General features: G+C 44.2%; 143 protein-coding genes, 4 pseudogenes and 2 riboswitches (1 of these 149 running past the window's edge). Of the genes and pseudogenes, 115 read left to right on the forward strand and 32 right to left on the reverse strand.

What is annotated here, in order from left to right:
* From DWZ38_RS11260 to DWZ38_RS11270, 3 genes are all read left to right on the forward strand, one after another.
* Positions 1–458 carry the 3' portion of a hypothetical protein gene (locus DWZ38_RS11260; protein WP_117852764.1) on the forward strand. 79 nt of this gene lie to the left of the window's left edge, so 458 of the gene's 537 nt are visible here — the last part of the coding sequence; its start codon lies off the left edge, out of view; its stop codon occupies positions 456–458.
* A 265-nt stretch (positions 459–723) separates the two neighbouring features.
* Positions 724–1,725 carry a GTP-binding protein gene (locus tag DWZ38_RS11265; RefSeq protein ID WP_117852766.1) on the forward strand — a complete coding sequence of 334 codons (1,002 nt, stop codon included), beginning with the start codon at positions 724–726 and terminating at the stop codon, positions 1,723–1,725.
* Between the two features lie 401 nt (positions 1,726–2,126).
* Positions 2,127–3,434 carry an ATP-binding protein gene (locus DWZ38_RS11270; protein ID WP_117852768.1) on the forward strand — a complete coding sequence of 436 codons (1,308 nt, stop codon included), beginning with the start codon at positions 2,127–2,129 and terminating at the stop codon, positions 3,432–3,434.
* 214 nt (positions 3,435–3,648) lie between these two features.
* Here the strand turns inward: DWZ38_RS11270 and DWZ38_RS11275 are convergent, their stop codons facing one another.
* Positions 3,649–4,977, reverse strand: coding sequence for an amidohydrolase family protein (locus tag DWZ38_RS11275; protein ID WP_117852770.1), 1,329 nt, complete (start codon positions 4,975–4,977; stop codon positions 3,649–3,651).
* Positions 4,978–5,095: 118 nt separating this feature from the next.
* Positions 5,096–5,192: riboswitch (purine riboswitch) on the reverse strand.
* Between the two features lie 210 nt (positions 5,193–5,402).
* Between DWZ38_RS11275 and DWZ38_RS11280 the strand changes: the two genes are divergently transcribed.
* Together DWZ38_RS11280 and DWZ38_RS11285 are read left to right on the forward strand one after the other, a co-directional pair.
* On the forward strand, positions 5,403–6,113 hold the full coding sequence (locus DWZ38_RS11280; protein ID WP_117852772.1) for an acyl-ACP thioesterase domain-containing protein: 711 nt from the start codon (positions 5,403–5,405) through the stop codon (positions 6,111–6,113).
* A gap of 196 nt (positions 6,114–6,309) precedes the next feature.
* Positions 6,310–7,011 carry an L-ribulose-5-phosphate 4-epimerase gene (locus DWZ38_RS11285; protein WP_021926091.1) on the forward strand — a complete coding sequence of 234 codons (702 nt, stop codon included), beginning with the start codon at positions 6,310–6,312 and terminating at the stop codon, positions 7,009–7,011.
* Between the two features lie 78 nt (positions 7,012–7,089).
* On the opposite strand, the gene DWZ38_RS11290 is transcribed toward DWZ38_RS11285, so the two are convergent.
* Positions 7,090–7,728: a DUF624 domain-containing protein gene (locus DWZ38_RS11290; RefSeq protein WP_117852774.1), complete on the reverse strand. Its 639-nt coding sequence runs from the start codon at positions 7,726–7,728 to the stop codon at positions 7,090–7,092.
* Positions 7,729–8,068: 340 nt separating this feature from the next.
* On the opposite strand from DWZ38_RS11290, the gene DWZ38_RS11295 reads away from it, so the two are divergent.
* From DWZ38_RS11295 to DWZ38_RS11315, 5 genes are all read left to right on the forward strand, one after another.
* On the forward strand, positions 8,069–9,010 hold the full coding sequence (locus DWZ38_RS11295; RefSeq protein ID WP_117852777.1) for an ABC transporter permease subunit: 942 nt from the start codon (positions 8,069–8,071) through the stop codon (positions 9,008–9,010).
* 16 nt (positions 9,011–9,026) lie between these two features.
* Entirely contained in the window at positions 9,027–9,956 is a 930-nt protein-coding gene (locus DWZ38_RS11300; RefSeq protein WP_021926094.1) for a carbohydrate ABC transporter permease, read from the forward strand.
* Between the two features lie 37 nt (positions 9,957–9,993).
* The gene (locus tag DWZ38_RS11305; RefSeq protein WP_178105318.1) at positions 9,994–11,979 is read left to right on the forward strand and encodes an extracellular solute-binding protein; all 1,986 of its coding nucleotides are present in this window, start codon (positions 9,994–9,996) and stop codon (positions 11,977–11,979) included.
* A gap of 189 nt (positions 11,980–12,168) precedes the next feature.
* Positions 12,169–14,181: a beta-galactosidase gene (locus DWZ38_RS11310; protein ID WP_117852779.1), complete on the forward strand. Its 2,013-nt coding sequence runs from the start codon at positions 12,169–12,171 to the stop codon at positions 14,179–14,181.
* A gap of 158 nt (positions 14,182–14,339) precedes the next feature.
* A complete protein-coding gene (locus tag DWZ38_RS11315) occupies positions 14,340–15,170 on the forward strand; it encodes an alpha/beta hydrolase (protein WP_021926097.1) in 831 nt (276 codons plus the stop codon).
* Between the two features lie 57 nt (positions 15,171–15,227).
* Here the strand turns inward: DWZ38_RS11315 and DWZ38_RS11320 are convergent, their stop codons facing one another.
* On the reverse strand, positions 15,228–15,434 hold the full coding sequence (locus DWZ38_RS11320; protein WP_026649632.1) for a PTS ascorbate transporter subunit IIC: 207 nt from the start codon (positions 15,432–15,434) through the stop codon (positions 15,228–15,230).
* A complete protein-coding gene (locus DWZ38_RS11325; protein ID WP_117852782.1) occupies positions 15,434–16,453 on the reverse strand; it encodes an SPFH domain-containing protein in 1,020 nt (339 codons plus the stop codon). Before DWZ38_RS11325 ends, DWZ38_RS11320 begins: the two co-directional genes overlap by 1 nt.
* 298 nt (positions 16,454–16,751) lie before the next feature.
* Here DWZ38_RS11325 and DWZ38_RS11330 point away from each other — a divergent pair, with 298 nt between their 5' ends.
* From DWZ38_RS11330 to DWZ38_RS11430, 21 genes and pseudogenes are all read left to right on the forward strand, one after another.
* Positions 16,752–18,104 (forward strand): glycerate kinase, encoded by a 1,353-nt coding sequence (locus tag DWZ38_RS11330; protein WP_117852785.1) that lies wholly within the window; start codon positions 16,752–16,754, stop codon positions 18,102–18,104.
* A gap of 134 nt (positions 18,105–18,238) precedes the next feature.
* Entirely contained in the window at positions 18,239–19,096 is an 858-nt protein-coding gene (locus DWZ38_RS11335) for a transporter substrate-binding domain-containing protein (RefSeq protein ID WP_117852787.1), read from the forward strand.
* 23 nt (positions 19,097–19,119) lie between these two features.
* Positions 19,120–19,911 (forward strand): amino acid ABC transporter permease, encoded by a 792-nt coding sequence (locus DWZ38_RS11340; protein ID WP_117852789.1) that lies wholly within the window; start codon positions 19,120–19,122, stop codon positions 19,909–19,911.
* Positions 19,911–20,654, forward strand: a complete 744-nt coding sequence (locus tag DWZ38_RS11345) for an amino acid ABC transporter ATP-binding protein (protein WP_117853020.1) — start codon at positions 19,911–19,913, stop codon at positions 20,652–20,654. Before DWZ38_RS11340 ends, DWZ38_RS11345 begins: the two co-directional genes overlap by 1 nt.
* Positions 20,655–20,860: 206 nt before the next feature.
* Complete coding sequence (locus tag DWZ38_RS11350; RefSeq protein ID WP_117852791.1) at positions 20,861–21,706, forward strand: S1-like domain-containing RNA-binding protein; 846 nt, start codon at positions 20,861–20,863, stop codon at positions 21,704–21,706.
* Positions 21,707–21,809: 103 nt separating this feature from the next.
* Positions 21,810–25,292: a DNA polymerase III subunit alpha gene (locus DWZ38_RS11355; protein WP_117852793.1), complete on the forward strand. Its 3,483-nt coding sequence runs from the start codon at positions 21,810–21,812 to the stop codon at positions 25,290–25,292.
* Positions 25,293–25,397: 105 nt separating this feature from the next.
* The gene (gene pfkA, locus DWZ38_RS11360; protein WP_117853022.1) at positions 25,398–26,387 is read left to right on the forward strand and encodes a 6-phosphofructokinase; all 990 of its coding nucleotides are present in this window, start codon (positions 25,398–25,400) and stop codon (positions 26,385–26,387) included.
* A gap of 111 nt (positions 26,388–26,498) precedes the next feature.
* A complete protein-coding gene (locus DWZ38_RS11365) occupies positions 26,499–27,791 on the forward strand; it encodes a potassium transporter TrkG (protein WP_243000238.1) in 1,293 nt (430 codons plus the stop codon).
* A gap of 55 nt (positions 27,792–27,846) precedes the next feature.
* Complete coding sequence (locus tag DWZ38_RS11370; RefSeq protein WP_117852799.1) at positions 27,847–28,503, forward strand: TrkA family potassium uptake protein; 657 nt, start codon at positions 27,847–27,849, stop codon at positions 28,501–28,503.
* A 95-nt stretch (positions 28,504–28,598) separates the two neighbouring features.
* The gene (locus DWZ38_RS11375) at positions 28,599–29,381 is read left to right on the forward strand and encodes an RNA methyltransferase (RefSeq protein ID WP_117852801.1); all 783 of its coding nucleotides are present in this window, start codon (positions 28,599–28,601) and stop codon (positions 29,379–29,381) included.
* Between the two features lie 14 nt (positions 29,382–29,395).
* Positions 29,396–29,824, forward strand: a complete 429-nt coding sequence (locus DWZ38_RS11380; RefSeq protein ID WP_021926110.1) for an NfeD family protein — start codon at positions 29,396–29,398, stop codon at positions 29,822–29,824.
* Positions 29,825–29,841: 17 nt separating this feature from the next.
* Positions 29,842–30,783 carry a stomatin-like protein gene (locus DWZ38_RS11385; protein WP_021926111.1) on the forward strand — a complete coding sequence of 314 codons (942 nt, stop codon included), beginning with the start codon at positions 29,842–29,844 and terminating at the stop codon, positions 30,781–30,783.
* A gap of 19 nt (positions 30,784–30,802) precedes the next feature.
* The gene (gene argF, locus DWZ38_RS11390) at positions 30,803–31,804 is read left to right on the forward strand and encodes an ornithine carbamoyltransferase (protein ID WP_021926112.1); all 1,002 of its coding nucleotides are present in this window, start codon (positions 30,803–30,805) and stop codon (positions 31,802–31,804) included.
* Positions 31,804–32,601 (forward strand): biotin--[acetyl-CoA-carboxylase] ligase, encoded by a 798-nt coding sequence (locus DWZ38_RS11395; protein WP_021926113.1) that lies wholly within the window; start codon positions 31,804–31,806, stop codon positions 32,599–32,601. Before argF ends, DWZ38_RS11395 begins: the two co-directional genes overlap by 1 nt.
* A 23-nt stretch (positions 32,602–32,624) precedes the next feature.
* Positions 32,625–32,963, forward strand: coding sequence for a DUF6145 family protein (locus tag DWZ38_RS11400; protein ID WP_117852804.1), 339 nt, complete (start codon positions 32,625–32,627; stop codon positions 32,961–32,963).
* An 83-nt stretch (positions 32,964–33,046) separates the two neighbouring features.
* Positions 33,047–34,003, forward strand: a complete 957-nt coding sequence (dusB, locus tag DWZ38_RS11405; RefSeq protein ID WP_117853025.1) for a tRNA dihydrouridine synthase DusB — start codon at positions 33,047–33,049, stop codon at positions 34,001–34,003.
* Positions 34,004–34,036: 33 nt separating this feature from the next.
* The gene (locus DWZ38_RS11410; protein WP_117852806.1) at positions 34,037–35,305 is read left to right on the forward strand and encodes a M20/M25/M40 family metallo-hydrolase; all 1,269 of its coding nucleotides are present in this window, start codon (positions 34,037–34,039) and stop codon (positions 35,303–35,305) included.
* 91 nt (positions 35,306–35,396) lie between these two features.
* Positions 35,397–35,744 carry a molecular chaperone Hsp90 gene (locus tag DWZ38_RS11415; protein ID WP_117852808.1) on the forward strand — a complete coding sequence of 116 codons (348 nt, stop codon included), beginning with the start codon at positions 35,397–35,399 and terminating at the stop codon, positions 35,742–35,744.
* Between the two features lie 250 nt (positions 35,745–35,994).
* On the forward strand, positions 35,995–36,222 hold the full coding sequence (locus DWZ38_RS11420; RefSeq protein WP_021926117.1) for a hypothetical protein: 228 nt from the start codon (positions 35,995–35,997) through the stop codon (positions 36,220–36,222).
* Positions 36,223–36,247: 25 nt separating this feature from the next.
* A pseudogene (locus DWZ38_RS11425) lies at positions 36,248–36,508 on the forward strand (hydrolase); the annotation flags it as partial.
* Positions 36,505–36,684 (forward strand): hypothetical protein, encoded by a 180-nt coding sequence (locus tag DWZ38_RS11430; RefSeq protein WP_021926119.1) that lies wholly within the window; start codon positions 36,505–36,507, stop codon positions 36,682–36,684. The pseudogene DWZ38_RS11425 and the gene DWZ38_RS11430, both read left to right, overlap by 4 nt.
* 49 nt (positions 36,685–36,733) lie before the next feature.
* Here DWZ38_RS11430 and DWZ38_RS11435 read toward each other — a convergent pair whose 3' ends face one another.
* A complete protein-coding gene (locus DWZ38_RS11435; protein ID WP_117852810.1) occupies positions 36,734–37,573 on the reverse strand; it encodes an AraC family transcriptional regulator in 840 nt (279 codons plus the stop codon).
* Between the two features lie 368 nt (positions 37,574–37,941).
* Here DWZ38_RS11435 and DWZ38_RS11440 point away from each other — a divergent pair, with 368 nt between their 5' ends.
* From DWZ38_RS11440 to DWZ38_RS11455, 4 genes are read left to right on the forward strand one after another with little or no spacing between them, the layout of a single operon-like run.
* Positions 37,942–40,110, forward strand: coding sequence for an alpha-galactosidase (locus DWZ38_RS11440; RefSeq protein ID WP_117852813.1), 2,169 nt, complete (start codon positions 37,942–37,944; stop codon positions 40,108–40,110).
* Positions 40,111–40,122: 12 nt separating this feature from the next.
* Entirely contained in the window at positions 40,123–41,523 is a 1,401-nt protein-coding gene (locus DWZ38_RS11445) for a hypothetical protein (protein WP_178105320.1), read from the forward strand.
* Positions 41,520–42,362 carry an RNA methyltransferase gene (locus DWZ38_RS11450; RefSeq protein ID WP_117852817.1) on the forward strand — a complete coding sequence of 281 codons (843 nt, stop codon included), beginning with the start codon at positions 41,520–41,522 and terminating at the stop codon, positions 42,360–42,362. Before DWZ38_RS11445 ends, DWZ38_RS11450 begins: the two co-directional genes overlap by 4 nt.
* 26 nt (positions 42,363–42,388) lie before the next feature.
* The gene (locus tag DWZ38_RS11455; protein WP_117852820.1) at positions 42,389–43,414 is read left to right on the forward strand and encodes a U32 family peptidase; all 1,026 of its coding nucleotides are present in this window, start codon (positions 42,389–42,391) and stop codon (positions 43,412–43,414) included.
* A 49-nt stretch (positions 43,415–43,463) separates the two neighbouring features.
* On the opposite strand, the gene DWZ38_RS23515 is transcribed toward DWZ38_RS11455, so the two are convergent.
* Complete coding sequence (locus tag DWZ38_RS23515; protein WP_347519594.1) at positions 43,464–44,123, reverse strand: flavin reductase; 660 nt, start codon at positions 44,121–44,123, stop codon at positions 43,464–43,466.
* Positions 44,103–45,254 (reverse strand): annotated as a pseudogene (locus DWZ38_RS23520) (FprA family A-type flavoprotein); the annotation flags it as partial. The gene DWZ38_RS23515 and the pseudogene DWZ38_RS23520, both read right to left, overlap by 21 nt.
* A 213-nt stretch (positions 45,255–45,467) precedes the next feature.
* On the opposite strand from DWZ38_RS23520, the gene DWZ38_RS11465 reads away from it, so the two are divergent.
* The 8 genes from DWZ38_RS11465 to DWZ38_RS11500 all read left to right on the forward strand — a co-directional run bounded on the left by DWZ38_RS11465 (position 45,468) and on the right by DWZ38_RS11500 (position 53,374).
* A complete protein-coding gene (locus tag DWZ38_RS11465) occupies positions 45,468–46,103 on the forward strand; it encodes a Crp/Fnr family transcriptional regulator (RefSeq protein WP_117852825.1) in 636 nt (211 codons plus the stop codon).
* Positions 46,104–46,283: 180 nt separating this feature from the next.
* The gene (locus tag DWZ38_RS11470; RefSeq protein WP_117852827.1) at positions 46,284–47,174 is read left to right on the forward strand and encodes a ribokinase; all 891 of its coding nucleotides are present in this window, start codon (positions 46,284–46,286) and stop codon (positions 47,172–47,174) included.
* Positions 47,175–47,490: 316 nt separating this feature from the next.
* Positions 47,491–48,474: a D-ribose ABC transporter substrate-binding protein gene (locus DWZ38_RS11475; protein WP_117852829.1), complete on the forward strand. Its 984-nt coding sequence runs from the start codon at positions 47,491–47,493 to the stop codon at positions 48,472–48,474.
* Positions 48,475–48,559: 85 nt separating this feature from the next.
* Positions 48,560–49,147 carry a DUF2291 family protein gene (locus DWZ38_RS11480; protein ID WP_178105321.1) on the forward strand — a complete coding sequence of 196 codons (588 nt, stop codon included), beginning with the start codon at positions 48,560–48,562 and terminating at the stop codon, positions 49,145–49,147.
* Between the two features lie 14 nt (positions 49,148–49,161).
* Complete coding sequence (locus DWZ38_RS11485; protein WP_021925123.1) at positions 49,162–50,700, forward strand: sugar ABC transporter ATP-binding protein; 1,539 nt, start codon at positions 49,162–49,164, stop codon at positions 50,698–50,700.
* A 19-nt stretch (positions 50,701–50,719) separates the two neighbouring features.
* Positions 50,720–51,766 carry an ABC transporter permease gene (locus DWZ38_RS11490; RefSeq protein ID WP_117852834.1) on the forward strand — a complete coding sequence of 349 codons (1,047 nt, stop codon included), beginning with the start codon at positions 50,720–50,722 and terminating at the stop codon, positions 51,764–51,766.
* Between the two features lie 68 nt (positions 51,767–51,834).
* Entirely contained in the window at positions 51,835–52,236 is a 402-nt protein-coding gene (gene rbsD, locus DWZ38_RS11495; RefSeq protein ID WP_117852837.1) for a D-ribose pyranase, read from the forward strand.
* A 139-nt stretch (positions 52,237–52,375) separates the two neighbouring features.
* A complete protein-coding gene (locus DWZ38_RS11500; RefSeq protein ID WP_117852839.1) occupies positions 52,376–53,374 on the forward strand; it encodes a LacI family DNA-binding transcriptional regulator in 999 nt (332 codons plus the stop codon).
* A gap of 86 nt (positions 53,375–53,460) precedes the next feature.
* Here DWZ38_RS11500 and thrH read toward each other — a convergent pair whose 3' ends face one another.
* Positions 53,461–54,066 (reverse strand): bifunctional phosphoserine phosphatase/homoserine phosphotransferase ThrH, encoded by a 606-nt coding sequence (gene thrH, locus DWZ38_RS11505; protein WP_117852842.1) that lies wholly within the window; start codon positions 54,064–54,066, stop codon positions 53,461–53,463.
* Positions 54,067–54,371: 305 nt separating this feature from the next.
* On the opposite strand from thrH, the gene DWZ38_RS11510 reads away from it, so the two are divergent.
* From DWZ38_RS11510 to DWZ38_RS11530, 5 genes are all read left to right on the forward strand, one after another.
* On the forward strand, positions 54,372–56,054 hold the full coding sequence (locus DWZ38_RS11510; protein WP_117852844.1) for a phospho-sugar mutase: 1,683 nt from the start codon (positions 54,372–54,374) through the stop codon (positions 56,052–56,054).
* Positions 56,055–56,353: 299 nt separating this feature from the next.
* Positions 56,354–56,563: a hypothetical protein gene (locus tag DWZ38_RS11515; protein ID WP_117852847.1), complete on the forward strand. Its 210-nt coding sequence runs from the start codon at positions 56,354–56,356 to the stop codon at positions 56,561–56,563.
* A gap of 669 nt (positions 56,564–57,232) precedes the next feature.
* Complete coding sequence (locus tag DWZ38_RS23525) at positions 57,233–58,153, forward strand: DUF4186 domain-containing protein (protein ID WP_347519545.1); 921 nt, start codon at positions 57,233–57,235, stop codon at positions 58,151–58,153.
* A gap of 69 nt (positions 58,154–58,222) precedes the next feature.
* Positions 58,223–59,374, forward strand: coding sequence for an exonuclease SbcCD subunit D (locus tag DWZ38_RS11525; RefSeq protein ID WP_117852849.1), 1,152 nt, complete (start codon positions 58,223–58,225; stop codon positions 59,372–59,374).
* The gene (locus DWZ38_RS11530; RefSeq protein ID WP_117852851.1) at positions 59,371–62,604 is read left to right on the forward strand and encodes an SMC family ATPase; all 3,234 of its coding nucleotides are present in this window, start codon (positions 59,371–59,373) and stop codon (positions 62,602–62,604) included. The genes DWZ38_RS11525 and DWZ38_RS11530 overlap by 4 nt, the downstream gene beginning before the upstream one ends.
* Positions 62,605–62,645: 41 nt before the next feature.
* Here the strand turns inward: DWZ38_RS11530 and DWZ38_RS11535 are convergent, their stop codons facing one another.
* The 4 genes from DWZ38_RS11535 to DWZ38_RS11550 form a co-directional block, all read right to left on the reverse strand.
* On the reverse strand, positions 62,646–63,305 hold the full coding sequence (locus DWZ38_RS11535; RefSeq protein WP_117852854.1) for an HAD family phosphatase: 660 nt from the start codon (positions 63,303–63,305) through the stop codon (positions 62,646–62,648).
* 10 nt (positions 63,306–63,315) lie between these two features.
* Positions 63,316–63,972 (reverse strand): thiamine phosphate synthase, encoded by a 657-nt coding sequence (gene thiE / locus DWZ38_RS11540; protein ID WP_117852857.1) that lies wholly within the window; start codon positions 63,970–63,972, stop codon positions 63,316–63,318.
* Positions 63,973–64,224: 252 nt separating this feature from the next.
* Positions 64,225–65,886 carry a carboxylesterase family protein gene (locus DWZ38_RS11545; protein ID WP_117852860.1) on the reverse strand — a complete coding sequence of 554 codons (1,662 nt, stop codon included), beginning with the start codon at positions 65,884–65,886 and terminating at the stop codon, positions 64,225–64,227.
* Positions 65,887–66,162: 276 nt separating this feature from the next.
* A complete protein-coding gene (locus DWZ38_RS11550; RefSeq protein WP_117852862.1) occupies positions 66,163–67,818 on the reverse strand; it encodes a carboxylesterase family protein in 1,656 nt (551 codons plus the stop codon).
* A 322-nt stretch (positions 67,819–68,140) separates the two neighbouring features.
* Between DWZ38_RS11550 and DWZ38_RS11555 the strand changes: the two genes are divergently transcribed.
* The 18 genes from DWZ38_RS11555 to DWZ38_RS11640 all read left to right on the forward strand — a co-directional run bounded on the left by DWZ38_RS11555 (position 68,141) and on the right by DWZ38_RS11640 (position 92,263).
* Complete coding sequence (locus DWZ38_RS11555; protein WP_117852865.1) at positions 68,141–68,671, forward strand: hypothetical protein; 531 nt, start codon at positions 68,141–68,143, stop codon at positions 68,669–68,671.
* 52 nt (positions 68,672–68,723) lie between these two features.
* Positions 68,724–69,326 (forward strand): hypothetical protein, encoded by a 603-nt coding sequence (locus DWZ38_RS11560; protein ID WP_117852867.1) that lies wholly within the window; start codon positions 68,724–68,726, stop codon positions 69,324–69,326.
* A gap of 27 nt (positions 69,327–69,353) precedes the next feature.
* Positions 69,354–69,899 (forward strand): TetR/AcrR family transcriptional regulator, encoded by a 546-nt coding sequence (locus tag DWZ38_RS11565; protein WP_117852869.1) that lies wholly within the window; start codon positions 69,354–69,356, stop codon positions 69,897–69,899.
* Between the two features lie 158 nt (positions 69,900–70,057).
* The gene (locus tag DWZ38_RS11570; protein WP_021925764.1) at positions 70,058–72,274 is read left to right on the forward strand and encodes a glycoside hydrolase family 3 N-terminal domain-containing protein; all 2,217 of its coding nucleotides are present in this window, start codon (positions 70,058–70,060) and stop codon (positions 72,272–72,274) included.
* Between the two features lie 88 nt (positions 72,275–72,362).
* Positions 72,363–73,205 carry an AraC family transcriptional regulator gene (locus DWZ38_RS11575; RefSeq protein ID WP_021925763.1) on the forward strand — a complete coding sequence of 281 codons (843 nt, stop codon included), beginning with the start codon at positions 72,363–72,365 and terminating at the stop codon, positions 73,203–73,205.
* Between the two features lie 74 nt (positions 73,206–73,279).
* Positions 73,280–75,046 (forward strand): histidine kinase, encoded by a 1,767-nt coding sequence (locus tag DWZ38_RS11580; RefSeq protein WP_021925762.1) that lies wholly within the window; start codon positions 73,280–73,282, stop codon positions 75,044–75,046.
* Between the two features lie 158 nt (positions 75,047–75,204).
* Positions 75,205–76,674: an ABC transporter substrate-binding protein gene (locus DWZ38_RS11585; protein WP_178105324.1), complete on the forward strand. Its 1,470-nt coding sequence runs from the start codon at positions 75,205–75,207 to the stop codon at positions 76,672–76,674.
* 95 nt (positions 76,675–76,769) lie between these two features.
* A complete protein-coding gene (locus tag DWZ38_RS11590; RefSeq protein ID WP_207661322.1) occupies positions 76,770–77,693 on the forward strand; it encodes an ABC transporter permease subunit in 924 nt (307 codons plus the stop codon).
* A gap of 11 nt (positions 77,694–77,704) precedes the next feature.
* Positions 77,705–78,595, forward strand: a complete 891-nt coding sequence (locus DWZ38_RS11595) for a carbohydrate ABC transporter permease (protein ID WP_117852874.1) — start codon at positions 77,705–77,707, stop codon at positions 78,593–78,595.
* A gap of 6 nt (positions 78,596–78,601) precedes the next feature.
* The gene (locus tag DWZ38_RS11600) at positions 78,602–79,738 is read left to right on the forward strand and encodes a M20/M25/M40 family metallo-hydrolase (protein WP_117852876.1); all 1,137 of its coding nucleotides are present in this window, start codon (positions 78,602–78,604) and stop codon (positions 79,736–79,738) included.
* A gap of 39 nt (positions 79,739–79,777) precedes the next feature.
* The gene (locus DWZ38_RS11605; protein ID WP_117852879.1) at positions 79,778–81,223 is read left to right on the forward strand and encodes an amidohydrolase; all 1,446 of its coding nucleotides are present in this window, start codon (positions 79,778–79,780) and stop codon (positions 81,221–81,223) included.
* A 75-nt stretch (positions 81,224–81,298) separates the two neighbouring features.
* Positions 81,299–82,159: a sugar phosphate isomerase/epimerase gene (locus tag DWZ38_RS11610; RefSeq protein WP_117852881.1), complete on the forward strand. Its 861-nt coding sequence runs from the start codon at positions 81,299–81,301 to the stop codon at positions 82,157–82,159.
* Positions 82,156–83,364, forward strand: a complete 1,209-nt coding sequence (locus DWZ38_RS11615) for an MFS transporter (protein ID WP_117852884.1) — start codon at positions 82,156–82,158, stop codon at positions 83,362–83,364. Before DWZ38_RS11610 ends, DWZ38_RS11615 begins: the two co-directional genes overlap by 4 nt.
* A gap of 18 nt (positions 83,365–83,382) precedes the next feature.
* Positions 83,383–87,195, forward strand: coding sequence for an alpha/beta hydrolase (locus DWZ38_RS11620; RefSeq protein ID WP_178105325.1), 3,813 nt, complete (start codon positions 83,383–83,385; stop codon positions 87,193–87,195).
* 110 nt (positions 87,196–87,305) lie between these two features.
* Positions 87,306–88,364, forward strand: a complete 1,059-nt coding sequence (locus DWZ38_RS11625; RefSeq protein ID WP_178105326.1) for a Gfo/Idh/MocA family oxidoreductase — start codon at positions 87,306–87,308, stop codon at positions 88,362–88,364.
* 73 nt (positions 88,365–88,437) lie between these two features.
* Positions 88,438–89,553 (forward strand): Gfo/Idh/MocA family oxidoreductase, encoded by a 1,116-nt coding sequence (locus tag DWZ38_RS11630; RefSeq protein ID WP_117852889.1) that lies wholly within the window; start codon positions 88,438–88,440, stop codon positions 89,551–89,553.
* Between the two features lie 15 nt (positions 89,554–89,568).
* Positions 89,569–90,483: a sugar phosphate isomerase/epimerase gene (locus tag DWZ38_RS11635; RefSeq protein ID WP_117852891.1), complete on the forward strand. Its 915-nt coding sequence runs from the start codon at positions 89,569–89,571 to the stop codon at positions 90,481–90,483.
* 193 nt (positions 90,484–90,676) lie between these two features.
* On the forward strand, positions 90,677–92,263 hold the full coding sequence (locus DWZ38_RS11640) for a response regulator (protein WP_117852894.1): 1,587 nt from the start codon (positions 90,677–90,679) through the stop codon (positions 92,261–92,263).
* Positions 92,264–92,306: 43 nt separating this feature from the next.
* On the opposite strand, the gene DWZ38_RS11645 is transcribed toward DWZ38_RS11640, so the two are convergent.
* Positions 92,307–93,242: a LysR family transcriptional regulator gene (locus tag DWZ38_RS11645; RefSeq protein WP_117852896.1), complete on the reverse strand. Its 936-nt coding sequence runs from the start codon at positions 93,240–93,242 to the stop codon at positions 92,307–92,309.
* A 183-nt stretch (positions 93,243–93,425) separates the two neighbouring features.
* Between DWZ38_RS11645 and DWZ38_RS11650 the strand changes: the two genes are divergently transcribed.
* The 10 genes from DWZ38_RS11650 (at position 93,426) to DWZ38_RS11695 (ending at position 106,138) form a co-directional block, all read left to right on the forward strand.
* Entirely contained in the window at positions 93,426–94,847 is a 1,422-nt protein-coding gene (locus tag DWZ38_RS11650) for an aspartate ammonia-lyase (RefSeq protein ID WP_117852898.1), read from the forward strand.
* Between the two features lie 162 nt (positions 94,848–95,009).
* Positions 95,010–95,459 carry a hypothetical protein gene (locus tag DWZ38_RS11655; RefSeq protein WP_117852901.1) on the forward strand — a complete coding sequence of 150 codons (450 nt, stop codon included), beginning with the start codon at positions 95,010–95,012 and terminating at the stop codon, positions 95,457–95,459.
* Complete coding sequence (ftsH, locus tag DWZ38_RS11660; protein WP_021925617.1) at positions 95,456–97,285, forward strand: ATP-dependent zinc metalloprotease FtsH; 1,830 nt, start codon at positions 95,456–95,458, stop codon at positions 97,283–97,285. Before DWZ38_RS11655 ends, ftsH begins: the two co-directional genes overlap by 4 nt.
* Positions 97,282–97,824: a DUF308 domain-containing protein gene (locus tag DWZ38_RS11665; RefSeq protein WP_021925618.1), complete on the forward strand. Its 543-nt coding sequence runs from the start codon at positions 97,282–97,284 to the stop codon at positions 97,822–97,824. Before ftsH ends, DWZ38_RS11665 begins: the two co-directional genes overlap by 4 nt.
* Positions 97,825–98,015: 191 nt before the next feature.
* Positions 98,016–99,002 carry a LacI family DNA-binding transcriptional regulator gene (locus DWZ38_RS11670; RefSeq protein WP_021925619.1) on the forward strand — a complete coding sequence of 329 codons (987 nt, stop codon included), beginning with the start codon at positions 98,016–98,018 and terminating at the stop codon, positions 99,000–99,002.
* Between the two features lie 404 nt (positions 99,003–99,406).
* The gene (locus DWZ38_RS11675; RefSeq protein WP_117852903.1) at positions 99,407–100,669 is read left to right on the forward strand and encodes an ABC transporter substrate-binding protein; all 1,263 of its coding nucleotides are present in this window, start codon (positions 99,407–99,409) and stop codon (positions 100,667–100,669) included.
* A gap of 157 nt (positions 100,670–100,826) precedes the next feature.
* Entirely contained in the window at positions 100,827–101,708 is an 882-nt protein-coding gene (locus tag DWZ38_RS11680) for a sugar ABC transporter permease (RefSeq protein ID WP_021925621.1), read from the forward strand.
* Positions 101,708–102,568 carry a carbohydrate ABC transporter permease gene (locus tag DWZ38_RS11685; RefSeq protein WP_021925622.1) on the forward strand — a complete coding sequence of 287 codons (861 nt, stop codon included), beginning with the start codon at positions 101,708–101,710 and terminating at the stop codon, positions 102,566–102,568. Before DWZ38_RS11680 ends, DWZ38_RS11685 begins: the two co-directional genes overlap by 1 nt.
* A 71-nt stretch (positions 102,569–102,639) precedes the next feature.
* The gene (locus DWZ38_RS11690) at positions 102,640–104,133 is read left to right on the forward strand and encodes a glycoside hydrolase family 32 protein (RefSeq protein ID WP_117852906.1); all 1,494 of its coding nucleotides are present in this window, start codon (positions 102,640–102,642) and stop codon (positions 104,131–104,133) included.
* 199 nt (positions 104,134–104,332) lie between these two features.
* On the forward strand, positions 104,333–106,138 hold the full coding sequence (locus DWZ38_RS11695) for an amylosucrase (RefSeq protein ID WP_117853034.1): 1,806 nt from the start codon (positions 104,333–104,335) through the stop codon (positions 106,136–106,138).
* Between the two features lie 16 nt (positions 106,139–106,154).
* On the opposite strand, the gene DWZ38_RS11700 is transcribed toward DWZ38_RS11695, so the two are convergent.
* Both DWZ38_RS11700 and fliB read right to left on the reverse strand, forming a co-directional pair.
* Complete coding sequence (locus tag DWZ38_RS11700; protein ID WP_117852908.1) at positions 106,155–106,757, reverse strand: GNAT family N-acetyltransferase; 603 nt, start codon at positions 106,755–106,757, stop codon at positions 106,155–106,157.
* A 63-nt stretch (positions 106,758–106,820) separates the two neighbouring features.
* The gene (gene fliB, locus DWZ38_RS11705) at positions 106,821–107,966 is read right to left on the reverse strand and encodes a flagellin lysine-N-methylase (protein ID WP_117852912.1); all 1,146 of its coding nucleotides are present in this window, start codon (positions 107,964–107,966) and stop codon (positions 106,821–106,823) included.
* A gap of 277 nt (positions 107,967–108,243) precedes the next feature.
* On the opposite strand from fliB, the gene DWZ38_RS11710 reads away from it, so the two are divergent.
* Positions 108,244–110,670 carry a diguanylate cyclase gene (locus tag DWZ38_RS11710; RefSeq protein WP_117852915.1) on the forward strand — a complete coding sequence of 809 codons (2,427 nt, stop codon included), beginning with the start codon at positions 108,244–108,246 and terminating at the stop codon, positions 110,668–110,670.
* A gap of 111 nt (positions 110,671–110,781) precedes the next feature.
* Here DWZ38_RS11710 and glgD read toward each other — a convergent pair whose 3' ends face one another.
* The 3 genes from glgD to DWZ38_RS11725 all read right to left on the reverse strand — a co-directional run bounded on the left by glgD (position 110,782) and on the right by DWZ38_RS11725 (position 113,383).
* Complete coding sequence (glgD, locus tag DWZ38_RS11715) at positions 110,782–111,897, reverse strand: glucose-1-phosphate adenylyltransferase subunit GlgD (RefSeq protein ID WP_117852917.1); 1,116 nt, start codon at positions 111,895–111,897, stop codon at positions 110,782–110,784.
* Between the two features lies 1 nt (position 111,898).
* Positions 111,899–113,041: a glucose-1-phosphate adenylyltransferase gene (locus DWZ38_RS11720; protein WP_117852920.1), complete on the reverse strand. Its 1,143-nt coding sequence runs from the start codon at positions 113,039–113,041 to the stop codon at positions 111,899–111,901.
* A gap of 111 nt (positions 113,042–113,152) precedes the next feature.
* Positions 113,153–113,383 (reverse strand): hypothetical protein, encoded by a 231-nt coding sequence (locus DWZ38_RS11725; protein WP_243000239.1) that lies wholly within the window; start codon positions 113,381–113,383, stop codon positions 113,153–113,155.
* 317 nt (positions 113,384–113,700) lie between these two features.
* On the opposite strand from DWZ38_RS11725, the gene sdaAB reads away from it, so the two are divergent.
* From sdaAB to opp4C, 10 genes are all read left to right on the forward strand, one after another.
* A complete protein-coding gene (gene sdaAB / locus DWZ38_RS11730) occupies positions 113,701–114,360 on the forward strand; it encodes an L-serine ammonia-lyase, iron-sulfur-dependent subunit beta (RefSeq protein WP_117852923.1) in 660 nt (219 codons plus the stop codon).
* Positions 114,361–114,448: 88 nt separating this feature from the next.
* Positions 114,449–115,330 carry an L-serine ammonia-lyase, iron-sulfur-dependent, subunit alpha gene (gene sdaAA / locus DWZ38_RS11735; protein ID WP_021925632.1) on the forward strand — a complete coding sequence of 294 codons (882 nt, stop codon included), beginning with the start codon at positions 114,449–114,451 and terminating at the stop codon, positions 115,328–115,330.
* 106 nt (positions 115,331–115,436) lie between these two features.
* On the forward strand, positions 115,437–116,660 hold the full coding sequence (locus DWZ38_RS11740; RefSeq protein WP_117852925.1) for an acyltransferase family protein: 1,224 nt from the start codon (positions 115,437–115,439) through the stop codon (positions 116,658–116,660).
* A 32-nt stretch (positions 116,661–116,692) separates the two neighbouring features.
* Positions 116,693–118,024, forward strand: a complete 1,332-nt coding sequence (locus tag DWZ38_RS11745; RefSeq protein ID WP_117852928.1) for an adenylyltransferase/cytidyltransferase family protein — start codon at positions 116,693–116,695, stop codon at positions 118,022–118,024.
* Between the two features lie 2 nt (positions 118,025–118,026).
* On the forward strand, positions 118,027–120,675 hold the full coding sequence (locus tag DWZ38_RS11750; protein WP_117852930.1) for a LicD family protein: 2,649 nt from the start codon (positions 118,027–118,029) through the stop codon (positions 120,673–120,675).
* A 15-nt stretch (positions 120,676–120,690) separates the two neighbouring features.
* Complete coding sequence (locus DWZ38_RS11755; RefSeq protein WP_117852933.1) at positions 120,691–122,625, forward strand: thiamine pyrophosphate-binding protein; 1,935 nt, start codon at positions 120,691–120,693, stop codon at positions 122,623–122,625.
* A 17-nt stretch (positions 122,626–122,642) separates the two neighbouring features.
* Complete coding sequence (locus DWZ38_RS11760) at positions 122,643–123,380, forward strand: SDR family oxidoreductase (protein ID WP_021925637.1); 738 nt, start codon at positions 122,643–122,645, stop codon at positions 123,378–123,380.
* 63 nt (positions 123,381–123,443) lie between these two features.
* Entirely contained in the window at positions 123,444–124,742 is a 1,299-nt protein-coding gene (locus tag DWZ38_RS11765; RefSeq protein ID WP_117852935.1) for an L-serine ammonia-lyase, iron-sulfur-dependent, subunit alpha, read from the forward strand.
* On the forward strand, positions 124,739–125,695 hold the full coding sequence (locus DWZ38_RS11770; RefSeq protein ID WP_117852938.1) for an ABC transporter permease: 957 nt from the start codon (positions 124,739–124,741) through the stop codon (positions 125,693–125,695). Before DWZ38_RS11765 ends, DWZ38_RS11770 begins: the two co-directional genes overlap by 4 nt.
* 20 nt (positions 125,696–125,715) lie before the next feature.
* Positions 125,716–126,585 (forward strand): oligopeptide ABC transporter permease, encoded by an 870-nt coding sequence (opp4C, locus tag DWZ38_RS11775; RefSeq protein ID WP_117852940.1) that lies wholly within the window; start codon positions 125,716–125,718, stop codon positions 126,583–126,585.
* Positions 126,586–126,655: 70 nt separating this feature from the next.
* Here the strand turns inward: opp4C and DWZ38_RS23125 are convergent, their stop codons facing one another.
* Entirely contained in the window at positions 126,656–126,766 is a 111-nt protein-coding gene (locus tag DWZ38_RS23125; RefSeq protein WP_347519598.1) for a DUF6783 domain-containing protein, read from the reverse strand.
* On the opposite strand from DWZ38_RS23125, the pseudogene DWZ38_RS23530 reads away from it, so the two are divergent.
* The 11 genes and pseudogenes from DWZ38_RS23530 to DWZ38_RS11830 form a co-directional block, all read left to right on the forward strand.
* Positions 126,716–126,991: pseudogene (locus DWZ38_RS23530) on the forward strand (DUF6783 domain-containing protein); the annotation flags it as partial. The gene DWZ38_RS23125 and the pseudogene DWZ38_RS23530 sit on opposite strands and share 51 nt — an antisense overlap.
* The gene (locus tag DWZ38_RS11785) at positions 126,909–128,489 is read left to right on the forward strand and encodes a peptide ABC transporter substrate-binding protein (protein WP_117852943.1); all 1,581 of its coding nucleotides are present in this window, start codon (positions 126,909–126,911) and stop codon (positions 128,487–128,489) included. The pseudogene DWZ38_RS23530 and the gene DWZ38_RS11785, both read left to right, overlap by 83 nt.
* Positions 128,490–128,648: 159 nt before the next feature.
* On the forward strand, positions 128,649–129,617 hold the full coding sequence (locus DWZ38_RS11790) for an ABC transporter ATP-binding protein (RefSeq protein ID WP_117852945.1): 969 nt from the start codon (positions 128,649–128,651) through the stop codon (positions 129,615–129,617).
* Positions 129,617–130,603, forward strand: coding sequence for a dipeptide ABC transporter ATP-binding protein (locus tag DWZ38_RS11795; RefSeq protein WP_117852947.1), 987 nt, complete (start codon positions 129,617–129,619; stop codon positions 130,601–130,603). Before DWZ38_RS11790 ends, DWZ38_RS11795 begins: the two co-directional genes overlap by 1 nt.
* A gap of 203 nt (positions 130,604–130,806) precedes the next feature.
* The gene (rpmG, locus tag DWZ38_RS11800; protein WP_117853039.1) at positions 130,807–130,956 is read left to right on the forward strand and encodes a 50S ribosomal protein L33; all 150 of its coding nucleotides are present in this window, start codon (positions 130,807–130,809) and stop codon (positions 130,954–130,956) included.
* A 25-nt stretch (positions 130,957–130,981) separates the two neighbouring features.
* Complete coding sequence (gene secE / locus DWZ38_RS11805; protein WP_117852949.1) at positions 130,982–131,206, forward strand: preprotein translocase subunit SecE; 225 nt, start codon at positions 130,982–130,984, stop codon at positions 131,204–131,206.
* A gap of 16 nt (positions 131,207–131,222) precedes the next feature.
* Complete coding sequence (gene nusG, locus DWZ38_RS11810; protein WP_117852952.1) at positions 131,223–131,738, forward strand: transcription termination/antitermination protein NusG; 516 nt, start codon at positions 131,223–131,225, stop codon at positions 131,736–131,738.
* 68 nt (positions 131,739–131,806) lie between these two features.
* A complete protein-coding gene (rplK, locus tag DWZ38_RS11815) occupies positions 131,807–132,232 on the forward strand; it encodes a 50S ribosomal protein L11 (RefSeq protein WP_117852954.1) in 426 nt (141 codons plus the stop codon).
* A gap of 56 nt (positions 132,233–132,288) precedes the next feature.
* Positions 132,289–132,981 carry a 50S ribosomal protein L1 gene (rplA, locus tag DWZ38_RS11820; protein ID WP_117852957.1) on the forward strand — a complete coding sequence of 231 codons (693 nt, stop codon included), beginning with the start codon at positions 132,289–132,291 and terminating at the stop codon, positions 132,979–132,981.
* Positions 132,982–133,163: 182 nt separating this feature from the next.
* A complete protein-coding gene (locus tag DWZ38_RS11825; RefSeq protein WP_117852960.1) occupies positions 133,164–135,581 on the forward strand; it encodes a N,N'-diacetylchitobiose phosphorylase in 2,418 nt (805 codons plus the stop codon).
* 35 nt (positions 135,582–135,616) lie between these two features.
* Positions 135,617–138,397, forward strand: a complete 2,781-nt coding sequence (locus DWZ38_RS11830) for a cellobiose phosphorylase (protein ID WP_117852963.1) — start codon at positions 135,617–135,619, stop codon at positions 138,395–138,397.
* An 80-nt stretch (positions 138,398–138,477) separates the two neighbouring features.
* Here the strand turns inward: DWZ38_RS11830 and DWZ38_RS11835 are convergent, their stop codons facing one another.
* Entirely contained in the window at positions 138,478–139,218 is a 741-nt protein-coding gene (locus DWZ38_RS11835) for an AraC family transcriptional regulator (RefSeq protein ID WP_117852965.1), read from the reverse strand.
* Positions 139,219–139,382: 164 nt separating this feature from the next.
* On the opposite strand from DWZ38_RS11835, the gene DWZ38_RS11840 reads away from it, so the two are divergent.
* The 5 genes from DWZ38_RS11840 (at position 139,383) to DWZ38_RS11860 (ending at position 146,406) form a co-directional block, all read left to right on the forward strand.
* Positions 139,383–140,747 carry an ABC transporter substrate-binding protein gene (locus DWZ38_RS11840; protein WP_117852967.1) on the forward strand — a complete coding sequence of 455 codons (1,365 nt, stop codon included), beginning with the start codon at positions 139,383–139,385 and terminating at the stop codon, positions 140,745–140,747.
* A gap of 92 nt (positions 140,748–140,839) precedes the next feature.
* The gene (locus DWZ38_RS11845; protein WP_021924715.1) at positions 140,840–141,796 is read left to right on the forward strand and encodes a sugar ABC transporter permease; all 957 of its coding nucleotides are present in this window, start codon (positions 140,840–140,842) and stop codon (positions 141,794–141,796) included.
* The gene (locus tag DWZ38_RS11850) at positions 141,793–142,635 is read left to right on the forward strand and encodes a carbohydrate ABC transporter permease (RefSeq protein WP_117852970.1); all 843 of its coding nucleotides are present in this window, start codon (positions 141,793–141,795) and stop codon (positions 142,633–142,635) included. Before DWZ38_RS11845 ends, DWZ38_RS11850 begins: the two co-directional genes overlap by 4 nt.
* 32 nt (positions 142,636–142,667) lie before the next feature.
* A complete protein-coding gene (locus DWZ38_RS11855; RefSeq protein WP_243000240.1) occupies positions 142,668–145,115 on the forward strand; it encodes a glycoside hydrolase family 3 protein in 2,448 nt (815 codons plus the stop codon).
* Positions 145,116–145,485: 370 nt separating this feature from the next.
* Entirely contained in the window at positions 145,486–146,406 is a 921-nt protein-coding gene (locus tag DWZ38_RS11860) for a serine hydrolase (RefSeq protein ID WP_243000241.1), read from the forward strand.
* A gap of 83 nt (positions 146,407–146,489) precedes the next feature.
* Here DWZ38_RS11860 and DWZ38_RS11865 read toward each other — a convergent pair whose 3' ends face one another.
* The 4 genes from DWZ38_RS11865 to DWZ38_RS11880 all read right to left on the reverse strand — a co-directional run bounded on the left by DWZ38_RS11865 (position 146,490) and on the right by DWZ38_RS11880 (position 150,069).
* The gene (locus DWZ38_RS11865) at positions 146,490–147,644 is read right to left on the reverse strand and encodes an iron-containing alcohol dehydrogenase (protein WP_117852976.1); all 1,155 of its coding nucleotides are present in this window, start codon (positions 147,642–147,644) and stop codon (positions 146,490–146,492) included.
* A gap of 23 nt (positions 147,645–147,667) precedes the next feature.
* Complete coding sequence (locus tag DWZ38_RS11870) at positions 147,668–148,861, reverse strand: cation:proton antiporter (RefSeq protein ID WP_117852979.1); 1,194 nt, start codon at positions 148,859–148,861, stop codon at positions 147,668–147,670.
* Positions 148,862–148,914: 53 nt separating this feature from the next.
* A riboswitch (Fluoride riboswitch) is annotated at positions 148,915–148,987 on the reverse strand.
* Between the two features lie 21 nt (positions 148,988–149,008).
* Positions 149,009–149,554 (reverse strand): NADH peroxidase, encoded by a 546-nt coding sequence (locus tag DWZ38_RS11875; protein WP_117852981.1) that lies wholly within the window; start codon positions 149,552–149,554, stop codon positions 149,009–149,011.
* 116 nt (positions 149,555–149,670) lie between these two features.
* Positions 149,671–150,069, reverse strand: a complete 399-nt coding sequence (locus tag DWZ38_RS11880) for a transcriptional repressor (RefSeq protein ID WP_117852984.1) — start codon at positions 150,067–150,069, stop codon at positions 149,671–149,673.
* Positions 150,070–150,723: 654 nt separating this feature from the next.
* Here DWZ38_RS11880 and metG point away from each other — a divergent pair.
* The 4 genes from metG to DWZ38_RS11900 all read left to right on the forward strand — a co-directional run bounded on the left by metG (position 150,724) and on the right by DWZ38_RS11900 (position 154,560).
* The gene (metG, locus tag DWZ38_RS11885) at positions 150,724–152,682 is read left to right on the forward strand and encodes a methionine--tRNA ligase (protein ID WP_117852987.1); all 1,959 of its coding nucleotides are present in this window, start codon (positions 150,724–150,726) and stop codon (positions 152,680–152,682) included.
* A 101-nt stretch (positions 152,683–152,783) separates the two neighbouring features.
* A complete protein-coding gene (gene moaC, locus DWZ38_RS11890; RefSeq protein WP_117852988.1) occupies positions 152,784–153,278 on the forward strand; it encodes a cyclic pyranopterin monophosphate synthase MoaC in 495 nt (164 codons plus the stop codon).
* Complete coding sequence (locus DWZ38_RS11895; RefSeq protein WP_117852991.1) at positions 153,275–153,778, forward strand: MogA/MoaB family molybdenum cofactor biosynthesis protein; 504 nt, start codon at positions 153,275–153,277, stop codon at positions 153,776–153,778. Before moaC ends, DWZ38_RS11895 begins: the two co-directional genes overlap by 4 nt.
* 8 nt (positions 153,779–153,786) lie before the next feature.
* Positions 153,787–154,560: a TatD family hydrolase gene (locus tag DWZ38_RS11900; protein WP_021924549.1), complete on the forward strand. Its 774-nt coding sequence runs from the start codon at positions 153,787–153,789 to the stop codon at positions 154,558–154,560.
* Between the two features lie 72 nt (positions 154,561–154,632).
* On the opposite strand, the gene upp is transcribed toward DWZ38_RS11900, so the two are convergent.
* Complete coding sequence (gene upp, locus DWZ38_RS11905; protein WP_117853043.1) at positions 154,633–155,262, reverse strand: uracil phosphoribosyltransferase; 630 nt, start codon at positions 155,260–155,262, stop codon at positions 154,633–154,635.
* Between the two features lie 225 nt (positions 155,263–155,487).
* Here upp and DWZ38_RS11910 point away from each other — a divergent pair, with 225 nt between their 5' ends.
* Entirely contained in the window at positions 155,488–156,843 is a 1,356-nt protein-coding gene (locus tag DWZ38_RS11910; protein ID WP_117852993.1) for a uracil-xanthine permease family protein, read from the forward strand.
* A gap of 138 nt (positions 156,844–156,981) precedes the next feature.
* Here the strand turns inward: DWZ38_RS11910 and DWZ38_RS11915 are convergent, their stop codons facing one another.
* The 4 genes from DWZ38_RS11915 to DWZ38_RS23535 all read right to left on the reverse strand — a co-directional run bounded on the left by DWZ38_RS11915 (position 156,982) and on the right by DWZ38_RS23535 (position 160,635).
* A complete protein-coding gene (locus DWZ38_RS11915; RefSeq protein ID WP_021924552.1) occupies positions 156,982–157,791 on the reverse strand; it encodes a TPM domain-containing protein in 810 nt (269 codons plus the stop codon).
* 13 nt (positions 157,792–157,804) lie between these two features.
* A complete protein-coding gene (locus tag DWZ38_RS11920) occupies positions 157,805–158,890 on the reverse strand; it encodes a hypothetical protein (protein ID WP_021924553.1) in 1,086 nt (361 codons plus the stop codon).
* Positions 158,891–158,979: 89 nt separating this feature from the next.
* Positions 158,980–160,326, reverse strand: a complete 1,347-nt coding sequence (locus tag DWZ38_RS11925) for an SPFH domain-containing protein (protein ID WP_117852996.1) — start codon at positions 160,324–160,326, stop codon at positions 158,980–158,982.
* A gap of 135 nt (positions 160,327–160,461) precedes the next feature.
* Complete coding sequence (locus DWZ38_RS23535) at positions 160,462–160,635, reverse strand: DUF6783 domain-containing protein (protein WP_347519603.1); 174 nt, start codon at positions 160,633–160,635, stop codon at positions 160,462–160,464.
* Here DWZ38_RS23535 and DWZ38_RS23540 point away from each other — a divergent pair.
* Positions 160,567–160,710, forward strand: a complete 144-nt coding sequence (locus tag DWZ38_RS23540) for a DUF6783 domain-containing protein (protein WP_347519606.1) — start codon at positions 160,567–160,569, stop codon at positions 160,708–160,710. The genes DWZ38_RS23535 and DWZ38_RS23540 overlap by 69 nt on opposite strands.
* Here the strand turns inward: DWZ38_RS23540 and DWZ38_RS11935 are convergent.
* Positions 160,687–162,153 (reverse strand): CapA family protein, encoded by a 1,467-nt coding sequence (locus tag DWZ38_RS11935; protein ID WP_021924555.1) that lies wholly within the window; start codon positions 162,151–162,153, stop codon positions 160,687–160,689. The genes DWZ38_RS23540 and DWZ38_RS11935 overlap by 24 nt on opposite strands.
* 156 nt (positions 162,154–162,309) lie before the next feature.
* Positions 162,310–164,136 carry a DUF885 domain-containing protein gene (locus tag DWZ38_RS11940; protein ID WP_117853001.1) on the reverse strand — a complete coding sequence of 609 codons (1,827 nt, stop codon included), beginning with the start codon at positions 164,134–164,136 and terminating at the stop codon, positions 162,310–162,312.
* Positions 164,137–164,507: 371 nt separating this feature from the next.
* On the opposite strand from DWZ38_RS11940, the gene DWZ38_RS11945 reads away from it, so the two are divergent.
* Complete coding sequence (locus tag DWZ38_RS11945) at positions 164,508–165,233, forward strand: C40 family peptidase (protein ID WP_243000242.1); 726 nt, start codon at positions 164,508–164,510, stop codon at positions 165,231–165,233.
* Between the two features lie 607 nt (positions 165,234–165,840).
* Here the strand turns inward: DWZ38_RS11945 and DWZ38_RS11955 are convergent.
* Positions 165,841–166,344 (reverse strand): sigma-70 family RNA polymerase sigma factor, encoded by a 504-nt coding sequence (locus DWZ38_RS11955; RefSeq protein WP_117853005.1) that lies wholly within the window; start codon positions 166,342–166,344, stop codon positions 165,841–165,843.
* Positions 166,345–166,484: 140 nt separating this feature from the next.
* Here DWZ38_RS11955 and DWZ38_RS11960 point away from each other — a divergent pair, with 140 nt between their 5' ends.
* From DWZ38_RS11960 to DWZ38_RS11980, 5 genes and pseudogenes are all read left to right on the forward strand, one after another.
* A complete protein-coding gene (locus tag DWZ38_RS11960) occupies positions 166,485–167,174 on the forward strand; it encodes an N-acetylmuramoyl-L-alanine amidase (RefSeq protein ID WP_021924559.1) in 690 nt (229 codons plus the stop codon).
* Positions 167,175–167,256: 82 nt separating this feature from the next.
* Positions 167,257–173,766 (forward strand): DNRLRE domain-containing protein, encoded by a 6,510-nt coding sequence (locus DWZ38_RS11965; protein WP_117853008.1) that lies wholly within the window; start codon positions 167,257–167,259, stop codon positions 173,764–173,766.
* Between the two features lie 24 nt (positions 173,767–173,790).
* Positions 173,791–174,369 carry a hypothetical protein gene (locus DWZ38_RS11970; RefSeq protein WP_117853010.1) on the forward strand — a complete coding sequence of 193 codons (579 nt, stop codon included), beginning with the start codon at positions 173,791–173,793 and terminating at the stop codon, positions 174,367–174,369.
* A 117-nt stretch (positions 174,370–174,486) separates the two neighbouring features.
* Positions 174,487–174,903 carry a phage holin family protein gene (locus DWZ38_RS11975; RefSeq protein ID WP_117853013.1) on the forward strand — a complete coding sequence of 139 codons (417 nt, stop codon included), beginning with the start codon at positions 174,487–174,489 and terminating at the stop codon, positions 174,901–174,903.
* Positions 174,904–175,172: 269 nt separating this feature from the next.
* Positions 175,173–175,492: pseudogene (locus tag DWZ38_RS11980) on the forward strand (hypothetical protein); the annotation flags it as partial.

Below are 175,492 nucleotides of genomic sequence, written 5' to 3' on the forward strand. Positions count from 1 at the left end.
ATGAAAATGATCCAAGTGTAAGCAAGATCACAGACGTTGATTTTGGCGAGCAGAAGCTTGGTAAGTGGAAAGATATTGCAGCTACAGAAGACCAGCTGAATGAGCTGGGCGTAACCGATATGCTTTATGTTTCCGGTGTTGGTGAGTATACGACAACCTTTACTTTACCAGAGGATTGGAGCGATACAACCGGAGCATACCTGGATGTAACTTATGGAAAGGATCAGATCGGTGAGATCACAATTAATGGAACTGCTCTGGATGCAAATAATGCAAGTGACAGAGTGGATCTTGGCGGATATCTTGTTTCTGGAGAAAACACACTGACCATTAAGCTTTCCACAACATTATATGCAAGAATGTACGCAGCAAACAGCGGTTATGAAGGACGCGATTTTGGTATGGTACCGGATTTATGCAGCCAGAGGATCCAGAGGCATTCTATGATGGTTTATTAAGCGTTACTTTGACACCTTATACACAGGTTACGATTCAGTAAAAAATAATAAAAATTGCACGGAAAAGAAGCAATAAATAAAAGAAGCTTCCGGGATCAGGCATGAATCTCGGAGGCTTCTTTTATTTGTGGAAGAATATTTCTCATATTGTGGAAAAATCCTTTCCAAATAATGTTGTGAATGGTATAACAAGAGTGGGAAAATTAAGAAAAAACGAAATGTTGGACTAAAATATAATTATATGGCTGATAAGAGGTAATCTACAATGGTAAAGGTTGACTTAATTACAGGTTTTCTTGGCTCAGGGAAAACTACATTTATAAAGAAATATGCATCCTGGCTGATGAAGCAGGGGCAGAATATTGGGATTCTGGAAAATGATTTCGGGGCAGTGAATGTGGATATGATGCTGCTTCATGATCTGGAAGGCGAGAATTGCGAGCTGGAAATGGTTTCCGGCGGATGTGACAAGGACTGCCACAGAAGAAGGTTTAAGACCAAGCTGATCGCAATGGGAATGTGCGGTTATGACCGGGTGCTGATCGAGCCGTCTGGAATTTTTGATGTGGATGAATTTTTTGATGCGCTTTATGAAGAACCGTTGGACAAATGGTATCAGATTGGAAATGTAATCACCATTCTTGACGCAAGGCTGGAGAAGAAGCTACAGCCACAGGCGGAATATCTGCTGGCATCTGAGGCAGCGGATGCCGGATGCATTGTTCTGAGTAAAAGCCAGGAGGCGTCCGCAGAGGAAATTACGGGAACGGTGGAGCATTTGAACCGGGCACTGGAGAGCGTGAAGTGCAAGCGGCGTTTTACAGAACAGGACGTGCTATGTAAAGATTGGGAGCAGTTTACGGATGAGGATTTCCAGAGGATTTTTCACAGTGGGTATGTGATGGAGGACTTTGAGAAGCAGTGCTTTGATGAGAAAGAGGGATTCCAGTCACTGTATTTTATGGAACTGAAAATTTCGGAGGAGAAGCTGGAAAAGGCGGCCCATGAGATCCTGGAAGATTCGAAGTGCGGGGATGTTTTTCGAATTAAGGGATTCGTGAAGCTGGCTGAGCAGGTGGATACTAGCTGTGATGAGGAGGCAAAGACGCCAGCTGGCGTTCCTGACCATGGAGCCCAGTGGCTGGAGCTCAACGCCACCCGCAAGGAATTTTCCCTGAGGCCAATTTCTGTAGGCCAGGAAGTGGTGATTGTGATCGGGGAGAATATGAACGAAGAACGGATACGGGGGTATCTGGAAAGGGAATAATTAGAGATTTGCGGCAGCGCAGAAGTGTTTGCTCTGCGGCAATCTTCCCCAAAATGTTATATCGGTTAATAAATTTGCTTTCCGTATTTCTTTATATCTTCCAGTAAATATTCGTTTCTTATGCTATCAAAATCGACAATAATTCTTCCAATACTGCGCGGTATATTTTGTCTGACTTCAGTTGCCGTAGCCATAGAAAAATTTGGGTAGAATCCTTGCAGAATAATGATATCACCTTAAAAATGTTCTAATAATACATATTCTCGACCTTAAAAATGTTTTGCTACAACATAAACTCAGCCTTAAAAGTGTTGACTCAAGCATGAGATGGTAATAAAATGAAAAGAGCAGGATATAATATTCATATGGATATTTAACACAATCAATGGGGAGGGAAATAGATGAAACGCTTTGCATTGGAAAAATTAAAAGAGTGGAAAACCAAACCAAACAGAAAACCTTTGATTATCCGGGGTGCCAGGCAAGTGGGAAAAACATGGCTGATGAAAGAGTTTGGAAGAACCTGTTTTGAGAATGTTGCTTATGTAAATTTTGATAGTAATACAAGAATGCAGCAAGTGTTTGAAGGGGAAATCAGCATAGAGAGAATTGTGCTGGCAATCAGTGCGGAAACAGGAATCTCTATTGATGCCCAAAATACACTGCTGATATTTGATGAAGTGCAGGAAGTTCCAAAGGCATTATCTTCCTTAAAATATTTTTGTGAGAATGCACCTGAATATGCAATCGTGGCAGCTGGTTCCCTTCTTGGTGTAGCACTGCACAAAGGAACGTCTTTCCCGGTTGGTAAAGTGGATTTTATGGATTTACATCCGTTAACATTTCAGGAATTTCTATGTGCTCTGGGAGAAGAACGTTTTGTAGAAATTCTGCAGGGACCAGATACCGATATGGTGACTATGTTCAAGTCCAAGTATATAGATCGGTTACGGGAGTACTATTATGTAGGAGGTATGCCGGAAGTAGTACAGACATATGCGGAAACCAAAGATTTTAACCGTGTCAGAGAGATACAGAAGAACCTTTTGAACTATTATCAGCAGGATTTTTCGAAACATGCTGAAATTTCTTTAGTTCCAAGGCTAAATCTGGTGTGGAATTCAATTCCTATGCAGCTTGCAAAGGAAAATAAAAAGTACATTTATGGACAGGTGCGGAAAGGTGCCAGAGCGAAAGACTTTGAGTTGGCAATACAATGGCTCTTGGATTGCGGACTTATTCATAAGGTACAGAGGGCAGGGAAAGCTGCACTTCCGCTGAAGGCATATCTGGATTTGGATGTTTTTAAAATGTATCTCCTGGATGTGGGGCTGTTGATGGCCATGACAGACATAAACGCGCAGGTAATTATTGATGGAAATCGTATCTTTACAGAATTTAAAGGTGCATTAACAGAACAGTATGTTTTACAACAACTGGTCGCACTGGATTGTATAGAGCCATACTATTATTCTGCAGCAAATTCCAGTGGAGAAATTGACTTTCTCTTACAGGGAAGAACCTCTATTGTTCCATTGGAAGTAAAGGCAGAAGAAAATTTACGGGCAAAAAGTCTTAAAGCTTTTTGTGAAAAATATAAGCCGAAATACGCAGTAAGAACATCAATGTCGGATTATCGGAGACAGGAATGGATGACCAACATTCCTTTGTACAATATTGATAGAATTAGAGAATATTTGGAAAAATAATTCATGAAGGCAAGGTGAAAAGCGAGCTGGGATTTCGAAATCCTGGCTCGTTTTTTTGTGGTGAAAATAGAAAAAACTTTGGTAAAAATTCCCACAAATATATAAAGAAAAAAAAGAAACGAGCTGGCCGCTTGAGCAATAGCTGTACGGTTGTAAAACTCGTTTCTTTTTTTATATTATCAATATTTAATAAAATGTCAAGATGTTTTGAATGTTAAATTACCTTCCGTCCCTGCACATACTTTCCGACCAGATTCCGGTCATCGGACAGGTAGACCAGTCGCTCCAGTCGATCGCGGGTGGAGATTTCCTGGGGGTGGCGGATGTTGTGGTCGTCCAGGATCATAGCGTCGAATTCGTAGCCTTTCTCGAAGCTTCCTACTTTTCCGAAGAAGGAACCGCCGCCGATGGTGGCCATGTAAAAGGCCTCTTCCAGAGTGACAGGAGCCAGGTTCTGGTCCATTAATCTCCAGCGGAGCTTGGATACCTGGATGGTGTCGGCGATGGCGCGGAACATGGAGAGGGAGAAACCTCCAGCAACGTCAGTGCCAAGGCCTACGTGAAGGCCCATGTCCAGATAACGGCGGATTGGCGCGATGCCGGACGCAATGTCGGTATTGGATTCCGGACAGTGAGCAATGTAAACACCCTGATCCTTGATCATCTGAATTTCCTCGTCTGTGGAGTGGACGCAGTGCGCCATAATTGTGGGGCAGGAATTGCTGTTTGCGGACGCTGCTGTGTAATCAAGTTCGCTTTCTGCATTTTTCGTTCCGAACAGTCCAAACATGTCATAAGCGTCCCCATAAAATCGGCTGGTTGGGCAAAGCTCCTTCACCCATGCGATTTCCCCGAAATTCTCAGACAGGTGTGACTGCACAGGAACGTGATATTCTTTCTGAATTTTACCAAGTTCCGTCATCAGTTCGTCCGTACAGGATGGGGTAAAACGTGGAGTAAGAATGGGGTAAGTGTGGTCGTAACGTCTCTTAATATCTTCCAGCCACTGACGGGTATCCGCCGCAGATGCCTGCGCACTTTCCTCCTGAAGCTCCGGTGAGCCGTTGCGGTCCATATTTACTTTTCCAACCATAGTTGCCAGACCGCTTTCCTCCAGCATATCCATAAGAAGTTCGGTAGCCGGACGGTGCAGGGTGGCGAAAATGCAGGCTCTTGTGGTAAAGCTGTGCTTCAGATCATCTACAAAAATAGAGTAGGCTTTTTTCGCATAAGAAAGATCCGCATAACGTGCTTCCTGTGGGAAGGTAATGGTATTCAGCCAGTCCAGAAGTTCCAGATCCATTCCGGTTCCCCGGTAAGCGTACTGGGGAGCATGAAGATGCAAGTCTGTAAATCCCGGGATAATCAGGCGGTTGCCCAGATCTTCCACTGGAACATCCTTATATTCTTCTGGAAGCTGGGAAAAAACACCTGCGCAGATGCCGTTTTCACAGACCACATAGGAGTCCTCCATGAAAACCATTTCGCGCTGATTCTTGCTGTAACAGATCATACCTTTTAAAGCAAACAATTCTTTTTTCATATCAAACCATCCTTTCCGCGACAGAAGTGCCAAGCATAATGGGAAGAAGTTTTTGGCTGTGCAGTTTCAGTCAAAGCCAGACCAATAAAAAACCACCCGCAATATGTTACACCTGCACACCTCCTCGCATGCAGCTTATAGACAACTATTAGGGTAGTTGGTAGAAACGTCCAACCGGATTATGGACATATATAAGCGTTCGCTGTTTTGTTTTTATAACTTTATTGTACACAGAATTGCATGCCAAATCAAGAAAAATTTCACAAATGTTCGCCATATTTTCATACCATTGTCACAGAATTTGGTATATAATGAAGTAAAATTACGGAGGTGATTTTACGCTACGCAAACGGAGCGAAGCGGAGTTCGCGGTTCCCGTCACGGAAGCGATTTTACGCTACGCAAAAAAAGGAGATTGACATCATATGAGCTACAGCTTTAAAGGCCGTGTTAGATACAGTGAAATAGGAGAGAACGGATGCCTGACCCTGCCGGGGATTCAGGATTATTATCAGGATTGCTGCACATTCCAGTCTGAAAGCATTGGACAGGGAATGGAGGTTCTTGAGAATCGCCAGAGAGCCTGGGTACTTTCTTCCTGGCAGATCATAGTGGAACGCTATCCCAAGATGGGTGAATCCATCATTGCCACCACAGCCCCATATGGTTTCAAGGGCTTCCTGGGAATGCGTAACTTTACCCTGGAAACAGAAGATGGGGAGCGTTTATCCTGGGCGAACAGCATCTGGACAAATATTGACACCCAGACCGGGCTGCCGGCACGCCTTACAGATGAAGATACCAGAGGCTATGTGCTGGATGAGAAACTGGACATGGATTATGCTCCGCGCAAAATTGCATTGCCGGAGAACATGACTGCGGAAGAACCCTTTGCTATTCAGAAGCACCATCTGGACACCCATCATCATGTAAACAACTGCCAGTATATCCGCATGGCAGCAGATTATCTGCCGGAGGGCTTTGTGATCCGTCAGATGAGAGCGGAGTACAAGAAACAGGCACTGCTGGGAGATATTTTTTACCCGTCAGTGAAGCAGGAAACCGGGAAAGTTACCGTCGCCCTTTCCACAGAAGGCGGCGAACCCTACGCTGTGGTAGAATTTACAGAAGCCTGATTTCTATATATTGCCAATTGTATTGCCAGGCAGAGAAAAATTTTGCAGCCAGGCTGAAACATAATAGGAACAGACCGCTGGCTATTTTACAGCCAATAATGAAACAGTACCGGAAATATACAAAATACAAGTGGAAATACGTCTGTACAAGTGATATAGTATAGATAATAGTATACGTGCAAAGGAGGACACAACTATGCTGGAGAAATTAAAAGAAGAAGTTTACAAAGCAAATATGGATCTGCCGAAATATGGTCTGGTTACTTTTACCTGGGGAAATGTAAGCGGAATCGATCGTGAAAAGGGTCTTTTTGTAATAAAACCAAGTGGCGTAGATTATGATAAGCTGACACCAGAGGATATGGTAGTGGTGGATTTAGAGGGAAATAAAGTAGAAGGAAAATATAATCCATCTTCTGATACACCTACTCATGTAGTGCTTTACAATGCATTCCCGAAAATCGGCGGAATCGTACATACCCATTCTTCCTGGGCTACAAGCTGGGCACAGGCAGGACGCGCAATTCCTTGCTATGGAACTACCCATGCAGATTACATTTACGGAGAAGTTCCATGTGTCCGTAATCTGGATAAAAGCGAGATTGCAGAAGCATATGAGAGAAATACAGGTATCCTGATCGCAGATTATTTCAAGAAGAGAGACTATGAAGCTGTTCCCGCAGTTCTCTGCAAGAACCACGGACCTTTCACATGGGGAAAAGATGCTCATGAAGCTGTTCACAACGCAGTTGTACTGGAAGAGGTTGCCAAGATGGCTTCCCGCTGCGAGCTGATAAATCCAGATGTGAAACCGGCACCGCAGGAGCTTCAGGATAAGCATTATTACAGAAAACATGGCGAGAATGCTTATTACGGACAGGGAACCTTGGAAATCTAACATAGTTTGCAAATACGCTTCAACAAAACATCAACAGCCTTCCGACATCTTTCCGGAAGGCTGTTTCTCATAGAAAAATCATTCTTTTTCCAAAATACATTCTACAGGTTCTTCTTCGTAATCCTGAAAAACCTTCATCAGCAGCATAGAATTGCAGTATGCCAGAAAAGAAAATCCCAGCAAAATCATAAATACCTTTGCAAAATCAGAAAATCCAAAGCAGAAGAATAGATATACCGCCAAAATTCCCGCAAGCCCCAATGTAAATTTAGGATGGGTTATGGCAACGAAAAATGCGTTTTTCATGGACTGCGTCAGGGTGTTATCAAATCTTGCCATCAAAGGATAGCAGTACATAAAAGTCAGTGCAAGAACCACCAGAAGTGCAGTCATTACAAACATAAGTGCATTTCCCAGTACGGTATTCTGTTCGCCCCAGAAATGTGCATTAAAAAGAAACACAAGTGCCAGAACCAGCTGAATCAGAAACGCCGCAGCAGACTGGCGGAAATTTTCTTTGAATGCTTTGAAGTAGGTGGAGAAAATGTATCCGCCTTCTTTGCGTGCTTCTTTCAAGGTTACCGTATAAAGTGCCGTCAGAGCCGGGCCTATGGTAAAAATCGGCAGACATGTAATCAGAAAGATCACGTTCAGTCCGATAAATGCCGCCAGAGAATTCATAAACTGAAAAAATGGACTGTCGGGATTGAATTTCATAATGTTTTACCTCCAGAGTATTCAGATGTAAATAGCTCAACTGTTCAGCAATGTTACTTAATGACATTGTTTCATTTAGAGTTCTTACTCCCTCATATTATATAGAAAGAATTTTACGGTCTACAGTAAAAATCATATCTTGGGTACAGCAATAGTGATTTCTCATTTGTCTATGAATTAATTCTAAAATTTCCATAAACCATGTCAAATTTTCACCGTATTTTCCAATAAAAATTAGTGCTACCATGACAACAGCTAAAAGAGAGCTGTGAACGCAGAAGCAGCAGCTGGCTGCAACTTGCGGTAAACAGATCTTTAAAAAGAAGGAGGGAAAAAACAGATGGCGAAAGCTACATCCGCGGCAAAAACCGCAACACCAAAAGGTTCTAAGAAAAACAAGAAACTGACTCTTATGATCATACCTTTTGTAATTTTAGTATTTCTGTTTTCTTATTTCCCATTGCATGGCTGGATTTATGCATTCTACGATTACAAACCGCCGCTTCCACTTAGCAAATGCGAGTTTGTAGGACTGCAGTGGTTTAAGATGCTATTTGGAAATAAGACACAGGTTGCTCAGATGATCCAGGTTATGAAGAACACCTTTGCAATGAGCTTGCTGGGAATTGCAACTTCTATGCTCCCGCTGTTCTTCGCAATTTTATTAAATGAGATCAAGTGCAAATGGTTCAAAACAATGGTACAGACCCTGACAACCCTGCCGAACTTCATCAGCTGGGTTATGGTATATTCCGTTGCGTTCTGTCTGTTTTCCAACACTGGTATGGTAAACACCTTACTGCAGAACCTTGGCTGGATTTCCGAACCAATTAAATTCCTGGACAGTGATTCCCACACATGGCTGACAATGCTTCTGTGGAATACATGGAAAGGCCTTGGCTGGGGCGCGATCATGTATCTGGCATCTATCACAGGAATTGACCAGGAACAGTACGAAGCTGCAAGAGTGGATGGAGCAAACCGCTTCCAGCTCATGCTTCACATTACATTCCCGGCGCTGCTTCCAACCTACTTCGTAATGCTGATGCTTTCCGTAGCAAACTTCCTGAACAATGGTATGGACCAGTATTTCGTATTCCAGAACTCTTTCAACAAGGCTCATATCCAGGTGCTTGACCTGTACGTATATAACATCGGTATGACCGGATCAAGCCTTTCCCTTGCAACTGCGATCAGTATGCTGAAGAGTGTGGTAAGTGTGGTACTGCTGTTCGTTGTAAACTTTGTTTCCAAGAAGACCCGTGGAGAATCCATTATCTAAAAGGAAGGAGAAAGAGATGAAAGAAAAAGTTGTATTTAAAGAAAAGAAAAAACCTCTGTCTGCTTCCGATAAGGTTTTTAACGTATTTAACTATCTGCTGTTTGGCCTTTTGACACTGATCTGCCTGTATCCGTTTTATTATCTGATCATTAACACCATCAGTGCCAACGATTTAAGTGCCAACGGTCTGATTACCCTGATTCCAAAAGGAATCCATTTTGAAAATTACAAGCAGGTACTTCAGCTTTCCGGTCTTTCTACTGCGGCGCTGATCTCCGTGGCAAGAACCGTGCTGGGAACCGGACTTACCGTACTGGCAAGTGCGTTCCTTGGGTTCATGTTTACGCAGGAAAAAATGTGGGGAAGAAGCTTCTGGTATCGTGTAATTGTAATCACCATGTATTTTAACGCAGGTCTGATTCCAATGTTTATCACCATGAAAACCCTGCATTTGAACAACACCTTCTGGGTTTACATTCTTCCGGCAATTGTGCAGCCGTACAACATTATTCTGGTTAAAACCTATGTGGAATCCATTCCAAAGGCTTTACAGGAGGCTGCTGAGATTGACGGAGCCGGAACCTTTAAGATTTTCTACAAGATCATTCTTCCGGCTTGTACCCCGATCCTTGCAACCGTTGCTATTTTCGCGGCAGTTGCACAGTGGAACTCTTTCCAGGATACCCTGATCTACATTACCGATCAGAAGCTTTACTCTCTGCAGTATCTTCTGTACACCTACATCAACCAGGCAAGTTCCCTTGCAACAATGGTTAAGAACAGTACCGGCGGTGCACTGAATATGGCGGCCATTGCCACTCAGCAGACCCCGACCTCAATCCGTATGACCGTATCCGTAATCGTTGTACTTCCGATCCTGTTTATTTACCCATTATTCCAGAGATTCTTTGTCAAAGGTATTATGATCGGTTCTGTAAAAGGTTGATAAAAAATAAGTGACAAACTTATACATAGCAAGTAAAATGAAAACATCAATGGAGGATGGAAAACATGAAAAGAAAAGCAATCAGCGCATGCTTAGTGCAGCACTTATTGCCGGAACTCTGGCAGGCTGCGGTTCTGACAACAGTGATTCCACAGAAAGCACTGCCGTAGAAAGCACAGCAGGCGACAGCACAGAAAGTGCGGACAGCAGTGATGGCGAGACCGAAGGAAACTCCAAATACAAGGACTTTATTACAGTTGATGTATTTGACAGCATGGCAAACTATCAGGGAATCCAGTCTGGCTGGTTTGCAAAAATCGTAAAAGACAAATTCAATATGGAACTGAATATTATTGCACAGAACGTAGCCGGCGGCGGTGATACTCTTTTCCAGACACGTTCTGCGGCAGGAGACCTTGGTGACCTGATTATTACAGGATGCGGAAATGGACGTCTTCAGAACCTGGTAACAGCTGGTCTGGTTATTGATATGACAGATTACCTGAAGGATGCTGAGAACGTTCACAGATATGACAGCGCAATTGAAACAACGAGTCAGCTTGTAGAAGAAGATGGAATCTGGGCAATTCCTTCTGAATCTTCCAGTAACTCCCCGACAACCTCTTCAGAAGGTCTTGAGCCAAACTATGGCGCTTATCTCAGATGGGATGCATACAAGGCAGCCGGATATCCGGAACTGAACACATTGGAGGATCTTCTTCCGGCACTTCAGAAAATGCAGGAAGCAGTACCTACAAGCGACAGCGGAAAACAGACTTATGCCATTTCCCTGTTCAAGGACTGGGATGGAAACCTGATGTCAAATGCAAAGCCGGAAGCAAGCCTTTATGGATATGATGAGATCGGTTTCGTGCTTGCAAAAGCAGACGGTTCTGATTATCAGAGCTTTATTGACAGTGATTCTGCATATGTAAGGTCTCTGAAATTCCTGTTTGAGGCAAATCAGATGGGACTTGTAGATCCGGAATCTACAACTCAGAATTATGGCACTCTGTTTGCAAAATATCAGGACGGACAGATCTTGTTTTCCCCATATCCATGGCTCGGTCAGTCTGCGTACAATACAGATGCCAATAAAGCTGAGGGAAAAGGCTTCATGCTTGCTCCAATCGCAGATGAATGTATTTTCTCTTATGGATGTCAGGTCAACGGAAACGGTGGAAATGCTGGAATTATGATTGGAAGTAAAGCAGAGGATCCGCAGAGACTGGCAGATTTTATTGACTGGCTGTATTCTCCGGAGGGAATCATGGAATCCTGTGCACAGACAGCAAGTACTTGTGGGCCAGAAGGCCTTACCTGGGAAATGAAAGATGGTGAGCCGGTTATTACAGATTTTGGTAAACAGGCTCTTTATGGTGAGACTGTAAATGTTCCGGACGAATGGGGCGGTGGTACATGGAAAGATGGTGTTTCCGCATTGAATTACAAAGCAGTAAACCAGCTTGATGTGAATCCGGAAACTGGAATCTGTTATGATTATACAACCTGGAGTTCTGTTCTTGAAAATCAGGACAATACTCTCTACGCTGACTGGAAAACTCAGACGGGAGCAGAGACAACAATGGATTACCTTACAAGCCATGACCAGATTTTGGTGGCACCTGGAAGCGGATATGCAGTACCTGAGGAAGACTCTCAGATTAGTACGCTTCGCGGTCAGTGTAAGGCTTCTATCGTAGATTATTCCTGGAAGATGGTATTTGCGTCCAATGAAGATGAGTTTAATTCTCTTCTTGCAGAAATGCAGGATACTTTGGAAGGCCTGGATTATCAGACTGTACTGGATTATGACATGGAGTGCGCAAAGGCTCAGAACGATGCCCGCGTAGCTACTGTAAAACAGTATGAGGAAGAGCACGGAACTGATGCAGCTGCTGAAGAGACTGCAGACGGAAGTGCAGATGACAGTGCGGAAGCTGATACATCTGCAGGGATCGATACAGCAGCAGATAGTGCAGATACAGCTGAGGCTGAGGTTACTGAGGCTCCGGAAGAATAAAGATAATTGGAGCAGATTTGCAGTGCAAGGCAGTAGTTGAAATCAGAATGAAATAAATGCCGGATTTATAAACGAGGGCAGGGGGATCCGTAAAGGGGTTCTCCTGCTTTTGTTTATAATGGAGATTATTTAAATTTGGAAAACTAGAATTATGTAAACTAAATGCGGCATATTTGAAAAGGAGAAAAAATGTTTCAGGACAGCAGAATCAATAAAGTTTTATATGGCGGAGATTACAACCCGGAGCAGTGGCCGGAGGAAATCTGGGAAGAGGATATGCGGCTTTTTAAGCTGGCGGGAATTGATGAGGTAACCTTGAATGTATTTTCCTGGGCAGCTTTGCAGCCAAGTGAGGATACTTATAATTTTGAAAAACTGGATAAGATCATGGATCTGGTGGAGGCAAATGGGCTGAAGGTTTTCCTTGCCACCTCTACAGCGGCTCATCCGGCGTGGATGGCGAAACGCCACCCAGATATTTTGCGCACCGAGTTTAGCGGCATGAAGCGAAAATTTGGAAGCCGCCACAATTCCTGCCAGAACAGTCCAACCTATCAGAAGTATTCTGTTCTTCTGGCGAAAAAGCTGGCAGAGCGGTATGGAGAACGGGAGTGCGTGATTGGCTGGCACATCTGCAATGAGTATGGCGGAGAGTGCTACTGTGAAAACTGCGAAAAGCAGTTCCGGGTCTGGCTGAAGGAAAAATACGGCACCATTGAGGAAGTAAATAAAGCTTGGGATACCAGCTTTTGGGGACATACCTTCTATGACTGGGACGAAATTGTGCTGCCAAATATGCTGAGTGAACATTTTGAGCCAGACCGCACTACTTTTCAGGGGATTTCCCTGGACTACCGCCGTTTCAATTCAGAAGGGATGCTGAAATGTTACCAGGCAGAGGCTGCGGCAATCCGTTCTGTGGTTCCGGATGCCAAAATTACAACTAATCTCATGGGATTTTATAAGCCGCTGGATTATCAGATGTGGGCAAAATCCATGGATTTTATCTCATGGGACAATTATCCGGCAAATGAAGATCCTTACTCCAGAATTGCCATGAATCATGACCTGATGCGGGGAATCAAAGGGGGACAGCCTTTTGTGCTGATGGAACAGACGCCAAGTGTGACCAACTGGCTGGCGTATAATGCACTGAAGCGTCCTGGAGTTATGCGTCTGTGGAGCTATCAGGCAATGGCGCATGGGGCAGATGCGGTGCTGTTTTTCCAGATGAGACGTTCCATTGGTGCATGTGAAAAGTATCATGGTGCAGTGATTGACCATGTTGGGACAGAGAATACCAGAGTTTTCCGTGAAATTTCCCAGCTTGGAAAGGAACTGCAGCAGCTTGGGGATAAGACTCTGGGTGCCAGAAGCCGGGCAAAGGCAGCGATTCTGGTTGACTGGGACAACTGGTGGGCAATTGAGTACTCTGCCGGCCCGAGCCGTGATCTGAAATATCTGGACGAGGTTTTTCTATATTACAGGGCGCTGGAGGAACAGAATTATGCAGTGGACATTATTGGCGTGGAGGACGATCTGGAGCAGTATGAAGTAGTGACCGCACCTCTTCTTTATATGACAAAGGGAAATACGGATGAGAAGATCCGCCAGTTTGTGAAGAAGGGCGGCACGTTTATTACTTCTTATTTCAGCGGCATTGTGGATGAGCATGACCTGGTTATTACAGGGGGCTATCCGGGAAAGTTGCGTGATATTCTGGGAATCTGGGTGGAGGAGTCCGATGCCCTTCCCCGGGATAAGAGAAATCACTTTATGTATGGCGGTGTTTCCTGTGAGGCGTCTTTGCTGTGTGATCTGATGCATTTGGAGGGGGCCAGAGAGCTGGCTTCTTATGAAGAAGATTTTTACGCGGGCACGCCTGTGATTACGGAAAACAGCTTTGGGGCTGGAAAGGCGTATTATGTGGGAACCCGGTCTTCACAGGAATTTTACCGGATGTTTATGCGGGAGCGTATGGAAGAAAAAGGGATTTCTCCGGTTCTGGAGGCTCCGGAGGGAGTTGAGGCAACGGAGAGGTTTAAAGATGGAAAAGGCGTGATGTTTGTGCTGAACCATAATGATGAGGAGACTGTATTTGTGCTGAATGAGGCGCGGAAAGATCTGCTTACTGGGGAGCAGTATGAAGGCGGAACGGTGGTGACGCTGGAGGCAAAAGGGGTTATGTTGTTGGAAAATTGACGGTGGATTGCTGGACGTGCGTTTGCAATGTATATTCACCGCAGGTCGTCGCAACATTCCGCAGAGTGTCAATTTTCCCTTGATTTTTAATGAATTGGTATTAAGATAGGGTTAGAATTATGTTTGAAAAATCATTCAATATATAGGAGGCTGTACCAATGATTCATGAAAAAATAGAAATCCAGTTAAAGGACTCAGAATTTAAGGCAAATTTGTTCACTTATTTCCTGGATAATTCACCGGAGATTGATTTGGGGAGAAAGAGGCCGGTTGTTTTGATTTGTCCGGGAGGCGGATATGAGATGACTTCAGATCGTGAGGCGGAGGCGCTGGCTGTTAAGTTTATGGCTATGGGCTATCATGCGGCAATTCTGCGCTACAGCGTAGCTCCGGCACGGTTCCCGGAAGCACTTCTGCAGCTTGCCACAGCAGTTGCAATGCTTCGTGAAAATGCAGAAAAGTGGCATATTGATACAGGCAAGATCGTAGTTCAGGGATCTTCCGCAGGAGGACACTTGGCAGCAAGTCTTGGAGTGTTCTGGAACAAGCCATTTGTAGCGGAGGCTCTGGGAATGGATGCCGGGAAATTCCGTCCTAATGGACTGATGCTTAGCTATCCGGTTATCACTTCCGGGGAAAAGGCTCATCAGGGATCTTTTGAAAAAGTTCTTGGCGAGGACTATGTAGATGAAGAGAAGCGCAGATTTTTATCGCTGGAATATAGTGTCAGCAAGGATACACCGCCGACTTTCCTGTGGCATACCGCTCCGGATGACACCGTTCCGGTAGAGAATTCCCTGCTGTTTTTCCAGGCACTTCATGCACTGGATATTCCGGCAGAGCTGCATATTTATCCAGTAGGCGGTCACGGCCTTGGCCTTGCCACTGCAGAAACCGCCTGCCCCAACGGCTACGGTATCCAGCCCGAATGCGAAAGCTGGATCCAGCTGGCTGGGGATTGGATGAAGCATATGTTTGAAAATAAGTAAGGATAAGAAAAAGGGGAGTGCAGTTTTGGGCACTCCCTGTTCTGAAAAATATGAAATTCATTCAATATCCAGTTCCGGCGGTTCATCCATTGTATCGGAAACATATTTTCCGTTCTTTTTGCGCTGCCGGACACATTCGGTAAGCAGATATTCAATCTGACCGTTTACGGAGCGGAAATCATCCTCAGCCCAGGCTGCAATCTGGTCATACAGCTTGGCAGACAGCCTGAGGGGAATCTGTTTCTTCGGTCTGGTATCAGCCATTAATAAAGACTTCCCGAATTCACAATCGGCTGCGCATCATGATTGCCGCACAGCACTACCAGAAGGTTGGAAACCATGGCAGCCTTCCGCTCCTCGTCAAGCTCCACCACGTTATTCTCATTCAACCGTTCTAACGCCATTTCTACCATACCAACAGCACCGTCTACGATCATCTTTCTGGCATCAATAATAGCAGATGCCTGCTGTCTTTGCAGCATAACTGCAGCAATCTCAGGTGCATAAGCCAGATATGTAATACGTGCCTCGATGATCTCAAGACCTGCTTCTGCAACCTTCTGCTGAATCTCGTCACGAATACGTCCGGCTACGATCTCACTGGAACCGCGAAGGCTTCCTTCGTCCGCAACTCCGTCGCCGGTAGTATCTACATTAGGAGCCACATCATAAGGATAAATTCTTACAATATTACGAAGTGCGCTGTCGCACTGCAGAGAAAGGTATTCCTTGTAGTTGTCAACATTGAAAACTGCTTTTGCTGTGTCAGTTACACGCCACATAACTGCAATTCCAATCTCCACCGGGTTACCCAGACAATCGTTGATTTTCTGACGGTTATTGTTAAGAGTCATAATTTTCAGGGAAATCTTCTTGTTTACGTAAGAGCTGCTTGCAGAAGCAGTGGTTCCTGCTGCTGCGAGAGTCAGAACTGACTTGGCAGTGTTTCCTCCGTCTACATCTCCACTTTGATTCAGCTTGGTCTTCGCTGCCGGGTTCACTGCTGTACAGAACGGATTTACCCAGTAGAAACCATCGTTCTTCAGAGTTCCCACATACTTACCAAACAAAGTAAGTACCAGAGCTTCCTGTGGCTTCAGCACTTTTAATCCGCAAAAGGGAATCCATCCCAGGGATAGCCAAATAATTCCAATGACCACCAATGGAATCCAGTAAAACATGGCACCGATTGTAGTAAAGGCAGCAGCTGCTACGTAAAGCAGAATAAACAATACCATCATACCCATACCATTTTTCTTGTTATCCAAAACTTTTTCCTGCATAATAAGCCTCCTGACCGGGATAACGATTATAACAGATATCCCTGAATGTATGTGACAGCTATGATACGGAATAGCTGTCTTATATTGCCTTTGGATATTGATATGATATCATTTAGATATCATAATGTCAACTATAAATGTTTTGGAAGCAGTTATTTGGTTAAATTTGGGAATACAGAGATTTGTGATATCAGGAAAAATATAATAAATTTGAGGATGTACAGAAGAAGATATGTTAATATAAACGCAGGCTCCACCATATACGAGTGGATAGGACTGAAAAAGGGGATGACAGTTTATGAAAGCAGTGATTGCAATTGATTCATTTAAAGGAAGTATGGATTCTATAGAGGCGGGAGAGGCAGCAGAGAAAGGGATTCGGAGAGTGTTTACAGATGCGGAAACGATCGTGTATCCGTTAGCAGATGGCGGCGAGGGAACGGTACAGGCTTTGGCGAAAGGGCTTGGAGGCAGACTGGAAAAAGTAAAGGTGACAGGACCGCTGGGGAAGCCTGTGATTTGTGAGTATGGGATTGTGGAAGAGAAAACTGCAATTATAGAAATGGCAGGAGCAGCTGGGATTACTCTGGTTCAACCGGAGCTTCGCAATCCGCTGAACACTACAACCTACGGTGTTGGTGAAGTGATAAAAGACGCAATAGGAAAAGGCTGCCGTCATTTTATTATCGGAATTGGCGGAAGTGCAACCAACGATGGCGGAGTCGGCATGCTTCAGGCATTAGGTGCAGAATTTCTGGATGAAGGTGGAAAACAGGTACCGTTTGGAGCTCGAGGTGTGGAAAATCTGGCGGCAATCAACTGCGAGCATATGCTGCCAGAACTGAAAGACTGTGATTTTCGAATTGCCTGTGACGTAGATAATCCCTTATGCGGCGAAAACGGCTGCAGCCATATTTTCGGCCCGCAAAAGGGTGCAACCCCGGAAATGGCAGAGCAGATGGATCAGTGGATGGAGAAATATGCGGAAATAACAGCAGAATATTTTCAGAACGCTGGTAATGATGAGTTGGAGCCAGAACGAAAAGAAAATGTAGCTGAGAAAGAACTGCAAGATAATCCTGATTTAATGAAAGTAAAGGTACGCGTTAAAGGTAAAAATTTATCTGTGGACGCAGGCTGGAAGCTCGCTGATATTGGTAAAAATTACAACTCAGATTATCCAGGTTGCGGTGCGGCGGGAGGTCTTGGTTTTGCATTCCGTGCATTTCTTCATGGAAAGCTTGAACCCGGAATCAACATTGTTCTGGAAGAAATCGGAATCGAATCAGCAATAAAAGCTGCTGACATTGTAATTACAGGTGAAGGGCGCCTTGACGGCCAGACTGTAATGGGCAAAGCTCCTATCGGCATTGCCCGACTTGCCAAAAAGTACGGCAAGCCCGTCATCGCCTTCTCTGGCGCAGTCACTGAGGATGCCGCTGCATGCAACCAAGCCGGAATAGACGCCTTTTTTCCCATACTGCGTCAGGTAACCACATTGGAAGCCGCCATGTCCCCTGCCACTGCAATAAGGAACATGACAGCTGCCGTGGAGCAGACCTTTCGTTTGCTGAAAATGTCTTTTATTTATGGAAAAGAATTTAAAATGTATTCCGTTTCCCCTCTTGACTTCTCCCACAAACAAGAGTAATATGAACTACAACGCAATGGCGCGTTAGCAAGATAACGCCGCCATTGCATTTTTTTTACCCTGAAACAAGAAAAAGGGGCGAAAAACCTCATGTTATATGATTAATAAAAGGCTATTAAGAGGAGGAAACAAACATGAAGAAGAACTATTTATGGAGAAAAATGACAAGTGGTCTTATGGCAGCTGCGGTTACAGTAACTGCAATGCAGGGACTTGGACTTACAATGGTACAGGCAGAAGAAAAGAAAACATTAAAAGTAGCTATGGAGTGCAGTTATGCTCCATACAACTGGACTCAGCCAGATGATTCCAACGGAGCAGTTCCCATTTCAGGAAGCTCTGACTACGCATATGGCTATGACGTCATGATGGCAAAACATATCTGCGACGAGCTGGGCTATGACCTGGAAATCGTAAAGCTGGACTGGGATTCTCTGGTACCTGCTGTACAGTCCGGAAAAGTTGACTGTGTTATTGCAGGACAGTCAATTACATCTGAGCGTCAGCAGATGGTAGATTTCACAGAGCCATATTACTACGCCTCCATTATCACACTGGTAAAAAGTGATGGAGATTACGCTGATGCAGCAAGCGTAGCAGACTTAAAAGGCGTAACCTGTACTTCCCAGCAGAACACCATCTGGTATGATTCCTGCCTGCCGCAGATTGAAGATGCAAACATCCTGCCTGCACAGGAAAGTGCACCGGCTATGCTGGTTGCTTTGGAGTCTGGCAAATGCGATGCCGTTGTAACCGATATGCCAACCGGAATGGCTGCATGCGTAGCTTACCCGGATTTCAAACTCCTTGATTTCTCCGGCACAGACGGAGCCTTCGATGTATCTGACGAAGATATCAACATTGGTATTTCCGTACAGAAAGGCAACACCGAACTTCTGGATGCACTGAACAGTGTTCTGGACAAAATGACAGAGGACGATTACACCAAGATGATGGACGAGGCAATTTCCGTACAGCCATTATCCGAATAATGTAGCAAGGAGGAGAAAAAACGATGCTTCCTGAAACCTTCTGGGGACGGATTCAGTATCTGCTCCAGCAATACGGCACCTCTTTTTTGTCAGGCGCCGGAAATACAATGATCATAGCAATTGTAGGCACCTTTTTAGGGTGCCTCATTGGCTTTATAGTTGGAATTATCCAGACAATCCCGGTAGATCAAAGAGATTCAAAGGCCAAGAAAATCCTGGTAGGAATCCTGAAATTTATCATGGCCTGCTACGTGGAATTTTTCCGCGGAACCCCTATGATGGTTCAGGCCATGTTCATTTACTATGGAAGTGCCTACCTGTTTAACATTAACATGTCCATGTGGTTTGCCGCATTTTTCGTAGTGTCCATCAACACCGGAGCCTACATGGCAGAAACTGTCCGCGGCGGAATTCTTTCCGTTGACGAAGGCCAGACCGAGGCTGCTAAGGCCATTGGAATGACCCATGTGCAGACCATGATAAACGTAATCCTTCCACAGGCTCTGCGAAATATTATGCCTCAGATCGGCAACAACCTGATCATTAACATCAAAGATACCTGTGTACTTTCCATCATCGGAATCGTAGAGCTTTTCTACACCACAAAAGGCGTGGCAGGCGCTTACTACACCTACTTTGAGGCATTCACCATTGCTATGGTAATGTACTTCATTCTCACATTTGCCTGCTCCAGACTGCTTCGTCTCCTGGAACATAAAATGGAAGGACCGCAGAACTATGATTTGGCGACAACGGATACACTGACGCACACAAGTGGTCTGTATTCTTATCCGAAAAAGAAGGAGGAGAAATGATCATGAGTGAAAAAATTCTTGAAGTAAAGCATCTGGGAAAAGCCTTTGGAAGTAATCAGGTTCTGCGCGACATCGACTTCTCTGTAAGCGCTGGTGATGTAACCTGTATTATCGGACCCTCCGGTTCCGGTAAATCCACTTTGCTTCGCTGCCTGAATATGTTGGAAACACCCTCCGGCGGTGAGATAAACTATCATGGAACAGACATTACCAGTAAAAATGTAAATGTCCCTGAGTATCGTTCCAAGGTAGGAATGGTTTTCCAGAACTTTAACCTGTTTAACAATATGACTGCCTTGAAAAACTGTACCATCGGTCAGGAAAAGGTCCTGAAAAAAAGTAAAGAAGAGGCTGAGAAAAAAGCACTGTATTATTTGGAAAAGGTTGGAATGGCACCATATATTAATGCTAAGCCGAAACAGCTTTCCGGCGGTCAGAAGCAGCGTGTGGCAATTGCAAGAGCACTTGCTATGGAACCGGAAATCCTGCTCTTTGATGAGCCCACATCTGCACTGGATCCACAGATGGTAGGTGAGGTTCTGGAGGTTATGCGAGACCTGGCACACGAAGGACTTACCATGATCATTGTAACCCATGAAATGGCATTTGCCCGGGACGTTTCCAAAAGAGTGATTTTTATGGCGAACGGGATCATCGTAGAAGACCGCCCACCAAAAGAGCTTTTTGAAAATCCGAAGGATCAGTTGACAAAGGAATTCCTAAGCCGATTTAGAAATGCTTAGATTTACATGTACGGTTATTTTATAGAAAATGCAGCGAATCACAGAAGCAGAGCGCAAGGGAAGAGATGCGCCAGTCGATTTTCTGCATTTTTTATATTGACTTCAATAAGTTGGTGTTCACAGTGAAGGCAAATGTGTGCTATACTGAAAAAAGACTAAAAGACTGCCTGGCAAAGGCATTTCAGTATATTGAGTAAGGAGAATTCATGATCGAAATAGGAAAAAAACAGAAGCTTATTGTAGTGAAGACCGTAGATTTTGGTGTTTATCTGGCTGAGAATAAAAATGCGGGACAGGAAGAGCGAGTGCTTCTTCCCGGGAAACAGATTCCGGAAGGAACGAAAGAAGGCGATACACTGGAAGTATTTATTTATAAAGATTCCAGAGACCGTCTTATTGCAACTACGAAGGAACCTCTTTTGCAGGTGGGACAGACTGCAGTTTTGAAAGTACTTCAGGTAACCAGGATTGGTGCATTCCTTGACTGGGGGCTTGAGAAGGATCTTCTTCTTCCCTATCACGAGCAGACCAGCCGTGTAAGAGAGGGACAGGAATGTCTGGTGGCACTTTATGTAGACAAAAGCAGCAGGCTTTGTGCCACTATGAAGGTATATCACTATCTTTCCACCAGAACTCCGTATGTAGTAGGAGACTCTGTAAAGGGGCGTGTATATGAGATCAGTGACCGCTTCGGGGTATTTGTAGCGGTTGATGATAAATATTCTGCGTTAATTCCGGCAAGAGAAGCCAATGGGAAATACCGCCCGGGAGAAATCCTTGACCTTCGCGTTTCCGAAGTAAAAGAAGACGGCAAGATGAATGTTACCGATCGTCAGAAAGCATATCTCCAGATTAACGAAGATGCAGAGAGTGTGCTGAGTGTAATTGAAGAATTTGCAGGTGTTCTTCCGTTTGACGATAAGGCTTCACCGGATGTGATCAAGAGAGAGTTTGGCCTGAGTAAGAATGCATTTAAGCGTGCAGTTGGTCACCTTCTGAAAGAAGGAAAGATTGAAATCAGAGACAGACGTATCTATAAGAAAGAATACTAAAAGAGAAAAATATTAAAAATCGCATACCTTATTCTGGCTGTTAAATCGCGGAGTGGGGTATGCAATTTTTTCCTATTTTGTTTTTAACAAAAGGAGATAACAAATGGCATTTACGCACCTTCACGTCCATACAGAATACAGTCTGCTGGACGGTTCCAACAAAATAAAAGAATACGTTGCCCGTGTGAAAGAGCTTGGGATGGACAGTGCCGCCATTACTGATCATGGCGTTATGTACGGAATCATCGATTTTTACCGTGCTGCCCGTGCCGCAGGAATTAATCCGATTCTGGGCTGCGAGGTTTACGTTGCTCCGGGCTCCCGCTTTGACAGGGAAATTGGCAGCGGCGACGACCGCTATTATCATCTGGTACTTCTGGCAGAGAATAACAAGGGCTACCAGAATCTTATGAAAATTGTGTCAAAGAGCTTTAAAGAAGGCTTTTATTATAAGCCGCGTGTAGACCTGGAGCTTCTTCAGGAATACCATGAAGGACTGATTGCATTAAGCGCCTGCCTCGCTGGTGAAGTAGCTCGTTTTATTAACAGAGGTCTTTATGAGGATGCTAAGAAGGCCGCACTTCGTTACCAGGACATCTTTGGTAAGGGGAACTTTTTCCTGGAGCTTCAGGATCACGGCATCCCGGAACAGCAGAATGTAAACCAGCAGCTGCTTCGCATGCATCAGGAAACAGGAATCGATCTGGTTGCCACCAACGATATCCACTATACCTATGCAGAGGATGCAGATCCTCATGATATTCTTCTCTGTCTGCAGACAGGAAAGAAATTGTCTGACACTGACCGTATGCGTTATGAAGGCGGACAATATTATGTGAAATCAGAAGAAGAGATGGCAGCTCTTTTTCCATATGCACTGGAAGCACTGGAGAATACTCATAAGATCGCACAGCGATGCCATGTGGAAATTGAATTTGGTGTTACCAAGCTGCCGCGCTTTGACGTGCCAGATGGTTATACTTCCTGGGAATACCTGAACAAGCTCTGTTTCGAAGGCCTGGATAGACTTTACAATCCGGTTACCCCAAAACTTCGGGAACGTCTGGAGTACGAGCTTTCCACCATTCAAAATATGGGATACGTAGATTATTTCCTGATTGTATGGGATTTCATCCATTATGCAAGGCAGAACGGGATCGAGGTAGGACCGGGACGAGGCTCTGCTGCAGGGAGTATTGTAGCGTACACATTGGGAATCACTTTGCTGGATCCCATCAAATATGACCTTCTGTTTGAGCGTTTCCTGAATCCGGAACGTGTATCTATGCCTGATATTGATGTGGATTTCGGATTTGAGCGAAGACAGGAAGTAATCGATTACGTTGTGCGCAAATACGGCAAAGACTGTGTGGTTCAGATTGTTACCTTCGGTACCCTGGCAGCCCGGGGAGTTATCCGTGATGTGGGACGTGTCCTTGATATGCCATATGCACAGGTAGATACCATTGCCAAAATGGTCCCAACTAAGATTCCGGGTGTGAAAGTAGTCACTATTAACAAGGCTATGGAAGTAAATCCGGAGATGAAAAAGGCATACGACGAGCAGCCGGATATTCATCATCTCATTGATATGGCAAAACGTCTTGAGGGACTTCCAAGACACACCTCCATGCATGCAGCAGGAGTTGTAATCAGCCAGAAGGATGTTTCCGAGTATGTTCCTCTTTCCCGTGCCCAGGACGGAACTATCGTGACCCAGTTTACAATGACCACTCTGGAAGAGCTTGGTCTTCTGAAGATGGACTTTTTGGGGCTTCGTACCCTGACTGTTATTAACAACGCAGTAAAAAATGTTAAGAAAAATTACGGCATATCTCTGGATATGCAAAAAGTAGATTACAATGATCAGAAGGTACTGGACTCTCTGGGAACCGGACGAACAGATGGTGTGTTCCAGCTGGAGAGTGGGGGAATGAAAGGGTTTATGAAGGAACTAAAGCCTCATAGCCTGGAGGATGTAATTGCTGGAATTTCCCTGTACCGCCCGGGTCCTATGGATTTTATTCCTCAATACATCAGAGGAAAGAACCGACCGGATACAATCCATTATGATTGTCCTCAATTGGAGCCGATTCTGAAGGCGACCCATGGATGTATCGTTTATCAGGAACAGGTAATGCAGATCGTGCAGAGTCTTGGCGGCTTTACCTTGGGGAGAAGCGATCTTTTGCGCCGTGCCATGTCCAAGAAAAAACTGGATGTCATGGAAAAAGAGCGTCAGGCATTCGTTTACGGAAATGAAGAAGAGGGGGTTCCCGGCTGCATTAAAAACGGAATTGATGAAAAAGTGGCTAACAAAATCTATGATGAGATGATTGATTTCGCCCAGTATGCTTTTAATAAATCTCATGCGGCGGCATATGCGTATGTAACCTATCAGACTGCTTTCCTGAAATATTATTATCCGGTAGAATATATGGCAGCTCTGATGACCTCTGTTATTGACGTTCCAACCAAGGTTGCGGAATATATTCAGGTTTGCCGTCAGATGAGCATCCCGATTCTGCCACCAGATATTAACAGTGGAGAATATGGATTTTCCGTATCAGACGGCTCTATCCGTTACGCTCTTTCCGCAATCAAAAGTGTAGGCCGCCCGGTAATTGATGCCATTGTTGCAGAACGAAAGGAACATGGAGAGTATCTTTCTCTGAAAAATTTTATTGAGCGCAATATAGAGGCGGTTAATAAACGTGCCCTTGAGAACTTTATTAAGGCTGGAGCATTGGATTGCCTGGAAGGAAACCGTCATCAGAAAATGATTGTTTTCGGTCAGATCGTAGATGACATTTCCCGTAACAAAAAGCAGTCCATGGCAGGCCAGCTCAGCCTGTTTGACATTGCAAGCGAAGAGGACAAAAAAGAGTTTGAGATCCGCATGCCAAATGTGGAAGAGTACGATAAAGAAACCATTCTTGCCTACGAGAAAGAGGTCCTTGGAATTTACTTAAGCGGTCATCCTCTGGAGCGTTACCGCAATATGATGGAGAAAATGATCTCCGCCAGAACCATAGATTTCCAGCCGACAGACGAGGATGAAGATGAAAATCATGTGAGAGACAACCAGAAGGTTATCATCGGCGGCATGATCGTGGAGAAAAACATCAAGTACACCAAGACCAATAAAGTCATGGCATTTCTTACGGTAGAAGATCTGCTTGGAACTGTAGAGGTTATGGTTTTTCCAAGAGACTATGAGAAATGGCAGAACATGATCAATGAGGATGCACGTGTTTTTATTCAGGGGCGTGTATCAGCAGAGGAAGATAAAGCCAGCAAGCTGATTCTCGAAAAAGTCCGCGCTTTTTCCGATATTCCAAAAGAACTGTGGATCCAGTTTGAGAGCAAGGCAGACTACAGCCAGAAGGAAAAAGAACTGTTGGAGGATCTGCGAAAGTCCCAGGGAACGGACAGTGTTATTGTCTATTTAAAAGACGTAAAAGCGATGAAAAAACTGTCCGCAGCATACCATGTGAATGTGCAGGATGACTGGCTTGCCCAGATGTGTAAAAAATATGGAAATAACAATGTTAAAGTTGTTGAAAGAGTCTTGAAAAACCTTTGAAAATGCTATAAACTTAATGCTGAATATGTGTATAGAAAAATGAGGGCGTTTCCAATGAAAATGGAGACACAGCTCACGACGATTCATAAGATGGAGGAGATTATTATGGCAGAAAACAAGATTAAGACCATTGGTGTCCTTACCAGCGGCGGTGACGCTCCTGGAATGAATGCTGCAATTCGTGCAGTTGTAAGACGTGGACTTTCCAACGGACTTAAAGTAAAAGGTATCCAGAAAGGTTATAATGGCCTTTTAAGTGAAGAAATCATCGATATGTCAGCAAGAGATGTATCTGACACAATCGAGCGCGGCGGTACAATTCTTTACACTGCAAGATGTGCGGAATTCCGTACACCGGAAGGACAGCAGCGTGGTGCAGAAATCTGCCGTAAGCATGGTATTGACGGACTTGTAGTAATTGGTGGAGACGGTTCCTTTGCCGGAGCTCAGAAGCTTGCAAATCTTGGAATCAATACAATTGGTATTCCAGGAACCATCGACCTTGATATTGCATGTACAGAGTATACTATTGGTTTTGATACCGCTGTTAACACTGCTATGGAAGCAATTGATAAGGTTCGTGATACATCTACTTCTCATGAGAGATGCAGTATCATCGAGGTTATGGGACGTGGCGCCGGATGGCTTGCACTGTGGTGCGGTATTGCCAACGGAGCTGAGGATGTTCTTATTCCTGAGAAATATGACTATGATGAGCAGAAGCTGATCAATAACATTATTGAAAGCCGTAAGATGGGTAAGAAGCATCATATTATTATCAATGCAGAAGGTATTGGCCATTCACAGGCTATGGCAATGCGTATCGAGGCTGCTACAGGAATTGAGACACGTGCGACAATTCTTGGTCACATGCAGCGTGGTGGAAGCCCGACCTGTAAAGACCGTGTATATGCATCTATGATGGGTGCTATGGCAGTAGACCTTCTTCTTGAGGGCAAGAAGAGCCGTGTCGTTGGTTATCGTCATGGCGATTTCGTTGATTTTGATATTAACGAAGCTCTTGCAATGGAGAAGAGCGTAACTCCATATATGTGGGAAGTTTGTGAGTCCCTTTCTCATAACTATAAGAAATAATAAAGGAATTTTATGTTTATTCAAAATCTGCAATATAAATTGCATAAACTGAATACAGCACAAATAATTACCCTCAGCTTTGCGGGGGTAATTTTTGTAGGCGGATTAATTTTGTGGCTGCCATTGTGTACAGCACCGGGACAAACCACATCATTTTCAGATGCCATGTTTACAGCAACTACATGCGTATGTGTTACCGGTTTGGTAACTGTAGTCACAGCTACCCACTGGAGCTTAATCGGCAAGCTGGTAATCTTGCTGCTGATACAGATTGGCGGAATTGGTTTGATTGCGCTGGCAAGTGTGATTTTCATTTATTTAAATAAGAAAATTAGCATGAAAAACCGTCGAATGATCCAGGAATCCTATAATCTGGAGCAGATGTCAGGTCTTGTGAAGGTTGTACGAAAAGTTGTACTGTGTGTGTTTGCAGCAGAAGGAATCGGAGCAATTAGCTATGGGATTTATTTTATTCCCAGATTTGGTTTGGTGAAGGGTGCCGGTCAGGCCATATTTACTGCGGTTTCTGCGTTCTGCAATGCGGGAATTGATCTTTTGGGAGATAATAGCCTGGCTGATTATGTGACGAATCCGTTGCTGAACTTTACTACCATCAGTTTGATCATTGCCTCAGGACTTGGTTTTACAGTGTGGTGGGATTTGGGAAAACGTTTTAAGCTGATTTTTCAGAAAAAGCTTTCCTTTGGCAGATTCTACAGAACACTTCATTTACAGAGCAAGATCGTGCTTGTGACCACCGGCATTTTATTGGTGGGAGGAACCTTCCTGATTTTTCTGTTTGAATATGACAATCCGGCTTCAATAGGAAAACTCACATTGGGACAAAAACTGATGGCTTCGCTGTTCCAGGCTGTAACAACCAGAACCGCAGGATTTTTTACAGTTGATCAGGCTGCGTTTACCAATGGAACTGCAATGCTTTGTCTGTTTCTTATGCTGATTGGAGGTTCTCCGATGGGAACAGCAGGTGGTATAAAGACGACAACTCTTGCAGTTCTGGTGCTGAGCATTATAACGAACCTTCGCGGAAAGAAGGATGTGGAGGTCTGTGGTCGCAAAATTCGAAGCAGCTATGTCCGTTCAGCACTTGTGGTCGCAGGAATGGCAGTGAGTGTTTTGTTTGTTTCCCTGTTGGCATTTTTTGCAGTAATGCCTGATGCTCCGTTTATTGATGTACTTTATGAACTGACATCAGCAGTGGGAACGGTAGGACTTTCCAGAGGTTTGACTTCTGTATTGAATACACCAGCCAAGTGGATTGTGATTTTTACCATGTACATTGGAAGAATCGGTCCGCTGACATTAGGTGCAGCTGTTGTATCTCGTGCACAGAAGAAATCTGAGAAGGTACATCTGGCAGAAGAAAATATTATGATTGGATAACCAGAAAATAAAATCATTAAAAAGCATTTATACTATGAAAACATGAGGGCAGACCATGAAAGCAAAATCTTTTGCAGTAATCGGATTAGGGCAGTTTGGAATGACACTTGCCAGAGAACTGGCGAATGCAGATTATGATGTGCTGGCAATCGATGATAAGGATGAAAATATTCAGGAGATTGCGGAGACTGTTACCTATGCGGTACGGGCAGATGTGCGTGAACCAGATATACTGAAGTCTCTTGGAGTACAGAATGTGGATGTGGCAATTGTTGCTGTTGCAGAAAATATGGAAGCCAGTATTACTGCAACAATGCAGGCTAAGGATTTAGGCGTTCCCTGTGTTGTTTCCAAGGCTATGAATACGCTTCATGGACGTATTCTGGAAAAAATCGGGGCCGATCAGGTGATTTATCCGGAGCGTTCCATGGGACTTCGAGTAGCACGAAATCTGACCTCCAATGGTTTTGAAGATATTTTTGAGTTATCATCAGAGTTCAGTATGGCTGAATTCCGTATACCGGCGGATTGGGCAGGGAAAAGTCTGGCGGAGCTGAAAATCCGGGAGAAATATAAAATCAATGTAGTGGCTGTGAAGCTTGGCGACGAAGTGAATGTAAACATAGATCCCGCAGAGAAACTGAAAGAAGGCTGCATTGTGGTTGCAGCCGGAAAAAATCAGGATCTGAACCGGGTGAAACGTACCATATGATTTAAATAAAACTAACAACCGGGTATGATGAAAATTAAGATAAATCAATAGGTTTGGTATTTAAGGCTCATTGTACCAGCATCAGAGGATAATTTATGATAACCAGTGCGAGCAATACACAGGTAAAAAACATTATACAGCTGAATCAGAAAGCAAAAGCCCGCAGAGAGCAGGGGTTATTTGTAGCAGAAGGACGGAAAATGTTCGGGGAGGCTCCCAGGGATTGGATTTCTAAAGTCTATGTAATGGAATCCCTGACTTCGGATAGTTCATTAATGGAGCAGATAAGCATGCTGCCTGAGGGAAAAGCAGAGATTGTAGCAGATCATGTTTTTCGTCAGATGTGTGATACCAAAACCCCGCAGGGAATTCTTACTGTGCTGAGAAAGCCTGTGTGGACAATACAGGATATCCTAAGGGGAGACTCTCCTCTTATTATGATCTTGGAGGATCTGCAGGATCCGGGAAATGCGGGGACTATTTTCAGAACCGGAGAAGGAGCCGGAGTATCCGGAGTTTTTCTCACAAAGACATGTGTGGATATCACAAATCCAAAAGTCATTCGTTCCACTATGGGATCTGTTTACAGAATGCCTTTTCTATATGTGGAGGATGTGGTATCATTAAAAGCAGAACTGAAGCAAAAAGGAATCCGTACCTTTGCTGCCCATCTGAAAGGGAAAAATTCCTATGATCAGGAAAATTATCAGGGTGGCACTGCTTTTCTGATTGGAAATGAAGGAAACGGGCTGACAGAAGAAGCGGCAGAAACAGCGGATTGCCTTATCCGTATTCCAATGTGTGGAAAAGTGGAATCTCTTAATGCAGCTATGGCAGCAGGAATACTGATGTATGAAGCAGCAAGGCAGAGACGATAAAAAGGGGGAGTCTTATGGAACCAATCATATGGCTGGGAATTCTGGCAGTGCTTTTGGTCATTGAAGGGCTTACTACGGCGCTTACTACCATCTGGTTTGCCGGCGGCGCATTGGCAGCTGCCATTGCATCTGGTATTGGAGTTGGAATTGTGCCTCAGCTTCTTCTGTTTTTTGGTGTTTCTCTTGTGCTTCTGATTTTCACAAGACCGGTAGCCATGAAGCTTATGAATAAGAACACAGAGAAAACAAATGTGGATAGTCTTCTGGGCAAAACAGCTGTTGTGATTCAAAAAATCGACAATCTGGCACAGACCGGACAGGTTCGCATTAATGATATTGAATGGATGGCCCGGACATCCGATGATACCAAAACAATTCCGGTTGACACTGTAGTAACGATCAAGGCGGTTCATGGCGTCAGATTGATCGTGGAGCCTAAATAAAAACAGGAGGCGGAAATATGGGAAAAGTGATAGTTTTATTGATCGTCATTATTCTGGTGTTATGGATCCTTGCATCTTGCATTCGTATCGTACCTCAGGCATATGCGATCGTACTTGAGCGCTTAGGCGCTTATCAGGCAACATGGGGAACTGGCGTACACTTTAAACTTCCATTTGTTGAGCGTGTGGCAAGGAAGGTTAACCTGAAAGAGCAGGTTGTTGATTTCCCGCCTCAGCCGGTTATCACCAAAGATAACGTAACCATGCAGATCGATACCGTTGTATTTTTCCAGATCACAGACCCGAAGCTTTATGCTTATGGCGTAGAGAACCCGATCATGGCGATCGAGAATCTTTCCGCTACTACTCTGCGTAACATCATCGGTGATATGGAACTGGATGAAACACTGACTTCCCGTGAGGTTATCAATACCAAGATGCGCGCGTCACTTGATGTAGCCACAGATCCGTGGGGAATCAAGGTAAACCGTGTAGAGCTTAAGAACATCATTCCGCCAGCTGCGATCCAGGAAGCAATGGAGAAGCAGATGAAGGCAGAGCGTGAGAGACGAGAAGCTATACTTATTGCAGAGGGTGAGAAGAAGTCTACTATTCTTGTAGCAGAAGGTAAAAAGGAATCAGCCATTCTTGACGCAGAGGCCGAAAAGCAGGCTGCAATTCTTCGTGCAGAGGCGCAGAAGGAGCGCATGATCAAGGAAGCTGAAGGTCAGGCAGAGGCTGTTCTGAAGGTTCAGAAGGCAAATGCAGAAGGTCTTCGCATGATTAAGGAAGCCGGAGCAGACAGTGCAGTCCTTACCCTGAAGAGCTTCGAGGCACTTGCAAAAGTGGCAGACGGCAAGTCTACCAAGATCATTATCCCGTCCGAGATTCAGAACCTGGCGGGCCTTGCAGCTTCTTTGAAGGAAGTTGTAGTGGATGAGAAGAAGACTGAAGAATAAACAAAAGAGGAGAATTATTATGAACTTAAAAGGCAGAAATTTTTTGACACTGAAAGACTTTACACCAGAGGAAATTCTGTATCTTCTTGATTTATCCGCTGATTTAAAGGCAAAGAAAAAAGCTGGCGAGCTGACTGAGTATTACAAAGGCAAAAACATTGCCCTGATCTTTGAAAAAACCAGCACAAGAACACGCTGCTCCTTCGAGGTTGCAGCTCATGACCTTGGAATGGGAAGCACCTATCTGGATCCAACAGGTTCCCAGATCGGCAAGAAAGAGAGCATTGCAGATACTGCAAGAGTTCTTGGAAGAATGTATGACGGTATTGAGTACCGCGGATTTGGCCAGGACATCGTAGAAGAGCTTGCCAAATACGCAGGTGTTCCGGTTTGGAACGGTCTGACAAATGAGTATCATCCTACTCAGATGCTTGCTGATATGCTGACTATCCGTGAGCATTTCGGATACCTGAAGGGCATTAAGCTGGTATACATGGGGGATGCCCGCTACAACATGGGCAACTCCCTGATGGTAGCATGCTCCAAGCTTGGAATGCATTTCGTAGCATGCACAAGCAAGAAATATTTCCCGAATGAGGAGCTTGTAGCACAGTGCCAGGAGTACGCTGCACAGTCTGGCGCAACCATCACTCTTACTGAGGATGTGGAGGCTGGAACCAAGGATGCAGATGTTATTTACACAGATGTATGGGTATCCATGGGCGAGCCGGATGCAGTATGGGAAGAGAGAATCCATGACCTGACACCTTACAAGGTAACTTCCGCAGTTATGAAGAACGCTGGTGAGAAAGCAATCTTCCTTCACTGCCTGCCTGCATTCCATGACCTTAAGACCAAGATCGGCAAAGAGATGGGCGAGCGCTTCAACCTTACCGATATGGAAGTAACGGACGAAGTATTTGAGTCCCCAGCTTCCAAGGTATTTGATGAGGCAGAGAACCGTATGCATACAATCAAAGCAGTTATGGTTGCTACTTTAGGAGAGCCGGAGACAAGATAATGTTTGCTTACAACGAAAATACAATTTCAGATCAGATACACACAAAATGGGCGGGCAAAACCGTCCATTTTGCAAAAGAAACGGATTCTACAAATTTGTGGATCAAGCGCCTTGCCAAAGAAGGCGCACCGCAGGGAACGCTTGCCCTTGCAGAATTTCAGTCTGCAGGAAGAGGACGTCTTGGACGCTCCTGGGAGGTACCGGAAGGAACCTCCGTAATGATGAGTATTCTTTTGAGACCGGAGTTTGAGCCTCAGTATGCACCTATGCTGACGCTGGTAATGGGTATGGCAGTGGCGAAAGCTGTGAAGCTGCTTGGCTTTGAGGTAAGCATTAAGTGGCCCAATGATGTGGTGGTTTCCCACAAAAAGATATGCGGGATTCTCACTGAAATGGGAGTTCGTGATGGAAAAATCGATTATGCGGTCATAGGCGTGGGAATTAATGTAAATATCAGAGAGTTTCCTGCAGAAATGGAAGATAAAGCCACTTCTCTTTATCTGGAAAGTGGAAGAGAGTTTGACAGAAGCCAGATTCCGGGACTTGTAATGGAAGCCTTTGAAAATTATTATGAAAAATTTGCAGCAACCTGTAATCTCAGTGGACTCAAAGCTGAGTATGAAAGTATTCTGGCCAATTATAATCAGCCTGTCCGTGTGCTGGCGAAGGAGCCTTATGAAGGAATTGCCAGGGGAATCACCGACAGCGGGGAGCTGCTTGTGGAAAAAACGGATGGAACAGTAGTGGAAGTCAGCGCAGGAGAGGTTTCTGTGCGAGGCTTGTACAGCTACGTGTAAAATAAACGAAAGGTGGTATCTATTTGTATCAGGATAATGTAGTGCTTTGCGGTGCAAGTGCTTATGAGCAGAAATATTATTTTAATAAAGACTTTAATTCTCTGCCGGATCATGTGAAGAAAGAGCTTCAGATTATGTGTGTACTCTATACAGAAGAGATCGGAGGAATCTTTACTCTGGAGTTTGATAATCAGGGCGATCTTCAGTTTAAGACAGAAGCGGCTGAAGCAGATGGCTTTTATGATGATATCGGTGGGGCATTGAAGATTAAACAGCTTCGCCAGGAAAAACAGGAGCTTCTGGAATCCCTGGAAATGTATTACCGGGTATTTTTCCTGGGAGAAGATGTGGAAGAAAAATAAGACAGAACATAAAGGTTAATATGAATAGTAATTTAGACAGTAACTTGAAAAATGGGAATACCATGCATAAAATTCCTGAAAAAATGTCATGGAAAATTGGAAATGTAGAGATTCCTAATCGTTTTGTTCTTGCTCCTATGGCAGGGGTGACAGATCTTGCTTTTCGCAGACTGTGTAAGGAACAGGGAGCTGGGCTTCTCTGTATGGAGATGATCAGTGCCAAGGCAATTTCCTATAAGAACAAGAATACCAGGGAGCTTATGAAAATAGATCCTGTGGAGCATCCCATTTCTCTTCAGCTATTTGGAAGTGAGCCACAGCTGATGGCAGAGGTGGCAAAGGAGATTGAAGAGGAGCCATTTGATATTCTGGATATCAATATGGGATGCCCGGTACCTAAGGTGGTAAATAACGGAGAGGGATCTGCACTTTTGAAGAACCCGGAGTTGATCGCAGATATTGTGAAAAGCGTGTCTTCTGCAATCAGTAAGCCTCTTACTGTGAAGGTGCGCATTGGTTTTGAGAAAGAGCCTGTTGATATTATTGATATTGTGAAACGCATTGAGGATGCCGGAGCAGCCGCGATTGCAGTTCACGGACGGACAAGGCAGCAGTATTATTCCGGAACCGCAGACTGGGAAACTATCGCCAGGATCAAAGAAGCAGTGTCTATTCCGGTAATTGGGAATGGAGATGTGGATTCTCCAAAAAAGGCAGAGGCTTTGTTTTGCCAGACCGGCTGTGATGCTGTAATGATCGGAAGGGCTGTTGAGGGAAATCCCTGGATCTTCCGGGAAATGAATCACTACTTTGCAACGGGCGAAGAACTGCAAAGACCGACGCTGGATGAGATTAAGGAAACAATTCTGAAGCATGCGAGGGCGCAAATCCAGATGAAGGGCGAATTTATCGGAATTCGTGAAATGCGGAAGCATGTGGCATGGTATACAGCCGGAATGCCTCATAGTGCCGGACTTCGCAGAGAGTCCAACAACATCAGCAGCTATGAGGAATTACAGCAGCTGTTGGAGCGGCTGTAGCAAGGATACGGCAGGTAAGGAGCAATCACTATCATGAAAGAGTTATTAAGATGCAAGACGGTTCAGGAAGCATTTAGGTTTTTAGAAAAGGACGACAAGAGGACGTTGCAGGAAACTCTGGAAATGTGCCAGATTCCGGCGCCCTCTTATCAGGAAGAGAAGAAAGCAGAATATGTTTTTGGTAAGATGCAGGAGGCTGGTCTTGAAGATGTGCACATTGATGCGGTGGGAAATGTTCTGGGTGTCCGAAAGGGAAACGGAAATGGTCCTCGTATCGTGCTTGCAGGACACACTGATACAGTTTTCCCGATGGAAACAGACCTGACGCTGAAGCAGGATGGAAACCGCTACAGCTGTCCGGGAATCGGAGATGATACAAGAGCTGTGGCAGAACATCTTAGCATCGCAAGAGCAATGAATGCTGTAGGAATCCGTGGCGAGGGAGATATTGTTTTTTGTGCGAATGTGTGCGAGGAAGGTCTTGGAGATTTGCGGGGAACGAAGTATGTCTTCGGTGTTGATGGGGATGCACTCCACCAATATGATGGTTTCGTGTCTATCGATGATAAAAATACTGCTGGAATCATTTATCAGGCAGTAGGAAGCGAGCGATACCTGGTGACCTTTCATGGCATCGGCGGCCACAGCTACACTGGCTTTGGAACTCCAAGTCCTATCCACGCAATGGGACGCGCAATTGCAAAAATCAGTGATTTTCAGGTACCCTCAGATCCAAAAACTACGTTCAATGTGGGCATAGTAAACGGTGGCTCTTCTGTGAATGTAATTGCAGAAGAAGCGTCCATGCTGGTAGATATGCGTTCATTGGACGCAAATGCGTTAACGGAGCTTTCTGCTAAATTTCATGAAGCAGTAGAGGAAGCGGTGGAGGAAGAGAATGCAAGATGGGGACTTGGAACAGGGAATTCCACTTCTGATTGCATTACTGTCACCTTTGAACAAAAAGGCAAGCGTCCAGCTGGAACCCAGGAAAAACAATGCCAGATTGTGCAGGCTGCTAATGCGGCGAATCAGGCACTTGGTATGGAAACTTTATACATAGGTGCTGCAAGCACAGATGCCAACATTCCAATCAGCCTTGGAATTCCTGCAATTACCGTAGGCTGGGGCGGTAAAGGCGGTGGAGAGCATACCATCCATGAATGGTATGAGCATATCGAATCCTGGAAAGGTCCTCAGCGAGATTTGCTGCTGCTTTTGGCGTTGTCGGGATTTGAAGGAAATTATAAATATCAGCTTCCCCACATTGCCAATTTTAACATTGATTTTCCAGAGGTGTGAGATATAATAAAAGCAAAAGTTTTCAAATAACTCAAGGAGAAAAGGTCTCTAATAGTACCGAAAGACAATCTTGTAGAAAGGGGATTTTATCATGGAAAAAACAATTCAGGAATTAACAGCTGATCTGCTGGCAGCACCATCAGCATGCAAGGAAATCAAAGAGGCGGCCCAGAATTATCTGGATGCGGTTGGAAAAGATACAGAGGCAAAGGCTGCCAAAGCTTATGTTGCAGAGCTGGAAGCTGATATTATGCCAATTGATGGATTGATTTCTTTCGCAGAATCTGATATGGGTGCAAAGGTATTCGGTGCAGATGGCGCTAAGAATATTTTGAACCATGCGAAGGAGCGTAAGGCAGCAGGCGCAAAATACTGCGATTGTGCTGCATGTGCAGCTTGCGAGGCACTGCTGAATAAGAAGGATGAGATTTTGAAATAATTTGTAAAAGAGTGTGCTACGAACGCTGAGCCACTTACAGCTAACGTGCAAGCTTATTTAAGAGGAAGGGTCTAAGTGGATTCTTTCTCTTATTTTATGTTGTTCATGTAATTAATGAATATTTTTCTTGTACTATTTTACAATGCGGCAATTTGTGTATGTGATGAAATACAAGAAATCAGTGTACAAAACCACTTTAATGTTGTATAGTGATAAAAATAATAGAGAACTGTTATTTGGGAGGTATGAGATGGCTGGATATTTAATTTCAGAGACAACGCGCGAGGAGCGAGAAAAAATAGTTGCAGAATCCCTGGGATATATAGAAGCAACCTGCGATGGCTGCATGGCCGGACTGGCAGAAATATATCAGGATTACATTGATGGCAAAAAGGAACTGCGCCAGATTAATATGGAGTTCAATGCCAGATATGTAAAAGGAGAGGACATGCCGGGAAGAAATCGCTGCCCAATGTAAAAGACCATTGTAGACAGACATAAAGGAGCTTACCGGACTTATCTGGGCAGCAGCACTGATGCGCCCATCTAAGAGTACCAAGGATATGGAGCTGAAATCTCTCAAGAAAAAATACAAGAGCAAAGGCTTTGCTGCCGGATGCTCCCGTGAGGTAATCGAAAGAGGCGCACAGCAGCTTGGCTGGGATTTGGAGAAGCTTCTGACCATGACTTTACAGGCAATGGCTGCAAGTGAAGATACTATTAACGCAGAGATGGCAGCAGAACAGGAGGAATTAGGAAAATGATATTAGAAACCTGGTATTATGAGGTGGTTTCCATAGATGGAGATTATGCGAATCTGCGCCGAACCGATGCAGATTCCCCGGAACTTAAACTGGTAGCCCGTGCACTTCTGCCGGCAGAAATCAAAGAAGGCACAAAGCTGAAATATGAGATGATGCAGTATGAAGTAATTGGATAAAAGAAACAAAACCAACGGGTATCCCTGGAAACGGTGATACCCGTTATTTTCACTTATGCAAATTCCTCCACTCTCTGGGTGAAACCCCATACACATTTTTAAACGCCCGTGAAAAATGGAGAGGATTTTCGTACCCTACGGCGCAGCCGATATCACTCACAGAGAGAGTCGTCAGCTTCAGAAGTTCAGCCGCTTTTGTCATGCGGTAGCTGATCAGAAACTCCTGCGGGGAGCGACCGGTACTGGTGCGGAAAATTCGTCCCAGATAACTTCTGTTAATACCGCACACAGCGGCAACATCTTCGATAGAAATATCATTCTGGAAGTTCTGTTCAATAAAATTAATCGCTTCTTTGATATAATAATCACTCATTTTGCTGCTGGCAGCAGGCTTTGGTACAGGAGCTGACTGCGCCAGCAAATCCAGAAAAAGATACAGGTGTCCCATCAGATGAAACACAGACTGGTCTGAATGCTCAGAAATATACAAAAGCTCTTTGGCCATTTTTTCCCGCAGCTCGGCAGAACGGGTACGATAAACAGGAGAATCCGTAGAGAAGCCGCAGACACTCAGAATTTCCGTAGTCCGCAGTCCGTCAAATTCCACCCACACATATTCCCAGGGTACATTTACGTCTGCAATATACGTAGTAATCTGGCCGGGAAAAATCATAAAGCCCTGTCCGCTGCGAATCTGGTAGCTGTGGTTTTCTCCCTTGGAATCAGCAGCCATCAGAGTTCCTGTCCCGGAAAGCACATAATGAAACAGATAATGATTCCGTGTCGCCGGACCAAATAAATGTCCGGGGGTACATTTTTCATGTCCGTATTGATAGAGACACAGATCAATGAAGTTCTCGCTTGGGAAAATGTGGAAGTTGTTGTTCATATGCTGAAAATCTCCTGTGGAAGTTCTGTGGTATCAATATTATACTACGTTCTTACTGTTAAAAAAACACAGATTGCACAAGTAGATCAGATTGTGGAAGAAAATCAACGGCGGTATGATATTTGGAGGAAAAAACAGTAGAATTGTACAGAACAGAGAATGCAAAGGCAATGGATAGGTGTAATATATATCTTAATGCGATATTATATTTCATTATACAATAAAAATGCACCATAAAGCCATGAAACAGGAAAAAGATTGCTATTTAAGTGCTTATTTTGGTATGTTATACTAAACGTGAATTGAAGTAAAAGCTGAATTGAAAAATTAGATTATAGAGTTTAAAAGAAAAAAGGAGGCTCCTACCCATGTCAATCACATTCAACGAATCCACCCGTATTTTCACCCTTAATACCGCTCATTCCACCTATCAGATGCAGGCAGATATGCATGATTATCTGCTTCATCTGTACTACGGTGCCAGAACAGCTGGAGAAATGGACTATCTCCTCAGTTATGCAGACCGTGGCTTTTCCGGAAATCCGTATTCAGCAGAAATGGACAGAACCTATTCTCTGGATGCGTTGCCACAGGAATATCCTTCTCTTGGAACCGGAGACTTCCGTAATTTTGCATTAAATATTGAAAATGCAGATGGCTCCCAGTGCTGCGATCCAGTCTATGTAAGTCATAAAATCACAAAAGGAAAATACAATTTATCCGGACTTCCGGCAGTACGTGCCAGGGAAAATGAGGCAGAAACATTGGAAATTCTACTGGCAGATCCAAACACAAATATGGAAATCCACCTCCTTTACGGCGTACTGGAAAAAGAGGATATTATTACAAGAAGTGTGATCATTAAAAATGCAGGGGAAGCTTCTGTAACCATCAGAAAAGCCCAGTCTGCATGCCTGGATTTCCTTCATGGAGACTATGACCTGATTAAATTTTATGGAAAACATGCTATGGAAAGAAATATGGAGAGAGTACCGGTTTCTCATGGAAGTATTCGCCTGGGAAGCCGCAGAGGAACATCCAGCCACCAGTACAATCCAGGTGTGATCCTTGCGCAAAAAAATGCAAATGAGGATAGCGGAAGCTGTTATGGAATGCTGCTTGTGTATAGTGGGAATTTCCTTTGTGAGGCAGAAAAGGATCAGTATAATCAGACCAGACTTCAAATGGGCCTTACGGATGAACTGTTTGCATATCCTCTTGCACCAGGGGCTGAATTTACAGCACCGGAAGTTATTTTGTCATACTCCAACAAAGGTTTTTCCAGACTTTCCCAGCAGTATCATCACTGCATTATGAACCATATCTGTCAGGGTAAATATGTTCATGAAAACCGTCCGGTTCTGATCAATAGCTGGGAAGCTGCGTACTTTGACTTTACCGGAGATACCATTGTGGAGCTTGCAAAACAGGCAAAAGAGCTGGGAATTGACATGGTTGTTATGGACGACGGTTGGTTCGGAAAGCGAAATGATGACAACTCTTCTCTAGGTGACTGGTGTGTAAATGAGGAGAAATTAGGGGGAACTCTTTCCCAACTGATTGAGCGTGTGAATGCAGAAGGAGTAAAATTCGGCATCTGGATTGAGCCGGAAATGGTAAACGAAGACAGCGAGCTTTATCGAAAACATCCTGATTGGGCGATTACCATTCCGGGACGAAATCCAATTCGTTCCAGAAATCAGCTGCTTCTTGATTTTTCAAGAAAAGAGGTTCGCAACCATGTTTTTGAACAGATTTGTGCAGTGCTGGATCAGGGAAATATTGAGTATGTAAAATGGGATATGAACCGTAGTATGACAGATGTATATGCTCCTAATGTAACCTATGATTATGTTGTTGGCGTATATGATTTTCTGGAAAAACTCACCTCAAAATATCCGAATATTCTGATTGAAGGCTGCAGCGGAGGTGGCGGAAGATTTGACGCAGGAATGCTGTATTATACTCCTCAGATCTGGTGCAGTGATAATACAGATGCCATTAATCGTACCAGAATTCAGTATGGAACCTCCTTCTTCTATCCGGTGGCAGCTATGGGCTCTCATGTATCAGCAGTGCCAAATCATCAGACCGGAAGAGTGACAAGCCTTCATACAAGAGGCGTTGCGGCAATGTCAGGAACCTTTGGATATGAGCTGAATCCTGCACTTTTAAGTGTGGAAGAAAAAGCAGAAATCCGCATGCAGCTTGCCAAATATCGGGAACATCAGGAGCTGATCCGTGAGGGAAATTATTACCGCCTTTCTGATCCGTTTCAGGATGATTTTGCTGCATGGATGGTAGTGTCTGAAGATCAGAATCAGGCACTGGTAAGTGTAGTCAGATTGACTGCAGAAGCAAATCCGGTGGCAGCTTATGTAACTCTAAGAGGACTTGCTGAAGATGCTTTTTACCTGGAAAAAACAACGGGAAAGGTTTATGCCGGTGCAGCTCTTATGGAAGCAGGCATGCTTCTTCCTGCGCCAAAAGGAGAATATGAGGCATATCAGATTATGCTGCAAAGAGTGACAGAGTAACACATGGTATCTATGATTCCGTTCGGTCTTCTTGCCGGATTTGCAGGAGACCGGGAGATAAGGATTACAAAATTAGATGAAACCGGCTTTGGTTTTCGACTGTGCAAGGAAAACCAAATGATGGCTTCCGGGAATACAAAAGCCGGAAAAGACAAGACAAACACAGTTCCGCAGCAGCTGTTCAGGCTCTGCTTTTATGATCTGGAAAAAGGCGAATATAATGAAGTAAAGATTTCCTTCTATGACCTGAAAAAAGAGACTGATGAGCCCTCTGAATTTTATGAAAAATTCTGGGTTTTCGTTGATCAGCCGGACTATAAGCAGGCTGTACAGAGCCTGCTAAGACAGTACAGCAGATATATTCACTTAAAGCTGGAAGAGGATGACAGTGGGCTAGCAAAAAATATGACTGGTTATCCGGGGGAACTGGATCAGGTAAGGTGTAAGAGTCTGGAAGCGCAGATCCAGATCTGGGATGAAGAGGTGCAGGCTGTTGCATCAGAAGCAGCTTCGGATGGGAAAGAAAATTGGGAGAAGCTGAATGCAGAGCTGGCATTAGAACTGGATCGTAAGGAAATGTATGTTGATTATCTGCAGCTTTCTTTTGCAGAATTTCTCAAGAAATATGCCGAAAACAGTATTGGTATTTGTAAAAAGCTTTTGCAGTCAGAACGAAAACCGGAACGCTTGTATATTGGGAATCAATTCTGTCACCTATTGTTCCCGGAACAGGATATGTTGTTTAAGCTGATGGAAAAGGCAGTAAAAGAACACCTGAAAATAACCCTTGTTTTTTCTTATGTACGGGAATATAAACTGGATTTTATTTCTCGTTTACTGTGTGAAATTGATAAGTGGTGCCGTCTGCATAATTGTCAGATTGAAGTAGTTGTAAATGACTGGGGAATGGCAGAAATCCTGAAAAATCAGACGGAAAATCTGATTCCCTGCCTTGGCACATTGCTTAATAAACGAAAAAAGGATCCGCGTATTTCCTATAAAACAGGTGATCAAAAATTATTTAAAGAAAATAGCCTGAATGCACAGTTTTATAGGAACTTTCTGCGAAATACCTACGGAATCTGCCGCTTTGAATGGGAAACCTGTGGTTATACGCAGTTGTTTCCCATAGGAAAAAACAGTCTTCATATACCTTTTTATCAGACAAATACGTCGCAGTACTGTCCGTTATTTGCGGTTTGTGCAAATGGTGAAAGAGGTCGCCAGAAGCTGATAAAAAACTGTCCGGAATACTGCAGGGAATATGTACTTTTGTATCCGGAGCATTTGCATATGATGGGAAGATATAATTCTTTATTTGGTATTGATATGGATGCTTTGAAGGATATAAAAGTTTTGGAGACTTATATAAAAAACGGCGTGGACAGACTGGTAATAGGAGAGCAAAAATGACTAATTGGATTGAAATAAAAGACTTTAATACGCCGGAGCTTGGCTTATATGCCAGCCTGTCAGAGGTGCAGCTGTTGAGATATTATGAACCAAAGCCAGGGCTTTTTATAGCAGAAAGTCCAAAGGTAATTCAGCGTGCAGTCAATGCAGGCTATGAGCCGATTTCCTTTCTTGTGGAGCATAGGGATCTGGAAGGAGCGGCGAAGGAAATTCTGGCGCAGTTTCCGGAAACCCCGGTTTATACAGCAGAGTATGATGTGTTGGTAAAGCTTACAGGCTTTGCGCTGACAAGAGGAATGCTATGTGCCATGAAACGGCGTCAGCTGCCGTCAGTAGAGGAAATCTGTCAAAATGCCTGCAGAGTAGCAGTGCTGGAAAATGTGGTAAACCCAACGAATATAGGTGCGATTTTTCGTTCTGCGGCAGCTTTACATATGGACGCAGTGCTGCTTACAGGAGGGTGCTGCGACCCTCTTTATCGAAGAGCTGCCAGAGTGAGTATGGGAACTGTTTTTCAAATTCCGTGGACCTATTTTGACAAGAAGATTTCCTGGCCGGAGACTGGAATGGACAGCCTGAAAAAAATGGGATTTAAATCTGTGGCAATGGCACTTCGTGATGATTCTGTCAGTATTGATGATCCTGCTCTTTTGGCGGAAGAGAAGCTGGCAATTATTCTTGGAACAGAAGGAGATGGTCTGTCCGGTCAGACGATTGCTGACTGTGATTACACAGTGAAAATCCCTATGTCTCACGACGTGGATTCCCTGAATGTGGCCGCAGCCAGTGCAGTGGCATTTTGGGAGCTTGGAAAGAAAAACTTAAATAATATTCAGTAAATGCTATTTCACGAGGAATTATAATTATGAAAATTGTAGCAGGATTAGGCTCGATCGATGAATATGAGCGCTTTGTAAAAGCAGGAGCAGATGAGTTTTTCTGTGGATATGTACCCTATTCCTGGTCAAAAAAATATGGCACAGTACTGCCGTTAAATCGTCGTGAAGTGCTTTGCTATAATGTGCAGCTTGGAGCCTTTGAAGAACTCAGGATTCTTGCAGCTATGATAAAAAAGTATGGGAAACCAGTTCATCTTACTTTTAATTCTCTGTACTATATTCCGAAACAGTACCCGGAAATTGCAGAAATCATTCGATGCTGTATGACAATTGGATTTCACAGCTATATTATTGCAGATCCGGCATTGATGGTGTACTTGCGGGAAAATAATGTGGACTGTGACTTGCATATCAGTGGAGAAACAGGAGAAATCAATAGGCGTATGGTGGATGCAGTGGCACAATTTCATCCCAAAAGACTGATATTTCACAGAAAAAATACCTTCGAGGATATGGAAAGTGTTATTAAAAGCTGTAAGAATAAACAGCAGAATCTGTTATCAAAGCAAATGTATGAGGCGGGAAAAGAAGCAGAAATCTGTGAGTTTGAGGCATTTGTTTTGAATGAATTGTGTCAGTTTACAGGTGCATTTTGTAATTCCCTGCACTGTGATGAAATGGGATATCTTTGCCGGGTGCCATATGTTCCGGGAAAGAAAAAAGCAGGAAAAACAGAACTGGCTTTAGAAGTGTTAACAGATGAAATAGAAGAGGATATTTTGGATGTGCCGGATTATATTTGCGGCGAAACCGGATGCGGATTATGTGCGCTTTATCAGCTTCAAAGGGCTGGAATCACACACTTGAAGCTGGTAGGAAGAGGAAATTACGTGAATTATATGGAGAATGATATCCGTAATTTAAAGCAGGCGTTAGAGATCCTGGATTGTGCGAAAAATGAAGCTGATTTTATAAATAAAATGAAAGCCAAACTGTTTGAGAAAGGCTGCAGCGGCAATTGTTATTATGAAACTTATGGTATGAAAAAATAGTATTTACGAAAAAGGTCCCGGCAGACGCCGGAACCTTTTTCGATTTATTTTATGCAATTGGTTCGAAATCAGCAGCTCCATGCTTACACAGCGGGCAGATATAATCCTCCGGAAGCTCATCTCCCTCATAAATATATCCGCAAACCTTGCACACAAATCCCTTTTTGCCTTCGGTCTGTGGCTTTGGTTTCACATACTTCTGATAATAGGTGTAGGTCATAGTGTCCTGATCGCTCATAACGCGGGCCTCTGTAACGCTGCAAATGAACATTCCGTGAGTTCCCAGATCTACATACTGCTCTACCTTCAGAGACATAAAAGCGTTAATATATTTATCCAGGAAAACCAGTCCGTTATCGGAACGGCGAACTGTCTGACCGGCAAATTTATCTACGCTTCGACCGGTCTGGAAACCAAACTGCTGGAAAACAGAGAATGGTGCTTCTACAGAAAGGCAGTTTACATTCAGCACACCTGTCTGTTTGATCACATGATGTGAATAGTTTGCCTTGTTAATGTTTACGGCTACGCGATTCGGTGTATCGGTAAGCTGGGTTACAGTATTTACGATCAGCCCGTTGTCTTTTTTGCCGTCATTGGAGGTAACCACATAAAGACCGTATCCGATTCGGAAAAGGGCAGTCATATCATTCTTGTTTGCAAGCTCGTCACTCTTTGCAATGTATTCCTTACAAAGCTCGTCGGTCATAGCTTCCAGCTGCTCTTTGTTTTCCTGATTTACAGCAGACAGAATCTTTACAGTGGTGTCCAGCCAGTTGATTTTTTTGCATGGGGAAAGCATTTCTTTCATAACCTTTGCTGCAAGAGGTGCCCAGGAACCGTTTTCAATAATGCCTACAGTGCGGTTCTGGAAATTGTGCTCCACCAGGCGTGTGATATAGTCGTGCATAAACGGATAAATGCTGGCATTGTATGTGGTAGTTGCAAGAACCAGCTTGCTGTAACGGAAGGCATCGGACAAAGCCAGAGACATATCATCTCTTGCAAGATCATAAACAACTACTTTTGGACACCCTTTGCTGCGAAGCTTATCAGCCAGCAATTCTACTGCTTTCTTTGTATGGCCGTAAACAGAAGTATAGGCAATTACAATTCCTTCTGTTTCCGGAGTATAGGAGGACCAGGTATCATACAGCCCAATGTAATGGCCAAGATTTTCCTTAAGAACAGGTCCGTGAAGCGGGCAAATGATCTGAATGTCAAGCCCGGCAGCCACCTTCAGCAGATTCTGTACCTGCGGTCCGTATTTTCCAACGATTCCGATAAAATATCTGCGAGCTTCGTCATCCCAATCTTCTTCTACATCAAGAGCACCGAATTTTCCAAATCCGTCTGCAGAGAAAAGAACCTTGTCTGTGCTGTCATAGGTTACCATAACTTCTGGCCAGTGCACCATTGGGGCAAAAACAAAGGTCAGGTTGTGCTTTCCAAGGCTGAGAGTACCGCCATTTTTTACTTCAAGCTTCTGACCCTCCAGGTCGAGGTCAAAGAAGTTGCGGATCATATTGAAGGTTTTTGCATTGGCAACAACAGTTGTGTCTGGGTAAACCTTAAGAAAATTTGCCACATTGGCTGCGTGATCCGGTTCCATGTGCTGTACGATCAGGTAATCCGGTTTGCGTCCGTTAAGAGCCTGATCCAGATTATCCAGCCATTCGTGTGTGAAATTAGCATCTACTGTATCCATAACTGCAATTTTCTCATCAAGGATTACATAAGAATTGTAAGCCATGCCGTTTGGCACTTTGTACTGACCCTCAAAAAGGTCCACCTGATGATCGTTTACGCCTACATATTTAATGGTATCTGTGATTTTCATACGCTTCGTCTCCTTTTTATAACCGGAAATTGTTAACTTTTTAACTTGATTGTATTATATGACATGAGTGCCAAAAGGTCTTTTGACATTGATATCATTATATCCATATTTCACGAAAAAATCTGTTGCAAATACAACAAAAAGGAGTATTCTGATAAAAAAGAGTAAAAGCTGTTTGGAATATATAAATATAAAATACGAAGGAGAAGAAAGATGAATCCAGTTACACTTTTTTCCTATATAACGCAGGAAGAACAGGAAAGAATGAAGGTGTGCTTTGGTATGCGAGAGGCTTGTTATGAGAATAACGAAACGATCATGGAGTATGCCCATTCCATGAAAAAAATCGGTTTGCTTCTGGAGGGACAGGCAGTGCTTTATTGCTGCGATGAAGAGGGAAATCAGTACATGATGGACAATCTGGAAACGGACAGTGTTTTTGGGGAGCCGTTTTTGCTTCCAGAAGAATCTCAGCATTATTATGTCTGCGCAAGAGGAAAGACCAGGGTACTGTTTATTGATTATGAGCATGTGATCAAACGCTGCGAAAATGCCTGCAGGTTTCACAGCCAGCTGGTAAGTAATTTGCTTCAGATGATTGCAGCGCGCGCCAGCCAACAGGCGAGCAGGATTTATGTGCTTTCCAGAAACAGTACCAGGAAAAAAATCATGGCATATCTGAATTCCGTAGCCGGGGAAAACAGAGGGGAAAGCTTTATCCTTCCCATGTCTTACACAACTTTGGCTGAATACTTAAGTGTAGACCGCAGCGCCATGATGCGGGAACTGAAAAATCTGGCGGAGGAAGGAATCATTGAGCGCGAGGGAAAGAAGTTAAGGATTCTTTAAGGGTGGTATTCTGGCATCAGATTATAGATATTTGACTGTATTGAGTGAAAATTTGGTTGACGCAGGTGGATTTGTGCAACATAATATAGACAGAAAAGATTGCAGAGGCAGTGTAACTGCGCAGCAATCTGCAATACGGAACTGCTGCAAAGAGACAACGAATGAACGGAGGTTTTTTTCATGAAGGTATTAAATTATGGCTCATTAAATGTGGATTACGTCTATTCAGTAGATCACATTATTGTTGGCGGGGAAACACAGCACTCTTCTAAACTGGAGGTGTTTAGCGGAGGAAAAGGCCTGAATCAATCTATTGCATTGGCGAAGGCTGGTGTACCGGTATACCATGCCGGTATTGTGGGAACGGACGGAGACATTCTTCTGGATGCATGTAAGGAAGCCGGAGTAAACACCAAATATATCCGCAGACTTCCTGTAAAAGGCGGACATACCATGATCCAGGTGGATAAGAATGCTCAGAACTGCATTATTCTCTATGGCGGAACCAATCAGATGCAGACGAAGGAATTTGTGGATGAGGTCCTGGCTGATTTTGGTGAAGGTGACTACCTGATTTTGCAGAATGAGATCAATATGCTGGATTACATCATTGACCAGGCATACGAGAAAAAGATGAAAATAGTTATGAATCCGTCACCATTTGATGAAAAATTAAATTCCTGTGATCTGGGAAAGGTTTACCTGTTCCTGCTTAATGAGATTGAGGGTGAGCAGATTACCGGGTACAAGGATAAAGACAGAATTCTGGATGCAATGGCAGAGAAGTTCCCGGATGCATGTTTTGTTCTCACTTTGGGAAGCGATGGTGCTATTTACTATGATGGAAAAGAAAAAGTGTTTCAGGATATTTTTAAGGTAAAAGCAGTGGATACTACGGCGGCAGGAGATACCTTTACCGGATATTTTATTGCAGCGACTATTGAAGGAAGAAGCATTCAGGAGGCGCTTAGAATGGCTGCTAAGGCTTCTTCTATTGCAGTTTCAAGACCTGGTGCAACTCCGTCTATTCCGGAAGCGGAGGAAGTGAAAAAAGAATTGGAAATACTTTAAAAATCACAAGAATAGAAAATAAAATTTGACTGAGCATATGGATAGAAAAAACGGGGCAGATGAAATCTGCCCCTTAAATTTTATATAAATATTTATATAAATGTTTATATAAACAAACAAGCGAAAATGATAAAACAGACAATTTTATGGTAAAAAGTAACTAAAAAAATGCGAAAAATGTTGTGCATACATACAAAATAACATATAAAACTAAAAAGGATATTGAAATATTTGCATAAATGTTTATAATCAAATTATCAACAGTTCGGAGCGAAAACGAACAAAACAGAGTATATTTTTTAAGGAGGACGTATTAATGAAAGCAAGAAAAGCAATGGCATTAGCTATGACAGCAGCTATGGTTGGAGGATTAATGACAGTGCCGGTAATGGCAGAAGAGAACGCTGAATTACTTCCTGGTGGCGGAAGCAACATTATTTATTGCATTACACCTTCCACATCCAATCCGTTCTTCAACACAGAACAGGTAATTGCAAAAGAGAAAGCAGAAGAGCTTGGATATGAAGTGAAATGTGCTTCACATGATGATGACGCTGCTACACAGCTTGAGCTTTTCGAAGCAGCTATCAATGACGGAGCAGCAGCAATCATCTGCGATAACGCTGGTGCAGATGCTTCAATCGAAGCTGTTCAGAAGGCATATGATGCCGGAATTCCTACATTCCTGATCGACCGTGAAATTAACCAGTCAGGACTTGCAGTAGCACAGATCGTAGCAGATAATGCACAGGGCGCAGCAGCAATTGCCGAAGTATGGGTTGAGGCTATGAACTATGAAGGCAAATATGCAGAGCTTCTTGGACTTGAGTCCGATACAAACTGCCAGGTTCGTTCTGATAACTATCATTCTGTAATTGACGAGTACGAAGATCTTGAAATGGTAGCTCAGCAGTCTGCTAACTGGGATCAGACAGAAGCTTACGAGAAGACAGAAGCAATCCTTCAGTCCAATCCGGAGATTACAGGTATCATCTGTGGTAACGATACCATGGCATGCGGTGCTGTTCAGGCTTGTCTTGATGCAGGACGTAAAGACATTAAGATCATCGGTCTTGACGGATCTGACGAAGCAAACGCTTATATCAAATCCGGTGACATGGTTGGTACAGCTCTTCAGCAGATTGCGCTGATCACAGAGATGGCAGTTGAGCAGGCTGACGCTTACCTTAACGGAACAGCTCCGGAAGAAGAGAAACAGCTTGTTCCTTGCGTAGCAATCACAGCTGATAATACAGATTGCCTGAACGCATTTGTTTATACAGAGCCAGATGCTAAATAAGAGGATAAGATCAAGGTCAAAAGGTTAAAATGGAAGGCGGTGCGTCTGCGCCGCCTTTTATAATAGAAAGCAGGGAGAGATGATTATGAAAAGCAGAAGAATTTTGGCGGTTCTGGCCGCATGTACAGCAGTAACCTTTACCGGCTGTGGTGTAGTAACCGTGGTTCCGATTGGAGAAGAAGCTTCTTATACCGGTAAACAGGAATTTGATTCCGCAGCAGAATCAGAAGGAGACTGGTCATCTGTTGTAGCGGATATTTCCCAAAAAGCACAGGATCTTGTGGGATTGTTAAATGGTGATGGCATTACAGAAACAACGGCAGTAAAAGGAACAGGAAAAATTAAAGAATATAATACAGATACTCCGAAGCATTATCTTGTAGTGGAACTGGATGGTTTTACCGGAACAAAAGAAATCCGTGTCCGTACAGACGGACCGAATTCCAGTACTGCAATCCGTGACCTTCAGTCACTGAAAAACTTTGAAAGCTTTACCAACCAGACGGAATGGTCAAGCTATGGAAAAGAACTGAACAAGCAGGCGCTTGCGCAGGTTATTGATCCACTTGAAATCGACGAAAGTGTAGTTGGCAAGACTGTTACATTTACCGGCGGAGCAGAAGCAGGTGCAGATGCAGTAACGATTACAGCAGTTGAGCTGACAATTGAATAAAAGGAGGAAGCATTATGTTTGATGATCCGAATGTTGTTCTCCATTGTGAAAAAATTGATAAAATTTATCCGGGAACCAAAGCCCTTGATCAGGTTTCCTTTGATCTTTTAAAAGGTCAGGTAAATGTTTTGATCGGAGAAAATGGCGCAGGAAAATCTACCCTGATGAAAATGATCGCCGGAATTGAGCAGCCGTCTTCCGGAAAAATGTACATGGATGGAAAAGAAGTTTATTTTAAGGATACCAATGCTGCCCGAGCCAAGGGAATTGGAATTATTCATCAGGAGCTTTCTCTTTTCCCGAATATGACAGTGTATCAGAACATTTTTATGGGACATGAGAAAAAGAAGGGGATTTTCCTGGATGACAAAGCTCATTCAGAGGGTGCCAAAAAGATCCTGAAACGTCTGGAGCATGAGATTCCGCCGGATACAATGGTTGGAGATCTTCGTGTAGGCCAGCAGCAGATGGTAGAGATTGCACGTAATCTGAATCAGGACGATCTGCGGGTACTGATCATGGACGAGCCTACATCGTCTCTTTCAGCAGCAGAGGTTAAAGTTCTTTTCAAAATCATGAGAGAGCTTCTGGAGGCTGGGATTTCTATTGTATATATTTCTCATCGTCTGGAAGAAATTATGGAAATCGGCGATCATGTTACCATACTCCGGGATGGAAAATACGTTGCAGATGCAGCAGTTAAAGATATTGAGCTTAGCTGGATCGTAGAGAATATGGTAGGAAAGAATACACAGTACCACCGATTTGAACGAAGCATTGATCTTTCCAAGCAGCCTAAGATGCTGGAGATTAAAAATCTGTGCCTTCCGAAAAAAGGCGGCGGCTGGACACTTGACCATGTGAGCCTTGACCTGAAAAAAGGTGAAGTTCTTGGTATTTACGGACTTTTGGGAGCCGGACGAAGTGAATTGTTTGAATGCCTTATGGGGCTTCACCCGGAGCATACCGGAGATGTATTTTATGAAGGTAAAAAGCTGAAAATCAAGGATGTTGCGACTCAGATTCAAAATGGTTTTGCGCTTGTTCCGGAGGACAGACAGAGCCAGGGACTGATTCAGACTCTTGATATTGGCAAGAATACATCTATTTCTTCTCTGAAGGATTATGTAAAAGGTCTGTTTCTTGATGAAAAAGCAGAGAATGCGGCAGTTGACGAACAGATCAGGGATATCCATATTAAAGTGGCGGATAAGAGACTTCCTATTTTGTCTCTGTCCGGTGGAAACCAGCAGAAGGTTGTTATCGGTAAGGGCCTTTTGACTAAGCCGAAGATCCTGCTTCTGGATGAGCCTTCCCGTGGTATCGATATTGGTGCGAAGACAGAGGTCTTTGAGATCATTCATGAACTTGCGGAAAAAGGACTTTCTATTATTGTTATCTCATCTGAGCTAAAAGAAATCATGGCAATCGCAGATCGAATCTGTGTATTGTCCAATGGTAAAAAGACCGGCGAGCTGACCGGAGATGAGATTACAGAAGACACACTTGTACGTACATCTTATGCCGGACTTGGAACCGGAAGAAATGCGTAAACCGGGGAGGAGCAGAATAATGAATAACAAAAAATCAAATAATAATCAGTTATTAATGACCCTGTTAAAAGGACGTACCTTTATTGTATTGGTACTTCTGGTCATCTTTTTTACCATTGTAAAAGGAACTACATTTCTGTCAGCATCTACACTGACCATGGTTGCAAAACATGTGGCTCTGTATGGAATCCTGGCACTTGGTATGACATTTGTAATTATTACCGGCGGTATTGACCTTTCCGTAGGTTCTGTAGTTGGCTTGGTTGGAATGCTTGCAGGAGGAATGATTCAGGAAGGTATCACTCTGAAATTTGCAGGTGTAACACTTTATTTCAGTGTACCGGTAATTGTAATTGCCATGTTGATTGTTGGCTGTCTGATTGGAGCAGTTAACGGACTCATTGTAACAAAATTAGGTGTAGCACCGTTTATTGCTACACTTGGTACTATGTATATCTGCCGTGGTTTTGCAAACCTTCGCTCCAACGGTGCAACCTTCTCCGACATCAAAGGCTATGACGGACTTGGAAATACAGGCTTTAAGATTCTTGGAAGCAACATTGCAGGTATTCCTACTGGTGTTTACATTTTCGCAGTGCTTGCAGTTATTTCTGTTATCATTCTGAAGAAGCTTCCATTTGGCTGGTATGTACTTGCAGTCGGCGGCAATGAGAAATCTGCACGTCTTTCCGGCATTAAAGCGGACAAGATCAAGATCATTGTTTATATGATTTCTGGCTTTTGCGCAGCCTGGGTTGGTATGATTAACACAGCACAGCTTTCAGCAGCACATCCTGCATCCGGTGATGGCTGGGAAATGAACGCAATCGCAGCTACCGTACTTGGCGGAACCTCCATGAGTGGTGGATCCGGAACCATTATCGGAACTGTAGTTGGTGCATTCGTTATCGGTGTTATCAACGATGGTATGACAATGTGTGGTGTATCTGAGTTCTGGCAGAAGGTTATCCGTGGTCTGGTTATCATTCTTGCAGTTGTAATTGATCAGACACAGAGAAATCTCCAGGCGAAGATGGCGCTTCAGGCAAGAAATGAGAATAAATAAACATTTGGAAATATTGCAAAAATTTACAAAAAGATTTATAGTAAAATGAAGAAGCAGGAGGAAGAAACGTGAAGAAATCAGGGATTTTAAATGCCCAGCTGATTCGCTGCATCGCGGAGCTTGGACACAAAGATCTGTTCATGATCGGTGATGCGGGAATGCCGATTCCGAAAGGCGTGGAGATCGTGGATCTGGTTGTATGCGGAGGGGTTCCTACCTTTAAACAGGTAATGGATGCTGTGCTGGCAGAAACAGAAGTGGAAGCTTACACCATTGCAAATGAGATCGAGGAAAAAAATCCGGAGCTTCTTGCATATATTCAGCAGAACCTTCCTGAGGCTGAGGAGAGCAGAATTGACCACGTAGACCTGAAAAAGATGTCCGCGCAGTGCAAATTTGCGATCCGTACAGGTGAGTTTACACCTTATCCGAACATAATTTTAAGAGCGGGAGTTGCTTTCCCGGCATAAAGCATGATCAGAGAAGACGCTGCGAAAGACAGGTAGAACCTAGTTTTGCAGCGTCTTTTTGTTTGAAGCGGCGAAAAATTTTCAGGGGGCCAGGAAAAGATGTGTATGCGGATATTTACTCACAGAGGAGGACTTGAATATGAAAGTAAGTGTGAAGAAAATCAGTGAGATCACCGGATTTTCTCCAGCGACGGTATCAAATGCATTAAATTATAAAAAAGGCGTGAATGCAGAGACATCTGCGAAAATTTTCAAAGTGGCACAGGATCTGGGCTATTTTGAGGAAAATCATATTCGCAAGGTAAAGTTTGTGATGTTTAAGCGGGATGGCTCTGTGGTAGAGGACTCTCCATTTTTTATTCAGCTGATTTCCGGAGTGGAGCAGGAATGCCGTGCCTGTGGCATGGAGATGCAGCTATGCAATCTGGACAAGCGGGATCCCGGGTATCAGGAACAGGCGAAATGGATTATGAACGATAAGGCGTCCGCTGTGATTCTTCTGGGGACAGAGATGGTGGATTCGGATATTAATCTGATCCGGGGCATGACCTGTCCGTTTATTGTGATTGATTACTGGAAAGAGGATATGAGCTTTGATGCCATGCTCATTAATAATGCGGATTCAGCCCGTATGGCAACGGAGTACCTGATTGCAAACGGACATAAAGAAATTGGGTATCTTCAGGGAAAATTCAGGATTAAACCTTTCCGCTCCCGTTCGGCAGGTTATCAGACCGCATTGCAGAAAGCAGGGCTGCATTTAAATAAGGACTATGTTTTTACCATGTCAACTACTATTGACGGTGCATATGAGGATATGAAGCAGTATCTGTCTAAGAAGGCGAAGCTGCCTACTGCATTTTTTTCAGATAATGACATGATTGCTTTGGGTGCTATGAAGGCTATGGCGGAATTCGGAATCCGGATTCCGGAGGATGTTTCTATTGTAGGATTTGATGATCTGACTTTTTCCTCTATTTCCTATCCACCGCTGACCACTCTGCGCGTACCGAAGCAGGAGATGGGCAGAGCGGTTGTAAGAAGGCTGCGGGATATGCTCAAGGACAATGACGGAATCAAACTTAAGATGCAGATGTGTACGCAGTTTATTGAGCGGGAGAGTGTGAAAAAAATATAAGGATGCTTCAAAAATGATGCATTGGTAGAAATTAAATCTAATAAAGTCCTGATTTCTCAGAAATCAGGACTTATTAAGTTTCTGGCTTAGGCGCGAATTGCGTTCATAATTGCGTCGTAAAGCTCGTCATAAGTTTCATAAGCGGGGATTTTTGGATACTCGGCTTTAATTGCATCGGTGCTCTTAAAGAGGAATCCGGCCTTGCTTGCCTGGATCATGCCAAGGTCATTGTGGCTGTCTCCGCTGGCAATGGTGTCATAGCCGATAGACTGCAGTGCTTTGACTGTGGTGTATTTGGACTTCTCACAGCGCATCTTAAAGTCAGTGATCTCGCCGTTTTCCCCTACAACCAGGGAGTTGCAGAAGATGGTCGGGTAGCCCAGCTTTTTCATAAGAGGACCTGCAAACTGGGAGAAGGTATCGCTGAGGATGATAACCTGGGTCTGCGCACGCAGCTTATCCAGAAATTCCTTTGCACCCGGAATCGGATCAATTTTGGCAATGGTTTCCTGGATCTCCTTCAGTCCAAGTCCGTGTTCCTTCAGGATATTCAGACGATATTTCATTAATTTATCATAATCCGGCTCATCGCGAGTCGTTCTCTTCAGCTCCGGAATCCCCGTAGCCTCGGCAAAGGCGATCCAAATCTCCGGCACCAGTACGCCCTCTAAATCTAAGCAAACAATTTCCATAATTTCCTCCATTCTGCGGCCATATGCTGCCGTCGCTATTTTCAATTTAAATAAATGGAATCGTGTGAAGTCAGTTATTATGTTTGCTTTCACACATTATCCTATTATAGCGTAAAAATGTAAGGAGTGCCAGACCTAAATTAGAATGGAGGGAAAATGTTTGGAAATCAGGGAAAAATAGAGAAAAATTGTCTGGTCGAAATTTCTCGGTTGTATTGCCGTATTGAGAAAAATGTGGTATATTATTAGTATCTGTAGTAATAATAGACAAAATAAACAGAATAACAATGGCAGGAGTGGTTAAAATGTATAACGAAGAGTACAAACGCTGGATGGCGGCAGATTTCGAAGATGCAGATCTGAAACCAGAATTATCTAAGATTGAAGGAAATGATGAGGAGATCAAGGAGCGCTTTGCTGTTTCCCTGAAATTTGGTACAGCAGGACTTCGCGGTGTTCTTGGCGCAGGTACCAACCGCATGAATATCTATGTAGTACGTCAGGCTACACAGGGCCTTGCGAACTGGGTAAAGACACAGGGCGGCACACAGACCGTAGCCATCAGCTATGACAGCCGTCTGAAGAGTGATGTATTTGCCAAGACAGCTGCAGGCGTGCTGGCTGCCAACGGAATCAAGGTCAGAATTTATGACGCATTAATGCCTGTTCCGGCTCTTTCCTTTGCAACACGCTACTATGAGTGTAATGCAGGAATCATGGTTACAGCTTCTCATAACCCTGCTAAATATAACGGATATAAGGCTTACGGCCCGGATGGCTGCCAGATGACAGATGACGCAGCAGCCATCGTTTATGATGAGATCCAGAAGACAGACGTACTGACTGGTGCCAAATACATGTCCTTTGCAGAAGGCGTTGAGGAAGGCCTGATCCGCTTTGTGGGAGATGACTGTAAACGTGCTCTGTATGATGCGATCGAGTCCCGTCAGGTTCGTCCAGGCCTTTGCAAGACCGCTGGCCTGAAGCTGGTTTACAGCCCGCTGAACGGTTCCGGACTTGTACCGGTAACCCAGATCCTCAAGGATATCGGAATCACAGATGTGACAATCGTTCCAGATCAGGAATACCCGAACGGATACTTTACCACATGCAGCTACCCGAACCCGGAGATTTTCGCAGCTCTGGAGCAGGGCCTGAAGCTTGCTAAGGAGACAGGTGCAGATCTTATGCTTGCAACTGACCCGGACGCAGACCGTGTTGGTATTGCTATGAAATGCCCGGATGGCTCCTATGAGCTGGTAAGCGGAAATGAAGTGGGAGTTCTTCTTCTTGACTATATTGCAGCAGGACGCATTGAGAAGGGTACAATGCCGAAGAACCCGGTTGCAGTGAAATCCATTGTATCCACACCTCTGGCAGATGCAGTTGCTGAGCACTATGGCGTAGAGCTTAGAAGCGTACTTACCGGATTCAAGTGGATCGGTGACCAGATCGCACAGTTAGAAGCAGCTGGCGAAGTTGACCGTTTCATCTTCGGATTTGAGGAGAGTTACGGATACCTTGCAGGACCATATGTACGTGATAAAGATGCGATCATCGGATCCATGCTGATTTGCGAGATGGCTGCATATTACAGAAGCATTGGAAGCTCCCTGAAGCAGAGACTTGAGGAAATCTATGCGCAGTACGGCCGTTACCTGAACAAGGTAGACAGCTTCGAATTCCCAGGCCTTAGCGGAATGGATACCATGGCAGGAATCATGCAGAAATTCCGTGACAATCCGCCGGCAGATATCGCAGGCTACAAGGTTGTGAAGGTTACCGATTACAAGAAACCTGAGGAAACAGGACTTCCGGCAGCCAACGTTCTGATCTACAAGCTGGAGAACAATGAGACTGTTGTTGTTCGTCCATCCGGAACAGAGCCGAAGATCAAGATCTACTATACAACTCTTGGCAAAGACCTTGCAGAGGCAGAAGCTGAAAAAGAGAAACTGGCTAAGGCACTTGAGCCGATGATGGCTTAAAACCTTTTTCAAACAAGTTCTAAGGCACTTGGTGCAGAAGAAACATAGCTTGAACGCAGATCGCGAAGCGACTGCGTTCATGAGCAAGTAGCGAAGCGGATTGCGAATGTCCGCTTTACTATAGTTTAGTAAATGACTCTGGAATCCCTCTTGCGTATAGCAGCGTAAGGGGGATTCTTTGCGCTGATAACTTTATTTATTTGCATAATGTGAAGATATTTTATTTTGTAATTCGTTAATTATAATAAAGGGAAAAACATATAGTATAATTCCCGAAAAGAAAACGAGGTGACTGATGAATGTGGACGTTATTATTTATATTTTTGATGTTTGGCGTATTCGGTAAACTGATTGGACTTGCATTCCGTGCCACATGGGGAATTACGAAGATCTTTTTCCGCCTGATCTTTCTTCCGGTAGTCCTGATCGGACTTGTGCTGGCTGGCCTGATGTACATAGCCCTGCCGCTGCTTGTAGTCATCGGAATCGCAGTGCTGGTGCTGGCGTAATTACGTGAGATTTTTTATATATATTTATAAAAATAAAAATACACGAAAATAAAATCGAAAATATGTGCGATTTGCCAGATGACAAAATGCGACAGATATGTTAGTATAGATACATCAACAAAAGACAAGAGATAGAAGTACGAAAGAAAATTCGAACTCACCTGCGAATTTCCAAATTACAAAAGCAATCAAGCATACTAAAGAAATCAAAAGTACAAAAGACAATCAAATTACAAAAGAAACCAGAAGTACTAAAGAATTTCAAAACACGAAAGCACTTAAACTACAAAAGAACTTTAACAACCAAAGACCCTGTAAGAAATACTCCAGATAAGACAGTATCCCCTGCAGAACACATCCGATAAAATCTATAACAAAACACATCAGAAAATTGGCTGGGAACTTATTTCCCAGCTATATTTATAACAAAATCCAACAACTGTTTATATTTGAAACCTATAGCCTTTCTCAGAGAAATCGTGTATACTAAATGTTAAAAACAGATCCCAAAAGAGACCGTAAAATTATTGGGTTTAATGAAAGTATACAATTCTTTTATCAGTTCCAAAATAGATGATTATAACAGCAGTGTATATTACGAAAATCCGTCCTATATATGAATGTTATAAAGAAAATAAAATGCTATAACTGTCAATAGAAAGGCATGCAATGAATTTACAGCAAGCGAGTGAACTTCTCGGAATTAATCAGGATGATGATGAACGGGAGATAAAACGGAAATATCATAATTCCCTTGTGAAACCGGAAAGCACCGATGGGAAAGGGCAGAGAATTTACCACTTTAAGGCATTTCTGGCTGCGCCGCCTCAGACAGTGGAGAGCACACGGATTGCCAACCTGCAGCCAGGAGAATATCTTTACCCAAGAGCATTCCACGGCAATCAGATTCAGCTCATGAACAAAGAACGGCAGATACTAGGATATCTCCGCATGGAAGATGACAGCCTATATTTTTGCATCATTCCTCTGTTAAAACGCCACGCCGCCCAGGTGAAGCTTCTGGTGAAATCTGATGACACAGAAGAGAAGGGAATCCATCGAAGTAAATGCGAAAGAAGTTCCGGTAACGCAGGCAGAAGCCGTACCAGAAATCATACTACAAAGGCCGATATAGATTTCTACTTCCGCCTGGAAGATGAGAACTACAATGTTACAGATTTAAACCTGAAAATAGCAGAATTTCTTTCTGAATATGAGAAATACCTGCGGCAAGACCGCTTTTCCGATTTGTTTGCGCGTCTGGCTCACTCCAATTTCCGCAGCCGTTTCCATCTGAAAGAGAAGGACAGGCAGTACATTCAGGAGAAAGGAATGGACACGATCCGAAGCCATGCCAGGGATTTTGTGCGTACGAGGCTGGCACCTGCCCAGATTCCAAACGATGGCAAGCAGACTCCCATGCGTGGACATCCGGTATTTCTGGCGCAGCATGCCACAGGCTGCTGTTGCCGCGGTTGCCTGTACAAATGGCATCGAATTCCACAGGGCGTACAGCTTACTCAGAACCAACAGGACTATGTGGTAGATGTACTTATGACCTGGATCGAAAAAGAAAATACCGGTAAGTAGGAATATTTCGTTTGATAGAGCATGCTTACCCACTATTTTATAATCAAATATTAAACAGAGGAATTGCCCATGAAAATTTTTCATCTATCCGATTTACACATTGGACTAAAATTAATTAATCGAGATCTTAGAGAAGATCAGGAATATATTTTGAACCAGATTATTCAGAAAGCGAAGGAGGAAAAGCCGGATGCAATTTTGATTGCAGGTGATATTTACGACAAAGCTGTTCCGTCTGCTGAAGCGGTAGAGGTATTCGATCATTTTATTGGAAACCTGCGCACAGCAGTACCGGAATCAGTTGTTATGATGATCAGCGGCAATCACGACAGTGCACCCCGCGTCAATTGCTTCCGAAGCGTGCTGACCCACCAGCGCATCCACATGATCGGAATGCCTCCGCAGACCGAAGAAGACCACATTGAGAAAGTAGTACTTCAGGACGAATATGGATCTGTGAATTTTTATCTTCTTCCCTTTGTGAAACCTTCTATGGTGAAGTTGATCGTAGGAACTGATGAGAATGGAAATAATCTATCATATAATGAGACCATTCATCGTCTGCTTGATCGTGAGGAAATTGATGAAACTCAGAGGAATATTCTGGTCAGCCATCAGTTCTATCTTCCCTCTGGCGAAAATGCAGAAGAGGTAGAACGAATGGATTCTGAGATTCGTACTATCGGAAATATTGACCAGGTATCCGCTGATATCCTGAAGAAATTTGATTATGCAGCCCTGGGACATATTCACAAACCAATGAAAGTAGGAAGCGAATTTTACCGTTATTGCGGTACGCCCCTTGCATGCTCTGTCAGCGAAGCAGGCCAGAGCAAAGGAATTATAATGGTTGACATAAAACAAAAAAACCAGATTACTACAGAGATTTTGCCTCTTGTTCCATTGCGGCAGGTCAGAGTGATTCGTGGTGACCTTGAGGAGGTTCTGGCACAGACCTGTAGGGATTATGTAACAGTTATTCTTACGGATAAAGTAGACCTGGATGTAATCGATATGCAGGATCGTCTGCGTCTGGCATTCCCGGGACTTCTGGAAATACGCCGGGAAACGGTACGGCAGGCAGACTATACCAGACATGCGGCTGTAGAGAAAACCTTAAATCCTTTTGAACTCTGCTGTCAGTTCCTGAATGACGCAGACGAGGAGGAGAAAGAGATTCTTCAGGACATCATCAATACTGTACAGGGGGTGACGAAATGAGACCTGTGAAGCTTACCATGCAGGCATTTGGTTCCTACGGAAATCTGACCAAGATTGATTTTAGCGAGCCAGACCAGAACCTATTTCTGGTAACAGGAGACACTGGCGCAGGCAAAACCACTATATTTGATGCTATTGTATTTGCGCTTTACGGCGAGGCAAGCTCCAGCACCAATAAGAAAGACGGTGTTGTGCTTCAGAGTCAATACGTAGAACTAAATGTAGAGCCTTTTGTAGAACTTGTTTTTTCTGAAGGTACAGGAGAGACTCGTCAGCTTTATACAGTTCGTCGTGTCCCAAGGCATTTGAAGCGTCTTACAAGAGGTGCCGGGAAAAACACCGGAAGCCGTGAAGTGACAGGCTCTGTCAGCTTGATCATGCCAGATGGAACTGAATATCCGCAGAAAGAAGCGGACAGCAAGCTTGGCGAAATCCTTGGTCTTAATAAAGGCCAGTTTATGCAGGTAGCTATGATTGCGCAAGGGGAGTTTATGGAGCTTCTTCGCGCCAAATCTGACGATAAGAAGGTGATTTTCCGTAAGCTTTTTAATACAGAGCTGTATCAGAATATTGTAGATGAGCTGATGAACCGCAAACGATCATTAGAAAAAGACATTGCCCAGATTAAGACTGCCTGTCAGACTGAGACTGCTCATGTGGTAATTTCCCAGGAATATGAGAAATGGGAAGAAATGGAAGCACTGAAAAAGCAGATTCAGAACGGTGAGATTGTAGTGATGGACCAGTTTCTCACTCAGTTGACAGAGCTATGCAGTACATTGAGGACTCGTATACAAGAGGCACAGAAAGATCTGGATACTCTTTCTAAGCTTCGGGATGAAAAGAGGGATGCCTATACCAGCGCCAGTCAGCTGCAGGGCTTATATAACCAGCTTGAAGAGGCACTTTTTGAGTTAAAAGCATGCGAAGACGTAGAAGCACAGATAAAGGAGAAGATGCTTCTTTCTGAGCACATACGAACTGCATATGAGATTCAAGCAGAGTACCTGCGCTGTCAGGACGCCTTTGGAAATCTGCGAAATCATGAAAATGCCTTGAAAGAGCAGCAGGAACGCAGCCCACAACTGGAAAACCAGGCGAAGCTTACAGCAGAAGAAGCATCTAAAGTGCAGGAACTTGCTGAAGGAGAGAAAGAAGTTTATACCACCATATATGAGCGGGTAAATAAGGAAATGAAGCTTCGCAAGCGGATTAGCGAAGCGCAGGCTATAGCCAGAGAGAGCCAGGAAACGCGTCAGGCAGCGGAAACAGCTGCACAGAAAGCACGTGAAGATTTGGACAGCCTGGAGAAAAAGGAAGAAGAGTGGCGCACCCAGGCGGAGACACTTGCAGATACTGGAGAGAAAATAGCCCTTTGGAAAGGGCTGAACCAGGAGCTTGAAGCTCTCTTTGCAGATCTGGAAGATGCAGAAAAGCAGCTTCAAATGACCGAAAAGCAGAAGAAAGAGTCTGAAAAAGCGAAGAAATCCTATATTAAAATCCGTGCGCTTTATGAAAGCCAGAACCAGAAATATGAATCCATGAGACGAATTTTTCTGGATGAGCAGGCAGGCTTCCTTGCCAGAGAACTTCAGCCAGGCAAACCATGTCCGGTATGCGGAGCTTTGGAGCATCCACATCCTTGTGCCACATCGGAATCCCATGCCGACCTTACCAGAGAGCAGTTAGATCTGGCAGAGAAGGAAGCCTCCCGGCTGCGCAGCCAGCAGGAACAGCTTGCAGGAGAAGCCCGTGCGGCAGCAGACCTTGCCATAGAGAAAGAAAAGGGATACCAGGATAAACTGGAGAAGCTGTGCGGAGGAATGCAGGAGCTTTTCAAAGATGCTGCTGAAGAAAATGCGCAGAATGCCGCTGGAATTTCCGGGATAATAGACCGGTCTCCTTTGGAGTTCATAAAACAGCAGTTGGAAACCAGAAAGCTTGCGTTGCAAAAACAGTATACACAGCTTCAAAAAGACCAGAACACTTTGCTGAAGCTCCAGAATCAGCTTAGCCACGTAGAAGAAACGAAAAAACAGGGAAAACTCACCGTTGAGGAAACCAACCAGAAGCTGACAGAAGCAATCGCCGCTGCAAAAAGCAGTCAGGATGTGCTGGAACAGCTTAGCAGTTCTCTGGAATATCCGTCGGAAGAAGCCGCTATGCAGGAATTTGATAAATCCAAGGCGAAATGGAAAAAAGCTGCCAGGGATGCAGAAGATGCACAGAAGAAATCATCTACAGCTTCCGAAGCCTTTGTGAACTGCATCAGCCTGATTCAGCGTTACATGGATGAACTGCCTGGATTACAGAAAGCTTTGCAGGAGAGACAGGCTTCTTATACAGAATTGCTGCATGCCAAAGATATGACAGAGAGTGAATGGAAGCCTTTAACAGAGGAATATTCCCGCCAGATGGCAGACCAGCTGCAGAAAGAAACCGACACCTGGAAACAGAAAAAAATTGCGGCGCAGACAGTGAAAGATTCTACCAGCAAGGCAATTGACGGAAGAACGAAACCAGATCTGGAGCTTGCGAAGGCTCAGATGGAGGAAGCGGAAGTAAAACGCAGATTGGCACAGGAAAAACTGGATTCATATAAAGAACAATATAAAGCAGATCAGGATGCCTGCAGTATTCTTACTCCGCAGATGGAGAAGCGAGGCAAGATTATTGAGAAGCATGCCAAGCTGGAAACTTTGTATAAATTGCTGTCTGGAAATATGTCCGGTAACAGAATGGATCTGGAAACCTTTGTGCAGAGATATTATCTGGAGAAAATATTATATGCAGCTAATCGCCGCTTTTCAGATATGTCTGCGGGACAGTTTGAGCTTCGAATGGTAGATGCAGCCAATGCCGGCAAGGGTAAAAACCGTGGTCTGGATCTTATGGTATATTCCAATGTAACCGGAAAGGAGCGGGAGGTCCGCACTCTTTCCGGCGGAGAGTCCTTTATGGCTGCATTGTCCCTTGCTCTTGGAATGGCAGACCAGATTCAGGAAAGCTCTGCATCTATTAATTTAGATGTAATGTTTGTAGATGAGGGCTTTGGCTCATTAGATGAGCATTCCAGAGAGCAGGCCGTAAAGGTTCTTCAGGAACTTGCTGGTGGCAGCAAACTGATCGGTATTATTTCCCATGTAACGGAATTGAAACAGGAAATTGAAGACCAGCTAATCGTTACGAAGGACGAGAAGGGAAGTCATGTAAGGTGGCAGATTAGTTAGAGAACTGCTGAAAAATCAGGAAATGATTTTTCAAAAATTTTCTAAATGCCTTGAATAAATTTGTTAAATTCTTCCGGATTGTCATAGTCTGTAATTATGCAATCCACAATGCGGCGGATTTCATCCTGGTGTTCCTCGTGCTCATCATAAACAGCAGCCACATAGAAACCATCATTTTTGGCTGTTGTCAGTGCATGGAGAGAATCTTCGAAAACAATAGTATTGCTTCTGTCAGTACCAAGAAATTTCATAGCTTCCCGATAGATAGCTGGTTCGTCCTTACCTGCTCCCACGGAAGTACAGGTAAATATTTCACTGAAACAATGAAGCACCCCGCAGCGAGTCAGAACGGTCTCTACCAGAGATCGTTCTGCGGCGGTTGCAATGCACATTTTAACACCTGCCTGCTGAAGCTGCGTGAGGAATTTGGCTGCGTGAGGCTTTAGTTGAGCCTCATAGCGGTAGAAGTCATCTACAATTGCGACAGCACCCTTGATCAGATCGTCAGGAGTCTGCTTTACGCCATAATAATCAATAAAGTAATCAGCTGCCTGCTGAAGACTCATAGTAGCAATTATCTCATTAAGATCAGGCTCCGGCTCGATTCCCTGGCTTCGCAGGTAAATTTCGCCTACATGATCCCAGGCGGACATGGAATCCAGAAGAGTTCCGTCCAGATCCCAGATTGCACCCTTTAACATAAATATCCTCCTAGTGATTTGCTCCGCAGCTCTGAACCATATTCTGGGTAAGCTCTTTGAGCTCCTTTGTGGCTTCTGTAATATTTTTTGCTGCGAAGATAGCGCTGACCACTGCAATTCCACAGATTCCGGTACCCTGAAGCTCCATAACATTTTCACGGGAAATTCCGCCAATAGCAATAACTGGGATGTTTACTGCTTCGCAAATCTGTTTCACAGTTTCATGGCTGATGCTGTTAGCATCTTTTTTGGTTCCGGTATGAAATACAGCACCGACACCCAGGTAATCAGCACCATTTTTTTCGGCAAGCACTGCTTGTTCTACTGTCTGGGCAGAAACACCGATGATTTTATCCGGTCCAAGAATCGCCCGCACATTGGATGCTTCCATATCATGCTGTCCTACATGTACGCCGTCAGCGTCAATTTTTTTTGCAATCTCTACGTTGTCATTAATTACAAATGGCACATGATAACGTGCACATAGTTCTTTAATTTCCACAGCCTCCTTCAGAAAGCTGTCAGCATCCAGATCTTTTTCACGGAGCTGGATAAATGTGGCACCGCCTTTCAGGGCATCCTCTACCTGCTCGTATAAAGTTCTGCCATTTAACCAGCTGCGGTCTGTAACGCCATAAAGTAAAAGATCGTTTTTATCACAGTTCATATCAAAATCTCCTAACTTCATAATAATTATGGTAAAAAAACATAAACCAGTTCTGTTTACTATAAGGCAGTATACCACAAAACTATTCCCATGAAAAAGCCTTAGTTGACCGTGCGCGGAAATTTTTTTACACCATGTGGGTAAGCTGCCAGGAAAGCAAGAAGTACCCTAATAGCTCTACACAGGTTTTATGCTGTGTTTTACTATTAGGGTACAGTTAATTATTTTTATTCAATATATGAGGCTTTTAAATTATTCTTGCTCCTGTGTTGGGAACTGGAAGTACTGCTGTGTAAATTCTCCCATCAGTTCTTCTAATGGTGCTAATGGTTCGGAATGTACGGTTATACCTGCTCCGAAATCGATATAACCCATGTTTTCATCTGCTTCCGGCCACTGAGCTAAGCCTTCTCCGTTTGGATCACCGTTGGTAATGAAATTCACCCAGTACTGATTCATTTTTTCTGCCAGTTCATAGTCCCAATCTCTCCAGTTTCTGGAGGCAGGTACACCATCCCGCATGGAGTTAAATGCATAGAACTGTTCGCTGGAATGCCATGCCCACTGCTCGGCGGCAGAACGGTCTGTTCCTATCTCTGTGATGCTTTCCGGAGTTATCTGGCTGAACAGATAAGTATAATTCTTTGCCTTTCCATCAGTTCTCTCAGCCATAAGCTTGCCATAAAGACGATTTACCATAAGATTGCGGCTATCCTGAGTTCCGAAGCCTAATGTTCCAAGCTGACGGCTGGTAACCATAGCAGTTTTATCTGTGATTTTCAAAAGATTTTCAAAATCATATTTGTCATACAGATCACCTAACTGTTCTTTGTATTCAGCATAAAAATCATCAGCAGTTGCTGTTGCCAGGTATTTTGCTTCTCCCATATTTGTTCCTGAAAGAATAGATACATCATCAAATACACCTTCATTGATGGCTTCCTGGATACTTGGATATGCTATATAAAGATCATCCTGGTTCATGCTGCCCGGATAATGCTCACTTGCAGATTTCAGCAGTTCTTCTCCGTCCATAGCTCTTAATTCTTCCATGGAAATATCAGCAGACAGACCTAAATCCTCCAGATATGCAGTTCCGTTCTTTTCTGCATCTTCCTGGCTCTGGAATGCTCCGACATACTTCAGTCCGCTCTCCAGAATCAGTTTATCTACATCAACATCCATTTGCGGTGAGGCTATCATGGACATTGCTTTCATTGTGCCGCCTGACTGACCTCCAACAGTGATGTTTTCAGGATCTCCTCCGAAATTTGCAATATTTTCCTTGATCCATTCCAGTGCTTTGATCTGATCCATCAATCCGTAGTTTCCGCTCTGTCCCTGCTCTTCAGAAAGCTGAGGCAGAGATAAATAACCGAATACTCCAAGTCTCTGCTCTACAGAAACTGCAATTACATCATTTTCTGCAAAAGCATCCAGGTTTCCCTCAGCACTGTAGGTATGTCCGACTGTCAGTCCGCCTCCATGGAACCACACATAGACTGGTTTTTTCTCATCACCTGTCAGGTTCTCCTCTGTGGTAGAAATATTCAGGTACAGACAATCCTCACTCATTTCCGGCGCTGTGTTATTGTGGAAATCTGTTCCGCTGGGTTCTACAAAGCCGAGCTCCTGCATGGGCATTTCCCTATTGGTATCGCACACAAGAATATCATCCCATTTCTCGTGATCCATAGGTGCCTTCCATCTAAGGTCTCCTACAGGCGGGGCTGCATATGGCACGCCTTTGAACTGTACCACATTCTCATACCCTTCATCCGTACTGTTGATTCCTTGAACCTTTCCGTAACTGGTATCTACAACATTATCGAGATTCTCTGAAGCTGATACAGTCATTCCTGATAACATCATCATGGCCGCTGATGCCATTAAAACTACCATTCTTTTTTTCATTTACATTTCCTCCTCGTATTCTTTGTTACTTACATTGCTTTTTTTCTTTTATATTGCCGATGATTTATTATGGCATTTTTTTAATTCTCTCACTATAAGTATTTTTCTTTCTTCCTATAACTTTTTTGATTTCTAAGGAGATAAGAAAAATCAAAAAGTACCCTAATAGCTCCACACAGCTTGTGTTCTGTGGTTTACTATTAGGGTACAGTTGCCTATTGGGGAATTATGGCAGCTATGCAGCGTAAATACTTTTTAATTCAGCGTGTTTTTCTATTATTCTGATAATGGAACCTGGAAATACTGCTGTGCAAATTCTTCCATCAGTTCTTCTAATGGTGCTAATGGTTCGGAATGTACGGTTATACCTGCTCCGAAGTCGATATAGCCCATGTTTTCGTCTGCTTCTGGCCACTGAGCTAAGCCTTCTCCATTTGGATCACCATTGGTAATGAAATTCACCCAGTACTGATTCATCTTCTCTGCCAGTTCATAGTCCCAGTCTCTCCAGTCTCTGGAAGCAGGTACACCATCCCGCATAGAATTAAAGACATAAAACTGTTCGCTGGAATGCCATGCCCACTGCTCGGCGGCAGAGCGGTCTGTTCCTATCTCTGTAATGCGTTCCGGAGTTACCTGGCTGAACAGATAAGTATAATTCTTCGCTTTTCCATCGGTTCTTTCAGTCATCAGTTTGCCATAAAGACGATTCATCATGATATTAGCGCCGCTCCAGCTTCCGAAGCCTAATGTTCCAAGCTGTCGGCTGGTAATCATAGCAGTATTGTCTGTAACCTTCAAAAGATTCTCGAAATCATATTTGTCATACAGATCGCCTAATTTTTCTTTGTATGCAGCATAAAATTCATCCGCAGTTGGTGTCTGTAAGTACTGTCCTTCTCCCATATTTGCACCGGAAAGAATCGACACATCATCAAACACACCTTCATTAACAGCTTCCTGGATGCTTGGATATGCTACATAAAGACCGTCCTGATTCATACGACCGGGGTAATGTTCACTTGCGGATTTCAGCAGTTCTTCTCCGTCCATAGCTCTTAATTCTTCCATGGAAATATCAGCAGACAGACCTAAATCCTCCAGATATGCAGTTCCGTTCTTTTCTGCATCTTCCTGGCTCTGGAATGTTCCAGGATAATTCAGTCCGCTCTCAAGAACCAGTTTATCTACATCAACATCCATTTTTGGTGAAGCTATCATAGTTGTTGCTTTTGTTGTGCCGCCTGACTGACCTCCAACAGTGATGTTTTCAGGATCTCCTCCGAAATTTGCAATATTTTCCTTGATCCATTCCAGTGCTTTGATCTGATCCATCAATCCGTAGTTTCCGCTCTGTCCCTGCTCTTCAGAAAGCTGAGGCAGAGATAAATAACCGAATACTCCAAGTCTTTGCTCTACAGAAACTGCAATTACACCATTTTCTGCGAAAGCATCCAGATTTCCTTCAGCACTGTAGGTATGTCCGACTGTCAGTCCGCCGCCATGGAACCATACATAGACTGGTTTTTTCTCGTCACCTGCCAGGTTCTCCTCTGTGGTGGAAATATTCAAGTACAGACAGTCTTCGCTCATTTCCGGTGCTGTGTTATTGTGAAAATCTGTTCCACTTGGTTCTACAAAGCCAAGCTCCTGCATGGGCATTTCCCTATTGGTATCACATACAAGAATATCATCCCATTTCTCGTGATCCACAGGTGCCTTCCATCTAAGGTCTCCTACAGGCGGGGCTGCATATGGCACTCCCTTGAACTGTACCACATTCTCATACCCTTCGTCCGTACTGTTGATTCCCTGAACCTTTCCGTAACTGGTATCTACAACATTATCCAGATTTTCTGAAGCCGATACGGTCATTCCTGATAACATCATCATGGCCGCTGATGCCATTAAAACTACCATTCTTTTTTTCATTTGCGTTTTCTCCTTTCGTATTCCTGGCTGAATTTCCGTGGTATTTAAAAGGTTTCTGGTATGATTCCCTATCTGCGTATACGGCCTTCTTCCTCCTCTCACGCTGCTGATAATTTATTATGACATTTATTTTATCTTCTCACCATAATTCTTTTTCTTTCTTCCTATAATTTTCTTGCTTTCTTTTGCAGGGAAAGAAGATAGAAAAAAATAATTTGATAAAATTTACGATGCATAATAAATGGAAATATAGATGCTAATGTGATATGATTTAAAGTAATAAAGAACGAAAAAACTGAATTTTTATGCGGGAGGAGCAAGTATGAAGAAGTATATTTTACCAGCTGTTTTGCTGGCAGCAGGCTTTTCGCTTTCCACTATCGGCTTTCAGAAGCAGGAAATAAAGGCAGCAGAAGAAATCGGAACAGAAGTTGAAGAAACATCAACAGAACAAGTAAAAATCAGTCCGACAGAAGGCGAATCAGATGGCATGGCACTATATTCTTCCTGTCCGTTTATTTACGAAGAAACAGAATGGGAGCTTCAGACCTTTGTGCAGGAAGATATGCTTATAGATGGAGAACTGGCAATGGATGACAGAGGGCATTTCCTGATACAGGTTAGTTCTGGTGAAGATTCCTATGTAATGTTTGATGATATAGTTCAGCTGGGAATGCCGGAGGCAGATGCCTGGATAGATGACCAGGAGAAGCTGCATATCGTAGTTCGGGATGTGCGGACTGCCAGATACAGAGTAACCGATTTTACTTACGATTCAGAGAAAAAAGAATTTGTTGGAAATGATGTGCTCAATGGAGATGGAATCAATTATTTGGGAACAACAGGTAAATAGCTTTTGTACAGCATCGATTTTCTCAAAATAATTTAAGAAAGGCAGAATCACCATGGATCAATTTGAAAAACAAAAGATAGAACGCCAGGCACTTAATGGCAAAATGACAATGATGTTTGGAGGGATTTTCCTGATGTTTTCAGCAATCACCTCTACACTGATGTATGGAATCAATTTTTTTATGACAGCACAACAGGCTGACAAGGGTGTGGCAGAATATGTAGAGCTTCTTAAAAAAGCCGGCGTAGGAAGCAACTTCCTGAGAGTAGCAGGAGTTTGCTTCCTGCTGGTTGGAATTTATGAGATTATTGCAGGCTTTATAACTGCAAAGAACAGCAACCGCATTGATAAAAGCTTGTTTACCATGAAAATTATTATTTCTCTTTTAATAGTAGAAATTATGATGCAGGTGTATCTGTTTTTTACAGGTCTTATGAATTTTGGCTTTTTATTTACGGCGATTTTGCTGCCATTGTTTATGCTTTGGGGAGTTACCAGATTGCGGAAGGTGGCAAAGGCGGATCCGGAGCGTGTTTATGCAGCAAAGCCTGCGGCCAGAGATAAATCCAGACAGCAGAGCGCGGCTCCAAAGAAGAGTATTCGGGAAAGAGCGGCTATGCAGGCAAGAGAGGATGACGGTGAACCAAAGCAATAATACTACAGAGAAGGTGAATAGCAGATTATGGACATGAAGGAAGTTATCGCAAGTGCAGCGAGAAAGCTGATTCTGGAAAAGAAGGTTAAGAAGCTGACAGTGAAGGATATTGTGGAAGAGTGCCAGATTACCAGACAGGCGTTCTATTATCACTTTGAGGGAATTCCGGATCTGATTCAGTGGAGCATAGGGAAAGGCGTAGACAGGCTTCTTGAAGAAACCCGTCAGCAAGATGGACCGGAAGCTGCGCTGAAATATTTGTTTGTATTTGCTATTAACGCCATGCCAGATGTGCGAAGAGGCGTGGAGAGTAACTATGGAAAGGAAGTGGAGCAGACGCTGAGACGAGGCGCATATGAGCTGTTTGAGAAGATCGTGGAAGAAGAAAATCTCTATCAGAATTATGGACGTCAGGAGTTAAAGCTGCTTCTCCGTTATCATAGCAGTGCAATCCTGGGGCTTCTCCAGGACTGGACACCAGAGGACACTAGAAATCTGGATGCCATTGTCCACGAAGTTTACCTGATTATGATGGGAAAAGTTGTTTCCAGTGGAAATTTTATTAATCAGTAAAATATAGTTTGGTAGATAAAAGTAAAGATATGCGTAGTTTTGTAAAGAACATCCATAGAATTAAAAGCGGTTCTTCAGTATAATTAAATAAAAAGGTTACTCAAATAGTATTTAAAAGTTAGATGGATAGAAAAACATTGTATAAAAGGAGATCGCTTATGGAAAAAAGAGAATTACAGGCTATTTTGGAAGATATGTCTTTGGAAGAAAAAGTTGGACAGCTGATACAGCTGATTGGACGTTTTTACAGAGAGGAAACAAAAGATATTATGACAGGTCCTGAGGAAGAGATTGGTCTTCCCCCAAAATATCTGGATTTGCCTGGATCTATAATGAATATATATGGTGCCGACCGTTTGAAAAAACTCCAGACAGAATGCATGGAGAAACAGCCGCATCACATTCCTGTTCTTTTCATGATGGACATTATTCATGGAATGAAGACTATTTTTCCGGTACCATTAGGACAAGCTGCTACTTTTGATCCTGAGCTTACCAGGATGGGAGCAGAAATTGCAGCGAAAGAATCTGCGGTAATGGGATTGCATGTTGGTTTTTCACCTATGTCAGATTTGGTACGTGATCCTAGATGGGGAAGAGTGGTAGAATCCTATGGAGAAGATCCATATATGATTTCTCGTTTTGTGGAAGCTCATGTAAAGGGCTTCCAAGGGACAAATATGAAAGAGCCTGGAAAAATGTGTGCGTGTATCAAACATTTTGCAGGGTATGGTGGAGCTGAGGCTGGCAGGGATTACAATACAGTGAGTATTGATGAGCATTCATTCAGGGAATATTATTTGAAGGGATATCAATCAGGAATAACAGCAGGTGCAGGAATGGTGATGACCTCGTTTAATACCATTGATGGAATTCCAGCTACTGCCAATTATCATCTTATGCGGGATATTCTTCGAGGAGAAATGGGATTTGATGGAGTGTTGATATCGGATTTCGCTGCTATTAAGGAAACAATTGCACATGGTTATTCTGAGAATGAAAAAGATGCTGCAGAAAAATGTCTGAGAGCGGGCGTGGACATTGATATGATGACAAGCGTGTATGCAAAACATGCAGGTGAGCTTATAGAAACAGGTGTGCTGCAGCAGAGCATTCTTGATGAGAGTGTAATGCGTATTCTCGAGTTAAAAAATAAGCTTGGACTTTTTGAAAATCCATATAAGGACGCTGATGCAGAAAAAGAAAAAAATTTTTTACTGTGTCAGACACATCGGGAAGCGGCAAGAAAGGCAGCAGCCAATTCTTTAGTACTTTTAAAAAATGAAGGAATTCTTCCGCTTTCATTAAACCAGAAAAATGCATTTATTGGTCCTTATGTAAATGAGAAACATTTGTTGAGTACATGGGCATTTACTGGTGACGTCAATGACTGTGTGTCCATTCGGGAAGCTGCTGAAGAGGTTTTTGACAAAAGAAAAACAAATTATATGGAAGGATGCCCTATGCTGGATCCGAAATACAGCGAAAAACAGCTTCGCAGAAAAATAAACAGAGAAAGCTATTCTCGTAGAATGATAGAAGAAATGATAGAACAGGCATGTATAAGAGCAACAATGGCAGACACAGTAATAATGCCTCTTGGAGAATATTATCTGTTGTCAGGAGAAGCTACCAGCAGAGGAATTCTGGAACTACCAGAAGTTCAGTTGGAGCTTCTTGAAGCAGTAGCAAGAGTAAATCCGAACATCGTGGTCCTTATATTTAGTGGAAGACCGTTAGATCTGCGACGAGTGGATAAGCTGGCTAAAGCTGTTCTTGAAGTGTGGCTGCCTGGAACAGAAGGCGGACATGCTATTATTGATGTATTGACTGGAAAGATAAATCCATCAGGAAAGCTGCCTGTGAGTTTTCCTTATTGCGTAGGTCAGATACCAGTTTATTATAATCATTTGTCTACGGGAAGGAAAGATTTTTCGGAATGCGGTGACCATTTCCGCTCTCGCTATATTGACATTCCAAATGAGCCACTGTATCCATTTGGATATGGTTTAAGTTATACAAAATTTGAAATTTCTTCTGTAGAGCTGAATAATACAAAATTGTCAGTTGGAGAGAATATCACAGCTTCTGTTATCGTAAAAAATGTAGGGGAGTATGCGGGCGCGGAAACACTACAGCTTTACATTCAGGATGTGACAGCCAGTGTAACACGCCCCGTAAAAGAACTAAAAGGCTTTCGGAAGATATATCTGGAAAAAGGAGAAAGCCGGAAAGTGTCTTTTGAAGTGAATGAGGAAATGTTACGTTTTGTTCGTGCAGATGGTACAATTGGAAGTGAACCGGGGCTTTTCCGCATATGGATAGGCAATTCCAGTGAAGTGGACGCATACAAAGAGTTTTATTTATTGCAATAAGTGCAGCTGACGTGTGGAAGGTCTGTTAAAAAAGCTGCGTTGCCTTACTTTAAAGAGTGTTCGGAAAAAAGAGGGAAGATTGCAGAGTATGGAATATAAAGTAGAATTAAAAGATTGGCCGTATCAGGTAAAAGCAGCGGTCATGCGAGGAAATCGTCCGTTTATGAATCACTGCCATCAGGAAATGGAGATCATTCTTCAAAAAAAGGGAAATCTGGAAGTTACGGCTGCTGGCGAATCTGTGGTGCTGGTGCCGGGTGAAATATGCATTATTCCGCCTTTTCGAAATCATAGCATAGGTATGGGGTCAGAGGACTGTGAGCGTCTGGCCCTTCTTTTGAACCTAAAGCTTATGGGGAAAGGTATAGATGAAGGTGGCGAAGGACTCTGGATTAGAGAGGAAATTCAGGATCGACAGATGTTCAGCTTGTTTTGGGAGGAAGAAACGAAAGAGAAGTTCCGGGAAATTGTAGAAAAAATATATGAAGAATACATTCATAAAGAATATGCATGGCCACTGGCATTGAAAACTTATGCAAATCAACTGCTTCTTTTGGCGGTGCGTAATATTCCAAAAGTTCAAAGAGAAAAAAGGAGAGAGCAGATTTCCAGACTTCAGAATATTCTGGAGTATATTGCGCTGCATTATTGTGAAAACATCACATTGGGTGAATGCGCAAAATTTGCAGGATTCAATCCGGCATATTTTTCCAGGTATTTTAGCAAGTGTATGGGTGTTACTTTTCAGGAATACATAAAGAAACTGCGAATCGAAAGGGCAAAATGGCTTCTTATGACAGGAAGTACAGGCGTGACGGAAATTTGTTATCAGTCTGGTTTCCGGGATGTGAAAACCTTTAATAAACTTTTCAAACAGGATTGTGGTATGAGCCCAAGTGGATTCCGAAAGGAAAATGGAGGATGGCTGTAAGCCTCAAAAGAGAAAAAGGAATATTGATATCCCCCTAAAAAAGAGCAGAGAGATAGGCAAAAGGAGTGTTGGAGATGGAAACAGCTGTAAAGACGAAAAGAAAGTGGAGGATTCCCTGGAAGTCATTCAGATTTCGGGTTTTGGCGGTAACGATTGCAGCGGTGACCATCCTGATGGGGATTTTGCTATTTAACAATATTTATGCGATTAATGTAGTACATAATCAGGTTTCGGAGAGCAACTACAGAGTTCTAAACATGTACATGAGTAATGTAGACAATTGTTTTGAAGCAATAGAAAATTACTTTGTGGGTCTGCAAAGTTCCAGCTCATTGATTACAGCAGCATATACGAAGAATGATAAAGAATTTTATATTTCTCAGGCACGGCTCATCCGGGAGTTAGAAGCATCGGTTTCCTCATATGATTATATTGAGGATCTTTTTGTTTATGTAAAACAGCGGGATCAATATATGGATGCGTCCAAATACAGTATAGCAGGAGATGAGCGAGGCCGTATTAAAAAAATGGTCAAGGACGTGATTAGCCAGAAAGAAGAGGGACACTATGAAGGGGGGACGTGGATCTGGTATTGGATTAATGGAGAACCCTATCTGATTCGGCTCCTTCAAATGCGCAGCACATACATGGGTGGCTGTGTAAAAGTTTCAACCTTGATAAAACGACTTCGGCAGGATGGCTTTGGAAAAATGGATTATCTTGCCTTTGTTACACAGGACGGACAGGAACTTGGAACACAGCTTCCGCAGCTTACTGGAAATATTCAGCTTACTGGAAAAAGACAATATTATCGGGCGAAACAAGGGATACATGAACGTTACATGGCACTTACTGTTCCCTCTGATTGCGGAGAGTATGGCCTGGTGGCTATGATTCGTGATAATAATATTTTGGAGGGCTTACAGTCCCTGCGTGTCCTGATTTGGATTTTGGTGATTCTATTGGCAGCTTTTCTTGCAGGGTTTACCATGATTATGCGGCGCTGGGTGTTGAGACCACTGAATCGTTTGATCAAGGCTATGCAAGAGTTAAGCGAAGGTCAGTTTAATATCCGGCTTCGTGAAAATGAGAGGGATGAATGTGAAGAGTTTACTATGGTAAACAAGGCATTTGATGATATGATTAGCCAGATTGAGAGTCTGAAGATTGATGTTTATGAGGAAAATATCAGACGCCAGAGAGCAGAACTTCAGTATATGAAGCTTCAGGCGAATCCTCATTTTTATATTAATTGCCTGAATGTAATTCATAATCTTTCTATGATGGGCAAAAATGATCTTCTTCAGCAAATGACAACTTATCTGGGAAACCATTTGCGTTACACAATGGAAGGCAGTGCCCTTGATACTTTGGAGAAAGAAATGGATTGCGTGGAAAATTATCTGCGGATACAGCAGCTTCGTTTTCCTGACAGCATTGTGTGTGAGATGGAAGTGACGCAGGATGTAAGATCTGTTCTGGCACCGCCGCTTCTGATCCAGACTTTTGCCGAAAATACAGTAAAATATCAGGTAACAGCAGGGGAAATTACCCATATCTGGATTAAAGTACACCGTACAGAGGAGAATCCGCATGTAGTAGAAATTGAGATTCGTGATGATGGCGAAGGCTATCCGCAGAGTGTTCTGGATTGCCTGGAGAAAAATCAGAAAATTTTTGATAAAAGAGGCGAACATTTTGGAATTCGAAATGTAAGCCAGAGATTGTGGCTGTTGTATCATGATGCGGCAAAACTGATTTGTTATAATGACAAAGAAACAGGCGGAGCCTGTACCAAAATATATCTCCCTGATGATATTGTGGAAAATAAGCAGAAATAACAGGGGGAAAACAGATATAATATAAAAACACATATCATGACGGAAAAATTATAATTCATATCGGAAATTTTATACTATCCTTCCAGAATAATATGATAAAGTTTAGACACTTGATAAAGGAACGCAAAACAAATCGTAAAAGAGAAGGAGAAATGACTATGAAGAAAAAAGCGTTGGCAATGTTAATGGCAATCTGTACAATGGCAGCAGGAATGAGCGTGAATGTCAGTGCAGAAACAGGAGATACCGATAAACTGGTAGTTGCACTTCGTATTACAGGAACTACACCGGCAGACGTATCCGAAGTCCAGGATAAAATGAACGAGATTTTAAGAGATAAAATTGGAGCAGAAGTAGAACTTCTGATCATTCCATCCGGAAGTTACAAACAGCAGATGACCCTGATGCTTTCCGGCGATGAAAAGCTTGATGTAATGGGATGTAATTCTGGTATCTATACCACCGCTCTTGCAAGTGAAGCATTAAAACCACTGGATGATCTTCTTGCTGAATATGGTCAGGGAATTGTGGATGCAGAAGGCGAGGCACAGTTGGAACAGGGTCAGGTGGATGGTGTTCAATATGGTATTCCGGTAATGTGTGACACAGCTGTTGGATATGGAACTTTTGGAATGAGAACTGACATTCTGGAGAAGTACAATATTGATGTGTCTGATGTACATTCTTATGATGACATGACAGAAGTTTTCAAAATTGTTCATGAGAATGAACCAGACATGACAGTAATAGCACCGACTACAGTTGGATATTCTCCAATGCAGTATTGTGTAGAGTGGGATAAATTAGGTGATTACTTCGGCGTTCTGGAAGATCACGGACAAACAACAACAGTTACCAATCTGTTTGAGTCCGATGCTTATCGCAATTATCTGGATGTTATGCATAACTGGTATGAAAGCGGATATTTCAGTAAAGATGTCACAACTGCTACAGAGGCTGGATCAAGTCTTATGAAAGGTGGAAATCTCTTCTGCTATTTTAATGCAAACAAACCTGGAATTAAGACACAGGAAGAGAATTCCTGCGGTCTGGATCTTACATTCGTACAGGTGCTGGATACCTTTACACAGACTTCTAATAACTGGCAGTGGACAATTCCGGAGAACTGTGAATATCCGGAAAAAGCAATGCAGTTTATCAATGAACTCTACACAGATCCAGACATCATTAATCTTCTCTGCTATGGTATTGATGGTGAGCATTATGTAGAGAATGAAGATGGCACCATTACATATCCAGAAGGTGTAGATGCTACTACAGTTGGGTATAATATGGCACCAAATGTGTGGGCAGTTGGAAATGAATTTCTTGCAAAAGTATGGGATACAAATGATCCGGACGTTTGGGAGCAGACTCAGGAATGGAATAAGTCTGGTATTGTTTCCAAGGCATATGGTTTCTTCTATGATAACATTAATGTAACAACTGAAATGGCAGCTGTTCAGAGTGTATATGACGAGTATCGTATGAGCCTTGAGTGTGGTGTCCTTGACCCTGAGACAGCACTTCCAGAAATGAATGAAAAAATGTATGCGGCAGGTCTTCAGAATATTATTGATGAGAAACAGGCTCAGCTGGATAAATGGCTTGAATCAAAAGGTGAATAATCATAATGTAATACATTTAGAGTAAAAGTAGCGAGGGAGCTCGGCGGACTCCGCCGGGCTCCTTTTATACCCTAAATACATATACGGAGGATTTGATGATGGAAAAGACAAAGAAAAAAAGTAAAGTCCGCCGGTATCTGCCTTTTTATCTGATGGCGTTGCCGGGACTGGTATATCTGTTTATCAATAACTATATGCCAATGGGCGGTCTGATACTGGCTTTCAAAAATTATAGTGCAAGAAAAGGAATCTGGGGCAGCAATTGGGCTGGATTGAAGAATTTTAAGTTTTTATTTGCAACTCAGGATGCATGGACTATCACAAGAAATACCTTGTGCTATAATATCGCATTTATTATCCTTGGAACTATTTTATCTGTAACAATTGCAATCCTACTCAGTGAAGTAAAGGCAAAAGCAGCGAAATTTTATCAGAGCTTTATCTTACTTCCCCACTTGATTTCCTGGGTAATCATTAGTTATCTGGTATTTGCGTTTTTAAGTGCAGAATCTGGTTTTATTAACAATACAATCCTTGCAGCATTAGGAAAAGAAGGAATTAACTGGTATAGTGAAGCAAAGTACTGGCCGGTGATCATTGTTCTGGTATATTTGTGGCAGAGCACTGGATACACGAGTATTGTATATTATGCATCTGTAGTTGGATTTGACAAAGGCTATTATGAAGCAGCAGAGCTGGAGGGTGCAGGCCCGTGGCAGAAGATTCGTTATATTACACTTCCACTGCTTCGTCCGGTAATCATTACCATGGTAATGCTGTCAGTAGGAAGAATTTTCTACTCTGACTTTGGATTGTTCTATCAGATTCCAATGAACTCCGGTACTATTTATTCAACCACAAACGTAATTGATACCTATGTATATCGCGGATTGCTCCAGCAGGGTAATATCGGAATGAGTGCAGCTGCTGGTCTGTATCAGTCAGTTGTTGGATTTATCATTGTCCTGATTGCCAATGGAATTGTTCGCAAGATTGATAAAGACAGTGCATTTATTTAGGAGGTGGCAGAATGTATTCGAAAAAAACAAAAGGTTTTCTGGCTTTTGCCAATATTTTTCTGGCACTGGATGTGATCTGCTGTATTGTTCCCCTGGTGCTGCTGGTAATTTCTTCATTTACAGATAATACAACTTTAATCCGAAATGGATATCAGTTTATTCCGGAAAAATTCAGCCTGGATGCATATGCATATCTGCTGAAAAGCGGCAAACTGATTATGAAAGCGTATGGAATGTCCTTTGTGGTAACTGGTCTTGGCGTAGCAGTCAGCCTGACCGTTACAACAATGCTTGCTTATGCAATTTCCAGACCTGGTATTCCAGGCAAAAAAATTCTTACATTTTTTGTATTCTTCACTATGTTATTCAATGGCGGCCTGGTTCCTACATATATGATGTATACCGGCGTGTTCCACATCAAAAATACGATCTGGGCACTGTTGATCCCGAATCTTCTTGTACGTGCTTACTATGTAATGCTTATGCGAAGCTACTTCCAGACCAGTATTCCAGAGGAAATTCTGGAGGCTGCATCCATTGACGGCGCAAGCGAATTCCAGACATTTTATAAAGTTTCCATTCCTATGGCAAAACCAATTATTGCAACAGTTGCACTGTTTAGCATGATTTTATACTGGAATGACTGGCAGAACGGTCTTTATTACCTGACAACGAGAACAGATTTGTTCACCATTCAGAACCTTCTGAATCGAATGATTCAGGAAATTCAGTTCCTGTCATCTAACATTGCAGTAGGACAGACAGCGGACGTTGCAAGTCTGCCGTCCACCGCAGTGCGTATGGCGATTGCAGTAATCGGTATCCTTCCAATCGCAATTACTTATCCATTTATTCAGAATAACTTTGCAAAAGGAATTACATTGGGCGCTGTGAAAGGATGATGGAAAATGATAACAGAAGAGCTGAAGGCATTTATACAGGAAAATCAGGAAGAAGTGAAAAAACTGCTCTGGATACTTTGTGAGATTCCGGCGCCAAGCCATCATGAAGAAAGACGGGCTGCTTTTATTAAAGACTGGTTGGAAAAACAGGGAGCCGAAGGTGTATTTATTGATGAAGCGAAGAATGTAATTTATCCTTACCACTATAAAGAGAATCAATCTACAGCACTTTTCATGGCACACATTGATACTGTTTTCCCAGATATGGAACCCATGGGTGTCCGAGAAGAGGGGGACAAAATGTTTTCCCCGGGTGTTGGAGATGACACCGCAAATGTAGCAATTTTACTGATGATGGCAAAATATCTTGCCATACATAAGCCGAAAACCAAAGGAAATCTGATTCTGGCAGCCAATTCCTGTGAAGAGGGACTGGGCAACCTGAAAGGGTCCAGAGCACTGGTTGAAAGATATCGCGACAGTCTGGCACAGGTGGTTTCTTTTGATGGATATATTGATGAGGTCTGCAGCTGTGCAGTTGGTTCTACACGCTACAGGGTAGAAATCAAAACAGAAGGTGGCCATTCTTATTTCGATTTTGGGAATAAAAATGCTCTTGCAGAGCTTTCGGAGATGATCTATGAATTGTACCAGTATAAGGTACCAGATGACGGAAGCAAAACGACCTACAATGTGGGAATGGTAAAAGGCGGAACGTCTGTCAATACCATAGCCCAGCAGGCGGAAATGCTTTATGAATTCAGATCTGACAATCTGGACAGTATGGTTCTGGTACGCGAAAATTTTGAAAAAGTAGTAGAGAAATTCCGGAAGAACGGTCTGGAAGTAAACGTAGACATTATGGGCGAACGTCCCTGCGGACGCAAGAACAGTGATGATCCTGCACAGAAAGAGCTTTCCTTTAAATGCAGAGACATTATTGCTGCACATCATACCCGTATTCCTGGATTTACCTCGGCCTCTACGGACTGCAATATTCCATTCTCCCTTGGGATTCCAGCAGCTACTATTGGTCTTTGCCTGGGAGGAAAAGCCCATACCAGACAAGAGTGGATCTATACAGAAAGTCTGAAAACCGGGTTTGCGATTGCTGCGGATTTGATTTCAGAACAGTTTGCATAAAAGATTAAGTAAGTCCAGACGGAAAACAGGAGGCTGGATATGACAGCAAAAGAAAAAATTTTTCAGTCCATCGAAGAGAAAAAAGAACAGTATATCCAGGCAGCAGACCATATCTGGGAATATGCAGAAACCAGTTTCAGAGAATATCGTTCCAGCAGAGAACTGGCAGAAATCCTGGAAAAAGAAGGATTTACAGTAGACAAGGGAATTGCTGGCATTCCTACTGCGTTTCGCGGAACATACGGAAAAGGCAGCCCTGTAATTGGAATTCTTGGAGAATATGATGCATTAGCCGGACTTAGCCAGAAGGGCGGTGCGGTGGAAAGAGAGGCTGTGACACCTGGAGGAAACGGACATGGGTGCGGACATAACTGTCTGGGTACCGGTGCGCTGGCAGGGGCTGTTGCAGTAAAAGATTATTTGAAAGAACATCCGGAAATTTCCGGTACTATCGTATATCTGGGCTGTCCGGCGGAAGAAGGCGGTTCCGGAAAAGTATTTATGGCAAGGGCGGGAATTTTTGATAATCTGGATGTGGCATTGACCTGGCATCCATATGCAACTGCAAATGTTTTCAGCGGCTCAACCCTTGCGGTCATTCATCTGGAAGTAAGTTTTCACGGTATTGCAGCTCATGCGGCTGCGACACCGGAGAGCGGAAGGTCTGCACTGGATGCAGCGGAACTTATGAATGTGGGCGTGCAGTTTTTAAGAGAGCATATGCCGGAAAAAGCCAGAGTGCATTATGCATTTCTGGATGCCGGCGGCAAAGCACCTAACGTGGTGCAGGATTATACAAAGCTGGAATACAGTATTCGCAGTCCCAGAGTAGCAGAAGCCATGGAACTTTGTGAATGGGTGAAAAAAATTGCAAAAGGCGCCGGGATGATGACGGAGACGACAGTAGATATTGAATTCAGGTCTGCGCTTTCCGAGACAATACCAAATGAGACGTTGGAAAAAGTTCTTCAGGATAATCTGGAGGCGGCTCCATTTCCGGTATATACAAAAGAAGAGTATGAGTTTGGCGCAGCTATTAATAAATCCTATGAAGTAAAAGGCAGTGTAGCTGACCTGGCAGCAAAGCTGAATCCGGAATGGGAAAAAATTCTAGCAGACCGTGCGGCAATAAAAGGATGGAATCTGAATGATCTGGTTCTTCCTTACAAACATTGGGATTTTCCAATTTGTGCAAGCACGGATGTGGGAGATGTAAGTTATATCTGCCCAACAGCCATGTTTTTCGCGCCCACAGCTGCTGCAAGAATTCTGGAACATTCCTGGCAGTATGTGGCATGCAACAATACAAGCATTGCACATAAGGGGCTGATTTATGCTGGACAAGTACTTGCTGGAGCAGGAATAGATCTTCTCGAAAATCCGGAAAAAGTAAAACTGGCAAAAGAAGAGTTTATCCGAAATTTGGATGGCAGAACCTATTGCTGTCCGATCCCGGATGAGGTGCAGCCAGATATTGAAAAGTAAAGAAATGCGTATTCTCACAAAAGGAAAAATAAAAAACTGATAAGATGATAGTATCAAAGAAAGAGAGGAAAAACTATGGCATTAAAAGTTGGTATTCAGTTATATTCTGTTCGCGAATTGATGAAACAGGATCCGATTAAAACAATTTATCAGGTAGCAGATGCTGGATATAAATATCTGGAAGCTGCAAACCACAACGCACTGGAAGATCAGGGAATTGGTTTTGGAGTCAGCGCAGAAGAGTTAAAGAAAGTGCTGGATGATGCTGGTGCCCAGGTTGTCAGTGCCCACATTTATCCCTTTAATATGGAAAACTACAAGAAAGTCATTGAATATAATCAGAAGATTGGCAACACCACAGTTATTTATCCAATGGAGTATTTTTCCAGCAGAGACGATGTAATGCGTAAAGTGGAAATGTATGAGCAAATGGGAAAAATTGCAGCGGAAGAAGGAATGACTTTCCTTTATCACAATCATTATCATGAGTTCCAGGAGTTTGACGGAGAGACAGTAATGGATGCAATCGTAAATAATACAGATCCGGCACATGTAAATCTGGAACTTGATACATATTGGACACTGCGAGGCGGAGTTGATCCTGTTGAGGCTGTGAAGCATTTTGGAACCCGTATCAAGAAGCTTCATCAGAAAGACCTTGTAAAGGATTCTAAGAATCCGGTGAACATGTTTGATATCGTAGGAAAGGATACCATTATTGACCAGAAGCTCTGGGTAGGAACAAAATGCAACGATGATTTCACAGAGATTGGTTATGGATGCATGGATATCCAGTCAATTATTGATACTGCAAACAAGATTGGAAGCATGGATTATATCATTCTGGAGCAGGATGCTACCAAATTGAACCAGCTTGACAGTGTAAAGCGCAGCATGGAAGGCTTCCATAAATTCGGAGGCATTGTTTGGGAATGAGCATATCGAAGAAATCAGGATTGTGGACAAAGCCTTATATCCTGTTGTCGGTGACAAATTTTTTCGCATGGCTTAGCTATAATATGGTCACACCGGTTCTTACCGGATATATGGGCACACTTGGAGCAAGTGTGTCCATTTGTGGAATTACGGGAGGTTTATTTGCATTTACCTCCCTCCTTTCCAGACCAGTAAGTGGTGTTCTGGCAGATATGAAAAACAGAAAACACCTGATGGCAGGTTTTACGATTTTAATGACTGTCTCTTTACTTATTTACTCTGTAATTCCAAGTGTCCCGGTTATTTTATTATTTCGTGGTCTTCACGGAGTTGCCTTCGGAATTTCCAGTACTGCCAGTCTTGTACTGGTAAGCGAAAGTGCCCCGGAAGAGCGTATGGGAGAGGCAATCAGCTATTATGGCCTGATGTCTGTGGCAAGTATGGCCATTGGACCAAGTCTTGGAATCTGGCTTTCGGCACAGGCGGGATATCAGGTCTGCATGTTGGCAGGGACAGTTATGCTGGCAATTGCCAGTGTGGCGTCCGTGCTGTTTCCATATACATGCCCGGTGGAAACCGTTTCAAAAAAGGTTTCCACAAAAGCAAAATCCGGGAAAGGTTTTTGTCTGCCGCCCATTGCAGAAAAAAGTCTTATCGGACTATCCGGAATCAATGCTTCTTTTACTATGATGAATGGAGTGGTGAGCACTTTTCTGGTTGTGTTTGCTGCGGAGCGGGGAATTGGAAATGTACAGATGCACTTTACAGTAAATGCGATTGTTCTCTTGGTGACACGAATTGCGCTGGCGAAAAAATTAAACAATGGAACATTGGGAATGAGTTTATATCCAGCATTTATTTGCGGAGTGGCCACTCTTTTGATAATCAGTAATGCCTGGTCTTATGGCATTCTGATCCTGGCAGGCTGTACGAAAGCCATTGCACAGGGAATGTCCCAGCCGGCCCTTCAGACAGAGGCATTAAGAAGTGTACCGTCGGAAAAGAGAGGGCTTGCCAGCAGCACCATGTATATTGGCGGGGACTTGGGACAGGCAGTGGGACCGATCCTGGGCGGTGTTGTGGCAGAGCGGGCTGGATATGGAGCTATGTATTTTCTCAGTGCAATTCCGATTGCTGTGGCATGGGCGTATTTTGTTTTGCGTGAAAGAAAGCTGAAGAGAGCAAATGGAATAATTAATGGTTGACAAATAGGAGCATGATAAATGGATCAGAAAGTGAAAAGATTACTGGAAAATAAGGGCAACAATTATATTTTCCCATTTTTCTGGCAGCATGGAGAGTCCGAAGAGGTCTTGCGTGAGTATATGAAAGTAATCCGGGAAAGCAACATCCGCGCCGTATGTGTGGAAAGCCGTCCGCACCCGGATTTTCTGGGAGAAAAATGGTGGAAGGATATGGATATAATTCTGGATGAAGCCAGAAAACGGGATATGAAGGTGTGGATCCTGGATGACAGCCATTTTCCTACCGGGTATGCGAATGGCGCCATTGAGGGAAAAAACCTGGATCTGCGCAGGCAGAGCATTGCCACCCGCACTATAAAATGCGAAAAAAGTAGTGTGGAAATGGTGCTGTCGCTGGAAGATATAAAGACAGAGCAGGTCTGGCAGCCAACACCGATGGAAGAACGAATGCTAAAAGGAAAAGTGCAGCCAGTATTTGATGATGATAGCATAATCAGTGTGACGGCAATAAGGACGGATGAAAATGGCACCAATAAACTGGGGGCAGATTCTCTTATCGCAGATCTTTCAACACAAATTCCCTCTGGAAAAATATGCTTTAGAGTACCGGAAGGCGAGTGGAAGCTGGTAGTGTGCTACCGTACCCGGAACCGTGGTCCTCATCGTAGCTATATCAACATGATGGATAAAGAAAGCTGTAAAGTTTTGATTGATACTGTTTATGAACCCCATTATCAGCATTACAAGAACGATTTTGGCACTACCATTGCAGGCTTCTTTTCCGATGAGCCAGAAATCGGAAACGGACATCTCTATGAGATGGGAAAACAGATCAGTGATCTGGAAGACCAGGCGTGGAGCAGGGAAGTGGAAGCAGAACTGAAAAAACGCTGGGGCAGGTCATTTACAGCATGGCTGTCTCTTATCTGGAATCAGCCGGTGGATTCTGATCTGTGCGCAAAGGTACGCTACGATTACATGGATGTAGTCACCTGGGCAGTAGAAAAGGATTTTTCTTACCAGATTGGAAACTGGTGTCGCAAGCGCGGCGTTCAGTATATTGGACACCTGATTGAAGATAATAATCAGCATAGTCGTACCGGAAGCAGTCTTGGACATTATTTCAGAGGGCTTGCCGGACAGGATATGGCGGGAATTGACAATATTGTAGGACAGGTCCTTCCGTGCCAGGAGGAGACAAGCGGCGTCTATCCAGGTTCTAAAGGAAGAGATGGTCATTTTTACCATTATGTACTTGGAAAGCTGGCAGCGTCCGCTGCTGCATTGGAACCGTTAAAAAAAGGTCGTTCTATGTGCGAGATTTTTGGGGCTTATGGCTGGTCGGAAGGAGTGCAGCTGGAGAAGCATCTGCTGGATCATTTCCTGGTGAGAGGAATCAATCATTTCGTTCCTCATGCATTTTCAGCCAAAGCATTTCCAGATCCAGACTGCCCGCCACACTTTTATGCACATGGGAATAATCCGCAATACCGGCATTTTGGAAAGCTGATGGCTTATGCAAATCGTGTCTGCGAACTGCTCAGCGGTGGAAAACATATAGCACCTGTGGGAATTTTATATCAGGCAGAATCTGACTGGACTGGAAAATGCGTTATGATGCAGGAAGCTGCGATGCAGCTGGCAGACCGACAGATTGATTATGATTTTATCCCTTCTGATGTTTTTGAACAAAGGGAAGGCTTTCATACCAGGATCGGCAAAACACTGAAGATCAATCATCAGGAATACCAGATCCTTCTGGTCCCGGAGTATGAATACATTACGAAAGCTGCTGCAGCTGGAATTGAAGAATTTCTGCAAAAAGGCGGAATCGTAATCTTTAATGTACAGACCCCGAAAATAATCGGGAAAGATATAGAGATGGCGGAAACTGGGCGAAATATAGAAGAAAACAAGAATTGGGCTTTGGGCAGCCTACATATTTCTCTCGCAGAAACAGGCGAAAAAACAGCTCAGCTGCTGGAAAAGAAAAACGCCTGGGATGTACAGATTGTTCCAGCTGCGCGCCGTATTAGATATCTTCATTATCAGAATGAAAATGGTACACATTTATATATGATTTCCAACGAGGAAAATGAAGCGTACAAAGGACTTATTCGCATCAATCACAGAGGCAGCTGCTATGGCTACAATGCATGGGAGAATATTCTGGAAAAGCTTCCAATTCAAAGGTCGGAAGAAGGAACACTGCTGCAGGCAGAAATAGAGCCTTTGAAGCCGCTGATTGTGATATTTGACAATGAAGAAGACGAAATTCAGGATCCATTGTGCCTTGGTGAGGGAAAACAGCCATTTACTATGGGCTGGAAACGCAGCATTTGCAGAAGTATTGATTACCCTGCGTTCAAAGAAAAGAAAACTGTGAAAATACCAGATAAGCTTGCAGAAGAGAAACCGGATTTTTCCGGATTCGTGCGCTACGAAAACCAGATTGTGTGGGAGAAAGGAAGCCGGTTTTTGCTGGAAATCCAGAATGCATCAGAAGGCGTGGAAGTGTTTGTAAATAACGTCAGTGCCGGGATTCAAGTTGCGCCGCCGTTTCGATATGACCTGACCGATTTTATGAAAGAAGGCAAAAATGAAATTGCTATTGAAGTAGCAACGACTCTGGAACGTGAGATGTATGCCCGTACCAGAAAAGGTCAGGAGCCAACCTGCGGCTCTGGAATCACAGGACTTATTTTTACAGAAGAAATACGAGAGAAAAAAGAAGAAAAGATAGTCATTCCGCTACAGGATTGTTCAAATCTTAGGTATCGTGGTTTCCTTTATGCAGGTGGAAAATATCAGGAAATCGGTGGAAAAAACTGTTTTGCAGGACAAATGTATGTGGAAGTGTATGTTCCAAAGAAGATGCAGCATCCTTATCCAGTCGTATTTCTTCATGGCGCAGCGCAAACGGGCTGTTGCTGGCTGTATACCCCAGATGGAAGACCAGGTTGGGCATGGGATTTTTTGAATAGAGGGTATGAAGTGTATGTAGTGGATCAGCCAGAGCGCGGAAGATCTGCCTGCCATCCTGAGATTCGCGGACCCCGTTATATGTTTTCTGCAGAAGAGATTCATAATAGTTTTACCGGGCCTTCGGCTGTAAAGGGATGTGTACATGACAAGTGGCCGGGGAAAGGCGGCAGCATAGGCAGCCCAGGCGATCCTGTTTTTGATGAATTTTATGCTTCGCAGGTTGACTGTCTTATAGGAATTGAAGAGACACAGCGTCTGGTGAGAGATGCAGTATGCGCACTTCTGGAAAAAACCGGGCCAGTCATTTTAATTGGACACTCTCAGGCTGGACCATGTGTCTGGGAAATTGCAGATACGTGTCCGGATAAGGTAAAGGCAATGATTGCTGTGGAACCTTCCGGCCCGCCATTTATAAATATCCAGACCGGAAAGCCTGAGACAGATGCGGAAGGAAATCCGAAGAATTGGGGGATTGCACATCTTCCAATGACTTTTGATCCGCCTGTTGATACAGCTGCAGACTTGAAGATTCGTTCATTTGAAAGAAGTGAATGCTGGAAAGGAATGGCGGCCAAAGGATATCTTCAGGCTGAGCCTGTACATAAATTGAAAAACCTGCAAAATATACCGCTTCTTATGGTAACTGGGGAATGCTCTTATCATGCGGCATTTGACTGGCAAACAGCAAAATTTCTGGAACAGGCCGGAGTTCAGACGGACTACTGGTATCTGCCGGATTTGGGAATCCATGGAAATGGGCATATGATGATGCTGGAAAAAAACAGCAGTCAGATTGCCGGATGGATTGCCGATTGGGCAGAGCGTGTATTGCATCTTAAAAAGTAAAGATATGCGTAGTTTTGAAAAAGAATAACCATAGAAGAAAAAGGAGCTTTTTCATATAATACAACCATCAGATGAAACGGAAGAAACCTTGAAATGAAAGGATGATAAATATGAAAAAACTCAGATTAGGAATTATTGGATATGGATTTATGGGACAATGGCATAACAATCATGCCGGAACTCTGGAAGAAGTAGAAATCGTGGCAATTTGTGATACAGATCCGGAAAAACGTGCAGAAGCACCGGAAAATGTGAAGATGTATACAGATTATAAAGCGCTTCTTGCAGATTCGGATGTAGAGTGGGTCATGATCTCAGTGCCGAACCATCTTCATCATGACATTGCCATTGATGCCGCAAAGGCAAAGAAAAATATTATTGTGGAAAAGCCGTGTGCTTTAAATGTGCAGGAATTTGATGAGATGTATCAGGCTGCAAAAGACAATGGAGTGCTTTTTACAGTCGATCAGAACCGCCGTTGGGACCGTGACTACTGCACGGTAAAGAAAGTCCTGGAGCAAAACAGCATTGGCAAAGTATTTATGGTCAAGTCTAGTCATTATGGAGTATTCGGAAGAATGCACGACTGGCACGAATATCCGGAATGCGGCGGCGGAATGCTCTATGACTGGGGCGTTCATCTCATTGACCAGATGCTGGATCTTATCCCCGGAAAGATTACACAGATCAGCGCAGACATGAAATGTGCAGTAAACAAATCAGTAGATGATTATTTCCGCATCCTTCTTTACTTTGACAACGGACTGGCAGCAGAAATTGAGCTTGGCACCTTCCTTCTGAAAAAACTTCCAAGATGGTATGTTGCCGGAGATACAGGAACATTAGTGGTTGAAAACATCAAGGCAGATGAGGGTGCAATTTATCGGGCAAAAGAGTTTAGAGAGGCACTTCCGAAAACAGTGAAAAACATTGATGCAGGCCCTACCAGAACCTTCTCTGTGAAAGCAGAAGATGTAGTTTCCACAGAACCTCTTCCGGAAATCCATCGCAAACACAATGACTGGAACGATTTCTTCCGCAACATTGTAGGCGTGATCAATGGCACCGAGGAATTGATCGTGAAACCGGAACAGGTAAGAAGAGTGCTTCAGGTTATGGAACTTGCAAGAAAATCAGCAGCACTGAGAAAATCAGTTGATTTTGAATAGTGAAACGGAATGTTGCCTGCGGGTGACATCACCATATATGAAAATGAATTAAGAAAAATGGAGGACAAGACAAATGAAAGACGGAAAGTTACAGATTGGATTTATTGGATGTGGCGGTATTGCTTTTAACAAACATTTTCCATCCTTACAGGCACTGCCGGATTTATGCGATATGGTTGCATTCTGCGACATCGTAGAAGAAAGAGCTGTAAAAGCAGCAAAAGAGTATGGCGCTCCAGGTGCCAAAACTTATACAGACTATAATGAAATGCTCAAAGATGATTCCATTGATGTAGTTCATGTACTTACACCCAACGTGGTCCATGCTCCGGCAACTGTAGCAGCATTTGAAGCTGGAAAGCATGTTCTCTGTGAGAAACCTATGGCTCACAGCACAGAAGCTGCAAACCAGATGCTTGCAGCCTGGAAAAAATCCGGTAAGAAATTCACAATTGGCTACCAGAACCGTTTCCGTCCAGAAGTAGAGGCTCTTCATAAAGCATGTGAGGCTGGAGAGCTTGGTGAGATTTATTTTGCAAAAGCACATGCAGTACGACGCAGGGCAGTTCCTACATGGGGCGTATTCCCGAACAAAGCTCTTCAGGGTGGCGGTCCTCTTATTGATATCGGAACACATGCCCTTGATATGACACTGTGGATGATGGACAACTATAAACCGGTATCTGTTTCCGGTTCTGTATTCTACAAGCTGGGCCATCTGGAAGAAGCAGCAGAGAGCAACATTTTTGGACCATGGGATCCGAAAACTTATGAAGTAGAAGACTCTGCATTTGGCTTTATTAAGATGGAAAATGGAGCAACTATTTATCTTGAGTCTTCCTGGGCATTAAATATGTTAGGTGCAAAAGAGGCAGCAACGACTCTTTGCGGAACAAAAGCTGGCGCTGAGATTCGTTCCGGTATGAGTGTAAAAGATAAAGAGGATAAGCTTGTTTACAACCGTGGAGTACATGGAAAGCTTATGGAGGAGCATTGCTCACCGGGAAGTGCTGTTGCATATTTCAGCGGACCGAAGCTTACAGATGGAGTAAAGGAAGCAATGCAGTGGCTTAATGCAATCAAGAATGATACAGAGCCGTTAGTAAAACCTGAGCAGGCATTTGTTGTAACCCAGATTCTGGAGGGAATTTACAAAGCAGCAGAGACAGGTAAAGAAGTATTCTTCTAAAAGGAGGACATGGAGATGAAGTTAGGACTGATCAGTGCCATTTTGGGAGATCTGAGCTTTGAAGAAATGATTGATTTCCTGGCTGAGTGCGGACTGGAATGTGTGGAAGTTGCTTGTTGGCCAAAAGGAAAAGCAGAGCGCCGTTATGCAGGGGTAAGCCATATTGACGTAGATACACTGGACGATGAGAAATGTGCGCATATTCTGGATTACTGCCAGAAAAAGGGTGTTGAAATTTCATCCCTTGCATATTATCCAAATACAATGGATCCGGATGTAGAGAAGAGAACAGCATATATTGAACATTTACATAAGCTGATTGATGCATCCGCAAAACTGGGTGTAAACATGATCACAACCTTTATTGGAAGAGATCCAAAGAAAACAGTAAGCCAAAATCTGGAACTGGTGAAAGAAATCTGGCCTCCGATTCTGGATCATGCAAAGGAAAAAGGTGTGAAAGTTGCAATTGAAAATTGTCCGATGCTTTTTACAGAAGATGAGTGGCCAGGTGGACAGAATCTGATGACAACTCCGGCAATCTGGAGACAGGTATTTGAGATTCTGGATTATGATAACTTCGGAATTAACTATGATCCGTCTCATTTTATCTGGCAGCAGGTTGATTACATTCGTCCGCTGTATGAGTTTAAGGATAAAATTTTCCATGTGCACTACAAAGATATCAAAATCTATCCGGAGAAACTGGCGGATGTTGGAATCATGGCAACGCCTCTGCAGTATATGTCTCCGAAGATTCCTGGCCTTGGAGATGTTGACTGGGGCAAATATGTATCTGCCTTGACAGATATCGAATACAAAGGATATACCTGCATTGAGATTGAAGATAAAGCCTTTGAAGGTACAGTAGAAGATGCCAAAAATGCAGTACGTCTCAGCACAAGGTATCTGAGAAATTTTGTGATTTGATGGTTACTGTTCGCTGGTAATGTTCCGCGAGAACGGTAACATTTGACTGGAAATTGCCTGAAACAAGGCTTTGACAATTGCATAATCAGACACTATAATAAGTGTAATTGATGAGCTTTTTAGCGTAAACAAGGGTGATTACAGAGAACGTAATTGCCCTTTTCGCATTAAAAACGCAGGAGGCAAATGGCAAATGATAGGCGTATTGATCGTGGATGATGAGGTGCTTTGTGCGGAAGGCGTAAAATGCAGTACAGATTGGAATGCATTGGAAGTTGACCAGGTATATACTGCATACAGCATGAAACAGGCTATGAAAGTCCTGGAAGAACATGAGGTGGATATCATACTTACCGATGTGGAAATGCCCAAAGGAACCGGACTGGATTTGCTGGAATGGGTTCGTGAAGGGGGGATGAATCCTGTGAGCATTTTGCTTACCAGCTATGCACAGTTCAATTATGCGAAACAGGCAATTGAACTTGGGGTATTGGAATATCTTTTGAAACCGATAGACTCGAAACTGCTGTATCAGGTATTCGAAAAGGCTGTTGCAAAAGTAAAGGAAAAACGGGAATACAAAGAAATCCATGAACAAGCCCAGTATTGGACTGTTGCGGAAAAGGACAGACTTCGTAACTTCTGGCGGAGTGTTCTGGAGCGAAGAATTGATGCCAACAGTAGGATAATTCGGGAACAAGCTGCAAAAGAACATCTCCCTTTTCATGAAAACCATTTATGTATGCTGGTAATGTTTAAAATCCACATGGAACAATCAGCCGGAAGCTGGCTGAACTGTACAGGACCTTTAAAAGAGGAACTGCAGGCTTGTGTATTTCCAGACTGGAAGCAGGTGGTACCCGCCTACCGTGAGGATAGACTTCTTGCTATTGCGGAACTTTCAGATGGTATGGACGAGTACAGGGCAAATATGATGAGAAACTGTGGCCAATTTATCCGAAACTGCAAAGAGCACTTTAATATTGTTTTTTCCTGTTATGTGGGTGAATTCAGAGAGCCGGGAGAACTGGCAGACCAATATGAACGCCTTGGAAAAGTAGATGCGAATAATGTGGCAGAACGTTCTGGTGTATATGGAATTGAAATGGCAGAAGTAAGGCTTCCATACAAAAGACCGGATATTGAAACCTGGATCCGCTTTATGTCGCGTAGAGAATACAATGCTGCCGCTGACCGGATGGAGCATGATTTGCATGTAATGAGCCATGAGAGAAAAATTGACAGAGGAGTGCTGGAACAGCTTGGCCATGATTTTACTCAAGCTTTTTACGGATTCCTGGAGATGAAAGGACTGCAGGCCCATCAGTTTTTGGATGATGAGAAGGCTGTGGAATTGTATCAGCGCAGAACTGTCACTGTGGCAAATTTTCTTAAATGGAGTCGCTATGTAATAAAAAGAGCTGAAACAGCTTTGGAAATTGCAGAAAACTCTCAAAGTGCTGTCAGCTGTGTGAAGAAATATATAGATAATCATTTGGAGGAAGACTTGAATCGTAATCAACTGGCAGGACTGGTATATATGAGTGCTGATTATCTGTCAAAGCTGTTTTTGCAGGAGATAGGATGCAAATTGTCTGAGTACATCATCAGTGCAAGAATAAAAGCAGCTTCTAAACTTCTGGAGGAAACAGACCTTACGGTAGGTGAGGTGGCGGATAAAGTGGGATATTCTAATCTGGCTTACTTTACAAAGGTATTTCGTGAAAAAAATGGTAGTACTCCGGCCGTGTACAGGGCATCTTTTCGTAAAAAGAATTAGGCAAGGTTTGTTAAGCGGGGGAGGGCAAGAAGTGAAATATGGCCTATTTACATGACATATTCAGAAATTCTTCCATCGCCTTAGTGAAATATCGTCCTTTTTTCCAGTAAAAACAAATCCTTCTGCTGTTATGCTGTGCCGGAAGCTTGTAATAAACTACATTATGATTATGTGGGATTCGGGACAGCATAATATCACCAATAAAGGAAATTCCCATTCCAGACTGACAGATGTTATAAGCAGTCATCTGCTGGTCCATATTTAAAACAACATCTGGTTCAAAATCATTAGCCTGGCAAATCTGCCGGGCTCTTTTTCCCGTATCATTCTCATTTTTCATCATAATAAAAGGAAGTCCCTTGAAGCTTTTAATTGGAACTATTGGAAAAGAAGGATTCAGGAAGCTGCCATTCTGTATTTGCAAGTCTGTTATCTGGTAATCCTTCAGAGAGGCATTTATAGGAAAATGGCTGGGGACTGCCAGAATCAGATGCTCTTCATGAAAAATGCGGCTGTCAAAAATATCCGGATTCAGGGCAGTGTTGTCAAGAATCAGGTCTACAGAACCCTTTTGCAGAAGCTCAGCCAGCTGAGCCGTACTTTCTTCAATCAAATTTATCTTTATATGGGGATAACACGTTACAAAGGCAGAAATCAAAGGGGGCAAAATCCAGGAGGAAAAGAGATTGCTTCCGCCAAGAGTAAGATTTCCGGTGGACAGCTTATCCCAGTCATGTATAAAGGCGGAAAAGCTTCTGTGAATGCCCAGGATTTCTTCCACACAGCGGATGTATTCTTTTCCGCATTCGGTTAATCCAAGAGGCTTGGTACTGCGGTCAAAAATGGGATAGCCGATACGGTTTTCTACCCGTTTTACATTTGCGCTTAAAGAAGGCTGGGAAATAAAAAGATTAGCAGCAGCTTTGGAAAAGCTTTTTTCTTTATAGACCTCATAAACATATTCCATTCCCTGAAACATAAAAACTCCTTTCTGAACTTCAGACCTTTTCCTTTGGTATCGTTATTATAATTTGCAAATTATAATTATTATAAAAATATAAGTATTTGCTTATATTATATAAGATACTTATAATAAGGGCAAGTAAAAAAACAAAGCGGGAAACCGCAGGAAATAAATAGATAAAGATGGGAGAAATTAGAAATGAGCGAGCAGGAATTCCGTACGGAAAAAGATTCAATTGGTACCAAAAATGTACCGGAAGATGTATATTATGGTGTGCAGTCATTACGCGCAGCAGAGAACTTTCATATTACAGGTTTAAATATGCATCCGGAAATTATTAACAGTCTTGCTTATATCAAAAAGGCGGCAGCAATTACAAACTGTGAAGCTGGCCTTCTGGACAAAAAAATTGCACAGGCAATTGTAAAGGCATGTGATGAAATTCTTGGAGGAAAGCTTCATGAGGATTTTATTGTAGATCCTATTCAGGGTGGAGCCGGAACCTCTTTAAATATGAATGCAAATGAGGTAATCGCAAACAGAGCCAATGAAATTCTCGGCGGCAAAAAGGGTGATTATTCTATAGTAAATCCAAACGATCATGTAAACTGCGGACAGTCTACCAATGACGTAATTCCTACTGCCGGAAAAATGACATCTCTTCGCCTTCTTAAGAATTTAAAGAAAGAGCTTATGAGACTGCATACTGCACTGGAGAAAAAAGCAGAAGAGTTTGACGGCGTGATCAAAATGGGAAGAACACAGCTGCAGGACGCTGTTCCTATTCGTCTTGGACAGGAATTTAAAGCATACAGTGTAGCTGTACTTCGCGATATCAGACGTATGGATAAGGCAATGGATGAAATGCGGACTCTGAATATGGGTGGAACTGCAGTAGGAACCGGACTGAATGCAGACGAAGCTTATCTTCGCCGAATTGTACCGAACCTTAGTGAAATTTCCGATATGGAACTGGTACAGGCTTATGATCTTATTGATTCCACTCAGAACCTGGATCCTTTTGTGGCAGTATCAGGAGCTGTGAAGGCTTGTGCAGTGACTCTTTCCAAAATTGCCAATGACCTTCGACTTATGTCCTCTGGTCCGAGAGCCGGATTTGGGGAAATCAATCTTCCGGCGAAGCAGAATGGTTCTTCCATTATGCCGGGAAAAGTAAACCCTGTTATTCCTGAGGTAGTAAATCAGGTGGCATTTAATGTAATAGGAAACGATGTGACAATTACTATGGCTGCAGAAGCCGGACAGCTGGAATTGAATGCTTTTGAGCCGATTATCTTCTATTGTCTGTTTCAGTCTATTGATACTCTTGGATATGCAGTACAGACGTTCGTTGATAACTGTGTTACCGGAATCACAGCAAATGAGACAAGATGCCGCTATTTCGTAGAAAATAGTGTGGGAATCATTACTGCAATCTGTCCGTATGTTGGTTATCAGAAAGCAGCAGAAATAGCAAAAGAAGCAATTAAAACAGGAGAATCTGTAAAAAAATTAATCATTGAGCAGGGTATTCTTACAGAGAAACAGATGGATGAAATCCTGGATCCGGTACAGATGACAGAACCTGGAATTTCCGGAAAAGAGCATCTGACAGATTAAAAATTTCAAATCGATTATTATGTAAAGGCAAGGTGCTATTTGACACTTTGCCTTTTTTGTCTATACACGAGAAAAACTCTGACTATCGACACCTTTGTATGACTGGACTAAAATAAGAACTATGATCTAGGCAGTTACAAACCATAAGAGAGGGGGATTCAGATGGCACACCCAATATTATCAGTGAAAATGTATGAGCTGGATAAGAAACTGGAGCAGACACATAGCCGTATTCAGTTTGCAGAAACTATGGATACAGAAAGACTGCATCAGCAGATTCAGAATCTTCGCCAGGAATGTGCAGAAAGCAGGATCACACTGGAAAACAGGCTGCATTATTCAAAGACAGGATGTGTGACAAGACTGGCAAATGTTTTTGATCAGGTGGAAGCAGCAGTGGAAAAGGTTCTGGAGTCAAGAAATCTGGATTTGAGAGCAGAAAAAAGCGAGCAGTTAAATGCAAATTTTCTTCCCAGCGCAGAGGAAAAAATTCTCACTGCGGAATATGCCCTTGATTTTGCCGTACAGGCAGTAAACCGGGCATTGCTGGTGTCCCTGGAAGCAATAGAGGCTCAGCGACTGGAAGAAGAGAAGGAGGAAAATAAATCATGAAGGAAGTAAAAACGCCAAAAAAGCCGTTGATCTACTATTATGGCATCGTGCTTTTGGTACTGATTGTTTTTAATTTGGTGGTATCTCCTATTTTGATGGAGCATCAGGTGGAAGAAACAGATTATGGTACATTTATGAGCATGATTGATGCAAAAAATATCGGTGAGGTTGAGGTAGAGGATAACCAGATCGTATTTACCGACAAAAATAATGAAAAGATTTATAAAACCGGGCTTATGAATGACCCGGAGCTTACAGACAGACTGTACAAATGCGGAGCTACCTTTGCCAAAGATATTGACCAGCAAACATCACCTATTATTAGTTTTCTGGTAACCGGAATCCTTCCTCTGCTGATTTTTATCGCTCTTGGAAACTACATGGCAAAGAAATTGATGGAGCAGGCAGGCGGCAAAAACTCAATGGCGTTTGGAATGGGAAAAAGCAACGCCAAGGTTTATGTGCAGTCCAGTGAAGGAATTCGTTTCGCAGATGTGGCAGGTGAGGATGAGGCAAAGGAAAATCTGGCTGAGATTGTAGATTATCTTCATAATCCAAAGAAATACACAGATGTAGGAGCGTCCATGCCAAAAGGAGTTCTTCTTGTAGGCCCTCCAGGAACCGGTAAAACAATGCTTGCCAAGGCTGTTGCCGGAGAAGCGAATGTGCCGTTCTTCTCCATGTCCGGTTCTGAGTTTGTGGAAATGTTTGTAGGTATGGGTGCTTCAAAGGTTCGTGATCTTTTTAAGCAGGCGAAGGAAAAAGCACCATGTATTGTATTCATTGATGAAATTGATGCCATTGGTAAAAAACGTGACGGTCAGGTTGGCGGCAATGATGAACGTGAGCAGACATTGAACCAGCTGCTGACAGAGATGGATGGCTTTGAGGGCAACAACGGTGTTATCATTCTGGCAGCAACCAACCGTCCGGAATCCCTTGACCCGGCGCTTACCCGTCCTGGCCGTTTTGATCGCCGCGTTCCGGTTGAGCTTCCGGATCTTGCAGGCCGTGAAGCAATTCTGAAGGTTCATGCAAGAAAAATCAAAGCGTCTGATGATGTGGATTTCCATACAATTGCACGTATGGCATCTGGCGCATCTGGTGCAGAGCTGGCAAATATTATTAATGAGGCAGCACTTCGGGCAGTCCGCAGTGGACGTACCATAGTTACAGAAGCAGATCTGGAAGAAAGTATTGAGGTGGTTATTGCAGGTTACCAGAAGAAAAATGCAGTGCTTTCCGATCAGGAGAAAAAAGTGGTTTCCTATCATGAGATTGGACATGCGTTGGTGGCTGCTCTTCAGAGCCATTCTGCACCTGTGCAGAAAATTACCATTATTCCACGTACCTCCGGTGCGCTTGGTTATACCATGCAGGTGGAGACTGGTGACAAATACCTGATGACAAAGAAGGAACTGGAAAACAAAATCGCTACATTTACTGGCGGACGTGCCGCTGAGGAAATTGTTTTCGGCGAGATTACGACAGGAGCTTCAAACGATATTGAACAGGCAACCAAGATCGCCCGTGCTATGATCACCCGTTACGGAATGACGGATGAGTTTGATATGGTTGCGATGGAGACGGTTACCAACCAGTATCTTGGCGGCGATGCTTCTCTTTCCTGCTCAGCAGATACGCAGAAAGAAATTGACGAAAAGGTTGTGGAGCTTGTGAAACGGGAGCATGAAAAAGCGAAGAAGATCTTGATGGATAACCGTAAGAAGCTGGATGAGCTTGCAATGTTCCTTTATGAAAAGGAAACAATTACAGGAGAGGAATTCATGGAGATTCTGAATAAAGAGGAGAGTGAGAAAAAATGAGAAGACGTTCACGTTATGGCTGGCTGGAACTCATTGAGGGAATCCTGCTGATTCTTCTTGGAATTTATACGCTGATCAATCCTGGAAATATGATTCGTGGTGTCACAGTGGTTTATGGCTTTTTGGCAGTAGTTACCGGAATTTCCGATATTGTATTTTATGCGAAAACAGACCGCTATATTGGTTTTGGTCCTACCATTTCGCTGGTTTCGGGAATCCTTAGCATTCTTGCCGGATTGATGCTTTTGATGTACCCAAATGCCGGAGAACTGATTACTATTATGCTTCTTCCGATTTGGTTTATCGCCCATTCCGTATCCAGACTGACCCATCTCCCTCTTGTTCGTCTGGCTGGAAAATTTTTCTATTATTTTACGATGATTTTGAACATTGTGGGAATCATTCTTGGCTGTCTGATGATCATCTGGCCAGTCATTGCCCTGTTTTCCATAGGCTTCATTATCGGCTTTTACCTGATCCTTTTGGGAATCGACAGTATCGTCATGGCCTGCAGCAACATGGACTCCGGATGGATGTAAAATATAATTTTCCAAAACGCAGCCTCACAGCATGTGTCTGCGTTTTTTTGACGTAAATCCAACCTGTATTTATCGGTTGACATAGCAAGTTGCCAGATGATAAAATCAACTTAGAGACAACATGAAAAATTATTAGAATATTTCGTTGAATTATTGTATTATCTGCGGAACACAATAAAGGAGACTTACATATGGCAACACTTAAGGATGTAGCAAAAGCATCTGGTCTTACGGTGGGAACCGTTTCCAGAGTATTGAACAACAGAGGATATATCAGTGACAAAACAAGGGAAAAGGTGTATCAGGTAATGAAAGACCTGAATTATCAGCCGAACGAAACAGCCCGTGCCCTGTCCAAGCAGAAGAGCAATACCATTGGAATTATTCTCCCCAATATTGAACATCCTTATTTCGCTAAGGTGTTAAGCCGATTGGAACGGGAGGCGGCGAAGCATGGATATCGCATTATGCTCTTTGTTTCCAGATATAAGGAGGAGCGGGAAGAGCAGTGCATTGAAATGTGTAAAAGCGGAAGAGTAGCAGGTGTTATTGTTTGCAGCGGCAGCTTTGAGACTGAGAAGTTTAAGGGCCTGGATTTTCCGTTGATTACCCTGGAGCGCTCTATGGATGAGGGAACCTCCGGGATTGAATGCGATAACTACCAGGGCGGAGTAATGGCAACAGAGCTTCTGATCCAAAAGGGATGCCGGAAGCTGATGTATATTGGCGGAGTGAGTGCCGGGGTAGATATACAGATGCCCGGCGATCTTCGTGAGGTTGCATTTAGGGATACGTGTAAAAGAACGAAGACTGACAATGTGGTTATAGTAACCGATAAGGGGCTTTTTGATTCCCTTGAATACTATGAATTTGTGCGGAAGGCACTTATGGAGCACCCAGATGTGGATGGCGTGTTTGCAAGCTCGGATGTAATTGGTGCACATGTGCTGCAGGCATGCAGTAATCTTGGTATTGAGGTACCGGAGCAGTTGAAAATCGTAGGCTTTGATGATGTAAATATTGCGCAGTTTACAAGTCCGGGTCTTACGACGATTCACCAGCCGGTGGAACAGATGGCAGAAATGGCTGTCTCTGCCATTGCACAGATTGATGCGGGGAAGGTGGTTCCTACCAAGACGGTATTTCCTGTGACCCTGGTTGAGCGCGGAACAACCTGATTCATGCTCCGCAGTGCTTATTTGCTGTTGGTAGAAGAATTATGAAAGTATTAAATATCAGATATTAGACTTCTATATTACGGGAAGTTTATTATCTGATATTTTTATTTTTGAGGAAAGAACGCCTTTAATGGTTTTGTAGAAAGTTAAAATGACATGCGGTTGCGATAAAAAAGATGCTAAATTTTGAAAAAAACAAAGAAAATATAAAATTAAATTTAATCCACCAAAATTAGCATGTAAAAATGCACAAAAACGGAATGATGAAATAGTATAACTCTAACAAAATGACTTTAAAACAGAAAAAATATATGACAACCGCTTGACATATTTAGACCATAATGCTATCATACAATCATCAAGAACACGTCAAAGAGAACGTAAAAAATAGGAGGAAGAAAGAAATGAAAAAACGTATTTCAATGGCAATCGCAGTGGCAACCGCAGCAGCAATGATGACAGGCGCAGCTGTACCGGTTATGGCAGATGATGTGAACATCACAATTTTCAACTCCAAAATGGAGATTCAGAGCCAGTTCGAAGAGAAGGCTGCTGAGTACACAGAAGAGACAGGAGTTGGCGTAGAGGTTTATTACAACAGTGATACAGTATCTGCACATCTGGCTACCAGATATTCTGCAAACGATCCATACACAATTTCTATGGTAGATCCGAAAGACATCTATTCACTGGCAGCAGACCATGCAATCGACTTAAGTGATCAGAGCTGGGTTAACGAGACAGATTATGCAATCGGCGTAGACGGACAGATCAATGGCTTCCCAACCTGCCTTGAGGCACGTGGACTTATTTACAATGCAGATGCAATTGAAGCAATCACAGGCGAGACCTTCAATCCGGATGACTACAAGACACTGGATTCCTTCAAAGAGCTTCTTGAGAAGCTTAAAGAAGGCGGTATGGAGACACCTACCGGAATCATGAAAGAGGACTGGTCTCTTGCAGCTCACTTCCTTGCTGAGATTTATGAGGAGCAGCCGGATGTAGAAGCATTTATCACATCCCTTCATGAAGGAACAGCTGATCTTGCAAACAATGAGAAATTCAATTCTCTTATGGATTTCTTCGATGTGATGATGGAGAACAACTACGCTAAAGATTCTGCAATTGCTGCAGAGCGTGAGACAACTGAGATGATGCTTGCAGAAGGACAGATCGCATTCCTGTTCGGGGGAAACTGGGACTGGTCTGTAATCAATGCTTATGATTACACAGAGAACATGGGAATGATGCCTGTACCGCAGAACACAGATGATGGCTCCAATGAGAAGCTTGTTGGTGGAGGTTCCAAATTTATGATGATTGATTCTTCCGATGCTACAAGTGATGAGCAGCGTCAGGCAGCTAAGGATTTCCTTACATGGCTTGCTGATTCCGATGAAGGACAGAGCTTCATCGCAGAGACATGTGCACTTGTTCCGGCATTCTCCAACAATGAGAAAGAAGTTTCCGATCCACTTGGAAAATCTGTTAAGAAATATGCAGATGAAGGTGCTCTGATTCCGAACTACAACTACCTTCCGGATGATCACATCTCCATGTGCGGTGCAATCTTCCAGAAATATCTTGCAGGACAGGTTGACAGAGCAGAGTTCGCAGCTGAGCTTGAGAACTACTGGCAGAACACTACTCCTGTAGAACACTAAAAAGCTTCATAGTTCTGTTTCAATATAGAAATATGCCACCCCCTTCAAGAGGCTGCACGCCTGTGTCATGCGGCGTGCGGTCTCTTTCCCTCTTTGAGGCTAAGCACCAAAAAAGCAGGGAAAAGGGGAAAAAGAAAAGGGAAAGGGGATCGTGATCATGGAAAGAAACACCATGAAATATAAAGTAAAACAGTATTTAATGTTTGCTGGCGTTTCCACTGTTCTGTTTTGTGCAGTTGTAATCCTTCCGTTTATTTATGGATTATATCTTACCTTCACAAGCTGGGACGGTGTTTCAAAAGAGAAACCATTTGTTGGTTTGGCAAACTATATTGCTACATTCCAGGATGCAGCTTACTGGCAGGCACTTGGCCGTACATTAATTTATTCAGTTATTGCCGTAATTCTGGTAAACGTAGTAGCATTTTTCCTTGCATACCTTCTGACCAGCGGAATCAAAGGACAGAACTTCTTCCGCGCAGGCTTCTTCGTACCAAACCTGATTGGTGGTATCGTACTTGGTTATGTCTGGAAATTCGTATTTAACCGTGCGTTTGTTGCACTTGGAAAATCTCTTTCCGTAGGAGCGCTTTCCACCTCCTGGCTGGCTACCACAAACGGTGCTATGGCCTGCTTGATCATAGTATCTGTATGGCAGTATGCCGGATATATGATGCTGATCTATGTAGCTGGATTCATGAGCGTATCCAAGAGCCTTATGGAAGCTGCACAGATTGATGGATGTACTAAGACTCAGGCAACCTTGAACGTGACGATTCCGCTTATGAGATCATCCTTCGTACAGTGTCTATTCCTTACAATCACAAGATGCTTTATGGTATACGATGTAAACCTTTCCCTGACAAAGGGTGAACCCTTCAACTCTTCAGTAATGGCAGCAATGCACGTATACAATCAGGCGTTCTCTTATAAAAATTATGGTACTGGCCAGGCAGAGGCATTGGTTCTGTTTGTTGTCTGCGCAATAGTAGGTGTTACTCAGGTTTATATTGGTAAGAAAGGGGAGGTGGCAGCATAATGGACGAAAACAAAAAAGCAGCTCAGAAAAAGAAAGTCACCCATTTTATTACAATGGCAGTGCTGGTCATCCTGTTTCTTGCCTTCATCTTCCCATTTATTATGGTTATCATCAATGCATTTAAAACCAAAGGTGATATCACAGCAGATCCGTTAGCATTGATTGGTTCTCATGGATTTATTCTGACCAACTTTACAGATGCCATGAAGAAGATGAATTTTGCTACATCCTTCACAAACTCTTTGATGATCACTACAATTTCTACAATCTTTACAATTCTGCTTTCAGCAATGACAGCGTTTGTAATTGTTCGTAACAAATGGAAAGCATGCGGACTTTTGTTTTCCTTAATGATTGCTTCTATGGTTATTCCGTTCCAGGTACTTATGATTCCTCTGGTATCCTTATACGGCGGTATCTTTGGTGTGCTGAACAGCAGAATCACCCTGATTCTTATGCACATCGGATTCTCACTTTCCATGGCAACCTTCATGTTCCACGGAGCTATTCATACCAGCATTCCTTTGGAACTGGAAGAAGCAGCACTTATTGATGGATGTACCAGATGGCAGACCTACTGGAAAATTGTATTCCCGCTTCTGAAACCAACCATCGCAACAGTAGCAATTATTGATGCAATGGCATTCTGGAATGACTACCTTCTTCCAAGCCTTGTTCTTGGACGTAAGGAGCTGTACACACTTCCAATCGCCACACAGGCATTTTATGGTACATATTCAACAGACCTTGGATTGGTAATGGCGGCCCTCCTTCTGGCAATGCTTCCGATCCTGGTATTATATCTGTTCCTGCAGCGTTACATTGTTGAGGGTGTTACCTCCGGAGCAGTCAAAGGTTAACAACGAATACACATGGGGCCCAATGATAGCGATATTTTTGGGTCCCATAACTACTATAGGGAGATAAAAATATGACAAGTCAGACTTTACGAGATGCCAGAAGATATGAAGAAGCAATGGCACAGAATATTACAGCCCAGGAGAGACCGGAATTTCATTTATCTCCAAGAGTTGGCTGGATGAATGATCCTAACGGCTTTTCTTATTATAAAGACAAATTTCATTTATTTTACCAGTATTATCCATATGATTCTCAGTGGGGCCCAATGCATTGGGGACATGCGGTAAGTGAGGACCTTCTGCACTGGGAATACCTTCCGGCAGCTATTGCTCCGGATATGCCATATGATTATGTTGGATGCTTCTCAGGAAGTGCCCTTGAGCTTCCGGATGGACAGCAGCTTTTTATGTATACCAGTGTGCGTAAAGAAGCGCAGCCGGACGGCAGTGTCCGTGATATCCAGACACAGAGCCTTGCAGTCGGAGATGGAATGGACTATGAGAAGGATGTGAGAAACCCGATTCTGACTGTGGAAGATATGCCAAAGAACAGCAGTCCTTTTGATTTTCGCGATCCTAAAATGTGGAAATGTGAGGATGGCACGTATCGCTGTGTGATGGTAAATAACAGAATGGATGGTACAGGAGGACGTATTCTTCTCTATAAGAGTGCAGATGGATATAACTGGGAATTTGAATCTGTTATGCTTTCTAATGATGGCAGCTTCGGAAAAATGTGGGAGTGCCCGGATTTCTTTACACTGGATGGAAAAGATGTGGTGCTGATAAGTCCGCAGGATATGCTTCCTAAAGGCTTTGAGTATCACAATGGAGATGGAACTCTTTGCCTTATCGGTAAATTTGATGAGGAAACCAAGACCTTTATTCCGGAAAAGGACCAGGCAGTAGACTATGGTATCGACTATTATGCAATGCAGACAGTAGAAGCACCGGACGGCAGAAGAATTATGATTGGCTGGATGCAGAACTGGGATACATGTGCGAATAATAGAATTCCAAAAGGTAAATGGTTTGGACAGATGAGTATTCCAAGAGAGCTTTCTATTAAGGATGGCAGACTGATCCAGAAACCTGTCCGTGAATTGGAGAACCTCCGCACAAACAAAGTGGAGTACAAAAATGTTGCTTTTGAGGATGTAATCCGTCTGGACGGTGTATCCGGCAGATGTGTGGATATGGAGATCACACTTCGTCCAGGAGATGCACAGGATATTTATAAGAAATTTGCAGTTCGTTTTGCTCAGAATGAAACCTGTCATACTGCAGTAAGCTTCCGTCCTTATGAATCTATACTGAAAATTGACCGTAAATTCTCCGGTTCCAGAAGAGCAATCATTCATCAGAGAAGAAGTCTTGTGAACAGCGAGAATGGGGAATTGAAGCTTCGTCTGATCCTGGATCGCTACAGTGCAGAGATTTTTGTAAATGATGGAGAGCATGTGCTTACAGCTACCCTTTATACAGATCTGGAAGCAGATGGAATTTCCTTCTTTGCAGATGGTAAGGTGGAAATGGATGTTACCCGGTATGAACTGCGCAAATAAATCAGGAAAATGATCTGATGGCAGATATGAGGAGGAAAAGAACGTGAACCAGAGGGAAAGAAAGAAAAGAACAGTAAAAGCTGAGACTGCTGCAAAGACAGCATTGACAGCGAAAGAGATAAAAACAGAAAAAACAGTATCAGCAGTGAAGGAAAAAAAAGCAGTTAAGCCTGACACACAGGGGATTTTCGATAACCGCATGGCTGAGAAGATTGATGAGCTGCGCTGGCTGTACATGGAGCTTTATGGAAATGACTCTATGTTTGCAGAATTATGCGGTCAGCTTCAGGCGTTTTACCAGGAGCGCACAGATGCTTTGAAGAACCTGGATTTAAAACGTGAGGCAGATCCGGACTGGTACAAGAAAAATGATATGCTTGGCATGATGTTTTATATTGATAATTTTGCGGGAAACATGAAGGGTGTGGAAAGCAAGATTGATTATCTGGAAAAGAACAATGTAAACTATATTCACCTGATGCCTTTCCTTGATACACCTGAGGGACGTTCTGATGGCGGATATGCAGTGGCAGACTTCCGAAAGGTCCAGGAGAAGCTTGGAACTATGGAAGATCTGGAAGAGCTTACCGGTGCATGCCATGAAAAAGGCATAAGCGTGTGTATGGATTTTGTTATGAATCATACCTCAGAGGATCATGAATGGGCAAAAAAAGCCCGTCAGGGTGACGGGGAATATATGAGCAGATATTTCTTCTACGACAATCCGTATATTCCATCCCTTTATGAGAAAACCGTACCACAGGTATTTCCTACCACAGCGCCTGGTAATTTTACCTGGCTGCCGGAAATCGGACATTACGTAATGACAACCTTCTATCCGTATCAGTGGGACCTGAATTACAGAAATCCCCGTGTGTTCAATGAAATGATGTACAATTTCCTTTTCCTTGCAAATAAAGGTATTGATATTATTCGAATCGATGCGGTGCCATATATATGGAAAGAACTGAACACCCCATGCCGGAATCTTCCACAGGTACATACTATTGTGCGTATGATGCGTCTGATCAGTGAGATTGTGTGCCCGGGAATTCTGCTTTTGGGAGAGGTTGTTATGGAGCCGGAAAAGGTTGTTCCATATTTCGGAACAGTTGAAAAGCCGGAATGCCATATGCTTTATAATGTAACCACAATGGCAACTACCTGGCATACAGTTGCAACCAGAGATGTTCGTTTGCTGAAAAAGCAGCTGGACATTGTGAACAGTCTGCCTAAGGATTATGTATTTCTGAACTATCTGCGTTGTCATGATGATATTGGATGGGGGCTGGATTATGCAACTCTTAGCCAGGAGGGAATTGAAGAGCGCTCTCATAAGAAATATCTGAATGATTATTTCCAGGGCTTTGCGGGGGAGAGCAATAGCCGTGGTGTTCTTTATAATGAGGATCCGGTTACAGGAGATGCAAGATTCTGTGGAACGACAGCATCCATGTGTGGAATTGAGAAAGCCGGATTCGAGAAGAATAAAGTGGCTATGAAAAAGGCAATCCAGATGGATGTAATGCTTCATGCCTATATGTTTATGCAGTCTGGAATCCCGGTTATTTATAGCGGTGATGAGATTGGACAGGTGAATGATTATTCTTACAAATTGGATCCGCACAAAGCGCCGGATTCCCGTTACATTCACAGAGGTGTGATGAACTGGGAACTGGCGGCAAAAAGTGATAATCCAAGAACTGTAGAAGGCCAGCTGAACAGACGACTGAATCAGCTGGAGAAGATCCGCAAGAATGAAAAAGCATTTATGACAAATGCAGATACCTGGACAGTAGAGACCTGGGACAATAGCATCCTTTGTATCGGACGCTATTTTGAGGGCGAGAAAATCTACGGTTTGTTTAATTTTAGTGAATATGACAAGACAGCCTGGATTAATGAGCGTGACGGATTGTATAAGGATTTGATCACAGGTCAGGAAATGGAAGCAGCAGGGGTTAATGTACCGGCCTATGGTTTCTTCTGGCTGAAGAAAAAATAAAGCCTGAAGGGGAATTCTAAAGCTTCGTGACTTCCGGGAAGGGAATCATTGCCGGCTGCTCTTGATGATGGCTGCCGATCATCTTCTCCATCCAGACCATATTGTACCACCGTCCGAATTTGTAGGCGCATTTATGAAACTCACCTATCATGGAATAACCAAGGTGCTGGTGGAACTGAATACTGTTATGGTTTAAATATTCATCGTCTGTTTCCGGGCTGGCAATGCAGGCATTTACATTCGTAATGTTCTGGGCGGCAAGGACTTTCTCCAAAGCGGAGTAAAGTGCCTTGCCGATCCCGGATTTTTTTTCGCTTTTTTTTACATAAATGGAGGTTTCCACAGACCAGGCATAGGCAGCACGCGCATGGAGCGGACCTGCATAGGCGTAGCCTACGATTTCTGTGGAAGCGTCGCTGTTGGTGCTGGTTTCCCGCTGGGCAACCAAATAGGGATACAGCTTTAGGGTATGTACGATTCGATCCCGAAATTCTTCGACTGACGGAACCTCATATTCAAAGGTGATTGCAGTCTGCTCTACATAAGGAGCGTAAATAGAGAGCAGTGCCTCGGCGTCATCCGGCGTGGCAGGGCGAATGGTAATCTTGGATGCAGACATGGTGAATTCCTCCTTGGGTTTGCATAAAGATTGTAAGGCTGAATATGCTAAAGCTATATGGCTTCAGCATATTTTCAGCATATTTTCCAGAGAAAACAGCTTATCTGAAGCAAGCAGATTTTCAAGAGCGTTCAGATTCAGGTCTGAATGCTCCAGTTCCCTGGAGAATCGGTAGCAGATGGAAATCTGGTCTCCCAGACAAAAAATGCGGCCGTTTTTCAGATAAGTGCCAATATCAAGCTCGTGAATCAGCAGGGTACAGATTACAGCCATTTTTATTTTGGCAAAAATTTCTTCATCATAAACTGCACCGCAGAAATAGGTGTAAATCCAGTACACAAGTAATTGCTCTTCCTGAATATTCCAGTCCGGATAGGCTTTTGAGAAATCGTCTTTGTGCTCCAAATAAGCCGGAGCAGATTTTCCGTAAAGAGCACTTAAGGCTTTATTTAAAAAATCATGCCATCCGGGTCTTAAAACTTCCATTTCCGGAACAATCGTTTTCCACATTTTTTTAAACAGCTGCTCTGGTGTATCCTTTTGATTTATATGTTGTTTTACTTTGTTTGAAAAACCTTCTCCGAATCCGGACGCTTTATGGCGCTGGCGGATATCTTCCCACTTAAAAAGTTCATTTTTGTCCAGGCAGCGCTGGAAGTCACTGGCAGCAGCCAGTATTTTCTGAAGACGAAGCTTCATAGGGATTTGCCGGTTCTGTACAATTTCCAGAAAGAAGTCGCGGGTATCCATAAGTGCCGTAAAAAGCAGGTAATCGAAATCCTCATAGGTTTCCTCAGATACCGGAATCTCTGCAGTTTGGAAGGTGGTTTTTTCTTTTTTTCCAAGAAGGATGCGTGCAGCCTCCGGGCAGGAAAGGGAAAGGGAATATTCCCGAAGTCCTTCAAATTCTTCAATATGCCGGGGGTATTTTCGGCAGGTATCGCACAGCATTTTTTTTCCGATTTCGCTGTAAATATCACAGAGATTCTTTTCATTTAAAAATGCACAGCGTCTGTGATACTGGTGGAAAACCTGCTCCTTCCAGTCAATGTCATTGTGAAGCCGTCCCCGGAAAGGTCCCTTTACACGGCGATATTTCTTCAGGCTTTTTTCATCAATGACAATTTGCCAGCCTGCACAGCAGGTATCGGGACAGACATCTGCAATGCAGGTGAATTCTTTATAATAATCAGGTCTTGTAATTTGCATGGAAATCCTCCTGTTTTTATCATTGGTATAAACAGATATGCACCGCTATTATAAAATAAGGTGTAGGATTGTGCAAGAGTATGAGAGAATCTGGATTTTTTGTGGGGAATGCTGTTGACATTAATATAGTAGACTGTTAAACTGAAAATATCTATCTGAAGCTGTTGGATGAGGCGAGGATGCCGGAAACTGATAGTATCCGGAATTATGAAATGCTGTAAAATTTGAGAATAGAACGGTGGGGGGGGGTAAACCACACCTGCAGAGGAATATATACATGAGTGAAATGGTAACACAGCGAAGAAAGAAGATTCTTATTGCAGATGATTCTGAGATGAATCGAGATCTTCTGGCTGCAATTCTGGAAGATGAATATGATATTGTGCAGGCTAATGATGGTGTTAAGGCGGTAGATTATCTGCATAAGCACGCAGAAGAGCTTTCTCTGGTGCTTTTGGATCTTGTTATGCCTCAGATGGACGGCTTTGAAGTACTTGCATATATGAACAAGGAACACTGGATCGATTATATTCCGGTAATTATTATTTCGGCAGAGGATTCGCCGGCTTACATTAAGAGAGGCTATGATCTTGGAGTGACAGACTTTATTGGCAAGCCCTTTGATGGAAACATGGTTCGCCGACGTTCTGCCAATGCGATTTTGCTGGGAGCGAAGCAACGTCGAATGACAAGAATTGTAACGGACCAGATTTACGAAAGAGAGAAGAGCAGCAAGCTGATGGTTAGCATTCTCTCTCATATTGTAGAATTTCGTAATGGCGAGAGCGGGCTTCATGTTCTGCACATTCAGGTGATCACAGACATGCTTCTGCGACATCTGGTACAGAAAGAACAAAACCCTTATGCTATCAGCAAAGAGCAAATCGGGCTGATCAGTACGGCATCTGCTCTTCATGATATTGGTAAAATTACCATTCCGGATGAGATTTTGAACAAGCCGGGCAGACTGACAGCTGAAGAATTTGCTGTTATGAAGGGGCATTCTATGGCCGGAGCCAATATGCTGGATCAGCTTCCTTTTGAACAGAGGGAAGAACCTCTTGTGAAGACAGCATATGAAATCTGTCGCTGGCATCATGAGCGTTATGACGGCGGCGGTTATCCGGATGGATTAAAGGAAGATGAGATACCGATTTCTGCTCAGGCAGTTTCTCTGGCTGATGTGTATGATGCACTTACCAGCGAACGATGCTACAAGGCGGCTTATTCCCACGAGAAAGCGATTGAGATGATTCTGGCAGGACAGTGCGGTGCATTTAATCCGCTTCTGTTGGAGTGCCTGTTGGATATTTCCGGTGCCCTGAAGCGGGAGATGAGCCTGAAATCCAATTCTCATCGCTATGACAATACAAATATGGTGAACATAGCGAATCGTTTTCATGATTTTGAACTGGAATCTTCTGAGAAAATTGTTCAGCAGTTAGAATATGAGAGACAGAGTCTTGCTTTTCTGACAGAGAATTCTGATAATATTATCTTTACATACATTGCTTCTCCGCCGATTCTGAATATAAACAAAGCCGGAACCAAAAGAAGTGGGATTACGGAGCCGATACTTTCTCCGCTGTCCAGTGATGCTCTTGGAAGGCTTATTGAGAAAAGTTCTCTGAATCGCCTCACAAAGAAAATCAGGGAGGCAACCAGAGAGATGCCGCATGTGGTCAGCGATATCCGTTTTCTTGATGGCAGGACTCCGGAACGTTACCGCTGTGACTGCAAGGTAATATGGGCTTCTGAAGAGAATAATGAATATACTGGCGTGGTTGGCAAGCTAACAGATATTGATGCAGATTATAGTGTTGTAAGTGATGCAAAAGACATTGCTATAAAGCATGGACGCAGTGCTGCTTTCTCTAATTTTTATGACAGGTTCAAGGCGCAGGGATTTACGGTTTCCGGAGAAGAGGCCTGGGTTCTTCTTCAGTATCTGCAGATTACCTTTGATTTGGTCCGCTATGTGAATCCGATTACCAGAAAAATGATTCATGTAGAGAAGGACGGAAGAGTATGGGAAACAGAATTTGACTGTTATGCAGTATGGAACTGTAACGAGGGCTGCAGTAATTGTATTTCAGCATCTTGTGTGCGTACGAAAGAGCGTAAGATGAAAATCGAAGCGGCAGACAATGAGGCTTTTCAGGTTGTGTCCATGTATGTGGAAATTGAAGGGAAGCCGTGCTGCCTGGAACTAGTGGTTAAAATAGATGACACCTTTGTTCCTCAGGGATATTCCAAGGAAGAGATCCTTAGTTCTGTTCGTATTCATAAAGAAAATATGTATCTTGACCGGGTGACCGGTATATATAATAAATTCTATTACACAGAGAAGCTTTGCAGAATGGAAGCTGTTGCGGCGGTTGCTATGGCAGATATAAAGGACTTTAAGAGAATTAATGAGAACTTCGGGCACCAGACTGGAGATGATGTGCTTCGCAGAGTTGCCGGCGTAATCCATGATGCTGTTGGAGAAAACGGAGATGCACTGAGATATTCAGGGGACAATTTTGTGATGGTATTTTCAGATATTTCTAATGATAAATTTGAGGAAATTCTTGAAGATATCCGCAAAAATGTAGAATCCCTGGTATTTATGGAACTGCCTGGCGTGAAGCTGGAGCTTAATGTTTCAGGCGTATGCCGTCCAGGAAAGGTGGATGAGCTTCTTGATCAGGTGAGAATCTGATTTAATAGCTGTTTTGGGGCTTCATTATGTGAATAAAAAATTGCCAGAGTCATAAGATATATGACTCTGGCAATTTTTGTTATGTAAGAGGAAATTATGTCAGAATTTCATTTAGATTATGTCGCCTCTTTTAATGTATCCCGGAAGTGCCGGGTCAGAAACAACTTCTTTCACATGAAGAATCTTAGCCAGCTTGTCTACAACCTGGTTCTCTACATGTACGCCTTCTCCAATCTCTGCGCCTGCAAGTACAACGCTGTTTTTGATAACAGCACCCTTGTGGATGATGCAGCCACGACCGAGAATAGAGTTCTCAATAGTTCCCTCAACCTGGCAGCCATTGGAAACAACGGAATTGCGGATTTCTGCCGTGCCATAATAATGAGTCGGACAGGAATCGTTTGTACGTGTATAGATCGGCCACTCTGAATCAAACAGTGTCTGAGCAGTTTTGATGTTGATCAGATCCATATTTGCATCGTAGTAGCTCTGGAAATCGGTGATGGAAGCGAAGAATCCACGATGGGAAATTCCGCGGACATCCAGATCATTGTGAAGCTCATTGATAATATCTGTCAATGTAAAGGCTGAAGAAGTGGCTCTTGCCTTTTTGATCAGATCTACTAACAGATCCTTCTTCATGATATAGGTATCCATGAAGATATTACGGTTCTTGGCATTGCCGTGGTTTGGCTCAATGGAGAGAACACCCCTCTGTTTGTTCAGATTCAGGATATTACAGTTCAGGTAAGCTTCCTTAGCGTTGTCAACAGAATGATACAGTAAGGTGATATCTGCGCCTGAATCAATGTGCTGCGCGATCAGTGTGGAGAAATCAGCAGAGTATACCATATAATCCGGTGTAATGACAACATATTCATGATGCATTGCTTCAATGCATTCAAGGTTCTCATAGTAAGCTGCGATATCTGTATTATAGATGTCATTTCTCTTGGCAGTATCAGAGAAAAGAATCTGCAGTCTGCCGCTCTTGGAGTTAATATTATAATGACGGCCTGTACCAATGTGTGAAACAAGTGTACGAGGTTTTTCCTGTACGTAAATCTGGATACGGTCGATGTCACTGTTGCTCAGATTGGAAATCGGGAAGTCGATAACACGATATCTGCCCAGGAAGGAGAATGCTCCGATTGGACGGTAGTCTTCAAGTCCCTCTACTCTGATATTTTTGGATGATGAGTTTACAATTCCAAATGCCTTATACATATTATTCAGCCCCCTTTACACGTTTCGCAATAAGCTCGATGTGCTCGCTGTCTGCACTTCCTACCAGAGCACCCTTGCCTACAGTAATACCGTTGGCAACAAGAGCGCGTACTACAACAGCGCCGTCTTCCACAACAGCACCTGGCATAAGTACACTGTCAATTACTTTGGCACCGGGCCTTACCTTTGCGCCGGTAAAGATAACAGAATTGGTAACTTCACCCTCAATGATACAGCCCTGGGTTATGTATGCATTCTGAATCTTGGCTTCTGTACCGATATACTGCGGAAGGGCAGTTACATCCTCTGTATAGATAGTCCATGTACGGTCACTTAAGTCAAGCTCATTATCTGGGCTGAGAAGATCCATGTTTGCCTCCCAGAGGGAATCAATAGTTCCGACATCCTTCCAGTAGCCTTTGAAGCGGTAAGCAAAAAGCCTCTTGTCATCGCCAAGAAGAGTAGGGATAATATCCTTACCAAAGTCATGGCTGGACTCCGGATTCTTCATATCTGCAAGGAGAAGCCTGCGAAGAAGCTTCCAGTTAAAAATATAAATACCCATAGAAGCAAGATTGCTCTGTGGTACAGGTGGTTTCTCAACAAATTCTGTGATACGGTCTGTCTCGCCGTCAGTATTCATAATACCGAAACGGCTGGCTTCTTTAAGAGGAACTTCAATAACTGCAATTGTAGCATCTGCCTGTCTCTCTTTGTGATAAGCAAGCATCTTGTCATAGTTCATTTTATAAATATGGTCGCCGGAGAGAACAAGAAGATACTCTGGAGCGTATTGATCTATAAAATCGATATTCTGGGAAATCGCGTCGGCTGTTCCGCGGTATACGTCAAGTCCGGCATCTGCTTTCTCACGGGGCGGAAGTACATATACGCCACTGTCCTTGGAATCCAGTCCCCAACGTCTGCCTGCTGCAACATAGCTGTTCAGTTCTACTGACTCATACTGGGTCAGTACGCCGACTACATCAATGCCGCTGTTGGCGCAGTTACTGAGGGGAAAGTCAACGATACGGTATTTCCCGCCATAGGAAACTGCCGGTTTAGCCACTTTGTTGGTAAGATCGTGAAGACGGCTGCCACGGCCGCCAGCCAGAATCATTGCTAACATACTGTTCTGTTTCATGGTGAACCCTCACTTTCATTTCTTTGAGATATATTATACAATCTTTACACAAAAAATTCAATTTTTTTGTGCAAAAAAACCGTAAAAATCAGATGAAATTTAGCTGAATTTTCATTGGTAATTCTGTAAACTTTTCACAGCATCTATATCTTCTGAGGTTACTTTCATGTTGGAAGTAAAGGTTTTGCCGTCAGGAGAGGTGATTTGTACTTCGATTATAGTTCCTTCCGGGATTCCGGCTTGCTGTACAGCTGAAAGAAACTGAGGAAATTTGGGATGTCGTTTGGTAAAGGCACTCCAGAGATTTTTTAGTTCCAGTAATTTCATTGGGTTGATTGCCATATTTTGTTCCTCCTATCGGGGCTGATTAAGGTTTATTGTTTCGAGCTAAGAATGTGATCCGATACAAAATAGTATATCAGAAAAAAATCATACTGCAAATACTCAGGGGGAAATTATCACGAATATTTTGGAACTGAACTAACATTCTGGAGCAAATGGAAAAAGAATTTGAGAAATACAACGATCATCCGGTTGAAATGTGAAAAAATGTAAAAACAGAAGGAATTTCAGGTAAAATCATGCCTTGTCCCGGAGTATTATTTCATTTATAATTATAACTATAAGGTTTTATAAAAAACAACAGAAAAGGATATATTATGAACGTATTTGATATTTTAGGTCCTGTTATGATTGGTCCTTCCAGCTCACACACAGCAGGGGCAGCCAGAATTGGTCTTGTGACCAGGGCTCTGCTTGGGAAAACTCCGGTGAAGGCGCATATCTTTTTGCACGGTTCCTTTGCGAAAACCTATAAAGGACACGGAACGGATAAGGCACTGGTGGCAGGAATCCTGGGGATGCAGACCGATGACGAGCGCATTCGTTTTTCCCTGGATGTAGCGAAGCGGGAAGGCCTGGAAATTCAGATTGAAACCGGAGAACTGGAAGATGCCCACCCCAATACGGCGGAAATCACCCTGACAGCCGAAGACGGGGAAAAGGTGTCTTTGCGGGGCAGCAGTATCGGCGGAGGTAATATTCTGATCACCCGAGTGAATGGAATGGAGGTTTCCCTTACCGGGCAGAATCCGGCGCTGATCGTTCTTCATAAAGATGCGCCTGGAACCATTGCGGCCGTGACCGAGATCATGGCGGAATATGGTGCCAATATCTGCAGCTTCCATCTGGCGCGGGAAGCCAAGGGAGGTCTGGCAGTCATGACCATCGAGAGCGACAGTTGCTTAGGCCCGGACTTAAATGAGAAGATCAATCAGCTGGAAAATATTTATTCCAGTACTTTGCTTGAGCGCGTTTAAATAATCATTTCTGCAATCTGTATGGTTTGTTTTGTAGCATATTTTGCAGAAGGTTTAAGCGGAATCGTATGAAAAGGAGACCCTTATCGTGGAATTAAACTACCATTCAATAGAAGCCCTGTTAAATGCAGCTAAAGAAAATAACTGCCGCCTGTCCCAGTTGGTCCTTACTCAGCAGGCAGAGCAGATGGAGCTGCCGGAGCAGGAAATATATGAAAAAATGCGGCAGAATTATCAGGTTATGGCATCCTGCATCCAGCCAGGAAGCGCCCCGGACCTGAAAAGTACCAGCGGACTTACCGGCGGCGATGCCTACCGCATGCGTACTGCCGTAGAACAGGGGAAAAACCTGACCGGCCCTCTTCTTGGCGGCGCTCTCTACCGTGCCCTTGCAGTATCGGAATTAAATGCTTCCATGGGAAGAATCGTGGCGGCGCCTACAGCCGGAAGCTGCGGAATCGTGCCGGCAGCAGTGCTGACCATGCAGGAGCAGTACAAGCTTACAGAGAGGGAATGCGTCATGTCCCTTTTTACTGCATCCGCAGTGGGAATGGTAATCGCCAATAATGCTTCCCTTGCAGGAGCCCAGGGCGGCTGCCAGGCAGAGTGCGGCTCTGCTTCCGCTATGGCGGCAGCTGCAATCGTGGAACTGGCTGGCGGTGCCCCGGACATGATCGGTTCTGCAATTGCCACAGCGCTGAAAAATATTCTGGGCCTTGTATGTGACCCGGTAGCAGGCCTTGTGGAAATTCCCTGCATCAAGCGAAACGCCTCCGGAGTGGCTGGCGCTTTCGTGGCAGCTGAGCTTGCCCTTGCAGGAATCCGAAGTGCCATTCCGGCAGATGAAGTAATCTGGTCTATGAAAAAGGTGGGAGATGTTATGCCTGCCGCCCTGAAGGAAACTGCCGAAGGCGGCCTTGCCGCCACCCCAACCGGAAAAATGCTGCACGGGCAGGTATTTGGGGAGTAAAACCGAAAAAGCACACAGGGAAATATTGCAAAATGTTAAAAAACTGTTCCAAAAATTACAAAAGTATGTTATCCTTTATTCATAAAATTTTTACAGGGTGACGGAAATGAGAAAGAATTCGAAAGAAAATACGAAGGAACAGGAAATCCCATATTCGTATCTGATAGATAATATAAAGATATTGCTGATATTTCTTGTTGTTTTTAACCATATTATAGCGTTCCAGCTGGTGAAAGAGGACGAAGTCGTCCGCTTCATCTGGTACGGAATCACCATATTCCACATGCCGGCTTTTATTTTTGTTTCCGGATATCTTTCCAAGAAGCCGCAGGACGTATTAAAGAACGTGAAGAACCTGCTGATTCCCTATATTCTGGGCTACACGCTCACATGGGCGTCACAGATCTGGCTGGGAAACCGCATGGATTTCGAGCTGCTCAGACCATCCGGAACCGTTATGTGGTATGTGCTGGCGCTGTTTGCCTACCGCCTCACCATTGAGGCATTTGGCAGAATCCGTTTTATTGTGCCTCTCAGCATTGTTTTTGCACTGTGGACAGGAACCAGGGCAGAGTTCAGTACCTTTTTATCAGCGTCCCGAATCGTAGTATTTTTCCCGTTCTTTGCAGCGGGCTATTTGTGGAAAAGTGAATACACCAGGGCAATCCGTAAGTTTAAAGGCAAGATCGTAATACCGCTGTTTGCATTTATCCTTCTGTTTGTTGCCACCAATTACATGATCGGCAACAATATTCCGGTAGCCATTTTCCGCGGAAATCATTCCTATCTGGGAAGCGGCATGGACGATGTGGAAGGAATGGTAGTAAGGGGAATGATGTACCTGATTTCCTTTATTATTATTTTTGCACTGCTGGTACTGATGCCAGACAAACGCCATCCTTTCATTTTCCTTGGAAGAAACACAATGGGAATCTATTTCTTCCACTATCCGATCATGATCGTGATGAACGGACTTTTGATCCTGAAGCTTCCGCAGCTTCTGAATGTGTGGTCTTTACTTGGCGTTTCCCTGATATTTGTGCTGGTTCTGGGATGTCCGCCAGTGAACTGGCTGTATAATAATGTGCTCAGCCTGCTTACCTTCCTTATTTTCAAAAGAGAAAAGAAAGAAGAGGAGGACGAAGAAGTACTGGAAGATGAGTACGACAACAAAAATCAGGAAGATAAATTTGCAAAGCTTGCAGAACGGCGAATGGCAATTGATGAGCTTGCCGCCATGCTGGACGCAGAAGACAGTGAAGAACATAAAGAGTATGAGCAACATGAATTGTATGAAGAGCATGAAGAACACGAAGAAGGACAGTCCTGACGGATTGTCTTTCTTTGACAGGAGAGAATATTATGAAGCGAGTGATCACTTATGGAACCTTTGATCTGTTTCACGAGGGCCATTATAATATTTTAAAAAGAGCCAAAGCGCTGGGCGATTATCTGATCGTGGGTGTAACCAGCGAGAGTTATGACATTGAGCGCGGCAAGCTGAATGTGCGCGACAGTCTTCTGAAAAGAATTGAAAACGTGCGGCGCACCGGTTTTGCAGACGAGATTATCATAGAAGAGTATCAGGGACAGAAGCTCAGTGATATTATTAAGTACAAGGTGGATCTGCTTGTGCTCGGCTCTGACTGGCGGGGCAAATTTGATTATCTGAAGGATTACTGCGATGTGAAGTATCTGGAGCGGACCAAGAACATTTCCAGCACCAAGCTTCGGGGCGAAGGAAGCACCTACACGGTAGGCGTGGTTACAGATGACGATGAGGACAGTGGTATTGTATGGGAGACGAAATATGTCAGCGGTCTTCATGTAGAATGTGTTTTTTCCGAGAATGAAGATGCGGCCAGGTCCTTCTGCGACAAATACGAGCTGGATTCCTACTACTGTGTGGAAGCCCAGACCAGCGAATGGGAGCCAGGCTTTGACTGCTTTTTGTCTCAGGTAGATATTGTATATATTAAGACAGAGCAGGCGAAGCGGGAGCTTTATATCAGGAAGGCTTTGGAGAGCGGAAAGCATGTGATCAGCGATGCTCCTATGACTGGGAACAAGGAGAAGCTGAAGGAGCTTTTCGCCCTTGCTGCGAAGAACAAGGTGCTGCTGGTTGAGAAGATTACGCTGGTTTATCTGCGTGCCTTTAATCAGCTGGTATGGCAGACCCACAGTGCTCTTGTGGGTGAGATCGTAAGTGTGAAATGTTCCATTTCCCAGGATCACTTTGAAGGCGGCAGAAGCTTTTCGGAGACGGCGGTGCAGCCATTGTGTGCGATCATCAAGATCCTTGGGAAAAATTATCTGGAAGTAAAATCCAATGTGGTGAAGGATAAAGCGGGAAATTGTATTTATGATATGATCACCATGCGGTATCCAGATGCCCTTGCCACCATTGAAATCGGTACCACAGTAGATGTGGAGGATGAGTTTGTGGTGATCGGTACCAAAGGCCGTGTGACCATTCCCAATGACTGGTGGAACACCGGATATTTCGAAGCGAAGATCGATGACAGCAAGGGACTGAAACGATACTGCTTTAACTTTGAGGGCAACGGGCTTCGGTACCTTCTGCAGGAACTGCTGATTATGATTAGTGACGAGAGAACAGAATGCACCCGTCTTTTCAATGAGGAATCTGAGACGCTGGCGGACATTCTGGAAATAATAAATCAGAGGGGATAAAAATGACAGAGAAACAGGAACGTCTGTTGCAGCTTTTGGGCGAGTTTGCCCGGATCTGCAGGGAAAATGATCTGAAATACGTGACTGCGGAAAAGACGGCTCTTGGCGTGATGCAAAGAGGCGGCTTCCTTCCGGGAGACGATACGGTGACTGTTTATATGCCGGCAGAGGACTGGCATAAGCTGATGAATCTGGCAGGAACTGTGCTTGAGGCAAACCGCACTCTTTTGTGCCTGGAAAGTGACAGCAGCTTCGGCAGTGTTGGTGCGGCATATGCATCTACGGACCGCTGTGCCCTGCGCAGGCATCAGATTATGGGAAACGGATGTGCAGGAGAGCGCATTGATGTGTTTTTGCTGGACCCTGTTTCAGCGGATAAGGAAGAATATGAGAAATATTGTGCCGATTTGATGTTATATGCAGATCTTGCAGACCCGGGGCAGGTGTACGGCGACCGATGGGAAATTTCCGGGGCTGCCTATAAACGGGGGCTTCTTTCCTGTCAGGTTACGGGGAAAGACCGCGTGCTGAAGAAGCTGGAAGAGAATTTGCAGGTGCATGAAACAGAAGAATGCCCGCGCTATGCGGTGCGCTCAGGGGAGGTTCCTTTCCTTTTGGAAAAGGATATGCTTTTTCCTGCAAAAGAAAAAGATTTCCAGGGCATTCCGGTAATGGTGCCGGGGCAGATCTGCCAGTATCTCATAGAATGGTATGGAGATGAATGGTCCTGTTTTTCAGATTATGAAAAGCCGGAATCCCAGGAAATGGCTGAGGTAGAGGGTTTGTCAGATCAGGAGTTTCGCCAGGATTATATGCCAGGTATCCGCAAGGGAAAGCTTCTGAGATCCTGTACCGGACAAAAAGTACACGTTTTGTCCAGTGCCAAAAAGGAACATCAGCTGAGGGAGAACAATGCTCAGATTCTGGGAAGTGACACGAAAATGGCGCTGGAAAACCAGATCCAGAAGTGCGGACAGAGCATAAAGAGCCTTCTGGAACAGCAGGATTTCCAGAAATTAAGCGAAATTTTTTCGGAATATTACAAGGTACAGTTGAGCGAAGAGTTTATTGGACGAAAAGCTCTTAAAGGGCTTTATGAATTTTATCATCCTGTGCTGATGGAGATTGGTGCGGAGAATTTTTATGCGGCAGTGCTTACGCTTGTGTATAAGGAGCAGATCGGCAGAGCGAAAAGACTGCTGGAGATTCGGGAACAGACAGGTGCGCTCTCCCCGGAAGCGGCACAGCTGAAGGCAAATCTGGAGATTTTTGAAAAAGCAGTATCTGATTATGAGTGCAGGCATTTCCAGGAGGCGGAGGATGCACTGGAGCCGCTTTTGGAGCGCTATCCCAAGGTTCCGGGCTTTATGAAACTGAAGAGCCGCTTCCTTATGGAACATGCCCGCAATGGAATTGAGCGGGTGGAAGCGGAGCTTTATATGGATGAAGCCTTGCGTATTTTCCCGGAGGACGGATATTTCCTGAAATACAAAGGGGAACTGCAATGGATGCTGGGAAAATGTGCGGATGCGCTGGAAATTTTCGCAGATGCCCGTGAGCACACGGACAATCAGGTGGTTCTGCATGAACTGGACCAGTTCCTGACACCATACTGTAAGGAAACCGTCAATACCTGTCAGATGCTTCTGGACGCCGGACAAAAAGACGGGGCAAAGAGGCTGATTGAGCTTTGGGGCAGGCTTTTGCCGGGAAATCTGCGGATTCAGGAGTGCTATGACCTGGTTCGCGTCAGCACGGCGAAGACCTATACAGAGATGGAAGCCGTGGCTGAGAAAATTATGGAACAGATTCAGAAGGATGGAAGGGGTGCGTCTGGCGCGGAGAAGGGCAAGGAACGTTACAGAGCTGCCCTGACCAGAGCATGGGAGCGTCTGGGCTATCCCAAAGAACTAGCGCAGATTCGCACAGATCTTATTTTTACCAAAGAGACTGGTGATATGGAGTGGCTGGCGGAGAAAGCCAAGGACTGCCAGATCCGCAAGGAGAAACGTGCCCAGGTATATAAGCTGATCGGTGATATCAAAAGAAAACAGGGCCAGACAGATGCGGCCTTTGACAATTATAAGAAAGCAGTGGACTGCGGCGGAAAAGGTTATGTGAACATTGAGCTTTACCGGATCTTTTTCGCAGATTTTCTGGAAGGCAGCAAACGGGCTGCGGCATACGCAAAGGTTCTGGATGCTTCCGAATATCTGGATCACTGGCTGGGCAGATATGGAAGCACAGAGGAGCTGCAGCAGCTTGTGAAGGAACTGGCCGGAAATAGTCAGTATCTGAAGATCGCAAAGGAGAATCACCTGGAAAAAACGGTGCCGCAGACCGCGGAGCAGGAAAACAGAAAAGAAAGCTATCTGGACCGCAGCTGGGATTATGTGAAATTCTGCGCGTCCAAGATCGCTCTTGAGAAAGAATACCTGGAAAACAAAGATTGTATCATTAATTTATATAAGAATAAAGACTATCCGGCTCTTGAGAAGATGTTTGCCCGGTATACAGAGGCAACGGTGAAGAGCATGGAAACGGATGAGGTTTTTGTTCCGGACGAGGAACTGCAGCATATTTTTGTGGATGTGCTGGAGAAAACCGGAAATGTGAAGCTGAAAAAGAAAGTGGAAAAATACTGGAAATAAAGAAAGGCAGACCAAATGAAAGTAACAGATTATATTGTGGAATTTCTTCAGAGAAAAGGGATTCATGATTTCTTCGGATATCAGGGAACCATGATCGCCCATCTGGTAGATTCCATTGAGAAAAATCCCAATACCAGAAGTCATTCCAGCTACAATGAGCAGGGCGCTTCTTTTGCTGCCTGCGGATATGCCCAGGCAGGAGAAAAATGTGCCTGCGCTTATGCCACCAGCGGACCTGGTGCAGTGAATCTGATTTCTGGAATTGCAGACGCATATTTTGATTCCCTTCCGGTGATTTTTCTTACCGGACAGCTGAACACCTATGAATACTCCGGAATCCCCAGGCTGAGGCAGCAGGGATTCCAGGAAATCGACATTGTGGCCATGACCAGACCTGTGACCAAATATGCAGTGCAGATCCGTGAGGATGAAGATATTGTAAAAGAACTGAACAAAGCATGGCATATTGCGAATACAGGACGAAAGGGACCTGTACTGATTGACCTTCCCATGAACATTCAGCGCGGGGATGTGAAGAACCCGGTTTATGAGATGAGCCTGGAAAATATAAACCTGGGTGATGTGAATTCGGAAAAATTAGAGATGGAAGAGCTGGGCCAGATGGATATGCGCTCAGAAAAAATAGGATCAAAGGAATCTGGGGCGAAAATCGAAAATTCCGGAATTGCAGAGACTGCGTTATTTAATGTATCTGCTGATGTGAAGGAATGCGCAGCTGCCATCCGCAGTGCCCTTCAGGAAGCGAAGCGCCCGGTAATCATGCTGGGCCACGGCGTCAGCGACAAGGCAGTTCGCGAAGAACTGTTTGCCCTTGCCCGCCAGTGGAAGATCCCGGTAATCACAAGCGTGCTGGAAATGTCCGCACTATCCTGGGACGATCCGCTGAACTTCGGCTGTATCGGCGGCGCTTACGGCCACCGCTACGCCAACATGATCGCCAATGCCAAAAGTGACCTTCTGATCTGTCTTGGCATTTCTCTCTGCACCCGCCAGATTGGCACCAAGGTGCATGAGTTTGCAAAAGGCGCGAAGATTATTCGTGCGGATATTGACTCTTATAATCTGCGGAGAAACATTCACGAAAACGGAACGAACGAACTGAAATTCTGCGTGGACGCAGCAGATGTGATTCATATGTTAGCTGGTTGGACAGGAAATGAAACAGGCGTTTCAATAAACAGAACTGGTGAGGCAGAAATTCATAGTTGGAATCTGGCACACCTTGATTTCACAGAATGGCTTTCTGTGTGTACAGACATCCGCAGTTCTTTAAGAGCTGTGGACGACGCAATTCCGGAACGTTATCCCAACCGTATGATCGCAGATTTAAGTGATCTGCTTGCAGACACTTCCGCAGTAGCAATTGACGTGGGACAGCACATGGTATGGAGCTATCAGTCCTTCCACAACCAGAAGAACCAGAAGCTTCTTTTCTCCGGCGGACATGGTGCCATGGGCTATGCCCTTCCTGCAGCCATCGGCGCCCATTACGCCACTGGAAAGCCAGTAGCCTGCATCTGTGGAGACGGTGCATTCCAGATGAATATTCAGGAATTAGAATGGGTGAAGCGTGAGAATCTTCCTATTACCATGATCGTAATGAACAACCACGCTCTTGGAATGATCCGCCACCTGCAGCGTGACTACTTTGAGCAGGTATATGCAGACACTGCAGAAGGAACCGGATTCTCTTCCTGTAACTTTGCAGAAGTAGCCAGAGCATACGGTCTGACCAGTACCTGTATGGAAGCAGAAGCAGTGAAGGATAATGCTGCCGGTTTCTTCTGCAGCACAATTGCCCCACGCCTTCTTGAAATCCTTCTGGAGCCTGGAACCTACGCCTACCCAAAAACCTGCCTTGGGGAGCCCATCCACAACCAGCAGCCATACATTCCAAAGGAGATTTATAACAGACTGATGAGTCTTTAAAGAAAGGACACGCTTTCATGAGTAAAGTCACCATAATCACCGGCGGCACATCCGGAATTGGCAGGGGGATCGCGGAGAAGATCCTGGCCAATTCGGGAGCCGATGATATTCTATACGTAAGCTTCGGGCACAATCAGAAACAAGCCGAAGAATTTCTCCATGCCCAGTCCGAAGCTGACCAGAAGAAACTCCGTCTGATCCAGGCCGACATGTCCTCCTATGATCAGATGATGAACTTTGTCACCCGGATCAAAAAAGAAACCGACCACGTAGACTGGCTGGTAAATAACGTGGGCATCAGCACCTATGCCAAATACGAAGACTACACCTTCGAAGAATGGAGCAAAATCGTAAACACCAACCTGTCCGTCCCTGTATTTCTGGTAAAAGAACTCCGCCCCATCATAAGAGAAGGCGGCAGTATCCTGTTCACAGGCTCCTACGCCGGACAGCAGGCTTACTCCTCCTCTCTGGTCTACGGAGTAACCAAATCCGCCATCCATTTTCTTACCAAATCCCTGGTCAAAGAACTGGAACCCAAGCAGATCCGCGTAAACGCCATCGCCCCCGGCTTCATTGAAACCAGCTGGCACAAAAACCGCACCCCGGAAAGCTATGAGCGGATCAACCGCAAAATTGCTCTCCACCGCTTCGGCGAAATCTCCGAAGTAGCAGATATGGCATACGAAATTTTGAAAAATGGATACATGAACGGCAGCATCGTAGATATTCATGGCGGATATGACTATTTTTAATTGATTTTAAAACAATGATGTGATAAAGTGTTACCATTGCCGTTTGAAAGAGAGGACAAAACATTGCTGAAAAGTGATGAAAAATATCAGGATTATGTAAAAATCCTGGAAGAAGAACTGATTCCCGCAATGGGCTGCACGGAACCAATCGCCATCGCCTACGCAGGAGCAGTGGCAAGAGAAACTCTTGGCTGTTTGCCCGATGAGATGGACATCCAGGTAAGCGGGAACATTATCAAGAACGTAAAAAGCGTAATCGTTCCAAACACAGGCGGAATGCGCGGAATCGCAGCTGCACTGTGTGCAGGTGTGATCGCAGGAGACGCGCAGGCTCTTCTGGAAGTAATCGCCGGGGTAACACCAGCACAGAAAGAAGAAATCAAGACGTACATGGATCAGGTAAAGCTGAAAATCACGCCAGCATCCTCCGGGCATGTGTTTGAAATTGATGTGACCGTTTCCGGCAGGAACGGAAATGCCCGCGTGCGGATCATAGACAATCACACCAACATTATTCTTGTAGAGAAAAACGGACAGCCCATTTTCACAAAAGACGTCTGTTCAGAAGAGAAAGAAATTAAAACGGATCATTCTGTATTAAATATAGAAGACATCATTGATTTCGCCAACACAGTAGATGTGGAAGATGTGCGGGAAGTTCTGGAACGCCAGATCCGCTACAACATGGCCATTTCCGAGGAAGGCCTGCGCGGCAATTACGGTGCCAATATCGGAAAAGTGCTTCTGCACACCTACGGCGATAACATCAAGATCCGCGCCAGAGCCAAGGCGGCAGCAGGCTCAGATGCCAGAATGAATGGCTGTGAGCTTCCGGTAGTGATCAATTCGGGAAGCGGCAATCAGGGAATGACCGCCAGCATTCCGGTTATTGAATTTGCAAAGGAACTGCAGGTTTCCCATGACAAAATGCTCCGTGCCCTGGTGCTGTCCAATCTTGTGACCATTCACCTGAAAACCGGAATTGGAACCCTTTCCGCTTACTGCGGTGCGGTAAGTGCAGGCTGCGGAAGCGGTGCCGGAATTGCTTATCTTTACGGCGGGGACTATAAAGTTATCGCCCACACCATCGTCAATTCCCTGGCAATCGTTTCCGGAATCATCTGCGACGGAGCCAAGGCATCCTGTGCAGCCAAAATTTCCGCAGCTGTGGATGCTGGAATCATGGGCTATGAAATGTACATACAGGGACAGCAGTTTTATGGCGGGGACGGAATCGTCACCCACGGCGTAGAAAATACCATCCGGAATGTAGGTCAGCTTGCAAAAGAAGGAATGTGCGAGACGGACAAGGAAATCATCCGGATCATGGTTGGAAAAGGAGATGAGATGAAAGCATTATGAGATTGAAATACATATTAAAAAGAATACTGATCGCCATTCCCACTTTTTTCGGAATCACCATACTGGCGTATTTCATTCTGAACCTTGCACCAGGTTCTCCGTTGGATGCACTTCTGGCGGACCCGGGAATCACTCCCGCAGAGCTGGAGCGTAAACGTGTGGCACTGGGACTGGATCAGCCGGTGATCGTTCAGTATTTTACATGGCTGAAACAGCTGCTTACAGGAAATCTTGGATTTTCCTACAGTACACAAAGGCCGGTTGCCACAATGATCCTGGAGAGACTTCCAGCCACTGCAATCCTGGCTGCAAGCTCTATTCTGCTTTCTTTGGTGGTATCGATTCCTCTTGGAATTTTTGCGGCATCCAAGCCGAACTCAAAAAGAGATTATTTCTCCGGCGGACTTTCCATGCTGATGATGGCAACGCCCAACTTCTTTGTTGGTCTGGTATTTATTTACCTGTTTGCTATTGTATTCCAGATTCTGCCATCTGGCGGAATGTACAGTTCCAGCGGAGCACGTACCTTTGGAGATCTGATGAAGCATATGATCCTGCCATGCCTGGTGCTTTCCTTCCAGCAGATCGGAGGCTGGGTAAGGCATATGCGAAGCAGTATGCTTGAGGTTATGCAGGACGATTACATCCGTACCGCCAAGTCCAAAGGTCTTGGAAAATGGAAGGTAATCATGAAGCACGCCCTGAAAAACGCCCTCACTCCGGTTGTTACAGTAGTAGGCATGTCCATTCCTTCTATTGTAGGAGGAGCAGTCGTAACGGAGCAGGTTTTCGGCTGGCCAGGAATCGGTTCCCTTATGGTAACTGCCATCAACGGAAGAGATTATCCGGTTATTATGGGTGTTACCGTTATGATTGCGGCGGCAGTTCTGATCGCAAACATTCTTACTGATGTGGCGTACGGCATCCTGGATCCGCGAATCAGCTATAAATAAGGGAGGATAGAAGAAAAGAAATGAAAAAACAGAAAAACGAAAATGTAAGCTATCTTTCCGAGGTACTTGATAAACTGAAAGAACATAAAATGGCTATGGCAGGTCTGGTGGTTCTCATTCTGGAGATTTTGATGGTGGTTTTTCTCCCCATTATCTTGAACCTGGATCCCTACACATCTGACTATACCGCCTTTTCCGCGGTACCAAGCGGGGCACATATTCTGGGAACAGATGCTATTGGCCGAGATGTTTTTGCCCGTCTGATGTATGGCGGAAGAACCTCTCTGCTGGTTGGTTTTGTTTCCACGCTGATCAGCTGTGCCATCGGCGTTCCCCTTGGACTGGTGGCTGGTTATGCGAGAGGAAAGGCAGAAGCAATTATTATGCGAATTGCAGATATTTTCATGTCTTTCCCGTCAATTGTATTGATCCTGGTACTGGTTGCAGTTCTGGGACCATCTGTGTGGTCTGTAACCTGCGTAATTGGTGTTCTGGGATGGACACAGTTTGCCAGACTGATCTATGCTAATGTACTTTCTGTATCGGAAAAAGAATACGTGGAATCTGCAAGAGCAATTGGAACTTCTAATTTCAAAATCGTGACAAAGTATGTTCTTCCAAACTCCTTTGCTCCGATTCTGATCGCGATCACATTCCAGATGGCAAGCGCCATCCTTTCCGAATCATCCTTAAGCTTCCTGGGAATGGGCGTGCAGCCGCCGGGAGCAAGCTGGGGAAATATGCTCTATGACGCACAGTCCATCACTGTGCTTTCCCAGAAGTTATGGATCTGGCTCCCGCCGGGACTTGCCCTTCTGATCACAGTACTGAGCATTAACTTCCTGGGTGACGGTATCCGCGATGCCCTGGACCCGAAGATCAAGCTGTAATATAGTTTACAGGTGACACCTTATGAAATAAAAGTAAGCTGTCATGGGCTTATGGCACATTAGAGCCTGTTTAAAAAATCATTCCTGCAATCTGCACGCCCCACTTTGTGGTATATTTCACCCGAATTCGGTTGTCGTAGCACGCTACGACGCCCTCATCCGGGTAAAATCTCCCACAAATTGTGACGCACATCTTGCAGAAAGCCTTTTTCAAACATGCTCTGGCAGAGACTTTTATAATACATATGCCGGGGAAAAACAGTTGCTGAACGCAATGCGGACAGCGGCAGAAGCCCTGACTGAAGGAAAAAAGGAGGAAACATATGAAACTCAACATGAAAAAAGCGGCAGCTCTTCTTCTTGCTGGAAGCATGGTTGCAGCTTATGCCGTTCCGGCAGCAGCTGAGACAGAAGAAAAAGTGGTAACTGCAGCAATGGATCAGGCATGGGACACCATGATGCCAATGAACACCACCAGCAACTACACACGTTTTATCTGCGACCAGATCTATGACCGTCTGACACAGACAAACGCAGACGGTACCATCGAAGGACGTCTTGCTGAGTCCTGGACAGTCAACGATGCCAGCGATGCAGTTACATTCAAGCTTCACGAGGACGCAGTTTGGTCTGACGGTGAGCCTGTAACAGCAGACGACGTTGTATTCAGCTATCAGATGTACTCAGATCCGTCTGTAGACGCAAAGAGCCGTTATCATCTGGAATATATCGCAGGTGTAGATGAGTCCGGAGCCGAGCTTTCCGAGGATTCTATTGAAGTAACTGCAGATAGCGAATACGAAGTAACCTTCAAATTAAAAGAGGCTATGTACCCGGATACCTTCCTTCAGGATATAGACACTGTTTTCATCATTCCGAAGCATGTGTTTGAGGGTAAAACAGCAGAAGAGATCAATGCTCCTGATCTTTGGGCAAACCCGGTTGGCTCCGGTCCATTTATCTATGACAGTGAGATTAACGGCGAGCGTATGGAGTTTACAAAGAATGAAAATTATTATCTTGGAGCTCCGAATATTGATCGTCTTATTATCCGTGTGGTACCGTCTGCAAACGTTCTTTCCGGTCTTATGAACGGTGAGCTTGACATGATTGGATTTGGTTCCGTACTGACAGATGACTGGGAAACAGCCAAATCCCAGGATAATCTGGTAACAGAGTCTATTCCTACCACTTCATATTCTACCTTGATCTTCAATACTCAGAAGGAATATCTGACTCAGGAAGTTCGTCAGGCACTGAATATGGCAATTAACCGTGATGTACTGGTAAATGGTCTTCTTATGGGTGAGGGAACTCCGATCATGACTCCGATCGCTCCGGTAAGCCCATATTATAATGATAAAGTACAGGTTCAGTACGATCCTGAAAAAGCAAAAGAAATGCTTGCAGAGGCTGGTTTCCCGGCAGGACAGACACTGAAATTCTTCATTTCCTCCGGAAGCAGCATCACAGAGAGATGTGCAGCCCTGATCGTACAGGATTTCGCAAACGTAGGTGTGCAGGTACAGATTGAGCAGATGGACTTTGCAACACTGATGAGTCGCATGTTAGACGGCGAGCATGATCTTGGAATTATCGGTTCCGGCGGAACTCTGGATCCAAGTGAAAGCCGTGAGATGATCTATCCGGGAAGCTCCTGCAACTTCTGCCAGCTTCAGGACACAGAGCTTTCAGATCTTATCGACAAGGGAAATGCTGAGCTTACTTTCGAAGCAAGAAAACCATACTTTGACGAGTATCAGGAAAAAGTTGTGGAAAAAGCAGCTATGGGATACTTATATACAAAGAACCTTCTCACTGCCTACAATAAGAGCATGAAGAACCTGAATGTTGCAGACTTCAACGGACTGAACTGGTCTTCCTGGGAGTGGGATAAAGAATAAGAAACAGGGGAAAAGGACATAAGCCTTTATGGCTTATGTTCCTGAAACCCGCCAGGCGTGAGAATGTGGCGGCTGAAAAGGTGATTCTCATATCTGGCGGATTTCAGGAACAGAAAAGTGATGGTTCACTTACAGTAATAAGAAAAAAGGAGTACAACTATGGCATCTTTGCTTTCCGTAGAGAATTTACAGGTACAGTTTCAAACCAAAAAAGGCATTAATACAGCCGTTGACGGCGTAAGCTTTTCCATAGAAAAAGGCAGAATCCTTGGAATCGTAGGAGAATCCGGCTGCGGCAAAAGCGTTACCTCCATGTCCATTCTTCAGCTTCTTGGCAGCAACGCCCGGATTTCCGGCGGCAGCATTAAGCTGGATGGAAAGGAACTGGTAGGGCTTCCGGAGAAGGAAATGTGTAAGATCCGGGGAAATGATATTGCAATGATCTTCCAGGATCCTATGACAGCCCTGAATCCTACCCTGACCATTGGAAACCAGCTGATGGAGCCGATCATGCTTCACCAGAACTGCAATAAAAAGGAAGCCTGGACAAGGGCTGTGGATGTTCTGAAACGTGTTGGGATCGCAGCACCGGAGAAACGAATGAAGGAATATCCTCATCAGCTTTCCGGAGGTATGCGCCAGAGAGTCATGATCGCCATGGCTGTTTCCTGCGAGCCGCGCCTTCTGATCGCGGACGAGCCCACCACAGCGCTGGACGTAACCATCCAGGCACAGATCCTGGAGCTGATGTGCGAGCTCCGGGAAAAAATGGGAACCGCGATCATGCTCATCACCCACGATATGGGCGTAGTTGCAGAGACTGCGGATGATGTGCTTGTGCTTTATGCAGGCAAGGCTGTGGAATACGGCAGCATTGAGGATATTTTTGAAAGACCGAAGCATCCCTACACACAGGGACTTCTGAATTCCATTCCAAGACTTGACGAGGATGTGGAAATGCTGAATACCATCGAGGGTACCGTGCCTGCACCGGATGCCATGCCGTCCGGCTGCAGATTTGCTCCCAGATGTCCTTATGGAAATCCGCGCTGCATGACAGAAAAACCTGGCGTTTACCACGCAGAGAATTCTCTGGTAAGCTGCTTCAGATACGAGGGTGAGAAATAATGAGCGAGAACACGAACATTTTGTTGGAAACAAAAAATTTATCCAAATATTTTACAGGGAAAAAAGGTCTTCTGAACCGTCAGCCAGCCCAGGTAAAAGCGGTAGACCATGTAAGCCTTACTGTAAATAAAGGAGAGACCCTGGGTCTGGTAGGAGAGTCCGGCTGCGGAAAATCCACTCTTGGCAGAACCATTCTCCGCCTGATTCCTGCAACAGAAGGACAGGTACTTTATAACGGGGAAGACATTCTTACCTATGACAAGAAAAAAATGTGGGAAATGCGCCGGAAGCTGCAGATCATTTTCCAGGATCCATACAGCTCCCTGAATCCAAGAATGACGGTTTACGATCTGATCAGTGCGCCTCTTGAGGTATATAAGATCGGCACCAAAGCAGAGCGCAGGGAAATGGTGGAAGAGATCCTTCAGGAGGTTGGACTTGACAAACAGTACCTGAACCGTTTCCCCCACGAGTTCTCCGGCGGACAGAGACAGCGAATTGGAATCGCAAGGGCACTGATCCTGAATCCGGAATTTGTTGTCTGTGACGAGGCGGTATCCGCTCTGGATGTATCGGTCCGTGCCCAGGTGCTGAATCTGATGAGAAATATGCAGCAGAAGAAAAATCTGACTTATCTGTTTATTTCCCATGACTTAAGCGTGGTCCGCCACATCAGCGACCGCATTGCAGTTATGTATCTTGGAAGTGTGGCAGAAGTTGCTGAAAAAGCCCAGCTTTATTCCAATCCTATGCATCCCTATACCAAAGCGCTTCTTTCCGCCATTCCGCTTCCGGATGTGAAAAAGAAACGCCAACGCATCATTCTGCAGGGGGATGTGCCAAGCGCTTACAACCCGCCTTCAGGATGTAAGTTCCATACCCGCTGTCCATACGCAACAGACCGCTGCAAACAGGAAATTCCAGTGCTTCGCCAGATGGAAAAAGGACATCAGGTGGCCTGTCACAGAGCTGAAGAATTAATGTGATAATAAGGCGAAGCGGGCGGCAGAAATGCCATAAAAAAACATAAGAATTATATGCAAAAGACTTGACGGATATGTCTGCTGTGTGGTAAACTGTACAAGCGACATGGAAGTTAGGTCTTTTTTTTATGCCGAAAAATGGTGGCGGATACACCGAAGAGGCTGGATTTAAGACCATGCAAATGAAAACACTGGAGGTGGAAGTTGTGCGCGTTAGGATTACATTAGCATGTACAGAGTGCAAGCAGCGTAACTACAATATGACCAAGGAGAAAAAGAACCATCCTGAGAGAATGGAAACCAAGAAATATTGTAAGTTCTGCCAGAGACACACAATGCACAAGGAAACAAAATAGTCACTTTAGATTGTGAGGTTAGGCTATGCAAGAAAAAGAGAAATCTGCAGGCAAGACCGCCAAGGCTAAGGAATCTAAGAAATCCTGGTTCCAGGGGCTGAAGGCAGAGTTCAATAAAATTGTCTGGACAGACCGCGAGACACTGATGAAACAGTCAGTTGTTGTTATTGTCATAACCGTAATTCTCGGTGTGATCATCAGTGTGATGGATGCAGGCATTCTGGAATGCATTAATCTTTTAATCAAATAAGGACAAAGGTGATTGTATGTCAGAAGCAAAATGGTACGTTGTCCATACCTATTCCGGTTATGAGAACAAGGTAAAGGCCAACATTGAGAAGACAATTGAAAACCGACATCTTGAGGATCAGATTCTGGAAGTACGGGTTCCTCTGGAAGACGTTGTGGAGATGCGTAACGGCGTTTCCAAACAGGTTCAGAGAAAAATGTTCCCAAGCTATGTTCTTATCAACATGGTCATGAACGACGATACCTGGTATGTTGTCCGGAATACACGTGGAGTGACTGGTTTTGTTGGTCCGGGATCCAAGCCTGTACCGCTCACAGAAGAAGAAATGAAACCGCTGGGCATCAAAGATGAGACTGTCCGCGTAGATTTCGCTGAGGGCGATACTGTTGTAGTAACAGGCGGAGCCTGGAAAGAGACTACAGGCGTTGTTACTGCGATCAATCCGCAGAAGCAGCTTGTAACGATCAATGTAGAGATGTTTGGACGCGAAACACCGGTTGTGATCAGTTTCGCAGAAGTTCAGAAAATGTAACAGACAAAGGTAACACAATATCGTGGGAGGGACATACCCCCGCCAATACCACATAGGAGGTGCCGAAAATGGCAAAGAAAGTAACAGGATATATCAAATTACAGATTCCCGCTGGTAAAGCAACTCCAGCACCACCTGTAGGTCCGGCTCTTGGACAGCACGGTGTAAATATCGTTCAGTTTACAAAAGAGTTCAACGCAAGAACAGCTGATCAGGATGGTATGATCATTCCTGTAGTAATCACTGTTTATGCAGACAGAAGTTTCAGCTTCATAACCAAGACTCCGCCGGCTGCAGTTCTTCTTAAGAAAGCTGCAAACATCAAATCCGGTTCCGGCGTACCGAACAAAACAAAAGTTGCTAAAGTTACAAAGGCTCAGGTTGAGGAAATCGCTCAGCTTAAGATGAAAGACTTAAATGCAGCATCCATCGAAGCAGCAGCAAGCATGATTGCTGGTACTGCAAGAAGTATGGGAATTGAAGTAGTTGATTAATCACAAATAGTAAGTGGGAGGGCTTTTCCCCGCAAATACCACAGGAGGTTATAGAAATGAAACGAGGAAAGAAATACGTGGAAGCTGCTAAGGCAGTAGACCGCGCAACATTATACGATACTAACGAAGCTATCAGCTTAGTTAAAAAAGCTGCTGTAGCTAAATTTGACGAGACTATCGAAGTTCATATCCGCACAGGCTGCGATGGACGTCATGCAGATCAGCAGATTCGTGGTGCAGTTGTTCTGCCGCACGGAACTGGTAAAAAAGTTCGTGTTCTTGTATTTGCTAAGGATGCGAAGGCTGAGGAAGCTAAGGCAGCAGGCGCTGACTTTGTAGGCGCTGAGGATCTTATTCCGAAGATCCAGAACGAAGGATGGCTTGACTTTGACGTTGTTGTTGCAACTCCAGACATGATGGGTGTTGTTGGACGTCTTGGTCGTGTACTTGGACCGAAAGGTTTAATGCCAAACCCGAAGGCTGGTACAGTAACTATGGATGTTACTAAAGCTGTTAATGATATCAAAGCTGGTAAGATTGAGTATCGTCTTGACAAATCAAACATTATCCATGTGCCGATCGGTAAAGCATCCTTTACTGAGGAGCAGTTAAGCGACAACTTCCAGACGCTGATTGGAGCTATTGTAAAGGCTAGACCTAGCACACTGAAGGGACAGTATTTAAAGAGCGTTGTTATCGCTCCGACAATGGGTCCTGGAGTGAAGATCAACCCGATCAAATTAGCTTAATAGATGAAATGAGAAGAGCATTCACCGTAAGGTGGGTGCTCTTTTTGCGTGGTGCGGGGAACTGTCTTCCTATGTCACGATTTTGATATTTTATAGTGAGTTTTTGTATATGCTTTTCATTATATGAGGTATGATATGAGAAAACAGCAGCCGTTATAAGGGCTAAGAGGGAGTGTGCAGGTATGAACTACGGATATTTTGATGATGAGAAACGGGAGTATGTGATCACGAGACCAGATACACCGGCGCCATGGGTAAATTATTTAGGAGATCCGGAATATGGTGCAATCGTGTCTAATAATGCAGGTGGATACAGCTTTGCAAAATCTGGAGCTAACGGAAGAATTTTACGTTATGTTTTTAACCAGTTTGATGAGCCGGGAAGATATATTTATCTGAGAGATAATGAAACAAAGGATTTCTGGTCAACATCCTGGCAGCCGGTAGGAAAGGCTCTGGAGGAATATAAATGCGAATGCCATCATGGTACAGCTTACACCAAGATGCTGACTGATTATAGCGGAATCCATTCTGAGGTTCGATATTATGTACCGCTGGGACAGTCCCATGAGGTATGGAGTCTTTGCGTAGAGAACTGTTCTGACCGGGAACGTGAGATCAGCGTGACTGGATATGCGGAATTTACCAACAACAGTAATTATGAACAGGATCAAGTAAACCTGCAGTATTCCCAGTATATTACACGCACTGTTTTCAGAGGAAACCGTGTTCGTCAGATGATCCATGCAAATCTGGATCGTCTTGATGAGGGTGAAAAGGTTGATAATAAGGATGTAACGAATCGTTTCCTGGGATTAGCTGGTGTGCCGGTGGATTCTTGGTGCGGTGAAAAAGAAGCGTTCCTGGGAAGATACCACGGATATGGAAATCCGGTAGGGGTTATGGAAGGCAAACTAAATTGTGAGGGAAACTACAATGAGAATAGCTGCGGCGCACTAACTGCTGTAGTGAAGCTTGCCCCGGGAGAAAAGAAAGAGCTGGCTTTCCTCGTTGGCATGAAAAATGATGACGAGGCCGCAGAAATTACAGCCCGTTATGATAAGGACTGCCAGCAGATCTGCAAAAAAGAGCTGGAAGAACTGATCCATTACTGGCATGAAAAGCTTTCCCACTTTCAGATTAAAACTCCAAGCAGTGAATTTAATACCATGATCAATACATGGAATGCGTATAACTGCTTTATGACATTTATCTGGTCAAGAGCAGCATCCTTTACTTACTGCGGTCTGCGCAACGGATATGGATACCGTGACACAGTACAGGATATCCAGGGGGTGATCCATCTGGCTCCGGAAATGGCGGCAGATAAGATTCGATTTATGCTTTCCGCACAGGTGGATAATGGCGGCGGACTTCCGCTTGTTAAGTTTACCCATAATCCGGGACATGAGGATACACCGGATGATGCTTCTTATGTACAGGAAACAGGTCATCCTGCATATCGTGCAGATGATGCTTTATGGTTGTTCCCAACTGTATATAAATATGTATCAGAGACAGGAAACGTAGATTTTATTGATGAAGTAATCCCCTTTGCAAATAAAGATGAAGGAACTGTATATGAGCACCTGAAACGTGCCATTCAGTTCTCAATGGAGCACCTTGGAAAGCATGGACTGCCGGCTGGTCTTTATGCAGACTGGAATGATTGCCTGAGACTTGGAAAAGATGGGGAGTCTACATTTGTAGCTCTGCAGTTTTATTATGCAATGACTATCCTGAAAGAGTTTGCAGCATACGAAAAGGATGAGGCTTATATTGCATATTTGGAAAAAAGCCAGGAGGAGCTTGGCAAACTGATCGAAGAGCTTTGCTGGGATGAGGACCGATTTATCCGCGGATTTACAGAAGCAGGTGAAGTAATCGGACAGCGTATAGACCCGGAAGCAAATATGTGGCTGAACCCTCAGAGCTGGGCAGTGATCAGCGGTCTTGCAACAAAGGAACAGGCAGAACTGGCACTTGAGCAGGTTTATGAAAGACTGAATACAGAGTATGGAGCTATTCTTATGGATCCGCCATATCATGCACATGCTTTTGACGGTGCACTGGCAGTAATTTATAATGCAGGAACAAAAGAAAATGCAGGTATCTTTTCCCAGTCGCAGGGATGGATCATTCTTGCGGAAGCATTAATGGGACATGGAGAAAGAGCATTTGGCTACTTCATGGAAAATGCTCCGGCTGCACAGAATGATAAAGCTGAAATCCGCAGACTTGAGCCATATTGCTATGGTCAGTTTACAGAGGGAAAAGCAAGCCCGAATTTTGGCCGCTCTCATGTGCACTGGCTTACCGGAACTGCATCTACTGTTATGGTGGGATGCGTGGAAGGTATTCTGGGAATGCGTCCTGATTTCTATGGTCTTCGCATTGCGCCGTCTATTCCGAAAGAATGGGATGGCTTTGAGGCTGAAAAGGACTTCCGTGGCTGTCACCTGCATATTAAAGTGAAAAATCCGGGACATGCAGAAAGCGGATTTAAGAAGCTTACAGTAAATGGCGAGGAATTAAAGGACAACTATATTCCGCAGGATAAGCTGACTACTGAAACTGAGATTGAATTGTATCTTTCCTAAATTTGATATATTTTGGCAGAAAGGGAGAAACTCAGATGAAACATATAGAATTTCAGGATAAAAAAGGAACCTTTATCATTCATAATCCGGAAAATTATAGTGGACTATATCTGCCGCTGGCAGGAGAAAAAGGGCTGAAATCCAGTATTACCCCTAATCTTGGAGGAGATAGCAAAACAGATCAGAATCATTTTCTTCTTGAACCTGTAAGTATTGAGAACCTGCATAATAACCGAAATACCAGAAACTTCTGGTGCCGGGTATATAAGGTTTCTGATGAGAAGAATGAACTTTCTCGGGGGATAAATCCACAGCTTCTGGGCTGCTGGTCTGTCTGCGGAAATTCAGCAGAACAGGAATTTGAAAAATTTACAGAGAAACAGGAAGAAAGCGTGTTGGAAGCCGGTTTTATGTGGCAGAAGCTTTCCCGCAGATCAGAAAAATATGGCCTTCAGGCTGAGGTAACCTCTTTTGTCACTATTTCCGGTGATATGGAAGTAGAATATGTGGAAATCACAAATATTTCTGATAAAGATGTGGAGGTCGTGCCAATTGGTGTAATTCCTGTGTATGGAAGAAGTGCGGATAACCTGCGTGATCACCGCCATGTTACTTCCCTGCTCCATCGGATTCAGACAACTGAGTATGGAGTAGAAGTGAAGCCGGTTCTGTCTTTTGATGAGCGCGGACACCAGAAAAATAACACTACTTATTTTGTATATGGTTCTTCTGAGAATGGAGAGAAGCCGGAAAGCTTTTACCCTACCGTAGAGGATTTTATTGGTGAAGGGGGCACTTTCCTAAATCCGGAAGCTGTCAGAACAAATAAGCCAGGTAAAACCGCTGGAACAAAAATCCAAGGAAAAGAGGCAGTGGGCGGTCTCCGGTTCAGCAGAAAAACGCTGAAGCCAAAAGAAGCAGCTGGCTACATTTTGTTAAGCGGCACCACAAAAACATCTGACAGTATTGCGTTGCTGACCTCCGGCTGCAAAACAAAGCTTCAGGTGCAAAAAATGCTTGAAGAAGTAAAAGAACATTGGATTCAAAAGGTAAATGTAGCATTTGAAACTGGAAATAGTGATGTGGATAATTATCTGAAATGGATCTGCTTCCAGCCGATTCTCAGAAGAATTTACGGCTGTTCCTTCCTTCCCTATCATGATTATGGGAAGGGCGGCCGTGGATGGCGCGATTTGTGGCAGGATTGTCTTGCGCTTTTGATCATGGAGCCTTCGGATGTAAGACAGATGATCGTAGATAATTATGGTGGGGTTCGTATTGATGGGACAAATGCCACAATTATCGGAAGCAGTCAGGGTGAATTTATTGCAGACAGGAATAACATTACCCGTGTGTGGATGGATCACAGCTTCTGGCCATTTGTAACTACAAAATTATATCTGGATCAGACCGGGGACTTTGATATTCTGTTTGAAAAGATTCCATATTTTAAGGACTTTCAGTCAAAACGCGGAACCGATCATGACCAGGAGTGGAACAGCAGCTATGGTAACTGGCAGAAAACAGACAATGCGGAAGTGTATTATGGAACTGTTCTGGAGCATATCCTTCTGCAGAATCTGTGTGCTTTCTTTGACGTGGGAGAGCATAACGAAATGCGCCTGCATGGAGCAGACTGGAATGATGCCATGGATATGGCCTGGGAAAAGGGCGAGAGTGTTGCCTTTACCTGTGCTTATGCAGGAAATCTGAAGGAGATTGCTCACGTACTAAGGGAACTGGAACGTGTTCAGGGAATCAATAAGATTGAGCTTGCTGAAGAAATGGAATGTCTGTTTGCTTATGGAAAACAGTTGTATGAAAGTCCGAAGGAAAAACTGCAGATCCTGAAACAGTATACAGATCTGAGTGCCCATAATTTAAGCGGAAATAAGGTTGTGCTTTCCCTGGAAAAGGTGTGCAGAAATCTGGAAGAAAAAGCAGACTGGCTGATGGAAAACATCCGGAAAAACGAATGGATTCAGGATGGGGACAAGGGATGGTTTAACGGATATTATGACAACCACGGAAGAAAGGTAGAATACAGTGCAGTTCCAGACGAAGCTGGAAATAACGCCTGTGCGAAGAACGGCGTGCGGATGATGCTTACCGGTCAGGTATTTGCCATTATGAGCGGTACTGCCACAGATCAGCAGATACAGGAAATCTGCAAAGGTGCAGATGCATATCTGTATGACAGGAACGCTGGTGGCTATCGTCTGAACACAGATTTCAAGGAAGAAAAATTTGATCTGGGAAGAATGTTTGGATTTGCATACGGCGAAAAGGAAAATGGTGCAGTCTTTTCCCATATGGCAGTTATGTATGCAAATGCATTGTATAAAACCGGTCATGCCAGAGAAGGCTATAAGGTTCTTCGGACACTGTTGGATACTGCAATGGATTTTGACCGCAGTAAAATGTATCCTGGAATTCCTGAATACTTTGATAATCAGGGACGGGGGTTATATGCATACCTTACCGGAGCTGCCAGCTGGTATATGCTGACTATGATTACAGAGGTTTTTGGTGTAAAAGGTCAGCTGGGAGACATGGTAATCGCACCTGCACTTATGCCGGAGCAGTATGACCAGGAAGGAAAGGCTTCTCTGGAGATGGAATTTGCCGGAAAGAAATTTGCCATCCATATCTTTAACAAAGAGAAAAAAGAATGGAATGAAGCACAGATTAGAGAAGCGTTCTGTGACGGAATAACGCTTCTGGCAGAAACAGGACGGAAGGCTCGTCTGATGCGTTCGGAAATTGAAAAACTGGAACTGGAAAAAGTACATGAAATCAATATTATTCTAAAATAAACCATTGGGGACGGAGTTTTCTGGCTTTTTAAGCCGGAAAACTCCGTCCCCAATAATTTTCTGCAGAAATGGCGGTCAGATCACCACATGGATTTATAATATTTATCCCGGTATTTCTTGGGTGTCAGACCTGTGAAATTCTCAAATACCTGTATAAAATGACTTTGGGAAGAAAAGGAAAGGTAGTTGGCAATATCCACTACGGATTTATCCGAATAACGCAGAAGGTGGGTTGCCTTTTCTATTTTCTGTTCCCGTATGTAGTCACTGATGGAAATTCCCAGATTTTGCTTGAACACCCTGGAAAGGTAATTCTGGGAAAGACCGGTGTAGCAGGCAAGATCTTCGATGGTAATACGTTCTTTGATATGGGTATAAATATAATCTACGCACTGCATGACAGGTTTGGAAAGCACAGAGCTTTTTTTCTGCAGAGCCATTTTCCCGGTAAAATCCTTTGCCATAATATGATGAAGGTCTGCAATCTGCTGCTGGGTAGTGCAGGAGTCCATTTTCAGAATATAAAAGTCACTGAGGCGGTAGGCCTGTTCCGATTCCATTCCGCCGTCAATGCAGTATCTGGTGAGCATGGCTGCAGTAACTACAAAATGGTATTTAAGATTGGTAACCGCATTTCTGGAAAGTATGCCTGTTCCTTCCAGATGAGTAAAAGAATTTGCATTGCAGTTTTGGATAACTGTTTCCATGTCACCGGTTTTCACAGCTGTATAAAAGGAATATTCAACAGAAGGCGGACGGTGCTTGGACTCCAGTTCGTTTTCTTCAAATTCGGTATTATACCAGTCTTTAGACATTGTCATGTAAAGCCCTCCCGGATAGAAATAAATGTGTCATTTTTTTATATTATGACACGAATCTGATATTTTGTTAAGAGAAATAATATAATGTCAAAAACAAAAATGATATATTTATTTTACCAAAGAGATACAGCATTAAAAAATGCTTAAAAAGGAGGAAAATTTATATGAAAAAAAGAGCAGTAGCTGTGTTATTAACAGCAGTTATGGCAGTCACCGGCATGAGCGCAACTGTTGTATGCCATGCAGAATCTGAAGAAGGAAAGGTTATCAACATCTATTCCTGGAATGATGAGTTCCGTACCCGTCTGGAAGCAATTTATCCGGAAGTTGAGTCTACATCCAGTGACGGAACCGTTACAACCTTAAAGGACGGAACTGAGATCCACTGGATCATAAATCCAAATCAGGATGGTGTTTACCAGCAGAAACTTGACGAGGCACTGTTAAACCAGGCTGATGCTTCTGCAGATGATAAGGTAGATATTTTCCTGTCAGAAACAGACTATGTTTTCAAATATACAGATAAAGATGCTGATGTAGCAATGCCGCTTACAGATCTTGGAATTGACCCGGATACAGATCTTGCAGATCAGTACGATTTCACAAGAACAACTGCTTCTGACTCTGACGGAGTACAGAGAGGTTCTACATGGCAGTGCTGCCCAGGAACCCTGGTATACCGTCGTGATATTGCAAAAGAAGTCTTTGGAACAGATGATCCGGCAGAAGTAGGCGAGAAAGTAAAAGACTGGGATACAATGAAAGAGACTGCTGCTCAACTGAAGGAGAAAGGTTACTACACATTTTCTTCTTATGCAGATACCTTCCGTTTATATGGAAACAGCATCGCACAGTCCTGGGTACAGCCTGGTGAGACAACCATTACAGTTGACCAGAAGATTATGGATTGGGTAAATGATTCAAAAGAGTGGCTGGATGCAGGTTACCTTAACCCGACTGTAAAAGGACAGTGGAACGATGACTGGAACAAAGCTATGGGCTCCCAGTCAAAAGTATTTGCATTTCTGTTTCCGGCATGGGGAATCGACTTTACATTAAGTCCAAACTGGGATGGCGATGCAGGCTCATGGGCAGTTACAAATCCTCCGCAGGAATACAATTGGGGCGGTTCTTACATTCATGCAGCAACAGGTACTGATAATCCAGAGCATGCAAAAGACATTATCCTTGCTATGACTGCAGACAAAGACAACCTGTTAAAGATTTCTGAGGATTATTCAGACTTCACAAATACAAAGAGTGGTATGGCAGAAGCAGCTACTGATGATGCAAACTTCTCTTCTGAGTTCCTTGGCGGACAGAACCCATTTGCATATTTTGCACCTGTTGCAGAGAACATTAAGATTGCACCGCTTTCTGCATATGATCAGGGATGTGTAGAGCTTATCCAGAATTCCTTCAGTGATTATTTCCAGGGAAATGTTGACTTTGATAAAGCAAAGGCAAACTTTGAGACTGCTATTAAAGAGCGTTATCCTGAGATTTCTGAGGTAACATGGCCGGAATAAAAGTGGATATCGTGTAAGGCAATCCAACGCAGGCGGAGAATCGAACTATGCAGGCTTCTTCGCCTGCGGATTGTATGTAAAGGAGAGCAGTTATGAAGAAAAAAAGCATTAATTACGGAAAATGGGGTTACCTGTTTATTCTTCCTTTTTTTATAATCTATTTTATTTTTTCTTTAATTCCGTTGGTTGATACAGTTCGCTACAGCTTCTTTGAATATTTCCGTTCCGGAATCAAGGAAATCGGACCGAATTTTATTGGTATGGAAAATTACATCAGTCTGCTGAAATCCGATATGTTTAAGTACGGAGCAAACACTCTGATTCTGTGGCTGATCGGATTTGTGCCGCAGATTGTGATTGCGTTGGTTCTGGCAGCCTGGTTTACAGATGCACGTCTGAAAATACGAGGAAAACAGTTTTTTAAAGTTGTTATTTATCTGCCAAACCTGATCATGGCATCTGCATTTGCCCTTTTGTTTTTTACCATGTTTTCCACAAACGGACCTGTGAATTCCATTCTTATGTCTCTTGGCTGGATTAAGGCTCCTATTGATTTTATGGGTTCTGTATTTGGTACAAGGTCTCTGATTGGATTTATGAATTTTTTGATGTGGTTTGGCAATACAACTATTATGCTGATGGCTGCAGTTATGGGTATTAGCATGGATGTATTCGAGGCATCTGATCTGGACGGCTGCAACAGCATTCAGCGTTTCTTTTATATTACACTGCCGCTGATCCGCCCGATTCTTTCCTATACACTGATTACTTCCATTATCGGTGGTCTTCAGATGTTCGATGTACCTCAGATTCTCACAAACGGACAGGGTAATCCGGATAGAACTTCTATGACACTGATCATGTTCCTGAACAGCCACCTGAAGAGTAAGAACTATGGTATGGCCGGTGCATTATCTGTTTACCTGTTTATTGTCAGCGGTATCCTGTGCTTCTTTGTATACCGTATGACAAATGACAATGATCCGGATGGATCCAAAAAAGCAGCTAAGAAACGTGCTAAAGAAGAAAGGAGAAGATTAAGAGGATGAAAAAAACAGGAAGTAGCTTCAGAACAGTTTTCGCACATATCGTACTGATTCTTTTGTCCTTTATGTGTCTGTTTTTCTTTTACGTACTGATTATTAATGCAACCAGATCTCATGCAGATCTGCAGAAAGGCTTCTCTGCCCTTCCTGGAAAAAATTTTCTGGAAAACCTGAAAAACGTGGCAAATGATGGAAGCTTTCCTATGTTCCGCGGTATTTTAAACAGTATAGTGGTATCTGGATGCAGTGCAGTGCTGTGTACTTATTTTTCTTCCCTTACTGCATATGGTCTTTATGCTTATGAGTTTAAGGCAAGAAAAGCAGCATTTACATTTATTATGGCAATCCTTGTAATGCCTACTCAGGTAACTGCAATGGGCTTCCTTCGTCTGGTTACAAAGATGGGATTATATGATTCCCTTCTGCCACTGATTATTCCGTCTATTGCTTCCCCGGCTGTATTCTATTTCATGTACAGCTACCTGCAGTCCTCTCTGCCGCTTTCTCTTGTAGAGGCAGCCAGAATTGACGGCTCCGGAGAATTTCATACCTTTAACCGTATCGTGATTCCGATTATGAAACCAGCCATTGCGGTTCAGGCAATTTTCACATTTGTTGGTTCCTGGAATAACTACTTTGTACCGGCCCTGATCATCCAGTCCAAGAATAAAATGACAGTGCCGATTTTGATTGCTACCCTTCGTGGAGCCGATTATATGAACTTTGATATGGGTAAAATCTACATGATGATCACAGTTGCCATTGTGCCGATCATTATTGTATACCTGCTTCTTTCTAAATATATTATTGCAGGTGTTACCCTTGGTGGAGTTAAGGAATAATGGCATTTGCCAGGTTTAAACGCAGCGGGACTATGAATCCTGAAATTTCTGAACGCGAGAAGAGCCATAGCTCTTTTGCTGAGCTTGCGGCAGAAGAATGCATAGTTCTGCTGAAAAACGAAAATATTCTTCCCCTTCCATTATTTGCACCGATTGCCCTTTTGGGAAGCGGTGCAGATAAAACCGTCAAAGGGGGAATTGGTTCCGGAGATGTAAATAACAGACAGAATATTACCATTTACGAAGGAATGGCAGAATCCGGAATTCAGATTACCAGCAGGGACTGGCTGGATAATTATGAACATCGCTATCAGGAAGCGAGACTTATATGGAAAGAAAAGATTCTTGAGGAAGCAAAGCATGTAGATAATCCTTTTGATGCGTATGCCTCCAATCCGTTTATTATGCCAGAGGGGCGTCCTGTATCTGAAAAAGATATTGAGGGGGCAAGTGCCGCTGTTTATGTGATCAGCCGCATTTCCGGTGAGGGAAAAGACCGCCGCCTGGAAAAAGGTGATTATTATCTTAGTGAGAGAGAAGAGGAAGATATCCTTTTTCTGAACAGCAGACAGGTACCTATTATCCTCCTTATAAATGCAGGCGGCGCTGTAGAGCTTACAGACATTTTGGAAAAAACGCAGTGGATAAAAGGTATCTTTAATATTTCCCAGCTTGGGCAGGAAGGTGGACGTGCGGTTGCCCGTATTCTTCTTGGAGAAGCGGTTCCAAGCGGAAAGCTTACCACAACCTGGGCAAAAAAATATGCAGATATGCCATTTGCAGAAAATTTCAGTTATTTGAATGGAAATCTGGAACTGGAAGAATACAAAGAAGGAATTTATATAGGCTATCGGTATTTTGACAGCTTTGGCGTCAAGCCGCTGTTTCCTTTTGGCTTTGGCCTTTCTTATACGGATTTTGAAATTCAGTTCTGCGGTATTGAAACCGATCAGGACAAGATTGGGGTAAACGTATCTGTAGAAAACACTGGAAGCAGATTTTCGGGAAGTGAAGTTGTGCAGATTTATGCTGTGCTTCCTCATGGCAGATTGGAGAAAGAACACCATCGTCTGGTTGGATATGCAAAAACAAATGTATTAAAGCCCGGAGAAAAACAGCAGGTAAGGATCCTGATTGAGGGAAAAGCCCTTGCAAGCTTTTTTGAAGAGGATCATGCCTGGATCGTAGAAGCCGGAAACTATGAATTGTGGATTGGAAACAGTTCGGACAATCTGAAACTGGAAGCGCTTGTAAAAGTGAACGGGGATACTGTTCTGGAGAAGACCCGGAAGCTGGAAACGGCAGCAGAGTTAACCGGAGTCCTGGAGAGATCATACATTGTAAACTCAGAAGAAACGCAGAAGAAAGCTGGAAATCATGATATCCCGTCTGTACAGTTTGAAGATTTATGTCTGACTGGAGTTTTGGGGAAAACCCAAAAAGAAAAGCAAGAATGCTGTGAAAAAACACTGGAATCCCTTGCAGACGAGCTGCCGGTGGAAGAGATGATTCCGCTTTTATGCGGAAACACAGGGGGCATTAGCAGCAATCTGGGAGCAGCAGGAATTAAAGTGCCCGGTTCTGCTGGCGAAACCTCAGAAGCACTTTATGAGAAATATGGGGTTCCGGTACTGATTATGGCAGATGGACCCGCTGGTGTCCGGCTGCAGAGAAGCTATGAGGTGGACCGCAAGACAGATTCTGTTTATGGAATTGGTGTTCTTGGATCTCTGGAAAATGGATTTCTGATAACACAAAAGCCTCATGAAAATGCAGATATGTATTATCAGTATTGTACAGCTTTTCCCGTTGGCACCGCTTTGGCACAGTCCTGGAATCAGGAACTGTTAAGAGAATTCGGCGTAGCTGTTGCAGAGGAAATGGAAGAATTCGGCGTAAATCTGTGGTTGGCTCCAGGGATGAATATTCACAGAAATCCTCTGTGCGGAAGAAATTTTGAATATTATTCCGAGGACCCGCTTCTTGCAGGTAGCCTGGCTGCCGCTGTTTCCAAAGGAGTTCAAAGTAAAGCCGGATGCGGCGTGACCATTAAGCATTTTGCATGTAACAATCAGGAAGACAATCGTATGGGGGTAGATGTACATCTTTCTGAAAGAACTCTTCGTGAGATTTACTGCCGTGGTTTTGAAATTGCAGTAAAAGAAAGCAAACCAGTAGCAATTATGTCATCATATAACCTGGTAAATGGAATACATGCTGCAAACAGTAAGGATCTATGTACTACAATTGTACGCAATGAGTGGGGATTTGACGGCGTGATCATGTCAGACTGGAATACTACAGTGCCCGAGGATGGAAGTATTCCATGGAAATGTGCAGCTGCTGGAAATGATATTATCATGCCAGGAAATGAAAATGATCACAGAAATATTCTGGAAGCATATAGAAGCGGCAAGCTTTCCGAAGAAGAAATCCGTATGTGTGCGAGAAGGATTTTACAGTTGATTGAAAAGTTATAAAAAATATATTACTGCTATTAACAGATTAGGAGATAAAATCGCTGCAATGCCTGAAGAGACAGACATTGCAGCGATTTTTTAGTTATTCTTTAAGTGATCATTGAATATATGTTTATTCAAGTCTGTTATCAGAAGATATGATTATGGGTGGAAAACATAAGTTTTTTATAGAAATTATAGAGGAGGGTGTGGTAGGATAGGAAGTATATCTAGAGCCTGTTTGAAAAATCATTTCTGCAACCTGCATGCTCTAGAGGAAAGGTGGTGCTTTGCGGTGGCAGAGTATAGAGATAGAAGCGGCAGAGGTTCCGGGAAGAGAAGAAATACCAGTAGCAGAAAGAAAAGAAAGCAGCAGAGACGGCGGATTCTGGTGAGTGCGTTAATAGAAGTTATAATTTTGCTTTTGCTGGCAGGCGCTTTTTGCTGGGAAAGAGGGCTGAAGGCCAGGGTAATCGGACTTGCAGGGTATTTTGACGGGCCGCCTGTAAAGGAATTGGATGTGACAGGCGCGAATAGTTCAAATGTAATTTTGATGGATGCAAAAAGCGGAAAGGTAATCGGCAATCTAAGTGGAGAGGAACAGATTTATCCGGCTTCTATGACAAAGATTATGACGGCAATTGTGGCACTGGAGACATTTTCTGATTTGGACAGAGAAATTACATTAAGTGAAGATATTTTCTATACCCTGAATGGTCAGGATGCCACCCAGGCAGGATTCCAGCCTGGGGAAGAGGTACGGCTCCGGGATCTGGTGTATGGAGTGATTTTGCCGTCAGGAGCTGAGTGCTGTCTGGCGTTAGCAGATGAGGTGTCTGGATCAGAAAAGGCATTTGTGGAGAAGATGAATCAGAAGGCAAAAACCATTGGAATGAAGAACACCAATTTCGTGGACTGCACAGGACTTCATGATCCGGAGCATTACAGCACGGCTTATGACATTGCACTGCTGCTTAGGTATGCTTTGCATAATGAAACATTTTGTGATGTGATTGAAAGCCATTTCCATTCCACTCCCGGTACAAATGTGCATCCCGATGGGATTACTTATTATAGTACTATGTTTAAGAATATGTCAGATACCAGTGTTGTTGGAGGAGAAATCCTGGGCGGCAAGACAGGCTATACCTCCGAGGCAGGACATTGCCTGGCAAGCTTCGCTCAGATTTATGACAGAGAGTATATACTGGTTACGGCAGGCGCAGCCGCAGATGCCACGGGAATTCCGCACATTCAGGATGCGAAGACCCTTTATAATCGACTTGGGGAAGCAGTGGCGGAAAAAAAGTAAATTTAAAATAGGGCAGCCTTTTTGCAGGGCTGTCCTATTTGTGGCTATGAGGTGCAGGAATGGTTTTTCAATAGCTGCAACTGTTACCTCGCCATTTTAAGAATTGCTGCAATGTCTTCCTTATTTAGCGGCTGGAAGAAGCCGATGTGTCCATTTCTGCCGAAAACACATTTTTCTGCCATTTCTTCAATCTGGGCGTCAGTTGGCTGGATGCCAAGTTCAGCGAGAGTGGTTGGCATGTTAATGGAGCGGCACCAGTTTTCCCAGGCAGTGATGGAATCGCTATCCCCGAAAACTTTCTCACCAAATTGTGCAAATCTTCCCGGATTTGTCTTGTATACGTATCTTGCCCAGCTTCCCCAGATGGCAGCAAGGCCGGCACCGTGAGCCACATCAAACATACCGCCAAGCTCATGCTCAATCTTATGTGTGGCGAAATCAGATACCCTGCCTGCACCAGTCAGACCATTGTGGGAAAGGCCTCCGGCCCACATGAGAGTAGCCCGGGCTTCATAATTTTCAGGCTCTTTTACCGCAACCTGGGCTGCATCACGGACGGAAACCATCAGTCCTTCTGCAATTCGGTCGGTAAGGCTGGTATCTGTGTCTGTTGGGGTAAAATAGCGCTCCATAGTGTGCATCATAATATCAACAGCGCCGCTGGCTGTCTGATAAGTCGGAAGACTATAAGTAAGTGCCGGATTCATAATAGCAAATTTGGGGCGTGAGCAGTCATGACCGTAAGAACGCTTCATCATTCCGTCTTCAATGGTGAGAACCATGGAAGAAGACATTTCAGAGCCTGCAGCAGCGATTGTGAGAACAACGCCAATGGGCAGATTTTTATCTGTTTTTACACGTCCGTAAAGAAGGTCTTCCATCTCAAAATCATTGGCGATTCCGTAACCGATTCCCTTAGCCGTATCAATGACGCTGCCGCCGCCAATGGGCAGAAGAAAGTCAATGTCTTCCGCCCGTCCAATACGGATTCCCTCTTTTACCAGGGAAAGACGTGGATTTGGTACAACGCCGTTCAAATCTACATAAGAAAGTCCTGCGTCACGAAGGCTCTTATGCACACGCTCCAAAAGCCCAGAAGCTTCAATATGTCCTCCCTTTTTTCCGTAAACGATCATAACCCTATGCCCACCAAAAGCCGCAACCTGTTTTCCAACCTCACTTTCACGGCCTGCCCCGAACAGAATCTTAGTGGGAGCGAAAAAATCAAAATTTATCATAAGAAAATTCCTCCATATAACGATTATTGTGTCAACAGTTTTTTATAGGTAAAATCCATTCCGATCGCTCCCAGGGGCGCTGTGATCAAAATCCCAAGCACTGCTACAGAAAGAATAATCTGTCCGCAGGACAGTCCCATAGCCATAGGAACAGAACCGATAGCGGCCTGGACGGTGGCCTTGGGCAGATAGGCGATGGAGCAGAAAAGCCGTTCCTTCCAGTTCAGATTGGTTCCTGTCACACAAAGGGAAACGCCGATGGTACGGATCAGAAGTGCGGCGAAAATCATGGCAAGTGCAGCCGGGCCTGCTTTTAAGGTGTAGCGGATATCCACAGAAGCTCCCACCAATACGAAAAGCAGAACCTCCGCAGCCAGCCACAGCTTCCCGAATTTCTGGGAAAGACGGGCAGAAACGGAAACTGTACATTTCAGCTTCAGTATGCAGGCCATACTGACTACAGCCAGAAGTCCGGAAACAGAAACAATTGGTTTTAGCCAGGTTTCAATAGACATCAGCAGAAAAGAAGCACCCAGAACCACGATTACCTTTATACTGTTGCGTACCATATGACTATGAGCATATGCTGTCTCAAAAAACAGGGAAAGCAGATACCCGGCAGTGCTTCCAAGGACAATTCCCAGAACAATAGATATGGGAATGTTGATAAAATCCTGAACATGTGCACTGCCACCCTGTGCCATAGTAGAAAATGTGGAAAAAAGCACGATCACATAAATATCATCGCAGGAAGCACCTGCCAGAATCATTTGAGGAATGCTTTTTGCGGTTCCACATTTTTCATCCATAAGCTGTACCATTCGCGGTACAACCACTGCAGGTGACACTGCACCCATGACAGCCCCCATCACCGCTGCTTCCAGTCTTGTAATTCCCAGGAAATAAGGTGCCAGCAAAATATAAGCCAGAATCTCAAAGGTGGCAGGGATGCAAGCCATCATTACTGCCGGACGTCCTACTTTTTTCAGATCTGCAAGATTCAGGGAAAGCCCTGCTTTCAGCAGGATAATGATCAGTGCAATCTGGCGAAGCTCCGATGAGATAGAAAGAATAGAAGAATCCAGCAGGTTCAGTACATACGGTCCCAGCAGGATGCCGGTAATCAGCATTCCGATAATACGGGGAAGCTTCAGTCTCTGGCAGATTGCTGCCAGGGAAAGACCAATAAGAAAAATAAAAGCCAGTGAAGCTAACATTAATATCATTTCCTCCTTTATACGCAAAAAAGCTGATGCCTTTTGCGATTGTACTCATCACAGAAGTCATCAGCTTAATAAGCGGTTTGGGAAAATCCCGGGGAGACATTCATTCCCCTTGTAAAACTTTTATTCTATGCGATTTTCTTATTCTCCGAAGTATCTCTTAAGCAGACCAGCGAATGCTTTTCCGTGTCTAGCTTCGTCTCTTGCCATTTCATGAACAGTGTCATGAATTGCATCAAGGTTAGCTGCTTTCGCACGTTTAGCAAGATCGGTTTTACCAGCTGTAGCACCGTTCTCAGCTGCTACACGCATTTCAAGGTTCTTCTTGGTGCTGTCTGTAACAACTTCGCCTAATAATTCAGCAAATTTAGCTGCATGCTCTGCTTCCTCATAAGCAGCCTTCTCATAGTATAAACCAACTTCCGGATATCCTTCTCTATGAGCAACACGTGCCATAGCAAGATACATACCAACCTCAGAACACTCACCCTCGAAGTTCGCTCTTAAATCAGCAAGGATGTCTTCACTTACACCTTTAGCAACGCCTACAACATGCTCAGCTGCCCATGCCATTTCATCATCTTGCTTAGTAAACTTCTCAGCTGGAGCTTTGCAGATTGGACATACTTCCGGAGCTGTGTCACCTTCATGAACATAACCGCATACACTACATACCCATTTAGCCATAATTAAATCTCCTTTTCTTATATAAAATTATTTATTTGATTCTTGATAATAGTAATTATTACTGTTTTAAGATAACATATTACATTGATATTGTCAAGGACTATTGAAAAAATTTTTCAATGAGAGTCTTTCTGAAGGCAGTCATTGCAGATTCCGAAAAATCTTGCTTTATAGTCGGAAATCTGACCATCCGTAAAATCAGCGGCAATATCTTCAAGACTCTTATCAATATGTTCGCTGAAAACATCCATCACTCTGCCGCAGCAGGTACACATAAAGTGACAATGAGGAGCTGTGCGGGCATCGAATCGGTCTGCTCCGCCAAAACTGGAAAGCTTCTGTATCTCACCCAGATCAGCAAGAAGAGAGAGGTTCCGGTATACGGTACCAAGGCTGATATTTGGATAGATCTGCTTCATATTCTCATAAACAAAATCAGCTGTGGGATGGTCGGTTCTGCCTGTAAGAAATTCTTTGATCGATTCTCTCTGGCGGCTGTATTTCAATGTGGCCATCTGTTTCTCCTTTCTCTTAATAATAGTAATTATTACTGATACTAATATATACTATATTTTCTGATTTGTCAAGAGCAAAATGAGAAGAGTGTGTATTTATTCAGCGGAAAATGGGTTTACAAAATCTATAAAATGTGATACGCTTCTACATATAAAATACAAGGGTGTTAAAGCGTGTTTGAAAAATGTGCCAGCCCTTGTTATAATTCAAACCCATAGAGAAAGAGAGTACATTTGTGTACCGCATTACAGAGAATCCCCCAGGATATGTATAGTATAATTTCCGCAGGCTGAGAGGGGTGTGTATGGAGCAGATGGAAGATGGCTTTGGAGGGGCGTAGCTGAAGAGATGTAGGCTGCGACAGGAACGCCTGTTATAGCGGAAGGGTATGGAAGTACCCGGTAAGGTTCCCGTAGATATGTAAGCTCCGGCGGTTGTTATGAAGATATTTGTGAAAATCCGCTGGTTTTTATAAATATCTGTACCGTGAGGCGGGAATGAACAGAAGTGGTAACACGGGAATAGCTCGTCTTCTCAGAATGTGAGAGGGCGATTTTTTTATGTAATAGGATATGTAACAGGAATTACTCCGAAATACTTCTATTATATAAAAAACACTCCGCAAGGTTGCGTGAAAAGAAGGAGAAAATACAATGAGTAAACCAAAATATTACATTACTACAGCCATTGCCTATACATCCGGCAAGCCCCACATCGGCAACACCTATGAGGCTGTTCTGGCAGATGCCATCGCACGTTACAAAAGACAGCAGGGCTATGACGTATTTTTCCAGACCGGAACTGACGAGCACGGCCAGAAAATTGAGCTGAAAGCAGAAGAAGCCGGAGTGACACCGAAGGAATTCGTTGACAATGTATCCGGCCAGATCAAGAATATCTGGGATCTGATGAACACATCCTATGACAAATTCATCCGTACCACAGATGAGGACCATGAGAAACAGGTTCAGAAGATTTTCAAAAAAATGTATGCAAAGGGAGATATCTACAAGGGAGAGTACGAAGGAATGTACTGTACTCCATGTGAGTCTTTCTTCACTGAATCCCAGCTTGTAGACGGCAAATGTCCGGACTGTGGACGTCCATGCGTGCCTGCAAAGGAAGAGGCTTACTTCTTCAAAATGAGCAAATACGCAGACCGCCTCATCGAGCACATTAAAACCCATCCGGAATTTATTCAGCCGGAATCCCGTAAGAATGAGATGATGAACAACTTCCTTCTTCCGGGACTTCAGGATCTGTGTGTATCCAGAACCTCTTTCAAATGGGGAATTCCGGTAGACTTCGATCCGAAGCATGTTGTATATGTATGGCTTGATGCCCTGACCAACTATATCACCGGAATCGGCTATGACTGCGATGGCGACAACAAAGATCTGTTTAACAAGATGTGGCCGGCAGACCTTCATCTTATTGGAAAAGATATCATCCGTTTCCATACTATTTACTGGCCGATTTTCCTGATGTCTCTGGATCTGCCTCTTCCGAAGCAGGTATTTGGCCATCCGTGGCTGCTTCAGGGCGATGGCAAAATGAGTAAATCCAAAGGAAATGTTATCTACGCAGATGAGCTGGTAGACTTCTTTGGTGTTGACGCTGTCCGTTATTTCGTACTTCACGAAATGCCATTTGACAACGACGGTGTGATCACCTGGGAGCTGATGGTAGAGCGTATGAATTCCGAGCTTGCAAATACACTTGGAAACCTTGTAAACCGTACCATTTCCATGTCCAATAAATACTTTGGCGGCGTAGTAGAGAACAAAGGCGTAACCGAGCCTGTAGATGATGATCTGAAGAACTTCATCCTTTCCGTACCAGCCAAGGTAGATGCCAAGATGGAGAAGCTTCGTGTGGCAGATGCCATTACAGAAGTATTTACAATTTTCAAACGCTGCAACAAATATATCGACGAGACAATGCCATGGGCACTTGCAAAGGATGAGTCCAAGCAGGATCGTCTTGCAACGGTTCTTTACAATCTGGTTGAGGGCATCTGCATGGGAACTACACTTCTTGAGTCCTTCATGCCTGAGACAACCAAGAGAATCCTTAGTCAGCTGAATGCTTCCGAGAGAACTCTTGAGGACCTGAAGACATTTGGGCTCTATCCATCTGGAAACAAAGTAACAGACAAGCCGGAGATTCTTTTTGCACGTATGGACATTAAGGAAGTGATGGAGAAAGTAAATGAGCTTCATCCTCCGAAAGAAGAGCCGAAGGAAGAGAAACCAGAAGAGAAGGTTGTGGATATTGAGGCAAAGCCGGAGATCACATTTGATGATTTTGCAAAGCTTCAGTTCCAGGTTGGTGAGGTTATCGCCTGCGAGGCAGTGAAGAAATCCAAGAAGCTTCTTTGTTCCCAGGTTAAGATCGGAAGCCAGGTACGCCAGATCGTATCCGGAATCAAAGCTTACTATACACCGGAAGAAATGGTTGGAAAGAAGGTTATGGTAGTAACCAACTTAAAGCCTGCTAAGCTTGCTGGAATCTTAAGCGAGGGCATGATCCTCTGCGCAGAAGATGCAGATGGAAATGTATGCGTAGTCAGCCCGGAGAAGAACATGCCTGCAGGATCTGAGATCTGCTAATTGTTTTTAACATCATATAATAGGATATAGAATTGTAGTGCCAGGGGCAGGAAGGTGATTTTTGCTCCTGGTATTATGCTATCTGGATACAAGGAATAAATATGGAAAATAAACTGAGTCATTTTGACGAAAACGGCAATGCTGTTATGGTAGATGTATCGGATAAACCAGTCACCCATAGAACTGCTGTTGCCACTGGTTCTATCCAGGTTGGCACAGAAATTATGGAGCGTCTGACAGAGGGTACCGTAGCCAAAGGTGATGTTCTGGGGGTTGCCAGAGTTGCAGGAATTATGTCTGTGAAGCACACCTCCGACCTGGTGCCAATGTGTCACCCCCTTCCCGTCACCAAATGCACCGTGGATTTTGAACTGGAAAAAGAAAAAGGAATCATCCGCACCTTCTGCACTGTGAAAACAGACGGCAAAACCGGCGTGGAAATGGAAGCGCTTACTGGTGTACAGGTGACCTTACTTACCATTTACGATATGTGTAAGGCAATTGATAAGCACATGGTGATGACGGACATCCATCTGGTGGAGAAGACCGGCGGCAAGAGCGGGGATTTTGTATTTGAAAGGAGGATGAACACATGAAGCGAGTTGCAATTATCACATCCAGCGACATGGGATATCAGGGAAAACGAGAAGATTTAAGCGGCCCGGCGATTAAGGAGATCGTAGAACGAGAAGGTTATCAGGTAGTGTCTATGGACATTCTGCCAGATGACCGCTCCATGCTTTCCAAAAGAATGGCGGAAATTGCAGATGGGAACCAGGCAGAACTGATTCTGACTACAGGCGGCACAGGTTTTTCCCCAAGAGATGTGATGCCGGAAGCCACCGAAGATATAACGGAACGAAAAGTGCCGGGAATCCCGGAGGCCATCCGCGCTTACAGCATGACAATTACAAACCGTGCCATGTTAAGCCGTGCCACAGCGGGAATTCGCAAACAGACCCTGATCATTAATCTTCCTGGAAGCCCCAAAGCAGTAAAGGAAAGCCTGGAATATATTATCGGGGCATTAGACCACGGCATTGAGATTATGACCGGAGAGGCTGGAAACTGCGCAACTATGAGGCTGCAGAATTGAGGTAAACTATGATTTTTGATACACATGCACATTATGATGACGAGGCATTTGACGAAGACAGGGATCAGCTCCTCTCCTCTATGAAGGATGGGGGAGTGGGCTGTATTGTAAATGTGTGCGCTTCCGCAGGGGGATTTGACGGAACCCTGAAGCTGATGGAAGCCTATCCTTTTGTTTACGGAGCTGTGGGCGTTCACCCGGACGATGCGGAAATTATGACCCAGGACACCCTGGACGAGATCCGCAGACTTTCCCATATGGAGAAAATGGTTGCCATCGGGGAAATCGGCCTGGACTATTACTGGCACAAAGAAGAATCCGAACATCAGCGCCAGCAGGAAATGTTTCGTGCCCAGATGGACATTGCAAGAGAAGAAAAACTTCCCTTCATGATCCACAGCCGCGACGCAGCCGAGGACACCCTGAACATTGTCCGTGACTACATGAAAAAAGATATGTCCGGCGGAATCATCCACTGCTTTTCCTACAGTAAGGAAATCGCAGCCGAATACCTGAAAATGGGCCTGTACCTTGGCATCGGCGGAGTTCTCACCTTCAAAAATGCCAAAAAACTAAAAGAAGTAGCCGCCATGGCCCCACTTTCCCAAATTGTTCTGGAAACCGACTGTCCCTACATGTCCCCCGAACCCCACCGCGGCAAACGCAACTCCTCCCTCAACCTCCCCTACGTAGCCGCCGCCCTCGCCGAGATTAAAGGAATCACCCCGGAGGAAGTCATTGCAGTAACGGAGGAGAATGCGAAGAAATTGCTATTTAAATAATATCAAATAAAAAGAGCTGGAAAACAGGCAATCTATTTGCCGTATTTTCCAGCCCTTTTGCAATCTCACATCTTATTTGGTGCCGAAAATTCTATCTCCCGCGTCACCAAGTCCCGGACAAATATAAGCTCTCTCATTCAGCTCTCTGTCCAGATGACCAACATAAATCTGCACATCCGGATGAACCTCATGAAGTCTCTTCAATCCCTCAGGAGCCGCAATCACAAACATACACTTAATGCTCTTGCCGCCATGTTCCTTAATGAAATTCACAGCTGCAATAGCAGAACCGCCGGTAGCCAGCATCGGGTCAACCATAACGATCAGACGCTGATCGATAGGATCCGGAAGCTTGCAGTAATACTCATGAGGCTCATGAGTAACAGGATCACGGTAAAGGCCAATATGACCGATCTTGGCAGAAGGAACCAAAGTAGTAATACCGTTCACCATACCAAGACCTGCACGAAGAACAGGAACAACAGCCAGCTTCTTACCGGAAATCATGGGAGTCTTGCAAGTCTCAATAGGAGTCTCAACCTCTACATCCTCAAGCGGAAGATCACGAAGTGCCTCAAAACCCATAAGAACTGCAATCTCTTCAATAAGCTTACGGAATTCATTTGTTCCCGTCTCTTTGTTGCGGAGAATAGAAATCTTATGCTGGATCAGCGGATGATCCATAATAAAAACATTGTCCATATCTGAAAAATTTGACATGATTAAAAACCTCCGTCGTGTGCTAAACTTTGTCATTGCCCTATGCAATAACAAACTCCCCTATGGGAATACTGGTAAAATGATACCGCACTTTAAGCAGAAAGTCAATAATTGTAAAAACTTGTCGCATCCCTTATACTAGTATAAGTTGTATTGGCGTTTCTTATACCAATACTAGAGCGTGTTTGAAAAAGGAGGAGCTTTATTATGAAGTTCAGAGTAGAAGGCATTTATGATGCCAAGAAGCTGGGAATTCCGCAGATGCTGATTCTGGGACTCCAGCACATGTTTGCCATGTTCGGCGCTACCATTCTGGTACCGATCCTGGTAAACAACTATTTTCACGGCGAAGGCTTATCCATCCAGGTAACCCTGTTCTGCGCCGGATTCGGAACACTTCTGTTCCACGTACTTACCAAGCTGAAGGTTCCGGCATTCCTTGGTTCATCCTTTGCATTCCTTGGCGGATTTGCTACAGTTGCAGAGCTTGATACCGGAATTTTCGCAAACATGTCCTATGGAGAGAAGCTTCCATACGCATGCGGCGGTGTATTTGTAGCAGGTCTTCTGTACCTGGTACTTGCCCTGATTGTAAAAGCTATCGGCGTAAAACGTGTTATGCGTTATCTGCCGCCAGTTGTAACCGGCCCGATCATCATCTGCATCGGACTTAGCCTTGCACCATCCGCGATCAGCAATGCTTCCCAGAACTGGGTACTTGCCCTGATCGCCCTTGGAACTGTTATTTTCTTCAATATCTGGGGAATCGGCATGTTCCGTATCATTCCGATTCTGATGGGTATTGTGGTATCCTATGCAGCTGCCCTGATCATGAATGCACTGGGCATGACAAATGCAGACGGAAGCGCCATCCTGAACTTTGCAGGCGTTGCAAGCGCACCAATCGTAGGTGTTCCGAAATTCTTCCTCTGCAAATTTAATATCACTGCAATCCTTGCAATGGCACCTATCGCGATTGCATCTATGATGGAGCACATCGGTGATATTTCTGCTATATCCGCAACTGTTGACCGCAATTTCATCGAGGATCCGGGACTTCACCGCACACTTCTTGGTGACGGACTTGCAACCTCTCTGTCAGCCCTGATCGGCGGACCTGCCAACACCACTTACGGTGAGAACACAAGCGTTCTTGCACTGAGCCGCGTATACGATCCGAAGGTAATCCGTCTGGCAGCTATTTATGCAGTCATCCTCAGCTTCATTCCTAAGATGGCAGAGGTGATCAGCTCCCTTCCGTCCGCAATCATCGGCGGTATCAGCTTTATCCTTTATGGAATGATCTCTGCAGTCGGTGTACGTAATGTAGTTGAGAATAAGGTTGACCTGACACGTTCCCGTAACCTGGTTATCACAGCCGTTATCCTGGTATGCGGACTGGGTGTTTCTGATGGTCTTACCTTTACAATTGCAGGCGCTCACATCACTCTGACAGGCCTTGCACTGGCAGCAATCGTTGGAATCGTTCTGAACGCAGTTCTTCCGGGAAATGATTATGTATTCGAGAGCGGAAAGAAAAAAGAAGAATATGAAGACGACTGATTAAAGAAACATAAGCAGTAATTATAACAATTTTATAAAGCCTCCGCAAAAGTCTGGATAATGATCGGACTTTTGCGGAGGATTTTTGTATGGTGCTGGCCGGGAAGCCTGTTCTCTGCCAGCACAGCGTATGTACTTTTAGAAGCTTCCTCCTGTGCCGCCGTGGCTGCTGTCGGAACCGCCTGTGTCGGAGGTGTCATCCTTAGGCTTGGCCGTGCGGGTAACGGTGTTGTAAAGGAAAATATCGTTTGACCGTGTAACATCCATGCTGCCGCTGCGCACATAGTCTACAGCGCTTTCCTGGCTGCGCACGGACTTCAGCTGAGCCCTCATTCCCATGGTACAAAGCAGTGCCAGAACAAAGCCAATGGCAATGGAGATGGGAATCCACATAAGAGAAAATGGTTCTTTGGGAAGGGTAGAAGCATCATATGGCTCTTCCGTGGCTGCCTGTTCCAGGAACATCTCACACTGGTCGGCAAATTCGTTAAAGGCTCCGGCAAAGTCCTCGTCCTTTAATTCCGGCTGAACCTTTTCTTTCAGATAATCCAGGCCATCCTGATTGAAAACAGTCATGCCATAGCCGTGAGTGGTAATGTGCCATTCCCGGTCGCCAATGCTGACCATAAAGAGGATGCCGTCGTAATCATCACCTAGTCCATAATAATTGTCATCATAGAAGGTGTCGGTAAATTTGTTCATGGCCACGCCGTCTGTGGACTGTACCGTAGCTACTGCAACGTCAAAATCGTATTCCTCACTTAAGGAATCCAGTCTGTCAAGAAGCTGGGACTCTTCCTCATCGGTAAGAAGGTCGGCCGCGTCATAAACCCTGGGAAGAAATTCGTAATTATCATCGGTCTCTGCCTGAACAGTCAGGGCAGCAGGAAAAAGGCTTCCCACGCTGAGGGCGGCAGCCAGCATAACTGCAAAAGATTGTTTTTTCATGGCGCATCCCTCCTTATAATGTATGAACCAGCCATGCGATCACATAGGCGGCTACAGAAAAACCAGCAGTCAGACCAAGGAGCCATTTGGTAAAAATACTTTTGTCTACAGGTAGGTTTCCAACGAATTTGCCAGTCTGGCCGTTCATTCCGAACAGATAGTGATTTCCTTTCCAGGTGGTGGAAAGCAGCCACACAGGAAACAAGGCGTAGTGGGTTTTGCCCCCGTGAAGCTGGATATGGGAATCTTCCGGTGTGACGGTGTCATATCCGTTTACTGTAGAGCGAAAAGCGTCTTCCGCAGCTCTTCGCACACGCTGGTTGGCACGCTCTACAGATTCTTCTGCGGAGACATCGTACTTGTCAGCAACGTAGCCTGCCAGGTAAGGTGTCTGGAAATCTACAGCTTCTGAAATTACATAAGGTTCCAGAGATTCTGTAAGGTCATTGTCAATCTTGGAAGAGCCGTCTACAGGAATCTGGTCGAAACCGATATTTCCGGCGCGGAAAACAGAGTAGTGGCTGGTTTCCGTATAGTCATACTCATCATCGCTCCAGAAACGGGTGCGGGTGGCATGATAGCGGATATCTGCAGTGGCGTCTGTGTCAAAAAGCCAGAATGGCACGTAGACGCCTTTGATCTCGTCAATATGGTTCTCTTTTTTGAAAACCTTGGGAAGAAGGATCTTGCCGTGAAGGTGCTTGTTCAGGCCTTCTTTGGCAGCCTTTTTGTCCAGCTTAAAGGGAATGATAAAGTCTGGACGCAGATCACCGGAGAATTTACCGGATATTACTACCGGGTTGCCGCAAAACGGGCAGCTGGAAGCGCCTGTGCTTTCGTCCGCAACGATCTCACCGCCGCAGGACTGGCATACGTAGACGGACATTTTGTCAGTTTCGTTTTCCTTCCAGTCTGTGCCGGAAGCATTTTCCCAGGTCATGTCATCGGCCTGCTGGCTGGCGGCAGCTTCATTAAATTCCTTAACGGTTTCCATGTCGAATTCGGTGTCGCAGTAAGGGCATTTCATCTTCTGAAGCTTGCTGTTGAACTCAATGGCTCCGCCGCAGCAAGGGCATTTATATTCAAGGATATCGGACAATATTTCATCTCCTCTCGGATAAAAATAGGATCAGTCCCGTAAAAGAGTCTGGGGAGTATCCCATCTTTTTACGGGACATATATGGTCAGTTACTGAATGTCGTTCTCATTAAACGGGTCGCCGCAGTTCGGGCAGAATTTCGGCGGATTGGTGAGATCTGCCGGTTCCCATCCGCACTTGTCACAGCGGTAGCGCGGCTTCATAGCAGGCTTTGGAGAACCGCAGTTGGTGCAGAATTTGCCTGTATTGACAGCACCGCAGGAACAGGTCCAGCTTGCATTTGCTACAGGAGCCTGAGGCTTCTTAGCGCCGCACTCCGGGCAGAAGTTGCCGGAAACAACAGCACCGCAGGAGCACTTCCACTGATCACCGGAAGGCTGGGCAGATGGAGTACTCTGAGGAGCCGCCTGCTGTGCCTGGGCTGCCTGCTGCTGTCCCATGTTATAGAGATCCTGGGTATTGAAGCCGCCTGCCATATTTGCCATATTCATTCCCATAAATCCGGTCATAGCGCCTGCAGAATTGCCTGCTGCTGTTTTCATAGCGTCTGCCTGGGCGCCTGCAAGTGTGGCAGCAGCCATAGCAGGATTGCGCAGCATTGCCATACGCTGTGCGTCTTTGATCATCTTGGCATCTTCTTCAGGAAGCGTGATCGGGTTCATGGCAACAGAGACGATCACAAGTCCGCGAAGCTGGCTCCATTTCTGGGTAAGGGCCTGGTTCATGGCATCACAAAGCTCCATTGCATGGGCAGGAAGGGCGCTTGGACGGATTCCCTGCTGGGAGATGCTTGCAAATGCTGGCTGAAGAGCGGAGATAAACTCTGTTTTCAGCTGGCTCTCGATCTGCTCTCTGTCATACTGCTGCTCGAAGTTTCCGCAAACATTGGAATAGAAGAGAAGCGGGTCTGCAATGCGATAAGAATAAACGCCGCTGCAGCGCACGGATACATCAATATCCAAACCGATATTTTGATCTACCACGCGGAATGGAATCGGATTCGGTGTGCCGAATTTATTGTCCACCAGTTCTTTGGTATTGAAATAATAAACGCGCTGGTCTTTGCCTGTGTCACCGCCGTAGGCAAAACGTTTGCCGATGGTGTGGAAGGTATTCATAATGGCATCGCCCAGATTGCCGGAAAAAATGCTGGGCTCTGTGGATGCATCGTAGGTATATTCGCCAGGCTCTGCGCAGATATCCACGATCTTGCCCTGTTCTACGATCATCATGCACTGTCCGTCTGCAACTGCGATTCCGGAGCCGCTGGTGATGATGTTGTCGTTTCCTCTGGTGTTGGAGGAGCGTTTGGAGGTGCGTTTCTGGCCTTTCACTGCCAGAACGTCATTGTCGATGGCATCGCAGTAGAAAAACTCTTTCCACTGATCTGCAAGTGTACCGCCTGCTGCTCCAAGAGCTGCTTTAATAAGTCCCATAATAGTAACCCCTTTCTTTTTTGATATGGTCTGGCTATATTCTTGCTTAGAGTTTATATGATTTTGTCAGAAAATACAAGCGACATGTGAAAAATGACAGGTTTTCGTGATAATAAGACGGAAAAAGAAAAAAATCTACAGCCTATAAGCATAGTACTGTAGATTTTTTGCATTTGAAATACTAATACTAGAGCCTGTTTGAAAAATCATTCCCGCAATCTGCACGCCCCACTTTGCGGTATATTTCACCCGAATTCGGTTGTCGTAGCCCGCTACGACTCCCTCATCCGGGCAAAATCTCCCACAAATTGTGACGCACATCTTGCAGCAAGCCTTTTTCAAACACGCTCTAGGTATTTTTTATTCTTCGGAAGAATCTTCTGAGCTGTCGCCAGAACTGCTCAGGTTCTGATAATATTGGGAGGAAGTGATGGAATCGGTATCCTCCACATAGTTGCCGGAAGCGTCATACATGTTGCCGTCAGAATCAAAGGTGACATCCAGAAGGGTAGTCTTGGTGGATGGGGTCACGTTCATGGACATGATCTCGTCATATTTGGTCTGAAGGTTCTCAAGGGTAAATTCATCTCCGATGGATTCCCGGACACTGTGAGCAGATGCCAGGGCGTCTGTGTATTCGGAAAGCTTGTATGGTCGGTATTCCTTATTGTCATAGCTGTAATGCATAACCAGCGGTGTCAGGGCAGCATCCTGGATTTCAATGGTGGTCTGGTCGCCTTCTACAGTTTTCTGGATGGTAAAGGTAGCCATGCCTCCAAGGAGCTGCTTCAAAGTTTCCTGTCCGGTAACAAAGTTGCCCAGGGAGTAGTAGATCAGCATGTTGTGTCCGGCGTCATCGGTAAGATATCCGTATGGCTGAAGCACGTTAGGGTTGGTGCCGATTACCACATCTACGCCCTGCTCCATCAGGAAGTTCGCCCATTCTTTTTCATATTCGGTAGGCATTGGTTCTTCTGTCTTGCCCCAGTTTGCAGAGAAAATCACGCAGTCTGCAGATGCACGGGCTGTCTGGATGGCAGCTGCCACGGCTGTGGTGTTAAAGGTATCTATCATAGAACCGGAAGAAGCGGTGCTGGAATCTGCGGATGCAGTGTCGGTACCTTCTGTGTCTTCTTCAGAGTCCTGACTGGAATCGGACTGACTGCTGTAGGATGGGAACGTGTAGTCCAGGAAAGCAATCTTGATTCCGTTTATCTCCACAATCTTTGGCGCGGAACTGGTCTGACTGTCGTGGATTCCTACAAGGGTGACATCCGGCTGCAGGGTATTCCAGTAATTCAGGGTTTCATCTAACATGGAAGTTCCATTGTCATCGATCAGTGCAGTCGCAGAGGTAACCACATTAAAGCCTGCATTTACAAGTGCGTCGCCAATCTCGGTTGGGGTTGCATATGGGGCAGTGCCGCTGACGGCATCATGGTTTGCGGTAAATGGTGTTTCCTGATTGACAATGGCAATATCTGCCGCCTGTATGTCTGAGCGGAGATTGTCATAAACGCTGTCATAGTTCCAGGCACCGCTTTCGGACTGGCCGGAGGAAAGAAGGCTTGGCTGAACCAGGTTGTCGCCTACTGCAAGTACTGTGGCAGTGGTGGTTTCCGCTGCAGCGACTGTGTTTTCCTTTTCCTTTTGTTTCTGGGCTTCTGCCGCTTTTTTCGCCTGGGCTGCGGGCTGACGGATCATGGCGTAGTCCATCTGATTAAAAATCAGGCACAGGACAACCAGAACCGCTGCTGACACCAGGAAGCTGGTCCTGGAATTCAGCCGTTCTTTATAATTTAATGGAAGATCGTCTCTTTTTTTCATAATTTCTGTCCTTTGAATGATTAATTGTAAAGTTTGAGTTTATTATAACAAACTATTATGCTTAAAGAAAGAAGGTATTCCATAAAATTTTAAAAAATTGTTACAGGACTTTGCGTTTGACAGTTCGTGTACCAGCAAGATTATTTCAAACACGCTCTAAAGTGCCTGGTTGATATATTTTTTTAGAACCGGGAATTGTACCGGGCCAATGGCGAGAATCTGCTGGTGAAATGCTTTCAGGTCAAAATCTTCGCCAAGAAGCGTTTGCTGCTCTTCTTTCAGATCCAGGAAATTCAGGTATCCCACGTAGTATTTCAGGTAATTAGCGGGCGTTTCCACAATGTATCGGTAAATTTCCGAAATCGCGGAGGCATCCCGGATGCCGAAAGCATTCAGGAAGCGGGCTGCCTGCGAGGGAGTCCAGCCACGGTAGTGGATTCCAATGTCCAGAAGGGAATAGATGCACAGGTTTACGCTTCGGTTCAGCCATGCGGCGCGAGTAAGGGCAGCAGAGGGGATTGCTTCGGATGCAGCTTGCCTCTGGGATTCCTGCGTCGTATTTTCCCGGGAAAGATATTGGGCGGCGTAATCGTAGGCGTAACTTTCCACATAGGTTGCCCAGCCCTCCACGTATCCGCCGGAGTCAATAAGATAGCGGATGTGCGCCGGATTCTGGCGGGCAAAATATACAGTCTGGTAAAGATGCCCCGGAAAGCCTTCGTGGGCCAGCGTGGTGAAAAGCTCCAGATTGCTGATAGAACGGCCGTTGTTGATATAAATGACGTTCGGGGAGCCTGTGTCCATAGGCGGTGTCAAATAAAAAGCCGGGCTGAGAAATTCCTCCATAGATTTATGTACCGTGCGGATTTCAAAGCCGACAGCCGGTGTTTCCGGGAAATCCTGTCGGATTTTTTCCTGAAGGAGATTTACGATGGTTTCGGGTTCCATAGCAGGCAGGTCTGTATTCTGGCTTTGCTGGGAAAACAGATCCGGATATTTTTTTAATAGAAGGGAAATTTCCCTGGAGTCTGCGGAAAGTTGCTGGGTAAGACGCTGCTCCAGCTGTTTTACAGGGAGATAGATGCCTACTTTGCTTTGCAGGAGATATTGGTAGTATTCTTTTCCACCGGAAAAATTGGACAGGCCTCCAGAGTTTTTTCCGGTTCCGCGTAGCTGCTCCAGGCCTTCTATCAGTTTCTGATAGGCGGGAAGGACTTTTTCTTTGAGAATCTGGCGGTGTGCCTGATTCAGCAGCCTCTGGTCTTTTTCGGAAAGCTTTCCGTAGTCTTTTAGTTTCTGGGAAAAAATTTCAAGCATGTAATTGGAGTCTGGATCTTGGATGAAGGAGAGGCATTGCGTCTGGATTCGGTCAAGGGTTTCGTCACTCATGAAAAATCCAGCATCGGATTTTGCCTGCTCGAAGGCGAGAATGCTCTGGAAATAATCCCCTGTGGTGGTGAGCAGATTCAGGTAGTCGGTGATATCCTGATTATTATAGAAGTTATATTCTGCAAGGAGGACGGGAAGCTGGGCCTGAATGCCAAGGCTGGGGCCAAGGGGCTCCTCCAGAAGATAATGTTCCCCAAGAGAGGCCTGGGTGTGGTAGTAGAGCAGGAGCATGTCAAGGGTCAGGCGGTTGGTCTGGGAAAGCTTGGCGGGGGAAAAGGTCTTTAGTTTTGCTTCGTATTGTTCATATTGGCGAATGGCGTTGGAGTTGTCGGTGGCGAGGGTGCCAAGGGAGGCTCTGGGGCGGGAAATGCCCTGCTTTTCCGGATTTGCCAGGGAATAGTGAAGGTTCAGGACATTCTCGGAAACTTCTTTTTCGAAAAGGGATTCGGCGAAGTTCTCGAAGCGGGCATTTTCGGATATAGCATGGCGAAAGAGCCAGGGAAGGGCGATACAGGCGGAAAATATGAGGGAAAAAGCCGCAATGATAAGGGCTTTCTGCCTGGAATGGACTTGTTTTTTGAGGGTGGAAAGCATGGGGGATCCTCCCTGCCAGAGGGATTTTTACTATATTATTGAGATTTTCGGTAAAGTATGCATTTTATTTGGTCCCATGGGAGGTGTAGGTGTGAGGATTGTGTGTCCAGGATGGTGGGATTTGCCAAATTAAAAGAGGGTGAGGGGAAAATGATTGGAAGATTTCACGAAATGGGGAGGGCGATGCGGCTGGCGTGAAAATTGACGGGGAAAATTTTGTGTGATATTATACACACCTGTTACGTAGACTTAATAAAAATGTAATAATTATCGCGGGAATGCGCCGCAGTGTGCTGCGGCAGCAGATGATAACGCGGTATACAGAAAAGGAACCCAGTCAATGTGGGGTATTAATTTCGAGAGGTGAATGGATGTTAAAAAATAAAATGAAGAAAATTCTGTGCGGCGTGGCCATATGTGTAACGGTATGTTCCCAGGTGATTTTTCCGCAGGCGGTATTTGCCGCAACAAAGAAAGCGGTGGAAAAGGCAGGAGAGGAATTTGTGGCAGCAATGGAAGCGGATGCTGACGAGAGTGCAGAGCTGACTGCTGAAAGTGTGGATTCCGAGAATGCGGAGCAAACTGTTGAGAGCGGTACTGCTGTAAGTGCTGATACAGGTGCAGAGGTAAGCTCGGAAAATGTGGATACAGATGTTTCTGCTGAGGAGAGTGTGGATAACTCAGAAACTGAGGAAGAGGCACAGAGTGGACCAACAGAGGAAGAACTGAGAGCGCAGATTGTGGATTTCGCCCTGCAGTTCGAGGGAAATCCTTATGTTTATGGCGGGACAAGCCTGACAAACGGTGCAGATTGCTCCGGATTTGTAATGTCTGTGTTTGCACAGTTTGGATATTCTTTACCAAGGGTGGCAGCAGACCAGTATTATCAGTCTGTTCAGAAGTCAGTAGCGGATCTGGAGCCGGGAGACCTGGTATTCTATGGAAGCGGAATCAGCCATGTAGCGCTGTACATCGGTGATGGACAGATCATCCACGCCAGCACATCCGCGTCCGGAATAAAGATTTCCAATTATGATTATGAAACTCCCGTTGGTGTGGGAACTTATATTGAATCAGACGGATTTTATGGGGAATAAAAAAATAGGGGCATTGCTTTTGGGCAGAGCCTGTTTAAATAAATACGCTTATAGGACTGGGATGAATTTCCTGGTCCTTTTTTTATCATACAATTACAGGGGAAAAATGTGTGTGGAAGTGGGATTTGTCTGTATTTTGCCGGATATTGTAAATACGATATTTTTAAGGGTTGAGTGTCGAAATATGTTGAAATTAGCAGATTGCACAAATTCTTTTTTGAAATGTGGATAGGTGAATTTGTGTGGGAAAAGTTTTCCACTTTTTGAAATCTGGAAAAACGTTGAAAAATCAAGTTATACACAAAGTTATCCACATTATCCACATGGAAAAGCATGTGGATGAGTTGATTTACATAATGAGGAGAGAAACAAATGTTTTGGTTATTGTTATGAAAATTGATTTTTCGACAAAAATCGGGAAAAATGTATTGACTTTTTTGAAATCAAAATATTATTGAATATTCACGGGAAATATCACAATTCAGGGCGTAAGAGGAAAATTATCTGACAAAAAGAACACGGTGAGAGAGGCAGTATTCAAATGAGTCCGACTGCCTCTTCACAGTTTATAGTGGTGAGACAACTAAATAAAAAAATGTGCGCTTCGTTAAAATGCTTTTATCTTTTTTTTAATCCTGTTCACATATTGCTTCGAGCAATGCAGAATCTCCCCGATTTCCTTATCCGAATACCCAGCCAGCAGGAGCCTGAAAATCCGGGAGTAAACAATCGGCTTGTTTGTTAAAAGCATTTCGTAATCAAATAATGTTTCAACATCATCATATTTTTCTGTAAATCCATATTCACATAATTTGGCATCCTCTGTTGCTTCTTCGCTGTTTTGGTAATTTCCCCTGCATAAAGCACAAAACCTACGGTAAAGGCCATTTCGGGTATAGGAAACACATTCAACTTCACTATTGTAATAGCTCATACTATGTACCGCGATAAGAAATGCCAGCTTCATTTCCTGCTCCGCGTCCTCTGCATCCATATAAAACAGCTTCCCGGCGTATTTTTTGATCAGAGGTGAAAATAAAGAAATCAGCTGTTCCATTTTCTTGGGATCGTACTTTGCTTCACGTAATAAAACGCATAAATGATTCTCCATAAAAACCCTCCTTTTCCTTAAAAAAAGAAAAATTGGATTAAATGGAAACAAAAATGTCAAACTTAGTTTCTAAAAATTTTTTCAGGGATTTTTTATAGAAGTAAGCACTTATAAATAACTGTTTGAAAGGAAAAGAAAGTATGGAAATCAACACATCTTATCTATCAGATCATAATACTTACAGGACAAATAATCCAGGATACATTGTTGTGCACAATACGGATAATTTTTCAGAAGGGGCAGATGCCAGGGCGCACGCCTATGCGCAGTTTCACGGCAACCTGTCTGGCACATCGGTCCACTTTTATACGGATGATAAAGGGATTGCATACCAGACAGCAGAACTTCAGAGGGGCTGCTGGCATGTCGGGGTTAATTACGGGGGAAAGCTGTTTGGGACAGTGAACAACCGGAATTCCATTGGCGTGGAGATGTGTGTACAAAAGGGCTACGATTTTGAAAAAGCATTTGAAAACACGGTGGAACTGCTCAAAACCCTGCTGCGTATGACGGGGATTTCCCCGGAACATGTAGTACAGCATTATGATGTATGCCTGAAAAACTGCCCGTCACAGATCCGAAAGAAAAATGCATGGAAGCGGCTGCAGCAGGAGATCGGTGTCCCGGACAATGCTGCATTAGGACAGGGGCTGTATAAAGTAACAGCAGATGCATTGAACATCCGCTCAGGCCCGGGAACTGAAAATGATATTACGGGAGTGATCGAGGACAGGGGTGTCTACACCATTGTCCAGATCGAAAACGGGAACTGGGGCAGGCTTTTATCCGGTGCCGGATGGATCTGCCTGGAATATGCAAAAAAAATTTAAAAGCAGTTTCCAGACAGAAGGATACTGTCTTTTTATATAAATGTAAGTGCTTACGCAAAATAAAAAATACAGGAGGAAAACAATGAAGCGAAAAGAAGTAGTAGAAAAACGTACGGAAAATTCAAAGCTGTATGAAAACCAGGATCATTCTTTTACCAGAGAGATCTTTCTGGAAGCCGTGCATTATGAAGATGCAGACGGCAGATGGAAAGAAAAAGAGGCGCTGGAATGCTGTCTGGCCGGTCAGGGGGATGACAGTGCTCTGGTCTCCTTATCAAAAGACGGCTGTATGCTTTCATGGGGCGTACAGGGTGCAGCCCACGCTGTTGGGAAAAAGACAGAAGCCGGGACCCTGTATCCGGAAATTTTTGGAGATGTGGACATGAGATGCCAGACGCTGGGAGAGAAAGTCAAGGAAGACTTTATCCTGAGATCAGCCCGTGCAGCCAGATCCTTTACTTATCTGTACCATATGAAAGGATTAAAAGCGGTACAGGATGGGGACTATGTGGCATTCCTAAATGAAAAAGGGGATGAGGTATTTACTGTGTGTGCTCCATACATGCAGGATGCCGCAGGCAGCCGCTCTGATGAGATCCGTCTCCTTTTTACCCAGGAAGATGATGCACACTGTAAAATTTCTTTTGAGGCAGATGAAAAGTGGCTGGATGCGCCGGACCGCTGTTTCCCCGTTGTCCTGGATCCGGTGACGACCACATCCAAAAAAGCAAAAGATATTATGGATGCCCATGTGGATTCCAAGCATGAAGAAGACAACTTCCAGACAAATATGTTTCTGAAAACAATGGGCGGGGACAATATCCAGAGAAGCTTTGTGAAATTTGTACTGCCAGAGATCAGCACCGGTGACATGGTGCTGAACGCAAGACTGGTGCTGGTATCCCTGACAACAGATGGAAAAGAGAGGACAGTTAATGTGCACCGCGTCATGCAGGACTGGGATTCTTCCACGATCAACTGGTACAACAAACCTGTTTATGAGGAGACCGTCCAGGATTCCTGCAGATATACAGCAGACAAACAGAAATACATAACCCTGGATATCACAAGGCTTGTAAAAGACTGGTACCAGAATGGGAAGAATTTCGGCCTGATGTTCAAGGACGATTATGAGCTTTCAGGGTATACAAGTTTTCTTTCTTCTGACTGTGACAGCGGCTATCAGGACATGCGTCCGCGCATTGATATTACATATGCAAATTATTCCGGTCTGGAAGATTTCTGGAACTATCACAGCCAGGACGCCGGAAGGGCGGGCACCGTGCATGTCAATGACTTCAATGGAAACCTGATCCTTGAGCGTACGGATTTCGCAATGGGCGGAAGCCTCATGCCGGTTTCCCTGAAGCACGTATACAATTCCAATAACCGTAAGGAAAATCTTGGATACGGGCTGGGATTCCGTCTGAACTACCACCAGACCTTAAAAAAGGTAACAATTGCAGGAACGGATTATTACCAGCATGTAGACGGGGACGGCACAGTCCATTACTTCTATTATGACAGCAGCAAGAAGACCTGGAAGGATGAATTCGGACTGGAATTTACCCTCACCGTAAACTCCGGTACTGCGGAACCCTATGTGATCCGGGACAAAGAGGATAACCTGCTGGTATTTGACAGCAATGGTTATCTGATCAAGGTGCGGGACAAAAACAGCAATACACTTGCCATCACCTACAGCAATAGCCGTATTGCAAAAATTACGGACGGGGCTGGAAGGGTTACCAGTTTTACCTATCTGAAAGACGCAAACGGGACAGCCACAGACCTTAGCCAGATCACGATGCCATCCGGACAGACCATTGCATTTGCATACACATCACATATGCTGACTTCTGTTACGGATATGGATGGAACCGTAACAAAATATACGTTTGCTTCCAATGGCAATTTAAGCTCTGTGGTAAACGCAGACGGATACCAGTTGAAATATGGATACTATGGAACTGCCCCATACAGGGTAAAAAGCATTGCAGAGTATGGCGGGGCTACAGCGGGAAATACACTTACACTGACCTACGGATACAACAGTACCAAATTTACGGATTCCAAAGGCCGCAGTGAGATCTACCGCTTTGATAACAGCTGTAACCTGCTCCATATCCATGACGGGTTCGGGCATGCTGCCAGCGGAAAATACACGAAGGATGGAAAACATGTGAACCGCCTTGAAAATGCCACAAAGCTTCAGTCCAACATCGTCCAGCTCCTCAAGGACCCGATCATCCAGGCGAAGACCATCGGCTGGACACCAAAGGTATATGCCGAAGGCACGGGAACCACATCTGTAAATACAGATACAAAGTACTGCATGGTTGGGAACCGTTCCTTAAAAGCGGAGTGTACTGCACAGACCAGCTATGCCTACTGGGCACAGAATGTAACCGTGAAAAAAGGCGAAACCTACACCGCTTCCATGTATGTGAAGGCTGCCGTGACATCAGCCGCAGAGGATGGAGGCTGCCTGCTGAGGGTCCGCTACCTGGATAAGGATGGTACACAGCACCTGCTGGACAGCGAAGTCCTGAAAAAGACCACTACGGATTTCGTAAGGCTGAAAAGGACTTTTACCATTCCGGCAGATGCGGGCAGCGATTCCATAAAGATCTATATGGTTGTATGGCATGCAGTGGGAACCATGTATGGGGATATGGCACAGCTGGAAACCGGGACCACTGCCAACCGGTGCAATCTGGTAGACAATGGGGAGTTCCACAGGGGAAGCACCTCCGGTTTCAGCAAAACCGGTGATACGGAAGACTGTCTGGTCAAACTGGGAGAAAACAGTTTCATCCCCATGCAGGAGGCACTGATGGCGACTGCTGCGGGTGTCATCTATAACCTTCCGTCCACCAGCGGAACCCAGGTGGCCTCTGTTGTCAAAAACCAGCATCTTGCCGGATATGCAAGATATACGGATACAGATGGCAAAAAATGGCACCATGTGAAGAATGCATCCGGCCAGTGGGGCTATATCCTTTCCAGCAGCGTGACACCGTATCTGGGGGGAAGTTCCTGCAATGCGACTGCAGTGGTCGGCGTTACCGGGGCAGTCCTCAGGGCATCTGCATCTGATACGGGAACCCCGGTCCAGGAGGCGATCCCGAAAGGGACAAGCCTTGCAATCGGGGCAAAACAGAAGGATTCCGGTGGAAAAACCTGGTATTACGTTGGCATGCAGATTGACGAAACGCGTTATTGCGGTTATATATCTGCTGACTACGTTATCCGTATCTACTGGAACTATGTATACGGAAAGATGTCCGCAGCAGACAGCTGCTATGAGAAGCCGTCAAAATCCTCCACAGTCAGGGGAAGCGTGAAATCCGGTGAGACGGTTGCCGTGAACGGGGTCATGGAAAAGAACAATGGGGAGATCTGGTATGCGGTCCTGAAAGGGAAGGAATATGCGTTCCTGCCCCAGGCTAACTTTACCATGTCCAACAAGGGGTATTACGGAATGCTTTCAACTGCAAAAGTTACGGAAAGCATCGGCGGCCTGGAAGAGCATATATACAAATTCCTTGGAAACCCGGAAAAGAACAAGAAGCTTACCAAAACACTGGATATACAGGGAGCAGCCGGGGACACCTACATGGTAAATGCATGGGGACGCGGAACAGCCCTGCCGGAAACCTCCAATGACACCGCCCGCCGGTTCGGTGTGGAAGTGGTCTTTGTATGCACGGACGGCACAAATGACACCCACTATACCAATTTCAGCCCGGATATCCTGGACTGGCAGTTCCTGAGCGATATTTATGTTGCCAAAAAGGCATATTCCAGCATCCGGATCTCCTACACTTACTGCCACAATGCCAACATTGCCTTTTTCGACGGGCTTTCCCTGTTCCGTGAAGAGTTTGGCCAGAGCTATACCTATGATGATAAGAATAACGTGATCTCAGTCGTGGATGCCAAGAAGCAGGCGTCAAAATTTGAGTACAACAGCACCAATGACCTGACCGGTGTTACGGATGCAAAAGGCAACAAATTTACTTATGAATATGATAAAAAGCATAACCCTGTAAAGGGCACCTCTGCCCAGGGCATGGTCTACAGCCTGGAATATGATGACAAAGGAAATGTCAAAAAGAGCGGATGCGTGGATCCTGCAGAAACCAGCAGGGGAATCTGGCTGGATAAAGCAATGACCACAAGCAGGAACTATACTGCCTCAGTGACGGATGCCAGAAACAACACTGTGAAGTATACATGGAATGAGAGCCGGGACCAGCTCACAGCAGTAACAGATGCCAGGGGAAATAAACTGTCCTATGGCTATGACAGTGCAAACCGTCTTTCTTCTGTCTCCCATGATGTGACCCAGAACGGAACCAAAAGTACGGTTAAAAATACATATACGTATACAAAGGACAGGCTTACCGGGATCAGCCACAATGGGTTCAGTTATGGTTTTGCGTATGATGCATTCGGAAACCTTACAGGAGAATCTGCAGCAGGAAAACAGATCATCGGGTATGAATACGAAGCCGCCAACGGAAACCTGCTGAAGACCACTTATGCAAACGGTGATTATGTCCGCTTTACCTATGATGGACAGGACCGTGTGCTCCTGAGCTATTACAAGCCGGCTTCCGGCAGCGAGCAGAAGCTGAATGAATACGTGTATGACCGGAGTGGAAACCTTGCAAAAGTGACCAGTCATATGACCGGAAAGAGCTATGAGTTTGATTATGATTTCCTGGACCGCCTGATGCGTGCAAGGGATAACGCGGACAATTACTATGAATATACGTATGATGTCAATAATAATATGACCCGTATGTACCATGGGGCAGGAGTTTATGGAATTGCCACAACCTACAGCTACGATAAGGACGGAAGGGAGACCACCGCGTCTGCATCCAAGAATTATTACCGGACAACGGAGTACGATCCGCTGGGTCGTATTGCAAACCAACTGTGGCATACCCCTGCAGCCATCAGCGGTGCGATCTACGAATACAGCGGCAGCGGTACCAGGGAAAACGGCCTGCCGTCTTCCATGCAGGTCGGAGGCAGTAATTACGGCTATACCTATGACCAGAACGGGAACATCACCCAGTATCAGGTAAGCGATACCAATGCATCCGGTGGAACAACCAAAACCGTGACTTACCAGTATGACGAACTGAACCGTCTGATCCGTGAGAACAACCAGATCCTGAACAAGACAGTCACCTATGCTTACGATATTGGAGGAAACCTGGTCAGTGAAAAGGAATATGCCTATGCATCAGGAACCCTTCCAGCTTCCGCTTCTGTGACAAAAACAGGAACCTTTGATTCTGTATGGAAGGATAAGCTGATCAAATGGAACGGCGTTGCAATGACTTATGACGCATCCGGAAACATGCTCACAAAGGGAAGCACCAGGTATACCTGGACATTAGGAAATGCCCTTGCAGCAGTATCAAATGGAAAGAATATCCAGTATTCCTATGACTATGCCGGACACCGGATCAGGAAAGTCGTGGACGGTGCTGTCACCCAGATGTGCTATGCTGGTGATCTGCTTGCCTCAGAGAGGACAGGAAGTGAGAAAACGCTCTGGTACCGTTATGATTCCTCAGGAAATGTGATCGCGCTGACCTATGAGAGTGAGATCTATATGTACCTTAGAAATGCCCAGAATGACATCATCGGTCTTCTTGACAAGGATGGAAAGGTCGTTGTAAGATATACCTATGACAGCTGGGGACAGGTAGTTAAGATTGAAGGAACCTTAAAAGACAAGGTGGGAGCAAGAAACCCGTTCCGTTATAAGGGATATTATTATGACGTGGAGACCGGCCTGTATTACTGCCGCAGCCGTTATTACGATCCTGTGATCCGCAGATTCATCAGCGCGGATGACACACAGGTTTTAAGGGACAATCTTGATATGCTGGGTGAGAAGAACCTGTATGCATACTGTGATGATAACCCGATTACGAGAGTTGATGGCGATGGACAATGCTGGAATATTTTAGCTGGAGCTGTAATTGGAGCCGCTATGAATGTTTTGGCGGGAGGAGTAGCTGCTGCTGTAACAGGGCAGGAATATACTGCTGGAGATATGATTGCCGCAGCTATAGCTGGCGGTATAGCTGGTGGATTTGGAAGTGCAAACAAAGCTATCCTCAAAATAGTGGGTGCTATTGGTGGTGGAATTTTTAGCGCAATTTATGCAGGGCAATATAGTTACAAAAGAGAAGATTCGTTGCTTGCTATTATCAGTAATGCTAGTACAGCTTTTTTTGCCACTACATTTATAAGCAATTTAACTGGATTTGCACTTTCAGCAACTGGATTTGAAAATACTATTGCTGTTACCTGGGGAGCAACTTATGGAGTTGGAGCAAGCTCAATTGCAGCCAGTGTGTCTTTGGGCGTTTCTAGTTCTGCATCACAGAAAAGGACACAGGAACAACATGTCTATTGGGAAAAAAAGATAGGACAAGGACGGTATTTTGATGGAAGAACTGGTACTTCTGTTAATTATAACATTTGGAAGTCTTCCGCTGGAACTTTGAAAAAAAGACCTAAAAGAACCTATAGACCGTCTAATGCATATTCTGTATAAAGGTAGTTCAGATTGGAGGTATAAATGAAAATTTTATCGAAAAAACCATTTTATGCAGATGGACTTTTGGCTGTTATTTGTATATTAACAGCATTCATAGAACCTCCAATTAGTTCGAGAAACTTTTGGACAATATTTTCTTTTATTCTTTTACTAAGTCTTATAATTTTTTTTGTATTACCTCATGCAAGAGTGGTAGAACTAAATCGGGAAGGGTGCACTGTATGCTGGTTTGGAACAAAAAGGAATTTTAAATGGAAAGAACTCGAAGTGATTAGTTATGGAGACATTGGGGTAGTAAGGGGGGAAAGGTGGGAAGGAATTTTTTTCTCTAATAAAGCATTGACGCCAAAAGGCAAACGAATGACGACGATCGAGAGAATTTATTTTTCCTTGAACATTTTTGATCAGTTTTTTGTTATTTTTAATGATGAAAAAGAGAAAGAACAAATTATGAATCAGTTGAAAGAATGGGACGTGAATGTTACCACTGACAGAGATTTTGCGCAAAGAAAAGAACGTGAGCGTATACTGGAAGAAAAAACTAAAATGCGGGAAGAACGCAAAAAGCTTTATGAAGAAAGTAAAAAAAGAAAGCGGTGATATGTAAAATTTAGAATGTATATTTCCAAGCTAGTGTAAATCAAAACCACAGGGGATGGTTGGTATTTTCGACTAACCATTCCCTTTTTATACTCTTTTTTTGAAAGAAGGTGAAAAATGAAGTACCGAATTATAACGATTATAAGCTTTATCGGCAGCACCGTCATTTCTTTGCTGGGTGGATGGGATAAATCCTTGCAGACCCTGATAATTTTTATGACCATCGACTGGCTGACTGGCGGTATCCTTTTGCCCGTAGTCTTCCAGAAAAGTCCCAAATCCCAAAATGGAGCGTTGGAAAGTCATGCAGGCTGGAAAGGACTTTGCCGAAAAGCGATGACACTATTTTATGTTCTGGTAGGCGCACAGTTAGATTCCCTGATGGGTACAGAATATGTTCGTGATGCTGTATGCATCGGATTCATCTGCAACGAGGCACTTTCCATCATAGAAAACGCCGGTCTCATGGGCATGCCTCTCCCCGAAATCCTCCGAAAAAGCATCGACGCTTTAAAAAGCGAGAAAAACGCATAGAAAAAAACCATCTGTAAAATATTGTCCTCAATATATAATCTATAAAATTTATTTTATATATTTTTAATATATTTCCTATTTCCAAAAAGCACAGACTGTGCTAAGATAAATACAAAGCATATTTCTTTCAATTATCAAGGTGCGCTGGCACTGTCTTGTATCATCTAAACACATTTCAGAAATCTATGCTTTTAACCCGAAAATATTTAAGAGCAGGAGATTTCGGAATAAGTGTATTCAGGTCTCCTGGGAAAGGAGCACCTATTATGATGGAACTACAAGCTGACAGTGGAGTACAGGAGGAGCAGAACATCCTCCCGGCTGCAAACAGGAAGTACAAGGATACTATTTTTCGAATGCTTTTTTCAGATAAGAAAAATCTGCTGTCCTTGTACAATGCACTAAATGGGAAAAACTACAGTGATTGTGCTCAGCTGGAGATTGTGACCCTGGAGAATGCTATATACATGAGCATGAAAAATGATCTGGCATTTATTTTGGACCTGGCTTTGTTTCTCTGGGAGCATCAGTCTACGTATAATCCTAATATTCCCCTGCGTGATCTGATGTACATAGCCAAGGAATACGA

The organism is Ruminococcus sp. AF31-8BH, assembly GCF_003460605.1.
In the GTDB taxonomy this organism is placed as follows: Bacteria; Bacillota; Clostridia; order Lachnospirales; family Lachnospiraceae; genus Blautia_A; species Blautia_A acetigignens.

Bases quoted from the DNA above. Each gene is read 5' to 3' on its own strand.
- DWZ38_RS11875 (WP_117852981.1), bottom strand. From the start codon at position 149,554: ATGGCTAAATGGGTATGTAGTGTATGCGGTTATGTTCATGAAGGTGAC.
- DWZ38_RS11895 (WP_117852991.1), top strand. From the start codon at position 153,275: ATGAAGCGAGTTGCAATTATCACATCCAGCGACATGGGATATCAGGGA.
- metG (WP_117852987.1), top strand. From the start codon at position 150,724: ATGAGTAAACCAAAATATTACATTACTACAGCCATTGCCTATACATCC.
- DWZ38_RS11655 (WP_117852901.1), top strand. From the start codon at position 95,010: ATGGCACACCCAATATTATCAGTGAAAATGTATGAGCTGGATAAGAAA.
- DWZ38_RS11785 (WP_117852943.1), top strand. From the start codon at position 126,909: ATGAAACTCAACATGAAAAAAGCGGCAGCTCTTCTTCTTGCTGGAAGC.
- sdaAB (WP_117852923.1), top strand. From the start codon at position 113,701: ATGAACGTATTTGATATTTTAGGTCCTGTTATGATTGGTCCTTCCAGC.
- dusB (WP_117853025.1), top strand. From the start codon at position 33,047: ATGTCATGGAAAATTGGAAATGTAGAGATTCCTAATCGTTTTGTTCTT.
- DWZ38_RS11700 (WP_117852908.1), bottom strand. From the start codon at position 106,757: ATGTCTGCATCCAAGATTACCATTCGCCCTGCCACGCCGGATGACGCC.
- DWZ38_RS11880 (WP_117852984.1), bottom strand. From the start codon at position 150,069: ATGGCCACATTGAAATACAGCCGCCAGAGAGAATCGATCAAAGAATTT.
- DWZ38_RS11395 (WP_021926113.1), top strand. From the start codon at position 31,804: ATGTTTGCTTACAACGAAAATACAATTTCAGATCAGATACACACAAAA.
- DWZ38_RS11410 (WP_117852806.1), top strand. From the start codon at position 34,037: ATGAAAGAGTTATTAAGATGCAAGACGGTTCAGGAAGCATTTAGGTTT.
- thiE (WP_117852857.1), bottom strand. From the start codon at position 63,972: ATGAACTGTGATAAAAACGATCTTTTACTTTATGGCGTTACAGACCGC.
- DWZ38_RS11380 (WP_021926110.1), top strand. From the start codon at position 29,396: ATGGAACCAATCATATGGCTGGGAATTCTGGCAGTGCTTTTGGTCATT.
- DWZ38_RS11960 (WP_021924559.1), top strand. From the start codon at position 166,485: ATGGAAATCAACACATCTTATCTATCAGATCATAATACTTACAGGACA.
- DWZ38_RS11855 (WP_243000240.1), top strand. From the start codon at position 142,668: ATGAATCCTGAAATTTCTGAACGCGAGAAGAGCCATAGCTCTTTTGCT.
- DWZ38_RS11525 (WP_117852849.1), top strand. From the start codon at position 58,223: ATGAAAATTTTTCATCTATCCGATTTACACATTGGACTAAAATTAATT.
- DWZ38_RS11550 (WP_117852862.1), bottom strand. From the start codon at position 67,818: ATGAAAAAAAGAATGGTAGTTTTAATGGCATCAGCGGCCATGATGATG.
- DWZ38_RS11970 (WP_117853010.1), top strand. From the start codon at position 173,791: ATGAAAATTTTATCGAAAAAACCATTTTATGCAGATGGACTTTTGGCT.
- DWZ38_RS11530 (WP_117852851.1), top strand. From the start codon at position 59,371: ATGAGACCTGTGAAGCTTACCATGCAGGCATTTGGTTCCTACGGAAAT.
- DWZ38_RS11925 (WP_117852996.1), bottom strand. From the start codon at position 160,326: ATGGGACTTATTAAAGCAGCTCTTGGAGCAGCAGGCGGTACACTTGCA.
- DWZ38_RS11650 (WP_117852898.1), top strand. From the start codon at position 93,426: ATGAGCGAGCAGGAATTCCGTACGGAAAAAGATTCAATTGGTACCAAA.
- DWZ38_RS11270 (WP_117852768.1), top strand. From the start codon at position 2,127: ATGAAACGCTTTGCATTGGAAAAATTAAAAGAGTGGAAAACCAAACCA.
- DWZ38_RS11690 (WP_117852906.1), top strand. From the start codon at position 102,640: ATGACAAGTCAGACTTTACGAGATGCCAGAAGATATGAAGAAGCAATG.
- DWZ38_RS11620 (WP_178105325.1), top strand. From the start codon at position 83,383: ATGGATCAGAAAGTGAAAAGATTACTGGAAAATAAGGGCAACAATTAT.
- upp (WP_117853043.1), bottom strand. From the start codon at position 155,262: ATGGACAATGTTTTTATTATGGATCATCCGCTGATCCAGCATAAGATT.
- thrH (WP_117852842.1), bottom strand. From the start codon at position 54,066: ATGGAAATTGTTTGCTTAGATTTAGAGGGCGTACTGGTGCCGGAGATT.
- DWZ38_RS11940 (WP_117853001.1), bottom strand. From the start codon at position 164,136: ATGCTTTCCACCCTCAAAAAACAAGTCCATTCCAGGCAGAAAGCCCTT.
- DWZ38_RS11640 (WP_117852894.1), top strand. From the start codon at position 90,677: ATGATAGGCGTATTGATCGTGGATGATGAGGTGCTTTGTGCGGAAGGC.
- DWZ38_RS11870 (WP_117852979.1), bottom strand. From the start codon at position 148,861: ATGTTAGCTTCACTGGCTTTTATTTTTCTTATTGGTCTTTCCCTGGCA.
- DWZ38_RS11570 (WP_021925764.1), top strand. From the start codon at position 70,058: ATGGAAAAAAGAGAATTACAGGCTATTTTGGAAGATATGTCTTTGGAA.
- DWZ38_RS11435 (WP_117852810.1), bottom strand. From the start codon at position 37,573: ATGAACAACAACTTCCACATTTTCCCAAGCGAGAACTTCATTGATCTG.
- DWZ38_RS11355 (WP_117852793.1), top strand. From the start codon at position 21,810: ATGGCATTTACGCACCTTCACGTCCATACAGAATACAGTCTGCTGGAC.
- DWZ38_RS11575 (WP_021925763.1), top strand. From the start codon at position 72,363: ATGGAATATAAAGTAGAATTAAAAGATTGGCCGTATCAGGTAAAAGCA.
- DWZ38_RS11725 (WP_243000239.1), bottom strand. From the start codon at position 113,383: ATGGCAATCAACCCAATGAAATTACTGGAACTAAAAAATCTCTGGAGT.
- DWZ38_RS11535 (WP_117852854.1), bottom strand. From the start codon at position 63,305: ATGTTAAAGGGTGCAATCTGGGATCTGGACGGAACTCTTCTGGATTCC.
- DWZ38_RS11605 (WP_117852879.1), top strand. From the start codon at position 79,778: ATGACAGCAAAAGAAAAAATTTTTCAGTCCATCGAAGAGAAAAAAGAA.
- DWZ38_RS11965 (WP_117853008.1), top strand. From the start codon at position 167,257: ATGAAGCGAAAAGAAGTAGTAGAAAAACGTACGGAAAATTCAAAGCTG.
- DWZ38_RS11450 (WP_117852817.1), top strand. From the start codon at position 41,520: ATGACTAATTGGATTGAAATAAAAGACTTTAATACGCCGGAGCTTGGC.
- DWZ38_RS11935 (WP_021924555.1), bottom strand. From the start codon at position 162,153: ATGAAAAAAAGAGACGATCTTCCATTAAATTATAAAGAACGGCTGAAT.
- DWZ38_RS11315 (WP_021926097.1), top strand. From the start codon at position 14,340: ATGATTCATGAAAAAATAGAAATCCAGTTAAAGGACTCAGAATTTAAG.
- DWZ38_RS11615 (WP_117852884.1), top strand. From the start codon at position 82,156: ATGAGCATATCGAAGAAATCAGGATTGTGGACAAAGCCTTATATCCTG.
- DWZ38_RS11375 (WP_117852801.1), top strand. From the start codon at position 28,599: ATGATAACCAGTGCGAGCAATACACAGGTAAAAAACATTATACAGCTG.
- DWZ38_RS11760 (WP_021925637.1), top strand. From the start codon at position 122,643: ATGAGTAAAGTCACCATAATCACCGGCGGCACATCCGGAATTGGCAGG.
- DWZ38_RS11900 (WP_021924549.1), top strand. From the start codon at position 153,787: ATGATTTTTGATACACATGCACATTATGATGACGAGGCATTTGACGAA.
- DWZ38_RS11945 (WP_243000242.1), top strand. From the start codon at position 164,508: ATGTTAAAAAATAAAATGAAGAAAATTCTGTGCGGCGTGGCCATATGT.
- DWZ38_RS11600 (WP_117852876.1), top strand. From the start codon at position 78,602: ATGATAACAGAAGAGCTGAAGGCATTTATACAGGAAAATCAGGAAGAA.
- DWZ38_RS11480 (WP_178105321.1), top strand. From the start codon at position 48,560: ATGAAAAGCAGAAGAATTTTGGCGGTTCTGGCCGCATGTACAGCAGTA.
- secE (WP_117852949.1), top strand. From the start codon at position 130,982: ATGCAAGAAAAAGAGAAATCTGCAGGCAAGACCGCCAAGGCTAAGGAA.
- DWZ38_RS11625 (WP_178105326.1), top strand. From the start codon at position 87,306: ATGAAAAAACTCAGATTAGGAATTATTGGATATGGATTTATGGGACAA.
- glgD (WP_117852917.1), bottom strand. From the start codon at position 111,897: ATGTATAAGGCATTTGGAATTGTAAACTCATCATCCAAAAATATCAGA.
- DWZ38_RS11745 (WP_117852928.1), top strand. From the start codon at position 116,693: ATGAAGCGAGTGATCACTTATGGAACCTTTGATCTGTTTCACGAGGGC.
- DWZ38_RS11295 (WP_117852777.1), top strand. From the start codon at position 8,069: ATGGCGAAAGCTACATCCGCGGCAAAAACCGCAACACCAAAAGGTTCT.
- DWZ38_RS11490 (WP_117852834.1), top strand. From the start codon at position 50,720: ATGAATAACAAAAAATCAAATAATAATCAGTTATTAATGACCCTGTTA.
- moaC (WP_117852988.1), top strand. From the start codon at position 152,784: ATGGAAAATAAACTGAGTCATTTTGACGAAAACGGCAATGCTGTTATG.
- DWZ38_RS11560 (WP_117852867.1), top strand. From the start codon at position 68,724: ATGGATCAATTTGAAAAACAAAAGATAGAACGCCAGGCACTTAATGGC.
- DWZ38_RS11320 (WP_026649632.1), bottom strand. From the start codon at position 15,434: ATGGCTGATACCAGACCGAAGAAACAGATTCCCCTCAGGCTGTCTGCC.
- pfkA (WP_117853022.1), top strand. From the start codon at position 25,398: ATGGCAGAAAACAAGATTAAGACCATTGGTGTCCTTACCAGCGGCGGT.
- DWZ38_RS11330 (WP_117852785.1), top strand. From the start codon at position 16,752: ATGAAAGCAGTGATTGCAATTGATTCATTTAAAGGAAGTATGGATTCT.
- DWZ38_RS11285 (WP_021926091.1), top strand. From the start codon at position 6,310: ATGCTGGAGAAATTAAAAGAAGAAGTTTACAAAGCAAATATGGATCTG.
- DWZ38_RS11850 (WP_117852970.1), top strand. From the start codon at position 141,793: ATGAAAAAAACAGGAAGTAGCTTCAGAACAGTTTTCGCACATATCGTA.
- DWZ38_RS11280 (WP_117852772.1), top strand. From the start codon at position 5,403: ATGAGCTACAGCTTTAAAGGCCGTGTTAGATACAGTGAAATAGGAGAG.
- DWZ38_RS11265 (WP_117852766.1), top strand. From the start codon at position 724: ATGGTAAAGGTTGACTTAATTACAGGTTTTCTTGGCTCAGGGAAAACT.
- DWZ38_RS11485 (WP_021925123.1), top strand. From the start codon at position 49,162: ATGTTTGATGATCCGAATGTTGTTCTCCATTGTGAAAAAATTGATAAA.
- DWZ38_RS11670 (WP_021925619.1), top strand. From the start codon at position 98,016: ATGGCAACACTTAAGGATGTAGCAAAAGCATCTGGTCTTACGGTGGGA.
- nusG (WP_117852952.1), top strand. From the start codon at position 131,223: ATGTCAGAAGCAAAATGGTACGTTGTCCATACCTATTCCGGTTATGAG.
- DWZ38_RS11830 (WP_117852963.1), top strand. From the start codon at position 135,617: ATGAAACATATAGAATTTCAGGATAAAAAAGGAACCTTTATCATTCAT.
- DWZ38_RS23515 (WP_347519594.1), bottom strand. From the start codon at position 44,123: ATGACCGACGAGCTTTGTAAGGAATACATTGCAAAGAGTGACGAGCTT.
- DWZ38_RS11310 (WP_117852779.1), top strand. From the start codon at position 12,169: ATGTTTCAGGACAGCAGAATCAATAAAGTTTTATATGGCGGAGATTAC.
- DWZ38_RS11910 (WP_117852993.1), top strand. From the start codon at position 155,488: ATGAAGTTCAGAGTAGAAGGCATTTATGATGCCAAGAAGCTGGGAATT.
- DWZ38_RS11415 (WP_117852808.1), top strand. From the start codon at position 35,397: ATGGAAAAAACAATTCAGGAATTAACAGCTGATCTGCTGGCAGCACCA.
- argF (WP_021926112.1), top strand. From the start codon at position 30,803: ATGAACTTAAAAGGCAGAAATTTTTTGACACTGAAAGACTTTACACCA.
- DWZ38_RS11795 (WP_117852947.1), top strand. From the start codon at position 129,617: ATGAGCGAGAACACGAACATTTTGTTGGAAACAAAAAATTTATCCAAA.
- DWZ38_RS11325 (WP_117852782.1), bottom strand. From the start codon at position 16,453: ATGCAGGAAAAAGTTTTGGATAACAAGAAAAATGGTATGGGTATGATG.
- rplK (WP_117852954.1), top strand. From the start codon at position 131,807: ATGGCAAAGAAAGTAACAGGATATATCAAATTACAGATTCCCGCTGGT.
- ftsH (WP_021925617.1), top strand. From the start codon at position 95,456: ATGAAGGAAGTAAAAACGCCAAAAAAGCCGTTGATCTACTATTATGGC.
- DWZ38_RS11710 (WP_117852915.1), top strand. From the start codon at position 108,244: ATGAGTGAAATGGTAACACAGCGAAGAAAGAAGATTCTTATTGCAGAT.
- DWZ38_RS11975 (WP_117853013.1), top strand. From the start codon at position 174,487: ATGAAGTACCGAATTATAACGATTATAAGCTTTATCGGCAGCACCGTC.
- DWZ38_RS11610 (WP_117852881.1), top strand. From the start codon at position 81,299: ATGGCATTAAAAGTTGGTATTCAGTTATATTCTGTTCGCGAATTGATG.
- DWZ38_RS11825 (WP_117852960.1), top strand. From the start codon at position 133,164: ATGAACTACGGATATTTTGATGATGAGAAACGGGAGTATGTGATCACG.
- DWZ38_RS11580 (WP_021925762.1), top strand. From the start codon at position 73,280: ATGGAAACAGCTGTAAAGACGAAAAGAAAGTGGAGGATTCCCTGGAAG.
- DWZ38_RS11510 (WP_117852844.1), top strand. From the start codon at position 54,372: ATGTATAACGAAGAGTACAAACGCTGGATGGCGGCAGATTTCGAAGAT.
- DWZ38_RS11720 (WP_117852920.1), bottom strand. From the start codon at position 113,041: ATGAAACAGAACAGTATGTTAGCAATGATTCTGGCTGGCGGCCGTGGC.
- DWZ38_RS11420 (WP_021926117.1), top strand. From the start codon at position 35,995: ATGGCTGGATATTTAATTTCAGAGACAACGCGCGAGGAGCGAGAAAAA.
- DWZ38_RS11290 (WP_117852774.1), bottom strand. From the start codon at position 7,728: ATGAAATTCAATCCCGACAGTCCATTTTTTCAGTTTATGAATTCTCTG.
- DWZ38_RS11305 (WP_178105318.1), top strand. From the start codon at position 9,994: ATGAAAACATCAATGGAGGATGGAAAACATGAAAAGAAAAGCAATCAG.
- rplA (WP_117852957.1), top strand. From the start codon at position 132,289: ATGAAACGAGGAAAGAAATACGTGGAAGCTGCTAAGGCAGTAGACCGC.
- DWZ38_RS11555 (WP_117852865.1), top strand. From the start codon at position 68,141: ATGAAGAAGTATATTTTACCAGCTGTTTTGCTGGCAGCAGGCTTTTCG.
- DWZ38_RS11755 (WP_117852933.1), top strand. From the start codon at position 120,691: ATGAAAGTAACAGATTATATTGTGGAATTTCTTCAGAGAAAAGGGATT.
- DWZ38_RS11370 (WP_117852799.1), top strand. From the start codon at position 27,847: ATGAAAGCAAAATCTTTTGCAGTAATCGGATTAGGGCAGTTTGGAATG.
- DWZ38_RS11630 (WP_117852889.1), top strand. From the start codon at position 88,438: ATGAAAGACGGAAAGTTACAGATTGGATTTATTGGATGTGGCGGTATT.
- DWZ38_RS11515 (WP_117852847.1), top strand. From the start codon at position 56,354: ATGTGGACGTTATTATTTATATTTTTGATGTTTGGCGTATTCGGTAAA.
- DWZ38_RS11465 (WP_117852825.1), top strand. From the start codon at position 45,468: ATGAATCCAGTTACACTTTTTTCCTATATAACGCAGGAAGAACAGGAA.
- fliB (WP_117852912.1), bottom strand. From the start codon at position 107,966: ATGCAAATTACAAGACCTGATTATTATAAAGAATTCACCTGCATTGCA.
- DWZ38_RS11675 (WP_117852903.1), top strand. From the start codon at position 99,407: ATGAAAAAACGTATTTCAATGGCAATCGCAGTGGCAACCGCAGCAGCA.
- DWZ38_RS11275 (WP_117852770.1), bottom strand. From the start codon at position 4,977: ATGAAAAAAGAATTGTTTGCTTTAAAAGGTATGATCTGTTACAGCAAG.
- DWZ38_RS11585 (WP_178105324.1), top strand. From the start codon at position 75,205: ATGAAGAAAAAAGCGTTGGCAATGTTAATGGCAATCTGTACAATGGCA.
- DWZ38_RS11475 (WP_117852829.1), top strand. From the start codon at position 47,491: ATGAAAGCAAGAAAAGCAATGGCATTAGCTATGACAGCAGCTATGGTT.
- DWZ38_RS11385 (WP_021926111.1), top strand. From the start codon at position 29,842: ATGGGAAAAGTGATAGTTTTATTGATCGTCATTATTCTGGTGTTATGG.
- DWZ38_RS11835 (WP_117852965.1), bottom strand. From the start codon at position 139,218: ATGACAATGTCTAAAGACTGGTATAATACCGAATTTGAAGAAAACGAA.
- DWZ38_RS11500 (WP_117852839.1), top strand. From the start codon at position 52,376: ATGAAAGTAAGTGTGAAGAAAATCAGTGAGATCACCGGATTTTCTCCA.
- DWZ38_RS11340 (WP_117852789.1), top strand. From the start codon at position 19,120: ATGCTTCCTGAAACCTTCTGGGGACGGATTCAGTATCTGCTCCAGCAA.
- DWZ38_RS11750 (WP_117852930.1), top strand. From the start codon at position 118,027: ATGACAGAGAAACAGGAACGTCTGTTGCAGCTTTTGGGCGAGTTTGCC.
- DWZ38_RS11685 (WP_021925622.1), top strand. From the start codon at position 101,708: ATGGACGAAAACAAAAAAGCAGCTCAGAAAAAGAAAGTCACCCATTTT.
- DWZ38_RS11350 (WP_117852791.1), top strand. From the start codon at position 20,861: ATGATCGAAATAGGAAAAAAACAGAAGCTTATTGTAGTGAAGACCGTA.
- DWZ38_RS11445 (WP_178105320.1), top strand. From the start codon at position 40,123: ATGATTCCGTTCGGTCTTCTTGCCGGATTTGCAGGAGACCGGGAGATA.
- DWZ38_RS11790 (WP_117852945.1), top strand. From the start codon at position 128,649: ATGGCATCTTTGCTTTCCGTAGAGAATTTACAGGTACAGTTTCAAACC.
- DWZ38_RS11455 (WP_117852820.1), top strand. From the start codon at position 42,389: ATGAAAATTGTAGCAGGATTAGGCTCGATCGATGAATATGAGCGCTTT.
- DWZ38_RS11665 (WP_021925618.1), top strand. From the start codon at position 97,282: ATGAGAAGACGTTCACGTTATGGCTGGCTGGAACTCATTGAGGGAATC.
- DWZ38_RS11915 (WP_021924552.1), bottom strand. From the start codon at position 157,791: ATGAAAAAACAATCTTTTGCAGTTATGCTGGCTGCCGCCCTCAGCGTG.
- DWZ38_RS11440 (WP_117852813.1), top strand. From the start codon at position 37,942: ATGTCAATCACATTCAACGAATCCACCCGTATTTTCACCCTTAATACC.
- DWZ38_RS23525 (WP_347519545.1), top strand. From the start codon at position 57,233: ATGAATTTACAGCAAGCGAGTGAACTTCTCGGAATTAATCAGGATGAT.
- DWZ38_RS11740 (WP_117852925.1), top strand. From the start codon at position 115,437: ATGAGAAAGAATTCGAAAGAAAATACGAAGGAACAGGAAATCCCATAT.
- DWZ38_RS11955 (WP_117853005.1), bottom strand. From the start codon at position 166,344: ATGGAGAATCATTTATGCGTTTTATTACGTGAAGCAAAGTACGATCCC.
- DWZ38_RS11430 (WP_021926119.1), top strand. From the start codon at position 36,505: ATGATATTAGAAACCTGGTATTATGAGGTGGTTTCCATAGATGGAGAT.
- DWZ38_RS11865 (WP_117852976.1), bottom strand. From the start codon at position 147,644: ATGATAAATTTTGATTTTTTCGCTCCCACTAAGATTCTGTTCGGGGCA.
- DWZ38_RS11545 (WP_117852860.1), bottom strand. From the start codon at position 65,886: ATGAAAAAAAGAATGGTAGTTTTAATGGCATCAGCGGCCATGATGATG.
- DWZ38_RS11645 (WP_117852896.1), bottom strand. From the start codon at position 93,242: ATGTTTCAGGGAATGGAATATGTTTATGAGGTCTATAAAGAAAAAAGC.
- opp4C (WP_117852940.1), top strand. From the start codon at position 125,716: ATGAAAAAACAGAAAAACGAAAATGTAAGCTATCTTTCCGAGGTACTT.
- DWZ38_RS11840 (WP_117852967.1), top strand. From the start codon at position 139,383: ATGAAAAAAAGAGCAGTAGCTGTGTTATTAACAGCAGTTATGGCAGTC.
- DWZ38_RS11565 (WP_117852869.1), top strand. From the start codon at position 69,354: ATGGACATGAAGGAAGTTATCGCAAGTGCAGCGAGAAAGCTGATTCTG.
- DWZ38_RS11470 (WP_117852827.1), top strand. From the start codon at position 46,284: ATGAAGGTATTAAATTATGGCTCATTAAATGTGGATTACGTCTATTCA.
- DWZ38_RS11335 (WP_117852787.1), top strand. From the start codon at position 18,239: ATGAAGAAGAACTATTTATGGAGAAAAATGACAAGTGGTCTTATGGCA.
- DWZ38_RS11770 (WP_117852938.1), top strand. From the start codon at position 124,739: ATGAGATTGAAATACATATTAAAAAGAATACTGATCGCCATTCCCACT.
- DWZ38_RS11695 (WP_117853034.1), top strand. From the start codon at position 104,333: ATGGCTGAGAAGATTGATGAGCTGCGCTGGCTGTACATGGAGCTTTAT.
- DWZ38_RS11590 (WP_207661322.1), top strand. From the start codon at position 76,770: ATGATGGAAAAGACAAAGAAAAAAAGTAAAGTCCGCCGGTATCTGCCT.
- DWZ38_RS11680 (WP_021925621.1), top strand. From the start codon at position 100,827: ATGGAAAGAAACACCATGAAATATAAAGTAAAACAGTATTTAATGTTT.
- DWZ38_RS11300 (WP_021926094.1), top strand. From the start codon at position 9,027: ATGAAAGAAAAAGTTGTATTTAAAGAAAAGAAAAAACCTCTGTCTGCT.
- DWZ38_RS11845 (WP_021924715.1), top strand. From the start codon at position 140,840: ATGAAGAAAAAAAGCATTAATTACGGAAAATGGGGTTACCTGTTTATT.
- DWZ38_RS11595 (WP_117852874.1), top strand. From the start codon at position 77,705: ATGTATTCGAAAAAAACAAAAGGTTTTCTGGCTTTTGCCAATATTTTT.
- DWZ38_RS11635 (WP_117852891.1), top strand. From the start codon at position 89,569: ATGAAGTTAGGACTGATCAGTGCCATTTTGGGAGATCTGAGCTTTGAA.